The organism is Clostridium sulfidigenes (assembly GCF_052067195.1).
GTDB classification, from domain to species: Bacteria; Bacillota; Clostridia; order Clostridiales; family Clostridiaceae; genus Clostridium_J; species Clostridium_J sulfidigenes.
The window spans coordinates 1-230,686 of sequence record NZ_JBQHQR010000006.1 but is presented as its reverse complement, the minus strand read 5'-3'; the positions used below and the strand labels follow the sequence as shown (position 1 = coordinate 230,686).

The 230,686-nt window shown below is 30.1% G+C and carries 215 protein-coding genes, 2 tRNA genes and 1 other annotated feature; of the genes, 41 read left to right on the top strand and 176 right to left on the bottom strand.

Going from position 1 to position 230,686, the window contains the following annotated elements; genetic code table 11:
• Positions 1-39: 39 nt before the first annotated feature.
• From ACTNBA_RS09505 to ACTNBA_RS09445, 13 genes are all read right to left on the bottom strand, one after another.
• Positions 40-870 carry a phosphoenolpyruvate hydrolase family protein gene (locus ACTNBA_RS09505; RefSeq protein ID WP_441073656.1) on the bottom strand — a complete coding sequence of 277 codons (831 nt, stop codon included), beginning with the start codon at positions 868-870 and terminating at the stop codon, positions 40-42.
• 38 nt (positions 871-908) lie between these two features.
• The gene (locus ACTNBA_RS09500) at positions 909-2,117 is read right to left on the bottom strand and encodes a Tm-1-like ATP-binding domain-containing protein (protein WP_441073654.1); all 1,209 of its coding nucleotides are present in this window, start codon (positions 2,115-2,117) and stop codon (positions 909-911) included.
• A gap of 157 nt (positions 2,118-2,274) precedes the next feature.
• Entirely contained in the window at positions 2,275-3,468 is a 1,194-nt protein-coding gene (locus ACTNBA_RS09495; RefSeq protein ID WP_441073652.1) for a phosphoenolpyruvate hydrolase family protein, read from the bottom strand.
• A gap of 154 nt (positions 3,469-3,622) precedes the next feature.
• Positions 3,623-4,732, bottom strand: coding sequence for a S41 family peptidase (locus ACTNBA_RS09490; RefSeq protein ID WP_441073650.1), 1,110 nt, complete (start codon positions 4,730-4,732; stop codon positions 3,623-3,625).
• A 581-nt stretch (positions 4,733-5,313) separates the two neighbouring features.
• Positions 5,314-6,333 (bottom strand): MerR family transcriptional regulator, encoded by a 1,020-nt coding sequence (locus ACTNBA_RS09485; RefSeq protein ID WP_242844146.1) that lies wholly within the window; start codon positions 6,331-6,333, stop codon positions 5,314-5,316.
• A 394-nt stretch (positions 6,334-6,727) separates the two neighbouring features.
• Positions 6,728-7,498: an ABC transporter permease gene (locus ACTNBA_RS09480; protein WP_346886425.1), complete on the bottom strand. Its 771-nt coding sequence runs from the start codon at positions 7,496-7,498 to the stop codon at positions 6,728-6,730.
• Positions 7,492-8,193, bottom strand: a complete 702-nt coding sequence (locus ACTNBA_RS09475; protein WP_035135480.1) for an ABC transporter ATP-binding protein — start codon at positions 8,191-8,193, stop codon at positions 7,492-7,494. The genes ACTNBA_RS09480 and ACTNBA_RS09475 overlap by 7 nt, the downstream gene beginning before the upstream one ends.
• Positions 8,193-8,561: a GntR family transcriptional regulator gene (locus ACTNBA_RS09470; RefSeq protein ID WP_035135482.1), complete on the bottom strand. Its 369-nt coding sequence runs from the start codon at positions 8,559-8,561 to the stop codon at positions 8,193-8,195. The genes ACTNBA_RS09475 and ACTNBA_RS09470 overlap by 1 nt, the downstream gene beginning before the upstream one ends.
• A 166-nt stretch (positions 8,562-8,727) precedes the next feature.
• A complete protein-coding gene (locus ACTNBA_RS09465) occupies positions 8,728-9,273 on the bottom strand; it encodes a cyclase family protein (RefSeq protein WP_035135483.1) in 546 nt (181 codons plus the stop codon).
• Position 9,274: 1 nt separating this feature from the next.
• Entirely contained in the window at positions 9,275-9,745 is a 471-nt protein-coding gene (locus ACTNBA_RS09460) for a MarR family transcriptional regulator (RefSeq protein ID WP_441073701.1), read from the bottom strand.
• A gap of 281 nt (positions 9,746-10,026) precedes the next feature.
• A complete protein-coding gene (locus tag ACTNBA_RS09455; protein ID WP_441073646.1) occupies positions 10,027-10,857 on the bottom strand; it encodes an endonuclease VIII in 831 nt (276 codons plus the stop codon).
• A 151-nt stretch (positions 10,858-11,008) separates the two neighbouring features.
• Positions 11,009-12,031 carry a recombinase RecA gene (gene recA, locus ACTNBA_RS09450; RefSeq protein WP_441073644.1) on the bottom strand — a complete coding sequence of 341 codons (1,023 nt, stop codon included), beginning with the start codon at positions 12,029-12,031 and terminating at the stop codon, positions 11,009-11,011.
• Between the two features lie 112 nt (positions 12,032-12,143).
• A complete protein-coding gene (locus ACTNBA_RS09445; protein WP_035133482.1) occupies positions 12,144-12,647 on the bottom strand; it encodes a CarD family transcriptional regulator in 504 nt (167 codons plus the stop codon).
• 154 nt (positions 12,648-12,801) lie between these two features.
• Here ACTNBA_RS09445 and ACTNBA_RS09440 point away from each other — a divergent pair, with 154 nt between their 5' ends.
• Positions 12,802-13,230, top strand: coding sequence for a MarR family winged helix-turn-helix transcriptional regulator (locus tag ACTNBA_RS09440; RefSeq protein WP_441073641.1), 429 nt, complete (start codon positions 12,802-12,804; stop codon positions 13,228-13,230).
• Positions 13,231-13,326: 96 nt separating this feature from the next.
• Here the strand turns inward: ACTNBA_RS09440 and ACTNBA_RS09435 are convergent, their stop codons facing one another.
• From ACTNBA_RS09435 to abc-f, 14 genes are all read right to left on the bottom strand, one after another.
• The gene (locus ACTNBA_RS09435) at positions 13,327-13,680 is read right to left on the bottom strand and encodes a hypothetical protein (protein ID WP_441073639.1); all 354 of its coding nucleotides are present in this window, start codon (positions 13,678-13,680) and stop codon (positions 13,327-13,329) included.
• 285 nt (positions 13,681-13,965) lie between these two features.
• A complete protein-coding gene (locus ACTNBA_RS09430; protein WP_441073699.1) occupies positions 13,966-14,553 on the bottom strand; it encodes an HDIG domain-containing metalloprotein in 588 nt (195 codons plus the stop codon).
• A gap of 107 nt (positions 14,554-14,660) precedes the next feature.
• Positions 14,661-17,741 (bottom strand): GNAT family N-acetyltransferase, encoded by a 3,081-nt coding sequence (locus ACTNBA_RS09425; RefSeq protein ID WP_441073637.1) that lies wholly within the window; start codon positions 17,739-17,741, stop codon positions 14,661-14,663.
• 580 nt (positions 17,742-18,321) lie between these two features.
• Positions 18,322-19,989 carry a GH3 auxin-responsive promoter family protein gene (locus tag ACTNBA_RS09420; protein WP_502361626.1) on the bottom strand — a complete coding sequence of 556 codons (1,668 nt, stop codon included), beginning with the start codon at positions 19,987-19,989 and terminating at the stop codon, positions 18,322-18,324.
• 136 nt (positions 19,990-20,125) lie between these two features.
• Positions 20,126-21,883, bottom strand: a complete 1,758-nt coding sequence (argS, locus tag ACTNBA_RS09415; RefSeq protein WP_441073632.1) for an arginine--tRNA ligase — start codon at positions 21,881-21,883, stop codon at positions 20,126-20,128.
• A 178-nt stretch (positions 21,884-22,061) separates the two neighbouring features.
• Positions 22,062-22,403: a hydrogenase/urease maturation nickel metallochaperone HypA gene (locus ACTNBA_RS09410; RefSeq protein WP_150843686.1), complete on the bottom strand. Its 342-nt coding sequence runs from the start codon at positions 22,401-22,403 to the stop codon at positions 22,062-22,064.
• Between the two features lie 94 nt (positions 22,404-22,497).
• Entirely contained in the window at positions 22,498-25,188 is a 2,691-nt protein-coding gene (locus ACTNBA_RS09405) for an FAD-dependent oxidoreductase (protein ID WP_441073629.1), read from the bottom strand.
• A 31-nt stretch (positions 25,189-25,219) separates the two neighbouring features.
• Positions 25,220-25,891: a hydrogenase nickel incorporation protein HypB gene (hypB, locus tag ACTNBA_RS09400; RefSeq protein WP_441073628.1), complete on the bottom strand. Its 672-nt coding sequence runs from the start codon at positions 25,889-25,891 to the stop codon at positions 25,220-25,222.
• 489 nt (positions 25,892-26,380) lie between these two features.
• Positions 26,381-27,106: an MBL fold metallo-hydrolase gene (locus ACTNBA_RS09395; RefSeq protein ID WP_441073626.1), complete on the bottom strand. Its 726-nt coding sequence runs from the start codon at positions 27,104-27,106 to the stop codon at positions 26,381-26,383.
• 259 nt (positions 27,107-27,365) lie between these two features.
• Positions 27,366-27,701 carry a hypothetical protein gene (locus tag ACTNBA_RS09390; protein ID WP_441073625.1) on the bottom strand — a complete coding sequence of 112 codons (336 nt, stop codon included), beginning with the start codon at positions 27,699-27,701 and terminating at the stop codon, positions 27,366-27,368.
• An 11-nt stretch (positions 27,702-27,712) separates the two neighbouring features.
• Positions 27,713-28,096, bottom strand: coding sequence for a 4-fold beta flower protein (locus tag ACTNBA_RS09385; protein WP_441073623.1), 384 nt, complete (start codon positions 28,094-28,096; stop codon positions 27,713-27,715).
• Entirely contained in the window at positions 28,086-28,445 is a 360-nt protein-coding gene (locus ACTNBA_RS09380) for a hypothetical protein (protein ID WP_441073621.1), read from the bottom strand. The genes ACTNBA_RS09385 and ACTNBA_RS09380 overlap by 11 nt, the downstream gene beginning before the upstream one ends.
• A gap of 354 nt (positions 28,446-28,799) precedes the next feature.
• Complete coding sequence (gene thrS / locus ACTNBA_RS09375; protein WP_441073619.1) at positions 28,800-30,707, bottom strand: threonine--tRNA ligase; 1,908 nt, start codon at positions 30,705-30,707, stop codon at positions 28,800-28,802.
• Between the two features lie 65 nt (positions 30,708-30,772).
• Positions 30,773-31,003, bottom strand: a binding site (T-box leader).
• Positions 31,004-31,090: 87 nt separating this feature from the next.
• The gene (abc-f, locus tag ACTNBA_RS09370; RefSeq protein WP_441073617.1) at positions 31,091-32,743 is read right to left on the bottom strand and encodes a ribosomal protection-like ABC-F family protein; all 1,653 of its coding nucleotides are present in this window, start codon (positions 32,741-32,743) and stop codon (positions 31,091-31,093) included.
• A gap of 521 nt (positions 32,744-33,264) precedes the next feature.
• On the opposite strand from abc-f, the gene ACTNBA_RS09365 reads away from it, so the two are divergent.
• Positions 33,265-33,921 carry an HAD family hydrolase gene (locus ACTNBA_RS09365; RefSeq protein WP_441073615.1) on the top strand — a complete coding sequence of 219 codons (657 nt, stop codon included), beginning with the start codon at positions 33,265-33,267 and terminating at the stop codon, positions 33,919-33,921.
• A 274-nt stretch (positions 33,922-34,195) separates the two neighbouring features.
• Here ACTNBA_RS09365 and ACTNBA_RS09360 read toward each other — a convergent pair whose 3' ends face one another.
• The gene (locus ACTNBA_RS09360) at positions 34,196-34,918 is read right to left on the bottom strand and encodes a DUF434 domain-containing protein (protein WP_441073697.1); all 723 of its coding nucleotides are present in this window, start codon (positions 34,916-34,918) and stop codon (positions 34,196-34,198) included.
• Positions 34,919-35,121: 203 nt separating this feature from the next.
• Here ACTNBA_RS09360 and ACTNBA_RS09355 point away from each other — a divergent pair, with 203 nt between their 5' ends.
• Complete coding sequence (locus ACTNBA_RS09355; protein ID WP_441073613.1) at positions 35,122-36,234, top strand: DEAD/DEAH box helicase; 1,113 nt, start codon at positions 35,122-35,124, stop codon at positions 36,232-36,234.
• A 90-nt stretch (positions 36,235-36,324) separates the two neighbouring features.
• Here the strand turns inward: ACTNBA_RS09355 and ACTNBA_RS09350 are convergent, their stop codons facing one another.
• The 17 genes from ACTNBA_RS09350 to ACTNBA_RS09270 all read right to left on the bottom strand — a co-directional run bounded on the left by ACTNBA_RS09350 (position 36,325) and on the right by ACTNBA_RS09270 (position 49,619).
• A complete protein-coding gene (locus ACTNBA_RS09350) occupies positions 36,325-36,807 on the bottom strand; it encodes a GNAT family N-acetyltransferase (RefSeq protein WP_441073612.1) in 483 nt (160 codons plus the stop codon).
• Positions 36,808-36,877: 70 nt separating this feature from the next.
• Positions 36,878-37,339, bottom strand: a complete 462-nt coding sequence (locus ACTNBA_RS09345; RefSeq protein ID WP_441073610.1) for a GNAT family N-acetyltransferase — start codon at positions 37,337-37,339, stop codon at positions 36,878-36,880.
• 235 nt (positions 37,340-37,574) lie between these two features.
• Positions 37,575-38,207 carry a nucleoside deaminase gene (locus ACTNBA_RS09340; protein ID WP_441073608.1) on the bottom strand — a complete coding sequence of 211 codons (633 nt, stop codon included), beginning with the start codon at positions 38,205-38,207 and terminating at the stop codon, positions 37,575-37,577.
• A complete protein-coding gene (locus ACTNBA_RS09335) occupies positions 38,194-39,240 on the bottom strand; it encodes an NUDIX domain-containing protein (RefSeq protein WP_441073607.1) in 1,047 nt (348 codons plus the stop codon). The genes ACTNBA_RS09340 and ACTNBA_RS09335 overlap by 14 nt, the downstream gene beginning before the upstream one ends.
• A gap of 143 nt (positions 39,241-39,383) precedes the next feature.
• Positions 39,384-40,286: a 4Fe-4S double cluster binding domain-containing protein gene (locus ACTNBA_RS09330; RefSeq protein ID WP_441073605.1), complete on the bottom strand. Its 903-nt coding sequence runs from the start codon at positions 40,284-40,286 to the stop codon at positions 39,384-39,386.
• 56 nt (positions 40,287-40,342) lie between these two features.
• Positions 40,343-40,687: a DUF1801 domain-containing protein gene (locus tag ACTNBA_RS09325; RefSeq protein WP_441073603.1), complete on the bottom strand. Its 345-nt coding sequence runs from the start codon at positions 40,685-40,687 to the stop codon at positions 40,343-40,345.
• 54 nt (positions 40,688-40,741) lie between these two features.
• Complete coding sequence (locus ACTNBA_RS09320) at positions 40,742-41,269, bottom strand: GNAT family N-acetyltransferase (RefSeq protein WP_346867946.1); 528 nt, start codon at positions 41,267-41,269, stop codon at positions 40,742-40,744.
• A 36-nt stretch (positions 41,270-41,305) separates the two neighbouring features.
• Positions 41,306-41,869, bottom strand: coding sequence for a GNAT family N-acetyltransferase (locus ACTNBA_RS09315; protein ID WP_441073601.1), 564 nt, complete (start codon positions 41,867-41,869; stop codon positions 41,306-41,308).
• A gap of 160 nt (positions 41,870-42,029) precedes the next feature.
• A complete protein-coding gene (locus tag ACTNBA_RS09310) occupies positions 42,030-42,818 on the bottom strand; it encodes a helix-turn-helix domain-containing protein (RefSeq protein ID WP_441073600.1) in 789 nt (262 codons plus the stop codon).
• 278 nt (positions 42,819-43,096) lie between these two features.
• Positions 43,097-43,564, bottom strand: coding sequence for an HIT family protein (locus tag ACTNBA_RS09305; RefSeq protein ID WP_441073598.1), 468 nt, complete (start codon positions 43,562-43,564; stop codon positions 43,097-43,099).
• A gap of 67 nt (positions 43,565-43,631) precedes the next feature.
• Entirely contained in the window at positions 43,632-44,465 is an 834-nt protein-coding gene (locus ACTNBA_RS09300) for a GNAT family N-acetyltransferase (RefSeq protein WP_441073597.1), read from the bottom strand.
• 326 nt (positions 44,466-44,791) lie between these two features.
• On the bottom strand, positions 44,792-46,036 hold the full coding sequence (locus ACTNBA_RS09295) for an SEC-C metal-binding domain-containing protein (RefSeq protein ID WP_150842491.1): 1,245 nt from the start codon (positions 46,034-46,036) through the stop codon (positions 44,792-44,794).
• A 155-nt stretch (positions 46,037-46,191) separates the two neighbouring features.
• Positions 46,192-47,007 (bottom strand): class I SAM-dependent methyltransferase, encoded by an 816-nt coding sequence (locus ACTNBA_RS09290; RefSeq protein WP_150842490.1) that lies wholly within the window; start codon positions 47,005-47,007, stop codon positions 46,192-46,194.
• Between the two features lie 68 nt (positions 47,008-47,075).
• Positions 47,076-47,552 (bottom strand): NUDIX hydrolase, encoded by a 477-nt coding sequence (locus tag ACTNBA_RS09285; protein ID WP_441073594.1) that lies wholly within the window; start codon positions 47,550-47,552, stop codon positions 47,076-47,078.
• 20 nt (positions 47,553-47,572) lie between these two features.
• Positions 47,573-47,746, bottom strand: coding sequence for a hypothetical protein (locus ACTNBA_RS09280; RefSeq protein ID WP_156964341.1), 174 nt, complete (start codon positions 47,744-47,746; stop codon positions 47,573-47,575).
• A 350-nt stretch (positions 47,747-48,096) separates the two neighbouring features.
• The gene (locus ACTNBA_RS09275; protein ID WP_441073592.1) at positions 48,097-48,870 is read right to left on the bottom strand and encodes an MBL fold metallo-hydrolase; all 774 of its coding nucleotides are present in this window, start codon (positions 48,868-48,870) and stop codon (positions 48,097-48,099) included.
• A gap of 116 nt (positions 48,871-48,986) precedes the next feature.
• Positions 48,987-49,619 carry an HD domain-containing protein gene (locus tag ACTNBA_RS09270; protein ID WP_441073590.1) on the bottom strand — a complete coding sequence of 211 codons (633 nt, stop codon included), beginning with the start codon at positions 49,617-49,619 and terminating at the stop codon, positions 48,987-48,989.
• Positions 49,620-49,964: 345 nt separating this feature from the next.
• Between ACTNBA_RS09270 and ACTNBA_RS09265 the strand changes: the two genes are divergently transcribed.
• Positions 49,965-50,318 (top strand): hypothetical protein, encoded by a 354-nt coding sequence (locus tag ACTNBA_RS09265; protein WP_441073589.1) that lies wholly within the window; start codon positions 49,965-49,967, stop codon positions 50,316-50,318.
• A 111-nt stretch (positions 50,319-50,429) separates the two neighbouring features.
• Here the strand turns inward: ACTNBA_RS09265 and ACTNBA_RS09260 are convergent, their stop codons facing one another.
• Entirely contained in the window at positions 50,430-50,588 is a 159-nt protein-coding gene (locus ACTNBA_RS09260) for a hypothetical protein (protein WP_441073587.1), read from the bottom strand.
• Positions 50,589-50,713: 125 nt separating this feature from the next.
• Here ACTNBA_RS09260 and ACTNBA_RS09255 point away from each other — a divergent pair, with 125 nt between their 5' ends.
• Entirely contained in the window at positions 50,714-51,181 is a 468-nt protein-coding gene (locus tag ACTNBA_RS09255) for a VOC family protein (protein ID WP_441073586.1), read from the top strand.
• A gap of 183 nt (positions 51,182-51,364) precedes the next feature.
• On the opposite strand, the gene ACTNBA_RS09250 is transcribed toward ACTNBA_RS09255, so the two are convergent.
• From ACTNBA_RS09250 to ACTNBA_RS09220, 7 genes are all read right to left on the bottom strand, one after another.
• Positions 51,365-52,003 carry an NADPH-dependent FMN reductase family protein gene (locus ACTNBA_RS09250; protein WP_441073585.1) on the bottom strand — a complete coding sequence of 213 codons (639 nt, stop codon included), beginning with the start codon at positions 52,001-52,003 and terminating at the stop codon, positions 51,365-51,367.
• Complete coding sequence (locus ACTNBA_RS09245; RefSeq protein ID WP_441073584.1) at positions 52,000-52,503, bottom strand: flavodoxin family protein; 504 nt, start codon at positions 52,501-52,503, stop codon at positions 52,000-52,002. Before ACTNBA_RS09245 ends, ACTNBA_RS09250 begins: the two co-directional genes overlap by 4 nt.
• A 1-nt stretch (position 52,504) precedes the next feature.
• A complete protein-coding gene (locus ACTNBA_RS09240; RefSeq protein WP_441073582.1) occupies positions 52,505-52,774 on the bottom strand; it encodes a hypothetical protein in 270 nt (89 codons plus the stop codon).
• Between the two features lie 8 nt (positions 52,775-52,782).
• Entirely contained in the window at positions 52,783-53,307 is a 525-nt protein-coding gene (locus tag ACTNBA_RS09235; protein WP_441073580.1) for a hypothetical protein, read from the bottom strand.
• The gene (locus ACTNBA_RS09230; protein WP_441073578.1) at positions 53,300-54,010 is read right to left on the bottom strand and encodes a permease prefix domain 1-containing protein; all 711 of its coding nucleotides are present in this window, start codon (positions 54,008-54,010) and stop codon (positions 53,300-53,302) included. The genes ACTNBA_RS09235 and ACTNBA_RS09230 overlap by 8 nt, the downstream gene beginning before the upstream one ends.
• Positions 53,997-54,341 (bottom strand): helix-turn-helix transcriptional regulator, encoded by a 345-nt coding sequence (locus ACTNBA_RS09225; RefSeq protein ID WP_150842481.1) that lies wholly within the window; start codon positions 54,339-54,341, stop codon positions 53,997-53,999. Before ACTNBA_RS09225 ends, ACTNBA_RS09230 begins: the two co-directional genes overlap by 14 nt.
• 164 nt (positions 54,342-54,505) lie before the next feature.
• Complete coding sequence (locus ACTNBA_RS09220; RefSeq protein ID WP_441073576.1) at positions 54,506-55,330, bottom strand: GNAT family N-acetyltransferase; 825 nt, start codon at positions 55,328-55,330, stop codon at positions 54,506-54,508.
• A gap of 720 nt (positions 55,331-56,050) precedes the next feature.
• On the opposite strand from ACTNBA_RS09220, the gene ACTNBA_RS09215 reads away from it, so the two are divergent.
• Positions 56,051-58,207 carry a C25 family cysteine peptidase gene (locus ACTNBA_RS09215; RefSeq protein ID WP_441073574.1) on the top strand — a complete coding sequence of 719 codons (2,157 nt, stop codon included), beginning with the start codon at positions 56,051-56,053 and terminating at the stop codon, positions 58,205-58,207.
• 121 nt (positions 58,208-58,328) lie between these two features.
• On the opposite strand, the gene ACTNBA_RS09210 is transcribed toward ACTNBA_RS09215, so the two are convergent.
• The 27 genes from ACTNBA_RS09210 to ACTNBA_RS09080 all read right to left on the bottom strand — a co-directional run bounded on the left by ACTNBA_RS09210 (position 58,329) and on the right by ACTNBA_RS09080 (position 86,854).
• Positions 58,329-58,679, bottom strand: a complete 351-nt coding sequence (locus ACTNBA_RS09210; RefSeq protein WP_441073573.1) for a hypothetical protein — start codon at positions 58,677-58,679, stop codon at positions 58,329-58,331.
• Positions 58,680-58,837: 158 nt separating this feature from the next.
• A complete protein-coding gene (locus ACTNBA_RS09205; RefSeq protein ID WP_441073571.1) occupies positions 58,838-59,581 on the bottom strand; it encodes an NAD(P)H-dependent oxidoreductase in 744 nt (247 codons plus the stop codon).
• Between the two features lie 153 nt (positions 59,582-59,734).
• A complete protein-coding gene (locus ACTNBA_RS09200; RefSeq protein ID WP_441073569.1) occupies positions 59,735-60,145 on the bottom strand; it encodes a hypothetical protein in 411 nt (136 codons plus the stop codon).
• Positions 60,146-60,263: 118 nt separating this feature from the next.
• A complete protein-coding gene (locus ACTNBA_RS09195; RefSeq protein ID WP_441073568.1) occupies positions 60,264-61,703 on the bottom strand; it encodes a HAMP domain-containing sensor histidine kinase in 1,440 nt (479 codons plus the stop codon).
• Entirely contained in the window at positions 61,703-62,359 is a 657-nt protein-coding gene (locus ACTNBA_RS09190; RefSeq protein ID WP_441073567.1) for a response regulator transcription factor, read from the bottom strand. Before ACTNBA_RS09190 ends, ACTNBA_RS09195 begins: the two co-directional genes overlap by 1 nt.
• 117 nt (positions 62,360-62,476) lie before the next feature.
• Entirely contained in the window at positions 62,477-64,342 is a 1,866-nt protein-coding gene (htpG, locus tag ACTNBA_RS09185) for a molecular chaperone HtpG (RefSeq protein WP_441073566.1), read from the bottom strand.
• Between the two features lie 117 nt (positions 64,343-64,459).
• A complete protein-coding gene (locus tag ACTNBA_RS09180) occupies positions 64,460-64,882 on the bottom strand; it encodes a hypothetical protein (protein ID WP_441073565.1) in 423 nt (140 codons plus the stop codon).
• A 231-nt stretch (positions 64,883-65,113) separates the two neighbouring features.
• The gene (locus ACTNBA_RS09175; RefSeq protein ID WP_035133546.1) at positions 65,114-65,362 is read right to left on the bottom strand and encodes a (2Fe-2S) ferredoxin domain-containing protein; all 249 of its coding nucleotides are present in this window, start codon (positions 65,360-65,362) and stop codon (positions 65,114-65,116) included.
• Between the two features lie 5 nt (positions 65,363-65,367).
• Positions 65,368-67,056 carry a [FeFe] hydrogenase, group A gene (locus ACTNBA_RS09170; RefSeq protein ID WP_441073564.1) on the bottom strand — a complete coding sequence of 563 codons (1,689 nt, stop codon included), beginning with the start codon at positions 67,054-67,056 and terminating at the stop codon, positions 65,368-65,370.
• Between the two features lie 4 nt (positions 67,057-67,060).
• On the bottom strand, positions 67,061-68,935 hold the full coding sequence (gene nuoF / locus ACTNBA_RS09165; protein ID WP_441073563.1) for an NADH-quinone oxidoreductase subunit NuoF: 1,875 nt from the start codon (positions 68,933-68,935) through the stop codon (positions 67,061-67,063).
• 1 nt (position 68,936) lies between these two features.
• A complete protein-coding gene (locus ACTNBA_RS09160; protein ID WP_441073562.1) occupies positions 68,937-69,413 on the bottom strand; it encodes an NADH-quinone oxidoreductase subunit NuoE family protein in 477 nt (158 codons plus the stop codon).
• 315 nt (positions 69,414-69,728) lie between these two features.
• Positions 69,729-71,108 (bottom strand): triphosphoribosyl-dephospho-CoA synthase CitG, encoded by a 1,380-nt coding sequence (gene citG, locus ACTNBA_RS09155; RefSeq protein ID WP_441073560.1) that lies wholly within the window; start codon positions 71,106-71,108, stop codon positions 69,729-69,731.
• Between the two features lie 123 nt (positions 71,109-71,231).
• On the bottom strand, positions 71,232-72,269 hold the full coding sequence (citC, locus tag ACTNBA_RS09150) for a [citrate (pro-3S)-lyase] ligase (RefSeq protein WP_441073558.1): 1,038 nt from the start codon (positions 72,267-72,269) through the stop codon (positions 71,232-71,234).
• 39 nt (positions 72,270-72,308) lie between these two features.
• Positions 72,309-72,512, bottom strand: a complete 204-nt coding sequence (locus ACTNBA_RS09145; RefSeq protein ID WP_035133557.1) for a hypothetical protein — start codon at positions 72,510-72,512, stop codon at positions 72,309-72,311.
• A 111-nt stretch (positions 72,513-72,623) separates the two neighbouring features.
• Complete coding sequence (gene citS / locus ACTNBA_RS09140) at positions 72,624-73,970, bottom strand: citrate/sodium symporter CitS (protein ID WP_441073556.1); 1,347 nt, start codon at positions 73,968-73,970, stop codon at positions 72,624-72,626.
• A gap of 118 nt (positions 73,971-74,088) precedes the next feature.
• Complete coding sequence (gene citF / locus ACTNBA_RS09135) at positions 74,089-75,639, bottom strand: citrate lyase subunit alpha (protein ID WP_441073553.1); 1,551 nt, start codon at positions 75,637-75,639, stop codon at positions 74,089-74,091.
• On the bottom strand, positions 75,632-76,540 hold the full coding sequence (locus ACTNBA_RS09130) for an aldolase/citrate lyase family protein (protein WP_150842466.1): 909 nt from the start codon (positions 76,538-76,540) through the stop codon (positions 75,632-75,634). The genes citF and ACTNBA_RS09130 overlap by 8 nt, the downstream gene beginning before the upstream one ends.
• 12 nt (positions 76,541-76,552) lie before the next feature.
• Positions 76,553-76,837 (bottom strand): citrate lyase acyl carrier protein, encoded by a 285-nt coding sequence (citD, locus tag ACTNBA_RS09125; RefSeq protein ID WP_035133566.1) that lies wholly within the window; start codon positions 76,835-76,837, stop codon positions 76,553-76,555.
• Positions 76,838-77,078: 241 nt separating this feature from the next.
• A complete protein-coding gene (locus ACTNBA_RS09120) occupies positions 77,079-77,750 on the bottom strand; it encodes a GntR family transcriptional regulator (RefSeq protein ID WP_441073550.1) in 672 nt (223 codons plus the stop codon).
• Between the two features lie 222 nt (positions 77,751-77,972).
• On the bottom strand, positions 77,973-78,776 hold the full coding sequence (locus ACTNBA_RS09115) for a polysaccharide deacetylase family protein (protein ID WP_441073548.1): 804 nt from the start codon (positions 78,774-78,776) through the stop codon (positions 77,973-77,975).
• A gap of 150 nt (positions 78,777-78,926) precedes the next feature.
• Complete coding sequence (locus ACTNBA_RS09110; RefSeq protein WP_441073547.1) at positions 78,927-79,697, bottom strand: copper homeostasis protein CutC; 771 nt, start codon at positions 79,695-79,697, stop codon at positions 78,927-78,929.
• Positions 79,698-79,808: 111 nt separating this feature from the next.
• Entirely contained in the window at positions 79,809-80,804 is a 996-nt protein-coding gene (locus ACTNBA_RS09105; protein WP_441073545.1) for an asparaginase, read from the bottom strand.
• 182 nt (positions 80,805-80,986) lie between these two features.
• Complete coding sequence (locus tag ACTNBA_RS09100; protein ID WP_441073543.1) at positions 80,987-82,375, bottom strand: MATE family efflux transporter; 1,389 nt, start codon at positions 82,373-82,375, stop codon at positions 80,987-80,989.
• Between the two features lie 186 nt (positions 82,376-82,561).
• Complete coding sequence (locus tag ACTNBA_RS09095) at positions 82,562-84,070, bottom strand: DUF1846 domain-containing protein (protein WP_150842459.1); 1,509 nt, start codon at positions 84,068-84,070, stop codon at positions 82,562-82,564.
• Between the two features lie 132 nt (positions 84,071-84,202).
• The gene (locus ACTNBA_RS09090) at positions 84,203-85,270 is read right to left on the bottom strand and encodes an NAD(P)H-dependent flavin oxidoreductase (protein ID WP_346876924.1); all 1,068 of its coding nucleotides are present in this window, start codon (positions 85,268-85,270) and stop codon (positions 84,203-84,205) included.
• Positions 85,271-85,509: 239 nt separating this feature from the next.
• A complete protein-coding gene (locus tag ACTNBA_RS09085) occupies positions 85,510-86,160 on the bottom strand; it encodes a zinc dependent phospholipase C family protein (protein ID WP_441073540.1) in 651 nt (216 codons plus the stop codon).
• A 19-nt stretch (positions 86,161-86,179) separates the two neighbouring features.
• Positions 86,180-86,854: a hypothetical protein gene (locus ACTNBA_RS09080; protein ID WP_441073539.1), complete on the bottom strand. Its 675-nt coding sequence runs from the start codon at positions 86,852-86,854 to the stop codon at positions 86,180-86,182.
• Positions 86,855-87,091: 237 nt separating this feature from the next.
• On the opposite strand from ACTNBA_RS09080, the gene ACTNBA_RS09075 reads away from it, so the two are divergent.
• Positions 87,092-88,885 (top strand): ABC transporter ATP-binding protein, encoded by a 1,794-nt coding sequence (locus ACTNBA_RS09075; RefSeq protein ID WP_441073537.1) that lies wholly within the window; start codon positions 87,092-87,094, stop codon positions 88,883-88,885.
• 64 nt (positions 88,886-88,949) lie between these two features.
• Here ACTNBA_RS09075 and ACTNBA_RS09070 read toward each other — a convergent pair whose 3' ends face one another.
• The 4 genes from ACTNBA_RS09070 to ACTNBA_RS09055 form a co-directional block, all read right to left on the bottom strand.
• Positions 88,950-89,423 carry a lasso peptide biosynthesis B2 protein gene (locus ACTNBA_RS09070; RefSeq protein ID WP_441073535.1) on the bottom strand — a complete coding sequence of 158 codons (474 nt, stop codon included), beginning with the start codon at positions 89,421-89,423 and terminating at the stop codon, positions 88,950-88,952.
• Entirely contained in the window at positions 89,398-89,724 is a 327-nt protein-coding gene (locus ACTNBA_RS09065; protein WP_441073532.1) for a lasso peptide biosynthesis PqqD family chaperone, read from the bottom strand. Before ACTNBA_RS09065 ends, ACTNBA_RS09070 begins: the two co-directional genes overlap by 26 nt.
• Before the next feature lie 105 nt (positions 89,725-89,829).
• Entirely contained in the window at positions 89,830-90,771 is a 942-nt protein-coding gene (locus ACTNBA_RS09060; RefSeq protein ID WP_441073530.1) for an HPr kinase/phosphorylase, read from the bottom strand.
• A gap of 101 nt (positions 90,772-90,872) precedes the next feature.
• Complete coding sequence (locus tag ACTNBA_RS09055) at positions 90,873-91,103, bottom strand: hypothetical protein (RefSeq protein ID WP_441073529.1); 231 nt, start codon at positions 91,101-91,103, stop codon at positions 90,873-90,875.
• Positions 91,104-91,425: 322 nt separating this feature from the next.
• Between ACTNBA_RS09055 and ACTNBA_RS09050 the strand changes: the two genes are divergently transcribed.
• Entirely contained in the window at positions 91,426-91,677 is a 252-nt protein-coding gene (locus ACTNBA_RS09050; protein ID WP_441073528.1) for a hypothetical protein, read from the top strand.
• A 93-nt stretch (positions 91,678-91,770) separates the two neighbouring features.
• On the opposite strand, the gene ACTNBA_RS09045 is transcribed toward ACTNBA_RS09050, so the two are convergent.
• From ACTNBA_RS09045 to ACTNBA_RS08935, 23 genes are all read right to left on the bottom strand, one after another.
• Positions 91,771-93,000 (bottom strand): nucleotidyltransferase domain-containing protein, encoded by a 1,230-nt coding sequence (locus ACTNBA_RS09045; protein ID WP_441073527.1) that lies wholly within the window; start codon positions 92,998-93,000, stop codon positions 91,771-91,773.
• Between the two features lie 164 nt (positions 93,001-93,164).
• A complete protein-coding gene (locus ACTNBA_RS09040; RefSeq protein ID WP_441073525.1) occupies positions 93,165-94,082 on the bottom strand; it encodes a phosphodiester glycosidase family protein in 918 nt (305 codons plus the stop codon).
• A gap of 100 nt (positions 94,083-94,182) precedes the next feature.
• The gene (locus ACTNBA_RS09035; RefSeq protein ID WP_441073524.1) at positions 94,183-95,463 is read right to left on the bottom strand and encodes an ABC transporter ATP-binding protein; all 1,281 of its coding nucleotides are present in this window, start codon (positions 95,461-95,463) and stop codon (positions 94,183-94,185) included.
• A 10-nt stretch (positions 95,464-95,473) separates the two neighbouring features.
• Positions 95,474-96,295, bottom strand: a complete 822-nt coding sequence (locus ACTNBA_RS09030; RefSeq protein ID WP_441073522.1) for an ABC transporter permease — start codon at positions 96,293-96,295, stop codon at positions 95,474-95,476.
• Positions 96,292-97,266 (bottom strand): glycosyltransferase family 2 protein, encoded by a 975-nt coding sequence (locus ACTNBA_RS09025; protein ID WP_441073520.1) that lies wholly within the window; start codon positions 97,264-97,266, stop codon positions 96,292-96,294. Before ACTNBA_RS09025 ends, ACTNBA_RS09030 begins: the two co-directional genes overlap by 4 nt.
• 119 nt (positions 97,267-97,385) lie before the next feature.
• Positions 97,386-98,489: a glycosyltransferase family 2 protein gene (locus ACTNBA_RS09020; protein WP_441073518.1), complete on the bottom strand. Its 1,104-nt coding sequence runs from the start codon at positions 98,487-98,489 to the stop codon at positions 97,386-97,388.
• Positions 98,455-99,642, bottom strand: coding sequence for a glycosyltransferase (locus ACTNBA_RS09015; protein ID WP_441073517.1), 1,188 nt, complete (start codon positions 99,640-99,642; stop codon positions 98,455-98,457). Before ACTNBA_RS09015 ends, ACTNBA_RS09020 begins: the two co-directional genes overlap by 35 nt.
• 29 nt (positions 99,643-99,671) lie before the next feature.
• Positions 99,672-100,862: a glycosyltransferase gene (locus ACTNBA_RS09010; protein ID WP_441073515.1), complete on the bottom strand. Its 1,191-nt coding sequence runs from the start codon at positions 100,860-100,862 to the stop codon at positions 99,672-99,674.
• Positions 100,863-100,876: 14 nt separating this feature from the next.
• Positions 100,877-102,076 carry a glycosyltransferase gene (locus ACTNBA_RS09005; protein ID WP_441073514.1) on the bottom strand — a complete coding sequence of 400 codons (1,200 nt, stop codon included), beginning with the start codon at positions 102,074-102,076 and terminating at the stop codon, positions 100,877-100,879.
• 39 nt (positions 102,077-102,115) lie between these two features.
• Positions 102,116-102,535, bottom strand: a complete 420-nt coding sequence (locus tag ACTNBA_RS09000) for an FAD synthase family protein (RefSeq protein WP_441073513.1) — start codon at positions 102,533-102,535, stop codon at positions 102,116-102,118.
• A gap of 11 nt (positions 102,536-102,546) precedes the next feature.
• Positions 102,547-103,707 (bottom strand): CDP-glycerol glycerophosphotransferase family protein, encoded by a 1,161-nt coding sequence (locus ACTNBA_RS08995; RefSeq protein WP_441073511.1) that lies wholly within the window; start codon positions 103,705-103,707, stop codon positions 102,547-102,549.
• A gap of 14 nt (positions 103,708-103,721) precedes the next feature.
• Positions 103,722-104,747, bottom strand: a complete 1,026-nt coding sequence (locus tag ACTNBA_RS08990) for a glycosyltransferase family 2 protein (RefSeq protein ID WP_441073510.1) — start codon at positions 104,745-104,747, stop codon at positions 103,722-103,724.
• Entirely contained in the window at positions 104,735-105,952 is a 1,218-nt protein-coding gene (locus tag ACTNBA_RS08985; protein ID WP_441073507.1) for a glycosyltransferase, read from the bottom strand. The genes ACTNBA_RS08990 and ACTNBA_RS08985 overlap by 13 nt, the downstream gene beginning before the upstream one ends.
• Positions 105,924-107,084, bottom strand: coding sequence for a glycosyltransferase family 1 protein (locus ACTNBA_RS08980; protein WP_441073505.1), 1,161 nt, complete (start codon positions 107,082-107,084; stop codon positions 105,924-105,926). Before ACTNBA_RS08980 ends, ACTNBA_RS08985 begins: the two co-directional genes overlap by 29 nt.
• A 20-nt stretch (positions 107,085-107,104) precedes the next feature.
• A complete protein-coding gene (locus ACTNBA_RS08975) occupies positions 107,105-108,190 on the bottom strand; it encodes an EpsG family protein (RefSeq protein WP_441073503.1) in 1,086 nt (361 codons plus the stop codon).
• 13 nt (positions 108,191-108,203) lie between these two features.
• Positions 108,204-109,100, bottom strand: a complete 897-nt coding sequence (locus ACTNBA_RS08970) for a glycosyltransferase family 2 protein (protein WP_441073502.1) — start codon at positions 109,098-109,100, stop codon at positions 108,204-108,206.
• A 55-nt stretch (positions 109,101-109,155) separates the two neighbouring features.
• Entirely contained in the window at positions 109,156-110,262 is a 1,107-nt protein-coding gene (locus tag ACTNBA_RS08965; RefSeq protein WP_441073501.1) for a glycosyltransferase family 4 protein, read from the bottom strand.
• 51 nt (positions 110,263-110,313) lie between these two features.
• Entirely contained in the window at positions 110,314-111,462 is a 1,149-nt protein-coding gene (locus tag ACTNBA_RS08960) for a glycosyltransferase family 4 protein (RefSeq protein WP_441073499.1), read from the bottom strand.
• On the bottom strand, positions 111,428-112,105 hold the full coding sequence (locus ACTNBA_RS08955) for an acetyltransferase (RefSeq protein WP_346884828.1): 678 nt from the start codon (positions 112,103-112,105) through the stop codon (positions 111,428-111,430). The genes ACTNBA_RS08960 and ACTNBA_RS08955 overlap by 35 nt, the downstream gene beginning before the upstream one ends.
• A gap of 86 nt (positions 112,106-112,191) precedes the next feature.
• Complete coding sequence (locus ACTNBA_RS08950; RefSeq protein WP_441073497.1) at positions 112,192-112,920, bottom strand: CpsD/CapB family tyrosine-protein kinase; 729 nt, start codon at positions 112,918-112,920, stop codon at positions 112,192-112,194.
• Positions 112,920-113,606, bottom strand: coding sequence for a YveK family protein (locus ACTNBA_RS08945; RefSeq protein ID WP_441073495.1), 687 nt, complete (start codon positions 113,604-113,606; stop codon positions 112,920-112,922). The genes ACTNBA_RS08950 and ACTNBA_RS08945 overlap by 1 nt, the downstream gene beginning before the upstream one ends.
• Before the next feature lie 15 nt (positions 113,607-113,621).
• Positions 113,622-114,218: a sugar transferase gene (locus ACTNBA_RS08940; RefSeq protein WP_441073492.1), complete on the bottom strand. Its 597-nt coding sequence runs from the start codon at positions 114,216-114,218 to the stop codon at positions 113,622-113,624.
• A 103-nt stretch (positions 114,219-114,321) separates the two neighbouring features.
• The gene (locus ACTNBA_RS08935) at positions 114,322-115,428 is read right to left on the bottom strand and encodes a DegT/DnrJ/EryC1/StrS family aminotransferase (RefSeq protein WP_441073695.1); all 1,107 of its coding nucleotides are present in this window, start codon (positions 115,426-115,428) and stop codon (positions 114,322-114,324) included.
• A 1,215-nt stretch (positions 115,429-116,643) separates the two neighbouring features.
• Between ACTNBA_RS08935 and rbr the strand changes: the two genes are divergently transcribed.
• Entirely contained in the window at positions 116,644-117,183 is a 540-nt protein-coding gene (rbr, locus tag ACTNBA_RS08930; protein WP_035133587.1) for a rubrerythrin, read from the top strand.
• An 80-nt stretch (positions 117,184-117,263) separates the two neighbouring features.
• Here rbr and ACTNBA_RS08925 read toward each other — a convergent pair whose 3' ends face one another.
• The 19 genes from ACTNBA_RS08925 to ygeW form a co-directional block, all read right to left on the bottom strand.
• The gene (locus ACTNBA_RS08925; protein WP_441073491.1) at positions 117,264-119,582 is read right to left on the bottom strand and encodes an ATP-dependent DNA helicase; all 2,319 of its coding nucleotides are present in this window, start codon (positions 119,580-119,582) and stop codon (positions 117,264-117,266) included.
• 41 nt (positions 119,583-119,623) lie between these two features.
• Positions 119,624-121,549 carry an ABC-F family ATP-binding cassette domain-containing protein gene (locus tag ACTNBA_RS08920; protein ID WP_441073490.1) on the bottom strand — a complete coding sequence of 642 codons (1,926 nt, stop codon included), beginning with the start codon at positions 121,547-121,549 and terminating at the stop codon, positions 119,624-119,626.
• A 244-nt stretch (positions 121,550-121,793) separates the two neighbouring features.
• Positions 121,794-122,336: an ECF transporter S component gene (locus ACTNBA_RS08915; RefSeq protein ID WP_346899622.1), complete on the bottom strand. Its 543-nt coding sequence runs from the start codon at positions 122,334-122,336 to the stop codon at positions 121,794-121,796.
• A gap of 107 nt (positions 122,337-122,443) precedes the next feature.
• Positions 122,444-123,394: a xanthine dehydrogenase family protein molybdopterin-binding subunit gene (locus ACTNBA_RS08910; RefSeq protein ID WP_441073489.1), complete on the bottom strand. Its 951-nt coding sequence runs from the start codon at positions 123,392-123,394 to the stop codon at positions 122,444-122,446.
• A gap of 19 nt (positions 123,395-123,413) precedes the next feature.
• On the bottom strand, positions 123,414-124,661 hold the full coding sequence (locus ACTNBA_RS08905; RefSeq protein WP_441073487.1) for a xanthine dehydrogenase family protein molybdopterin-binding subunit: 1,248 nt from the start codon (positions 124,659-124,661) through the stop codon (positions 123,414-123,416).
• 13 nt (positions 124,662-124,674) lie between these two features.
• Positions 124,675-125,142 (bottom strand): (2Fe-2S)-binding protein, encoded by a 468-nt coding sequence (locus ACTNBA_RS08900; RefSeq protein ID WP_441073485.1) that lies wholly within the window; start codon positions 125,140-125,142, stop codon positions 124,675-124,677.
• A gap of 33 nt (positions 125,143-125,175) precedes the next feature.
• Entirely contained in the window at positions 125,176-126,015 is an 840-nt protein-coding gene (locus ACTNBA_RS08895; RefSeq protein WP_346879194.1) for an FAD binding domain-containing protein, read from the bottom strand.
• Positions 126,016-126,148: 133 nt separating this feature from the next.
• Entirely contained in the window at positions 126,149-126,733 is a 585-nt protein-coding gene (locus tag ACTNBA_RS08890) for a TetR/AcrR family transcriptional regulator (protein ID WP_346880000.1), read from the bottom strand.
• Positions 126,734-126,790: 57 nt separating this feature from the next.
• Positions 126,791-128,071: a guanine deaminase gene (gene guaD / locus ACTNBA_RS08885; protein WP_441073483.1), complete on the bottom strand. Its 1,281-nt coding sequence runs from the start codon at positions 128,069-128,071 to the stop codon at positions 126,791-126,793.
• Positions 128,072-128,144: 73 nt separating this feature from the next.
• Complete coding sequence (gene xdh, locus ACTNBA_RS08880) at positions 128,145-130,784, bottom strand: selenium-dependent xanthine dehydrogenase (protein ID WP_441073481.1); 2,640 nt, start codon at positions 130,782-130,784, stop codon at positions 128,145-128,147.
• A gap of 153 nt (positions 130,785-130,937) precedes the next feature.
• Complete coding sequence (locus ACTNBA_RS08875) at positions 130,938-132,416, bottom strand: pyridoxal-phosphate dependent enzyme (protein ID WP_441073479.1); 1,479 nt, start codon at positions 132,414-132,416, stop codon at positions 130,938-130,940.
• Between the two features lie 43 nt (positions 132,417-132,459).
• Positions 132,460-133,698, bottom strand: coding sequence for a threonine synthase (locus ACTNBA_RS08870; RefSeq protein WP_441073477.1), 1,239 nt, complete (start codon positions 133,696-133,698; stop codon positions 132,460-132,462).
• 233 nt (positions 133,699-133,931) lie between these two features.
• Complete coding sequence (locus ACTNBA_RS08865; protein ID WP_441073476.1) at positions 133,932-135,149, bottom strand: YgeY family selenium metabolism-linked hydrolase; 1,218 nt, start codon at positions 135,147-135,149, stop codon at positions 133,932-133,934.
• A 195-nt stretch (positions 135,150-135,344) separates the two neighbouring features.
• A complete protein-coding gene (gene yqeB / locus ACTNBA_RS08860; protein ID WP_441073474.1) occupies positions 135,345-136,166 on the bottom strand; it encodes a selenium-dependent molybdenum cofactor biosynthesis protein YqeB in 822 nt (273 codons plus the stop codon).
• Positions 136,167-136,182: 16 nt separating this feature from the next.
• Entirely contained in the window at positions 136,183-136,764 is a 582-nt protein-coding gene (mocA, locus tag ACTNBA_RS08855; protein WP_035133615.1) for a molybdenum cofactor cytidylyltransferase, read from the bottom strand.
• Between the two features lie 12 nt (positions 136,765-136,776).
• On the bottom strand, positions 136,777-137,601 hold the full coding sequence (gene yqeC / locus ACTNBA_RS08850) for a selenium cofactor biosynthesis protein YqeC (protein WP_441073472.1): 825 nt from the start codon (positions 137,599-137,601) through the stop codon (positions 136,777-136,779).
• Positions 137,602-137,617: 16 nt separating this feature from the next.
• Positions 137,618-138,946 (bottom strand): putative aminohydrolase SsnA, encoded by a 1,329-nt coding sequence (ssnA, locus tag ACTNBA_RS08845; RefSeq protein ID WP_441073470.1) that lies wholly within the window; start codon positions 138,944-138,946, stop codon positions 137,618-137,620.
• 47 nt (positions 138,947-138,993) lie between these two features.
• The gene (gene ygfK / locus ACTNBA_RS08840) at positions 138,994-142,026 is read right to left on the bottom strand and encodes a putative selenate reductase subunit YgfK (protein ID WP_441073469.1); all 3,033 of its coding nucleotides are present in this window, start codon (positions 142,024-142,026) and stop codon (positions 138,994-138,996) included.
• An 85-nt stretch (positions 142,027-142,111) separates the two neighbouring features.
• A complete protein-coding gene (gene ygeW / locus ACTNBA_RS08835) occupies positions 142,112-143,308 on the bottom strand; it encodes a knotted carbamoyltransferase YgeW (RefSeq protein WP_035133622.1) in 1,197 nt (398 codons plus the stop codon).
• A 410-nt stretch (positions 143,309-143,718) separates the two neighbouring features.
• Here ygeW and ACTNBA_RS08830 point away from each other — a divergent pair, with 410 nt between their 5' ends.
• Positions 143,719-145,092: a uracil-xanthine permease family protein gene (locus tag ACTNBA_RS08830; protein ID WP_441073467.1), complete on the top strand. Its 1,374-nt coding sequence runs from the start codon at positions 143,719-143,721 to the stop codon at positions 145,090-145,092.
• A 121-nt stretch (positions 145,093-145,213) separates the two neighbouring features.
• Here the strand turns inward: ACTNBA_RS08830 and xdhC are convergent, their stop codons facing one another.
• From xdhC to ACTNBA_RS08810, 4 genes are all read right to left on the bottom strand, one after another.
• Positions 145,214-145,687 carry a xanthine dehydrogenase subunit XdhC gene (gene xdhC / locus ACTNBA_RS08825; RefSeq protein WP_035133625.1) on the bottom strand — a complete coding sequence of 158 codons (474 nt, stop codon included), beginning with the start codon at positions 145,685-145,687 and terminating at the stop codon, positions 145,214-145,216.
• Positions 145,688-145,701: 14 nt separating this feature from the next.
• Complete coding sequence (gene xdhB, locus ACTNBA_RS08820) at positions 145,702-146,559, bottom strand: xanthine dehydrogenase subunit XdhB (protein WP_441073465.1); 858 nt, start codon at positions 146,557-146,559, stop codon at positions 145,702-145,704.
• Between the two features lie 104 nt (positions 146,560-146,663).
• Complete coding sequence (gene xdhA, locus ACTNBA_RS08815) at positions 146,664-148,955, bottom strand: xanthine dehydrogenase molybdenum-binding subunit XdhA (RefSeq protein WP_441073463.1); 2,292 nt, start codon at positions 148,953-148,955, stop codon at positions 146,664-146,666.
• Between the two features lie 103 nt (positions 148,956-149,058).
• Positions 149,059-150,375: an amidohydrolase family protein gene (locus ACTNBA_RS08810; RefSeq protein ID WP_441073462.1), complete on the bottom strand. Its 1,317-nt coding sequence runs from the start codon at positions 150,373-150,375 to the stop codon at positions 149,059-149,061.
• 412 nt (positions 150,376-150,787) lie between these two features.
• On the opposite strand from ACTNBA_RS08810, the gene nuoE reads away from it, so the two are divergent.
• The 3 genes from nuoE to ACTNBA_RS08795 are packed head-to-tail and all read left to right on the top strand — an operon-like array spanning position 150,788 to position 154,934.
• Complete coding sequence (gene nuoE, locus ACTNBA_RS08805; protein WP_035133630.1) at positions 150,788-151,264, top strand: NADH-quinone oxidoreductase subunit NuoE; 477 nt, start codon at positions 150,788-150,790, stop codon at positions 151,262-151,264.
• A gap of 18 nt (positions 151,265-151,282) precedes the next feature.
• Positions 151,283-153,178, top strand: a complete 1,896-nt coding sequence (locus ACTNBA_RS08800) for an NADH-quinone oxidoreductase subunit NuoF (RefSeq protein ID WP_035133632.1) — start codon at positions 151,283-151,285, stop codon at positions 153,176-153,178.
• 22 nt (positions 153,179-153,200) lie between these two features.
• On the top strand, positions 153,201-154,934 hold the full coding sequence (locus ACTNBA_RS08795) for an NADH-dependent [FeFe] hydrogenase, group A6 (RefSeq protein WP_441073460.1): 1,734 nt from the start codon (positions 153,201-153,203) through the stop codon (positions 154,932-154,934).
• A 145-nt stretch (positions 154,935-155,079) separates the two neighbouring features.
• Here ACTNBA_RS08795 and ACTNBA_RS08790 read toward each other — a convergent pair whose 3' ends face one another.
• Both ACTNBA_RS08790 and ACTNBA_RS08785 read right to left on the bottom strand, forming a co-directional pair.
• The gene (locus tag ACTNBA_RS08790; protein ID WP_441073459.1) at positions 155,080-155,679 is read right to left on the bottom strand and encodes a LysO family transporter; all 600 of its coding nucleotides are present in this window, start codon (positions 155,677-155,679) and stop codon (positions 155,080-155,082) included.
• 1 nt (position 155,680) lies between these two features.
• Positions 155,681-156,061, bottom strand: a complete 381-nt coding sequence (locus tag ACTNBA_RS08785; RefSeq protein ID WP_441073458.1) for a LysO family transporter — start codon at positions 156,059-156,061, stop codon at positions 155,681-155,683.
• Between the two features lie 188 nt (positions 156,062-156,249).
• Here ACTNBA_RS08785 and ACTNBA_RS08780 point away from each other — a divergent pair, with 188 nt between their 5' ends.
• Both ACTNBA_RS08780 and ACTNBA_RS08775 read left to right on the top strand, forming a co-directional pair.
• Positions 156,250-157,065, top strand: a complete 816-nt coding sequence (locus ACTNBA_RS08780) for a hypothetical protein (RefSeq protein WP_441073456.1) — start codon at positions 156,250-156,252, stop codon at positions 157,063-157,065.
• A gap of 77 nt (positions 157,066-157,142) precedes the next feature.
• Complete coding sequence (locus ACTNBA_RS08775; protein WP_346846551.1) at positions 157,143-158,495, top strand: NCS2 family permease; 1,353 nt, start codon at positions 157,143-157,145, stop codon at positions 158,493-158,495.
• A gap of 73 nt (positions 158,496-158,568) precedes the next feature.
• Here the strand turns inward: ACTNBA_RS08775 and ACTNBA_RS08770 are convergent, their stop codons facing one another.
• Positions 158,569-160,461 carry a type I glutamate--ammonia ligase gene (locus ACTNBA_RS08770; protein WP_346846550.1) on the bottom strand — a complete coding sequence of 631 codons (1,893 nt, stop codon included), beginning with the start codon at positions 160,459-160,461 and terminating at the stop codon, positions 158,569-158,571.
• Positions 160,462-160,896: 435 nt separating this feature from the next.
• Between ACTNBA_RS08770 and ACTNBA_RS08765 the strand changes: the two genes are divergently transcribed.
• From ACTNBA_RS08765 to ACTNBA_RS08755, 3 genes are all read left to right on the top strand, one after another.
• A complete protein-coding gene (locus ACTNBA_RS08765; protein WP_441073454.1) occupies positions 160,897-161,511 on the top strand; it encodes a 3'-5' exonuclease in 615 nt (204 codons plus the stop codon).
• Positions 161,512-161,549: 38 nt separating this feature from the next.
• On the top strand, positions 161,550-162,716 hold the full coding sequence (locus tag ACTNBA_RS08760; RefSeq protein WP_441073452.1) for an amidohydrolase: 1,167 nt from the start codon (positions 161,550-161,552) through the stop codon (positions 162,714-162,716).
• Positions 162,717-163,052: 336 nt separating this feature from the next.
• Positions 163,053-164,804 carry an ATP-dependent metallopeptidase FtsH/Yme1/Tma family protein gene (locus ACTNBA_RS08755; RefSeq protein ID WP_441073692.1) on the top strand — a complete coding sequence of 584 codons (1,752 nt, stop codon included), beginning with the start codon at positions 163,053-163,055 and terminating at the stop codon, positions 164,802-164,804.
• Positions 164,805-165,038: 234 nt separating this feature from the next.
• Here the strand turns inward: ACTNBA_RS08755 and ACTNBA_RS08750 are convergent, their stop codons facing one another.
• A complete protein-coding gene (locus ACTNBA_RS08750; RefSeq protein WP_441073451.1) occupies positions 165,039-165,956 on the bottom strand; it encodes a pseudouridine-5'-phosphate glycosidase in 918 nt (305 codons plus the stop codon).
• The gene (locus ACTNBA_RS08745; protein ID WP_441073690.1) at positions 165,956-167,044 is read right to left on the bottom strand and encodes a PfkB family carbohydrate kinase; all 1,089 of its coding nucleotides are present in this window, start codon (positions 167,042-167,044) and stop codon (positions 165,956-165,958) included. Before ACTNBA_RS08745 ends, ACTNBA_RS08750 begins: the two co-directional genes overlap by 1 nt.
• Positions 167,045-167,443: 399 nt before the next feature.
• Here ACTNBA_RS08745 and rsxC point away from each other — a divergent pair, with 399 nt between their 5' ends.
• From rsxC to ACTNBA_RS08690, 11 genes are all read left to right on the top strand, one after another.
• Positions 167,444-168,763 (top strand): electron transport complex subunit RsxC, encoded by a 1,320-nt coding sequence (rsxC, locus tag ACTNBA_RS08740; RefSeq protein WP_346876960.1) that lies wholly within the window; start codon positions 167,444-167,446, stop codon positions 168,761-168,763.
• 11 nt (positions 168,764-168,774) lie between these two features.
• Positions 168,775-169,710 (top strand): RnfABCDGE type electron transport complex subunit D, encoded by a 936-nt coding sequence (locus ACTNBA_RS08735; protein WP_346846545.1) that lies wholly within the window; start codon positions 168,775-168,777, stop codon positions 169,708-169,710.
• Positions 169,710-170,255 carry an RnfABCDGE type electron transport complex subunit G gene (locus ACTNBA_RS08730; protein ID WP_441073450.1) on the top strand — a complete coding sequence of 182 codons (546 nt, stop codon included), beginning with the start codon at positions 169,710-169,712 and terminating at the stop codon, positions 170,253-170,255. Before ACTNBA_RS08735 ends, ACTNBA_RS08730 begins: the two co-directional genes overlap by 1 nt.
• A 1-nt stretch (position 170,256) precedes the next feature.
• Complete coding sequence (rsxE, locus tag ACTNBA_RS08725) at positions 170,257-170,874, top strand: electron transport complex subunit RsxE (RefSeq protein WP_035133661.1); 618 nt, start codon at positions 170,257-170,259, stop codon at positions 170,872-170,874.
• A gap of 15 nt (positions 170,875-170,889) precedes the next feature.
• Positions 170,890-171,468: an electron transport complex protein RnfA gene (locus tag ACTNBA_RS08720; protein ID WP_343828112.1), complete on the top strand. Its 579-nt coding sequence runs from the start codon at positions 170,890-170,892 to the stop codon at positions 171,466-171,468.
• Positions 171,469-171,481: 13 nt separating this feature from the next.
• On the top strand, positions 171,482-172,369 hold the full coding sequence (locus ACTNBA_RS08715; RefSeq protein WP_441073449.1) for an RnfABCDGE type electron transport complex subunit B: 888 nt from the start codon (positions 171,482-171,484) through the stop codon (positions 172,367-172,369).
• A 68-nt stretch (positions 172,370-172,437) separates the two neighbouring features.
• Positions 172,438-172,854 (top strand): SoxR reducing system RseC family protein, encoded by a 417-nt coding sequence (locus ACTNBA_RS08710; RefSeq protein WP_346880015.1) that lies wholly within the window; start codon positions 172,438-172,440, stop codon positions 172,852-172,854.
• 116 nt (positions 172,855-172,970) lie between these two features.
• Positions 172,971-173,639 (top strand): deoxyribose-phosphate aldolase, encoded by a 669-nt coding sequence (gene deoC, locus ACTNBA_RS08705; RefSeq protein ID WP_346880016.1) that lies wholly within the window; start codon positions 172,971-172,973, stop codon positions 173,637-173,639.
• Between the two features lie 235 nt (positions 173,640-173,874).
• Entirely contained in the window at positions 173,875-175,329 is a 1,455-nt protein-coding gene (locus ACTNBA_RS08700; RefSeq protein WP_441073448.1) for a Na+/H+ antiporter NhaC family protein, read from the top strand.
• Between the two features lie 477 nt (positions 175,330-175,806).
• The gene (locus ACTNBA_RS08695; RefSeq protein ID WP_035133673.1) at positions 175,807-177,297 is read left to right on the top strand and encodes a Na+/H+ antiporter NhaC family protein; all 1,491 of its coding nucleotides are present in this window, start codon (positions 175,807-175,809) and stop codon (positions 177,295-177,297) included.
• A 324-nt stretch (positions 177,298-177,621) separates the two neighbouring features.
• Positions 177,622-179,112 (top strand): Na+/H+ antiporter NhaC family protein, encoded by a 1,491-nt coding sequence (locus tag ACTNBA_RS08690; RefSeq protein ID WP_441073446.1) that lies wholly within the window; start codon positions 177,622-177,624, stop codon positions 179,110-179,112.
• A gap of 98 nt (positions 179,113-179,210) precedes the next feature.
• On the opposite strand, the gene ACTNBA_RS08685 is transcribed toward ACTNBA_RS08690, so the two are convergent.
• The 11 genes from ACTNBA_RS08685 to glsA all read right to left on the bottom strand — a co-directional run bounded on the left by ACTNBA_RS08685 (position 179,211) and on the right by glsA (position 188,899).
• Positions 179,211-179,468: a DUF1292 domain-containing protein gene (locus tag ACTNBA_RS08685; protein ID WP_346913865.1), complete on the bottom strand. Its 258-nt coding sequence runs from the start codon at positions 179,466-179,468 to the stop codon at positions 179,211-179,213.
• Positions 179,469-179,627: 159 nt separating this feature from the next.
• Entirely contained in the window at positions 179,628-179,825 is a 198-nt protein-coding gene (locus ACTNBA_RS08680; protein WP_346846536.1) for a hypothetical protein, read from the bottom strand.
• Positions 179,826-179,878: 53 nt separating this feature from the next.
• Complete coding sequence (locus tag ACTNBA_RS08675) at positions 179,879-180,118, bottom strand: DUF1292 domain-containing protein (protein ID WP_035133681.1); 240 nt, start codon at positions 180,116-180,118, stop codon at positions 179,879-179,881.
• A 149-nt stretch (positions 180,119-180,267) separates the two neighbouring features.
• Positions 180,268-181,620: a replication-associated recombination protein A gene (locus ACTNBA_RS08670; RefSeq protein WP_441073444.1), complete on the bottom strand. Its 1,353-nt coding sequence runs from the start codon at positions 181,618-181,620 to the stop codon at positions 180,268-180,270.
• Positions 181,621-181,840: 220 nt separating this feature from the next.
• Positions 181,841-183,208, bottom strand: coding sequence for an alanine/glycine:cation symporter family protein (locus ACTNBA_RS08665; protein WP_441073443.1), 1,368 nt, complete (start codon positions 183,206-183,208; stop codon positions 181,841-181,843).
• Between the two features lie 219 nt (positions 183,209-183,427).
• A tRNA-Leu gene (locus ACTNBA_RS08660) sits at positions 183,428-183,513 on the bottom strand.
• A 155-nt stretch (positions 183,514-183,668) separates the two neighbouring features.
• A complete protein-coding gene (locus ACTNBA_RS08655; protein WP_346880021.1) occupies positions 183,669-184,247 on the bottom strand; it encodes a lytic transglycosylase domain-containing protein in 579 nt (192 codons plus the stop codon).
• 13 nt (positions 184,248-184,260) lie between these two features.
• Entirely contained in the window at positions 184,261-184,866 is a 606-nt protein-coding gene (gene coaE, locus ACTNBA_RS08650) for a dephospho-CoA kinase (RefSeq protein ID WP_441073441.1), read from the bottom strand.
• Complete coding sequence (polA, locus tag ACTNBA_RS08645) at positions 184,853-187,486, bottom strand: DNA polymerase I (RefSeq protein ID WP_441073688.1); 2,634 nt, start codon at positions 187,484-187,486, stop codon at positions 184,853-184,855. Before polA ends, coaE begins: the two co-directional genes overlap by 14 nt.
• 329 nt (positions 187,487-187,815) lie before the next feature.
• Positions 187,816-187,950: a DUF554 family protein gene (locus tag ACTNBA_RS08640; protein ID WP_441073686.1), complete on the bottom strand. Its 135-nt coding sequence runs from the start codon at positions 187,948-187,950 to the stop codon at positions 187,816-187,818.
• A gap of 34 nt (positions 187,951-187,984) precedes the next feature.
• On the bottom strand, positions 187,985-188,899 hold the full coding sequence (gene glsA / locus ACTNBA_RS08635; protein ID WP_346846529.1) for a glutaminase A: 915 nt from the start codon (positions 188,897-188,899) through the stop codon (positions 187,985-187,987).
• A 158-nt stretch (positions 188,900-189,057) separates the two neighbouring features.
• Here glsA and ACTNBA_RS08630 point away from each other — a divergent pair.
• The 3 genes from ACTNBA_RS08630 to ACTNBA_RS08620 all read left to right on the top strand — a co-directional run bounded on the left by ACTNBA_RS08630 (position 189,058) and on the right by ACTNBA_RS08620 (position 192,844).
• Positions 189,058-189,144: transfer RNA gene (locus tag ACTNBA_RS08630), tRNA-Leu, on the top strand.
• A 125-nt stretch (positions 189,145-189,269) separates the two neighbouring features.
• On the top strand, positions 189,270-191,129 hold the full coding sequence (locus ACTNBA_RS08625) for a S8 family peptidase (RefSeq protein ID WP_441073439.1): 1,860 nt from the start codon (positions 189,270-189,272) through the stop codon (positions 191,127-191,129).
• A complete protein-coding gene (locus tag ACTNBA_RS08620; RefSeq protein WP_441073437.1) occupies positions 191,126-192,844 on the top strand; it encodes a S8 family peptidase in 1,719 nt (572 codons plus the stop codon). Before ACTNBA_RS08625 ends, ACTNBA_RS08620 begins: the two co-directional genes overlap by 4 nt.
• 74 nt (positions 192,845-192,918) lie before the next feature.
• Here the strand turns inward: ACTNBA_RS08620 and ACTNBA_RS08615 are convergent, their stop codons facing one another.
• From ACTNBA_RS08615 to ACTNBA_RS08605, 3 genes are all read right to left on the bottom strand, one after another.
• Positions 192,919-194,088: a SpoIIE family protein phosphatase gene (locus tag ACTNBA_RS08615; RefSeq protein ID WP_441073435.1), complete on the bottom strand. Its 1,170-nt coding sequence runs from the start codon at positions 194,086-194,088 to the stop codon at positions 192,919-192,921.
• A complete protein-coding gene (locus ACTNBA_RS08610; protein WP_441073434.1) occupies positions 194,081-195,775 on the bottom strand; it encodes a [Fe-Fe] hydrogenase large subunit C-terminal domain-containing protein in 1,695 nt (564 codons plus the stop codon). Before ACTNBA_RS08610 ends, ACTNBA_RS08615 begins: the two co-directional genes overlap by 8 nt.
• Positions 195,776-196,018: 243 nt before the next feature.
• Positions 196,019-196,228, bottom strand: coding sequence for a DUF3006 domain-containing protein (locus tag ACTNBA_RS08605; RefSeq protein WP_441073433.1), 210 nt, complete (start codon positions 196,226-196,228; stop codon positions 196,019-196,021).
• A gap of 181 nt (positions 196,229-196,409) precedes the next feature.
• Between ACTNBA_RS08605 and ACTNBA_RS08600 the strand changes: the two genes are divergently transcribed.
• A complete protein-coding gene (locus tag ACTNBA_RS08600; protein WP_167402803.1) occupies positions 196,410-196,874 on the top strand; it encodes a DUF4883 family protein in 465 nt (154 codons plus the stop codon).
• Positions 196,875-197,136: 262 nt separating this feature from the next.
• On the opposite strand, the gene ACTNBA_RS08595 is transcribed toward ACTNBA_RS08600, so the two are convergent.
• The 3 genes from ACTNBA_RS08595 to ACTNBA_RS08585 all read right to left on the bottom strand — a co-directional run bounded on the left by ACTNBA_RS08595 (position 197,137) and on the right by ACTNBA_RS08585 (position 199,923).
• Complete coding sequence (locus tag ACTNBA_RS08595) at positions 197,137-198,573, bottom strand: aminopeptidase (RefSeq protein WP_207656676.1); 1,437 nt, start codon at positions 198,571-198,573, stop codon at positions 197,137-197,139.
• A gap of 175 nt (positions 198,574-198,748) precedes the next feature.
• On the bottom strand, positions 198,749-199,660 hold the full coding sequence (gene hprK, locus ACTNBA_RS08590; protein WP_441073430.1) for an HPr(Ser) kinase/phosphatase: 912 nt from the start codon (positions 199,658-199,660) through the stop codon (positions 198,749-198,751).
• Positions 199,661-199,722: 62 nt separating this feature from the next.
• A complete protein-coding gene (locus ACTNBA_RS08585; RefSeq protein WP_035133744.1) occupies positions 199,723-199,923 on the bottom strand; it encodes a DUF896 domain-containing protein in 201 nt (66 codons plus the stop codon).
• 346 nt (positions 199,924-200,269) lie between these two features.
• On the opposite strand from ACTNBA_RS08585, the gene ACTNBA_RS08580 reads away from it, so the two are divergent.
• On the top strand, positions 200,270-200,464 hold the full coding sequence (locus ACTNBA_RS08580) for an aspartyl-phosphate phosphatase Spo0E family protein (protein WP_035133703.1): 195 nt from the start codon (positions 200,270-200,272) through the stop codon (positions 200,462-200,464).
• Here the strand turns inward: ACTNBA_RS08580 and ACTNBA_RS08575 are convergent.
• From ACTNBA_RS08575 to ACTNBA_RS08555, 5 genes are all read right to left on the bottom strand, one after another.
• Positions 200,461-201,027, bottom strand: coding sequence for a flavodoxin family protein (locus ACTNBA_RS08575; RefSeq protein ID WP_441073429.1), 567 nt, complete (start codon positions 201,025-201,027; stop codon positions 200,461-200,463). The two genes, ACTNBA_RS08580 and ACTNBA_RS08575, sit on opposite strands and share 4 nt — an antisense overlap.
• Positions 201,028-201,033: 6 nt before the next feature.
• Positions 201,034-201,426, bottom strand: a complete 393-nt coding sequence (locus tag ACTNBA_RS08570; protein WP_441073427.1) for a hypothetical protein — start codon at positions 201,424-201,426, stop codon at positions 201,034-201,036.
• Between the two features lie 358 nt (positions 201,427-201,784).
• Positions 201,785-202,264 (bottom strand): peptide deformylase, encoded by a 480-nt coding sequence (def, locus tag ACTNBA_RS08565; RefSeq protein ID WP_035133709.1) that lies wholly within the window; start codon positions 202,262-202,264, stop codon positions 201,785-201,787.
• 92 nt (positions 202,265-202,356) lie between these two features.
• Positions 202,357-202,698, bottom strand: a complete 342-nt coding sequence (locus tag ACTNBA_RS08560) for a hypothetical protein (protein WP_346920863.1) — start codon at positions 202,696-202,698, stop codon at positions 202,357-202,359.
• Between the two features lie 44 nt (positions 202,699-202,742).
• On the bottom strand, positions 202,743-204,746 hold the full coding sequence (locus ACTNBA_RS08555) for a S9 family peptidase (protein ID WP_346920862.1): 2,004 nt from the start codon (positions 204,744-204,746) through the stop codon (positions 202,743-202,745).
• Between the two features lie 320 nt (positions 204,747-205,066).
• Here ACTNBA_RS08555 and ACTNBA_RS08550 point away from each other — a divergent pair, with 320 nt between their 5' ends.
• Positions 205,067-205,633 (top strand): metal-dependent hydrolase, encoded by a 567-nt coding sequence (locus tag ACTNBA_RS08550; RefSeq protein ID WP_441073426.1) that lies wholly within the window; start codon positions 205,067-205,069, stop codon positions 205,631-205,633.
• A 78-nt stretch (positions 205,634-205,711) separates the two neighbouring features.
• Here ACTNBA_RS08550 and ACTNBA_RS08545 read toward each other — a convergent pair whose 3' ends face one another.
• Complete coding sequence (locus ACTNBA_RS08545) at positions 205,712-206,635, bottom strand: DMT family transporter (protein ID WP_441073424.1); 924 nt, start codon at positions 206,633-206,635, stop codon at positions 205,712-205,714.
• 247 nt (positions 206,636-206,882) lie between these two features.
• On the opposite strand from ACTNBA_RS08545, the gene ACTNBA_RS08540 reads away from it, so the two are divergent.
• Positions 206,883-207,146, top strand: a complete 264-nt coding sequence (locus ACTNBA_RS08540; protein ID WP_150842366.1) for an ATP cone domain-containing protein — start codon at positions 206,883-206,885, stop codon at positions 207,144-207,146.
• A gap of 55 nt (positions 207,147-207,201) precedes the next feature.
• Here the strand turns inward: ACTNBA_RS08540 and ACTNBA_RS08535 are convergent, their stop codons facing one another.
• The 7 genes from ACTNBA_RS08535 to ACTNBA_RS08505 all read right to left on the bottom strand — a co-directional run bounded on the left by ACTNBA_RS08535 (position 207,202) and on the right by ACTNBA_RS08505 (position 212,508).
• Complete coding sequence (locus ACTNBA_RS08535) at positions 207,202-207,726, bottom strand: biotin transporter BioY (protein ID WP_441073423.1); 525 nt, start codon at positions 207,724-207,726, stop codon at positions 207,202-207,204.
• Positions 207,727-207,992: 266 nt separating this feature from the next.
• A complete protein-coding gene (locus ACTNBA_RS08530) occupies positions 207,993-208,532 on the bottom strand; it encodes a DUF402 domain-containing protein (RefSeq protein ID WP_441073421.1) in 540 nt (179 codons plus the stop codon).
• A 36-nt stretch (positions 208,533-208,568) separates the two neighbouring features.
• Positions 208,569-209,108, bottom strand: coding sequence for a 2'-5' RNA ligase family protein (locus ACTNBA_RS08525; protein WP_441073419.1), 540 nt, complete (start codon positions 209,106-209,108; stop codon positions 208,569-208,571).
• A 159-nt stretch (positions 209,109-209,267) separates the two neighbouring features.
• Positions 209,268-209,798, bottom strand: coding sequence for a 2'-5' RNA ligase family protein (locus tag ACTNBA_RS08520; protein ID WP_150842363.1), 531 nt, complete (start codon positions 209,796-209,798; stop codon positions 209,268-209,270).
• A 4-nt stretch (positions 209,799-209,802) separates the two neighbouring features.
• Positions 209,803-210,843 (bottom strand): S66 family peptidase, encoded by a 1,041-nt coding sequence (locus ACTNBA_RS08515; protein ID WP_441073684.1) that lies wholly within the window; start codon positions 210,841-210,843, stop codon positions 209,803-209,805.
• Between the two features lie 83 nt (positions 210,844-210,926).
• The gene (locus tag ACTNBA_RS08510; RefSeq protein ID WP_441073418.1) at positions 210,927-211,403 is read right to left on the bottom strand and encodes an NUDIX hydrolase; all 477 of its coding nucleotides are present in this window, start codon (positions 211,401-211,403) and stop codon (positions 210,927-210,929) included.
• A gap of 238 nt (positions 211,404-211,641) precedes the next feature.
• Positions 211,642-212,508, bottom strand: coding sequence for a CAP domain-containing protein (locus ACTNBA_RS08505; RefSeq protein WP_441073416.1), 867 nt, complete (start codon positions 212,506-212,508; stop codon positions 211,642-211,644).
• Positions 212,509-212,879: 371 nt separating this feature from the next.
• Here ACTNBA_RS08505 and ACTNBA_RS08500 point away from each other — a divergent pair, with 371 nt between their 5' ends.
• The gene (locus ACTNBA_RS08500) at positions 212,880-213,491 is read left to right on the top strand and encodes a histidine phosphatase family protein (protein ID WP_441073415.1); all 612 of its coding nucleotides are present in this window, start codon (positions 212,880-212,882) and stop codon (positions 213,489-213,491) included.
• Between the two features lie 30 nt (positions 213,492-213,521).
• Positions 213,522-214,055 (top strand): GNAT family N-acetyltransferase, encoded by a 534-nt coding sequence (locus ACTNBA_RS08495; RefSeq protein WP_441073413.1) that lies wholly within the window; start codon positions 213,522-213,524, stop codon positions 214,053-214,055.
• A gap of 142 nt (positions 214,056-214,197) precedes the next feature.
• Here the strand turns inward: ACTNBA_RS08495 and ACTNBA_RS08490 are convergent, their stop codons facing one another.
• The 11 genes from ACTNBA_RS08490 to ACTNBA_RS08440 all read right to left on the bottom strand — a co-directional run bounded on the left by ACTNBA_RS08490 (position 214,198) and on the right by ACTNBA_RS08440 (position 226,773).
• The gene (locus ACTNBA_RS08490) at positions 214,198-215,964 is read right to left on the bottom strand and encodes an ABC transporter ATP-binding protein (protein ID WP_441073411.1); all 1,767 of its coding nucleotides are present in this window, start codon (positions 215,962-215,964) and stop codon (positions 214,198-214,200) included.
• Positions 215,961-217,706, bottom strand: a complete 1,746-nt coding sequence (locus ACTNBA_RS08485; RefSeq protein ID WP_441073410.1) for an ABC transporter ATP-binding protein — start codon at positions 217,704-217,706, stop codon at positions 215,961-215,963. The genes ACTNBA_RS08490 and ACTNBA_RS08485 overlap by 4 nt, the downstream gene beginning before the upstream one ends.
• A gap of 178 nt (positions 217,707-217,884) precedes the next feature.
• On the bottom strand, positions 217,885-218,553 hold the full coding sequence (locus ACTNBA_RS08480; RefSeq protein ID WP_441073408.1) for a class I SAM-dependent methyltransferase: 669 nt from the start codon (positions 218,551-218,553) through the stop codon (positions 217,885-217,887).
• Between the two features lie 19 nt (positions 218,554-218,572).
• Entirely contained in the window at positions 218,573-219,490 is a 918-nt protein-coding gene (locus tag ACTNBA_RS08475) for a GNAT family N-acetyltransferase (RefSeq protein WP_441073406.1), read from the bottom strand.
• A gap of 82 nt (positions 219,491-219,572) precedes the next feature.
• Complete coding sequence (locus ACTNBA_RS08470; RefSeq protein WP_441073404.1) at positions 219,573-220,835, bottom strand: alpha/beta hydrolase; 1,263 nt, start codon at positions 220,833-220,835, stop codon at positions 219,573-219,575.
• A 177-nt stretch (positions 220,836-221,012) separates the two neighbouring features.
• On the bottom strand, positions 221,013-221,555 hold the full coding sequence (locus ACTNBA_RS08465) for a GNAT family N-acetyltransferase (RefSeq protein WP_441073402.1): 543 nt from the start codon (positions 221,553-221,555) through the stop codon (positions 221,013-221,015).
• Positions 221,556-222,244: 689 nt separating this feature from the next.
• Entirely contained in the window at positions 222,245-223,930 is a 1,686-nt protein-coding gene (locus ACTNBA_RS08460; protein WP_441073400.1) for a bifunctional metallophosphatase/5'-nucleotidase, read from the bottom strand.
• Positions 223,931-224,117: 187 nt separating this feature from the next.
• A complete protein-coding gene (locus ACTNBA_RS08455) occupies positions 224,118-224,537 on the bottom strand; it encodes an RDD family protein (protein ID WP_441073398.1) in 420 nt (139 codons plus the stop codon).
• Between the two features lie 190 nt (positions 224,538-224,727).
• Positions 224,728-225,003 (bottom strand): YgjV family protein, encoded by a 276-nt coding sequence (locus tag ACTNBA_RS08450; protein ID WP_084178204.1) that lies wholly within the window; start codon positions 225,001-225,003, stop codon positions 224,728-224,730.
• Positions 225,004-225,312: 309 nt separating this feature from the next.
• Entirely contained in the window at positions 225,313-226,131 is an 819-nt protein-coding gene (locus ACTNBA_RS08445; protein ID WP_346846501.1) for an Mrp/NBP35 family ATP-binding protein, read from the bottom strand.
• Between the two features lie 474 nt (positions 226,132-226,605).
• Positions 226,606-226,773, bottom strand: coding sequence for a hypothetical protein (locus ACTNBA_RS08440; protein ID WP_346846500.1), 168 nt, complete (start codon positions 226,771-226,773; stop codon positions 226,606-226,608).
• Positions 226,774-227,162: 389 nt separating this feature from the next.
• Between ACTNBA_RS08440 and ACTNBA_RS08435 the strand changes: the two genes are divergently transcribed.
• The 3 genes from ACTNBA_RS08435 (at position 227,163) to ACTNBA_RS08425 (ending at position 230,636) form a co-directional block, all read left to right on the top strand.
• Positions 227,163-228,755 (top strand): ABC transporter substrate-binding protein, encoded by a 1,593-nt coding sequence (locus tag ACTNBA_RS08435; RefSeq protein ID WP_346879215.1) that lies wholly within the window; start codon positions 227,163-227,165, stop codon positions 228,753-228,755.
• 83 nt (positions 228,756-228,838) lie between these two features.
• The gene (locus ACTNBA_RS08430) at positions 228,839-229,798 is read left to right on the top strand and encodes an ABC transporter permease (RefSeq protein WP_441073396.1); all 960 of its coding nucleotides are present in this window, start codon (positions 228,839-228,841) and stop codon (positions 229,796-229,798) included.
• Complete coding sequence (locus tag ACTNBA_RS08425) at positions 229,791-230,636, top strand: ABC transporter permease (RefSeq protein ID WP_441073394.1); 846 nt, start codon at positions 229,791-229,793, stop codon at positions 230,634-230,636. Before ACTNBA_RS08430 ends, ACTNBA_RS08425 begins: the two co-directional genes overlap by 8 nt.
• The last annotated feature ends 50 nt before the right edge of the window (positions 230,637-230,686 follow it).

Here is a 230,686-nt window from a genome sequence, read left to right as displayed (position 1 = left end):
TTTAAGCCATTACAGGTGGTGGATGTGATGTTATATTTATTATTTCCTTATTGCTTTAAACGCTTCTGTTTGTGATTTTATTCCTTTTTCCGCTGCAAACCTTTCAATGCTTGAAGCACCAAAGAAACCGTCAATTCCTTCTGTTTTTTCTATTACATATGCAGCATCTTCTGGCTCCGCAATAGGTCCGCCATGACAAATTACCATAATGTCAGGGTTAACTTCTCTTCCCGCTTTAATAATAGCTTCAATTCTCTCTACACAGTCATCAAGTGTAAGTGCTGTTTGTGCTCCTATTGTACCTTTTGTAGTTAATCCCATGTGTGCAACTAATATATCAGCACCAGCTTCTGCCATTGCTCTTGCTTGGTCAGGGTCAAATACATAAGGAGTTGTAAGCATATCCAGTTCATGTGCTTTTCTTATCATTTCAACTTCTAAATCATAACCCATTCCAGTCTCTTCTAGGTTCTGTCTAAATACACCATCAATTAATCCTACTGTAGGGAAGTTTTGAACCCCTGCAAAGCCTTGTGCTTTTAATTGCTTAAGAAAAATCTCCATTACTCTGAATGGGTCAGTTCCACAAACACCAGCAAGAACTGGAGTATTTTTTACAACCGGAAGTACTTCTGCTCCCATTTCAACTACAATCTGATTAGCATCTCCATAGGATAGTAATCCTGCAAGAGAACCTCTTCCTGCCATTCTGTATCTGCCTGAATTGTAAACTATAAGCATATCTGCTCCACCAGCTTCACTGAATTTAGCCGTAATACCTGTACCAGCTCCTACACCTAATAATGTTTGCCCATTTTTAACCTGTTCTTTGAACTTTGTCATAATTTCGTTTCTTGTCATTGTATTCATCAATAAAGCCTCCTTCTATTATTTAAATTTATTATTCACTATTTTTTCATCATATCTATTAATTTTTGTGCTGCTGCTTCTGCAAACTCTATTTCGTTAATAGCGCAATTCATTTCTACTACTTCTACAACATTTCTGTTTACACCATTATTTAATATATTAAATAATACTTCATCCTCTTCTGGACCGTAAAAAGGCTGACCTTCTACATCAATAGCAGATACTCCTTTTAGAGGTATGAATAAAGCTGTTTTTCCTTTAGCTAGATTTAATTTTTCAACCAGTCTCATACCAATCGCTTCATTTTCCTCTTTATTTGTTCTCATAAGCGTTACTGAAGGATTATGTTTATATAAGTTACGTGTTATAAACTTCTCCGGAACTGTTTCATATGGTCCAAAATTACACATATCAATGGCACCTACTGATACAACCTGTGGTATTTGATTTTTGCCTGCTGCCTCTAAACGATGAGGTCCTGCATTTAAAACACCACCGATAACTTCATCTGCCCATTCTGTGGTAGTAAGGTCTAATACGCCTTCAATAAAGCCTCCATGGATAAGTGCTTCCATTGAACGTCCACCTACACCTGTTGCATGAAATACAAGAACTTCATAACCTCTCTTTTCAAGGTATTCCCTTGCAGCTGTTATACATGGAGTTGTTACGCCGAACATAGTTGCAGCAACTAATGGCTTTTTCTCTACGACTTTTGTATTTTCAAACTTAAGCATACCTGCAATTGCAAATACTGCATTTGTAAAGATCTTTGTTGAAATCGAGTTAAGACCTGCAACATCCACCACAGAAGGCATCATAATAATATCGCTGGTACCTACATAAGGTTCAGTATTGCCTGAAGCAACCGTTGAAACCATTACCTTTGGAACACCTATAGGTAGTGCCCTCATAGCTGGAGTTACCAATGAAGTTCCTCCAGTTCCACCAAAGGATATAATACCATCAAACTTACCCTGTTTATATAATTCAGGTAATAACTTCTCCATGCCTTTTGATAATATTTCTGTTGCTAATGCCCTATCTTTTTTGGAAACTAGAGTTTCTATGTCTGAGCCTGCTGCCTTTGCAACTTCATTGTTTGATACATCTGGTTCAAAAGCTGGCTCAAATACACCGGTATGAATGGTAAAAGTACATAAACCCAAACCTTCAATTAGTTCTTTTACGTATAAATATTCAGTGCCTTTAGTGTCAAATGTTCCTGCAATAGCGATTGTCTTCATTTCTTTAATCTCCCTACATAAATTTTCTTTTATCTAGTCTGTACAATATTAGATAAATGACTAAGATAATCGTCTTATAAAACGTATGATATTTATAAGTTAATCATACGTTTTTCGTCTCTTTATGTAAACGTTGCTATGTACTATATTTTTGTGTTTATGTCATATTTCTAAACTTATATTGTTTTGGCGAACAACCCTTATACTTTTTAAACATTTTGCTAAACTGCACATAATCTTTATAACCAACTAATGGTGCTAAGTCTGACAATTGGATATTCTCTTTATTTATAATTTCTGATGCTTTATTTACACGAAATTTAACTAGATACTCTGGAAAACTACAACCAACTTCTTTTTTAAATAAACTGCTTAAGTAACCCCTTGATACATGAGCTACTTTGGCTAAGTCTAGAAATGAAACATCATTCATATAATTTTTGGCAACGTACTCCTTTACAAATTCAACATAATTATAGTGATTTTTAACTCCATCTAACATTTTAATTATTAAATCATCTTCATCTAACTGAGTTGAAACTTTAAAAGCTTTTGTTATGTTTGTAATAGACTTTTCCGATGGAATTCTTTCAAATGTTGATCCACCTATATATCCCATTAAATCTTCAATATTACTATACATGTACTGAATATCGATTGGTGTTTTTACAGGTCCACCATATATTAATTTAATTACCTCTGGTTTTAACTCATTACATCTATTAAATATCTTCTCCGCTTTAACCTTTGCAGCTTCCAGTGAGAATACTTTTTTTGCTCCTAACAATCCTCCTCCTGTTAAACCTAAATGTACACAAATGACATCAGCTCCTGCAATAATCATCTGCTCTGCTTGTATTTCATTAAATACAAAGGCAACTGTAAACATGTCTTTTTCATGGGCTATTCTTATTGCTTCTACTTCAATTAAATAATTACATCCTTCTTCTTCAAGAGCTTCACCGAACTGACTGTCTATAAGTCCAACTGTAGGATAGTTATTAATACCTGAAAATCCCATATCCTTTATTTTATCTATGTAACTTTCCATATTCTTTAGAGGGTCCGTTGCATTGAGTCCAAATATAATAGGCATATCTTTTACCAATGGTATTATCTCTTTTGAAGCAAAGTCCATTACCATATCATTGCTATTGCAAAATGGTAAATAACCTGCCAATGAACTTCTCCCCATTTGCCGAAATCTACCTGAATTTAACACTAAAATAAAATCAGCTCCACCCTTTTCAGCATATTTTGCCGTCATTCCTGTACCTGTTGCTACACCAATAATATGATTTCCATTCTTTATTTGTATATTAATATTCTCTAATAACTTTTTTCTTTTCATACTTTCGAACCTCTTATTTTTTCATCAAACTCTTTATAACGAAACACCCCTGATCAATTTCAATGGTTAAGGCTTTTTTTTCATTAACATCACTTCACTACGATAACTAAACACGCCCTCTTCATTTTTTAAATAGTATATCTTTTTTATTCATTTATATCTCTCCCAAATTTATATAATCCTCAATTTTTTCATGTAGAGTCTTATCTGGATACAGAGACATGGTACTATCATCATCTATCAATTTATAATATCGAGTTGAGTAGCTAACACTAAATTTACTATTTGGTAAAACAAATCTTAATATCTCCCCATAACAATTAGGTTTTCCTCCTGAAGGTTCACCCCAAATAACACAGTTTGTCTCAAATTTCAATTCATAAGCATTAAGTAATCCTGAGGAAAAAGTCTCTCTTCCTATTATTACTTTCAGATTTTCCTTATTATTAATTCTAAGATTATTCTTTATATAATATAATAAAGGTTCTAATAATCTGGAATCACCACCAATATTATTTCTTAAATCTATAGTGATTCTACAAATAGAATTTTTCTCTATAAAGTTTATAATCTCTGCTATTTTTGTACTAATTGTTTTATATCCCTCTTCCCTACAATAATTATACTTTATGTAAAGTTCCTCTTTATCTTCTAAATATTCATACCACAAATTCTCATTAGATCTTCTTGCATATAGAGGCAATTGATTGTCTGAATATCTCAGTTCACTAATATTAACTGTTTTAACTTTAACTGTATTGTGTTCTGTTGTTATTTTTATATTATCCACAGAATCTGATATCAATAATCCATATAAAACTTCTGCAACCTGCATATACTTCATACTCTGAGCCTTAAAAAAATATTCATTTTCAAAAGATATGATTTCTGAAAGTTCCTGAAGAATTTTATCCATGCTAACATCCTCAATTGCTATAACTTTCTTAAATAATAAGTTCTTATAAGCCTCACTAGTTCTTATAATATAAATCCCATCCTCAAACCAATAAAACTTAATAGGCAAATACTTATTAGCAGGAAATGCAACTGATGTATGGGCATCTCCAATCGAGGCAACCACCCTTGAAATTTCTACCTTCATCTCTTCATAATCAAAGTCACCTATCATTGACTTTAATTTATCTATCCTACTATCAAACTCTTCCCTACTTATATTAAAAAATAAATTTTTATGCTTTTCTATGAGATTTTCCCTCAAAAACTCAATATCTTCTACCCATTTTTCTTCCCATTGACTTTTCATAATATCACGCTCACCTCTTTATTTATGTCCCCTTAGTAAATAATTTCTAAATTAATCATGTTACTAAGACTTTAACATAAAATCTAATGCTTAAACAATTATATTTTAAAATATGATTCCTATATTGAATCACATTTTTATTCCATTGTCACATCTTTTTATTTAGGTATACTTAATCTAACTTTCAAAATAGGAAAACCCCTGAAACCCGCATGGCTACAACAAATAGTTAAATAGTTTAATATTTCTATAGTTAAATAGCTCCCTATATAAATAGTTTAATATATACCTATGCATATATTTGAACTAGATAAAAGTATAATTTTTTTAGATGTAAAATTAATTTTAAAAATAGATGTCTTCATTAGAATTTTAACGAAATATTTTAAAATAATATTGAATAGCGTAAAAAATCCACCGGCTAAGCCGTTGGATTTTTATTAATTTGCTTAAAATTTAGATTTTAAATATAGTCTTAAACTACTTCTAATAAGAATACTGAATATTTATTTCTGCATGTACAGTAGTTAAAGAAATTATTTGATTTATAGCTGTTGCGTATTATAAGAACTTATTTATTATTACAGATTATCCACTTTATTTCTATTAGCAACCACAACTCCTACAAGTGGATGCAATCTGTGTACTTCAACAGTAAAATCAAAATTTAAAAAGCAATTTTTTAACTCTTCCACGCTGGATGGAAAATCTACTTCTGGTCCATATCCTACTAAGGAAAATTCCTCCTTATAATCATTAGGATTTTCAAAAAACATTAAATCACCAATAATAATACTTTGCAAATTTTCTCCACCTATATTAATCATTTTTTCTATTGCATTTTGCTTATATATTGTAGTTAGATGATGTAATGCATAATTAGAAATAATTTTTGTAATACATTTTTTTCGTAAATCTACACTCAATTCAGGCTCTTCAAATGTTCCTATATATAGTTCAATATTATGTGCTCTTTCATTTTCTATATTTTCTTTAGCTTGTTTAAGCATTCCATCACTAATGTCTACACCAATTGCTAATTTTATTTTTCGTGATAGCTCAATAATTTGCTTTCCAGTTCCACACCCTAAATCAAGTATAATATCATTTATGTTAGGTTTAATCAATTCATTTATTAGTTCTGCTGTTTTAGACCTCCAGTGATAGCTGTCCGTAACATATTGTTTACTTGCGTCATTGAATCTCTGTTTTGCTCTTGTTTCCATATTCGTTATCTTGATAATATCAATAAGTTGTTGAACTTCCAAAAAACTATTATTTTGTATTTGCTTTTCGGCTTTATTTAGAGCAGTAATAACTGTCTCAATATGTTTCTTCTTTTCCTCTAATGCTCTTGTTTGAACCCTTATTATATTCTCTATATTTTGGTTTTTTTCATTTATAAGTTGTTTTATTTCATCAAGTGACAACCCAATAAACTTAAGAGTGATAATCTGTTGTAGCTTGATAAAATCTTCATCACAATAAATTCTATAACCAGCTTGGGTTTTTAAAGATGGCTGTAACAGCCCAATCTTATCATAATGAAGCAATGTTTTTACAGTTACCCCTGATCTTTTAGCAAACTCACCAATCTTCAAGATCCCCCCCCTTTCAATATTATTTTAAATCCTAACCTTTGGTTAGAGTCAATACTGATTGTTATAATTTATTAGATACTTCGCATACTCCTACTATCGTTCATTAGATTATAGTTCTATATCATAGTTAATCAGTTTTAAGAATTTATTCATTTTCATTCCTTTCATCTAAATAAACTGAAAGATATGCTCCTATTCTTCCATTTGGAGCACATTCATCCATAAGGCCGAATTCTGGATCGTAAAATTTTCCATTATAATAAACTACCCAATGACCATAATTAGGAAACCATACTAAAAGAACGCATAGAGGCTGTAAATGAATTATTTATATATACATAAAAACAAGCTCCAGTTTAAGTTTATTACTAAAACTGGAGCTTTAAATTTTTTACTATTCTAGATTAAGCTTATTCTTCATGATGTAGTTAGTTATACAGAATAAAATTGTGAAGAAAATTAAACAAACTATAATTCCACAAAGTATTGCATAGTGTGAAGATAGATAAATAAAACTATCACTTGCAACTAATATAGTCATACCTATTCCTATTATTGATTGTTGAGCAATGCTTAATATCATAAATCCAGCAAATCCTCCTAATAATTTTTTTGATTTAAACAACTGGCCTATAGAAAGTGATGCATAAAGCATCATAATTTGATGAGCTAAAGATACAATTCCCAATATTATAAATTCTATTATACCGAAAACATTTAATCCAATTTCAGAGTAAATATTTTTAAATCCTCTAATTATTTCTTTTAATACCCCTGGCTCATAGGCCATTACAAATATAGATGTTGCAGCTATGAAACCACTTATTATAGTCCATACCATAGATACTACTAATTTATTAACTATATTTTGATAACTTTTTACCGGGATAGTATTCATTAAATATCCTTCATCACCAAATAGGTTTTTATAAAATCTTTGTACAGTTATAAAAAGTGTTCCCACAAAAACTGCCACCATAGTTACGAAATATCCTATCATTGTTATAATAGCAGGAATTCCACCTAAGAAATCCATATTTACCTCAGCCATATTAGTTCCAATAAATATCTTATTAATAATTGAAAATCCTAGCAATGCTCCATAAAGAGGAAGCATTATTCTGCCTGTAGCCTTAAATTCATATTTCATTAATTTTCTTAGCATCTAAATACCTCCCTAAATAGTTCATCTACTGTCTTTCCGCTACTTTCTCTTATTTCATCTACACTTTTTTGTAGCATTATTTCTCCATTTGATATAAAAACAACATCATCGAGAACTTTCTCTATATCTGCTATTAGATGAGTTGAAATTACTACAGTTGCATTCTCGTTATAATTGCTTATTATAGTGTTTAAAATATAGTCCCTAGCTGCTGGGTCTACCCCTGCAATAGGCTCATCTAAAAAGTATAACTCTGCTTGCCTACTCATAACTAAAATAAGTTGAACCTTTTCTTTTGTTCCTTTTGATAAGGTCTTAAGCTTGACATTTGATTCAATATTTAACTTACTTAGCATATCATAGGCTCTCTTTTCATCAAAATCCTCATAGAAATCTTTGAAAAAATTTATAATATCAGATACCTTCATCCAATCATTAAGATAGGTTCTTTCAGGAAGGTAAGAAACTATTTTTTGAGTTTCTATGCCCTGAGGAAGTCCCGCTATCTTTACTTCTCCCGACGTTGGCTTTAACAAACCATTAGCTAGTTTTATTAAAGTTGTTTTACCACTACCATTAGGACCTAAAAGTCCAACTATTTTACCTTTTTCTAAAGTTAAATTAATACCTTTAAGTGCTTCCTTATTGTCATATTTTTTAACTAATTCCTTACACTGAAAAATTGGTTCACCCATTACTTCATCTCCTTTGCCATTTTCCCTAGAAATTCCATGATATCCTCATTACTAAGTCCTAAACTTTTCATACTCTTAAGAAAATTTACTGCTTGGTCTTTAGCTATATCCAGTTTAATCTCTTTTATCATATCTATATCCTCCGTGATAAATCTTCCACTAGTCCTTTGACTATAAACAAACCCTGACCGTTCTAACTCTGCTAAAGCCTTTTGTATAGTATTAGGATTAACTGATGCCTCTTCAGCAAGCTCTCTTACCGTTGGAAACTTTTGTCCTGGCTTGTATTCTCCCGAAATTATCTTTAGTTTAATCTGCTCAATTAATTGAATATATATAGGCCTTTGGTCCTTAAATTCCCATGCCATCTAATCACCTCTCTTGTATTATTGTGTTATTGTACTAACCTCTTAATACAATAATACAACCTACAATTGCTTCTGTCAATACCTATTTCCATAAATATCAAAAATAAAATCCAGAGGAAGTTTAATCTTTCTTTGAATTTTAATCTTTACTTTATAATATATAAATTTATATAGTTTCAATCTCAACTTTTATTGCTGTAGCACCTTCTAGTTGAATCCATTTTAAATTTGCCTTGAATTCCGTAGTAACCTTATTTAAATTACATATATTTTCTATAACATAGGCTCCTTTATTTTCAACATATTTATCTATTGCTACGTGATCTTTTCCATGTTGTATTCCACTTAGATCAATGCCTATTAATTTTACATTACAGTCTAATAATCTATCTATAAGCTCATTAGTTAAATATGGACTAGGCTTAGAATTAAAATACTCATCACTTCCATATCCATAGGTTTCTAAGTAACCCGTTCTAAATATTACAAAGGAACCTGCTTTAATTGATAAGTTTTCTAATATGTTAACGTCTATAATATCTATTTTCCTAGCATCTATTACCTTAACATCTATTTGTGATGGTAATTCTATATTGGATAGATTGTAGCAATCTATATGAGTTCCTATATGTTGCCTTTGGTGTGTCGGCTGTGAGTCTCCCCACTTTAATATTTCTACCGGAATGTTAAAATCTGTTAAGTGTAAATTCATATTATATTTCCCCTTCTGTTTCTATTAGTTCGTCTAAATAACTATTAAATTTAATCAAGAAATTAGTTACAATTTTTTCTTCCTTCTTATCTACATTTTTAAAAAATATCCTATTTCTTGCTTCCCATTGCTTATGCTTTATTTCATGATATTTATATAACTCTTCACCTGACTCCGTTAATTTGAAATATATCTCCTTATCATTATTAGGATTTTTATATTTATCAATAAGATTACTATTAAGAAGCTTTTTAGTTATCTTACTAATAGCACCTCTTGTCATATTCATACTTTGGGATATTTTAGTAACATTAGGATTTTCTATTTTCCCTATTAAATCTATACAGTGTATTTCTGAAACCCCATAATTTTCATATTCACTACCCAAAGCCAACTTACCTAAAATCTCTTCCTTTTCATATATTTCTTTAAAACTTTTCATAATAATATTGATATTATCTACTTTAAACACCTCCATATTGTTTCCTTGTAAACAATACTATCATCTTTTTGTTTCCATGTCAACAATTTTGCACAAGTACTAATTTACTATTATAATTCCATTATTAATATAATTTAATAAAAGAAGCCATAAGCATAATTCTTCTTATAGCTTCTTTTAGGTCATTTTATATGTTTTAGTAAAACCTCATCTAATTAAAAGCTCTACTCCTAATTAATTTTTATACTAGCCTTTATATACTTTTTCTATATCTAACTATAAAAGTACATTATTAATTTTATCATATTGAGTTAAAGTAACTGGCAATTCTCACAGTAATAAATGCTACCACCTAAATAATTTTCTTTTTTTATAATTTCACCACAAGAAACACAAGAAGAGCCTACACTATTTTTGCTCATCATAGTTTTATATCCACCATTGTTTCCATGTAGATCCTTTTCTGTATCTCTTCCACCAAGTTCTGTCATTTTAGAAAGAACAGATTTAATGGAAATATATAAAACTTCCTTATTTTCATCTTTTAATGTATTAATTTTTCGTTTTGCATGAATTTTAGCCTGCCATAAAATATCTTGCAACACTCCATTTCCAAGGCCAGGTATTCGCTGCTCTGTAGCAAGAAATGCTTTTATACTTAGCTTCTGTAAATCCTGTGAGGATATCAGTTTATCAAAATAAGTTTCATTAAATTCATAAGAAAGTGGAGATGGTTTTTCCTTTGTAACCTGATAATAATTATTGGGAAACCCTTCTTTGGTATTAAAACACCATATTCCTCCATACATCTGAACTGATGCACTAACTTCAGATGAATCATTAAACTCTAACAGAAGTTGATGTTTGACCGGACGTTTTTCACCACTGTGGCGATATCTAAATCCTACCCCATCACCAATTAATATTGATGTATTATCAGCACTAATTTCAACCATACCTCCGTAGGCAGTTGCCATATTAATAGTCTTTCCTACAAGTATTTCATGGTATTTTTGTGGATCTCCATGATACCACGCAAACTTATGTGGATTATGAGCAGCAACAACATTCACAATCTTCTTTCCCCTAATTGTATTGTTAATCTGCCCTGCAAGTGTTAAAGCTTCCGGTATCTCAATCATTGTTATCCCTCCAATTATTTAAGACATAGTTTATCTAAATTTAGCTTTTCCAATTATTATTTATTATTCCATTATATACTTATTGTAAAGAAAATAAAAGAAAGAGAATCTCCATAATATGATGATTCTCTTTCTTTTATATTTAAAACATTTATTCATTTTCCTTAGTCTGTTTTACTAATTTAAGATTATATTTTTCTCTTATTATATTTTCTATTTCAAGAGCTATTTCAGGACTTTCTTTTAGATATAACTTAGAATTTTCTCTTCCTTGACCAAGTCTAGCTTCTTTATAAGAAAACCAAGATCCACTTTTTTCAACTATATCTTCCTTAACTGCTATATCAATAAGTGCACCTTCCTTTGAAATTCCTTCGTTGTACATTATATCGAATTCAGCTAGCTTAAAAGGCGGAGCAACCTTATTTTTGGTTACTTTTATCCTTGTTCTACTTCCAAGAATATCTTCCCCTACTTTTATAATATCTATTTTCCTTATATCAAGCCTAACTGATGAATAAAACTTCAGCGCTCTTCCACCTGTTGTTGTTTCAGGATTACCAAACATAATACCTATTTTTTCTCTTAGTTGGTTTATAAATATAACAACACATTTAGATTTATTAATTGATCCAGTTAGTTTTCTTAAAGCTTGTGACATTAACCTTGCCTGCAATCCTATATGAGAATCCCCCATGTCACCTTCTATTTCAGCTCTTGGAACAAGGGCAGCAACAGAGTCAACCACAAGGACATCTAAAGCATTTGATCTTACAAGAGCTTCAGCTATTTCTAGTCCTTGTTCTCCAGTATCAGGTTGAGAAATAATCAGATCATCAGTATTAACACCCAGTTTTTTTGCATAGGATGGATCCAAAGCATGTTCAGCATCAATATACGCCGCTGCACCACCACTTTTTTGAGCTTCTGCCACTATATGTAGTGCTACTGTTGTTTTACCAGAAGACTCTGGTCCATATATCTCCACTATTCTCCCCTTTGGAACTCCTCCAACGCCAAGGGCTATATCTAAAGCAAGACATCCTGTTGGGATAGCTTCTATATCCATTGTTGAGGTTCCTCCAAGCTTCATTACGGAACCTTTTCCAAATTGTTTTTCTATATGGTTCATAACTGTTTCTATGGCCATACTTCTATCATTACTTATATTCATTTTTATCAACTACCCTTTCAAAAGCCATTATAGCTTAAATTATGTCTCACCTTTTTTAACTTCTACTGAGTAAAACAACCATCTTTAACATACACTTCTATTATAATCATATTTAGTAGTCATTTTCATTAATTAATCTAGCAACTTTTCTATTTATTACTTCAAAAGTTGTGTTTAATTTGAATGCCAATTCTGTAAACAATATACTTTGAACATAAGATAAAAGTTTGATATCTTGCTGATGAAATTTCCTTCCTTCTGCTTCAATTTTAAGCTTTTTTCTCATTAAAGTACTTATTACCTTAGAGATTTCTTTACGATCTCCATTCTTTACAACCTTAGAATATACTTGATTTCTTTCAGTATTAGCTTCTATCCACTCTACACCTGGTTCCCTGAAGGATTCTAAGAGTTCTTCTGCCTCTTCTTTATTTACAAGCTGTAACATGGCTACCTTATCACTCTCAACTGGGACGCTTATACTTAATGAACTATCGTCCACTGGGTGCAATTTATAGTAATTTCTTTTTTTACCCCCTATTATTTGTTCAAATATGTCATCTACACGGCAAATTCCATGGGCCGAATAAATTATTAATTCTCCAATATTAAACATTTCAATTTCTCCCTTGTTGTACTTTGTCAACTAAGTTGACTAATTTCATTGTACATTAAATTTAACAAATTGTCAATTAAATTGACAATTCTTAATGAATTATGTATATTATTTGTATATTATTTTAGTAAAGATATTGATTGGAGTGAAGCCATTGAATTCTGAATTACAAAATTTACATTTAATTGATTTAATAAGTGAACGTCACGTTCTACTTCGTAGAATATGTGAAAAATCATGGAATGATAATAGTGATATACATATTTCAAACTCTGAATGGTATATCATGGCAAGAATATATAATAAAAAAACAACTCTATCTTATGTTACAAAACATGTTGATATCTCTAGACAGGCAACTCATAAATTTGTAAAAAATCTTGAAGCAAAGGGCTTAATTGAAATTACCAATTCAACAAACAATAATAGGGATAAATGTTTGCAGTTGACTCCCTTAGGTGAAGAATGTTATGAGATAAATTTATCTCAAAAGGCAGCCATAGAGCAAACACTATGTGAGAAAATTGGAACTGATAAGGTAGAAATACTTAAAGATATGTTAAAACTAGAATGGGACATATAGCTAATAAAATAGCCTTATGTCTCTGCTAATGTGTTTTTATTATATCTTTAGAATCATAAGGCTATGCAATGACTCTATATTATCAAAAACTACTGATTATTTTGCATCTTTTGCTTTTGCAAGTTTTGCTGCTGCTCTCTTTTCTGCAAGTAATATTTTTTTCTCTTCCTTTGCAGCTTTTTCAAGTATTTCTTTTTCCTGTTTTTCTTCATTTCTTTTCTCTTCTAGTTCAGCCTTTGACTGCTCTTGCTTTATATGCAATTTTTCTAATATACTATTCTGAACTTCCTCATTTGCTGCTTCTAGAAACATTTTAAATGCTTCTGGATATGCGAAGGCTTTTACTCCAAGGTCATCTTGAAATTGCACTAATATCTTATCACCCTCTACCTCCGTTATAACTCCTGATCCGAATTTAATATGATTAACTTGCTCATTTTCAATATTCATTTTTCACCGTCTCCTCTCTAATTTCAAACTAGTGTTTTAATAATTTTTACTTTCAGCCATTCTTCTTTCATGCTATTTTTTCTTTTAAAATATCATTACCTATAGCATAAACCAACGACTCATAGCTTTGTAAGAAACCTTATTATAAAAAAACTCAAAACCACCTTCAGATGGTCTTGAGTTTTCATACACACTGACAATATAATAATATCATTTTTACTTTTACTTGTCAAATTGACTTACCCATATGGTTACATAAGTATAAAAATTATCCAATATAATCTACTAATTGTTATATAACCCCATTTCCCTATTAATGAAATCCTCACAAGAACGCATAGCTAGAATTGTTTCTTCAAATAATTTCTCTAATTCCCAGCCAAGGATTTCTGCTCCTTGTCTGATTACATCCCTTGAACATCCAGCAGCGAATTTCTTGTCTTTGAACTTTTTCTTAAGACTTGAAAGTTCCATATCCATAACACTCTTAGATGGACGCATTCTTGCAGCTGCACCAATTAATCCAGTAAGTTCATCTACCGCAAATAATACTTTTTCCATCTCATGTTCTGGTTTCGGTTGTTCTTCTACACAAAGTCCATATCCATGGCTAGCTACTGCTCTTATTAATCTTTCATCAAGACCACGTTGTCTCATTATTTCTTGTGTTTTGCTACAATGTTGTTCTGGATACATTTCAAAATCTAAATCATGAAGCAATCCAACTCTAGACCAAAACTCTGCTTCATCTTCATATCCAAGTTTATTTGCAAAGTAATTCATAACACCTTCTACTGTTAATGCATGCTGAATATGAAATCCTTCTTTATTGTATTCGGTAAGTAGTTCCAACGCTTCCTCTCTTGTTATCATCATAATATCCTCCTATAAAAACTTTATTAATAATATTAAAGAAATATAAAAAACAGCACTAATATCTATGATTATTATACTGTTTTTTATATTGTTACAGCAAGATCTTAAAACTTTACGTTATGCAAGTTTTTAAGAAGGTTGTCTGATATATGTTCCTTTGTAAAAATATAAAATACATAAGGCAGAGCCTTTCTTTCTCCCGGTGCCATGGTTACCTTAGTTAAATTCAGGCAAGAGATGTCCTTGGTATTTATATATTCCTGCTGGGTATACTTATCAAAGTCCATGTTTACCTGGATCTTGTACTGAAGGTCATCACAGCCATAAAGTGGTGATGAATAAGGATATATCTCGTAATCCCTTAGGCCTGCTTTGTACTTATCAATGGTGTTTCCATGATTTTTAACACTGACCCAGCTTTTTTTAATGTCATCACCAAGTTTTAAAAAGGCAGAGTTCATGAAGCCCTCGTCCACCATATACCTGTCCATATTATTAACCAATTCAACGGCATTTAATAAAACAGGGACTCCCGGTAGCATTAAAAAGTACTGGTTTATCTCAAGTCCATTATAATCATTACTGCATGCCATGGTCATGGTGGTTTTTATACCCATCCATGTGTTTCCAAGGATATCAGTTCTTTCCACGAGCGAAGCTTCAGTGGTTTCCTTTGCAAGGGATCTGGCATTTTCAAGCATATCTTTGGGGATGTTTTCAATTCCTCCAAACCATGGGTTATACCAGCTCTTTGGACCTGCCTCAGGGAAGGAACTGTCAAGCCACTGCCTACCCATATATTCAAGGGAGAATAATCCCATTGTAAATTTAGGGCATGCTTTAATGTTCATTACTCCATTGCTCATAGAATAAACTTTTATACCTTTTTCTTCAGTAATCTGGGACTTACACTCTACATTTTTAATATAAAATACAGGTATTTTCCTCTCATAGCTGATATCACTAAAGTTGCAGTTTACATTGATCAAATCATATTCAAAGCCACTTTCTGCCTTCCCCTGGATATTAATTTTATTTGTCCCTTCACCAATGTTTATATGAACATTATCAAAGAAGTTGTTCTTGGATGTTACAGTTATTTCCCCGGTGTATGAGATATTCCTGTTTTCAGTAATATTTATATCAAAGTTCTCCCTAACAAATAGAGAATTGTTACTTATGTCAACCTGAAAATCTTCAGCCAATGGAATATCTCTGACCTCATTGGACTTAAGGGCAAATCTTCTTACCTCATGCCAGTTTTTAAAGGTCGAAAAGGCCATATAAACAGGATCTGTAACCCTTTTTTCTCCACCCTTAAGCCTTCCCAAGTTATGCTGGATATGCATATACCAGCCATCAAAGTCAGCCTTTAAATTCTTTGGCCATACTATGCTTTCCTCCTTACTTGAGAATATCCAGTTTCCATCAATTTTTTCACTGTCGTAGTATCCTGGATATTCCATACGGCTTTCAGTGGCATGAAGTATACTATTATTATAGGGAATTAATGCTCCTTCTATCCTGTAGTGAAAATTTTGGTCGAGGTAGATGTCCTTAGGAGTTTCCTCCACTGATGTATTGGTGATTTCATAAGAATGTTCAAATATGCCGTTACTGCATATTTTAAATATGGTCCTAACTGCCAAACCCTTATAATCATTGGAAATATATTTACCACTTAAAACCATTTTTTCATCTTCAAAATACCATTTTACATTTTTTATTACCATGTTGCTGAATTCCTGTGAAAATGGCAGGCCCAGCTTTGGGTAATCTATAAAGGTATTCTTTTTTTCTTCACCTACAAATGTTTCTACCCGGTTATAGTTTTTATCTAGAGTCAGCTTATATATTCCATTGACAATTACATATTTACCGTCAACTTCTCCTCCAAAGCCATGGTTACGTCCCATGAAAACCACTGCTACATTATTTTTAAACTGTACACTTTCCCCTGAACTTAATTTTACATTAACCTGAAGCCCTGCCTCATAAATACATGGATTTTTCAGCCTGCACTGTACAGGTATTATAATCTTCTGAGTCTTGTCTATGCGTATTTTAAACTCTCTGGCGGAAAACTCAACGTCATTGGACTCTGGAAGGGTGAATTCAAAGATTCCCTGTTCATCAAGGTAGCTTTCAACATTAATATCCATATTAAAAGTTTCCCCGCTGTATCTTTCCCTGTCCATGCATAGAAAATTTATTTTTCCAGGGAATTTAGGAACTATTCCAAGCTTAAATAAAGCCTTCCTACCATTGACAGCAACATCTGCCACCACTGCAGGATGGGTCTTATAATCCCCATATTCCTCCTGAATTTCTGACAGATAAAATCCCCCCTGAATTATAGTTTTGTCAGCTACCTGAACATTTTTATCCAGTAAAAACTTAACCTCTTTATCATCCCTACCTTTTATTTCAACATTTAATGTTCTTCCTGTCTTATTGACAATTTCAAAGAATGCTCTATAACTCCTTCCAAAGATGACACTATGCGAATCTGAATACAGGGAAATCTTATAGTCGTCGGTTTCGATAAGTCTTAACCCCCTGCCCCATCTTTCAAATTCCATCCTTAGATTTTTATTATTTTTTTCCCAGAGGTATTCGTAAAACTCAAAACCATTTTCCATCCTTCCATCAGGTTCCATGTCAATGATTCTTTTCATGTCATTGTACCAGTGTGCATCCTTAAAGTAATCTTCCACGGCCTCTGTATGCATTACCGTTGGAATGAAGTTCATGAGATGAACCTTATCCTCCCTGTTTTCAAAGAAATACCCGCACTTTTTATAAAGTGGTATGGCCTTTGTATTGGCTGACCAGGTATATATGTCAAGTCGTGGCCAATTAAGTTCAATGGTCCTTTCCACTGACTTTAAAACCAGGGCCTTGCCTATCCCTTTGCCATGACAGTCATATCTGGCATTCAGACGCCTTATATGGAGCGCACCCTCATCCTTTACATACCTTGAAAATGCACAGTATCCAAGTACATCATCTCCTAATACAGCAAGATAAGTATTTATATCCGTTGAATTTTCATGTGCCGCTAGTACTGTTTCCTCTGTTTCATTTCCATTTTCACCATTCCACCCTTCAGTGCTCCTTTGCCACATTTCTGCAATAGCCTTTGCATAGGCTGGAGTGTATTCTACAATTTTTAACCCTTCCATAATTTTTCCCCCATTGTATTCAAATTTTGTTTATTTTCTATAGTAAACAAGCTATTTAATCACCCCCATGACTAAATAAAAGAACTGCAAATGAACACTCATCATTTACAGTCCTTCAATTTTATAGACTTATTTTAAGTACCCTTAAAAACATTTTAGGTAATTTAAAAAGGCTATAACTTTAAAAAAGCTGTACAGTTAAGTACAGCTTAAATCTAATAACATAAAAACCTATCACAATAAATACAGTATTGTACATGATTTTTAAAATTAAATAAGAAAAGTAAATGCTGTTGTTCTTAACATATCTAAATAACATTTTGTACATAGCAAATAAACCCGTTTAATAGGTGCTATTATACTAATATGTGAAATTTAGATTAAAGGTTAAAAACAAACATAATCATATTACAATCTCCTTCTAATTTCAAATTACTATTCCATTATAGTTTTTATTTTACATTTAGTCAAATATTTATAAATTTTTTTAAGTATATCAGTTATATCCTCCTATAAAAACTTTATTAATAATATTATATTTTAAGAATATTACAAATACAAATAATATTAAAGAAGTATATCATATCTTATTTCTATTAATAATATTTAATATACTCCTATTATTAGAAATAACCCTTGGAATTTTAATTTGATTTTTTGATATTCCCTTCTTATATAAAGATTCCTTAATTGTATTGAAGGTATTTGATTGTAAAAGTATTACTTTTACAATAGATAAATTCTTGTTATTTCTAGCTCTATCATAGGCTAAGTTAGAACTTCTAATCTCCTTATCCAAGGTTTCCTCTAATAATTTAATCTTATAATTAGATATACTATTTTTAAATTCAAAGTAAAACGAATATCTTCCAGGTGTAATTGAGTTATCAGGCATTGTAGTATAGTCTACTAAGTTTAAATTTAATTTTTTTATTGTACTTTTTATAGAATTAGTTAAATGTTCTTCATTAGTTTTTTCAGATACCATATTCAACACTTGATTCTTCCTATATAAAAACTCCACTTCAGGACAATTATTATAAAATCCGACTACTTGAATAACATCACCCATTCTATATCTATAAAGGCCTGCATAATTAGTAATAACTATTTCATACTTTGTCCCTATTTCTAGCTCTTCTAAACAAAGGGTGTGCTGACTATCTTCTTCCCCTTCTTCTTGTGGAATAAATTCATAAAATGCAGTGTCAGGGATAATTACATATCTTATCTTATTTGCATAAGGATTAATTCCAATCATAGCTTCAGTAGCAGCATAGGCTGGTGAATAAATAGGTAATGAATCAGTATAATAATTTAATTTATCATCATATATAGAAAAGTTTGCTCCAGTTACTGTGGCAATATATGATAAATTAGGCCATACTCTCCTACTTATACCCTTCAATCCTTTTTCAAATTCATACTCTAATTTATCAGCTCTACTAGCATCAGGAGAAAGAAGTGAATTTAACTTTTTTCTAGTGTTTTCATCAATATTCAAATTATTTCTTATACATCCTCTCCTTATATCTCTAACTAAATCCTGATGTTTACTTTCTAATATCCTAAATAAATCCAATATATTAGATATAAAAACTCCACTAATATATAAAAGATTAGTTTCTTTTAAGGCAAATAACAGATGAAGATAAAGGGAGGATTCCTTATCTTTTATTTTCATGACTTCTATTGGTGAAGTATATAAGTATGGTAATATAAACCTTATACCATTCATCCCTCCAGAAGTAGCAGAACATATTGGTACTCCTCCTTGGGTATAAGTTGTCATTACTATATCAGCTATCATTAAACCTCTTCCATAATTCCAATTTTCTCTAAAGTTATCATAAGAAAATTTATTGGTAAGTAAGGCCATATATTTTGAAGCAAGTTTTCTACTTGTTTTAGTAGATGGAATTAACTTTTGCTTTCCTGTGGTTCCTGATGTATGACCAAAGTATTCCACACCTTCACTTATTAAAATATTCTTTTCCCCATTTGACATTCGTCTTATATAGTTTTCGTAATAATCATATTGGGTTAATGGAACATGTTCTTTAAAACCATCTATGGAGTTGATATCTCGAAAATTAAACTTAATTCCGATTTCACTTTTGCAATTTTCTCTTAATATTTTCAATAACACTTCTTTATTGACTTTTTTGCAATTTCTAGTTTCTTTATCAAACTTCTTTTTAACTAATCCCCCACCTTCAATGGCGATTTTGTACAAGACTTTGCTTATAAAGCTCGTAATAACACACTTCCTAAGTATTTGTATATATCTAATGTATGAAAAAATATAAAATGATGTTACACCTTGATGGAGACGAATTGCTTTAAATCCCATCCACGACTAAAAGAAAAAGGACTGCCGTATATTACATTTTTTCAACACTTTCCATGCCTAATAAATCTAAGCATTGTTCTAATACATCTTTAACTAAAGTAATAAGAACTAGCCAAGAAACTTTTTTATTTTCATCTTCTTCATATAATATTCTTGTGTCATTATAGAATTTATTAAAGTTATTTGATAATTCATAAACGTATTCACATATCTTATGTGGTGCACGTTCTCTAAAGCTCAGTTCAATTACTTCATTGAATCTAATTAATTGTAACATTAAATTTCTTTCTGTATCACTTTGTGGTTCTAATACATTTTCCTTTAACTCAGATGTGTTAGCTTTGTTTAAAATAGATTTAATTCTTACTATTGTATATAAAATATATGGTCCTGTATTTCCCTCAAAGGAAGCAAATCTATCTATATCAAATATATAATCCTTTGAAGCTTGATTTGATAAATCACCATATTTTAAAGCTGCTAAACCTACCTTTGATGAGATTTCTTCAACATCTTCTGCTGATATATTTTTATTACCTTTAAGCTTTTCTTTACCCGCTTCTTTAATTAAATTTATTAAATCTGCAAGCCTCATTACTCCACCTTCACGAGTTTTAAATGGCTTTCCATCTTTTCCATTCATTGTTCCAAAGCCTATAAAATCTAATTCTACATTCTCACCTGCAATTCCAGATTTTTTAGCTGCTCTAAAGAATTGTTCATAGTGAAGTCCTTGTCTTTTATCAGCTAAGTATATTATTTCATCAGCCTTATAATTTCTAACTCTCTCTACAACTGTAGCCAAATCAGTTGTTCCATATAGTGATGCTCCATCTGATTTCAGTAATAGTAATGGCGGAAGTGCACTCTTATCCTCTTCCTTACTTACATCAATAACTAAAGCACCTTCACTTTCATAACAATATCTATTATCCTTTAAATATTTTATCATGTCTGGAATAAACTTTTGTGCATCACTTTCACCATTCCATAATTCAAAGTCAACATTTAATGCACCATAATTTTTCTTTAAATCATTAACAGAAACATTTAATATGTGTTTCCATAATGCTAGATATCCTTTTCTACCTTGTTGAAGCTCAACGGTAGCTTGTTTTGCTGCATTCATAACTTTTTCATCATTTTTAGCAAGGCTGCTAGCATAAGGATATATTTCTTCTAATTCATCTATTGTAAATGGGGCTTCTTTTGGATACGCTCCAGTAAAACCTTCATTAAAATAAGGTAAATTTGGATTACGTCTTTCAACTTCAGAGATAACCATACCCATTTGAAGACCCCAATCACCTAAGTGAACATCTCCAATTACATCATGACCTATAAACTTAGCAATTCTTTTTATACTTTCTCCAATTATTGCTGATCTTAAATGACCTATATGTAAGGGCTTTGCAACATTTGCTCCACCATAATCTACAAATATTTTTTTAACTTTTGTAGCAGATGAAGTTCCAAACTTTTCATCATTATTCATCTTATTTACATAGTCAATTATTAATTTATCATTAACCGTTATATTAATAAACCCAGGTCCTGCAATTTCTAATTTAGAGAAAAATTTATTTTCTTTCAATTTTTCAACAACTTCTTGCGCTATGACACTGGGTGCCTTTTTGTATTTCTTAGCATTAGCTAAAGCACCATTGCATTGATACTGACATAAATCTGGTCTATTAGATACAGTTACCTTTCCTGATTCTTTATCATATCCTAGCTCTTCAAAAGTACTTTTTACTACATCACTTATTTCATCAATAAATATCTTCACACTATACCTCCTATTTTCTTACTAAATATAAATCTATGGTGTCATAAACATTTAAAACATTGCCATTTATAATAAATGCTAGTATCCTTATTAAATGTTAATCGCTTGTCCATATTATGCCCCTAGTAAAATATCTTATACGTATTTCTATCTCATCTCTTATCTTTTAAGTCTTACCTTAACAAGCAACTATTTCCTTTATCATAAACTCTTTTCCACATAATAGCTCCCATTCTTCACTTGTACAGCTTGGACACTTACTACTATTCTCAATGATATTAAAAACTTTTCTACATTTTCTACAGATTGCATTACCTGGTAATATTTCAATCTTTAATTTTGTGTCCTGTAATCTTGTACCATCTACTGCTACTGGATAACAAGATTCAATATATTTAGGAATCATTGAAGAAAGTTCTCCAATTTGTAAAACTATTGTATCTATTTTCTTTAATCCATTCTTTTCTGCGAAATTTTCAACAGTTTTAACCACTTCAATTACTACACCTAATTCATGCATTAAAATCACCCTTCTAATCTAGGTAAAAAGGTGGAGGCAACTATATGTTTCCTCACCTTTTCTCCTGTAATATGTCAATTATTTCGTTTTATTTTTAAGAATCTTTTGTGAATAACTTTTTAATCTTTCTAGCTGTGATTACACCTTTACGCTTAATTATATTTTTAACAATTATAGGTTTAAGCTTTTCAAGTGGTACACTTTGTGCATCATATTTTCTAAAAAGTGTAATAGCATCAAACTTACATCTAGTAGTACATGCACCACAGCCTATACATTGATATTCATCTGTAATTGTAGCACCACAGCCAAGGCAACGTTCTGTTTCCTTCATCACTTGCTCTTCAGTAAATGTAGGGCGTAAATCCTTAAAGGTTTCTTTTGATCTCGCTCCATCTACATGGTCTACTTTCTGCCTTGGTATGCGGTCATATCCTTGTAATGTTAAGTTTTCTTTATCAAGTGCAGAGTACTGTCTTCTATCTCTTCCAAGAACTAAGCTCTGTCCAGGTTGAACATAGCGATGAATTGAAATTGCACCTTCTTTACCCAAAGCAATGGCATCAATAGCAAACTTAGGACCTGTTAATACATCCCCACCAGCAAATACATCTGGCTCCCCTGTCTGTAGAGTGAAGGAATCTGCTTTCACTGTGTTATTTGGATTCAATTCTATTTTGCTGTCTTCTAGCAATCTACCCCACTCCATTCCTTGACCTACTGAAATTAGAACATGATTTGCCTTCACAATCTTAGTGATCTCTTCATCAAATATAGGACTAAATTTCCCATTATCATCAAAAACTGAAAGACACTTTTTAAATTCTATGCCTATAACTTTCCCATTTTCTTCAAGGATTCGCTTTGGACCCCAAGAATTGTTAACTTCAATGCTTTCTGATAATGCTTCTTCAATTTCTTCTTCAAGTGCTGGCATTTCCTCTCGACTTTCAAGACAGAACATGTTAACCTTTGAAGCTCCAACTCTTGTAGCTGTTCTTGCAACATCAATAGCAACGTTACCACCACCAATTACAACCACGTCTCCTTCAAGGTTTACCTCATTACCCAAGTTTACATTACGTAAGAAATCAACCCCTGTAATAACCCCTTCTGAATCTTCACCCTGGATACCAAGGTTTCTGCCTAACTGGGCACCGATTGCAAGATAGAATGCTTCATATCCTTGACCTCTTAAGTATTTAAGACTTATGTCTTTACCTACTTCAATACCAGTTTTAAATTCTACTCCTAGTTCTCTTAAAATATCTATTTCTGCATTTATAACTTCTTTTTCTAATCTATAAGAAGGAATACCAAGGGTAAGCATACCACCAAGTACCTTTTGCTTTTCAAATACCGTTACCTTATAACCATCAAGAGCTAAATAAAAAGCACAAGAGAGACCTGAAGGACCAGCACCTATAACTGCAATTTTATTACCGTATTCATGTCTTAATTTTGGTACATAACGAGTATCCATTTTTAAATCTTGTTCAGCAATGAATTTTTTTATTTCATCTATAGCAACTGGTTCATCAATATCGCCTCTAGTACAAGCAGATTCACATTTTCTTGGACAAATACGCCCGCATACAGCCGGAAACGGATTTTCATTCTTAATAAGTTCAAGCGCTTCTTTATATCTTCCTTGAGATGCTAGCTTAACATAGCCTTGAACGGAAATATGTGCTGGACATTGTGTTTTACAAGGACTTGTACCTGTATCAACAACATTTTTCTTGTTGATACGATGATTAACATTCCATTTATCTGGACCCCACTCTGTATTGTGGGCAAAGTCAACTCTCTTCTTCTCAACAATTGGTGTTTTAGCACATAATTTTTGACCTAATTTCAATGCATTAACTGGACAAACTTGAACACACTCTCCACAACCAACACATTTGTCTTTATCAACTCTTGATACATAATTTGAACGCACCATATCATTATTTAAGAACATTCCTGCAATTCTCGTAGCGTAACATGAACAGCCGCAACAGTTACAAATGGCATGAGTTTTTCCTGGACCATCTGCATTTGGCATTTGGTGCATTAAGCCATTTTCTTCGGCTCTTTTAATGATTTCAAAAGCTTCTTCGCGGGTTATTGCTCTGCCTCTTCCTGTACGGATATAGTATTCAGCAGCATGACCAAGCTGAATACACATATCTTCCTTCAAGTGGCCGCAACCTTCTCCCATGGCCTCTCTTGATGTACGACAAGAACAATCTGAAACTGAGAAAACAGTATTTTCATTGAGATATTTAGAAACTTCCTCATAGGATGCTCTTCTTGTTTCACCTTGAATTGATGTTTCTATAGGGATAACACGCATAGGGCCTGTTCCTACTGGAAAAATGCCTGCTGTTATAGGTGCTTTTTTTCTTCCATAGGCCTCAAAAGCCTCAGCAATTTGCTTATAATTCTCAACATTTTCCTTATGTGGATGGTTAACTATCATTTCCATGTGTCCTGGAACCCAAATCTCAAACCAGTACTTGTCAACGCCATCTTCTTTACCAACAAAGCAAACACCAGCAAGGGCTAGTTCCCATAGGATTCTCTTTGTTTCTTCTAAAGATTTACCACATAAAACAGCAACTTCTTCTGCGCTCTTTGGTTTACGGAATTCAACGCAAAGTCCTACTTCTGCCATTTCTTCTGTAACAACTGGTTCCAAAATTTTATATTCTGGATCCTCCGGCTTTATTTCATTTTTTGAACCAGGTTTTATCTTACTTATATGATTGGCAAGTTCTAATACTTTTACTTTTACCATACCCATTCCCCCAATAATTTTTCAATACACCCTATTTTTTATTCCAATCTTTTACTTCATTACGTATCCAGTTAACCCAGTCATCAATTCCCTCACCAGTTCTAGCAGAGATTGGGATAACCTTAATATTGGGATTCAATTTTTTCACACGCTCTTTCACTGCTTCTAAATCAAAGTCAAAATAATTTATTGCATCTATCTTGTTAATTAATAAAACATCAACAATGGAAAACATTAAAGGATATTTTAAGGGCTTGTCATCTCCCTCTGGTATACTTAATATCATTGCATTTTTTGATGCACCAGTATCAAATTCTGCTGGGCATACTAAGTTTCCTACATTTTCTAATATTACAAAATCAACATCTTCTGTTCCCAATCCAATTAGTCCTTGTTTGGTCATATCTGCATCCAGATGGCACATGCCACCGGTATGCAACTGTATTACCTTTGCACCAGTCTTTGAAACAGTATTAGCATCCACATCTGAGTCAATATCAGCTTCTAAGACCCCAATACTCATTTCATCTTTTAAAGCTTCAATTGTTCTTAAAACAGTTGTTGTTTTCCCTGACCCTGGTGATGACATTAAATTTAACAAAAAAGTCTTATCTTTTTTTAAATCTTCTCTAAGTAGTTCTGCTTGTTTATCATTGTTTTCGAAAACATTTTGCTTAATCTCGATAACTTTATACATATCCATACTATTTTACACCCCCATTTAATTTTTCTTTTTTACATTAAAACATAAAAAATATTACTTACAATAAAATTGTATCATGTAATCCATATTAATGAAATATATTCCCATATATGCTTTAATATGATATATCTTACTGTATACTATCTGTTATTTTCTCATTGATTATTTAAAAACTTTGTAGCATGATTGCTACCAAGACTTTGAACATTTTATCTCCGTGGATTATTGACGATATTTCACCATGGTTATGGTTGACATCGCATATATATCAAGCCTACTTTATGTACTACTTTTCTATATAATCTAAATTCAATCATTTATATTACTATCTCTCTCATGTGTTAATACTCCTTTGCAAAGTTCCTATTCATATATTATCTTAATCATCTAAAATTCTCTTTTAATACTAATATATATTCAATTTCAACTCACCACTTAAACTAACAAAAAAATCGCACCTACTTATGGTGCGATTCCTATCTTTATGTCTCAACTTAACTTTTTTAATTCTTCCATTAAATATGAAATTACTTCTTCCTTCGTTTCAGGTTTATCATGTCCCAGAACATAAGTATTAAAATCAATTTCTTTAATTAGCTCAATAAAACACCCTAACTTATCCTTATCATAATGGCCATTATTATCATAGTGATCTTCACAATCTGCATCGCCAATAAAAACCACTTTTTCTTCGGGTACATAAATCAATACCGAATCTTCTGAATGAGGTGCTTCAATTTCAGTTATTTCGCAATAAATTCCGCCCAAATCAATTTTTAAACTTCCGCTAAATTCTATATCTGCAGAAGTTACTTTTATATCTTGTCTGTTTGAATACTCCAATTTAATACATTTGTCACACATTTCAATATCTTTACCGGTTTCAAGTCTACTTTTCATATCATCATCAGACCATTGCCATGTTGAAACTTCTTTCAATTTATTATTTGTCAAATGTCCAGCAATTGTCTTTCCTACTACTGAATGCATGCCAAATGTATGATCCCAATGCCAATGGGTAATCACTGTATAATCTGGTAATTTCAAACCTGCATTATTTAATTCACAATAAAATTTTTCTACATGCTTAGATGAATTACCTGCATCGATAGCCAATGAATATTTATCTCCTTTGATATATCCAATAACTGGTCTATCAGTTTCTTCTTCTGCAGGTAAGTAATAAATTCTATTAGATATTTTTTTTAATTCCATAAACTAACTTCCTCTTCTTTCTTACTTATTTAAAAGTATTTTATATTTAGTTAGGTATAATAGCAGTTGAGGCATATCTACGTGTAATTAATATAAATAAACTTTAATTATTTTATTTGAAATTTATGATATATATACTTACATTTTATAACATAATATCCATACGAACAATATTATTTATATGTTTATCTTCTTAACCTCTAAGTTTAAAACATACCTCAATATTTTATGTTCTATAACAGCAGGTATAGTCTTATTATCAGTTATCAATCACATCATCAAAGTTTGGAATAAGTAGTTTATTGAAAGTGCATGTAAGAACCGTTGTGGTAGCTTTTTTTATCTTTAGTTCAATTTCATCAATTCCTCTGGCTCTAATAAATATAATAAGAACATCATCTTTATTTGTAGTTCTTACAGTAATATACCCTCTGTCACTTAAATAATAAAGAGCTGCAATTATCTCACACTTATTTCTACCTGAGATTTTGTATTCTTGTCTTGTAATATCTGCATAATTGCAAATACAAAACAATTTTTCATATAATTCAAGTAAAATTTGAACTCTAATTAAGTCTTTTTCTATCTGAACCATAACTTAAACACCTACCTTTGGTTAAGCCACTGATTGAAGGTTAGTTTGGACCATTCACCTGCTGGCTCAGGAACATATCCAGGATTTAATGGAACCTCATGAATAATTGGTCCAACTGGCATAATTGGAGTACCAATATTAATTGGCCCTTCTACGAAACCAAGACTCCCCACCACAGGTCCACTAGTACTCCAAGCCACAATCCTCCCATCTCTATCTAAAAGATTGGTACCTCTTAATTCGCCAATCCATATTCTAGTCTTCGTTGCCCAAATATAATTGTAATAAGCATATGCTACCCATTTTAAATCCTTATCAAATACATTACTATGTTCTACTAACCACCCAACAAAATTAGCCTTTTTATCATATAATGGATCCATCTTAAGACTCATTAACTGTACCTCCAATCTTTTCTTTTTTATCAATAACAGGTATTAACAAATCCTCAAATATGTTTGAAGCTACTAATTTACCAGTTTCAATAAGATAATTCTCCACTTCTTCCATGCCACGCCCTAAAACATAAGCAGAAACTGTTTTGTCTCTTGCTATGTTAAAAAAAATCCATCTTCTATAGAATAAGAAATAAAGAGCTGCAATTATTTCAATTCTACAATCATTTGGAATCTCATAATTAATTTTATTGCATACTTCATAGCCATAGGTAAAGAAGTCCCTATATAATTGAAATAGTAAGCTATATCTAAGCAATCTACGTTCTTCAAGTATTAATAAATCCATAAAACACCTCATACAATTTATATTTCTTTGAAGCGGATTTATATATAATATGCATCATATGTAATTTATTGCACTAAATCCAACATGTAATTATTAATACATCATGAATCAATAATTATCCATAAATTTACTTTATCTATAAATACTTTAACCGAACCTTTACTATCAAACCTATTTTATTTTTGCTGAAAACACAAAATAACATCCATTTTCAGGATGTTATTTTATATATTTACCTTATTTTATCCGATGACTATCAGCTCTAATACTCCCATCTTCTTCAAAGTGGGACTAAAGAGCTGTTATGTCCCTGGATAACGATTTCTAAAGCTTCATAGAAGCTAAGAACTCTGTTTATAATTCTTTATTCCTTATTTCATTACTGATTCTTTCTATTAAAGATTCTAATTTAAAAGTTCCTTCATCTCCATTTTTTCTACTACGTAGTGAAATTGTATTTTCTTTTTCTTCCTTTTCTCCTACAACAATAATATAAGGTATTCTTTCATTTCTAGCTTCTCTTATTTTATAGCCTATCTTTTCATCTCTATAGTCCATTTCAACTCTTATTCCATTTTCACTTAGCTTCTTTTTAATACTCTCTGAATACTCATTGAATTTATTTGATATAGGCAGTACCTTTACTTGAACCGGAGCAAGCCATGTTGGAAACTTTCCTGCAAAGTGTTCAATTAATATACCTAAAAATCTTTCTATACTTCCATATATTACTCTATGAATAACTATTGGTCTATGTTTCTCATTATCACTTCCAATATACTCTAATTCAAACCTTTGAGGTAATTGAAAATCTAATTGAATTGTTCCACATTGCCATGTTCTTCCTATACTATCCTCAAGATGAAAATCTATCTTAGGACCATAAAATGCTCCATCACCTTCATTTATTTTATAGTCTAAACTTAATTCATCTAAAGCCCCTTTTAAGGAGTCTTCTGCTAATTTCCAGTCTTCATCACTTCCCATGGAATTATCTGGTCTTGTAGAAAGCTCGAGATTATACTTAAATCCAAATTTTGAATAAACTTTATCAATGAGCTCTATTACCCCTTTAATTTCTGATTTTATTTGATTTGGTAACATAAATATATGAGCATCATCCTGTGTAAAAGCTCTTACTCTCATAAGTCCATGTAATGCTCCTGAAAGTTCATGTCTATGAACTCTACCAAGTTCACCTACTCTCATTGGAAAATCTCTATAGGAATGAGCTTCAGATTTATATACTAACATTCCTCCTGGACAATTCATTGGCTTTAATGCAAATTCCTCATCATCAATAATTGAAGTATACATATTCTCTTTATAATGATCCCAGTGCCCAGAAACTTCCCATAATCTTTTATTAAGCATTATTGGAGTCTCGATCTCAACATAACCTGCTTCTGCATGCAAAGTCCTCCAAAAATCAATTAAAGTGTTTTTAAGAACTACTCCTTTAGGTAAGAAAAATGGAAATCCTACGCCTTCATCAACAAAGTTAAATAATTTTAGTTCTTTGCCTAATTTTCTGTGATCCCTTTTTTTAGCCTCCTCTACATTATGCAAATGAGTTTCAAGTAATGTATTATTTGCAAAGGCAACACCATATATTCTCTGTAGCATCTTATTTTTTTCATTGCCTCTCCAATATGCCCCAGCTACACTTGTTAGTTTAAAAGCTTTTACATACTTTGTAGATGGTATATGAGGACCTCTACAAAGATCAATAAACTCTCCCTGCTTATATAGGGAAATTTTCTCTCCTTCTGGTAAGTCTCTTATAAGTTCAACTTTATAAATTTCCCCTTTTTCCTCCATTAGCTTAATTGCGTCTTCTGTAGAAACATCTATTCTCTCAAATTTTAAATTTTCTTTAATTATGTTATTCATTTCTATTTCAATCTTATCTATATCTTCAGCAGATAAGGGACTTTCAATATCAAAATCATAATAATAACCATTTTTTATGGAAGGTCCTATAGCAAGTTTCGAATTACTATAAATTCTTTTTACTGCTTGAGCCATAATATGTGCAGTTGAATGTCTAATTACCTCAACAGCATTTTCATCATCATAGGTTAAAATATTTACCTGGTCATTATCTTTTAATTTACAACTTAAATCAACCAAGGTTCCATTTACTTCACCTACTATTGCTGATTTAGCTAAATTTTTACTAATTGAACTTGCAAGATCATAAACATTAGAATCATCACAAATTTCTATTATTGAACCATCTTTAAGTTTTATACTTATCATACTTATCCCCTCCTTAACAAAATTTATTGAATTAGTTATTATACGACAAAAAAGCATCCGTCCCACCTTGGGACGAATGCATAACATCCATGGTTCCACCCAAATTGAATTAAAATAACTCAATTCATCTCAAATTTTATAACGGTATTTACCGATGGCATTTTACTAATATTAGCTAATCAGCCATAACTCTAGGGTTAGTTTTCTTATAGTCATATTTAGGAATGCTTACAGCCCAAAACACTCCCTCTCTATAAATTGTACTCTATAATACTCGTCCCTTTCATTGTTCATTTTATTTTTAATTTTAAAGAACTCTGTGCACTTCCTCTTATTGAAAACAATACTATCACTTTTGCAATATGTTGTAAAGAGTTTTCTTACTATTTTGATAAATTTGTTTTTAACGTTTTTAATTTACCCAATAATTCATTATATTCTTCATCCAGTGCTACTACATCATCCTTTTTTGATGGCATGGATAACCTTCCAATAACTTCTGAAAGACGATTTTGCAATATGAAAATTTCATTTTCAATTTCTTCTTTATCATTATCTTCACATTTATTTTTACTATCTAAGTACTCCTTATAGTTACCTTTAAACATCTTAATTTTATGATTTTCTATAGTCATTATATAGTCTGCAATAGATTCTACAAATCTTCTATCATGGGATACAAACAATAAAGTGCTATAAAAATCTTTAAGTACATTTTCTACAACCTCAAGAGAGTTTATATCCATATAATTAGTTGGTTCATCTAATATAAGAAGATTTATATTTTGTAATAGCATTTTTGCAAAGGATACTTTAACTCGTTCTCCTCCACTTAATACACTTACTTTTTTATAAATATCTTCTCTTTTAAATAATAATCTTGCTAGTAGTATCCTAGCGAAAGTTTCATCATGTATACTACTTTCCATTACATTTTCTATAATAGTATAATTTTCTTTTAAAATGTCTATAGCTTGACTAAAGTATCCTATATTTGCTCCTTTAGCAATTCTAATGGATTTATCATTGTCCATTATCATCTTTATTAAAGTACTCTTTCCACACCCATTAGGACCAATGAGTGCTACCTTTGAGGTGTTATATATGCTAAATTCAGCATTATCTAGTATCATCTTCTTGTCAAATGACTTAGTTATATTTTTACCCTCTATAACTATTTTACTATGGAGCTTATTTGAATCCTCAATTTCTAGCTTTATGCTAACTTGTTCTTTGGGTTTCTCTTTAACTTCAAGGTGATCTATTCTCTTTTCAATATTTTTCACTGCTCTTTCAATGTTTGCCCTGGCCTTTTGACCTCCCATCTTGTGAAGCCTAGCCTCAGAATTTCCCATTCGTTTAGGAGTCGTTTTTATACCTTTCACCCTTTGTTCTGCATCGATAATTACACTTTGAAGTCGCTTCTTTTCTTTTTTATACTCCTCATATTCAAATTCAGCTCGGTCTCTCTCCTTAGCTTTCAAAGCAGCATAGTCACTGTAATTACCATAATATATTTTTATTCTTCCATCCTCTATTTCTAAAATCTTATTACATAACCTATCTAAGAAGTTTCTATCATGGGATATAAGGATTAGAGCTCCTTTATATTTTTCAAAACTTTTTTCCATAAGCTCAATGCCCTCTATATCCATATTGCTAGTAGGCTCATCTGCAAATATCAACTGGCTATTCTGACTTAGTGCATAAGCAAGTTTAAATCTAGTCTTTTCTCCTCCACTCATGTTCTCATTCCAAATACTTTCTACATTAAATCTAGAAGCCATTTCACTAGTTATTGATATACTTTCTGGTTCTTCTAACTGTGATATATATGAGTATGTTCCATATAACTTAACATGGCCTTCATCTGGATGCAATCTTTGGCACAATATATTAATTAATGTAGTTTTACCTACTCCATTTACACCTACAACACCTATTCTATCCTGGGAACAAACCTTTAAATTTTCTATATCCAAGATGGATCTATCACAAAAACTTTTTTTAATATTACTACATTCAACTAATAACAAAAAATCCCCTCCTTATAACCTGGAGAGGATAGCATCGCAACTATATCATAACCTTTAATCGCACTAAATAAAACCTTAAAATATATACAAAAAAATCAGTATATATTAGGATTCAAAGTCTTAATTAAGGTTAATAACACACTATATTGACAAACCATCAACAGTTACAAAAATACTATCCACTCACAAAATCAAATAAAATGCATAACAACAAAGCCTTTCTTGAGGCCTCATTCTAATTTTGATTTCTCATAAATAAAAGTGAATTATATTCTCATGTCTGCAAATACCTTGCCTTTCTTAAAATTGAGTTTTAAACTACTCAATGATAATTATATAAATGACTCATTGATATGTCAACTTATTTAATTCCAAACCTATCTCTGCAATCTATATGGAAATATCTCCAAAATATTTTCATATTCATGTATAATATATATTAGTTAATATACATTTGTATTTATAATATTAACAAGTTAAAAATTAAATTCAAAAACATAAAAATATAAAAGGAGTTAGCTATGTTGAAATATAAATGTTTAGTCCTTGACCATGACGATACCGTTGTTAGAAGTACACCCGAAATACATTTTCCAGTATTTAGAAATACATTATTTAAACTTCGTCCAAATATAGAAATAACTCTAGATGAATTTATGATGTATTGTTTTGATCCTGGATTTAATTCTTTATGCTTTGATATTTTGAAGTTTACAGAGGAGGAAATGGAATATCAACTTACTACATGGAATGAGTATGTAAAAAATAATGTCCCTGCTTTCTATACTGGATTCGAAAGAATTATTCAAAGACAAAAGGAAGAAGGTGGACTAGTTTGTGTTGTCTCTCATTCCTACAGTGAAAATATAAATCGTGATTATTTAGAGAATTGTAGTCTTGTTCCAGATATGATTTTCGGATGGGAACGCTGTGAAGAAGAGCGTAAGCCTAATCCATATCCTCTTCAGGAAATTATGCGTAAATATGACCTTAAACCTAATGAACTTATAATGATTGATGATTTAAAGCCAGGCTTTGATATGGCAAAGAGTTGTAATGTAGATTTTTCTAGTGCTGGATGGTCACACACAAATAGCTTAATTATAGGATTTATGAAAAAAAACTGTGATTATTATTTTAATAAGGTTGAGGAACTTGAAAAGTTTTTATTTGAATAACATTAATCCAAAAGTCAATGAGTAGATATCTCTTTCCAGAAGGTGTACATGGAACTTTTTTTCAATAATGTATTATAATAAAATAATAAATACCTCTGCCAAATAACTATGGCAGAAGTATTTATTTTTCTACTATCTAAGTAGAATTTTACTCACTCCCTCAACAGCTTTTTTATGCGTCTTTTTACTACGTTTGGTTCCAAAATTGCTTGCCTTCTTTTACCTGTTGATTTATACAAAACAGTAATGTTTTTACTTATGCGTTCATACATCCTTACAAAAAATAAAATTTACTAAAATCCACACAATTAACCCCTAACTTCTTATCCTCAATAATATTATTATTCATATTTATCCAACTCTTACATTTATCAATGATAATTGCATCACTAGATACTACATTTTCTTTTGTTTCTAATATACTATCCACATTGTTAATAATCTCTACATCCACTTTAAATTGTAAATTTTCTAGCAATTCTAAGATTCTCATTTTCAGTCTCCCTGAATTTGAAACTGGTTTATCTAAATAGAATATAGCTTTATTAACTTTATATTGTCCTAATCTTTCACCTAGTAGTTTAATTGCTATATCTGTTTTATCTATAACTGAATATGTACCCCGAAGTCCTGCTAAATCTCTTATTGTACCATCCATTGACTTTATAATTAGTGAATTAGAAAGTGCAACTTCTAGAGTTATTATTGTATTAAAGCCATCTATGTTTATTGTTTTCCCCGAAAAAGAATCAATAACTTCTTTAGCTTTTCTATTTGTAACATCTTCACTTTTAGAAATTCCCCTCACTAAAGCAAGCCTCTGCCTTTCAGATAAAAGATAGTGATTTCCTATAAAGGTTGATGCTCCCTTTATGTTATATCCCCTATTTAATAGAAACAATAGCTCTTCTCCTGCTTTATGTAATTTACATCTGTATTCATCTCCAAATTCCTTTTCATCCCTTGGGACATATCCTCTTCTAGTAGTTTTACTCAATATCTTCACCTTACTTTCAACAGTAATATATTTCGTGTTATTACCTTGCAATGGCCTTTTCTACTACCTTTCTTTTTTCACCATTCATTATGCTCCACATTATAAGGATTATTCATCTCTTTTGTATGGAATCTATTAAATTGATAAATACTTTAATATGTGTTACTATTAGGCGTTGAATAAAGGATGAAAGGTATGAGTAAATGAATTTTAAAGAATTAGGAATTAGTACAAATATAATAGATATATTAAACAAGTCTGGGATAAAAGATCCAACTGATATTCAAAGAGAAAGTATTCAATATATTAAAGAAGGAAAAGACCTTATAGCTGAAGCTCAAACTGGTACAGGTAAAACTTTAGCATTTCTATTGCCCATTTTTGAAAATATTAATCCGAACCTTGATGCTACACAAGTGTTAATATTGACTCCAACCCGTGAGTTAGCTATTCAAATTACTAACGAGGCCTCTAAATTAGCTGAGAGCGTAAATATAAATATTTTAGCTGCTTATGGCGGAAAAGATATAGGTTCCCAATTAAATAAGCTTAAAGGAAGCATTCACTTAATAATAGCTACCCCTGGAAGACTTCTTGATCATCTTGATAGAAAATCAATCAATTTATCTAAGCTTAAAACCTTTGTTCTTGATGAGGCAGATCAAATGCTGCTTATGGGTTTTAAAAATGAAGTAGAAAATATAATTAAGCATACCCCTAAAAACCATCAAACATTATGTTTTTCTGCTACTATGGATTCTTCTGTTAAAAAACTTGCTTATAAATATATGAAAGATCCTATTGTGGTGTCTGTAAAAAAAGAAAGCTTAACTCTTTCTACTATAAATCAAGAAATTGTTGAAACTACCGATCGATTAAAGCAAGATTCCCTCTTCAAAGCTCTTGAAGAAGATAACCCATTTATGGCAATAATCTTCTGCAGAACTAAAAGAAGAGCCGATGCTCTTGAAATGGCTATGGGTAAAAGAAAATTTAATTGCGAGAAAATTCATAGCGATGTTCCTCAAAATAAAAGAGAAAGAATCATGAAGTCCTTTAGAAATGCGGATATTCAATATCTAATTGCAACGGATGTAGCTGCAAGAGGTATTGATATTTCTGGTATTACTCACATATATAACTATGACATTCCAGAATCTCCAGAAAGCTATATTCATAGAATTGGTAGAACAGCTAGAGCTGGTGAAAGTGGCTATACTTGCTGTTTTATGGATCCCAAAGATACCTATTTACTTGAAAAAATTGAAGAAAAAATAGGATTCAAAATTTCTAGAAGAAATATAGATTTAGTGTAACTTGAAGTTTAACATGATATAAAATAATAAGGTACTAGGGGATTTATTTCCCTCAGTACCTATCTTTAAATTATATTTTTTACATTTATATTAACCCAAGTTTAATTCCATTCTTCTATTTCTTACTGACATTCCCAATGATTCATAGAATTTAATAGCATCTTTATTAAACTCCCATACAATCAACTGTAAAGATAAAGCTCCTTCTGATTTTGCATAACTTACAACATAATCAAAAAGCAATCTTCCAATACCATTCTTTTGCTTACTAACTTTAACAGAAAAATCATCTATATAAGCAAATGTCATTGGTCTAAGTATCTGAATACTTCTCTGGGCCATAATTTTCACAATGCTATATGCTACTAACTCTTTATTATTAAGATCTTCTACTACAAATACCTTTGTGTCACTGGTGCTTAATAACTCATAAAAATCTTCTTTTATCAAAGGAGTATCAGTATTCACATAGACATCCGGTCTATTTTCAACATGTAAATTATGTACTTCTTTAACAAGATTATTGATTTCAATATAATCGGTTATAATTGCTTCTCTTACTTGCGAATTCATAAAAATCTCCCCTCTTTATCCTTGTCTTCTAAATTGGAATTTGATTTAATTTATCTATAGTTTGAGTTCATTATCCCCAATCATCTTTTATTGTATTTATGCACTTAAATCCATTATTCAAATACAATTCAGTAGCTTTACTATTCAAGTCTGCAACATATAAAATAATTTGCTTGATTCCAGATTTTTGTAAATAATTAATAGCAAAAAATAATAATTTCTTTCCATATCCTTGATTTTGATACTTTTCGTTCACAAACAAATGGTCTATAACATTTTCATTTATTTCAACAGAACCTATCATTTCTTTTTTTATAAACAAAATAAAAACAGAAGAATTCTTTTTTATCATTTCCTCTCTAGTATAAAATGAATCTGGATCTAGATTTGTAGCTATACTCAAACTACGAAAACAATCACAACAAATGCTTCGGTAATCATTGTAATATTCATCACTATAATTAACTACATCTATGTCCGAATTCACTTTTTTACCATAATATTGCATTTCATGTACAATAACTTCAGCCATTTTATACCTCCACTCTTTCTTCCCATGAACAGCTTCTTAGTAAGAAACTACTATCCTACCATAGAAATTTCTAATAAAATTTAACTATAGACTATAATCGTAATCTATACTTCTTAACGATAAATAAAATGCTTTATTTCCTTTGAATTATTTAATGTTAATACTTCTGCAACTCTATAGCTAAAACAAAGTCATCAGTTTTAAACAATATATCTTGGTGTTCCTCCTAATAATATTAAATATTGTTAAATCTGAGTATTACTTCATCATATATTTGTTCAATTTCCTTCCTTTGCTTTATTGCCTCTAAAAAATATCCTTCATCATACAGTTGTTTCCCCATCAAAACACCTTCTCTACAATAGGTTCTCCATGAGTTCAATACTTCTTCTAATCTCATATGATTTCTTGAATACTCATAAGCAGATTGTAGACAAATATGAAATAACTCTAATTCATCATCTTCTTTATGTATAAATATTTTTTTACTTCTTATATAATTCATATTATAATTTAGTTCCGTTGCTCCAGCAAAACCATCCCTTGCTGCATACCTCAAATTTCTTATTCCCATCATCACCATGGTCCCAAAACACATAGGACAAGGTTCCATAGTTGTATATAAAGTATATTTCTTTATATTGGGATGTTCCTTTTCTTTTAAATTTATCATAGCAGTCATTTCAGCATGAGCCATATTACTTCCTACCAATGGATTGTTACTAGAATAATCAAAGATTCTATTTCTACCTCTTGATATGATATTACCCTCTTCATTAACTATAACAGCTCCTATGGGAATAGTATTTCTTTTAAAAGATTCCCAAGCCAATGAAAAAGCCTCTTGCCAAATATTATCTAAATCCATCCACATTTAAATCTCCCACTTCAAAATTATTATAATATTTATCTATCATTACCCTATGACTATTTGGTATATTGTCAGGTAATTGTTCATAACTAAAAAATTTCAATTCCTTAGTTTCAAAATCATCTATATTTAATACTCCACTAAAACTTTTAGTAAAATATCCAACAGTTATAAAGTATGCTTTATCGCCATTAGGTAAGTCCATATAGCATTTTTCTCCTGATGTAGTCCCTAGTAGCCTTAGCCCCTTAATATCTAATCCGGTTTCTTCCTTTGCTTCTCTAATAGCAGTTTCTTCAAGGGATTCTCCTAATTCTGTAATTCCTCCAACTAGTCCCCACTTATATGGAAATGTTCCCCTTCTTTGAAGCAAAATTTGATTGTTTTTGTTGATTATTAAAATATTTACCCCTGTTAAGTTTATTGCATCATGTCCAACTCTATCACGTATGTATTCTACGTAATTCATATTCTCAAATTTGCTCCTCCTATTGATTATTTCAAGAATCTGACTTACTATAGCCTCTACTGGTAAAGAACCATCTATTACAAAATCAGAGTTTGGTTTAATTGAATTCAACGCTTCTAAATAACCTAATCTTCCACGTGATAAATAAACATCTAAATCTTGCCTTATACTTTCAAAAGAAAATTCTTTAAAATCTCTCAATATACGCCTAGCCATGGCAATATCCAGAGGTGTATCAATAAATATTGTCAAATCTATATATTTACTCATTTTATCATATTTATAAGCAAATGGATAATCAAGTATTATGTAGTCTAATGATTCTATAGAATTGGAAAGTAAGGAATTTAAATCATTAATTAAAGGTGTCAAGTTCCATTCATTATAATCTGAACCTCTCTCAACCCACTCACATATATCTTCAGGACTATCAAATTCATAATCATCAAAGTATAATGCTTTAGAATTATGTAATTTTTTATTTAATACTGTTGTAACAGTAGTCTTTCCACCACCTGATACTGCTGCTATAGCAATAACTAACGTCTTCTTAGCATCCATTTTAATCCTCCAGTTCTTAATTTATATTTCAGATATACTTTTATTATCTTGTTATAATTTAATCCATTCAACTATATATTTGCTAAAAAGTTTATATTTCTCTTTTTATATAATTTTACTCCACAGTTTCAATATTACCGGTATTACATATTATCAAATAAAACTTTCAAATTTCTTGGAATTGCTTCATACCATTGATCAATTCCTAGCATATACACTTTCGATTTAAAGCCCGCTGAAAAAGAATCAATGGATTTCCCTTCTAATAACATATTGGTTTCTTCTTCTGTAAAAATTATATCCTCAATAATTTTCTCTTTTTGCTCCGAATTCATTGGACAAATATGCTGACAAGCCAAACAATCATATAAGGTGTGATGGGCAGTTATAGGAATCCAATCAGGAAATTCACCTGGAGATTCATTGATGCAAGATAAACATCTTTGATTATTTATTAAAAATCTATCTTCGAGAATGGCATTAGTTGGACAATTAACTAAACAAAGATTACATTTGGTGCAAACATCAGCATTTCTTACTTCTCCCCAGGTATCTTCCTCACATTTCATATCTGAAAAATATGCTACATATGAAAAGTTGCTTCCCAAATCATCAACATAAGTAATATTATTACGTCCATACTTTGCTAGACCACTATGAACCCCTAATCTCTTTAATGGAAGATTATTTGCTATCTTAAGAGAAAAATCATTTTCTCTTAAAAAATCTTTCAAATACTTTTCCACCTTATTGAAATTGGCAGTTACTAGACTTAAAAAAGTTTTCTTTTCCCCATCTTTTATAAAGTTAACTTTAGCATAGAAGGGATGGTGGACTGCAATAAGAATAATAGAATTCACCTTGAAATCTTCTTCAGTCACATCATATTGGTACATTTCGTTTACAATCCACTTTTGAAAATTATTAAGCTCTACTTTCGCCTTAAAGTCATTAATAATATGCTTTAATTCTTTTAAATGCTCTATTGGAATAACCTTTAATCTATCACCATGTTCAATAGCGATATTTTCCATTTTCTTTTTCAAAGAAATCACCTCTTTTCTAATATCATTGTGACAACAAAATGACAACAAGCAGTTTTCTAATACACACTTGTGAAACAAGCCCTAAATATCTTTGATAAAGTTTCAAATGGTATTACTTGATTATCAAATACTTGTAGTGCTCCTTTTGGTGTAATTTTATATTCTAATAACTCATCTTTATATTGAAATACTTCATCTACAAAAATATTTATATGATCATTGAATACGCGAATAATAATAGTTGTTCTATCTATATAGAAACATGGAACTTTATTCCACATTTTTTCCTTTATATCAGGAACTATATCGTGAATTATATTTCTAATGGACTCCAATCGTTTTTCTTTTTCCACTCCATAACTTGCAAAATAATCTGAAACTTCTTTACATTTAATCCCCATAATTTCCTCCCACTTTTATACTTAATAATTTAACTATAGAGTATATTCACACTGTCAAAGTAATTTTTCATATAATCTAAACCAATTCAACCCATAGTTTCCAAGCCCTAAGTCAACGGTATCAATATATTTAAAACCACATTTTTCATATAGCTTAATTGCAGGTATATTACCTTCATAGACATCCAATCTAATTGATTTAACCTGTGACTTAATACTATGCTCAATAGCAAAATCCATTAACGCTTTACCTACACCACATTTCAAAAACTTTGGGTGTACTACAAATGTATATACTACAAAAACATCTGAATAATCAGACTTAAATCCCCATTCTGCATTATAATATGCAGGTTCAGGCTCATGGCTTAAAATAATAGAACCAACTATTTTATTATTATGCTTTGCTACATAAAGATTTCCATGTTTAACTCCATCAATTGCATTTTGCCGTACAGGATATATCCCTTTTTTCCATCCAGGATAGTTTACTCCTTCTGCTAAATGGTCATTTAAATCGTTATAAAGCTGTTCTAACTCGTCAAAATCATCAGCTTGTCCTAGTTCAAAAACTATATCCATATATGTACCCCTCCAATTAACTTAAATTTATCTTCATTAGTCACTATATCCAATTAACCATTCTTCTCTCAAAATTGCATAGTGAACAACATCATAGAAAATACCTTTTACTTTTACTTCCTGTATGCCAGTTCCTTCATATCTCATACCACATTTTTGCATAACACGACCAGAGCCCTCATTTCCTATGTAGTACGTAGCTTCAACACGATTCAATTCTAGTTTTGAAAAAGAAAAGTGTAATATTAGATTTAAAGCCTCTGACATATAACCCTTATTCCAATAACCTCTATTCAAAACATAACCAAAACTCGCTTTATTATCTTCATTATATAGTCTTAAATCAATGCACCCAATACATTTTTCTTCTTCTTCTAATTCAATTGCAAAAACTCCACTTTTATCAATATAGTATGTTTTCACAACGTCCTCTATTTCTGATATATCCTTATATGAAGGCCATGTTAAATATTTTGTTACAACATCATCACTGGCATATAAAAAAACATCATCTATATCATCCATAGTGAATGGTCTTAAAATTAACCTCTTTGATTTTAAGACTAAATTTTCTCTTAAAATTTCATTGTAATCAATCACGGTATACACCTCACTAAAATATTCTTCATAAATCTAGTAATCAATGTCCTTCATTAATTCTAATAACTTTTCTATTAAATTTCTTTTTAATTATCAAAATGGAAAGGTTGCGAATTAACACAACCTTGCATTATATTCATTTCACAAAAATTAATCCCCGTTACTCAAAAAATTTAAGTATACTACCATCAATGGTGGTAACCTCACAGGTTTTTCCTCCCCATGGCTCCGTTACAATCTCTGTTATTTGATTCCATCCATTCTTCTTGACAAATTCATATAATTGTTCTATACCTTGCACAAGCATGAATCCAACCATTATTGAAAGTGCATCGCCCTTAAACATATGAATTCCTGTGAAGGGCGCAATATGCAACACTTCTATTTCTATAGGTATGTTGCTTACACAACCATAAGTACCAATGCCATCTTCATCTCTTGCATCAATTTGTCCATACCATCCAAGTACTTCTTTAAACCATTTTAACGTTTTATCCATATCTTGGGTGTAATATACCGCTCCTGTTTCTTTTACAACATAGCCTCTTTCACTAAAATCACTCATAATTACTTTTCCTCCTGATAAATTTGATTTTACAGATATACGGGAGAATGTTTTTAAATTACTCCTCTTCTTTCTTGCTATGGATGGAGTTATCCCATGAAATCTGGAGAATGCTCTTGTAAAACTCTCATTAGTTTGATAACCATACTTTATGGCAATGTCTAAAATACTGCTTTCTTCCCTCAAAAGTTCATACCCAGCTAATGTCAGTCTACGGTTTCTGATATACTCTCCTAGGGTGCAATCACACAATATTGTAAATATCCGTTGAAAATTGAAACTTGATGTGTATATCTTTGCAGCTAATATATCAGCATCTAGTTCTGACTCAATGTTATCTTCAATATAGTCAATTGTGTTTTGAATACTCACTATCCAGTCCACATTTTCACCTCCCTACAATTCTTATCATACTAAAATACATTTTATCATTCTTGACATTTTATGCATAAATTTGTTCGGATATTCTGCTCGCATTTTAGTTAAGTGGAGCACGCCCATAGTATATTGATATTTAGATATAAGTGCCATTTAATGGTTAGATAGTACAATTCCATTGCGTACAGTTAAATAGATTTTTACATACTTTTAATATTACTCATATATATCCATATATTAATAAATTTATTTTTTTCTATTTGAAAATTAATTATTGTAAGTATTTAGTAACCAGCCATCTTCATTAATTCCAACAAATTTTCTGTTATATTTGTTTTTAAATCACCATATTTTTCATCTGAATATTCATACTGACTACCATATCTTTGTTCCTTTGGATAAAAATAAGATGGTCTGCACTTATTCTCTTCAGGTTCCCAATCATAACGAGCTTCAATATGCGCATGTAAATAGTGATCTAAATTCATCAAAATAGAGTAATTAATTCTTAATGGATTACATGCTTTTATAATGGCGTCTCCTATTAATGTCATATCAGTTAAATATTGAGTTCTTCCTTCTAGAGATAATTCATTTAATGAACTCGCTCTCGGATATCCAAGAAGAACACAATATCCAGGCAGAAATTGATTATCTCCTATAACAGCAAAGCCGCTTTTCATTTTTACCATTACTGTAGGATTTTCACCTCTTTCTGCAGAACCAATTCTATCACTTTTCCAACTATTCATAATATATTTCCTCCATATGTTATAAATAAAAATTATTTACTCTATAAACTTTTATTTATAACCTTTTCTACTTTATACCTTTAACAACAAACTCATGTACACGTTCTTTTATAAAACCTACCTTTTCATATAAAAACCTTGCTGAATTTCCTTCAACTACCCAAAGTGCCACTGTTGTATATCCTTTATCTAACAATCTATTAACAGCATAGCTTAACAATGCTTTTCCATACCCTTTATGTTGATGCTCTACTCCTACTGCAAGTGAATCTATTTCATTAGCTTCAAGTCTAACAGCTGCTACTATTTCATCATTTTTACGAAGCAGAAATATATTTTCTGCATTTTCTTTGTACTGATTTCTCTCTTCATCACTTGGAAGGCTCAATGTAGAATCTAGACCCACAGATAAACGCATTTTATGAAATGCTTCACTGAAAACTTTTTGACATTCATGATAATACTTATCTTCATAATTTATAATTTCATCGTTATCTACCGCCAATTTGCTGCCATTATAAGTCATAAAATTAGATTTAAACCAATAGTCATATCCATTCTTATACAAAAATGTTTTTTCAACATCATTAACTCTAAAATCATAAACTATTTCCTCGACTCCAACATTTCTCATTGTATCCTCTAAGTGCTTTAACAAGGCAGTTCCAATACCTTTTTTTCTTTTTGCTGGTTTCACATAAAAAGTCATACTAGTCTTTTTACTTACTCCAGTAAATACACCTACACCAACTACTTCAGATTCAACTACAACAATGCTCCCATACTGAGGCCATCTATTTAAGCAGCTAATTACATCGTTTCTTACAAAATCATCATCTGAAATAAGCTCATTTACTTCATCTTTATATTCATACTCATACTCTTTAATACATAAGTTCATAACTAAATACCTCCCCTAAAACATTTATCATAAAGATATTGCTACTATATATCCATTTCTATTCTGCTATTCTTCATTTAAATCCCAATAATTCCTTTATTTTAATAGCATCTTTTTACCATCCTTTATATATACGCTAAAAACTTTAATATTCCTCTTTTTATAAAGTTATACTTTATTTTACATGGATATCTATTTATCTTATGAGCAAATCAAACAAATTTAAACAAAAATAAACTTCAGAAGAGCACTATCTCCTCTGAAGTTTATTTACTTATGTTTACTATTAAATTAAACTTTATAAAACTAAGACTTTCCTAACCAAGTTATAATCCCTTAGATTCACAGCATTTTTTATACTTTTTACCACTACCACATGGGCAAGGATCGTTTCTTCCAACTCTTACCTTTTCTATGTTAACTCTATTAGAATTATTTTTCTCTGCTTCTGTATACCCATTATATTTCCAAGCTGGGATTTTCCTACAAACATCATCTATTGCATTAATTATTTCACTTTCCAAAAATTCTGGTACAGATAGATGATCAAGAGCCTTCTTAATTAGTTCTTCTTTACCTTCTAATTGATATGTTTCATATGTAAACTCCAGTAATTGTTCTATACCATCTCCTGGTATATCATAGTTATCCTTAATAACTTTTATAAATTTTTTATAGTTATTTTTATCACCTATGTAATCTCTTCTACTAGCCTTAAGCAACTCTGTTTTTGTAAGTTGTTTGTAGTCATCTGTTAATCCTTGTAATTTTAGAGCTTCCAACTCCTGTATATCGCATAAAAAACCATTTAACCCAAAACTATCTTCATAGATATACTCAGCACAAGTTTTTTCTCCCATAGCTAAAATTTTCTCTACTTCTTCTAAGGGTAAATCTATCTTTGCATCCTCAGGTAATCTTTCCATAAATTCTTTTGCAGCAATCCCACCATAATAGTAAAGCATACCTCTAAATAACTTTATTATTTCATCATTCTTCTCTATAGACTTCTTGTCTATTTGCGGTATAACTTTAAGAAACTGCTCTGGTGCACAAAGATATAATTTATCATCACTTTCAGCAATATATAACATTCCCATTTCTTGCATAAATATAGAGTTTTCGGACTCATCCATATGTCCACTTATAGGAATAATTCCATTATTTTTTAGTATTTTTTGTAAAGAAATATAACAATCACTATCTACATATTTCAATACTTTTAAGATTGCATCTTCATAATTAATGGCAATTTTATCAATCAAATCATCTTTTTTATCAGCTGACTTATATTCAATGTTTAATTCATTCATTATCTCTTTTAAAGTATCCTTGGTTTCCACTTTTAGAAGTTCCTTTAAATCTTTAGAACACTCTCTTTTCAATGCACTCTTAGCTGTCCTTTGAATTCTTTTAAGGATAATTTCATCTACTAACCCTGCAATTTCAGTATCTACATCTTCTAAATATTTTTCATTCTTTAAGTCATTAGCTTCATGTTCTAGGATGTTTGTTTCATTAGTAGTTTCATCCGTAACTTGTTTTTCACAGAAATAAGATTTTTCTTTCATTGTTCCCTCCTGATTTATCTTTATGTTTCAAAAACTATTGTACTATAATTATTTATTAATTTCTATTGAAGTAAAATAGTTAATTCCTTATTTAATAAATTATAACATAAGACAATGATACTTTTAATATCATTGTCTTATGTTATAATATTAAGTCATCTTTTCCTAGTTATATACGAAGAAAACTTAAATAACCCACTTACATATCCTTCATTATTATTTATAACCTCTTCAATTTCACTATCCATCTTTTCAATTATATTCTCATCTAAACCATCAATAATAGAAGCAAATGCAGGCATTGATTTTGTAGCCTTTAAATACTGACTTGAATTATTTCTTACTTCTTGTGTATATTCTATTTTTTCAACTAAATCAAACAACTCAGATGCTTCTATTTCTGCCTTTCTTTCATCATTGGTTGATATTCCGTCATGTACACGTCTTTCAGGTTTTCTATTGTCAGTAAAGTAATTAGAAATGTACTTTTTAACAATACGTTCAACCTTTCTTTCTATTTCTTTTGTTCTAGGAAATTCATCATCACATGGATTATACCAAAATAAAACAAGATAGCCATTCTCCTTTAAAAGTTCATGACATTTTTTATATTTAATATTTTTATCTAGCCAATGAAATGCCTGAGCACAAAAAATCATGTCATATTTTTCATTATTAGGACAATTCCATTCCTCAAAAGATACTACATCAACTGAAACATTTGGGTAGTCTCTGCACTTATCTCTTAGTATTTCTGCCATATCTTCCCCTAATTCTATTCCATGAACTCTAAAGCCTTTATCTGCAAATTGTATAGTTGCTTTTCCAGTTCCCGCTCCAATTTCAAGTAGCCTATCATTGAATTTCAAATCAGTCTTTGAGATTACATCTTGAATTAATTTTTCTGGATAAGAAGGTCTTATCTCCTCGTATATAGCAGAAATCCCTTTATAAGGTTCTATTTTATTCATTACATTTAACCTCCCTAATATTCACTATATATGTACTAACAACTCCATATATCCTAAATAATATTAAATTAAATGCTCTCATATGTGACAATATGTTCAACAGTATCACTAATACATGTTAGTTTCTCTGCAAAGAAGCTAGGAAAAGCTAAATAATCCCTCAATTTTTCAATAGGTAGCCAATGCATATATTCACGACCACCCAGGGAATAACTATTGCTATTGAGTTCTTGACTTCCTCTTGGCTTCATTAAAAAGTAAAAGGCTATTTCATGACATTTTAACCCTTCTAATGATCCAGTACCATTAAAAAAGTTCTCATGAATAAAGGCTAATCTTTCAACCTCATATTCTACGCCTGTTTCTTCAAAAACCTCTCTTCTTACTGCATCTTCTGCCTTTTCTCCAAGATGTACACCTCCCCCAATGGAGTAATAATAATCATCTACTTCGTTTTTAGCAAAAAGTACATGTCCATTTTCTATAATAATTGCTGCTGCTCTATATCTAAACCATCCATCTTCTTTTTCAAATCCACAATCCATTTTAAACCTCCAATTAAAATTTATTTATCTTTTCCATCTAATTTCGTTTTTATATCATTAAGTTTTTCTATAATAATCATTGAGCATACTATTATTATTGCAGCTAATATCCCTATTCCAGAATCTCCACCAAATAGCACTGTAACAAAATAGTATACTAATAATCCTATAAAACCATAGACTATATATAGCATGTTTATCCTCCTTTATATACTAGATAATACATTATAATCCACAAATTAATTATAAACCAATAAAAGTAAATATAAAATAAAAAATTCTTACTTCATTAACTCTTACCACTAAAACATGAAAACCGCCCAAAACCAGCATGAATAAAGCAACTATTTAAATAGTTATATATTTTAATAGTTTCCTATATACCTATGTAAATAGTTTTCTATATACATGTTTTCCCATTTTAATGAAAATCCAAATACATTCTTTAGTTTTATATATTATATTGCAGAAATTATTTTATAACATAAGTGTTTATAGAGTAGATTATGCTTCTTATATTTATAGTTGTATACAATAAATCTGCTCAAATATGAATTGCAAAATTCTCAAATTTAAAGACTCCAGCGTCTTGATGCAGACAACCTTCCTTCTTAATTTTATCGAATCCTTGATTAATTTCATCAACTAAATTAATACTAATATCTAAACTGTGGTGCCCTGGAAAAATTTTTTTAATATCTAGAGTACTAATTTTTTGAACTGATTGCATGAAATCAGTAGGATTTGTTGTAGGATAAAAGGCGTCTAAAGTTCCTTTGTAAATCAAGTCACCTGAAAATAAATATCCTCTTTTCTCCTCGTAAAAACACATATGTCCAGGAGAATGTCCAGGTGTATAAATTACTGTTAATTTTCTTTCTCCAATATGAATCTTTTCACCATCCCTTAAAAGAAAACTTGGATTTCCTTGAAATATTTCATAATTGTCTATATTAAAATCACATGGGAAATCACAAGGATATTTCATTAAATTATTCTTTACTACTTGAAGAGGAATGGGAAATTTTTTTGATATCCAATCTTCTTCATTTTCATGCACCCCATATTTTGAGAAATATTTATGGCCACCTATGTGATCCCAATGAATATGAGTCGAAATCACCTCTATGGGTAAATCTGTTATTTGTTCAATTATATTTTTTATATTTGCAATACCAAGTCCTGTATCAATTAAAACACATTTATCATTTCCAATTAATAAATAACAATGTGTTTCTTCCCAATGCTTATATTCACTTATACAATACGTAGTATCATCTAGTAAATCAACTGTAAACCAATCTGTTTTAATTGCCATTAAGTTATACCTCCCATTAGTATATTAAACTAAGCTCAATATCATCATCATAAAATCGCAACTCTTTATCCTATTTAAAAATTCAATCCAAGCTTTTTTAGCAAAGTTAGAATACTCTATAGGATTGAATCAAATGTATTTTCTTTTATATTAGGTAACAAACCGTAAATTGATCTTGTGATTTTTTCCTCAAAATATTTTTTAATTTCAAAAGTTGACTTCCACCTTGGAATTGTATATTCGTTAACTCCTCCTCTTAATGCCATCTCTACAAGCCTTTTCTCAATTAAAACGAATCCACTTGGTAGTGCTAAATAATCACATAATTTTATTAATTTATCATAATCAGTCTCCTCTGTACGTGATAAAAACTCCTTGGCAAAATTATATTCTTCAATTGTACCATCCCATCTACCTACAATAACAACCTCATTATTATATTTAAATCCAGTATGGCTTATACAAGTTCTAGCTACTAAATCATACCCTTTCTTAACTGCATAATTATATCCATCTACACCATGCCTCATACCGTACATTCCTTCTCTTCTTCCTATATCATGCAATAGCCCTAAAATATATGCTAATTCAGGATCTAAATCATCTGTCTGCTCTGCTATTAGTTTTGCTCCTTCAGCTACATTAATTGAATGCTCCACCCATTTGCCTGGATTGAGTTTTTCAGCCTCTTCTAAAATCATATTTGCTTCTTCTAATGTAGGTACACCTTTTTTATAACAATATTCCATACTTATCTCTCCTTGTAAAAACTTTTTCATCAAAAATACAGCCACTTATAAACCTATAAATTGATTATACGACAATAAAAGTAAATTTAAAACAAAGTTATTACATCCAACCCAATATTTTGAAATGCGACCTTCTTAATTTTAACTATGTATTTACTCTAATCATATATGCCATTTGGTTATATCTTTAGGTAATAGTATGTAAATGTTGCTACATGAGTTACAATAACTCGATCTTTGAAACTGAATAGAACTGTATTGGAAAATATGTTATACTATGTATATTAATTAAACAGAATCAATAAATAATTCTAATGCATTCTGAGTGAATAGGAGTAATTTAAAATGAATTCATGGAAAAAATACAAGAACCTTATCATCGTATTAGGTATACTTTTATGGATTTTAGCTAAACTTATTGGAATTCAGCAATGGGATAGTGCCATATTAATGATAACCATTCTATTGTGTAGTATTGATGATATTATTGGATATGCAAAAAAAAATGGCATTAAAAAATTTGCTATTTTGATTGGTGTATTTATAATTATATGCTTATTAACATCACTGATATTTATTAAAATATCTCTTAGCTTTCATTTATCACTAATTTCAAAAACAGTTATTATAGTTTTAGGATTAGTCATTGATTTATTTATCATAGGTTATACAATGAAGAAATTAGGAACAACTATCTAATTTTGAGCTATTGAAAACAACTAGCACTTAGCCATTAAACAATAAGAGCTGTCAGGGATGACAGCTCAATATAAATTTATACACATTTCTATTTACACTTGGTTAGTTTAGCTAGAAGCTCCAAGAAAATGATGGTTGTTTTGGGTATGGCTGTGATTTAACAATTCTTGCAATACCTATATATTCATGTGTATAACACTGACATTTATAATTATATTTAAAATCAGAGTTTTTACAATTATTCTTATTGTACGTTTTTTCCTTAAACATGATAATCCCCCCCTTTCATTAATGAACAAATTTTCTTGCCAATTACACAATATGAAAAATAGGTTAAAAAGTTACTATAATAATTAAAGTAAATAATAATTATCACTTATATGAGGAGGAATATAATGAAATTTTCGAGTCCATTAATAGTGGTTTCTGATATAGATAAATCAAAGTTGTTTTATTATGAAGTGCTTGGATTAAAGGTTGTTGAGGATTTTGGTGAAAATGTGACTTTAACAGGAGGCATTGCATTACAAACAAAAGATTCGTGGTGTACTTTTATTCACAAAAAAGATAATGAAATTGTATTTGGAGGAAATGACACAGAATTATACTTTGAAGAAGATGATTTTGATTGCTTTATTCAAAGGCTTAATAACATGACAGACATTAATTATATACATTCCATAGTAGAACATTCTTGGGGGCAGCGTGTTGTTCGATTTTACGACCCTGATAATCATATTATTGAAGTTGGCGAAAATATGATCATAGTTGTCAGAAGATTCTTAAACAATGGTTTGTCAATTAAGGAAATTGCTATTAGAATGGATGTACCAGTTGATTATGTAAACTTTTGCCTAAAGTAGATTATGACTATAGTAAGTTGATTTTAAGCTTTTTTCAAAGGTTCTTCAATAAATAAAAATACCGTATTATTCATAATGAATAAGCGGTATTCTTATTTCCAAATTTAAATAATTCAATATTAATATTTTCTTTCATATCATTTAGAATTTCATTATTTCTGTTCTAAATAAGTAAAAAAACTATTATTTTCTTAAAAATAAGTCTTTCCTCTTTAACCCATTTCCTTTAATAGATTGTCTCCATCCCATTTCTGCAGCAAACTTATAGGCAACCCTTGGAAAATTTGCTGTTATAAATATATTTTCTTCTGAGGTAGATTTTAAAATATTGTTTGCAATTTGGTTTATAGCTTTTTTTAAGTCTTTCTTAGGTCCATTACCAATAGGAACATTTTTTAAGGATGGGAGCATGCCGCCTGCACCAATCCCAAGCCCTTGTCCCCACTGAACTCCTGCTTTTATACACCAATTTTCCATAATTTCAATGGCTAATTTATTCTGATGACCTTCATAAAATCCACAATTCACCAAAGAATAAACTTTAATCTCTTTTTCATTTACAGCTTGAAAATAATTTTCTAATTTTGTAAGGCAATTTAGCAAATGAGATGGAATTCCATCTACATATAGAGGAAACGCAAATACTAAATCATCACATTCTGCTAGATTCTCCATTTCCTTTATACTCAATTGTGGCTTTCTAAAGTGATATTCTATAATCGTATTATCTTGCTTACTTAAAAAAACTTTCAACTCTTGTAAGATGCAATCAGAGGCACTATCTTTAATTTTAGGGCTTCCATTAATAATAGCTATTTTCATAGTATCTCATCCTCCATTTTCTCAATACTGTTAACAAATGAAATACTACTAACATGACAATCCAAATTAATAGAATTTGCTTTCACCAATTTTTCACTAGTTTGTTTTTCTTTTTCAGTTATATTCTCACCATAAAACCAAACTCTCATATCCATATGATTTTTATATCTTCTTCGATGATGCATTTCTCCATTTCTTATTACAAAATAGGGATGGATATAAGAAATGCTTCGGTCTAATACATTTTTCACGAAGGGACTAAATCCACCATAACAACATTTACTAATAAGAATGACTTCTTGACACTTTGACAAATATTCTCCCATATCACCATATTTATCTCGTATTACACAAGCTGCTGGTGTCTTTATCCAGCACCCAAAACAGCCTATGCAATGATGTATGGTTCCATCATCTGAAATAACCATTGTATCATCTAATTGATTAGGAAATATCTTTTTAAAATCCTTACTTTCTAAATCATGTATCAATAACTTCATTTTACAATGTTCCTTTCTTATAGTTTATAATACAACTTCCAATAAAGACGAAAACTATATCTACTATGGTTCTAATAAACAAGTCTAGTATATCAGCATGAAAAACAATTGGCACAAAGAAGTTAAATGCAAATAAATCAACGCCAAAAATTACAAACCCCAATATTAAAGACTTAGTAATAATACTTTCACTCTCTATTAAAGGATTAAAATAATCAAATACTAATCCAATAACAATATCAGTTCCAATTATGCATATTATATAAGACACAATATATTTTAGAATTTTTCTTCAAAAATTACATTGTTATCAGAATCATATCCCTTTATATTCTTAATGCCCCAATCATTATCCCACTTCCAAATTAATAAAAATAAATCATCATAAAATTCTGTTTGTGTAAAAACCTTCCCACCATTTGAAGTTATTTCAACTTTTTTCACTTTATCATCATTAATAATGCCATAAACCATAAAATCTTTGTCATAACCACGCCAAGTATAATTTATAGCTTTAGTCTTATCATTTTCAAATCCAATTGACTGATCCTCGATTCTCCAAAAGAAAAATAATCCTTTATTCGCAATATTACATGACACCCATCTGTCATATTTACAAAGTATATATTTCCCTTTTTCATAATTTTCTACATGTACCACTTCCGATGGACCATAATGTACACTACGTTCAGAGCATTCATTAGCTGATAGTGGTGTTAAATGAAGTCCTAATATCATAAAAATCAAAAATAATAAAATAGCTAAAATAATAATATTTCTACCCACTTTTTTAAGTCTACTCATTTTTATCACCTACTTGTAAAGGTATTTCTACTTTGTATTTTCTATTATAATTATCATAACTTATAATTAATGTATCTGCTTCTTTTGAAAAGTTTTTTATTGTTTGCATGCATTTAGTTTTTATTCCACCTTGCATCTCACTTGGACCATAAGGATATATATTTCCTAGATTATCAGTTATCTCTCCAATTAATCCAATACTATATCCATATCCCCACATCCTGGTATCATAGTACTCATAAAAAAAGCTAAGATCTCCATTTTTCTCATATATAATATTTGTAAAATGAATAACTGTGACATCCACATTAACTTTTTCATCTATATTCATTTTATAAACTATATTAGATTTTTCAATATTATTTATCAGGTTAGCTTTAAATAAAGGCTCTACTAAAAGAGGTCCAATAACAAATACACTGAATATAATTGTTATTCCAACCATTACATTTGTTATGTACCATATCCAACCAAGGATAGGGTTGTGTTGTTTATTAAGCTCAATTCCAATTTCCTTAGCATCTCCCATATCATTTATAGATAACTCTTCTGCTTTTTCTTTATCATAGCCCTGTTCAATATAGTAATCCACTTTTTCTAATATATGACTTTCAAGTTCTGTTTTAATATCTTCTCTATCTAAAGAAAACTTAACATAGGACAAAACCTCTTTTAAAAACTTTTCTTTTTTAAGCGAAGGCATATGATTCACCGCCAATAACTTTATTAACAGATATTGAGAATTCTTCCCACTTTTTCTTTTCCTCTGTAAGCTGTTTTTTTCCACTCCTAGTTATCTTATAATATCTTCTCTCTTTACCTGTATCCCCTTTAGCCATATAAGATTTTACATAACCATTATTTTCAAGTTTGTGTAAAACAGGATATAGGGTACCTTCCTTAAATTGGAAAGTTTTATCTGAGCGAACCTCTAACTCCTTTATTATCTCATATCCATATCTATCAGTTTCTTCCAGTAAGGATAATACTAGTAAAATGGTACTTCCTCCTATTAATCCTTTATCAATTTTCACATTAACACCTCCCAAAATTATACCTTGATTATCTAAGTATAATTATACTTAGATAATCAAGGTATGTCAAATTTTATATTTAGGTAATTGTTACAATGCATTTCACATTAGTAGAACATGAAAATCTTCATTCATCAAATTTAAGTATTTCATACAAAATAGCATTAAAGAGACATCCCAATTGATGATTCTGTCTCTTTATGAAACTCATATCCCACACTATTATAAACTGACAATGCTCTTTTGTTTGCACTCCAGACTTCTAGTCTTGATTCCTTAATATTTAAATCCTTTAACCCTTGAAAGGCTCTTATAATCAGATTTTTTCCAACACCTTGCTTTCTCCATTCTTTTGAAACAAATAAATCATCCACCCAACCATATTTATTGTTTAATTCATCTTCCTTTACGATAATAATAATAATATTACCTACAATTTCTTCTCTATGTTTAGCTGCTATACTGAACCATTGATTTTCTCTTCTTATTTCCTTTATATCCTCAATGGAATAGCCTCTAACAAATACTTCGTTTTGCTTTTCTACTAACTGTTTTATCTCATCCTCGTCTATAAATTCAAGAGTAGCAAAGTCTATACCCTCAATATCTCTAATCTGGAAACGCTCCTCAGTTATTTTTTTCTTTATAATATGCATTCCTTCATCATGGTTAAAACCTTTTTTAGAAGAATAATATGCTATATTCTCTTTATTGTCTGAAAAACAACAATGATAGATTCTTACATCAAGCTCCTTATTTTCTTGTCTTATTACTTGTGATTTCTTCATTATTTCATCAAAGATTTGATCTTTTAACTCACTTTTATCTATAACATCTTTTACTTTAATATCAATGTAGATATTTAATCTAGGCCTTTCATATAAATCAGATTCCATAAAAGGTGAAATTATACCTTCCCCTACTAAGTTATTGTCTTGGTCATAAGCTTCTATCATATGTTTTCTTTTATTATCTTTAATTTTATACATCATAGTTCCCCCACTTTTTAAATTTAATTTTCACTTAAATGTTTTATTATATAAACTACGCTCTTACTACTAGATGAACTTATCACTTTTTCTTTAAGTAATTATCTTTAATAAGGAAATTATAACATATTATACTAATAAAGTATTATTGAAATTTATAGTTATCTTATTTTATCTAACAATTATTCATCACACAATAAAGTTATATCTTACCCATGCAAATTTTCAATATATTGCATATCATATACACTATTTTAAATTTAAGCTTTTGTTATATGTTTCCATTTGATTAACTTTTTAAAAAAATTTCACATTTCATATTTACAATTATGTAAATTTGTTCTAATATATAAATAACATAAATTTTTCATTTAATTATTACATATAATTATGCATAAAATCTTTATGCATTCTTTCATAAAAGTGATGAACTACTTTTATAAACATCTTCAAAAATTATTCATCCAATTTTGTATAATATGATTTATCTATTATCACATAATTAATTTTTAAACCCCATGTTAAAATTACAATTTTCCATAATATTACATTCAAGATAAACAACTTTAATAATTTCATATTTTAGTTGTTATCTATATAGACAAAACACACTTCATATCATAAGTTACAATTATAATAATTTAAAAGGAGGGATGTACTATTTAGATAATTTTCTATTTATTTTATCTCTATTAAATTCTAATTTTTAGGAGGGAATGTATGAAAAAATTGTTTAAATCAAAACTATCAGTATTTTTATTTCTACTGACATTTTTAGTTACTCAATGTTTCTTCGTATTTAATACTAGAACCACTTCTAGTCTTGACAATGATGGTAACTCAAATAGCACTGATGATGTTAGTGTTACTGTGTTAGAGTCTGATTCTCACCATACAGTTGTAAAATTCGATATTAACAATTTTAGTAAAGACTTAGTAAATATTAACAATAAATCTTACTATAATATTAATTGTGAGGGTACTAGCTTACCTCTTGAAGAAGGAGCTCCGGAGCTTCCTCGCATATGCAGAAATATAGTTATACCAAATGATGCCGACGTTAAGTTAAACGTTATATCATCAGAATATAAAGACTATAAAAAACTCCCTATAGCTCCATCAAAAGGTTCTATAACAAGGGATAAAAATCCTGAAGATATCCCTTATAAATTAGGTAAGGAATATAAAAATAAAAACTTTTATCCTTCAGAATTAGTTTCTTTTAGTAAACCTTTTATAATGAGAGAATTGAGAGGGACAACTATTACATTAAATGCATTTCAATATAAACCTAAAAATGAAACTTTAAGAGTTTATAAATCCGTAACTGTAGAAATAATAACAAATGGTAAATCATCATTAAATTCACTTACCACTTCAAGATCTAATAAAATCACTTCTGATTTCGAACCTGCTTATTCAAACACATTTATTAACTACAGTAATGTAAAAACTCCTACTCATCGTTTAATGAATAATCCTTCAGAAACAGGCTCTATGCTTATCATATCTTATGATCAGTTTAGTAGTGCTATGAATTCCTTTATTAATTGGAAAAACTCCAGAGGAATAAACACTACATTAGTAAATATGTCTACAGTATCAGCATCTAATAATCCAACTGAAATAAAAAATTATATACAAAACTATTACAATCAACACCCTGAATTAACTTATGTACTTCTTGTAGGTGACTATGCACATGTATCCTCTCCTACTTACTCTACAGGGGTTTCTGATCCTACTTATACAAAGGTTGCAGGTTCAGATGATTATCCTGACATATATGTAGGCCGTTTTTCTGCAGAAAGTATTGCAGATGTTGAAACTCAAGTACAAAGATCTATTGAGTTTGAACAAAATGGTTATAATACAGCTGCATGGTTTAAAAAAGGTGTTGGTATAGCATCAGATGAAGGTTCTGGAGAAACAGATATACAACAAATGGATAGTATAAAGAGTAGACTTCTAAATGCAGGTTATACTCAAGTGGATAGTATATACGATCCAGGTGCATCAGCTTCTTCTGTTACTAATAGTCTAAACCAAGGCAGAGGTATAATAAATTATTGTGGACACGGTGCTGAAAATTACTGGGTAACAACAGGCTTCAGTAATACCAATATAAAAAATCTTCAAAACCCAGGACAACTTCCTTTTATTATAAGTGTTTCTTGTGTAAGTGGTAAATTCCAAAGCGGTACTTGTTTTGCAGAAACTTGGCTTCGCTCAAAGAATAGTAATGGAAACCCAATAGGTGCAATAGGAACATTAATGTCAACAGTAAATCAACCTTGGATACCTCCTATGAATGGTCAAGACGGAATAATTGACTTACTTTGCAACAATAGTAGGGTATCACTAGGCGGCTTGTGTTACTCTGGTGAAACTAGAATGCTAGATAACGGTACAAGCAGTGATTTGTTAACCTTCAACACTTGGACATTATTCGGTGACCCATCTATACAAATCCTACCAGAATCTACAAATCCAACAGACCCTACAGATCCAGAAGAACCAGCAGACCCATATGAACCAAACGATTCTACTTCCCAAGCATATACTATAAATAGTGGTGTAGATTATAGTTCATATATATATTCAAATACAGACGTTGATTATTATAAAGTAACAACTAACAAATCTGGTGTTATCTCTGCAACATTAACAAATCTACCATATGACTATGACTTATATCTCTATAACTCATCAGGAAAAAGAGTAGCCTCTTCTACTAAAAGCTCAACATCAAATGAATCCATTTCTTATTCAGCACGTACACTAGGCACATACTATCTTAAAGTTGTTGGATATAATGGTGCTCATAGTACTTCTACAAAATATAACCTAAATGCAAGTTATCCTATAGCTAACTAAATCTATAATATATAAGGGGGTGCTTGTAGCACCCCCTTAGTATTTAATCTATATTTTAGCCATAAAAAATAACTATCTTAAATTAATAAAATGGTTATTAATGAAGTCATTAAATTTTTATCTATACCGGCCTTCGTTTTAGTATGTTAATATCTACTTCATGTCTACCTGTCATGTCCTTTAATACTTCTATGCTTTCTTTTACTTCTTTAACATTTTTAGAAATGTTTTTTATTGATTTCTCAATTAAGTCTGTCTTCTCTTCTATTATTAAATCCGTACTTTTAAAAGAATTTTCATTTTGTTCTCTATGTGAACTTTGTACTTCTACAATCATATCTATGTTTTTTTCTATAGCTTCAATTTTTATTGAATTCTTCTTTATCTCATTTTTAACACCATTAATTTCTGTCTCAAGTCTTGTTTGACCTTCTAATAGCTTTACAAGTATATCTTCAATTTCTATATCCAAAACCATCACCCCAACCGCGGATTTTTTATTTAATAACTATAATATGAATACATTATTAAATAATGTATTCATATTATAATACTTATCATGTTATAGTTCAAGCTAAATTCTTATATCTGCACATATTATTTACCATTTTTTATATATTTATACATACCTTATTTACTCATTAGCCCATAAATAATTGTTCCCATTAATTTTTTTAATATACCAATAGGAACTTGAGGTGAGAATACACCTTTACTCATATCTTCACTATGCCAGTAGTCATAGTCTGCACTTCCTTCGTCATATTTCTCCTTTGACATGGCTTTCCAAAGATTAAACATAACTACTGATTTTAAGGATGGTTTATGAATCTTTTTAGATTTTAATTCCTCACTAAATTTTTTTCCACCCTTTAATACCTTTATTTTATTTTTCTCTGTAAGTTCCCTACTTCTATAAGCAATTGGTAAAGTTTGAACATGATTAAAGCCCCAGTAGTTTAAAACACTTCTCACATAGTTTGCAGCATCCTTATGACCTGCGCCAGCTGTGGTAGTTATTATTAAAGCCTTCTTTGTAAATAAACTTGGTCTATGGAAATTGTAAGACATATGATCTATAAAGTTTTTTAGTAATCCACTTATTTGCATAGAGTATACGGGAGAAGTAATTATTAGTGCTTCTGCTTCTTTAATTTCTTTCACAATTTTACTCATAATATCTTTGTGTGGGCATTTATCTTCGCCCTTATAAATGCAATTAAAACATCCTATACATAGGGGAAGATTTTCTTTTCTAAGCTCTATATCCATAAACTCTATGTCTAAATTTTTTGTCATTTCTTCCTTTACTAGGGTTAATACATTCCACGTATTTCCTCTTCTTGGGCTACCATGAATAACTACACATTTCATATTATTATCTCCTTCATAGTCGTAGTATATATACAATATTTTACCATAACTATCCAAACTAATGTAAAGAAATATTATAGAAAAAAGGAAGGTAGATATACTTATATAAATGTATCTATCCTTCCTATAATATTATCTATCTAAATAATAAATTTAGTTATTTATACAATTTCCTCTACCAGTACCTTTTCCTTGGCCAGCTCCTCTACCTTGACCCGCACCATTACCTAATCCTTGATTAAGTCCATAGCCTTCCTTGTTTTCTCTGTTTATGCCAGCACCATCACAAGTAGCACTATTTTCAGCCATTTCAGCTTTAATTTCTTCTCCTCTTTCTGAAGTTATTGTTCCTCTTTCTACAGCTGCATCTACTCTTTCATATTTCTCTTGTAGCATAATTTCCTTTGCATCTTCTAAAGTCTTTCCTTCTTCTACTAAGCTTTGAACCTGTGTAGCTCCATTATTTCTAAAAGCTCCTCCTAAATTTTCCTCCGCAAAGGCCATAGTTGCTCCCGAAGCGGTAATTACTCCTACTAGTGCTAAAGCTATCATTGATTTTTTCATATTAAATCCTTCCCTTCATTAATTATTTTTTATTTTCTTTACACCTTTATAATAACAAGGGAATGTTACATTAATGTTACAACAATCTAATAGTTAGATTAAAATAAGTTATAAATTTTTATAGCCTTAAGCTTATCCAAAATTCCACACCATATTTTCTATTCTTTACCCCATAGGTACCGTCATGAAGATTTACTATTTGTTTCACTATGGCTAAACCTAAACCTAGGCGTTTTTCTTTATAGTTTCTTACCTTATCTACCCTTATAAACCCTTCCCAAATCCTAGTAAGGTTATCATCTTCAATGTTACTGCCACTATTATACACAGAGATTACTAAATTATCTTCAATTACTTTTAGATTAATATCTATTACTTTTTTTTCATCTACATGGCTAAGGGCATTATTAATATAATTTTGTACTGCTTGCTCTAATCTAACTTCATCCACTATAATAGTAATATCTTCACCTTCCGTAAAGTTAAGATTTATGTTCATTTCTTCGAATCTAAATTTATTTTTCTCTAGAGTTTTTTTCATTAAACTATTTATATTTATTTCTTTTTTATTTAATTTAAAGGTATTTGATTCTAGCTTATATAAATCTAAAAGATCATTGACTATGATCCCTAATCTTTCTGTTTCTTCACCTATTACATCTAAATAATATTTTCTATCCTCTTCTGAAGATATAAAATCTTCTTGAAGTGCTTGAATATAACCTGAAATAACAGTTATAGGGCTTTTTAGTTCATGAGATATAGAGGACACAAACTCCCTTCTGGCTAATTGATTTTTCTTTTCATTCTTCATCATAGTCTCTAACTCTAAATTCTTTTCTTTTAGATTTTTTAAAGTTTCTTCTATTTTATGGGATAAATTATTAACACTTTTAGCTAGTATTCCTATTTCATCAATACTCTTTATATTTAAATCCTCGCAAAAACTTAGATCTTCTATTTTTCTAGTTTTTTTAGTTATTTCTATTACTGGCTTAGTAAATTGTCTTGAAAATAATGCTGTTATAAAAAGTGCTATAAATCCAACAGGTACCATTATCATAAATAAAAGCTTCATAGATTTATTTACTGCATCATCAATAACTGTAATTGGTGTTTTGACAGTTATTTCGTAAGTATATACATTTTTCCCCACAGCAGTCAAGAACTCTACACCTGTAGATCTATCAAGGGTTATGGTTTCACTTACTCCCTCTTTTTCACCTATAGATTCTATCACTTCAAACCTGTGCTGCCCATTCATCATATTATTTTTACCCATTTTGTGGCTAGAAAATATGCTCTCTGATGTCAGTGCATCTTTAATATCTATTTGAACACTATACTTCTCTGAAAGTCCCTCTAACTTCCCATCAACTCTATTATCATAGTCTTTATCTATATAGTTTTTAATTTCTTCAATTACTTCATTCATTTCCATTAACTTTTCCCTTTGAAAAAAGTCTTTATATGTGACTCCATAGGTTGCAATCCCTAAGATAAAAATACTGAATATGAGAACTATACCAGAAAATAGCTTTAATTTAATTGATTTCATCATACTTCTCCAAACTTATATCCGAAACCCCTTATGGTCTTTAGATACTTATTATAATCTTCCAATTTATTTCTCAACCGACTTATATGAGTATCTACAGTTCTAGTATCACCAAAGTAATCTTCATCCCATATAACTCTTAGTAGTGTTTCTCTACTTATTACTTTATTTTCATTTTTTACAAAGTAAAGTAATAGTTCATATTCTTTCGGATTTAGTTCTTTCTCCGTACCATCTATTTTTACCATGTGACTTTCTTCATCTACTTCAATCCCTTTAAATACAATGCTTCCCGCCTTAATAATTTTACTTTTTAAAAGTCTATTAACTCTAGCAAGTAATAGGGCTATGTTAAATGGTTTAGATACATAGTCATCCACTCCTATATCAAAGGCAAAAAGTTCATCTAAATCACTATCTTTAGCCGTTAATATAATTATAGGTACTTCTGATATCTTTCTAATCTCTTTACATACAATCCATCCATCATAAATAGGCATCATAACATCTAAAATTACTAAATCAATGGTATCATCAAAGTTCTCTAAAGCAAGCTTACCATCCTTTGCAGTAATTACTTCAAATTTATTAAAAGTTAAATAATCAGCAATAAGTCTTAAAATTCTCTCATCATCATCAGCAACTAAAATTTTCATAGGAACCTCCTAATATAATATATCATCTTTATTTTATACCATTATAGTACAAAATAAAGTGTATGTCCCCAAATTATTTTAGGACATACACTTCATGGTTCAAATTATTCAATACCTCTAGTTAATTAATCTTCCAAGTAAATCATTGCTTCTTTTAATGAAATCAGACATTTCATCAGCACCTAATTGTCCATGACTTATCATAGCTAAATCATACACATGGTTACAAATATCATTAACCAAGTCTTTTTTATTTTCATCTTTAGATAAATTAAATAGTTTTTTAATTAATGGATTTGAACTATTTACAACTAAAGTCTCTTCTTTAGGGAACATTGACATATCCCCTCCTCCAAACATCACACTCATCTCAGCCATTCTTCTAGATTGTTCTGATAGAGTAATCATGGCAGGAACTTCTTCTGTTTTAATAGGCTCTATAGAGATTTTTAGTTGTTCCTTATTTATAGATTTCTTAAATATCTCTTCTATAGCCTTGTTCTCTTCAGGACTTTCATCTATTGCATCAGCCTTTAATATTTCTGTTAAGTCAGAGTCAATTCTACTAAATTGTACTCCTTCCTCTTTACTCTCCATTAAAGTAATAAAATGACTGTCTAGTGTGGTATTTAAAATCACAGCTTCTAAGTTATTGTCTTTTAGCATTTTAATATATTGAGACTGTTGCTTTTCATCATTAACATAAATAACTTTTTTATCATGATTTTCCTTATTGTTTTCTAGATATTGTTTTAATGTTACATGGTCTCCATTAGTAGTTTTGAAAATCAGTATATCTTTAACCTTGTCATAGAATTTTTCATCTCTTAGACAACCATATTTAATAAAGATATTTATATCTTTCCAAAAGTCATTGTACTCATCTCTATGATTTTTAAATAGAGATGTAAGTTTATCAGCTACCTTATTTACAATGTGTCTGGAAACCTTTGATACATTACTGTCCTTTTGTAGAAAACTTCTTGATACATTTAAAGGAATGTCTTCGCAATCAATAACACCTTTTAATAAAAGTAAAAACTCTGGAATAACTTCTTTTATGTTATCTGCCACAAAAACTTGTTTATTATAAAGTTTCACTTCTCCTTCTGTAGCTTCAAATTCATGTTTTAATTTAGGGAAGTACAATATTCCTTTTAAATTAAATGGATAGTCTACATTCATATGAATCCAAAATAGCGGATCATTATATTCATTGAATACTTTTCTATAGAACTCTTTATACTCTTCATCTGTACAATCCTTTGGAGCTTTCATCCATAATGGTTTTGTATCATTTAAAGGAGTTTTTTCTATATCCTTCTCTGAATCCTTATCATCTTTTTTCTCATTTTCATCTATTAGATAAATCTCAACAGGGAAGAAGTTACAATGTTTTTTTATAATTTGCCTTAATTTATAATAATCTAAGAATTCATTGCTATCTTCACTTATATAAAGAGTAACAGTTGTTCCTCTAGAAGTTCTTTCAGAAGATTCAATTTCATATTCTGTACCACCTTCACAAATCCACTTAACAGCTTCTTCACCTTTCTTATAAGATAAAGTATCAATTTCAACTTTTTCTGATACCATAAAAGCTGAATAAAACCCTAATCCGAAATGGCCAATTATGCCTTTTCCTTCATCAATTTTATCTTTATATTTAGATAAAAATTCCTCAGCTCCTGAGAAAGCTACTTGGTTAATATATTTTTTCACTTCCTCTGAAGTCATTCCTATACCGTTATCTATAAATTTAATAGTTTTTTCTTCTTTATTTAAGGATACAGTAACTTCGTATTTAGACTCCTCCACAGTTGCTTCTCCAAAGGTCACAAGTCTTTCTAATTTATTAATAGCGTCGCAACCATTACTGATAAGTTCCCTTATAAATATATCCTTATCAGAGTATAGCCATTTTTTTATAATCGGCATTATATTTTCAGTGTGAATTGAAATGTTTCCATTCTCTTTAAGCATATATATCTCCTCCAAACAAAAATAATAAAATTTTATACTCAACCGTATAAAATATTTTATACCTAATTCTATATAAAATAAAGAATATATTGTGAATTTTTTGTAAAAATATCACATTTACTCTGCTTGAGTTAGTAATCTTTTCATTATATCTCTTAATTTTCTTTCTTCTAATTGGTCATTTCCAATGATAACAATAACTTTTATATCTTTATCTGATTGATCCCATTTATAAGCCTTTGCATCGATAATAGCTTCCTCTGGAATAAACTCTTCCATATCTAAGGCCATCTCTTCTGCTAAACTGAGATATTCATCAAAAACATCGTCATCTTCCATTTCACTTAAATTAAAATCATCATATTCTTCTTCTATAATCTCATTTAAGATTGAGATTTTCACACTTAAGCAAAAGGCATGAACGTCTTCTCTTTTAGTTCCCTTTGTCATATCCTTAATTACTTTAAAATCAGTTTTACTTTCTATTATTTCTTTCATCTCATCATTATGAATTACATTTTCACCAAATAATACATACATTTATATCAGCTCCTGTTAATTAATTCTTAAGTTTTACATGCACATCATTATATCACATATATAGATTTTAATTAACAACTGTATAGATTTTTTAGAAGTTCTACTTATTTACTATGAGTAAAAAGAGCTTCTTCTCAAAAATAGCTCACTAAAACTTACAAAATATTGAACCTACACTTTATTATAAGTGTAGGCTCAATATTAATTTAACATTTAGCTTGTTTTATGACCTTATTTTACTCTTGGTAATACTTCTTTTTTAAAGAAACTCTTTGCCGTTAAGCCTGATACACTGAATACTTCTCCGTCATCAATTTTTACAGATACAGCATCAGAACAATGACCTAAACAAAATACTGCCTTTAAGTCTACTTTATCAGATAGATTATATTCTTCAATGCTCTGTTGAAAAGCATTTATAACATTATAAGATCCCTTTACATGACAGGCGCTACCTATACAAACACTTAAGTTTACCACAGCGTTTACTCCCCTCTATTATAATTCACATGTAATAACTTATGAACTTTTCCCTTTAATAATCCTGAATAAAGAGACATCATTACTGGATTTTCTTCTGAACGTTTAAGGCTACTCATCTTATCTGCTGCATATAAACCTTCTCCACGTTTTTGCTTTCCTTCGAACATTGTAAATGGTTGTCCTGCTCCACCTACACATCCACCTGGGCAAGCCATTACTTCAATAAAATCATAATGTGTTTCTCCTGATTTTATCTTTTTCACAAGGTCATCAGCGTTTTTAAGACCACTAACTACAGCAATTTTTAATTCCTTATCATTTACTGTAATACTAGTTTCCTTTACTCCAGACATTCCCCTTACTCCATTAAATGCTATAGTTCTTAGTGTAGATACAGATTTATCATCTAAAACTCTTCTTAAAACAGCCTCTGTAACTCCACCTGTAACTCCAAATATAACTCCCGCTCCACTACTAACACCAAATGGCATGTCTACAGCCTCTGGTTCTATCTCTGAAAATACAATTCCGGCTTCCTTTATCATAGCTATAAGCTCTTGAGTAGTTATAACATAATCTACATCATTAACTCCATCAACTTTAAATTCATCTCTATCAGCTTCAAATTTCTTAGCTGTACAAGGCATTATTGCTACATTAACTATTCTTTTACTAGAATGACTATAGTGCTCCTTTAAAACGGAACCAAACATCTGCATAGGAGATTTACATGTTGAGATATTACTCATCATCTCTGGGTAAGTTCTTTCTACATAGTTAACCCAAGCTGGACAACAAGAAGTAAATAAAGGAAGCCTTTCATTATTTTCTAATCTTGAAATAAATTCTCCGGTTTCTTCTAGTACTGTAAGATCAGCTCCAGTAGATGTATCGAATACTTCATCAAAGCCCATTCTCTTTAAAGCTCCAACGATTTTACCCATTACATTTTCTCCATCTTTTTGTCCAAGCTCCTCACTTATTCCAACTCTTACTGCTGGAGCTATTTGCACTACTACCTTAGTATTTTTATCACTTAAATCTTTCCATAGTTTTTGTGTATCATCTTTTACTACTATAGCTCCTGTAGGACATACTGCTGCACACTGACCACAACCTACACAGTTTGATTCTGCTATAGGTTTGTCAAAAACTGTACCTACACTCATCTCTGCTCCTCTTTTTATAAAGTCAATAGCACCTACATTTTGAATTTCATTACACATTCTTACACAGTCACCACAAAGTATGCATTTACTCTTGTCTCTTACTATACATAAAGATGATGTATCTAATTCGCTTTTTTCTGCTGTATTATCAAATCTTACTTGTCTTATTCCAAAGCGATGTGCTAACTCTTGTAGTTTACAGTGTCCATTTTTCTCACAGGTAGTACAATCTCTACAATGATTTGAAAGTAATAATTCTAATATATTCTTTCTATATTTTCTTAATCTAGGTGTATTAGTATATATCTCCATACCAGCTTTTGGTGGTGTAGAACATGCAGCTTCAATTCCACCCCACTTATTTTCTACCATACACATACGGCAAGCTCCATATACAGAAAGCTCTGAGTAATAGCATAAAGTTGGTAAATCTATTCCTGCTTTTCTAATAACCTCTAAAATATTTTTTTCTCCCTTTATTTCTACTGGGATATCATCTATAATCATAAATTGTTCATTCATTCTATTAATCCTCCTTTATAGCTTTAAAGGCACAAGCTTCAATACAGGCACCACATTTAATACATTTATTTTTATCAATTACAAAAGGTTCTTTAACCTTACCTGAAATGGCACCTACTGGACAAATTCTTGAACATTTTGAACAACCCTTGCAAAGGTCTGCATCTATATAGATAGTTTTAAGTTTTTGACATGTCTTGGTTGGACATTTCTTATCAATAATATGCGCTTCATATTCACTACGGAAATTCTTTATTGTACTTACTACTGGGAATGCTGCAGTTTTTCCTAATCCACATAAAGCTGTAGAAGATATTGTATCTGCAAGTTCTAGTAATAAATCAATATCTTCAATTTCACCTTTACCTGCTACAATTCTCTCTAATATTTCAAGCATTCTCTTAGTACCTTCACGACATGGTATACACTTACCACAAGACTCATTTTGAGTAAAGTTCATAAAGAATCTAGCTACTTCTACCATACAAGTATTTTCATCCATTACAACTAACCCACCAGAACCTATCATAGCTCCAGCTTTCTTTAAAGAATCAAAATCTAGTGGTAAATCTAAATGTTCTTTTGTTAAACAACCACCTGAAGGACCTCCAATTTGAACAGCTTTAAACTCTGCTCCTCCTCTTATTCCTCCACCTATATCAAATATTATTTCTCTTAAGGTTGTACCCATTGGAACTTCTATAAGCCCTGTATTTTCAATGTTTCCTGTTAATGCAAAGGCTTTTGTTCCATTGTTCTTTTCTGGACCCATGGTTTTATACCAATCTGCTCCCTTTTCAATTACTATAGGTACATTAGCAAATGTTTCTACGTTATTAAGCACTGTTGGTTTTCCAAATAATCCTTGTTCTACAGTTCTTGGTGGCTTAACTCTAGGCATACCTCTTTTTCCTTCAATAGAAGCTGTTAGTGCACTTCCTTCTCCACATACAAAAGCACCTGCTCCCTTATTGATTTTTATATCCATGCTAAAACCTGTACCAAGAATGTTCTCACCTAATATTCCATACTTTTTAGCTTCTTCTATAGCATTCTTTAATCTGCTAACAGCAAGAGGATATTCTGCACGTACATATATATATCCTTCCTGTGCTCCACAGGCTACTGCTGCAACCATCATTCCCTCTATAACTCTATGTGGGTCTCCTTCCATTATGCTTCTATCCATAAAGGCACCTGGATCTCCTTCATCACCATTACATACAATGTACTTCTCACCCTCAGGTTGACGTTTTACTTGACCCCACTTACGCCCAGTTGGGAAACCGCCGCCGCCACGGCCTCTTAAATTAGAATCATCGATTTCTTTTATAATTTCATCTGAAGTCATATCAAATAGTACTTTTTCTAAAGCAGAATATCCACCTATAGCAAAATATTCTTCTATAGATGTAGAATCAATATGACCACAATGTTCTAATGCCAATCTAGTTTGCTTTTTATAGAAAGGTATTTCATCTTGGGTTCTGTAAACCTTACCATCTTTTTCGTAAGCCAATCTATCTACACATTGACCTAAAACAATAGTCTTATCTATAATTTCTTCACAATCCTGTGGCTTAACCTTTATGTATAAATATCCCCATGGTTCAATTCTTACTAGAGGTCCCATCTCACAGAATCCATGGCAACCACTTTTTTTAATTCCAACAGATTTTTCATGAGATTCTTTTTCTAATTTAACCTCGCATCTTATATCTTTTTCCTTCATTAGTCTTACAAACTCATCGTATATTTCTAATGAACCACCCGCTATACAACCAGTACCTCCACATACAAGAATTTTTACCTTTTCGTTGTGAAAACTTTCTTTATAGATATTTCTTATATTAATTAAATCCTCTCTATTAAGAAGCATATTATTTGTCCTCCTTAAGCATATTTAAAAGTTCTATTGCCTTCTCAGGAGTCATAGCCCCATAAACCTTGTCATTAACAGTTAGTGCTGGTGCTAAACCACAGGCTCCAAGACATGAAACCGTTTCCACGGTAAACATTAAATCATCTGTAGTAACTTTGTTTTCTGAAAGATTCAATTCACTTCTTAGCTTCTCTAATATTGGTATAGATTTTCTTACGTGACATGCTGTTCCATCACATATTTTTATTACATATTTCCCTTTAGGTTCTAAAGAAAAGTTTTCATAGAATGTAGCTACGCTGTAAATTTTTGCTTCACTGACACTTAATTTTTTAGAGAAATATGGAAATATTTCCTCTGGAAGATATCTATATATCTCCTGAGTATCTTGTAATATTGCAATTATACTACTAGGGTTATATCCATGATTTTTTAATATAACATCTAGTTCTTCATAATTAAAGGATGTTTTCATTGTTTTCCCCCCTACAATGCTTGTTAAATTATTATCACTATTACATTTTATACTGAATTTTCAAATATTTCAATACAAAATAATAATTATTTTTTTAATTAATTTCTATATATTATATTAAATATGTAAACTATTATTCCTGCATTTTTTTATATTTACTTTAATTTTACATTAATTTCTATATATGATTATTATAAATTCTCTATATTCCATGGGTATTTTTGATAAATTTATAAAATAAAGTAGATATATTTAATATCCTGTGTTAATTAAATATATCTACTTTAAAAATTTACATCTGTAACGAGTTAAAGTTTATGAAAAGAACCTTTCAGACTCTGTCAAAAATATAACTAATGCCAATAAGTCCGCTGATCCTCCCGGACTCACATTTTCGTCTATACACTGCTTTTCAAAGTCATGGGCTGCTTTAATTCCTTCTTCGCTATTGAAGCCCCCCAAGTTTAAAATTTCATAGGCACGTCTTTGAACTTCACGAAGTTTTTCTATATTTTGTCTATGTACAATGGTACTATCTTCTACTTTACTAATCAACATAAGCAATGTTTCAGAATACAAATCATTTCCTTTTAGATTAGAACTTCTATGTTTGGGTATTATTTCCTGGAAAATATTTTCAAGACCCTTTTTAATTTCTCCCCTAATTCCAACAAAACCATGTTTTAAATATAAAGCCTCTCCATGAGTTAAGTCTTTCTTTTTATGCAAATCTTTAAAATCATCCAATATATTTTCACACATATCCTTTAGTATAATTTGAACTTTATTGAAGGATACTTTCTCATATAGAGCTTTACCTAGCGCAGTAGCTACTACTCCTATTAAAAATATCATACCTTTATGGGTATTTATACCTTTAGTAACTTTAAACATAGTCTCTTCACATTTTATTCCAATAGTTCTAATAGCTTTAAAAATATTTTTTGGAGTTTCATAGCTATATCCCACTTCTACCATTTCCTTTATAAATGGTGCTATGGCAAAACTACTCTCTAAAAATGTATAGTAATCCATATCTTTATGAGACCCTTTTGTAACAGGTGAAACTAATCCATAAGAAGGCATAGTTGATACCTCTGTAATCATTGATTTAAGGGCTAGTTGAGATATCTCATAGGACAATCTATCTCTTTTATCTACATAACACGTATATTCTTCATACTTACTAATAAAATACTCTTTTATCCTCTCTATACTATGCTTTTGACTTCTAGAACATATTCTGGCTTCTTCTTCACATAAAAAACATTTTCTAGGTTCTAGGCCTATGTCACTTCTAGACACTCCACGCAAGGACGGCATCAATGGATCACTATCATCAAGATAATATACATCTATGTCTACACATCTACCTAATATATGATTTTCTTCCATATATATAAGTTGCTTTTTTACTTCAATATTATCAGTATTAAAGATGAAATGACCTATAACTCCTTCTTTATTCTTATAGATTTCTTTACAAATTATATTTTTATTATGAAATAAATATATATCCTCACAAACTATCTCGGCAATTCTATCTGTAATGTAATTAGATTTTTTTATACCAGGATAGTTTACTCTTACAGTGGCAAGAGTAACTCCACCAGATGTATTTCTCAGAAGTTGTTCTTGGTGTAATACTCTCTTTTCTCTATGATTTAAAAATTCATCTATTTCTGTATAGTCCATATTAATGTAAGGATAGGCAATAATTATCCTATCACTTTTCCCCTTCCTTACTATGATAAAATTAAATGTTTCTATTGTATATTAATTAGCCTCCAATTTTTATCATAGGAAATATTTAATATTTTAATGAGGCAAATCTCTAAGTTTAAGCTTCTCTATAATATCTTTACCTAGGCTGCTTGTTAAAAATTCATAGGTAGTTAATGGGACTAACTCTCTTACTTCTTCTAGTCTATTTTCTTTAAGTAATTCTCTAACTCTAGACGCACTTATAGCTTTATTTTCTATCTCGCATCTCTCTATAATTTCAACTTCCACACCGTACTTAGGCAATACTTCTCTTAAAGTTTCATTATAAGTATTGGTAACATTGCAGTAAGGTTCACTTCCTACATATCTTTTAGTTATATTTAGTTCCTTACAAAAATATTTTCCAAAGACGTTTCCATCTATTTTAGTATATTCTTTTAGAATGTCGTCATCTTTTCTTAAAAAATAATTTGGAAAAGTAGCTGATGATATAATATAATTCCCACCGGGTATTACAGTTACATTATTAAATTCCTTAACTCCCTCTTTTATTAGTTGAAATCTAACTTGGAATGGAAATGAGGACTTCTCTTCTTCTACCACAAAAATTATAACATTTCTATTTTCCATAGCTGCTTTCTTAACTATATATTTATGTCCTAATGTAAAAGGATTACAGTTCATAATTAACGCAGCATATTGCTCTTCATCCTTTAATTCATAACTCTTCTTTATATTTTTCAACTCGCTATGGATATTTTTATTCCCTGCTTCCAATAAACTAACTTTATCCGTATCAACAATTACCTTATATCCAAGTCCTTGAAACAGAAAATTATTCGAAGGCTTTGTAAAAATAAAGTTATGGTATATGCCTTCTTCAAAGAGTTTATTAGTGATATCAGTAATAAGTATATTTGATATACCTTGACCTTGATGATCCTCACTTACGGCAAAACATTTAACGATATTATTTTTCTTAGAACAGGTAGCTATTATTTCTCCCTCTTCCTCTATTATTAAAGTATAATCTACATCTTCATATTTAAGGGCAAATCCCCTTAAAAATTCCTCAACCCTATTTACTTCTATTTTAGAATTAAGATTTATTTTTTGAGTGTTATAATACATTTCTTCACCTCATTTAATAAATTACATCCTATCTTAATTTTATAAGTTAAAGTATTTTCTTACAAAGGATATTATTAGTAATGCAATAATTACAATAATTACTGAAAACACAGCATCAAATCCACTTTTAAATTCATATTTCTTTTTTCCTTTAGATATTTCTTCTGCTTCACTAAACATTCCTTCTGCATGAGCTTCTTGTAAAATTTCTTTATTTGTTTTTCTATTTTTCTTTTTACTCATATCTTTCACTCCATTATAAGTTTATAACTATTAGGATACTTACATTGTATCATAATATAAAAAGAGTGTTGACAGCAACACTCTTTTTATATTTATTTTCAAAATCTGATTTTAGAAGAACATACCAAAGGCTATACTTGCTAATATCAGCATTATTCCTCCACCAAGACGAGAAGAAATTTGTGCAAAGGACATTAAATCCATACGTTTTGCTGCTGTAAGAACCGCAACGTCTCCTGAACCTCCACGGTTTGCCATACATAATCCAGCTGAAATTGCTGTCTCTATTGGGTAGAATCCTACTAACCACCCTACAATTCCTGATCCAAGAATTGCTCCTAAAACTATTAGTCCTGCTATAACAACGTTAGCTATACTAAATGCTGCTATAAGTTCTCCCAGATTTGTCATAGCTATACCAACTCCAACCATTACTACTAGTAAGAATTGTTTAGAGAAAAATCCTTGAAGCTTTTTAGCTCCTTCTTTTAATTCTAATGGAATTATATTAGCTACATTAGCTATAGCTACTAAAATAACCATCCACGCAAATCTATGAATATCAATTTTAACATTGATTCCCATTAACGTAAATTCCGGTATAATTACAGTTTTTGATAAAATATTTCCAAGTACATAAAATGCACACGCAAGAATTAGTCCTGCTGCAACTTCTCTAGCTGTAACTTTAACTACTCTAGTTTCTTCTAATTTAGATATATCTTCTGCATTTCTTATTAATTCACCATGTCCATTAAATTTAGCTCCAGCTTTAGTTTCACCCAATTTATTTAATACTGACGCTGCTATTATAGCTATAATATTAGCTATTGTAAGAATTGATAGAGCAAAGGATAACCATGCTGCTGGATCCCCACCAGTAACACTTGAGTAAATTTCACTCATTGGAATTGCTCCTGCTCCAGTACCACCACCCATTATTGGAAGTACATACTTAGTAGCTATTTCTGACATAGGAATACCAAATATAGCTCCACCTAAAGCTCCTAATACAAATGCTGCAATTACTCCACCCAATATTGCTGGAATATATCCAAGGAAAGCTTTCATAAGTAATTTCCTATTAACTGATAATATTGATCCTGTTATAAGTACTGCTATAAATAAGTCTAAGAAATCTGCGGTATCCATGAATATTTTTACAGCTTCAACACTTGCTTCTGGTATTATCCCATAGTAAACTAACGCTGCAGATCCTAGGAAAGCAAGAATTGGACCTCCTCCAACATACTCTTTCCATATTGGAATCCTATCTCCAATCATAGCAAATAGGATACCTACTGAGTATAATAGTGCAAAGGCACCTACAGAGTTTTTAGGTAAAAACCCTTTGATTGCTGCAAAGAAAACTACTACTGCAACTCCTGCAAAAATGTACCACGGCATGCCGTATACTTTAAAGGGACCTTTTTTTTCTTCAATAAGATTTTCTGGCATAATTAATCCTCCTAAAATTAAATTGTATAATTTCATTACTAGGCCTTACTTTTAGTAAGTCCTAATAGGGTTAACAAGTTATTTGTTTAAACCTTTCAAATCAAAGATAATATCTAGCTTACTTTTTAAGCTTTTTAACTACGTCTATAATACTTCCATCTCTGTATTCAATTACTGCTACTACTTCATCAGAGAACTCTAATTCCTTAGGAACTCCTATTAGCTTAACAGCAATTTTTCTTAATTCTTCCATAGTTATTAATGGAAGGCCTGCCTTCTTAAACTTGTTGATTAAATCTTGTCTTCTTGGATTTACAGTTACACCATAATCTGTAACAACTACATCTACTGTACTACCTGGAGTAACAATAGTAGTTACTTTTTCAATTATAGTTGCAATTCTTCCTCTTGTAAGAGGTGCTACTAAAATTGATATTTCAGCATTAGCTGCTGTGTCACTATGTCCACCTGATGCTGCTCTAATAACTCCATCAGAGCCAGAAATAACATTAACATTAAAATCAGTATCTATTTCTAATGCACTTAGGACAACAAAATCTAATTTGTTAACTGCAGCTGATTTATTAAATGGATTAGCATAAAAATCTGCACTAACTTCTATATGTTTTTCATTTTTTCCAATGGACTCCGCAGCCTTTAAATCAAAGCATTGGACATCAAATAGTGTATCACAAAGTCCCTCTTCTAAAAGATCTACCATAGGTCCTGTAATTCCACCTAGGGCATAACTTAATTTAATATCTCTTTTCTTTAATTCTTCTTTAACAAAACGAGTAACTGCTAGAGATGCTCCACCACTACCTGTTTGCATAGAAAATCCATCTACAAATCTTCCAGATGCAAGCATTACATCAAGTACTCTTTTTGCCATTAAAAGCTCTTTAGGATTTGATGTAAATCTAGTTGCTCCAGACATTATCCCCTTTGAATCACCAATTTCATCAACTACAACTACATAGTCAACTTTAGTTTGTGGAATGCTCTGTGGGAAGTTGGGATAATCAACTAAAGTATCTGTTACTACAACTACCTTATTAGCATACTCTGCATCTACCTTTGCATAACCCAAAGATCCACATATGGATTTTCCTTTTACGCCGTTGGCATTTCCCATGCAGTCAGCAGATGGAGCTGCTATAAATGATACATCTATTTTCAAATCTCCTTCTACAATAGCCCTAGCTCTTCCACCATGAGAACGAATAACTGCTGGATGCTTACCTAAAATTCCTTCAGATATTGCAGCTGCAAGTTTTCCTCTAAGACCACTGCTTTCAATTCTATTTACAACACCATTTTCTATATGTGCTACAAGTCCATCATGAGCACTTGTTAAAGAACTTGATGCTACTCTTAAATTTTTAATACCCATTTCTGCCAATGTATCTACTACCATCATTAAAAGCTTATCTCCAGCTCTAAAGTGATGATGGAAAGAAATAGTCATCCCATCTTTAATTTCACATTTTTCTATAGCAACTCTTATAGATTCTACTACTTTAGTTCTCTTTACTTGCTCTTTTAAATTTTCACTATCACTTTCAACCATAGTTCCCTTTGGTTGATTAATAAAGGGAGTTTCATAAACCTTTCTATTCTCATATCCCGGTATGCTATTTAATAATTCTTTGCTTACTCTATTATTCATTATCTTCACCTCCAACTAAAACCCCCGCTGCTTTAGCAAGTTCTAAAACTCTTTGAGCTCTCTCTATAATTGGTTTATCTACCATTTTACCGTCTACAGTAAATACTCCCTTATTTTCACGTAAAGCTTCTGCTGTAGCATCGACTATCTTTTTAGCTTTAACTATTTCTTTTTCACTAGGAGTATATACACTGTGTATAAGCTCCACTTGTCTTGGGTGAATTAATGACTTACCGCCAAATCCCATTCTCTTAATAAGATTAGCTTCTTTTAGGAATCCTTCATCGTTATTTACATCTGAATAAACGGTATCTAACACTTCAAGTCCACAAGCTCTTCCTGCCATAGCAATCATTCCTCTTGCCACATAAAGCTCATCTCCCTCTGGAGTTCTTGTTGTCTTCATACTAGTTACAAAATCCTCACCACTTAAAGCCATACCTATTAACCTTTTAGTTGGAGATTTTGCTATTTCAAAGGCATGCATAACTCCTAAAGCCGATTCAATGGCTACCATTATCTTTGTTGAACCAATTTCTCTTCCACAAGCCTTCTCTATTTTTTCTATTTCTCTATCTACAGTCATAACATCTTCTACAGTTTCAGTTTTAGGAATTCTTACAACTTCAACTCCACCTGTAACTATTGCTGCTAAATCTTCTTGCCAAAATTCTGTATCTAAACCATTGATACGAACCACCGTTTCTATACCTAGTTCTTTATAGTAATCTCCTAGATTTTTTAACATATTGTGAACTAAAAATCTTGCAGAATCCTTTTCTGATATAGCAATTGCATCTTCTAAGTCAAACATTACTGAATCAGGTTTGTATATGTGTACATCTCTTATGATTCCTGGATTATTTCCAGGAACAAATAGCATCGAACGTCTTAGTTTCATCTTAATCTCCCCTTACATCCATTTATATTCCTTGTTTTCAGCTGATCTATGAACTGCAGTCTGAACTCTACTTTTTATTACAGGGTTGATTGCACCTTTATCATTAGCAAACACCTTTGCACTTTCTACCCCCAAGGATTTAAGAGTTTCTTTGATAACTGCTTCTATTTCTTCTCCAAATTGTGCTTTAACAGTACTTTCTAGAGTAATTTCTATTCCAGCAGTTGAGGGTTCAATTATAATTTGAATATCACTGGATTCCAATGTGCCAGCACTAGCTACTGTTTTAAGTTCCATATTTACGCCTCCTGATTAAAAATATTCAATAGTTTTGTATCCCTTTTCATACTTTAAATACTTTTTGTATACATCTTGTTTATAGTGTATACAATTCATTTGTAAAAATCAATAGAAAATTGAATATTTTTTAAAAAATTTTCGTAATTTTAAACTTGCTATAAAGCATAAAAAAAGAATTGTTAATACAATTTTAGTATTAACAATTCTTTATGTTTTATAGTTAATCGTTTATAAACTACTATTTAACCACTGCATTTTGAAAAGATTTTTTAGCACGTGTAACATGAGCTCTTGCTCTTTCTTCAGCAAGTTGCTCATCTCCAACTTCTATAGCATCTACAATTTCTATATGCTCTTTAAGTGCATCTAATTTCCTTTCTTTTGTCATTAAACTAATCTTTCTTAGGCTCTGTAAGTATTCATATATATATTCCATTTGTGATATCAGCCTTTTATTATGACAAGCATCTAAAATTATTTTATTAAATCTATTGTGAACTTCTACATATTCCTTTTCTTCATTAGTATCAATAAGTTTTTTCATATTTTCTATGATTTCTCTCAATTCTCTTATTTCAATTCGAGAAATATGCATACATGCTCCCCTTACTGCAAGGCCCTCTAAAACTTCCCGAATATCATATATCTCTATAGCATCCTCAATACAAATCCCCTTGACTATAGTGCCTTTTCTAGGGATATTCACAGCCAAGCCTTCACTTTCTAACTGTCTTAGTGCCTCTCTAACTGGGGTTCTACTGACACCCATAGCTGTAGCAATATTATTTTCTATTAATCTATCTCCCGGGTTTATATCTCCTGTAAATATAGCTGTTCGAAGCTCTTTAAGAACTATTTCTCTTATAGATTTTTCTTTTCCATCATCTAAATTCTTTAAAATACTACTCATAAATATCTACATCCTTAATAAAATAATTTGTGACTATACTACACATACTTTATTTTAATTATAAATTTTCATTACAAATAAAATCATTCCAATTAATATTTTAACTATACAAAAATATTAATTATATACATAAATATTACATACCTTTAACCCTTTGTCAAATTAAATCAAGTGTAATACTTAAGCATATAAAGTAATTATTATTTTTAAAGGATTAGATTCTTAATTTGAAGCATCCGTTTGCTTTGGTTGATTATATTTATTAATCTGTCTTTGATTCAAAAGGTGAGATAATTCTTCCTCAGATATATCTCCAAAATTTTTAAATTCGTAGTCATTATCCTTAAAATATTTTATTATAGAAGGAAGCGCCTTAGGTGTAGTAGAATTTGAGGCACCATCATGCATGAGTACTATAGCAGTATTGGGATCTATAAAAGTTTTTTTAAGCTCCTTTTTAAAGGTAGATAAAAGTTTTTCTACAGGTACATTTGTAGAAAGAGCATCCTCAATAGATATATTCCAATCCACATAGTACAATCCCTCATCACATAATTCATTTCTAATAGCTCTAACAGTTCCCTTATCTCCAATGGTAGTGCTAGACCCTCCAGGCATTCTCATGAATTTTGAAGGTTCATGACCAAGGACATCTGTGATAGCTTTATTAGCTTTATTATAATCTTCCCAATATTCTTCCTTACTTGAATAGATGCAGTTCTTATGATTATAAGTATGTATACATATTTCATGTCCTTGTCCTTCAACTTGCTTTAATATATCAGAATTTTCTTTAGCTAGTTCTCCTATAACAAAAAACGTAGCTTTAACATTTTCTTCTTCTAAAATCTTCAGTATCTTTAAAGTATTATTGGTAGGTCCATCATCAAAAGTTAGATATACTATTTTTTTTAAGTATTCCTTGTCAGTACATTTCCTATTGTCTTCAGCTAAAGCTAAATTGAAAGTACAAAATATACATATAAGTATAAGTACAACCACAGAAGAATATTTTAATTTTTTCATTACTAATCCTCCTTATATAAATAGTTAATTATCTTAATATATATTGTGCTCTTATTTATATAGGTATACTATTATTTTAAAGGTTAAATTAACAAAAAGAGGTTGTCTCAAATTTATTATGAAACAACCTTTGTTAAAAATAATTTTTATCTATTTTATATAATTAGCTTTAGTAATAGTTTTTATATTCTCACACATTTCTTTTAAATATTCGTAGTTAGCTATATCAAAGTCAATCTCTTTTGGATTTAGAGGACTTCCAAAGTAAACTTCTGGATTGCATTGGGTTGAATGATCTTTTCTTCTAGTAAAAGAAGCTACATGAAGCTGATTAAACTTCAAAGTTTCGATCATCCATTTTACATTATGAGGTCTTACCCCCCCTGGAAGTATTTCAATTTTTCCCTTACTATACTTTATCAACTCTTTTAAAAGTTCTGCTCCATCTTCCACTGTGTTTTTTTGTCCCTTAGTAAGAATTCTTTTTACACCTAAATCAACTAAGGTATCCAATACTTTAAAGGGGTCTTTCACTACATCAAAGGCACGATGGAATACAGCTTCCCTATCTCCTATAATATCCATAAATCTTTTGCATAATTCTACATCAAGAGTACCATCTTCCCTCAATGCTCCAAATACTATACCATCAGCACCAGCTTTAATTGCTGCTTTCATATCTCGTTCCATGGTTTTAATTTCATATTCAGAATAACAAAATCCAGCTCCTCTCGGTCTTATCATTACCATAATAGGAATATCTACTGATTTTTTAGCTTCTTCAATAGTACCTATTGATGGTGTTATCCCCCCCAAAAACATATTTGAATTTAACTCTACCCTATGAGCTCCAGCTTTTTTAGCTATTATAACATCTTCTAGTGAACCACAACATATCTCAACTAAAACCTTTTCTTTCATTATCAATTACCCCCATACTAACCTTTTAATATGTAATCTACTTCCTGCAAATAATTGCATATTAATATATAACTATCTAAGTAAACTTAATATTAAAAATAGGTTGATCTGCTATAGCTTAAATCTTACAATACTTTCTCCTACTTCTTTATTATTATCATTAACAATAACCCTTGGAAATACCCTTTTTAGTCTATCTATAGTATCTTTATTTTTATAATTAATCTGCTCTAATATAGACGCTACAATTAGCGGCCATTCTTCCTCTGATCCGTCTATTATCTTAATTGAAAATCCAAGTCTTTCATCTCTAAGTCCAAAACAATATACTCCTTTTGCTCCACCCTTTGCAACTATATTATCATCCATTAAAAGTAATGAACATATTAAATCAGTACCGGAAACCATCTCATAATTTTCATTCATTAGTTTAGTAAGCTTTATTACAGCATCTCGTGTTAACTCATCTCCAATAGTGTCAGGACATGCCATCTTCATATAAGCCATAGCTAAATTTTTCATAGGCATTGCAAATACAGGAACTCCACATCCATCTGTACCAATTTTTATCTGTTCTCTTGGATATCCAGATATCATTGAAATGTGGGAAAGAATTTCCTGCTGAGCTGGACTATTAATGTTCCAATATTCCCTTTTATCACAGTTCATATCAGTACATAAAGTCAAAATTCCCATATGTTTTCCTGAACAGTTATGATAAATTCGTCTCTTTTCTCCACCACTTCTTAGTATTTCTTCTTTAGCATTCATTGATAATGGATATGTAGGTAAACATATAAGTTCATCTTCATCTATCTTGACTTTATCCATTATAGATTCTAATGCCGTAACATGAAATGGTTCTGCCCTATGAGAGCCTGTCATAACTGTAATTTCTTTATCACTAAGATTATACTTTGTATCAATGCCTCTCTTTATTAATGGAATAGCTTGTATTGGTTTTGCTGATGATCTCATAAAAGTTACAAATCCAGGATCACCTATAGAGTAAACAACCTGTCCATCTTCATTTACACAACATATATATCCTCTATGTACACATTCTAAAAGTTCTCCTCTATATTCTTCAATTAAAATCTCATCCATAATAACATTCATTCCTTTCGCTGTGCTCAATGCACAAAATTTTATGAAAGTGACTAACTTCTAAAACACTATCAATAATATAGACAAGTATAAAACAATACTATATATTAAATACACATAGGATATTATTTATCCCATGTGTATATTTTAACATTAATTCTGATTTCATCCCATAGATTCCTTTATTTTGCCTCTTTCAATTCTCTACAATCCTTATGATGAATTATATTTTTCTCCCAGGCTCCTTTTCGATACATTATATACCCAAAAATACATATTATAAGATTGCTAAAACTCATAGAAAACCATATGCCTACAGAACCTATATTTGTAAAATTCTTGAATAGTAATATCATAGGAAGTCTCACAAACCAAAGTCTTCCCACTTCCATCTCCATAGAATATTTAGTATGACCTGATCCCTGAAATACCCCTTGCAATACACTGAATATACCCATAAGTGGCATAGACCATGCTATATATTGCAAATATGTTATCCCCTCTGAAATTACCATCATGTCGTCCTTAGACTGCATAAAGAAACCTATAATTTGTTTGTCAAAAGCTAATAAGACAATTAATCCTAAGACAGAAAAACTGATAGTAAGCTTTATGGCTTTTACAAAGGCTTCCTTGGCTCTTTTTAGTTGGTTACACCCTAGATTTTGACCTATAATAGACGTAAGGGCTGCTCCGATTCCCATGGCTGGTTGAATTACAAGAGATGTAATTCTATTTACCATAGCAAAAGCTGCTAGTGTAGCTGTGCCATAGGATACTATAAAACCATTTAAAGCCATAAATCCTAAGGCTGAACCAGATTGTCCAATAGAAGATGGAAGGGCAACTGATATGATTTTCTTAATTATTTCTCTATCAAATCTAAAGTTCTTAAAAGAAGGTCTTACCTTAGATGATCTTCTCATCAATACATAAATTCCAGCTATTGCTAAAACAGCCTTTGACAATAGAGTTGCTATAGCTGCTCCTGCGATTCCCATATTAAATGTAAAAATAAATATTGGATCTAAAATCATATTAAGAACTGCACTAATTGCACTAAGGACAGTTGGAAATACTGTATTTCCCTCTGCATTCATTATCGAGTTAAAGTTAAAAAATAAAAACATAAAAGGCATATCTAAGAAGGTAATTCTTAGATATATTATACTATTTCTTGCGAGTTCCCCTGTACCCCCCATTACTCTTACAACAAAGGGAGATATTATATATCCTACTATAGCAAATAGTATTGAAGATAAAAAAGATACTACCAAAAGCTGACTTGCATACTTATTAGCCTCTTCATATTTATCAGCTCCTATAAACTGAGAAATGATAGATGTACCTGCTATAGATAAGCCCATTCCGATAGATATAAATAAAAAATTAACTGGCCAAACAAACCCTGTAGCTGCAAATTCTACTGATCCAATTTTACTTACCCATAATCCATCAACTAAATTATATAGTGTTTGTATTAAATTATTTATCATAATAGGAATTGCTAAGACACCTATTACTTTGTATAAGTTATCATTCAAAATAAAATTTCTTTTATTCTTAACCATGTTCCCTCCTAAATCACATTTAAATTTCTTATTACTACTATATATATTATATACCATAGATACTATAAATTTCTATAAAAAATTTAGGATGTCGAAATATATTTTTTTCTAAATAAAACAGTGTATATTTCATGATTTTAAATTCATCATCATATACACTGTTCATTTATTTTTATTTATACTATTTTACATATTATAAAATAAATTTTGTGAAGGATACTCAGCATCACAAGTAACATCTATTCCCAGTTTTCTAAATATTTGCTCGTCACCAGTACTTAGAATAGTAGTAGAGTGAGCTTGACACCCTTTAAGCTTTATAAGTTTTTCTAAAGCAACTTGAGCCATAGGATTAGTAGCAGCACAAATGCTAAGGGCAATCAGTATTTCTTCTGAATTTAAAGATGTATTATTACTTCCTAAAGCATTGGTTTTCAAACTTTTTATAGGTTCTAATACCACTGGTGAAATTAAATGAATCTCATCAGATATGTTAGCTAGGTACTTTACTGCATTTAAAATAGCTGCTGAAGATGCATCCATTAGCTCTGAACTTCTACCTGTTAAAACAGTACCATCTTCAAGTTCTAGGGCTACTACAGGGCAGGCATCATTTTTGTTTGCTTCTAATTTAAGCTTACTAGAATATTCTCTAGCAGGAATGACTACTTTTCTATCCTCTGGTTTAAGATTTAAACTTTCCATAATTATTTTAATTCTTTGAAAAACCTCTGCATCTACATATCCTTTTTTATATTCAACACTAGTTTTAAAGTATCTTCTAATTATCTCCTGTATAGAAGCTTCCTTAACAACTTCATCATCAGTAATTCCAAATCCTACTCTATTAACTCCCATATCTGTTGGTGATTTATATATAGATTCTTTTCCAGTTATCTTCTCAATAATCCTCTTTATAACTGGGAACATCTCAATGTCTCTATTATAGTTTACTGCAACCTCATTGTATGCATCAAAGTGAAAAGAGTCTATCATATTTACATCTTTAAGATCAACAGTAGCTGCTTCATAGGCAATATTTAAAGGATGTTTCAAAGGCACATTCCATACAGGGAAAGTTTCGAATTTAGAATATCCAACAGCATTTCCTCTTTTATTCTCATGGTATAATTGATTTAAACAAGTAGCTAATTTTCCACTTCCTGGTCCCGGTGCTGTTACTACTACTATAGGCTTAGTAGTTTCTATATATGGATTCCTTCCATAGCCCTCATCACTTACGATAGTATCAACCTCAGTAGGATAACCTTTAATAGCTTCATGCTTATAAACTTTAATACCTCTACGTTCTAATTTATTTATAAAAATATTAGTAGCTGGTTGACCACTATATCGAGTTATAACCACACTATTTACCTGTAAATCATATCCTCTAAGATCATCAATTAATCTTAGTACATCCATGTCATATGTAATTCCAAAATCGCCTCTTATCTTATTTCTTTCAATATCACCAGCATATACACAGATAATTATTTCTGCCTTTTCTCTAAGCTTATGAAGTAACTTTATTTTTGCATTTTCATCAAAGCCTGGCAAAACTCTTTTAGCATGCATATCAAATAATAGTTTTCCTCCAAACTCTAGATAAAGTTTATCATAATTATTAACTCTCTCTAAAATATATTTTGATTGTTCTTCCAGATATTTTTCGTGATCAAATCCAATTTTCATCTTTACACCTCATCCTAATAATAAAACATACATATTATTATTACATATTTTCATCATTAGTAAAACCTAAATTAAAAATTTTTAATTTTTTTGTTAATTCTAAATTTGATGTTTATGATTTATTTCTGGATTTTATGCTTTTAAAATTTCTGCTTTTAACTCCTCCATTAATTCCTTTACTGTAACTATACTTTTTATCCTATGAGCATTGTCTCCACAAAATACTAAAGCTTCATCCATATTTCCCTTAACACCATTTATTAGTGCTTCACTAATGCAATAAGGAGTTTCTTTTGGATTACAGTGAGATATACATCTATAGCATTTTTCCACCTTCAATTTCCCTTTAAAAGTATTCTCTACAAATGGATTACATATAGCTCTTCCTGGTAACCCCACAGGACTATCTACTATAACTATATCATCTTCTTTTGAATCAACATAAGCCTTCTTAAAATTTTCTGATGCATCACATTCTACTGTTGCTACAAATCTAGTTGCCATTTGAACTCCATCTGCACCTAGTTTTAGGTATTTAGCTATATCTTTTCCATCGTATATACCTCCAGCCACTACTACTGGGATTTCCTTATTATACTTTTCTCCATAAATTTTAGTTTCATTAATTATATCTACCACTTCTTTATCAAAAGCTTCTTCAGTCATATTTATATTTTCTTTTTTAAATCCTAAATGTCCTCCTGCTCTTGGTCCTTCAACTATAACCATGTCTGGGGCTACTTTATCATGTCTATCCCAAAGCTTCAAAATAACTTTGGCTGACTTTAAAGAAGATACTATAGGTGCAATTTTTACTGAAAAACCTTTGATTAGTTTTGGTAATTCCATTGGTATTCCAGCTCCTGAAATTATAATATCCGCACCACCTTCTATGGCTGCCTTAACATGCTCTTTATAATTATTCATAGCAACCATTATATTAACTCCAATAACTCCTCCATCAGTAGCTTTTTTTGCTAATAAAATTTGTTTTTTTAAAGCTCTAATGTTAGCAGCTAAATTATTACTTTCAAAGTCCTCTTCATCATATCCTACTTGTGCTGCAGATATAACTCCGATTCCTCCTTCATTAGTCACTGCTGATGCAAGTTTTGATCTAGAAACTCCTATCCCCATTCCACCTTGAATTATAGGCATAGGTACAAATATATTTCCTATCTTAAGACCTTTTATATTCATAAAAACACTACCTTTCAAATTAAGATATTTTACTTTGAATTTCAAATACTTTGATAATCAAAGTTTATTTTATTATAAGCCATTTTAATAATTGATGCAATAAGTATCCTAGTGGAATATATATAATTAACTCATTCTTCATAAAAAATCTACTCTTATATTTATAAAGGAATACAAAAATAAAAGAACTATAACATGAAATCATATGTATAGTTCTTATTCCTAATATTATTCTTTATTTATTGAATTTTACCTTTTAAAATACTAATTATCTTTTTAGAAGTCTCATCTATAAACTTATCCATTTCCTTTTCATTAAGATATATAAAATTCTCCTTAGTTTCTTCATTATCTCCTAAATAATATTCTGTTATATACTTAACTTGCTTCATTAAAGCCCCTTTAGGAAAATAATCTATATAATCCGGTACCTGGTCTATATTTTTGAATATAGTATGAAAAATAAAATTAGGATTTTTTTCTAAGTATAAAAAATCTAATCCATACCAATCCTTTTTTATGGTCCAAATAAAACTTGCATCCTCTTTTAATTTCTTATTATATAAAGCATTTTTCTTTTTTTCATTGAAAAACTTAGACCATTCAATATCTGTAAGCAAGTGTATATAATATCCAAGGACATAAGAATATTTTGAGTATTCCATGAAATTATTTTTTATATACTTATCAAAAAACCTCTCTGCATCTATATTATTTTCTTCATTAATCCAATGAGTAATTTTTTTTGGTGGATTGAAGCTACTCCAATCTTCATTCGGAACTCCAGAATCTGGACCAACATTTCCAAGTATAAATGCTATAGAATCTAAATCATCCATATTCTTCAATATATTTTCTGCAATTCTAAGATGAGCTATCCAAGTTGCCATTAAACCCCTCCTTCTTGTACTATCCTATGACCTCTTGTTCATTAACTATAGTTTTTTTAGACTTTTTGGCTATAGCCATCATAAGACCTAAAGCTATTGATAAGAAAGCCGAAGCAACTACTCTATACTGTGGTGGCATTAAAAATACAAGGGTATGACATGGAATCCAGAAAAATGGAATTGTTTTTAACATACTAAACCCTATGAGCATATTAAAATCAATTTCTTTAACCAAATCATTTATAGTTACCTTTTTCATCCCTCTATATTTAACATCAATATATAAATCACAAAACTTATGAAATAAAAACATAAAGGGTGCAAAAGTAATATTCATCATAGCACTTGTTAAAAATGCATGTCCAAACTTTGAGCCATGGAAAGGTAATCTGCCTATATCTTGTGCAGCTAACACTCCTTCTGAATATAGTGTAAAGGCTAAAGTTATCATCATTCCAATTATTCCCCATATAATTGCTTTAAAAATTAATCCTTTAGTCTTTTGCCACTGTCCATATAAAATTCTAGCTCCCAACATGTCTCCCATGGTAGCTAAAACAAAGAATTTAAAAAAGCCACTTATATATGGATATGCTTGTGTCATAGCCATAAATACTTCTCTAGTTGTTGGAACTACTAAAACTGCAGCCCATAAAAGTAATAAACCTCCCCATAAGTAATCCCCTAATTTCATTTGATTATTCTCCCCTTTTCTACTGTATCTTTTAAAATTTGTTATTTAATAAATATTATAACGTTTTCAATTCCATTTATCTACAATAAATTTTCATTTTTCAGAAACTTTTTATAAGTTGAAAATCTAGCTTAGTTGTGTTACCATATTATTACATTTATATCCATATTTTATATGTTGTTCCATTGAAGTATATTTAATTCTTTAATATAAAAATAAAATCTATAGGAGGACTATATGAATAATTCAATAAAGGATATATATCTTAAATACATTAGAATAAGTAAATTAAATAAATATATAAAATTGGAGTCAAAAGAAGATTTTAGAAATCTCTGGGTAAAAATGAAATGGATTAGTTCTCAATGTAAACCTATTGTTCCTTTTTTTATTTCTACAATAATAATCAATTCTGCTTTATCTTTAATTGGAGTTTATAATGCTATAATATCAAAATCTCTTATAGATGCTGCTATTAGTGGTAAAACTTCAACGGTTATTCAATGGCTCGTTGTAATGGCCACTATAATGTTTGGAAGAATGCTCATATCTCCTATTACCTCATTTATGAGTACTAGGGCATCTACTAAACTCAATCAAGGTATGCAAAGTAAACTTTATACACATCTTATCTATAGTGAATGGATTGAACAATCAAAATTTCACAGTGTTAGCTTGCTTACTAGAATCACATCGGATGTAGGAACAATATCTTCAACAATATTAGGTACTATTCCTAGCATTATATCTTTACTAGTAACCTTTATAGCTTCCTTTTCTACTCTTATTTATTTTGCTCCATCCGTAGCAATTGTAGCAGTAATAGTAGGTCCTATATTACTTTTAATTAGTCGATCCTTTGGTAGAAAATTAAAAAAATTATATAAAGAAATACAAGAAGAAGATATAAAATATCGCTCTTTCATTCAAGAATCCATTCAAAACTTAATGATAGTTAAAACCTTTTGCATGGAGAAACTTAATGTAGATAAACTTCATCTAATACAAAAAAACAAATATGAGTTAGCTATGAAAAATACTAAACTTAGTGTTCTTTCAGGAATGTCCATGGGATTTTGTTCTACCATTGCTTATTTCTCTATATTTTGTTGGGGTGCTTTAAACATTTCAAAAGGATTAGGAACCTATGGAACTTTTACCGCTATGATACAACTCTACAGTAATATTCAAGGTCCTATTTCTGGACTTGCTAACACTTTCCCAGCCCTTATAGGGTGTATCTCAGCTACTGAAAGACTTATGGAGATTGAAGAAATCACTCTTGAAGATGTCAATATCCCAAGCATTCCCGAATCATTTAAGTCTCCCTATATTAAATTTAAAAATGTATCCTTTAGTTATAAGGAAGGAAACCCTGTAATAAATAATGTAACCTTTAACATAGCTCCTGGAGAAATTATAGCCTTAATTGGTCCCTCTGGAGAAGGTAAAACAACCTTAATAAGACTTTTACTATCGCTTATTCATTGTAATGAAGGAGAAATTACCCTAGGAAGCTATAACATAAGAAACAATGATGAAATAGTTTTAAATAGAAATCATAGGGAACTTATTTCTTATGTGCCTCAAGGAAACACTCTCTTTTCTGGAACCATAGAGGATAATCTTCGCTACGGTAAAGATGATGCTAATACAGATGACATTGAAGAAGCCGCAAAAGCAGCTTGTGCCTTGAAGTTTATAAATAAATTAGAAGATAACTTTCATACCTTAATAGGTGAAAAAGGTAGTGGAGTTTCAGAAGGGCAAGCTCAAAGGCTAGCTATAGCAAGAGCTCTTCTAAGAAAAAGACCAATTTTAATCCTAGATGAGGTAACTTCATCTTTAGATGTTGATACAGAACTCAATGTCCTTAAATCAATAAAAGAACTAGACCATAAACCAACCTGTATTATAATAACCCATAGACCTTCTGCATTATCTATCTGTGATAGAATATTAAAACTCGAAAAAGGAACTCTTAAAGAGATTGAGAATAAAGTTATACTAGAAACTGCAGTAAATCAATAAATAAGCCACCTATGAGATCTTTTTTAGGATTTCATAGGTGGCTTTACTCATATTTTACACTAATTCATCTTTTACATCCCAAAGTTGAAAATTTAGCTACCACTGCATATCCACTTCTGTTTTCTCCACCTGTAATAAAGTAAGACCCACATCGTATCCATGCATGTGCTACCATCTCATTTTTTTCATTCTTTTTAACCCCTAGATACATCGTAGTTGGTATTCCCTTTCCTCTCATCATTCTTTGTGCAGTAAGGGCTTTGACAAGACACTTACTTTCCCATGGTGTATATCGCGAAGAATTAATAACTGCCCACCTTATGTCTCTCGCTATTCTATATGAATTTATATCTACCTCACCTGGCGACTCTTCTTTTACATTACCCATTCTCTTCCTAAGTTTATTAAAAGGTACAAAGATTATTAAAATCCTATATATTCCTGTATATATATAAGCTTCTAGAAATCTTAACTTAATACTCCCATCTAAAGTAGCAAAGGTTCTAATCTTTCTAGTTAATACTGATAAGGTCTGCATTTTTAAGTTTTCCTAAAAATTCTACTACATTTTCTTTACACTGATTCTTTTCAACCTGAAACTCTCCAAGCAATGTATTAATAATATTATTAACAGTAGAAGGTTCTTTAATTATCTCCCAAATTCTACTTCCAACCTGATTCATCATAAAATATTGACCTTTTTCTAAATTCATCATAACCACTTCACCATCTAAATCTGTAGCATCAATATCAGAATTTCTTGTAATCTTAGAATTTAGTGTCATCTCCAAGTTTCCATTGATTTCAGCAGATTTAACTTTAAGTTTTTTAATTTCCATATCTCTCATCCTCTCAAATATAATTATAAATTTAGCCCATACAATATTATGATATATATAAATGTAACTATAACTCCAATTATTAATATGAATAAACTTTTAAATTTACATAGCCTTAAACACTGTTTTCTCTTTAAATAAACTCTCAATAATTTCTATTTGATCATCCACTGTGTACTTATCCCTAGGCCTTGTAATTCTATAAAACTTAGCTTTTTTGGCGATTTCTATACAATTTTTGAAATACTTAGGAGTCATACCTCCCATAGATCCTATATATTCAGTTCTATATATATTTTTAATAATCTTATTAAGCTTTTCTCCTCCCCTTATCTCTTCCACTCTCACATTATCAACCTCACCCATATCAAGCTCACAAATTGCTGTTAGTGGAAACTTTTCTTTAGAAAACCCATGAAAATCTGGAACTATATACTTTATCTTTCCATCAGCATGAAAGCAAGAATAAGATTCTTTAACATAATACATGTTCTCTAAAGCATCAAAACATAGTTTATGGTAAGGAAAACCTGGTTCAATGACTATTTTATTATCAAAACTTAATGCAGCTACATCATCTGCTACAAAATTATAGCCTCTTTTTACAAGGGCTGTAGTCAATGTTGACTTTCCAGCCCCCCTTTCTCCTGTAAATATAATAGCCTTTCCATTTATTACAACGGTGCCTCCATGGATAGCTGTTGACTCCCTTTGAAGTAGGAGAAAACCTAAGACACTTCCCATTATATAAACTTTCATAAGGCTTTTGTCACAATCCTCACAGGGATCTACTATCACAGTATTTCCATTTTCAATACAATAAGTAGCCACATGTTCTATATGAAACCAAACATGATCCTTTGTTACATGAATACTTTTTCCCTCTTTAATTTCTTCTAAAATGTTATTGGGAGTTTGTCCATATAATATAGTTACAATGTCTTTATCTTTAAAATCTTCATTTCTTTTAGGGAATTCCAGAATTTCTATATTAGAATCTATATTAAGTCCATATACTCTATAGAAATATTTTTTATCTATATACATAATTTCATTGATTCCTTTCTGACATTCAATGTTTCTAATATTTCCTTAAATCAAGATACCTATATCAAGCTTTATTTTGATATAGGTATCTTGGTCAAAAATTATGATTGTTTTGGTGCACTTCCATGATTCTTAGGATGCCATCTATTGTGCTTGTAACACCACACCCAGTCTGGATGGTCAGCAGGTTGAATGTTAGGATTAGTATAATCTTCATTATTAAATTTAATACTCATTGGTTCTTGCCAATTACAAAAATCAATATATTCAGTTTCATTTGTATCATTAGCAGCTAATTGTGATAATATTGGTTTCTTCCACTCTCTTTTCATTTCTTTCCTCCTTCTATTTATACATCGCTCAAATACATATGTTGTTTTATATGTATTATTTTACCATATGATTATTTTAGATTCAATATAAATACTTATCATATAAGTTTAAATTTGTTAAAAATCTATATATGATTTCTATTATTAATTACATGCTTTTTTTATTAATTTATACAATGTAATTAATAAACTATTATTTTTAAATTAAATAACCTAGTATTATTGTTTAATATCTATCAGAATTATATATGTAAATAATTGTGATAGATAATTTACATATATTTCCTCTTATGATAATATATTATGGTAAGGAGGTGAAAAAATGAAACCTTGGAATAAGCCAGAATTAAATAATTTAAGTTTTGCTGAAACTAAAGATATAAATCCCACATATTGGAACCCCTTTGTAGGTGCATGTAAAAATCCTGCTGGTGCAGGCAACGATTGCCCATTAACTTGGGAAAGAGGTTGTAGATATTATGAACTACTTAGCATAGATCTATCTACTGGATATGGAAAATGTACAAAAAAAATTCAACCGACTCCTCCAGATCCTCCAAGTCCAACATCATAAGTTAAACATAAATATAGATAAGAAAGTATATACCTTCTTATCTATATTTTTTATTCGGTATAAATTACAAAATATCGGTTATTCAAACAAACTCTATAATTCCATCCATTTCAGTAATTTATTTTTCTTTACAGAAATAGACGCTCCCTTTATTATAAACTTACTCTTATCAATGAAGGAATATTCTTTTCTAAACAAACCTGCTATTAAATGGTGAACCAATGCTATAGGGATTAATATTCTATATCTCTTCGCATAGTTATATTTATCTGACATATATTCTACCCTAGGGAACATAAAACGTATGTATCTCTTTATGGCTCCTAAAGTGGCATTATTATCTTTACATTCATAGTTAAAAGCAATTTGATTACTGAAGGAATTTAACACATCCTTTTTTCCATAAACTCCACCCTTTAAAATTTCATCTATGAGCAAATTAATATATTTTTCTTGATCTAATTTAATATTTATTAATTCATTAGGAACTTTCATGTGAAATAATCTATTACATAATAAAAAAATAATAATGTTAAACTTGTCAAAACCATATTCCCTAGATTTATCTAGGAAGCTTATCCATGAAATTTCATTTCCTTTATTCTCTACCAATAATACTAAGTCACAAAGCTGTCTCAACCCAAATCCATTGGCAGCTAAATGAGATGCCATATGCATACATAGGTGTAAAGCTAAATCTTCATAGCAAAGAGATCTTACTTCTGAGTCACCTACATTAACTTTTATAGAATTATTCCATATGTCTTCTTCAAATTTATTAATATCACTACTAAATCCATCTCTTTTAACAATATGCCAGTGTACTTCTATAATAGGAAAAGAATAATGATAAAATACTATATGATGAGATGCTACATGATCCTCTAATTGGCTATAGCCCATTTCCAATAAAATACATTTAACTTTTTCTAAATCTTCTTTATGAACTAATATATCTGCATCATTCATATCCCTTTGTTCTGGGTGAGGATAAAAATTCCTTACCACTAGTCCCTTTAATACAATTACAGGAATTTCTTCGTCATCAAACCTACTAAATATTTTAGCTAAATTATATATATTTCTCAGTTGTTTTGTTCCAGTATGAAATACTGATATCTGAAGCTTTTTTAGCACTTCACAATCTAGCTGTGAAATCATATCTTTTTTACTTAAAGAAGAATAAATTATTCCCTCCACTTTATGTAATTGGGCTATAGTTAATATTTTATCCCAATTAACGTTATTAGATAATCTATATGTTGTTTTTCCCCTGATTGAATGAGACAATAATTCTATGAATTGACTCTGTGTATTGTCCATAACTACACTCCTAACTACATTAAATTTACGACCTTTACAATTCACCTCTACCTTGAATTTATGTTAATATATGTATTACATAACAATTGTAACACATTTATTCTTTATGGTCAGATATTTCCCTCTAAAAAAAGTTACCCAACCTTAGTTGAATAACTCTAAATTTAATTTATAAAATATAATATATCTGAAATATTTCTCTCTCCATTAAAATCTGAAGGTTCATTTATAACTTCACCATTAAAATATAAAGTAGAGGAGCCTCCGCCATCTAGGTTATACGCAAAGTTACAACCTATCTTTTGAAATTCAATTGCTAAATCATAACAACTCATGCCTTGTGACTTAGTGCTTCTTCCATCAACTACAATTATTACATATTCTAATGATCCTTTTTGACCAATAGCTGTGCGTGGTTGCATATCTTCCTTATACCATGTATCTCCATAATCAACAATGTTACCATCTTTAATTAGATCTGGACCAAAGTCATAGGTATGCCTTGCACCTAAACTCAATAATTCTTCTGCATTCTTCTTTCCATACTCATATATTTTAAAGTTTCCTTCCTTATCTATAACCAATGGCGCACAATCTAAATCCGTGCCTCTGTATACCACTCCATCTCTAATTACATATCCTGATGTATTAAATCCACAAGCTGCACCATTAATAGCAAGAATAGCATTATGCCTGTTGGCTATAGAAGATGTTTTCTCTTTTATATTTAAGGAAAAAATGTCTCCTGAAAAGGCAGAATTAAGCTGACTTTGATTTTTTATTTTTACTGTTGTAATCCAATACCTAAGGTTTGGATTAACTTTTACTATAGGTTCAATTGTGACCATCATTGTAGGTGACCCATACTTTCTAATCCCTGTTTCATTATCTATTTTAACATAGGTATCAGATGGAAATTCATCCAGCTCTACCTGAGAAATAACTTCACTATTTAATGGAGTATAATTATATAAACTAGCAACTAAAAATAGTAATATACCTATTAAAATAGCAGATAATATTATTATAATAATTTTTCCAACATCTAGATTACTTAATAATTTTGAGTTCCTCTCATTCATAATATCTCCCCTTGTAATACTTACCTAATATAAATATGTGCAATTATTATTAATTATAAACAAAAGGACCAATTAATTTAAAACTAATTAGTCCTTTTATTTATATTATTTTAGTTATTTTTTCATTTATATTACTAACTTTCTTAACCTCAGGTAATGATATATGCCCCCACCAACGATGAGTCCATGCTATTTTCTCTATTTCACTTTCTTCAGGTATAATTTCAAAATTCAATGCTCTTTCTACTCTATCAACGTCGGTATATGAACCATATTCATTCATTTGTGTTAATAGTAATATAGCACTATATTTTCCTGGAGCTAGTGTACTTATATCCAAATTAAATATATCATCATACATGATGCCTGATTTTGCATTTACAAAGGGCTTGGAATAGCTTACACCAACTGGTGTATTATCTGAAAATAAGACTTCAACTCTCAGTCTTAAATTAAACAAATCTTTACCAGCTTTCCATTTCATTTTAAAGGTAATAGGTTCTTTAGAAGTAAATATACAATCTTTATTATTTAGTATTTGCGTACTTATAATAGTGGCACTTTGCATAATATGTGATTGCCTTTTTTGGTTTTCAAGATTCATTAATGGGGTAGTATTAAAATTATTATTCATATAAACTTTTATTCCATCATCTACATCACCATCAAAGATAATTTTTCCATGGTCTAAAACTATTACCCTACTACAAAGCTGTTCTATTGTCCTCATACTATGACTTACATAAAGTATTGTTCTTCCCCCATCTGCTATATCCTCCATCTTTCCAAGACATTTTTCTTGAAATCTCATGTCCCCTACCGCTAATACTTCATCAACTATGAGAATATCTGGATCAAGGTGAGCTGCTACTGCAAATGCAAGCTTTACATGCATTCCACTTGAATATCTTTTTACTGGTGTATCAAGAAATTCACCTATTTCTGAAAATTCTACTATATCCTTAAACTTAGCCTCTATCTCTTTTTTTTTCATACCTAAGATAGACCCATTTAAATAAATATTTTCTCTTCCTGTTAATTCTTGATTGAATCCTGTTCCAATTTCTAAGAGAGAAGAAATCCTACCCTTTATTTTAATTTCTCCCTCCGTTGGAAGTGTAATTCTAGAAAAAATTTTTAAAATGGTAGATTTTCCAGCTCCATTATGCCCAATTATTCCAATTCTTTCACCTCTATTAACGGTAAAATTAATATCTTTCAATGCCCAAAATTCATTACCAGATGACATTTTATTCTTCTTACTAAATGCTCCTTTAATAGAGTTTAAAAGAACAGCTATAAAAGTATCACTTTTATCTTGATTAGATAACAACCTATATTTTTTGCCAATCCCTTCAACCCTTAAAACTTCCTGACCCATATAAATCCTCCTATATTACATCTGCAAATGTGTCTTCAAACTTTATAAAAAATTTTACTCCTAATGTTAATCCAATTAATGCAATAACAATTGAAAAAATTAATGCTGGAACATATATCTTTACTGATGGTATAATGCACCATCTAAATCCTTCAATTACACCAACTAATGGATTAATGGAATATACTAATCTTAAATTAGTTGGTATCACTGAACTTGTATATGCAACTGGAGATAAATACATACCAAATTGCAATATTACCGGTACTATATATCTTATATCCCTATATTTTACATTAAGTGCAGAAAAAAATAAGCCAAATCCTAAGGCTATTATGAAAGCTAAAAAAATAAAACATGGAAATAATAATATTTTTATTGGAGGTAAGTATCCAGTGAAAACCATTATAATTAATAAAACTAGTAATGAAATAACAAAATCTATAAAAGCTGTAACCACAGAAGATATAGGTAATGTAAGCCTTGGAAAGTATATTTTTTTAATCATATGACCATTATTAACTAGACTATTAGATACACCATTAAATGCTGCAGAAAAAAAATTCCATGGTAAAAGCGCTGAATACACCATAATTGCGTAAGGAACCCCATTCTCTGAGGGCATATTTGCTAATCCTCCAAATACAAAGGTCATGATTATCATTGAAAATATTGGCTGAAAAATAGCCCAAAGTACCCCTAGTGCAGTTTGTTTATATCTAACTATAATATCCTTCCATGATAAAAATGTTATAACTTCTCTATATTTCCACAGTTCTTTCAATCTCTTTTTATGAGATTGTTTACCTGTTATTAAAATTACCTCATTCATAGTATTTCCCCCTTTAATTGTAAGTACTTATTATACAAATTTGAATTTATACAAAATAGTACCCACATACATTTTTCTTTAAAGTTAAATAAAGGACATTTTAACAAATATAATAATTCTGACGCAAACAATTTTTTATATATTTTTATATGTGTATTATCCATATTCAGTAGATTAAACGCTTTTTTATAGCAATTAAAAAAATTTAAAACAAATGTATACTGAGCTTTATTATATAAGTTAATATTTCTTATTTCTTTAAAGAATTTTATTCTATCTTTATACGCATATGCTGCATCAAAATTTTTTAATGTAAATTTACCCTTTGTAATTCCTTCTTCATTTTGATAATAATAATACAAGGGATAGTTAATATATACAGTATTTTTACTATTAAATAGTACTTTATGAATTACAAATTCATCTTCATGTATTTTACCATAAGGATATCTTATATTTTCAAATATGTTTTTATGATATAACTTATTCCAAGCTGTAACAAACTTAACTCCATTCTCCTTATGCATCTCATTTAATGCTTCAACATTATTAAATTTATTTATATTTAAATTTTTAGGAATTTCATATTTTTCTATGCTCTTATTATTCACCATATCATAGTCACAAAATGCAATATCAGCCTGATAATCAATTATAGTATTATATAATATATCATACATATTTGGATGTATGTAATCATCACTATCTACAAATCCTATGTATTCACCCTTTGCTATATCTAACCCTAAATTTCTTGCTGAAGAAACTCCTTCATTATTTTTGTGTATAACTCTTATTCTTTTATCCTTTGTAGCATAATCATCGCATATTTTACCACAATTATCTGGTGAACCATCATCTACAAGTATCAGTTCAAAATCTTTAAATTTTTGATTAAGAATTGAATTAATACATCTATTAATATATTTTTCTACTTTGTATACTGGTACTATGATACTTATTTTACACATACACACCCACCTATAAACTATTAAATTTAAACCTAATATAATTTATTATAAATTTAAATATATCTTTATAATCAAAAACAGTTAGTTTTCTTAGACTTTTTATATATCCACTACTAAAATTAGTTTGAAATTCTTCTGTATATTGCATTCCTTAAATTAAAAATTTCTAGTAAAACAATTGTATATCCCTCTCCAAATTTCATATGAATACACACGTTAATTAACTTATAAATTTTACTATGGTTACTATACTTGTCTATCAAATTTATAAATTTTTTATCACCTATAATATTTTTTATAATGGAACTTTTATATGAATAGCCTTGTTTTAATATATTACACATATAACTTACAGTATTACTTATGTAAGCTAAATCTATTTTTTCTATAATATCCTTAAAATTATATTTATCACATAGTTGTATAAAAAAATCATGATTGCTAGTTATATATTTGTAGTGAGATTTATCATATTTCCTAGACAGTGAATATCTATTTCTTATATAATAATTGTATAATTGTTTATTTATTAGAACCATACTCTCAACTTTAGTTATAACATTAATATTAAATATTAAATCTTCACCATGATTTCTCACTTCATCAAAAATAAGTCTGTTACTTACTATAAATTCCCTTTTATATATTTTATTACATACAGAATACATTCCATATCCATAACATGATTCTTGACTTAATAATTTAGGTAAAATATTTTTTTCTATATCTTTTTTTTTAATATAATCAACATGAATATTTAACATTTCTGCATTTTTTATTATTTTACTTATTGTGTTAATTATTTTAAAAGAGCATACTACAAGGTCATATTTAAAATTTTCACATTTTAATATAAATTCATTATGCATATTAATTTCTATATCATCATCAGAGTCGATGAATCCTATATATTCACCTTTAGCTAATCTAATTCCTAAATTTCTAGCTGAAGATACTCCTCCATTTTCTTTATGAATCACTATAACCCTTTCATCTAATTCACCATATTCATCACATATTTCACCAGAGCTATCTGTTGATCCATCATCTATAAGAATAAGTTCAAAATCCTTAAAAGTTTGATTTAATATGGAATCAACACATTTATGAATATACTTTTCAACATTATATACAGGCACTATTATACTTATTTTAGGATTCATATCATTTTTCCTTTCAATCAATCTTTCAATCAATATAGTTACATAGTTTAATAACTTCACATGTTGTATCTATCTTCTCCCTTGATAAAGCTTTTGAAAAATCCTCACTAACTTTTGGATTATCAATAAGAAATTTAATTTTTTCGCATATTTTATCTACATTACACTCAGCAATTAAACCATTCTGTCCATCTTCAATCTGTTCATTAGAGCCAATGAAATTTGCAGTAACTATAGGCTTGTTTAAACATTTCGCCTCCGCTATGGTTATACAGTAGCCTTCATGCCTTGAAGGCTGAACATAGATGTCTGAAGCCTTTATGTAGGGATAAGGATTTATAGTTTCTCCTAATAAAATAAAATCATTTCTCAGATTTAGATTTTCTATAAGCTTCTCATACGCTTCTCTATCCTTACCTTCTCCAATGCAATACCATTTAACTTTATATCCTTGTTTTTTCAATTTATCTAATACTTTTATTGCTAAATCTTGCCCCTTTTCTTTAGATAATCTTCCTACAGTCAAAATTCTTATACCCTTAAAATCATTGTCAAAATCTATTTTTTCTTGAGCCATGTCTTTAATTAATTCATGTGAAACTAAATTGTTAAATACCTGTGATTTAGTAGATGTAAATGGAAACTGCTTATTTAATATTCTCTCTGCATTCTTAGATACTACAAATATCTTATTAAATCTTTCATATAACTTTGTATATAATTTTTTATTTATCTCATGATGTGAAATATCAAAATGTACCCAGGAGATTTTTAGTTTTGCTTTAACCTTATGTGTTATATAAGCATCTATTATCTCAGTTGGACCTGCATAGGCTATTGCTACATCATATTCTTTCATATTCATTGGAATGCTCTTTAGTATGTTTTTATAATATATATATCTATCATTTGATTTTTTACTCTTAAAATATGAATAAGAAAATCCAAGAATTTTATGATATCTTCTCTTCTTAATATAACTTTTTATAGTCTCATAAGGTGAATCCATAAGAATTGGTTTAATATCTTGAAACCAATTAGTTTCTTCGACTTTTACCCACTGTGGAAGATATTCTAGAAAACCTCCTTTTTTCTCAAGGAGTAAGATGGTAATATTATATTTATCCTTTGGTATAGCTGATAATAGTGAAAGTAATGACTTTTCAACTCCACCAATATTCATACTGCTTAACATAAATAGAACTTTTTTCATTGGCATTACTCCCATCCTTCTATCATTTTTCAGTTCACAATTATTCTACTAATTTTTTCAATTTCTGCTGTTGTATTTATAATTTTACTACTAAGGTTGTTTCTAATTGCCTCATATAAGTCATTATTGTCTAATAGTTTTTTAATCCCTAAATATATGGAATCAGCATCTTCACTAACTATAATCCCATTTTCTTTATTAATTATTTGCTCAATGGCTCCAGTAAAATTAGTTGTTATAATTGGATTATTAAAGCACCTAGCTTCAGCTAAAGTTATACAGTATCCTTCATGTCTTGATGATTGTACATATATATCACAATCTTTCATATATGGATAAGGATTTAATCTTGATCCTAATAGTACATAATCTTTTTCAGTTTTAAATTTATTTATGATTGTCTCATACTCACTTCTAGCTCCACCTTCTCCAACACAATACCAACGTACTTTATATCCTTCACTTTTTAATCTTGCTAAAACAGGTATAGTTAAATCTTGTCCTTTTTCTTTGCTTAATCTTCCTACTGTAAGAATCCTAATACCGTGAAAATCATCTTTAAAAGAACCTCCATTATCAGCCAACCTATTAATCTTCTCATGATCTAGAATATTATAAAATACTTGGGTCTTATCCATTACCTTAGGAAAACTCTTTATAAATTTACCTAACCCATCTTTGGATACCACAAAAATTTTATCAAAACTTTTATATAGCTTAGATGCCAATCTTTTATTAAAATGTATTTTTTCTATATCAAAGTGTATCCATTGTACTTTTTTTTCTGACTTTATTTTATTTGCTACAAAATATGTTATAAAGTCCATAGGTCCTGCATAAGCTACTGCAATATCATAGTTTTTATCTAAAGTTTTTATGTTTTTAAAGATATACTTATAATAGTAGCTAAGATTCCCAGTAATTTTAGTGATGAAATATAAGATGGCAATAATGATACTCTCTAAATATTTATGTTCTGTTACATTTTTCTTTAACACAGATAAAGGTGACTCATTAAAATATGATTTTAAACTCTTATATTCATCTACATACTTAACACTAACCCAATCTGGTATTTCATTTAAAAATCCGCCATATTCCTCTAACATAAGAATAGTAATATCCCATTTAGTTCTATCCATTTCTCTTATCATTGATAGCAGAGCTTTTTCTGTACCACCTATGTTCATATTAATAACCATAAATATTATTCGTATCATACTTAACCTCTAATCTATTTACCTTCTATCAAATTATAAAATTTATCTAATTCCTCTATATTACCTTTTTTTTCAGCTTTAATATAATCAATAATACTATTTATAAGTTCATAATCATTAATTATTTGCAGAATCCCATCATAAATCCCTTGTGAATTCATATCTACAACTAATCCATTTTTTCTATGAACCATTTGGTTGTATACAGCATCAAATCTAGTCGTTACTACTGGCTTATTAAGCATTCTAGCTTCGGCTATTGCTAACCCAAACCCCTCAAATTTTGAAGTTTGAACATATATATCACAATCTCTAATAAAAGGATATGGATTTGACTTTACCCCTAGTAATATAAAGTTTTCTTCAAGATTATTATCCCTAATCCACCCTTCTATTTCCTTCTTTTGTGACCCTTTTCCCAATACATACCATTTGAAATTAATATTAGCTACCTTTAATTTCCTACAAGCCTCTATTGCAATATCATATCCCTTTTGATTTGCTAATCTCCCTATAGTTAATATTCTTATACCTTGAAAATCATCCTCGTAACTTTCACCATACTCTGCCATTCTTTTTATAAAATTATAATCATTTATGTCATATATTACTCTTGTTTTATTTTTATACTCGGGATAACTCTCTAAGAAAATATCTTTTGCAGATTCTGAAACTGCTACTACCTGGTTATAACAATTATAATATTTTCTCTGGAACTCTCTATCGACCCCAATCAATTTATAGCTAACATTTACCCAAGCATACTTTTTTTTAGCCTTAATTTTATCCGCTACATAGAATGTTGGTATTCCTTGAGCATAACTTATAGCTAAGTCGTACTCTTTATCTCTGCTTTCAATTAAGTGAGAAATATTATTCCAAAATAATCGAGCTTTTTGAGCATTACTATATCGTCCCTTACGTATTTGTAGAGAATACTTTACCCTTCCATATAGCATGTTAAACTTATATTTCTCTATTGAATACAATAAAGCTTTACCTACAGATAAAGTAGAGTACTTGGTATATTCTAGTGGCTCTAATAAATTTACCTCTCTAGGAATTAATTCTTCAAGTTCTCCACCATATCCAAAAAGTTGTAAATCTACATCATATCTAGAATAATCTAAAAGTGATAATAAAGTGATAATACTTTTTTCAGCTCCTGCACAATTAAGTGAATCTATAACAAATATTACATTTTTCTTTACCATATTATATCCTCTGCTTTTACACACTTTTTTCTATTAAATTTAAATAACATTTAGTTTTTCTCTAAGTATTGTTGATGATGTATTTTTTGTATATGGGAAGTAAATTACTTCAACGCCTTCCTTATTAAGTCTTTTTTCTACCTCTATAAATAGTTCATTTCCTTTCCAATCATCACCTACAAACATTGCATCAAATTTATAATTTCCCCATGCAGCAAACTTATCTCTATCTCTTTGTGGCACAACCATATCTACACACTGAAGTGCTGCTACCATTTCTAATCTTTCAGAAAATGGTATTATAGGCGATTTCCCTTTATATTCTTTTACTAACTCATCGGTACTTACTCCTACTATCAAAAAGTTACATTGTTCCTTCGCTCTTCTAAGTATATTTAAATGCCCTACATGCAACATATCAAATACTCCAGTTGTATATCCTATCTCATACTTCTTCATATAAATCTCTCCTATCTCCAACATACTTTATATATTAATTCACACAATCTTCTGCAACACTCACCATCTTCAACGCTACCAACATCTTCATAGAATTCTCTTAACTTATTCAGATAATTTTCTTTATTAAAAGAATTAATAACTTCTATTAATTCGTCGTTAGTACGTGCAATACTAAATGGTAATTTATATATATCAAAGTATAGTTCTCTATCTTTTTTTGTGTATATCTCAACATCTGGAACAAATAAAAAACACGGCTTATTAGTTAATCCAAAGTCAAATATTAATGAAGAGTAATCAGATATTAATACATCTGCTTCAGATAATAACTCTTGTACATCATCGTAGCTTGTCACATCTATCACTCTATGTCCATGTACAATTAATTTTGATTTATCTACTAAATGTGGATGCAACCTAACCAAAAATATCCAGTTTCCTCCTAGAACATCATGAAATTCTTCCATAACTCTTTCATAATCTAAATTGTAGACCCCTATTTCATTATCTTTTCTAAAAGTTGGTGCATATAAGATAATTTTTGTATCTATGGGTATCCCAAATTTATCCTTAATTCTATTTTCTACACCCAATTTTTTGTTAATTAATATATCAATTCTAGGTGTTCCGTATTCTAATATTGCTCCATCATACCAAAAAGCTCTTTTAAATATATCTGTACTAAATTTACATCCTGATAATAGTAAGTCAATCTTTTTCGAATCAGCTTTAGCCATATCTATATATTTAGATTTCAAAGATCCTACTGAGTCTCCTTCAATCTTCTTTAGTCTTAGGGAACTATGCCATGTTTGTATATAGTATTGGTTTTTCCTTTTTTTAAATAACTCTGTGGTTCGAAAATTTGTAATTATTACTTTAGCAGTACATATTTCATAAAAGTATTTTAAGGAAAAATTTTTTACTGCTCTTACTCCTTTTATATATTCCCTTAATGCCATATTATTGAAAGCCCAAACAATATCGTATTTATCCCTATAATTTTCTACAAGATATTCAGAAATATATTTAGGATTACACCCATATTGATTACCATAATAACTATATATAAATATTTTATTTTTCTTTATAGGTAAATGATTAAAAATTCTTATAATTAATAGTGCTACATATTTTTTAAAATCTATATATATATCTGTCCACCTCATTTTGTAAACTCCTTTCATTTAAGGTCAATACGCTTTAAAGCTGGTTCTGCTACTTTTAGTTTCAATCTTTTTAAAATTTTATTAGTTAATACATATCCTTTATAAAGATAATAATTATTCTTAAATAAAATTAATCTTCTAGTTAATTCTTTATCTTCTTCTACTGCATTTCTTATTTCTGTGATATTATCTAAAATATAATCTTTTATTTCCTTTCGATAAAAAAAATCTTTATCCTTAATTTTATTTTTATTCAGTAACTCATATTGCATCATACTAGCTTTTAAAATGGCTATATACGATTCTTTTATAAATTTACTATAATGGTTTTGTATATAACTATGTCTTTCCTTAAGTCCTCTTAGCATATCTAAATTTCTTATGCTATATGTTGAGACAATGCTATCTTCCCTTTGTACATAGTAGTAAAGCGCTTTATGATATATAACATATTTACTTACATTACTCATTATTAAATGAGTCCAAAATATATCTTCAAATATTACACCTTTTCTAAAGAATTGATCTTTTACCAAATCTGCTTTATATAACTTACCCCAAGCAAAATTCTTCACTTTTTCATTAATAATCAACTCTCTCATTAATGATTCATTGTCTAATAAAACTAGGTTATCTTCCTCATTATAATATCTATTATCATAAAGGAGATACTCATCATAAACATAGTAAAATCCACATTGTACAACATCTGCTTTATATCTTTTTATAATATTGACTAAAGAATTAATTGCATCAACATCAATCCAGTCATCACTATCCAAAAAGAATATATATTCACCGGTAATATATTTCATTCCATAATTTCTTGCATCAGATAAACCTCCATTATCCTTATGAAGAACTATTATTCTATTATCCTCATATGTATCTATAATCCTTCCACAATTATCTGGTGAACCATCATCTACAAGGATTACCTCAATGTTTTTATAACTTTGATTTAAAATACTTTCTACACACCTTCTTATATATTTTTCAACCTTGTAAATAGGAACTATTATACTTACTAGCGGTTCCATATCTTCTCCCTTTCATAAAATAGCTTATATATATTTCCTAATTCTTCCATATTATCATAGTTACTCTTTCTACAACACTCTTCTATTTCCTTTTTTAAATGTCTGTTATTGTAAATATTTTCTATTCCAACAGCTATTCCTTCTACTGATTTATCACATATTAATCCATCTACTCCATCTCTTAACTGACTTTTAGCCGTAGGATAGTTAGTAATGATTACAGCCTTTCCTAGTATTTGAGCCTCAGTAACAGTTACAGCTCGTCCTTCATACCTTGATGGCTGTACATATAAATCACAACCTTTCATATAGGGATAGGGATTGATTTTCTTTCCTAGTATTATAAAATCTTTCTCAAGATGATTCTCTTTTATTAACTTTCTTATCATCCCCTCATCTCCCCCATACCCAACTACATACCACTTTATATCTGTAAACCCTTTATCATGCAATATTCTTAAAGCTCTAACTCCATTATCTATTCCCTTTGCCATTGACAATCTAGCTACTGATAAAAGCTTAAAGCCTTTTCCTTTACTTATATCATCCTCCACTTCTTCTTCAGCCATGAATCTTATAAACTCTGGAGATACAATATTCTCCATTACCACCACCTTATTTTTTAATTTGTTATATTTCTTTAAAAAGGAGTTTTTACATTCTTCCGATACAGCTACTATAGAATCAAATTTATTCCAAAGCTCTATATCCTCTATAACATCAGTATCAATACAGGAATAATCCGTATGAATCCAGGCTATCTTTTTCTTAGCCTTTACCTTATTAGCTACAAAATAATGTGGCCATAGGTAGCTTATAGCTACATCATACTCTTTATTTAAACAAGGTAAATATTTCAATGAAAATTGCCACATCCTCTGCATCTGTACATGTCCAGATTCTTCTAAACTATTTTTCTTAGCATATTTAGAAGCATCCATTCTAGCTTTAATACGTGCTAATCCTAAACTAATTTTTTTATCCTTAAATATCTCTAATATAGATTTTCGAAAGGTGGTGTATTCTTCTATCTCATCTAAAATGTTAAATTTGCCCCTTAATAACTTCATAAAATCTCCTTTATGTCTATATAACATCAAATCTACATTATAATTGTTATAATCAAAGCTTTCTAACATATTTATAAGACTTCTCTCTACTCCCCCAACTTCCATATCAAAGGATGCTATTAGCACATTCTTCATATTTATTCCCTTCTAATTCTATTCCATATAATTTATATAGCTTACCTTTAATATCCTCAATTCTATATCCTTGAAACTCAAATGTTCTTTTTATTAACATTTTATCAACCTTGGATTGTTCTAACATTTTCATTACTGTATTACTCCAAATTTCTATACCTGCTTCAAGATTTAATCTTCTAAGTAGACCTAGATGTAAATCTGCTTCCGGCTGAATAGCCGTAGATGTTAAACATGGTACTCCTGAAGCTTGTGCCTCTAAAAGTACAAGACCTAATCCCTCATAGGTGGATGGTAATATAAATAAATCTATTTCCCTAAGTATGTTATTCACATCATCTCTAATACCTAACAGATGTATGTTATTCTCTAAGTTTAATTTTTTAATTTTTTCTTCTATAAGACCTCTTAAGTCTCCGTCACCAATTAAAATGCATTTAAATTTAGGATTTAATCTCACTAAGTTTGACATTAAATTAATTAGAAAATTATGATTTTTTGCATGAATAAATCTTCCCACATTACCAATTAAAATATCATCATTGTTTATTCCTAATTTTTTTCTTATATAACTACTACCTTCATTATTAATAAATCTTTCATAATCAATATAATTAGGTAATTTACAGTATCTATCATCTTTAAGTGTACTATATCCAAATAAATACTCACCTGCTGCATCGCTACATGACAAAAAGTTTGTGGAAAATCCCTTTATTAATCCCTTCATTATGGATATGTATAATCTTTTTATTAGACTTTTACTACAATCCTTAGTAGTATGGGCATGAGATATCCTTACCTTTACTCCAACTAGTTTTGCAGCCAATACTCCCACTCCACAATTAAATAAAGTATGAGCATGAACAGCACTATACTCATTATCATTCTTTATAATCTTCATTAAATTTATTACGGATTTTATCACACCTACTTCACTTGGAGGATCTAACTTTATTATTCTTCCACCTAATTTTCTAATTTCTTCATCATAATAGCCTTCCTTATGGTAATAAGAAACAAAGTCAAATTGAATCTCCTTATAAACCTTTCTATATAAATTCATAAGCATAGTTTCGGTACCACCCACGTCCATTCCACCTACAATATGAAGCACCTTATTTCTTTTCATTTCTCATCTCTCCTTACTTTTCATCTATGATTGGGAGTATAATAGAAAATAGATTTTATATCTAAAACACTCTTATATTGCATATTAAGTCCTATTACTTGCTCTCTATAAAAGAATATTAGATAACACACTATGAACGCTAAATATATTGTTCGTCTTTGCTTACCCTCTAGACAATTTCGTATTATATATGGTAATAATATAAAGTTATATAATTGTAAATATAATGAAAATCTATTAAATATCCAATTTGACATACCAAAGGCTACAAATATGCAATTTAAAAGAGCCATATTAACAAACACATTACTCTGTGGCCACTTTTCTTTTAGTTTATTCCTTTTTAAATATGCAAATATAATTGGAACCATATTTACAAAGGTTCTCATTATACTTGATCCTCCTTCGTCAAAATCAGAATAGTACCCATAATTAGTATTTTCTATAATCTTAAACAAGTAACCGCTTAGCACCTCATAAAAAAGAAGTCCTAATACAGCAATTCCAATTATCATGTATATTTTCTTTGACCAAGGTTTTAATCTTGCTATAAAATATATTGGAATCATAAATAGAGCTGATTGATGAATAGTTGAAATTATAAGTACACTTAATAAGTATTTTTTAAAGCTACCATCTATAATAAACTTTACGCATAGAAATAAAAGAGCTGCTGCTAAACACTGTCTCATTCCATTCATGGTAACTGTAAAATAACCTGCTGCTATATACATAAATATTTCTAGTTCTATATAACTCCTGTACTTGTTTAATACATAGACATTACATAGTTGAGTTATTAGAGCTACTACAAATACTATAGTTTGTGGATTATTGGAAAATTGAATTAAAATTAAATTTAATAGGACAAAACCATAGTCGCCATTAGCTTTAGAAAAATTAGGATTTTCTACTAAAAGACCATAGGTGTGCTTATACATACCTGTATCTCCAATACCAGACCTTAGCCCTGAAAATAATACTAAAACCGAAACTACAAGAGAAATCCAAAAGATAGCTATAATCTTGTACTTTTTATCATTAGCCATTCTAGCAAGCAATGATAATATAAAAGTTGAAGCTAAGGTAGCATAATATATTCCCATCTTTTTCTCCTTTCTATAAGTTTCTTATATCTCTAGTTCTAAAGATTATATAACTATATAAAATATATCCCAGTGGAATAGCTGCTAACATAATTCCTTTGTATGGAACCTTACTAAAAAAATTCTTATCCTTTACAATTAAACTACTAGAAACATAATGAATACATTCTTTAAATTTGTATATTAAAGATGTATTAGGTATCTTTAAGTTTTCTATCCTATAAAAGCACCATCCCTTAGGATTATTTCTGTATTGTCTAAGCATATTCATAGTAGACCCATCTTCCATGTATTCTACAATACAAACAGGTTCATTAACCAAAGCTAGTTTGTACTTTTCATCTATTTTATGACACTTATAAGCTAGTCCCACATATTTCTCATCTTCAAATTCTGGATATGGATATTTTTTTGTAAGCTCAGTCCTATATATAAGCTTTTTATCTCCTTTAACACCATATCTATGATATATATCAAATAAAGTAGCTTCCCTTAATCCTTCTGGAAACTTTGTTCCTATTATCTCACCAGTTTCATATAAATCAAGAGCTGCAATTCCCGCTATATTTTCTGCCTTTCTTTCATCCCAAGCCTTTAGAATTTTTTCAACTCCATCATCTGTCATATAATCATCTGAATCTATACATATATTTAGTTCTGTATCAATATTTTCATAGGCAGTATTATGAGCACTATGCATACCACCATTTTTTATATATATATAATCTATTAGAAAATCTGCTTCCTCTTTCCAATTTATAATCAGCTCTTTAGTATCATCTGTTGATCCATCATCTATTACCAACCATTTAAAATTTTTATTTGTCTGTCTTCTCAAACTTTCATAACACTTATATATGAGTTCTTTTCTATTATAAGTTGGCGTAAAAACTGTTAAAATTGGTTTCATTAATATCCCCCACCCTAAATCATGCTTTTTATATGTGCTTTTATTTTCAAATAAATCACTTACTAATGCTATCATAGACTTTTTCAATTTTATTACAGTAATTTTTTATATTATGGTTGGCTTTTATAAATTCACGTCCATTTTCCCCAAGATTAATTCTTAATTGTTTATCCTCTTTCAAATTTCTTAATTCCTCCATAAAGCTTCTATAATCTCCTGGCTTTATCAGCCTTCCTCTATGAGAGTTTATAACTTCACTTATACTTCCTACATCCATAGCTACAACAGGTATTCCAAATGCCATAGCTTCCAGTATAACCATTGGAAGACCTTCGTATAGTGAAGGTAGAAAAAACACATCTATGATAGGGAAAAAATCATATACATTTTCTTGAAATCCTGTAAATATAAAAAACTCACCCAATTCTAATTTCTTTGACATAGCCTTAATTTCTTCTTCTTGTGATCCGCTTCCAATGATAAGAATCTTTGTATCTTTAAAGTTTTCCTTATAATTATTAAATTCTTTTATAAAAGGAATAAGTCCCTTCTCTTCATCTAATCTACCTACAAATCCTATTACTTTTCCACTTTGTGGAATGTTATATTTTGTAGCTATCCACTCCCTTTTATTACTTTTATAATCTATTATTTCTTCTACATCCATAGCATTAGATAATATAGATATTTTATCCCTATTAAGATAATTTGTGTTTTCTTTATAAAAATCATATACAACCTTACCACAAGTAATATTGTAATCATATTTTGGCCTTAATAACTTATCAATACTGCTATTTATTCCATTTCTATTTATCCATGGATAACAACTATGAATATGTGATATTACCTTTATATCTACTCCATATATACTCTTAACTAAATAAGCTTGTATTGAAGCATTATTATCATGAGCATGGACTATTTTTATATCATTATCTCTTATAATATTTTTAAGATACTTTATGTTTTTTAAAATATGCTTCTTAGAAAAACTTAAGGAATAACTATTTATATTATTATCCTCAAAACTTTTTTTAAGCTTGTCCCCACCACATAGAACTACCGACTGATAATTAGTTAAATTCTTACAAATTAACAGTACCATTTTTTCAGCTCCACTTAACTTATTCATTGGTAATATATGAAGACATCTTTTCATATTCTTACATCCCTTCATTGCTACTTATTAAAATCTAGTAAAAGTTATGCTTTATAAATTTATATTTTTTTCTGGCAAATAGTAGTCTTGTAAATCTAAAGAATCATATATATACTCCAGCTCACTTATTACATTATTTAATTCATATTTTTCTATTTCCTTAGGTGTATTAAAGCTTCTATCTCCTTCTAGATAATATTCCTCTATAGCCCTTGCAGTAGCTTCATAATCTCCCACTTCTACTAGCTTACCTATACTTTCATTTTCTATAAGATCTCTTATTCCTCTTATATTAGTACCTATAACTTTTTTCCCATGTGACATAAACTCCATTATACTTTTAGGCAACCCTTCTCTATAGGAGAGTAATATCCCTATATCTGAAATTTTTATAAACTCATTTATGTTTTCTCTATAACCTAAAAAACTTATATTTTTTTCTATTCCCCTTTTTACTATTTCCTCTTTTAATTCTTTTAGCCTATTTCCTTCTCCTACACTAATTGCCTTAATCTTTGGATACTTATCTTTTATAAGTTCCAACGCCTTTATAAGCTGAAGTTGGTTTTTATTATGATTTAATTCTGCTATCATAAGTATTATAAAATCATCTTTATCAAAAGAGAGCTTCTGTATATTAAGCACTTCTGCCTTTTGTTCAGTCCGTCTAATATCCTCTATATTTATACCTACTCCATTAACTAAGTAACATATTTTAGGCTTTAACTTATTTTTAGTTATTTCATAGTCTTCATTATTAATGTTTATTATTACATCTGTAAATCTAGCCATGAGCTTTTCCATAGGATAAAACATACACCATGCTATCTTAGGTGCACCTTTATAAAAGTGATAACCGTGAGCTGTATATATAATTTTAATTTTAGGAAACCAAAGTTTTAATATTCTTCCGTATAATGCTGCTATAGGTGTATGAACATGGACAACATCATATTTATTTATCTTTTGTATAAATCTTAATCCCCAAAAAGCTTTTAAATTTCTTAAACTTAAAGGTTTTCTAGAAAATGGTACATTGTATACTTTAACTCCTTTGGATATTAATCTCTTGTCTATAGGCTTATCTATAAAGCATGCGCAATCAACAACATATCCTTTATCTATTAACATTTCTATATGTGGAATTAAAAATGCATTAATTGTTCTACTTACTGTTGTTATATATAATATCTTTTTCATAAACTTCCTCTTCCCTTATGACCCTTGCAGGAACTCCTACAGCAGTACTATAAGCTGGGATATCCTTTACTACTACAGAGCCAGCTCCTATTATTGCTCCCTTTCCTATTTTTAAATTTTGAATTACCGTAGAGCAAGATCCCATAAGTACTCCTTCTTCAATAATATCTCCTCCTGAAACATTTACGTTCCATAACAATGATACATAATCTTTTATAATAGAATCATGACCAATACCACATTTAGGACTTATTATTACATGTTCTCCGATTTTAATATCTGTTGTTAAAATTGCTCCTTCATATATTATTGTCCCATGTCCTACAGTCATAAAATCATGTATGGATACTCTTGGATGAATTAAAGTTGCAAATTTAAATTTTCCCTCTAACTTTGAAACTATTTCTTTCTTTACTCTATAGTTTGATATAGCTACAACAACATATATGTCTTTACTAATGTAATTTAATAACTCAACATTTCCTATAATTCTATGTCCGTTTAAAGTTTTCCCTAAATTTGTTGGATTATCATCTAGGAATCCAATTATATTCCAAGTTGGTTTAAAATTATTAATTTGATTTATTATTAATGCAACTTCTCTTCCAACTCCTCCTGCTCCTATAATGATAACTTTTTTCATAGCAATTTCCTCTTTTTCACATTTAATAAAACAAACCTATGACAATTGATTTTTAAAGTCAAAGATTAATATGTTTAATTTGATATTTAGGCATTTACTTTTTTTGTTTTATATTTTTCATAATTTTTTTTTCTTGATTTTTTACTAAGAAAACTCTTTTTTTCTTTAGGATAATATTTATAATAAGAATCGGTTCTCTTCATGTCGCAACTATTAAGTATACTTCCAACTACATTTGCATTTACCTTTTTTAATTCTTTATATGCTAAGTTAATATCTTTTTCTCTAGTTTTGCCGTATTTCACCACTATAATTGTTGCATCTGCTTTACCTGCAAGAATGCTGGCATCAGTAACAGCTAGTAACGGTGGAGTATCTAATATTATATATTCATAGATACTTCCTATATTTTTTAAAAACCTTTCAAAAGTTTTCGAACCTAAAATTTCTGCAGGATTAGGAGGAATAGTACCTGATGATATTACTGATAGGTCAGAAGTAAATTCTTGTATAGATTCTTTTAAATTATCTTTATCAATTAAACAATCCGTAATTCCCTTTAAATTAGAAAGCCTAAATTTTTTATGTAAAGATGGTCTTCTAAGATCACAATCTATAATTAAAACTTTATTTCCACTTTCACTTAAACAAAGTGCTAAATTACCAGCAATTGTTGATTTCCCCTCTCCTGGTACTGAACTAGTTATTACAATAGTCTTTATTGTTTTATCAACATATGAATATTTTAAACTTGTGCGTATGGATTTATAAGATTCAGCAGATATAGAATGTGGCATTTTATTGTATATAAACATTATTCTCTTCCTCCCTTAAATCCTTTTTCGTGCTTAGGGATATTCCCTAATACTGGTACTGGCAAAACTTTTTCTAATCTAGAGTTACTCTTAATAGTGTCATCAAGATAATCTATAAAAAATATTAATCCCAAAGAAAATATTACACCCACTCCGAAGTACATAAGCATTAGCTTCTTTTTATTAGGTACTATGGGATATACTTTAGTACTATCTATAATTCTCGGCTTAGCATCTGGAATTATAGTTTTTGCTTGTTCATTAAACTCTTCACATATAGCTGTTAGTACCTGTTCTGCTCCATCCATATCACTAGTATTATATGTTACTGTAAATATAGGTGTATTCTCTGATGCAGAAAATCCTAATGAATTTTTCACTTCCCAAGACGACTTGTTAATTTTATATTTTTTCAATGTTTCATTTAAAAAATCATCTACCCTAATTATTTCATTAAAGGTATTCATAAATTCATTGTAATATTGAATTTCATTCTGAGAATAATAGTCCATTAGATTATTTCCTCTACCAACGTAAATTTTCGCTGTAGCTTGATAACTTGTAGTCATTAATGAAGCTTTATAACCACCTAAACATGATATAGCTCCAGTAATTAATATTAAAATCCAAATTTTTTTCTTTAGTAAATATACTATTTCATCAAAATTTATCAATTTTTCATCCATAAATTTCATCCTCCTTTAATTGCTTCCATTAAAGTATTCCATGGTAATATTATCATCTTGGTTTATTCCATCTTTTTTAATAACTTTATATATGGTCAAAAATAAAATTTTCAAATCTAAAAGTAGGGACCAGTTACACACGTACCATATATCTAATTTAAATTTTTCTGTCCATGATATAGCATTTCTACCATTAATTTGTGCCCACCCCGTAATTCCTGGTAGAACCTGATGCCTTTTTAACTGCTCTTGTGAGTATAAACTTAAATACTCTTTTAAAAGAGGTCTTGGTCCTACTAAACTCATATCTCCTTTTATAACATTTATAAGCTCTGGTATTTCATCAAGGCTTAATGCCCTCAGTGTTTTTCCTATTGTTGTGTGCCTCTTTTCATCTGGTAATACCTTGCCACTTTCATCCTTTATATCTTTCATTGTTCTAAACTTAATCATTTTAAAAGTCTTATTCCTTTTTCCTACCCTCTCTTGTATAAAAAAAATTGGTTTTCCTAATATAATCTTTATTATCAGCGCTATAATAATTAACATAGGTAATAAAATAATAAGTCCTAATATTGAAATAGCAACATCAAATATTCTTTTTATAAACATATTCTCCTCGAACTTTCTTAAATTTTATCTCTATCTTTTTAAATACAAATTTATAATTTAAATTTTATATTAAACAAATATAAATTACCTATAATTCCAAATTTTATTTAAATAATCCTTTTATAATATTTATTACCATTTGTTGATCTTCAATTGTCATTTTGGTATCTGATGGAAGACAAATTCCTCTTTCAAATATATCTTCACATACACTTATACCTACATCATTGTGATTAAAAAAAACAAATTCTTTATAATAAGGTTGAAGGTGAATAGGCTTCCAAATATGTCTAGATTCTATATTTTCTTTTTCTAAAGCTTTTATTATATCTATAGGTTTAATTTTGCATCCTTTAGATAAAGTCATCACACTAAGCCAATAATTTGATGTTCCATAATCACAAATTTCTTCCATATCAATCCACGGAATATTCCTAAAATTTCTATCATAAAATTCAAAAATACTTTTTTTCTTAGCTATTCGTTGATTCAATATTTTAAGTTGACCTCTACCTACTCCTGCTAAAATATTACTCATTCTATAGTTATATCCAAGCTCTGAATGTTGATAATATCTAGCCTTGTCTCTAGCTTGAGTGGCCCAAAATCTTGCTTTCTCTATGGCATTCATATTATTTGATACAAGCATTCCACCAGCAGAAGTAGTTATTATCTTATTTCCATTAAAAGAGAATACTCCAAATTCACCCATGGTTCCAGTTTGCTTACCCTTATAAGTTGCACCTAATGATTCTGCAGCATCTTCTATAATAGGCACATCATAAAAGTTGCAAATTTTTATTATTTCGTCCATATCTGCACTTTGACCATATAAATGAACTACAATTACCGCTTTAGGCTTCATATTTCTTTCTTCATAATATTCAAAAGCTCTTTTTAATGCTTTGGGAGACATATTAAAACTTTCAGGTTCTGAATCAATGAATACTGGAACAGCTCTTTCATATATTATTGGGTTACAACTTGCTACAAAAGTTAATGATGAACAAAAAACTAAATCATTATTTTTTACATCTAATAGCTTCAATGCCATATGAATTGCTGAAGTTCCAGAGCTTAGTGCCAGGCATCTTTTTACTTTTACATAGTTTGCTATCTCATTCTCAAAGTTCTCTACATTAGGACCCATTGGTGCTATCCAATTAGTATCAAAAGCCTCAAGTACGTACTTAATTTCTTCCTCACCCATATGTGGGGATGAAAGGTATATTTTCCTTCTGCTATCTTCATTAATTATTTCACTAAACCTAATCGGTTCTGTTAATTCTAAAGTCTCTTTACTTCCATCTATTTTGTTGAACTTTATTGATTGAATAATATCCTTGTTACTTTTCATATTTTCCACTATATACTTCGCCTCCTTTCATAGGATAATATGTAAAAAAACTCTTTACTTATCCTTAAAACTTATATATTAAAATTCCTTACCACGAATCAATATTAAATTTTATTATCATAAAACCTGATTAAAATTTTTGTTTGTGCATTAAATCCACTGTTTTTGTATAAATAATTAACATATAGTTCTACATTACAATATTACCACTTTTTTACATTTGTTTCATTTAGTTTTCTTCGCCTTTTTATCCTAGGAAATAACAATGCCCTTTTGCATGATACTTTATTTGTATGTATATGCACTTATTTATACATACTTCTACTTTATATAACTAATTATTTTAATAATAAAATTCTTCTTTCACCCTAAAGTTACATTAAAACTTTTATAATATTGAATATAAGTTTTAGTATATAGTAAAAGAGTGTGCCTAGCATTGCTATGACACACTCTAATAAAATTTATTTGTTGCACTACTCTCTACTTTAGTTTTAGGCTCTATGGTTAATGAAAGTGATAGAATTTGGAGAGAATTTATATTTTCATATAACAAATAGATATATATTAAACTATTTATATATGTTAATAGGAAACTATATAAATAGTTAACTATTTGTTGTGGCCTCAAGGATTTCAGAGATTTTCTTATTTTGAAAAAAGTAAAATTAGCCAATGATATTCTATCACTCTGGAACTAATTCTAATCTTTTATCCAATTTATCAACTAGTATAAGATTAGTAACCTCTACATTTCCTCTATTAATAACTATAAACCTTTTTAATCTATAATTTTATTGAGCTATACATATAGATTCTCTGTATAGTATGAGATTTTCATTAGAATGTACCATTTAACTATTGTTAAAATTCATATATAATTTCATAATAATAATATATAAGTGTAAATATTACGGAAATTATAAATAAGTGTTAATATTTGTTTATAATTATTTACATTCCATTTTTTATGTGTTACACTATATTTAAATTGTTAGATAATAATAATTATTAAATAATAATTTACTTTTAATGGTAATGTTATAAAAAAGAAAGCGGGGAATAACGATGGGAAATCTAAAAGGAACTAAAACGGAAGCTAATTTAGCAACAGCATTCGCAGGAGAATCTCAAGCTAGAAATAAATATACTTTTTATGCTTCAAAAGCTAAAAAGGAAGGATATGAGCAAATTGCTGCTCTTTTCACTGAAACTGCAAATAATGAAAAAGAACATGCAAAAATATGGTTCAAGCTTCTTCATGATGGCATAGGTGATACTATGGAAAACCTTAAAGATGCAGCTGCTGGTGAAAACTATGAGTGGACTGATATGTATGCTACTTTTGCAAAAGAAGCTAGAGAAGAAGGCTTTGATAAAATTGCAAACTTATTTGAAGGTGTAGGTAAAATTGAAAAAGAGCATGAAGAAAGATATTTAGCTTTATTAAAAAATATTGAAGACGGAAAAGTATTTGAAAAAGAAGAAAAAGTGGTATGGCAATGCGCTAATTGCGGATTCATCTATGAAGGAGAAAAAGCACCAAATGCATGTCCTGTTTGTGCACATCCTCAAAGCTACTTCCAATTATTAGCTAAAAACTATTAATATTAAATAAGGGTATTGAATCAAGAATTAATTCTAGATTCAATACCCTTATTTAATATGTTTTATTCTATATTAAAGTCTTATTCTATAGGCATTAACTTTTGATATACTTCACTTCTATACCTCTTATCTAAAAGCATTATGGTACCCTTATCTTCTTCAGTTCTAATAACCCTTCCCATAGCCTGTATAACTTTGTTCATTCCTGGAAATGTATACGCATAGTGAAATCCTGGTTCCCCTATTTCGTTAAAATATTCTTCTATTAATTTTCTTTCAAAGGATATTTTAGGTAATCCAACTCCCACTATAATTGCTCCCTTAAGTCTATCCCCAATTAAATCTATTCCTTCTGAAAATACTCCTCCTAGAACTACAAAACCTATAGTTCTCTCCTTACTATTTTTATCTACATCCATCAAAGAAAATCTTTCCAAGAATTCTTCTCTTTCTTCCTCTGTCATAACACTTTCTTGTAAGTATATATTATGTTCACTAAAATTCTTACAGTAAACTTCATATACTTTTGTCATATATTCATAGGAAGGAAAAAAAACTAAAAAGTTTCCCTCATAATTATTTAGAGTTTCATTGATATATTTACAGATTGGGTAATAACTTTTATCTCTGTACTTGTATCTAGTATCAATGTCATATTTTAGAATCAAATTTCTATTTTCTGGTGGAAAGGGAGACTGAAGTTTTATGCTATAACTTTTATCATCTCCACCTAGTAGATTTTTAAAATAATTCATTGGAGACAGAGTGGCTGAAAAAAATATATTACTTATATTACCTTTTATACACTGTTTTAACACATTACTTGGGTTTAAACAGAATATTTTTATCCGGATATCCATATCTTCATTATTACAGTATAGTACAAAATCCTCTGAAAATAACTCTCCAATTCTAATAAAATCTAAGAAAGAAAAATATACATTTAAAAATATTTCATCTATGGTTTCACCACTGTGTTCTTTTAAATAATTTTCACCTTCTGTTGCAAAAAGCCTGAAAAGAACCAGCATTTCTCCGGGTCCTTCATCTATTATTATATTGCCCTTTTCACCTATTGTATATTCCTTTAGTTTCTTAATTATTTTATTTATTATACCTATTAGTTTTTTATTTTTATATTTAAATTCTTTTTTTAATTCTTTCAAATCACTTTCTTTTATCTCAGCAGAATACATTTCTCTTCCACGGTCTACTAAATTATGTGCCTCATCAATAAGAAATATATATGGTGTATCATCAAATGCCATTCGCTTTATCATAGCTTTAGGATCAAAGAAATAGTTATAATCACCTATTATAAAATCACACCAAGCAATTAAATCTAAGGAAAGTTCAAAAGGACATACCTTAAATTGCCTGCTGTACTCCTCAATAATCTGTTGATTAAAAACTTCTTTGTTCTCTATCATAGCTAATATGACGTCATTAACTCGATCAAAATGTCCCTTTGCATATTCACAGGCATCACCATTACATATTCTTTCCTCAAGAAAACAAATCTTATCTTTTGCAGTAATGGTTAATGTTCTAAGCTTCATACCAGAGCCTCTTAGTATGTCTAAGGTATTTTCAGCCACTCCCTTAGTAATATTTTTCGCTGTAAGATATATAAGCTTAGCTGAATTATTTATAGTGAAAGACTTTATTGCAGGAAAAATTGTTGAAATAGTCTTTCCTGTCCCTGTAGGCGCTTCGATGTAAATATCTTTTTTCTCTTTAATAGTTCTATATATATTTATAGCTAGTTCCCTTTGACCCTTCCTATAATTTTTAAAAGGAAAATCTAACTTTTCAATAGAGTTATTTCTTAGTTCTATCCAACTACTTTGAAGATGAATCCACCTTGTATACCTGCCCATAACTTCATTGAAAAATTCCTTTAGTTCTTCCCTTAAAAAAGTTTTTGAAAAGGTCTTTGTATGCAAACTTTCTCTGTGACAATATATAAGATCTATATCTATTTCACTTAGGTTTTCTTCTCCACAATAGATATGCCCATATAGTTTTCCTTGGGCCCAGTGAAGAAAGTTTTCATTTTCTTCAAGGGTACGTAAGTCCTTCATTGTAGTCTTTATCTCTATTATTTTAACTCTAGTGTTACTACCTTCCTGTGAACTAATAATAACACCGTCGGCTCTCCCTTCTAAAATAATATTTATTTCCTTATAGCATAACTCTCTTGATAGATACATCTCATTAATATAAGTCTTCTCTTCAGATTCATCACATTGCTCTTTAAGTTCCTTTTGTATGACTTTATGAAGTCTAGTCCCCTCTTGAGCTGATGCAATACCCCCTATTCTATCATCAATATCCCCTTGTCTATAAATAAATTCTATTAAATTTCTAACAGATATTCTCATATTATTTTCTATCATATTCTTCTCCTAAAAGGTATATCCATGATTAAACCTAGTACTTACTTATTTTGTTTCTGGGTTTCCATCTCTTCAAAAATTTCATTTAGATATTCCCATCTTTCTAATAAAAAATTCAATTCATCTTTTAATCTATTTTGATCTTCCAATAACTGTTGTAACTTTACAAAATCACTTCCACACTGGTTTATCTCTGTCTCTACTGTGGCAATATCTTCCTCTTTTTTTTCAATTTCATCATCTATTGTATCAAATTCTTTTTGCTCTTTAAATGTAAATTTTAATTTAGTTGGCTTTTCTTTACGATTTTTATTTTCATCATATTTCTTATCTTTGTTAGTACTTGATGTAGCAACTTCTTCTTCAGCCTTTATATCCCTATACTCTTTATAATCACTATAATTTCCTACAAGCTCTAAAATCTTTCCTTGTCCTTCAAAGCTAAAAATTCTATTGGCAATTCTATCTAGGAAGTATCTATCGTGGGATATAGCTATTACCGTACCATTAAATCTATCCAAATAGTCTTCCAGAATTGTTAAAGTCTGAATATCTAAGTCATTGGTTGGCTCATCTAAAAATAATACATTAGGTGCTTCCATTAGTATTCTTAGAAGATATAATCTTCTCTTCTCTCCACCAGACAATTTAGATATAAAACTATGTTGCATGGTTCCATCAAACAAAAAGTTTTCTAACATTTGGGATGCAGTAATTTTATTTCCATCATTTGTAGTTATATACTCGGCTATCTCTTTAATATACTCAAGAACTCTCATATTCCCATCTAATTCTATATTTTCTTGAGTAAAATATCCTATCTTAACAGTTTCACCCTGTATGACTTGCCCTTTATCTGGGTTTAATTTTCCACTTATAATATTTAATAAAGTAGTTTTTCCCATACCATTGTTTCCAATAACTCCTACCCGTTCTTCCTTTGTAAAGATATGACTAAAATCCTTTATAATTACCTTGTCTCCAAAGTCCTTGCTTATATTATAAAGCTCTAATATCTTCTTTCCTAACCTTGAACCAGCTGTATTTAAATCCATTCTATCTTCATCTATCTTGTAGGATGTTTCTTTTAACTCTTCAAACCTATCAATTCTTGCCTTTTGCTTAGTAGATCTAGCTTTAGCTCCTCTTTTTATCCAAGCTAACTCTTTTCTGTAGAGATTCTGTCTTTTACTTTCAAGAGCCTCCATAAGCTGCATTCTCTCTGCTTTCTTCTCTAAAAATACAGAATAATTTCCTTGATAAGAATAAAGTTCTCCCCTATCTAGTTCAAAGATCCTATTAGTAATCCTATCTAAGAAGTATCTATCGTGGGTTATCATTATAACCCCACCTTTTCTTTTCTGTAATAGCTCCTCCATATAATCAATTATTTCATTATCCATGTGGTTAGTAGGTTCATCCAATATTAAAAGATCGCAAGGAGTTATTAGCACATTACAAAGCCCTACTCTCTTTCTTTGACCTCCAGAGAGCTTTCCCATTTTAGCATCAAAATCCGTTATACCTAACTTTGTTAGTAATGCTTTTGCCTCACTTTCTATTTGCCAACCTCCTAATGCGTCAATTTTACTAGTAAGCTTAAATAACTGTTGTTGCAGCTTTGAATTATCACTATTGGTTTTTAGTTCTTCTAATACATGTTCATACTCTCTTAGTACTTCCATTATTTCCCCAGCACCATTAAAAACATGATCAATAATCCTATCCTCTGGATTAAACTCAATATGTTGAGGTAAATAAGATATGTTCAGTCCATTCATCTTTGTAATTGTACCAGAATCCTCTTGTTCTATTCCTGCAATTATTTTTAATAATGTAGACTTTCCAGCTCCATTTACACCAATTATTCCTACTTTATCTTCTGATGTTATGGTTAGTTTCACATCTGTTAATAATGATTTTTCACTATAACTCTTATATATATTTTCAAGTGTTATTAAATTCATATGTATCATCCTCTATTCTTAGCTATGTTTAATTATTTAATTTCTTTTTATAATATCTTCTATTTATAAAACCTTTCCTATGGACATTATACCTAATCGAGAAAGAAATAAAAACCTCTAGATACTATTATTATCTAAAGGTTTTTATTTAATATTTAATATTTATAGGGACTTTATACTATATCGCTAATCAAATTTATTCTAAAGAATATAACTTTCATAAAATAAAACTATAAGAAATGTGTTATACCGCTACATCTTCAGGCTCTTCTTTCTTTTTTTCACCTATAGTAGATAAATTAATTCCTAATCCTTTTTGTATTATTCTAATAATTGGAAGAGAAATTAAACCATCTACAACGTGATGAATTATAGTTCCTATTCCTGTTACAACAATTGATAAAACTATATTACCTGTAAATATAAGTACTACTAATCCTTCAAAAATTCCATGTATTGGTGCTGTAAAAGCTACAACTTTTCCATAAGACATTTTTTTCATAATCATTTTAGCTCCAATATAACCTACAACTATATGAGATGATGCTCTCATTGCCACAATTGGATCTGGTATAGCAAATAAAAAACCTATCACTGAACCAATTCCAACTACAGCAGCCTCAAAAGGTCCTAAGAACATAGCAATAAACATAGGTACGTGTGATGCCAAAGTTGCAGAGAATGGTGGTATATATACCTTAAGAAAAGGCCCAAATATTACTGGTATTATAATAGACATAGCTATTAATAATGAACTAATTACCATCTTTTTTAGATTTGTTTTCATTTTTATCCTCCTACCTATACTGTATATACATTAGTATATATCATAAAGTTACAGTTGTAAATAGAAAGTATCCATTATAAAAAAACAATGGATACTTTCTATTTAAATCAGTTATAAATTTGACCTTTTTTTTCTTTTAACGCTAATAATAACTTATCACATGTTACAGGTATGCTATACATTCTAACTCCTACTGCATCATATATGGCATTTAATATAGCTGGAGCTGTTGGTATCATTACAGGCTCTCCTATTCCTTTAGCTCCATAAGGACCTGATTCCTCAAATTCCTCCACAAAATAAGTATCTATATGTGGTACATCTTTACTGGTTGGTATTATATAATTTGAAAAATTTTTATTTTTTATAGAACCTTTTTCTATTTCTATTTCTTCCATAAGTGCATAACCTATTCCCATGGCAACTCCGCCTTGTGCCTGACCTTCTGCCGAAGCTGGATTTATTATTTTTCCTGCGTCATTTACAGCTATAACTTCAATTATGTCAACCTTGCCAGTTTCATCATCTACTTCAATAGTAACTTTTTGTGCTCCAAAGGTATAAGGCCAATAAGGATTACCTTCACCAGTTTCCATATCAATTTGTGAAGTTTCTGCTTTAAAATAACCTTCTGTCTTTACTGGAATTCCCTTTTCTTTCATTTGCTTATAAAGGAGCTTTATTTCTTCTTTATTAATACAGTTATCGTTTGATCTACTTAAACCTTTATTTAAATTACTTCTAAGTTTTTTACAAGCATCATATACAGCATTTCCTGTATTGTAAGTTTGTCTACTTGCTGCTGCAGTACCACTATCTTTTACAAAGCTAGTGTTATCATACATTACTTTAATTAGATTTTTATCTATATTTAATGTTTCTGTAGCAATTTGCCACATCACACTTATACCACCAGAACCTACATCTGAAACTTCCACATATACTACAATTTCACCATCTTCCCTAAGTTCTGCTGTTGCTCTTGATTCATCAGGAAACCCATTTCCATACCCAGTACCATAAAATATAGTAGCATACCCTACACCACGGTTCTTCATATCAATTTCACACCTTCTTTTAAATTTCTACTCCATCTAGGTCTGCAAGCTTTTCTATACATTTTTTAAGACCTACACTTGATTTTAACACTTGACCTGTAGCAGTTTTATCTCCTACTTTAAAAGCATTTATATATCTAAATTTTAGTGGGTGAATCCCAATCTTTTCAGCTAACATATCCATCTGACTTTCTGTAGCAATAGGACATTGTGTTGCTCCAAATCCTCTCATTGCCCCACTATATGGATTATTGGTATATACAGCCATGGCTCTTATATCTACATTTTGTATATTATATGGACCAGTAGCATGTACTGCGGCCTTTCTTAATACATTTATCCCCCATGAAGCATATGCACCAGTATCTCCATAGATTCTAGCTTTTAACGCACAAAGTTTACCATCTTCTCTCACCCCTGTTTTCAAAAAAATTTTCATAGGGTGTCTTTTACTATGGGATATAGTAGATTCTTCTCTATCATAAACTACCTTAACTGGTTTTTCAGTCAAATAAGCTGCAATTGCTGCGTGACATTGTGGATTAATATCTTCTCTACCTCCAAAGGCTCCACCAATAGTCATATTTCTAATTCTAACCTTTTCTTCCTCAATATTTAAGCATCTAGCTACCTCTTCTCTATCATAATGTGGATATTGAGTTGCAACATATACTTCTACCACTCCCTCTTCATCAACTCTGCTTACAGATGCCTCAGGCTGTAGAAAAGCATGTTCTACCATAGGAGTCTTATACCAGTTCTCTACTATATATTTAGCTTCCTCAAATCCATCATCAATATTCCCTTTTTTTATCTTTAAATCATAAAGTAAATTACTTTCTTCACCTAAAATTGGAGCATCTTCTTTTAAAGCATCCTCAATATTAAAAATGCCCTTAAACTCTTCATACTCTATTTTCACATTATTTAAAGCGTATTTTAAAGCTTCCTTATTTTTAGCAACTATTATAATTATGGGATCCCCTACTCTTTTAATTATATCTTTCACAAGAGTAGGAATATCCTTAAATACAACACCATGACTTATAGCTCCTGGTATCATAGTATAATCTATGACCATTTCCACATCTTCCATGGCTCTTATTTCTTCCATATTTATACTTTTAACTTTTCCATAGGGAATTGTACTTCTTTTTACTCCAGCATATAACATACCTTCAAATTCTAAATCGTCAGGATAAATCGATTTACCTAGTACTTTATTGTATACATCTGGCCTTATAAGTCCTCTTCCAACAGACTCCATTGCAACCTCTCCTCTAATTATTTTTCAACTTGCTTTGAGCTAAAATTATGCCTTGAACTATTTTGTCATAACCTGTACACCTGCAAAGGTTTCCTGAAATACTTTCCCTTATTTCCTCTTCAGTTGCATCTATGTTTTTATCTAGTATAGCTTTAGCACTTAGTATCATTCCTGGAGTACAATATCCGCATTGAACTGCTCCTACCTCCATAAAAGCTTCTTGAATGGGATGTATTCCGTTATTACTAATACCTTCTATAGTAATTATTTCGCAACCATCTAAAGTTGACGCTAGTAAAAGGCAAGAATTCATGATTTTACCATCTAGAATAACAGTGCAAGCACCACACTCTCCTTCTCCACACCCTTCCTTTGTTCCTTTTAGCTTAATTTCGTCCCTTATAAAATCTATTAGTCTCATCATACTATTTATATTTCTTTTATATTTAATTCCATTTATTTTTATATTTACTTCTACCACAACATACCTCTTTTCTATAATTCAAAATTATATCTACTGCTGTAAAGCGTTATCTAAGGCTCTTTTAAATACACCTTTAATTGCCTCCCTTTTAAAAGGCATAGTTTTCCTACCCTCAATGCTTTTCTCCACAATACTTTCTAAATATTCTAAAGCTTCTTCAGAATATAGCCATTTAATATCTTTTCCCAAAGACCTTTCTTCTAACTCTTTAGCCCTAAAGGGATATCTTCCAACTGCTCCAAGACATATATTTATAGCACAAATCCTATCTTTTTTTATTTCTAAATTTACAGCAGCACTTACTCTTGAAATGGCTAAAGAATTTCTTTTACCTAACTTGTAATAGCCACTTATGTTTTGTGTTTTAGGTATAATAATATGAGTTAATATTTCATTTTCTTTTAATCTCTCTTCTTTATAATTTTCAAAATATTCTTCGCAACTTACTCTTCTTATTGCTTCTTCTGATTCTATAAGTAATATTCCTCCTAAACTAATTATACAAGGTATTATATCAGCTGCTGATCCTCCATTAGCAATGTTACCTCCAACAGTGGCTACATTTCTAATTTGTGGTGATCCCATAGACATACTACAATTTAAAAGTAAATTACAGTAATCCTTTATAATATTATTTTCAATCAAATCACTAAAAGTCACCATAGCACCAATATATATTTCATCCTTATCATCTACTATTTTTTTCAAATCTGAAATTTTTTCTAAGGAAACTATGGATTCGCACTTTACTTTATTTCTTTTAAAGTCTAGAACTAAGTCTGTTCCCCCAGCTAACAGTTTAAGATTAGAATGATCTTTCATATATTCTTTAACTTCTTCTATAGTTTTAGGACTGTAAATTTTCAACACTTTTACGCTATACCCCCATTCATATATATTTATTCAATTTATTCATTTTATTCAAATTTATTACATATAATTTTTTAAAAAAATCTTCTATATTAAATATATAGAAGACTTATTTTACTGTAATGATATTATTTTATTTTGTTTTGTTGCATGCCGTTAATATCATCTCTTCTGCAACTTGAAAATAATCATCTAAATCAAATTTCCCTTCGTCGATTAAGTACTGTAATGAAGCCCCTAACATTAAGGATACCATTACGAAAGGAATATTTCTCATAGTTTTATCATCAATTCCTTCTTGTTCTTCTTTAGAAAAAGTCTCTTCTATACTCTTTCTCCAGATATTAAAGGTATTTTGAAATATAGTCCTTATCTCTTCATTTACAGTTCCTTGAACCCAATAATCAATTTGGGCATATTCCATCTTTTTATTTATTAAAATATCATCTTTTTTCTGTTCAAAGAACCCTTGAATATTTTCAGTAACAGTTTTAGCTTCAGTATCTATATAGTTCTTACGACCCTTAGAAAACTCCTCTTGTATGCTATTAAGTAATGCTACCATAATATCATTCTTAGTAGAGAAGTGATAGTGTAGGTTAGCTTGGCTCATATTAGCCTCCTTAGCAATTATATGCATACGAGTTCCACTAATTTTTTCCTTAGATACTACTTCAAGTGCCGCTTTAAGTATCCTCTTATCCACATCTTTTTCCATAATTAACCTTCTTTCTCACTTAACCCCAATTTCATCTAAAAGTATATAGTTTTTAATTTACCTATATGGCTCATCTATAATTTTTCCAGCCACATACCTTTTAATGATATTTTTAGGATTTCCTGTGTAAATAAATTTTTGTAATCTTTCTTGTATTGATAGTTTTTTGAAACTTTTTAATGAACTATCATCTATAACTAATGCATCAAATTCGTAACCTTTTTCAAAGCTACCAACCTTTCCAAAGAAACTTCCACTTCCCTTAGTTGCTAAATAAAACAATTCAGCTGTATTTAGTGGTGCTTCTTTTTTACCACTTTCAATCCATTTAATGTTTGATGCTTGTGCACTGTCTACCATTACGTTACACATAGACAAGCTATGTCCTCCTGATATGTCAGAAGCAAGTCCAATTGGTATTCCTTCATCTATAAATTTTCTAATTGGAGCTATACCACTTGCTAAATTGGAGTTTGAATTTGGACTATGAGCTACAAACACTTTATTTTGCCTAAGCATTTCTATTTCTTCATCTTCAAGTAATACGCAGTGAGCCATAATTGTTGGTTGATTACCAAGAAGCCCTGCATCTTTATAAATACTGGCATAATTTTTATACTCTGGATGCAAGGATTTTACAAATTCTATTTCATCTTTATTTTCACTTAAGTGTGACTGTACTGGTATTTTATATTTTTCAGCTAAGTCACCTAATCCTCTTAATAATTTCGTAGTACAAGTTGGGACAAATCTAGGAGTTATAATTGGTTTTACACGTTCATACTTATCCCCATATGCATTTATAAAGTTTTCCGTATCTTCAATAGATTTTACTGAATCTTCTCTTAAAAATTCCGGACAATTTCTATCCATATTTACCTTTCCTACATAAGCACCGAGACCTGAATGGTTTAAGATATCCATTAAGAGCTTTGTTGAATCTAGATGTACTGTGGCAAATATACAACTTCTAGTAGTTCCATTTTTCCAAAGTTCTCTTGCTAAACTAGTGTATACATCTTTTGCATAGGTTGTATCCCAATACTTTTCTTCCTCTGGAAAAGTATATGTCTCTAACCATGGCATTAATTCCTTGTCTAATCCTAACCCTAAATTAGGAAATTGAGGTCCATGAAGGTGCAAATCAACAAAACCAGGAATAATTAATTTATCTCCATAATCTGTTACTAATGCGTTTTTAAGTTCTTCTGGTAATACTTCATATACTCCCTTTATTATCTTATTCACTAGTACCACATACCCATTTTCGATTATTTCATATTCTCCAAAGTTTTTGGTAAAAATAATGTTTCCTTTTATTGCTTTAATCTGGCTCATCACATTCCTCCTTAATTAAATTATCATATTCAAACTATAATTTAATCTTTCTACCTAGTGAACTCTTTTTTTCTTATTTCGTATAAAATGTATCTTCTAGAGGTAAATTAGTTCGGAATTTATGATCTAGCATATAGTAAGCTCCTTGAATTGCCGGCGCTGTTGGGATAGATGTTATTTCTCCTATCCCTTTTGCCCCATAGGCTAAATCACTAGTATTCTTTTCTATTATTATAGGTAATATCTTAGGAACTGCTGGAGCTCTAAATAAACCTAAAGTTCCAAATTTAGCTATAGGTATGCAATTATTAAGTGGATAATCCTCTGTTAAAGCATATCCTAAACTCATAACAACTCCCCCCTCAATTTGTCCTTCCACGTTTATAGGATTAATTGCTCTTCCCACATCATGAGCAGCAACTATCTCTTTAAGTTTACCATTTTTATCAAGTATTGCAAGTTGAGTTGCATACCCATAGGCTACATGACTAACAGGATTTTCCTTTGGAGAATTTATAGGGTCTGTTATTCCCCTGTATTCTCCATAAAATTCTCTATCATTTAATAAATTCAAAACCTTATCTGTATTATTTAAGAGCCATTTTCTAATTATACTACGCTCTATGCAACTTTCTTTTGCATGGTTTATTAATTTTTCTTCACTATATTGCTTCATCACTTCTTCCATAAACTTCATCGTAGCAATCCTAACAGCCTCTCCTGTAAACAAAGTCTGTCTTGAAGCTGTAGTTGTTCCTGAATTAGGTGAATCAAAGGTATCAGGAAAACCTATTGCAACTTTATTGGGTGATAATCCAGTAATTTCACAAATGATCTGTGTCATTATAGTACCTATGCCTTGACCTATACAAGCTGCACTAGTTCTCACATTAATAACTCCATCTTTTATGACTAAGTTACACCTACCTATATCAGGAAGTCCAACTCCTATTCCACTATTTTTCATACAGCAAGCAATTCCTACAATTTCATTTCCATAATATTCATCTTTTACAGCTAGTAACGTTTCTTTAATTGCTGTACCTGAATCAGCTATCTGACCATTAGTTAGTATATCTCCTGGTTCTACAGCATTTCTATATCTAATTTCCCAGCTTGATATGCCAACCTTTTTGGCTAAAAGATTTAAGTTACATTCCCCTGCAAATACAGATTGAGTTACCCCAAATCCTCTAAAAGCTCCTGCTGGTGGATTATTAGTATAAACTGCTGTGCCAGTGATATCAACATTATCACATCTGTATGGTCCTGCTGCATGGGTACATGCCCTTTGTAATACTGGTCCTCCTAAAGATGCATATGCTCCAGTATCGGCAACTATATTAGCTATAAAAGCTGTTAATTTTCCTTCTTCATCACATGCTGTAGTTACTTCAATTTCCATAGCATGTCTTTTGGGGTGAATCATTATGCTTTCTTTCCTACTTAAAGTAATCTTCACAGGCATTTTTATAATATATGCTAGTAAAGCTGCATGATGTTGAACACTCATATCCTCTTTTCCACCAAAGCCACCTCCAACATATTTACTAATACACCTTATTTTTTTCTTAGGCAGCCCTAATAGTTCTGATATTTCTCTTTGCTCATCATAAATTCCTTGGGAGCCAGTATAAACTAGCACTCCATCTCCATCCGGCATTGCCAAAGCACTTTCCGGTTCCAAAAAAGCATGCTCTGTGAATGGAGTTGAATAAGAATTAGTAACTATATATTTAGAGTTTTTTAATGCATCCTCAATATTACCTCTTCTAACTCTTTCATTTCTATATATATTTCCTTCAGGATGAATTCTTGGAGCATCATATCTCATAGCCACTTCAGGTTTCGTTAGTGGTACAAGCTCTTCATATTCTACTTCTATAAGCTGTAAAATTTCCATTAAAGCCTTTTTTGATTTTGCAGCCACTAGTGCTATAGCATCTCCCACGTATCTAGTTTCTTCTCCCACTGCTATTAAAGCTGGCCAATCCTTTGAAATATGTCCAATATATCTATTCCCAGGTATATCCTTTGCTGTTAATATAGTTATAACATTAGGATGATTTAGAGCTTTATCTATATTAATTTTTTTAACCAGTGCTCTTGGATATTTTGTTCTTAATGCGGAACCATATACAAGCCCATCAACCTTCATATCATCAACATATATAGCAGTTCCCAAAATTTTATCCATAGCATCAATTCTTGTTAACGATTTTCCTATAGAACCGTTTCGTTCTAAATCAAAATTTAGTTTTCCCTGCAGAAAAATTTGTGCTGCTAATTCAATTGCTTCTATTATCTTTACATAGCCTGTGCATCTGCATACATTTCCTTTAATAGCTGCTTTTATCTTATCTTTAGATGGATTTAAATTTCTATTAAATAATCCCTTAGCACTAATCACCATGCCTGGAATACAAAATCCACACTGAACTGCACCAACCTTTGAAAAAGACCATGAAAATACTTGTTTTTCGAATTCTGATAAACCCTCAACAGTTTGTACTTCTTTGCCATTAATTTTTTCAAGAGTATTTATGCACGCCCTTCCTTGAACTCCATTTATTAAAACCATACAAGCTCCACAAGCACCTTCTCCACATCCATTTTTAACTGATGTTAAATTTGCTTCTTCCCTTAAGTATTCAAGCAAGTTCATATTTTCTTCAAATGAAATATTTTTTCCGTTTAGCACAAACTCATACATAAATTTCCTCCTAATAATTTACTAATGTATAAATTCACCAACATATTATATAGCTGAATAGGACCCATCAAATATAATATAAACTCAGGGTCCTAGCATATTTAAATTATAATGTATGCTTGATTACAAGGCTATAAAATTTACTTTTATTTCTTATAAGTTTTTAACTTTTTCATTAAATTTCTCTATTAATTTATCTAATTCTGGTGCCATTTTATGAAGTCTTCCCCAATAATTATCATAGTCATACCATTGAGCATTTAATTCATTTAATTCATATTGCTGTTGTTCTATCCATGTATAATATTTCAAATTATGAATTCTCTTCTTAGCCGCATAAGTTAGCTCTTCCATAGAATCTGTTTTTATACCTATAATACTTCTGTTGTAATCAACCATAGCATCCTTTTCTTCATATTTATGACCCCTATTTTTTTCCATTTCTTCAAGTCTAGATTGATACATTTCTGCTGAGTCTGTAAGAACAGTTAATACCATATCATTTTCGTCAAGCTCATAGTATTTTGCAAATTTTATTGCAGATATTATATTGGCTGCTCCAGAAATACCTATCCATGTAAGCTTTTCTATAACTTCTTCTGACACTCCAATGGATCTTAAATATTGTTGACCAACCGGTTCATTGAATAGTCTAAACATAGCTAAGCTATCATTGTCATCTATAGCGATAACCATATCTGTATTTTTTACATTATGAATCCAAGGTACATGCTTATCTCCTATACCTTCAATTCTATGATCACCAAAACCATTATTTAAAAGTGTTGGACATTGAAGGGCTTCCCCAACTGCAAGTTTAGCTCCTGGATATTTATCTTTAATGAAATCTCCGCTTCCTAAGGTACCTGCTGAACCTGAAGTTAAGCAAATACCAGCTACTTTTCCATTATCTCCTTTTTCATGTTCTATTATGGAAACCATGGCATTACCAGTTACTTCATAATGCCAAAGATGATTTCCAAGTTCTCCAAATTGATTAAATATAACAACATTATCTCTAGTTCTTCTGAGTTCCCAAGTCTTATCATAGATCTCTTTAACATTACTTTCACATCCTGGAGTTGCAATTACTTCTCCAGCTATGCTCTTAAGCCAATTAAAACGCTCTTTACTCATATTCTGAGGTAGAATAGCGATTGATTTACACCCTAGTAATGTTGAGTTATAAGCCCCTCCTCGGCAGTAATTTCCAGTTGATGGCCAAACAGCTTCATGAAACTTTGGATCAAATTGCCCTGTTACTAGTCTTGGTACAAGACAAGCATAGCTTGCTCCAACTTTATGAGCTCCTATAGGAAAAAACTTTCCTGACATAGCAAAAATCCTAGCTTTAACTCCTGATATTTCTTGTGGTATTTCTATATAATTAGGTAATGTGTTATATAAACCGCCTTCTTTAATTGGCTGATTATACCAAGATATTCTAAATAAGTTGATTGGATCAATATCCCAAAGGCCAGTTTCGGCAAGTTTATTTTTAATCTCTTCTGGTATTTTATTTGGATCCTTCATTTGAGCAATAGTAGGAATAATTATATTTCTCTCTTTTGCACTCTCTGCTGTTTTTAGAATTTGATCCTCATTAACTTCTAAATCTATTAATTTATGCATTTTATATCCTCCTCAAAATCTTTATAAAGGAATTCATTATCATTTAGGACAAACATTTTAAATATTCAATCAATTTATTCATATCCGGCTTTATTAAAGCTGGCTTATTAACTGCTTGTTGAGCTGATTTTATATCCTTAAGACCACTACCAGAAACTACAATAATCACCGTTTCATCTTCTCTTATTTGGTCTAGTTCAACTAATTTTTTAAGTCCAGCAAAACTAGTTACTCCTGCTGGTTCCCCAAATACTCCAGTCTGCCTTGCTAAGGTTGTTATTGCACTTAAAATTTCTTCATCACTGACATCAATAGCAATCCCATTGCTTTCCTCAAGAGCATTTAAAGCTTTATATCCATTTCTCGGAACTCCTACAGATATACTATCTGCAATAGTTACTGGTGGTATATAACTAAATGCTCTTATTCCATTTCTATAAGCTCTATTAACTGGATTAGCTCCTTCTGCTTGTACTGATACCATTGTTGGAAGCCGATCTATTAAACCTAGTTCATAAAATTCCTTAAACCCTTTCCATACACTAGATATGGAACATCCATCCCCCACAGACATAATTACTTTGTCTGGCACCTTAAAGTTTAATTGCTCGCATATTTCAAAAGCAGCAGTTTTTTTCCCTTCTGCTAAGTAAGGATTTATGGCACAACTTCTGTTATACCAACCAAAATGATTCACAGCTTCTAAACAAAATCCAAATGCTACATCATAATCACCATCTACTAAAATTACATCACTTCCAAATACTAGAAGTTGTGTTAGTTTTGCCTCTGGAATGTTTTTAGGAACAAATATATAGTTTTTTATTCCCATACAAGCTGCAAATCCTGAAAGAGAAGAAGCTGCATTGCCTGTAGATGCTGCACACATAATATCTTTTTTTAGCTCTATTGCTTTGGCCACACCAATAGCTGTAGCTCTATCCTTAAAGGATGCTGTAGGATTCCTACCTTCATCCTTTACATATACATTCTTTATATTTAATAACTTTTCTAATCTATTAGCTTTATAAAGTGGTGTTCCTCCTATTTGTAAAGGTGTTATACCTTCTCTAGATTCCAGAGGAAGAATAGGAGTATATCTCCAAATATTCTTATCTTCATTTTCTTTTAGATGTTCCTTAGTTAATTCCTTTTTAACTAAGTCCATATTATAAATTACATCTAGTGTTCCTTCTATGCCACAGTCTGGGCAGTGATACATTACTTCTTCTCCAACTTTCTTACCACATTTAGAACATACTAATCCCTTAACTTTTTCCATAATCTCACCTCAGTTTTATTGACTTAACCTCTAAAAATCCTTCTCCTTCGTCGAATGAATAAGTGCGACTAACCAAATCATAGTTTTGGAGTTGTATTAAATGAAACTCCTTCTCCTTCGTCGAATGAGTAAGTGCGACTAACCAAATCATAGATTTGGAGTTGTATTAAATGAAACTCCTTCTCCTTCGTCGAATGAGTAAGTGCGACTAACCAAATCATAGATTTGGAGTCTTACTTACAGTATTCTTTTACGTAGGTAATTGGAATTAAAGCATACATAGCTGCACATTTTACAAGTTCATCTTTCCAGGTTAATTCATTTGGTGCATGAGCTTGATCTTCATGGCCTGGACCAAAACCAACACAAGGTATACCATACCTTCCCATTATAGATACTGCATTAGTCGAAAATGTCCACTTATCTACTAATGGATCTTCCTTAAACAACCCTTTATAAGAATCTATTAAAGTTTTACAAGCTGGATGTGATTCTTCAAGAACCCAAGTTGGAAAATAGCACTCTGTTGGATAGATAAGTCCTGTATAGGCAGGTCTTTCATAGGTATACATTTCTACTTTAGCCTTAGCCTCTTTAACTGAAGGTAATTCTCTTATTTGATCTAAAGCGTATTCCCAAGTCTCCCCATTAGTAAGTCTTCTGTCTATGGAAACAGTACAACCATCAGCTACTGCACATCTAGAAGGTGAAGAAAAGAATATTTCTGAAACTGTTAAAGTTCCTTTTCCTAAGAATGGATCATCTATTAATCTTTTATTTAACTCTTTTAATTCATTAAGAATAGGACCCATTTTGAATATCGCATTATCTCCTCTTTCTGGAGCTGAACCATGACAACTAATTCCATGAGTTGTCACTTTTATTTCCATTCGCCCTCTGTGCCCTCTATAAATATTAGTTGAAGTTGGTTCAGTTATTACTACAAATTCTGGTTTTATCTTGTCTTCATTTATAATATATTGCCAGCATAATCCATCACAATCTTCTTCCTGTACAGTACCTGTAACTATTAGAGTGTAATCATCTTCTAAATTTAAATCTTTGATTATCTTACCTGCATAAACCATTGAAGCCATTCCACCTTCTTGATCAGAACCACCTCTACCATAAATAACTTCATCATCTTCATAACCCTCATATGGATCATTAGTCCAATTATTTATATCTCCAATTCCAACAGTATCAATATGAGCATCCATAGCAATTACATGTTTGCCATGTCCTATATAACCTAGTATATTTCCCATCTTGTCTATTTCTACTTTGTCAAAACCTACTTTTTCCATTTCCTCTTTGATTCTTAAAACTACTCTCTCTTCATCACAACTTTCACTAGGAATAGCTATCATGTCTCTTAAGAACCTTGTCATATCAGCCTTATAGTTTTTTGCTAACTTCAGTATTTCTTCTTGGCATGTAATTTCTGACATATTTAAATCCCCCTTTAAATATAAATATATTTTATTTTTCAACCATTATTTGAATAATTTAAATACTTACTAACTAATTAATTAGTTAATTCAAATAAAAACCTATATAATTCAATACAATTAACCTGCATTATAATCTAATTTATTGATATTACTAAATAAGTTTAGTAATACCAATAAACTAGAAACTTTTATTTAGTTTGCTACAGATAAAAAGGGTATAATAGATTGAAAGTATAATATTCCTTCTAGAACTGATCCACCTATAGTTCTTGACTTATCAGAAATAGTATTGCAATTACTGATCTCATCATGCCTTGGATCTACATCTGCAATTTTTAACCCCTTTGTAACATAAGTGTTATCTCTAATAATGCCTCTTAGCACTCCATCAATTTTAGCTTTTACTTCTAAATCATCTATTAGTGCTATAGTTTCATTAGCTTTAACTATATCTCCTATTTGTCTTATATTCTTAATTTTTCCTTCATAAGAACTATAAATTACTCTTTCCTTTGCATAACCACATATAGATCCTGGTACTCCTGTATCCTCTAAAGCATATCCATCAAATATTAATCTTCCCAAACTATGTCCTCTCATGGTCTCTACTACTACATTTACATCTATACCTGCTTTAAATCCAGGGCCTAATGCAATGGTTATAGGTGCCATATCTATAGTGGTACCTAAATTTTTTTTCGCTAAAATTGCATCAACTACAGCAATAGGTTTAACTGTTTCAATGAGCTTTCCATATCTATCAACAGCTACCGAAATATATCCCATATCCCAAGCTTCTAGTATTTCATCATAGGTTCTAACAAGAACACCCTTCATACCTTCAATTGTTGTTTCACCATCAAATACTGCTTCACTAAAAGATACATTTCTTCTAATACTAGAAGGTATCTCTATCTCAAGTACTAGGACTTTAAATCCACTTCTATGAAGTTTTTGTATAGTACCTGAGGCAATATCGCCTCCACCTCTTACAATTATTCTATTATTTATCACCAAATCGTCCCCTTGCTTAATGATAATTTGATTGTAATAATTCTATATAATCCTTTTCTGTATCAATATCCCAAAGAAAATATTCTTCATCTACTTCCACAAAAAATATATTATCCTCATGATTTTTTAAAATAGTTTTTCCGCCCAAATCTCCATTAAGTGCTAAAAGTTCATTTCGATACTTCCATGGAAATATTACAGGATTTCCTCTTCTACCTTTATAAATTGGTACAATAAACTTATCTTGATTTTTTTCAAATTCTTCGATAAGTTTATTTATAAGACTCTCATTTAAAAAAGGTTGATCCCCTGTAATAAAAGCATATCCAGATATTTTAGATGCAGCTTTCAACCCAAGTTTTATAGATTGACTTTGTCCCATATATGCCTGGGAGTTTTTAACTACTTTTAAATCTCTAGTCTGAGCTAACTCTGCTATTGTTTCATTGCCAGTTACTACAATTTTATCTTCTAAATTACTTTTATTTACTGCATCTAAAACATATTCTATTAGATATTTACCCTTATACTTTAATAGTAATTTATACCTTCCCATCCTAGTACTACGGCCTGATGCCATAACAATCCCAGTTACCACATTGAATCCCCCTTAAAGCTTTTCTGTAGATTCTTCATATATAACCCTATATGTTTTATTTAATAAACTTCCAATAAGTATTCCGTCTAATAACTTTAATTCTTTATTTTTTATTGTTATATATTCTATTAGATTTTCTAACTTCTTAAAGTCCTCTTCTTCTACCTTATTTATAAATAAAATTCTTCTACCTTTGGAGTTTTTAAATAATCCTTCTTTTTTAAATATTAAAGCTAGCAAATCTTCTTCATTTATACTATCTCCTACGCTTTTATTTGTAAGTTTTAAAAACTCATCAATCCTATGAATATTTCCATCAAGGATTTTTAAATTTAAGGCTTCTCCGCTTAAAACTCCTATTGTTGTACTAGTAAAATTACTTACTACTGGCTCATCTTCCTTCCAAGCTTTTAAAGTTTTTTCTTTTGCTCCATCAGATTCTATTAAAATATAATCATAATTGTTAAGTATATTAGAAATACTTTTATCATCAATTCCAATTACTTTATTTTCTCCATTAACACTAGAACCATAAACATGAATTTCACCATCTGGTTCCTTTGTTTTACTTATATTTCCACAGTATACATATACTATATTTCCATTTAGAATATACTTACTTTCTTCATCAATATGATCTCCAAAGCTGTCCTTTAGAATTAAACAATTGTATTGATTTCTTTTAGGTAGATATATTTTAGTTGTTGTTGTTATAAGAACTCTTCCTCTTTTTTTCAACTCTTCTGCTAGGATAAACATAAGAGTGGTCTTTCCTCCAGCTCCTACTATAGATATTTTTTCTCCTTTAGTAACAGTAAGAACATTTAAAATGTCCACCCTTTTTCACTCCTTTTTAAAACCTCTTCCAAACCTCCGCTGCTAGTTCTCTACTTCTAGCCCTAATTCTTTCCTCATCTAAATTAACCAGTTTTCTATTCATCATTATAATCTTCCCATTTACAATAGTAGTTTCAACATGTCTCCCACTTATTCCAAATAGAATGTGACTATCTATATTACCTTTATATATGGGTGTTGGAGGATTATAGTCAACAATTATAACGTCAGCTAATGCACCTTCTTTTATAATTCCTATGGAGTTATCTATAAATCTTTCAGTTATAAATCTATTACCTTTGAAAAGCATTTGTGGTAATTCTACCCAAGCTACCGTTGAGTCCTTAGCTTCATGCCTTTGAATAGTACTTCCAGTTTTATAAGACTCTAAAATATCAGAGGTGTATCCATCTGTTCCCAACCCCAACAATATTTGTTTTTTAGTCATTTTTAAGATTTGTGATGTTCCCACTGCATTACCCATATTAGATTGAGGATTATTAACTACTATGGAATTCTTTTCTTTCAGCATATCCATTTCCTCATCAGTTATGTGTACACAATGAATAGCCATAGTTTTATCAGAAAGAACGCCTCTTTTATACCATCTTTCAATTACGCCTACACCATACTTTTCCATAGAATCTTGTACATCTTCAATTCCCTCAGCACAGTGTACATGGAATCCTGTATTTAAACCCTCTATGGCTGTTAGGCATCTCTCTACAGTATTTTCACTAATAGTCATAGATGCATGAAGTCCAAATAATCCCTTTATCATATCATCCTTTTCTCTATTACAATACTTTATAAATTCAATATTTTCTTCAATACTTTGCTTTACTACGTTCTTCCCATCTCTATCAGAAGTTTCATAACTCAGATTACTTCTAATACCTACCTCCTTAGCTGCATCCGCAATAGTAAATAAACTCCCCCTTAAACCATATGGACTGGAATGATGATCAAAGGAAGTTGTTACACCATTTTTAATTTGATCTATCATTGGAACTATTGCACTATAGTATACATCCTCTAGGGTTAACTTTTTATCTAATCTCCACCATAATCCCTTCAATATATCTAAAAAACATTTTGCTGGAGGACTATCATTAGCAATTCCTCTAGCAAAGGTACTGTAATAATGCATATGTGTATTTATAAAACCCGGCATTATTAATTTTCCTCTTGCATCAATGAATTTATAGTCTAGATATTTTTCTTTTATTTTTTTTGTAATTCCTACTTCTAAAATTTTATCTTTTTCTATAACTATACATCCATCATCTATAATTGTGTTTAAATCATCTCTGGTTACAACTATCCCATTACCTACTAGTAGCATTCACACTCCCCCTATGGATTAAATAATTTAACCTTAATTAAATACTTCTAGATTATATATTTATACCTGTTTACACAAGTTTCTATAATAGATTTCATTTCCTTGGAGATTGATTCTGAGTTATTTTCTTCAATACACCAATTATAAATTTCACCTTTTTCATCCCTAACTTTAAAAATACCTTTAATAGAATCTATTACACAGAAACCTGAATTGCTACTGTTTTCAAAATCTTCCTCACTCCAAAATATAGTAGTTTTATCTTTGTAAGGATTGCCTTTATATGGACAAAATACTCCACAATTTCCACATTCATTACACATACCATCTAAATGTATAATTTGATGACCTTCTATAGGACCTTCTTTAATATCTATAAACACATTTGCTCTATTAGGACAAACATCTACGCATATTTCACAAATATTATTGCATTTAAGACATCTGATAGCCTCTTCCTTGGAAGGTATTGTTTCAAGTAGTACACCCTTTCTTTCATAAGATTTCTTAAGTTCATATCCACAAGTATTTTCCTCAACCCTAAGGAAATCACAAGGCATATTTTCTTTTTTTAAAATGTCCCTAGTTATAATTTTCCCATGAGACAATGCTTCTACTATAGTACCTGGACCACTTTTAGCATCTCCAGCTACATATACGTTAGATATATTAGTTTCACATTTACTGTTTACTTCAGGAAGTCCTTTAGAATTTATATCTATACCAAGACTTTTAAATAATTCTGAATCTATTTTTTCTCCAACAGCTGCTATAACTGTAGTCGCATTGATATTTTCATATTTTCCTATGGGAATTGGACTTTTTCTACCTGATTTATCTTGTTCTCCTAAAATCATTCTTTCACATACAAGAATATTATCTTCTAATGCTACAGGGGATAATAACGCTTTAAATTCAATGCCTTCTTCAATAGCTAATTTAATTTCTTCTCTCCTAGCAGGCATTAAATCTTTAGTTCTCCTATATATAATAGTTACCTTTTCAACTCCATTAACTCTTTTGGCAGCACGAGATACATCCATGGCTACGTCCCCTCCACCAATAACACATACATGGGTTCCTAGTTTTATATCCTCACTGTTTTCTTTAAAATCTTCTAAGAATTCAATAGCATTTAAGACTCTATCATTACCTTTTTTAAGTGAAATACACGCTGGCTTCCAAGCTCCAGTTGCTAGGACAACATAATGAAAATTTTTCCTTAGAACATTTAAATCAACCTGTTCAGCTACATCAAAATTTATCTTAACTCCATGGCTTTTTACCATTTTAAAATCCTGTTCTAAAGCTAAACTATCTATCCTGAAACTTGGAATTACATAATTTATAATCCCATATGGTTTATTTCTTTTTTCAAACACTTCTACACTAATACCATTTCTTCTAAGATACATGGCTGTAGATAAACCTGCTACTCCTGCTCCTATGATAGCTACCTTTTTATGACTTTTTATTGGGCTTGGCTTTATATTCTTTATATATATGTCCTCAGCATTATCCACGGCTATTTTTTTCATTCTTCTAATTTCTAAGGAACTATCATAATCTAGTCTAGTACATTTATTTTGACAGTTATGATTACATAAAGTTCCTGTTATAGCTGGTGCTGCATTATCACTAACTATTACTTGAAAAGCTTCATCATATTTTCCTTCTCCCACAAGCTCTATATACTTTGGAATCTGTTGTTCAATGGGACAGCCTTCACTACAAGGTGAAATTGTACAATCATATATTGGTAAGTCCTTATATATTTTTCTACTTTTAACTCCCCTTGCTTTCTTAAGGTGGTGCTTATCATCAATTGATTCCTTTGCTAGTATTTTTAGTAATTGCATATCAATTGTTGACTTTCTATTAGAAATAAGTGGTTCTACCTTTTTAGCTATCTGGTTAATTCTTTCATAACCACCTGGTTTTAATATTGTAGTAGCAAAAGTTATTGGACATATTCCTGTTTCAAATATCTTATCTACATTAAAGAATTCAGCTCCACCAGAATATGAAATATATAATTTTCCTTCAAATTCCTCTGAAAGGTTACTTGCTAAATTAATAGATAAAGGATATAAGGACCTACCTGACATGTACATCTCTTCTCCTGGTAGTTCTTCATTTAATATCCTTACCGGAAGAGTATTGGTAAGTTTTACTCCTATCTCCATACTTTCCATTTCAGCTACAGCTTTTAATTTTTTTATCATTTTTATTCCATCATCGTATTGCAGATCATTTTTAAAATGATGTGAATTTAGTTTTATATATTCATAACCCATTTTATTAAGAGTTTTTCTTACAAACGCTTCACCAAGCAATGTAGGATTCATCTTTACAAAGGTATGAAGATGTTTTTCTTTTAATAAATAAGTAGCAATTCTTTCTATTTCTTGTGGAGGACATCCATGTAGAGTTGATAGCGTAATTGAATTACACACCCTTGATGAAATTTTATATAAATCTTCAATTGAAAATCTATAAAATTTTTCTATATTATTCTCCAACACTTGAATAGATTCCTTCCATATTTTTGTATCTTGTGAATTTTTCAAATTTTCTATGTAGGAATCTATTTTATCTGATTTTATTCCCTCAAAATCATATCCTACACTCATGTTAAAAACAAAGTCTCTTTCTACGCTTAAGTTAAGTTCCTTCATTAAAACATGCAATATAATCCAAGCTTTCACATATTCCTCATAAGCTTCTTCTACAGTTAGTTCTGTAGACCACTCTACGTTATAGCATTCATCCTCAGCATTAATACATGGCTTTAACACTGGAAGATCTTCTCCATCAATAATCTGGACTGTCTTTAACTCAATAAATCTACTACCAGTAAGATATGCTGCTATAATATTTTGAGCTAATTGTGAACTAGGACCTGCTGCTGGTCCAATTGGTAGGCCTAACTTCTCTCCTAAAAAAGGGATAGTGTTATTAGGGATTCCATAGTAAAACTTATCCTTATGAATTCCAAAAATACTATCTTTAGTTTTTAGTTCAGTAAAAATCCAGTTAATGAGTTTTTCAAAACTTATTGGGCGTATTTTGTCACTCATATTTACTCCCCCTATAATTCATAAGTTACTTAAAAGCATTATATACCCTTAAGTAAATACATAATTTAATTAATCTATTTACTCTTTATTTTTCTATAAATCTCGGCTTATCTTCTTCCAGCAATTTCTCAAAAACAGATATAGGATCCTTAACTTTACTTAAGAACATCATGGCAGCAATAATATATGGTTTATATCCAGCTTCACGATATAGTAATTCACGGTAACGATTAAATACAGATTCTCCTACTTCTCCAATTTCACAACTTACACCTGTTATATCCGCTGGTAAACAATGAAGATATAATGCTTTACCATCCTTAGTAAGCTCCATCATTTTTTCATTGCATTCCCAATCCTTATATCTAGCATTTTCTTTCAACAATTCTTTTTCAAGTTCATCAATACCTGCTATATCCCTCTTTGAATATAGTTCTGTACGTTTTTCCATAGCTTCAAATGGTGCCCAGCTCTTTGGATAAACTATATCTGCGTTTTCGAAGGCTTCTTTCATAGAATTAGTCTTTGTAAAGCTTCCACCATTTTTCTCTACATTTACCTTAGCAACTTCTTCTACTTCAGGAAGTACATCATATCCTTCTGGATGTGCTAATACAACTTCCATTCCCATTCTTGTCATAAGTCCAATAACTCCTTGCGGAACCGAGAGTGGTTTTCCATAAGAAGGTGAATAAGCCCAAGTCATAGCTAATTTTTTACCTTTTAAATTTTCCACTCCACCAAAATAGTGAATCAAGTGTAATAAATCTGCCATACATTGAGTTGGATGGTCTATATCACATTGTAAATTAATCAGAGTTGGACGTTGTTCTAATACTCCATCAGTGTAACCTTCCTGAACAGCATTAGAAACTTCTTTCATATAAGCATTACCCTTTCCTATAAACATATCATCTCTAATTCCAATTATGTCTGCCATAAAAGAAATCATATTTGCAGTTTCACGGACAGTTTCTCCATGAGCAATTTGAGATTTTCCTTCATCGAGATCTTGTACCTCTAGCCCTAATAAATTACACGCACTAGCAAAACTAAATCTAGTTCTAGTAGAATTGTCTCTAAATACCGAAATACCTAATCCACTATCAAATATTTTCGTCGATATATTATTTTCTCTCATTGTACGAAGAATATCAGCAACAACAAATACTGATTCTAATTCTTCGTTACTTTTTTCCCATGTTAAGAAAAAATCATTATTATACATCTCCCTGAAATCTAGTTTTTTAAGTCTCTCCATAAGGGTTTTAATATTCTCCACAAAATCCACTCCTCAATTTATTAATCTCCTATTCCAAAATAAATTTATACTTATATTTTTCAAATTCGTCACAATTTACCTTTACTGACTAATTAATCAAATTATAACTCCCATTACATTTAATGTCAATATTCAAACCAGATAATTAAAACTTTTCTATTTATTTCATGTAAATTTATTGCATTTTATCCTCTTAATTGGTAAAATTTAAATAATTTAAATTTATTCATTTCAAGCTTAAATTATTTTATTATCTTAATATTTATTCATATCCTTATTATACTTATTCATAAACTATAGTTAAGTATATATTTTTTCTTTATTTTTTATATTAACTGGTTAGTAAAATATTTATAGCACTTCATGCATTATGCATAAGATATAATTATAAATTTAGAGGGGGAATTAAATTGCAAACAACTAACGCTCCAAAGAAATCGCTTCTTAGAATTAAACTAGATGACAAACCACCTATGAAACAAACTTTAATTCTTGCATTTCAAGCAATTTTTGCATGTTTCAGTGGTATAGTAGCAGTTCCACTAGTAGTAGCTGGTGCACTAGGATTAAAAATATCTGATACATCATTTCTGGTTTCATGTGCCCTATTTGCTTCTGGTCTTACAACACTTATTCAAGCTAAAGGTATTGGACCCATAGGAAGCAAGCTTCCATTTATCATGGGTACCTCCTTTGCTTTTGTAAGTCCGGCTATTGCCATCGGTAGCACTTATAACGGCAATATGACTTTAGGTATTGCTACCATATGTACAGCTACAATGGTAGGTGCCTTACTAGAAGTAATTCTAAGCTTTTTTATTAACCATGTTAAAAAAATTTTTCCACCACTTGTTACTGGTACTGTTGTTACTATGATAGGTATCACTATCATTCCTGTTGGAATTGATTGGTTAGCTGGAGGCTCTGGAAACCCAAACTATGGAGATCCTAAATTTTTATTGCTTGGTGCTATTGTCCTAATTATTATTATAATTACCAATCAATCTAAAAATACTTTTATAAGTTCTTGCTCAATATTTATAGGTATATTATGTGGATATTTATTAGCTATTCCTTTCAACTTATTAGATACTACTCCAATATCTGCTGCATCTTGGATTTCTATTCCTAGACCTCTTAAATTCGGAATTAAATTCTCTATACCAGCGATTATTAGTTTTTTAGCTGTTTATCTAGCAACTACTGTAGAAACTGTAGGTGATACTCTAGCTATTGGCGAGGCATGTGAAATTGAGGTTTCTAACAACCAACTTTCTGGAGGTGTACTTTGTGATGGCCTTGGATCAATTCTAGCTGGATTTTTTAACTCTACTGCAAATACATCCTTTAGCCAATGTACTGGCCTTATAAATGTTACAGGAGTTGCTAGTAGGTTTGTTATAATTATAGCTGGAATAATATTATCTATAATGGGTCTGATACCAAAATTTGCTTCTTTAATATCAATTATGCCTAGTCCAGTTCTTGGAGCTGCTGGTATAGTTATGTTCGGTTCTATTGCTTGTTCTGGTATTAAAATTCTAGGCAAAGTTGATATGACTAGAAGGAACATTTTTGTAATTGGGATATCTTTTGCTTTAGGTGTAGGTGTCATTGTTAGACCTGAAGCTCTTAGTATGTTCCCAGAATCCTTACAAATAATCTTTGGTTCTGGTGTAACAACTGCAACTATATTTGCTGTAATATTAAATTTAATCTTACCTAGCGATAAGTCTCAAAAACCTGTTATTAAAACTAAATCTGGTATGTCTTTAAGCAAATAACTACTTTGTATTCCCCAAATCTATATAAGAGATATAGAAAGTTGATCACTACTCTTTATATCTCTTATTTTTCCACAAAAAATTCCAGCCTAAATATCAACTGGAATTTTTTCTATTCAATTTATTTCTTAAGGGATTTTTTTGTAGCATTAAATATTTTTTGATATCCTGTACATCTACATAAATGTCCAGATATTTCTCTTTTTATTTCTTCATCAGTATAATCTTCACCACTATTTACCAACGCTGTAGTTGTAAGTACTAATCCTGGAGTACAGAATCCACATTGAATTGCACCCTCTTCTATAAATGCCTTTTGCACCTTTGATAAGTTTCCATTTTCTGATACCCCCTCTATGGTTAAAATTTCTTTTTTATCAGCCCAAATAGCCATATAAATACATGAATCTATAGGTATTCCATCCACTAGTACTGTACAAGCTCCACATTCTCCAACTGAACATCCTTGCTTTACCCCTGTAAATTGAAGTCTATTTCTCAATACATCTAACAAAGATTCTCGCACATCTACTTCTAAATTATAATTTTTTCCATTTACTTTTACTGATATCTTTTTATAATTCTTATCAATCATAATAAAATCCCACCTTATTTAGTTACTTCATAAATACCTCGTACTGTTAATTCTTTTATTAAATGCTCCCTATAAGCCTTTGATGCTCTCCATGAGTCTCTAGCACTTGCTGATTTTACTGCATATTGTGCAATATTATTAATATTTTCTTCTGAATATTCTAAACCAAGGGCATACTTCTCTGCATCCTTACATCTTATAGGAGTAGGCGCAGCTACCCCTAACGCTATTCTTAAATCTTTAAATTTATTTTCCTTCATACTAGCTACAACACATACACCTAGCATAGAAATATCCATTGCCTTTCGATTACTATACTTAATATATGTTCCTCTTACTCCCTCATAGTCTTTTTTTTCAATTAAAATGCTTATTAGAATTTCATCTTTTCTTATATTAACCTTTCCAGGACCTTCGTAGAATTCCTCTATTGGAACTATTCTCTCTCCCTTAAAACTTCTAAGTCTTAATTTAGCATTAAATGCAAATAAAGTTGGTGCACTATCTGCTGAAACAGCTCCATTACATACATTCCCTCCAATAGTGGCCATATTTCTTATTTGTGGTCCTCCCATAGATACAGCACCTTGCCCTAAAGCAGGAATAAAATCTTTTATAATTTTATTTCTATATATATTGGTAAAGCAAGTAGTGGAGCCAATTTCTATGGTGTCATTTTCTAGAACCTTTATGAAGTCTAATTCTTTTAAGTTTTTTAGACTTAAAAGTTCTACTTCTTTCATATCACCATGATGCAATTTAATTAAAACATCAGTTCCACCAGATATTATTTTTAAATTATTATTTTCATGAAGAATTTTTACTGCCTCTTCTACACTTCTAGGCTCTTGTATATTCTTAATATCAAACATTTTTATCTTTAATAGAGATTTAACACTCTACTAAAATTCACCTCCTTCTATATTTATATAGTCTACTAACTATACAATCTGAACTCTTAAATTTAAGGTAAATCCTATATTAAGCCCTCTTCCTTAAACTTTTCAAATACTCTTTGTGGATTCATTGGTATTCTATTAAAAGCAACACCAGTTGCATCTAAAACTGCATTTCTTATAGCTGGGGCTGGAGAAAGTGTTGTATTTTCACCTAAAGATTTTTGTCCAAAACTTCCTGCATCATCTGGAATTTCTACAAATGCTGAACCAATATTAGGCGTGTCTAAAATAGTTTGTAATTTATAGTCTAAAAGATTGTTATTAAGAGCTCTTCCAGTCTTCTCATCAAATATCATTTGCTCTGATAAAGCATATCCCAGTGCCATACTTACACCACCGTGAACTTGCCCTTCTGCTAGCATTGGATTAATTATAGTTCCAGAATCATGAATATTATATATTTCTACTACGGTTATTTGACCAGTTTTTATGTCTACTTCAACCTCTGCAAAGGTTGCTCCATAAGCAACTACATTAGTCCTTATATTAACAGAAGTGTCACTAGTTATAGGAGAACTGTAAATCCTATCATAAAATGATTCTAACGCTATATGCTCAAGAGAACAGACAACTATACCCGTTGTTTTTTCAACTATATTACAATCAACTATATCCATTACCTCTGGATTGAGGCCATTTTTTCTGCTAGCAAACTGAAGAACTTTACTCTTTACCTCCATAGCAGCTTTTTTAACTGCAGCACCTGTAACAAAAGTTTGTCTTGATGCATAAGCACCTGTATCAAATGGAGTAATATCAGTATCTTGATTTGAAATTACATGAACCATATCAATTGGAATTCCTAAAACCTCTGAAGTCATTTGTGCAAATATAGTATCACTACCTTGACCAATTTCTGTAGCCCCAATTTGCAACTGTACTGAACCATCTTGATTCATCACAATCCTTGCACCTGCTGCTTCTAGAGCTACGGGATAGGTACCTGCAAAATAACTAAAGCAAGCCATTCCTACTCCATGTCTTAAACTACCTATTTGATTTTTATATAGCTTTTTCTTTTCATTCCAATTTATTAATTCCATTCCCTTTTCAAGACACTGTGATAGTCCCATGGAACGCACCACATTTTTGGAGGATGGATCTACATGATTTTGCTTCACCAAATTTTTCAATCTGAATTCCACAGGATCTATATTTAGTTCTCTAGCAATATCATCTAAATGACTTTCTAGAGCAAATGAAATTTGTGGAACTCCATATCCTCTCATAGCTCCTGCTACCGGCATATTAGTATATACAGTTTTAGGCTCATATTTTATAGCATTAAAATTATATAATGGTCTAAATTTACTCCCACAGCTCATGGTCACTGAATGTCCATGAGATGCATATGCTCCATTATTTACTAAGTTCTTTATATCTATTGCTAGTAACTTACCTTCCTTAGTAACTCCAGTTTTAAATGTAAATCGCATAGCATGACGAACCCTTGTGTCTATAAAACATTCTTCTCTAGTTAATGCATATCTAACTGGTCTTCCATTAACCGCAAGTGTCATTGCTGCAGTTAATGGCTCTATAACAACATCTTGCTTATTTCCAAATCCACCACCTATATATGGCTTTATAACCCTTATTCTTCCCCATGGCATCCCTAGTGCCTGTCCTACTATCCTTCTTACAATATGTGGTATTTGAGTAGAAGTTACTATTACAATTCTTCCATCTGACTCCATATAAGCATACGCACTATGATTTTCCAGATGACAATGTTGTACAGTACTAGTATTAAATTTACCTGTAAATACTTTGTCAGCTTCTTTTAACTCTATTTCTACGTCTCCTACTTCATTGCCAAAAGAGCTAATAATATTATTTTGTCTTTCTTCATGTATTATTGGGGCACCTTCTTTTATAGCTTCTTCCTGATCCATTACAAATGGCAACACTTCATATTCTACATCTATAAGTTTTATAGCTTTTAGAGCTATTATTTCATCTATGGCTACAACTGCCGCCACTGGTTCTCCACAAAAGCGAACTTTATCAGTAATGATTAATCTATCTTCTACATCTCTATGTGCTTCATCAAAGGTCCAAGGGTGTCCAGCCGTTGCAAATTTTATTTTTGGTAAATCTTGATAAGTAATTACTGCTTCAACACCATCTAAATTTTTTGCTTTAGAAACATCAATACTTCTTATTTTTGCATGGGCATAAGGACTTCTAAGCACCTTTCCTATTAGCATTTCCCTTTCAAAATAGTCATCAGCATACTTAGCCTTCCCTGTAACCTTTGCCACACCATCTAATCTAGATACACTACTACCTATTACCTTATAATTCATAATTCTCTTTAGCAAGATTATAATCCTACTAAAGCACCTCCCTTTATTCTTACTGATTAATTAGTCACAAAAATATATAACTATACAAGCTTTTTAATGTTTTCTATAACTTTAACTCTCTACCTACGTAATTTCCTTTTTCATTACCTACCAATTTTCCATCCTTTATAATAAATCTTCCCCTTGAAATAGTCGTAATTACTTTACCTTTTACATCTAGTCCTTCATATAAATTGTAGTCACAATTGGAATGAGAGTATTTTATTTTATGCCTATCTAAAGGGTCAAATACTACAACATCAGCATCTGATCCTGGGAGTAACGTTCCTTTTTTAGGATATAAACCATGAATCTTTGCTGGATTCTTTGTAAACTTATCAATTATTTTATCACCAAACATTGTATACAATAAATTAAAAGAATATTCTATTCCACCTATTCCCATAGGAATTAAATCTAAAGTTTCTCTTGCTTTTTCATTAGATTTAAATGGACAATGATCAGTACCTATTACACTAACATGATCTATATTTTTTCTTAATTCATCAATTTCTTCTAAAGACCTAAGAGGTGGTGTTAAGGTATATAGAAAACCATCCTTTAATAAATAATTATCTTTAGATAAATAAAAATATTGAGGGCAGCTTTCTATAAATAAATTTTTATTTATTAAACTTTTATATAAGTCCATAATTCGACTTAAAGATTCTCCTGAACTAAGGTGTACAATATACATATATCCATCCATATTCTTAGTCATTTCAGCTAAAGTTAAAACTTCTGTAGTCTCACATAATGTGGGTCTATTTTCTTCATGGGATCTTACTGGAAACTTTCCCTCTCTGATTAACTCTTCATTTTCACTATGAGATATAAGTATAACCTTCATTCTTTTCGAAATTTTCAGTAAATTACCAATAGTTCTTAATCCAGTTTTTCTATTACTGGAACTATAAGTAGTAAAGAATTTTATGCTACAAATTCCCCTCTTTTTAATTTCCTCAATAAATAGTTCTTCATTATCCTGAAAATTTGCAATAGTACTATGAAATCCATAATCTACAACAGAAACCTTTGCTTTTCTTTTTCTGTCTACAAAAGCTTTTTCTAACTCTTCAATATTTTTTACTGGATCTAAAAAATCTATAAATGTTGTAATTCCACCATATGCAGCTACTATAGAACCATTGTAAAAATCATCAGCAGAAACCTCATTACCCACCCTAAGCTGAAAATGTACATGAGGATCTATAAATCCTGGTAATACATAATTTCCTTTTGCATCATAAATATCTTTTGATAAGAAAATATCCTTTGACAGGTTTTTAATAATCCCATTATCAATGTACAAATTTCCTCTAATAAATTCCCCTTCCACATATATATTTCCATTGACTATGGCTAAATCATAACAATTCACAATATCAACCCCATATATTTACTTTGTAATAATATTTTACCATTATATTCTTTTATTTACCATAAAATATTATTGTACTAATAGAAATTATTGATATGAAATATTAAATTAAATTCTCTAATATGGCTCTTGATAAACAGAGTTCTAAGCTTCAGAAGAAGTATTCACTCCCACGGAAGCTTAGAACTCGTTATCCAGGGACGTAGCAGCTCTTTGCTACCGCCTCGAAGAAGATGGAGTATTAGAGCTGGTAGTCATCGGATAAATATTTATTGTAATAGATTACATTTTTTTAAAATCCCACTATACAAATCTTTAAAAAAGTATTATACTGTTAGTGATTTGATGAATTATTGAAAATATTTTGTATATTTTCAATGTTAAACTTATTTAGTAAGGGGGTATTTTTTAAGTGTGTTGTAACTTAGAAAAAAATCAAATGTTTAAGGAATTAGAAGACTTTATTAATTCCTTACCTGTCAAAGATGGAGCTTTAATAGAGGTTTTGCATAAAGCTCAGCATATCTTTGGATATCTACCTAAGGAAGTTCAAACTTTCGTCGCTGATAAACTAAATTTACCTATATCTAAAGTTTATGGTGTTGTAACATTTTACTCATTTTTCACTACTGAACCTCGTGGTAAGAATGTAATAAATGTGTGCATGGGTACTGCATGTTTTGTTCGTGGTGCTGGAGATGTTCTTAAAGAATTTGAAAAAGAACTAGGTATTAAATCTGGACAAACTACAGAAGACATGAAATTTACACTAGGTTCTTTAAGATGTGTTGGTGCTTGTGGTCTAGCTCCTGTTTTAACTGTAAATGATAAGGTTTACGGTCACTGTACTCCAGACCAAGTAAAAAGTATATTAGCTGAATATGAGTAGAATTAGGAGGTAACAAAGTTGAATAAAATAAATTCCTTTGAAGAATTAAACAAAATTTATCAGGAATACAAATCATCCCTTGATATTAGAAAAGCAACTGGTATCGATGGCTTTGTTTGTGAAAAAAATAACTATAAAAAAGAAATACTTATTTGCGGAGGAACTGGGTGTAAGTCTGCACAAAGTGATTTAATTAAAGATAACCTTGAAAAAGAAATTAGTAAGTTAGGTTTGGAAGATGAAGTATACGTTTCCATAACTGGTTGTTTTGGTTTCTGTGAAAAAGGTCCTATAGTAAAAGTTACTCCAGATGATGTGTTTTATGTTCACGTAACTCCTGAGGATGCTGAAGAAATCATAAATGAACATATTGTTAATGGAAATGTTGTACAAAGATTACTTTACGAAGAGCCAACTATAAAAGAAAAAGTTAAGACTCAAGATGAAATGACTTTCTATAAGAAGCAAGTTAGAATAGCTCTAAGAAATTGTGGATTAATAAACCCTGAAAATATTGATGAATATATTGCTGAAAAAGGATATCTAGCTCTTGGAAAATGTCTAACAGAATGCACTCCTGATGACGTAATAAATGTTATATTGAAATCTGGACTAAGAGGAAGAGGCGGCGGCGGCTTTCCTACCGGAAAGAAGTGGCAATTTGCAAAAGGCTATGATGCTGATCAAAAATATATTATTTGTAATGCCGATGAAGGTGATCCAGGTGCATTCATGGATCGTTCGATTTTAGAAGGAGATCCAAATAGTGTTCTTGAAGCTATGGCTATAGCTGGTTATGCTATAGGTGCTACTAAAGGTAATATATATATTAGAGCTGAGTATCCACTAGCAATTCAAAGACTTAGAATTGCTATAAATCAAGCTAGAGAATATGGACTCCTTGGTGAAAATATACTAAATTCAGGCTTTGATTTTGATATTGAAATTAAATACGGAGCTGGTGCCTTTGTATGTGGTGAAGAAACTGCTCTTATTCATTCAATAGAAGGTAACCGTGGAGAACCAACAAATAAACCACCATTCCCTGCTGAATCTGGACTTTGGAATAAGCCAACTTGCGTTAATAACGTTGAAACTTTAGCGAATATTCCAGCTATTATTAATAATGGTGCAGATTGGTTTAGTTCAATCGGCACTAAATCTTCCGCTGGTACTAAGGTTTTTGCTCTTGCTGGTAAAATTAATAACGTTGGTCTTGTAGAAGTGCCTATGGGAACAACTTTAAGAGAAATTCTTTTTGAAGTAGGTGGAGGAATTAAATTTGATAAAGAATTCAAAGCTGTTCAAACAGGAGGACCTTCTGGTGGATGTATTCCTAAAGAATTTTTAGATACTCCTATTGACTTTGATTCTTTAAGTGCTATCGGTTCTATGATGGGATCTGGTGGAATGATAGTAATGGATGAAGACAACTGTATGGTTGATATAGCTAAATTCTACTTGGAATTTACAAAAGAGGAATCTTGCGGTAAATGTACACCTTGTAGGATTGGTAACACTCGATTACTTGAAATTCTTGAAAGAATATCAAAGGGCGAAGGTGATTTAAGTGATCTGGATAAGCTTCAAGAGCTTAGTAACACTATAAAAGATACTTCACTTTGTGCTTTAGGACAAACTTCTCCTAACCCTATTCTTAGTACAATGAAATATTTCTATGATGAATATAGAAGTCACGTTGTAGATAAGATTTGTCCAGCAGGAGTTTGTAAGGACCTTATGAAATTTGTTATTACTGATAGATGTATTGGCTGTACTAAATGTGCAAGACAATGTCCAGTTGGCTGTATCGAAGGGAAAGTTAAAACTAAGCATGTAATTGACCATAGCAAATGTATTAAATGTGGTGCATGTAAATCTAGCTGTCCAGTTGATGCAATAGATCTAGTTTAATAATTTAAAAGAGGTGAAAGTATTGAGTTTAGTTACACTTAAAATAAATAATAAAGAAATATCAGTGGAGCAAGGAACCACAATTCTTGATGCTGCACGTAAGCTTAATATAAAAATTCCTACCCTTTGCTACCTAAATCTTCATGATAAAAAGACAACTAATAAACCTGGTTCTTGTAGAGTTTGTGTAGTTGAAGTGGAAGGAAGAAAAAATTTAGCACCATCTTGTTGTACAGCTGTTTCTCCAGGTATGGTTGTTAATACTAGTACTCCAAGAGTAATAGCAGCAAGAAAAACTATAATTGAACTTTTATTATCAGACCATTCTATGGATTGCTTAACCTGTCAAAAAAATTTAAATTGTGAACTCCAAGAGCTTGCTAGTACTTATGGAGTAACTAATTTAAAATATACTGGTTCAAAATCTGTAGCTGTAAAAGAACTTAAAAATCCATCTATAGTAAGAGATACTTCTAAATGTATTTTATGTAGAAGATGCGAAGCTGTTTGTAGCCAAGTTCAAAAGGTTGGTGCAATTGGACCAATAAATAGAGGTTTTAATACCACTATAAGCACTGCATTCTTTGAAGAGCTAAATAATAGCGCTTGTACTTTATGTGGTCAATGTATAAATGTCTGTCCTACTGGGGCATTAATGGAAAAAGATAATACTATAGATGTATTAAACGCTATAGGAAATAAAGATAAATTTGTAGTAGTTCAAACTGCTCCGGCTGTTCGTGCAGCACTTGGAGAAGAATTTGGTATTAAAGAAGGTGCTGTTACTGGTAAAATGGTTGAAGCGCTAAGAGAACTTGGTTTTGATAAGGTTTATGATACTGATTTTGCTGCAGATTTAACTATTATGGAAGAAGCTACAGAATTTCTAGGAAGGTATAAGAGTGGTGAAAATCTTCCTATGATTACTAGTTGTTGTCCTGGATGGATTAATTTCATAGAAAAACATTATGGAACCCTATTAAATCTTCCATCAACATGCAAATCTCCTCAACAAATGTGGGGCGCTATTGCAAAAACATACCTTGCTGAAAAACTGGGTATACCATCGGAAAAACTTTATGTTGTATCTGTAATGCCATGTGTTGCCAAAAAATCCGAAGCTAACAGAGAAGAATTTGTCAATGAAAATAATAATCCAGATATCGATGTAGTTATAACTACAAGAGAATTAGCTAAAATGATTAAACGCTCTGGATTAGAATTTGCTTCTCTACCTTCCTCTGATTTTGATACTATTATGGGTGAATCTACTGGTGCTGGAGTTATTTTCGGAACTAGTGGTGGCGTTATGGAGGCTGCTTTACGTACTGCTTATGAATGGATTACAAATAGCACTTTAGAAGAACTTGATTTTAAATCTGTTAGAGGTCTTGAAGGAATCAAAGAAGCTTCATTAGTTATTGATGGTAACAAAATTAATATAGCTATTGTAAATGGACTTGCAAATGCAAAGAATTTGTTAGATAATATAGAAGATACATCTAACAAATATCACTTCATTGAAGTTATGGCATGTCCAGGAGGATGTATAAACGGTGGTGGTCAACCATATTCTAATGAGCAATATTCATTAATAGAAAAAAGAATGAATGCTCTTTATAGTGAGGATGCTAATAAGGTTATAAGAAAATCTCATGAAAACCCTGAGATAATAAAGCTTTATGATGAATTCCTTGGAAAACCTAATGGAGAAAAATCTCACCATTTACTTCATACTCACTATATAAATAGATAAACACCTTAATTTAGTTATTAGTTATTAGTCCCTAACTAATATAAATATAAACATAAAAATGATGGTATAAATAACTTATTTATACCATCATTTTTATATAGTTCCCTATTTACAATTATAAAAATTAAAAACATATAAAGTAATATTATCCTAAGTTATAAAAGAATGTTACAAATACTGGAACTAAAGAACTTAATATAACTCCATTTATAAATGCTATTACAGCTATCTCTGGATTTGTTGCTTTAGCTATAAGTGGTAATGTTGTATCCATAGAAGTAGCTCCTGCAGGTGCTATGGCTGTATAGCCATTCAGTTTTTTAGCTAATATTGGAATTAAAATAACTGTTATCATTTCACGGAATACATTTGTTAAAAATGCTATAGCTCCTAAAGTATCTCCACCCATTTCTTTAAGCATTACTCCTGATAAGCTATACCATCCAAATCCTGAACCTATAGCTAAGCTCTCATTAACAGCCATGTTAAATAGGAATCCTACTAAAAGTCCTCCTAGTAAACTACCTACAATTCCTCCAAATGGTACTAACAAAACCTTAAATCCTGCCTTTTTTAAATCTTTAAATATGGTCTTGTTGCCACCTACATCTATACCAACTAAAAAGATTAAAACAAATAATGAAATGGATGCAAGATTATCAATACTACTCATTATTTCTGGTGGAAACACAAAATAACCACAACCCATTCCAACTAATATAGATACTATTATTATGTACGTCATATTACTTGTCCTCCCCACATGCCTCATTTAAAAGCTCACTACACTCTTCAATTACAACATTTCCATCTTCTACAATCTCTGCATTTAAGATTGATTCTTCCTTGGGTAATTGATTTTCTTTAGGCATAAACTTTTCTGATAAAATATACACAAGTACTATACTTACACCTATTGTAGCTACTGCAAATAAAAAAGACTTTAACCCTATGGTTGGAAGATTTTTTATTATGCCCTTATCCGCTCCTATAGAAGCTCCCATAGAAAATAATAAGAATATTACACCAAGTTGTTGTAATTTACCATTTATAATTTTCCCCTTCTCACCTAATTTTAGAAAGTACCCTACAATGGCACCGAGTATTAATGCAATTAAAATTTCCATATGTCCCCCTCCTCTACCACGTTATTATATCATAGATTTGGAAACAGTTACATTATATTTAGATTATTTTTATTATATTTAACTTTATACCTTTATACATGAAATTATTTGTAATAATAATGATAAATATATTTAATCTTGAATATATATAGGAATATATTAAAAATTGATAAATAAGGAGTTATAATATGAAGAACATCTTTATGCCCTACTATATTAACGGTGATACTATTAGAGATATGTATAAAATTGCTATAAATCGATATGAAAACATTGAAATAAGTGGAAAAAGAGAAGAAACTACAATTCAAGCTACTCTACCATTGTCCGAACTAACTTGTGGAAAAATCATTCAAGGTTCAGCTACAGTGACTTTATCTAAAAGTACTCAAAGAAAATCAATAGATGAAATAGAGAATTCATCTATTAATCTATTTATAAATCTAGAAACTTTATTAAATCGAAACAATGCAATCAAATCTTTAAAAATATATAGTGACCTGAATACAATTTCTCCTGGAGATATTGTAGAATTACAGTGTACTATAGAAAAATCAGATAGCACTTTAGAACTTTTAAGAAATACATTAGAATTACTTGAGTTTCAACAAATAACTTCTGATATAGATAATACCTCTATGATTAATTGGATAAAAAGAAATATAAAATCTTTAACAGAAGATAAAGTATTAAAATATCCTGTCTCACTTCCTTTTGATTCTAATTCTTTAGTCATTACTTCTGTTTGTAGTAAACATGCATCTATGGACATAGAGTGTTATATTGGTAGACCTTGTACAATTGTTGGTGAAATAGCAAGTTATGACTATCCCCAGTCAAATCATAATATTATTGATAGTAACCCTTTAGTATCTAAATTATTATGGGATTTTATTACATCTCATAGCAACTATAAAGACTTTGTTTCTCATTTAGACTATAATAATGAATTTCCTTCTGATAAGAAAGTGTTGGAAATTGTACCTTTTATAATTTATATGTAATAAACATCTTGTTTTAGTAATATTTGTAGATTATACTAATATTAATAATTATATCTATTAATATTAGGGGGATTTATATGGACAAGTATTTTAAACTTACTGAAAACGGAACTAACGTAAAGCGTGAAATTGTTGCTGGAATTACCACTTTTCTAACAATGGCTTACATTATTGCTGTAAATCCTAATTTCCTTAGTACAGCTATGGGTGATGGTACTGCTGGAGCACTTGTAACTGCTACATGTCTAGCTGCGGGACTTACTACTATACTCATGGGACTATATGCTAATGCACCTTTTGCACTGGCATCTGGTATGGGACTTAACGCCTTCTTCGCATTTACAGTATGCGGTGCCATGGGTGTTCCATGGCAAGTGGCACTTACTGCTGTTTTTGTAGAAGGTATAATTTTCATTATTCTTTCTGTAACTAGAGTGCGTGAAGCTGTAGTTAATTGTATCCCACTTACAATGAAGTACGCTGTTACTGCTGGTATTGGACTTTTTATTGCTTTTATAGGTTTAACAGGTGCAGGTATTGTAGTGTCTAATGAAGCTACCCTTGTATCTCTAGGTTCTATGGTAGCTCCTGGTGCTATAATCGCAGTTATTGGCATTCTTATTATAGCTATTTTGAACTCTAAAAATATCAAAGGAGCTATGCTTTGGTCCATTCTGATTTGTTCTATAATTGGTTGGATATATGCAGTTATAAATCCTGAAGGAGCTACCGCCGCTGGCATATATCTTCCAAATGGATTATTCAAATATGAATCTATCAAATCAATTGCCTTCAAGCTTGACTTCTCTGTATTCACTAATAGCTCAGCTATTCTTAATTTTATAACAATTTGTCTTACTTTCTTATTCGTAGACTTCTTTGATACTGTTGGTACATTAGTTGGAGTATGTTCTAAGGCTAATATGCTAGATAAAGATGGTAATGTGCCGATGGCAAAGAAAGCTCTACTTGTAGATGCTATAGGAACCACCTTTGGTTCTTTAGTTGGAGTTTCAACCGTTACTACTTATGTAGAAAGCGCAGCTGGAGTTAGTGAAGGTGGAAGAACTGGGCTAACAGCTGTTACTACAGGTATTCTATTCTTATTGGCAATGTTTCTATCTCCAATATTTATAGCTATACCAGGTTGTGCTACAGCTCCTTGCTTAATTTGGATTGGTTTTATGATGCTAGAAAGTGTTATGAAAATAGACTTTACCGATTTTACTCAAGGCTTCCCTGCATTCATTACTATAGCCGCAATGCCATTATGTTATAGTATCGGTGATGGTCTTACCCTTGGAATTCTTTCATATACATTAATAAACTTATTAAATAACATATTTGGTAAGAAAGAAACTAAAAAACCAATCTCAATAGTAATGTATATTCTATCCATCATATTTATACTAAAACTTATATTTATGTAATTTATGTTTTAGTTATCATTAATTTAAAAAGGTAATCACCGAAAATTTTTCAGTGATTACCTTTTGTTTATATCTATATATCCATAAGATTTCTTCTATAATTCATATATAATCTTCTTAGGATTCTCATATCTTCATCTACAATTAATTGTAACTCAGATAATTCCTTATAATTTTTATCATTAATTGCTTCTCTCATTTGAGTAAATAAGCTTCTACTTACATAATTATCTTTCATAAGTTTTTCTCTTAGCTTATTTATTTCACTCCATTTTTCAAGATCATACTCCATAAAATCATCGCCATTAGATCTTCTAATGTTTCTAATTTCATTAGAATAGTTTGGAAGAATTCTATGCTCTAACTCAGTAGTCCATCTTTCAAGTACAGCTTCCTTATATCCTTTAATTACTTTATTAGTTATTACTCCATCTTTAGTTAAAACATGTACTCTCGATTCATCATCAAAAGCTAATAAATTTTCATATACAGTACTTGGAGCCTTACCAAAATACTCTTCTCTTTCTTCCTCTGTATAGAATTCAAATACATCTTCTTCACTTCTATAACATCTGCCTTCCTCTAGGTAAGAAGTTTTTTCCCCTGGTTTTTTAGAAAGTTCTGCTAAAAGTTCTTCTCTACTTTTATTATTTGTAACTACATAGCTTATTCCATCTACCATAGATATTATAACTGAAGATAATACTAAATAAATATTTGTATTAGGATTTGGTGATCTCAACTCAAACCTAGTAGCCATTGGATTAATTGCATCTCTCACTAGTCCAACAAGAATAGTTCTATTTCTTGAAGGCACATCTTTAGTAAATCCTAAGGAAGTTACTATACATACTGGTGCTTCAAAGCCTGGTTTTAATCTTTGTAATGCATCATAATTTGAAGAAACAAAGGGGTTTATTACTTCATAATTCTTTAATACTCCCATTATTGCTCCATATCCTACTTCACTTAAAAAGTCTTTTTCAGCATAACTGTGGAATAAATTCATCTTCTTACCATTTTTAAGCTTTAAAGTAACGCCTACATGTAAATGTTCTCCATTTCCTGCTACCTCTTCAATTGGTTTAGCTTGGAATGTAACTTCAAGACCATTTTTTCTAAAAGTTTCTTTTATTAGACCTCTTACCAAAAGTTCATTATCACAAGTTTGAAGGGCTGTAGAAAACTTCCAATCCACTTCTAATTGTTCCATTATGTGAGTTAGAACTCCAGACTCAGATAGTTTAGCTTTAACTCCCCCTACTTCTTTATGACCCATTTCTGGTTCTAGTCCATATTTAGCTAATAAATCTAAAGATTTTTCCAGTGCTGTTCTTACAGGACCCTTAGTTCTCTTCCAGTACTGCTCCTTTAATACTTGGGAAGTGGATAATTCTTCTATTTCAGCTAATTCATTTGGAGTATTTACCCAAAACTCTAATTCTGTAGCTGCTGTAATACTTACGTCCTCTATTTCATCATAGTTTATGTCAAAGTTAGTTAAAAATTGTGGATTTTCTTCAAATAACTTCATCATAGAAGCTCTAAAGTGATCTACAGAATTTTTTAGTATGTACCTAGAATCTACGGCAACATCTTCATGGTATAAGTGACATGGCATTCTAATAGTTCCTACTGGTTTATTTGTTTCTTCATCTATATAATCATAATTATAATCTACATACCAATTACAAGTTAAATCAACCTTCATATCTACCTTTGCATTATTAAGGGTAGCTATTCCCGGTAATATTACAGATGATCCATCAGTCTGGACAGCTGTACCATGTAAAAATGTCTCAATATCTTCTATGAAATTTTTAACAGGAATTTTTTCGTCTGTATCATTACCTAAAAAGTCAATACCAACTAGAGAAACAAATCTTATTTCCTTATGCTGCTGAAGTATTTTTAGTAACTCCTCTTTATTTTGTTTATTAGTAGGTATTACAAATAATAAACTCATATAATATAAGCCCCCTTTTATAATTGTGTTCAATATTTGCATTATAGCATAATATAAAAACATTGAATATAATTAATTTTGTTAACAATAAGTTAATATATATAGTTTTTTTTAGACCTTTTATTAAAAATATATTAATTTTTTACTTTTTGTTAATATATAATCCTTTACATTGTAAGTTAAACCTTTTCACTTTACGTAAAATATATAATTAACCCAATATAAAATTTACCTAAATATTTTAATGTTTATAATATTTCTTTTCATTCAAATTATTCTTTCTATTAATTATACAATTTATACAAATTATAGAACTCTAAAATTACTCAGTATATTGACATAACTTTAATAGAATTATACTATTAATTTATTGGCTAAAGTTGACTAAATTTAGTAAATATATAGTTTATATTAGAAATTAAGGAGAATACATTTATGAAATTATTATTTTTCGATACTGAAACTACTAGTATAAAACCCGGTAATATATGTCAATTATCATATATTACTGTTGATACTAGCACAAAACCTCAAACAACAGTAGGTAAAAATTATTTCTTCACTGTAGAAGAAATGAATGAAAGTGCTGAAGCTATACATGGCTTTTCTTTAGAAAAGCTCTACGAACTGAGTAATGGAAAATATTTCGAAGATACTTATGAGGAATTTATAGATGATTTTATCAATAGTGATATAATTATTGGACACAATGTTCAATTTGATATTAAATTTTTAAAAAGCGAACTAGAATTTTTAGATATTCCTTTTAATCCTAAAGGTTCATTTTGTACTATGTCATATTATAAAGAAATATGTAAAGCTACTAATTCTAGAGGCTTATTAAAAAATCCTTCTCTTGGAGAAGTGATAAACTTTTTAAACCTTAAGGAAGATTTTCTTCAAAATAAATGTACTTCTCTATTTGGTGAGACATCTGGCTATCATGATGCAAGATTTGATACAACTTGTACTTATATGTTAGTAATTCAAGGAATAAAAACTGGATTAATTCCTCCAAAATTTTTTACTAATATGTTACAATTTAAGTAATACTGTGAAGTAAAACTTTTATTTTAGGAGTGATTTAAATGATAGCTATTAAAAATGTTACTATCCACACTATGGCGGAAGATGAAATTATCAAAAATGGTGTTATACTAATTGATAATGGCAAAATATGCAACCTTGGTTCAAACATAGCAATTCCCGAAAACATAGAAATTATCGATGGAAAAAATGGCTTTTTAATGCCAGGTATTATTGATGCTCATTGTCATATTGGAATGTGGGAAGATGGATTAGGATTTGAAGGTAGTGATGGAAATGAAACTACTGATCCAGTTACGCCTCATCTTAGAGCTATAGATGCAATAAATCCTGTGGACAAATGTTTTCAAGAAGCATTAGAGGCTGGTATTACAACTGTAGCAACTGGTCCTGGAAGTGCTAATGTAATAGGTGGAACCTTCGCAACTATGAAAACTTATGGGAAAACTATAGATGATATGGTTATTAATGAGTGTACCGCTATGAAATCTGCCTTTGGAGAAAACCCTAAGCGAGTTTATAGTGGTAAAAAAGTTACTCCAAGTACTAGAATGGCTACTGCAGCTATCCTTCGTGAAAATTTAATAAAAGCTAAAAATTATGTAGAAAAACAAGAAGCCTTCAAAAATGGTAATGCTAAAGCTCCAGACTTTGACATGAAGTTAGAAGCCTTAGCAAAGGTCATTAGAAAGGAAATTCCATTGAAATCTCATGCTCATAGAGCTGATGATATTCTTACTGCTATTAGAATAGCTAAAGAATTTGATTTAGACCTTTCTTTGGAACATTGTACTGAAGGACATTTAATAACTGAAAGCCTTAAAGATGAACATATAAAATCTATAATTATAGGTCCAAGCTTATCTGATAGAAGTAAAGTGGAACTGAAAAATTTAACATTTAAAACTCCTATGATTTTAAACAAAGCTGGAATAAAAGTTTCCATTATGACAGATCACCCTGTAATTCCACTTCAATATATATCTCTATGTGCTGCCCTTGCTGCTAGAGAAGGAATGGATGAAGAAGAGGCTTTAAGATCTATTACCATAAATCCAGCTCGTGCAATAAATGCTGAGCATAGAGTTGGTAGTATTGAAATAGGAAAAGATGCAGACATTATAATATATAATGGACATCCTTTTGATCTTAGAAATACTATTAAACTTGTAATGATTGATGGTAAAGTAGTTAAAAATCAACTTTAATTTAATTAATCATTAATTTAAGTATATAAATAAAATATAACAGAATATTATTAGGGGGATTCCTTATTTAGAATATACCTAGTTACATTAATATGTAGCTAGGTATATCCTATTATTACATATTATTCCACTTGCCTTTACAATTCTACCATAACTTACATTTACAAATCTTAGGTTAATTTGTGGACTTTAGTTTTAAATTTTGTATAATACTAATTACAGCATGAAACAATCTTTTTATAGATAAAACCTTATTCTTTAATCATTTTATATTGTATATATTAAATTCTATTTTATAAACAAATATATACAAATTTTAAGGAGGTAAGATTATTGATAGATAACATTAAAAAGAATTTAATTATTATTCCTTTAAGTATTTTAGTATTATCAATTGTAGCTTTAATTTTATTAAATATAGGTGCAGCTACAATCCCCTATAAAACATATTCAGATTTTTTACTGGACTTAGAAAGTAATAATATATCTAAGGTATCCATGTCTCAAACACCTAAAATTACTGTTATAGATAAATTTGGAAATAAATATTCTACAGATAATCCTAATAGTAATACTTTTAAAGAAACTCTTTTAAAAGAAGGTATTGCAGTTGAAAGTTCTTCCACTTTACCAACAAATCAACGTATAGCAGTTATATTCCTCAGTCTTTCTGCTGTAACTACTATATTTATGACTATAAAAAGGAATAGTTCTGGTGGAACAATGACTTCTATTACCGCAATTGATGGACAAAGTGTTTCTAAGGATAAATTTAGCTTTAATTCTGTAGCCGGTAATGATGAGGCTAAAGAAAGTTTAAAGGATATAGTAGATTTTCTTAAAAATCCAGAAAAATATGCTTCTTACGGCGCAAGAATGCCTAAAGGTGTAATTCTTTATGGAGATCCCGGAACTGGGAAAACTCTATTAGCAAAAGCTATAGCTGGTGAAGCTAATGTTCCTTTCTATGCTGTATCTGGTTCAGACTTTGTTCAGATGTATGTTGGAGTAGGTGCAAGTAGAATTAGAAATTTATTCAAGAAAGCTAAGACTCATGGTAAAGCTGTTATTTTTATTGATGAAATCGATGCTATAGGTAAAAAGCGTAGTTCTAATAAATCTGGTAATTCTGATGAAAAGGATCAAACCTTAAATGCTCTTCTAACTGAGATGTCGGGATTTAAAGAAAGTGAAGGTATTGTAGTTATAGCAGCTACTAATAGACTTGATATATTAGATGAAGCTCTTTTAAGACCTGGTAGATTTGATAGGCATATAGAGGTATCTCTTCCAGATATTAATGCAAGAGAAAAAATATTAAATCTTCACTTTAAAAATAAACCAGTAAGTGATATGAACATAAGAGATATCGCACATAATACAGCCTATTTTTCTGGTGCTAAATTAGAAAATTTAGTAAATGAAGCTGCTATAATTGCATGCAAAGAAGATGCTCCATATATCACTGATGAACATATGGATAAAGCCTTTTCAATAGTAGTAGCTGGTCATGAAAAATTAGATAAAGAAGCCCTTAAAGAAGAAGATATGAAAATTACTGCTTATCATGAAGTTGGACATGCATTGATTTCCCACTTAAAAGTTCCAGAAGAAAAAATCTCTAAAATAACTATAATCCCTACCTCTAAGGGTGCAGGTGGATACACTTTAACTATAGGTGAAGATAACACCTACCATAATCTAGATTATTTAAAAAGAAAAATCATGGTTTTATTGGGTGGAAGAGCTGCCGAAGAAATTATCTTTGGCGAAGAAAAAATAACTACTGGAGCCTTCAATGATTTAAAGAAAACTACCAATATAGTTAATAATATGGTATGTGAATATGGTATGGGAAAATCTCTAGGTCTTTTAAGACTTTCAGAAATGCAAGGAATACCTACTGATTATTATACTACAGTAGTACTAGAAGAGTGTAAATCTGTACTGGATGAATTGTATGAAGAAGTTAAAAACACCTTAAATAATAATTTAGATTTATTAGTTAAGCTATCTGAAGAATTACTTTTAAAAGAAACTCTATATACTGATGACATTCTTAATGTAATATATGGTAAAACAAGCTAATCTATGTACAATATTCTTTGAAACCTAGGGGTATTTCCTTAGGTTTTTATTTTAATGCTAATTATTGGTGTATCATTAGAATACTTGTACTTATATATATAAAAAGGCATGAAACCATTTTAAATTTTTAGGTTTCATACCTTTTTATATTTTATATAGGTAATATTACATGTTATACACTAGATAAGTTTTACCTGAAATTAAAGCTTATCTAGTTATATATCGTTTAAAATGCTATTGTAGCTTAGATAGTTCTACTGCAAGTTTTGCTCCAACCTTAGCATTATTAAATACTAATTGAATGTTAGATTCTAAACTTGATCCACCTGTAATCTCTTTAACCTTAGAAAGTAAGAATGGTGTACTCTCTTTTCCTACTATCCCTTTCTCTTCCGCTTCCTTAACAGCTGTTTCTATAGCATTATTAATTGTATCATAATCCATTTCAAATTCTTCTGGTATTGGGTTTGCAACAACCATACCACCCTCTAAACCTAAATCCCATTTAGCCTTTAATGCTTTTGCAAGGATTTCTTCACTATCCACTTTATAGTCTACTTTAAATCCAGATTTTCTTGTGTAGAATGCCGGTAATTCTTCTGTTTGGAATCCTACTACAGGTACTCCCTTAGTTTCTAGGTATTCACGAGTTAACCCTATATCAAGAATAGATTTACATCCAGCACATACTACAGCTACGTCAGTGATAGCTAATTCTTCAAGGTCAGCTGATATATCCATAGTCTGTGCAGCACCTCTATGAACTCCTCCAATTCCACCTGTAGCAAATACCTTAATTCCAGCAAGTGCTGCAATAATCATTGTAGATGCAACTGTAGTAGCTCCATTTAGTTTATTAGCAACTATAAAAGGTATATCCCTTCTGCTAGTTTTTATTACTCCAGAAGTTTTTCCTAAAAATTCAACTTCTTCAGTTGTTAATCCAACTTTTAATTTCCCTTCAAGAATAGCTATAGTTGCTGGGATTGCTCCATTTTCTCTAATTATGCTTTCCACTTTTAATGCAGTTTCTACATTTTTAGGGTAAGGCATTCCATGAGATATTATAGTTGATTCTAAAGCAACTACTGGCTTTCCTTCCATTAATGCTGCTTTTACCTCTGGGTTTATATCTAAATATTTTTCTAACATTATTTAATCTCCTCCAATTTTTTATTTATATTTTCCAAAGACATATTTGGATTAATAGTATCTTTATGAGTAATTGCCAGTGAAGAACAAGCTGAAGCAACCTTCAAAGTATGTATTAAATCAAAATTATTCATACATGAGTATACTAATCCAGCAACAAAAGCATCCCCTGCACCATTAGCATTAACAACTTTAACTTTGGGTGGAGTAAATAATCCTTTACTTATCCCATCATTATAATATACTCCTTCTTCACCTAGACTTATAAATACATTTTTTACACCTAAGTTTAAAAAGTAATCACTAACTTTTTCTACCTCATCCATAGTACTAATTTTCATTCCAGATAAAATCTCAGCTTCAATTTTATTAGGTTTTATTGTATGAAACTTATGAATGATGTCCTTTACCTTAACTGCCTTAGATGATGATACTGTATCTAAGAAAAATTTTGTATTTTTAAAGTTATTAACTACATACTCTATTACTTCCTTAGGAATATTAGTGTCTATAATACATATTCTAGAACTTTCAATTACTGATTTTTTAGTTTTAATAAATTCTATGGTCATCTTATCATAGATATCCATGGATGAAATTGCTACCTTCATATCTCCAGAATAATCAAGAACAGACATATATACTGATGTAGATTCTCCATCTAATTTAAGGCTATGTTCTAAATCTAAACCAATTTCTCTGCCTTCATCTATAATCTTACGACCATAAATATCATTACCAATAACAGAAATTAGTTTTGTAGAAACTTCTAACCTAGACAAATTTTCACCTATATTCCTACCAACCCCACCTAAAGAAAATTTTATATTTCCAGGGTTAGAGTCATTAAGTCTTAACTCATCATTAGAAAATCCTACTATATCTATATTAGTTCCTCCTATTATAGATACAAAATTTTCTTTACTCATTACATATCCTCTACCTGAGATGTATCCTTTTTTTATAAGGTTTCCTATATGTACTCCTACAGATGACCTAGTAATCTTAAGAATATCTGCTATTTCATTTTGAGATATTAAGGGGTTATCCTTTATAAGATTTAATATTTCTTCTTCTCTATTTGTCATCATTTTCTCCTCTTAATATTTGCTTATTTTATAAAGATTTGCTTACTTGATTTTAGCATACTATAGAAATTATTGCAATAATATTTTATCCAAAAATTTTATTGCAATAAATTTATATTTGCTTTTTCTCACTATAATATTCCTTAAAATTTGTAATTTATTACGAGTATGGAATTATATTATCTAAATTTATATAAATAATACCTTAATATTAGACAATGTATGCATTATTTTCTATTTAATTTTTATTTTATCCACTATAGTTTTAATTACTCTTAAATCATATAAACAATTCAATATATTGCACCATAAAGATTTTCGAGTTATAATAAAGTTTGTACTATAGGAGTCATTAATACAATGTCTTTATAATTTATACTATAGGAATGGAGGAATATTATGGGACTATTAACTTTTAAACGAGGCATTCATCCGCCTCATGGAAAACATTTTTCAGAAAAAAAAGAAATTGAAACCTATCTTCCAAAGGGTGATTTAGTGTTCCCTATGAGCCAACATATAGGGGCTCCATGTGAACCAATTGTAAAAAAGGGAGATAAAGTTGTAGTTGGACAAAAAATTGGTGCAAGCACATCTTTTGTTTCATCTAATATCTATTCTAGTGTATCTGGAATAGTTAAAAATGTAACACCTATGCTTACATCAAATGGTTCAAAGGCTATGAGCGTTATTATTGAAAACGATAATACCTATGAAGAAATAGCCTATACACCACACGAAAATTATAAGAATTTATCTAAAAATGAGCTATTAGATATAATTCAAGAAGCTGGTATTGTAGGTCTTGGAGGTGCATGCTTTCCAACTCATGTAAAGCTAAATCCACCAAAAGAATGCAATATTGATACTATTGTTATCAATGCAGCTGAATGCGAACCTTACTTAACTTGTGACCATCAGTTAATGCTACAATATTCTAATGAGATAGCTGAAGGTTTAGAAATCCTTTCTCAAATGTTTCCTGAAGTAAAAATCTTCTTAGGTATTGAGAACAACAAAAGTGATGCTATAACAATAATGAAAGCAGTTGTAGAACCTATTAAAAATGTTGAAATAGCAGAACTTAAAACTAAGTATCCACAAGGTGCAGAAAAACAGTTAATCTATTCTGTTACTAAAAGAGAAGTTCCAACCGGAAAACTACCTGCAGATGCTGGTTGCATAGTTCAAAACGTAGCTACTATTTTTGCTATAAGAGAAGCAGTTATTCTTGGCAAACCACTTACTGAAAGAATAGTTACTGTTACTGGAGGTGCAATAAAAACTCCAAAAAACCTAAGAGTTAAATTTGGTACAAGCTTGAGAGAACTTGTTGATTATTGTGATGGATTTAACGAAGAGCCTGTTAAAGTTCTTAGCGGTGGTCCAATGATGGGAACTGCACTATTTACTTTAGACATTCCTGCAATAAAAGGTACTTCTGGTATACTTTGCTTAACAAAATCAGAGGCTGTGCCTACTGTTGAATCAAACTGTATCAGATGTGGTAAATGTGTTAATGCATGTCCAATGTTCTTGCTTCCAAATAAACTTAATGCTCAAGTTGTAAGAGGCGATTATGAAAACTTTGAAAAGTTTGGTGGACTTAACTGCATTGAATGTGGTGCTTGTAGCTATTCTTGCCCTGCTAAGAGAAATTTAACTCAAACTTGCAAAGAGGGTAAAAAAAGAGTTATAGCTAATAAAAAGAAAAAGTAGAGGTGAACATAATGTCTGGAAATTTATATAACGTATCAGTATCGCCACATATCAAATCTAAGGAAACAGTATCAACTGTAATGAGAGATGTACTAATCGCTTTAGTACCAGCTACTGTAGCAGGTATTTATTTCTTTGGGAAAGAAGCAGCCTTAGTTATGATAACAGCTATTGTTTCTGCAATGCTAAGCGAATACTTATTTAATAAAATAACTAAAAGACCAAATTCATTAAAAGATTTAAGTGCAGTTATTACTGGATTACTACTTGCTTTTAACTTGCCTCCTACACTTCCTCTTTGGATGGTTGCTGTTGGTAGTGCATTTGCTATCATTGTTGTTAAATGTTTTTTTGGCGGTCTTGGTCAAAATATTATGAACCCAGCCCTTGCTGGAAGAGCATTCTTACTTGCTGCATACCCAAGTCAAATGACTGAATGGACTATAGATGGTGTAACTAAAGCTACTCCACTTGCTATACTTCGTAATGGTGGTGGATTACTTCCTGATACTCTAGATGCATTCCTTGGAACTAACTTAGCTGGATGTATCGGAGAAGTTTCTGCTTTTGCCCTACTTATTGGTGGAGCTTATCTATTATATAGAAAAGTTATAACATGGCACATTCCTGCTACGTATATTGGTACAGTTTTTGTAATCACTACAGTATTAGGTAGAGATGGATTTATGCAGGGAAATGGAATATATGAAATATTTATAGGTGGATTAATGCTTGGTGCTATATTCATGGCTACTGATTATACTACATCTCCTATGACTAGAAAAGGTCAAATCATATTTGGTGTTGGTTGTGGTTTATTAACATCATTAATTCGTTTATACGGTGGTTATGCAGAAGGTGTTTCTTACTCAATCTTAATAATGAACTTATTAGTTCCAATGATTGATAAATGGACGAATCCACGTGTGTTCGGAGGTGCAAAATAATGAAAGAAAATTTAAAATTAGGAGGAATTCTGCTTGCAATTACTGCAATTGCTGGTCTAATCCTTGCCTTTGCTTATGATATTACTAGAGCACCAATTGAAGCTAAAGCTAAAGAGGACCAAGCTGCTGCTATGAAAGTTGTCTTAGAAGCAGAAGAATTTTCAGAATTAACAGATGGTATTGCCGATGAAAACGTAACAGGTATATTTCAAGCTAAGACTAGTGGAAGTGATGCTGGTTATGTATTTCAAGTTAACTCATCAGGCTATGGTGGAAAAATTGAATTAATGGTTGGTATCGATGCTGAAGGAGCTGTTTCTGGTATTACAATTTTAAGTCATACTGAAACTCCTGGACTTGGTTCTAAAGCAAAGGATGATCCTTCTTTCGCAGCACAATATAAAGGTCTTTCTTCTGAAAAGGAACTTACTGTCGGTTCAGATATTCAAGCAATTACTGGCGCAACAATTACTTCTAAAGCAGTAACTACTGGTGTAAACACTGCTATAAATTACTACAATACTAACTTGAAAGGAGCAAAGTAGAATGAAAGAATTAGTTAATAGATTAAAAACAGGTATTATTACCGAAAATCCAGTTTTCATACAAGTACTAGCTATGTGTCCTACTCTTGCTGTTACAAGTAGTGTAAAGAATGCGGCAGGTATGGCTCTTGCTGCAACAGTAGTATTAATAGGCTCAAATGCTGTTATCTCTTTGATTAGAAAACTCGTTCCTGATAAAATCAGAATACCAGCTTATATCGTAGTTATCGCTACCTTCGTTACTTTAATACAGTTCTTATTACAGGCTTATATTCCTGACTTATATAAATCTCTTGGAATATTCTTACCTCTTATAGTAGTTAACTGTGTTATCTTAGGTAGAGCTGAAGCATATGCATCAAAAAATAAAGTAATACCTTCAATTTTTGATGCTATTGGAATGGGACTTGGGTTTGGACTTGCTATAGTTGTATTAGCAACCTTTAGAGAAGTTCTTGGTAATGGAACATTCTATGGAATGCAATTCCTACCAAAATCTTATGTTCCAGCTATGGTTATGACATCTGCTCCTGGAGCTTTCATAACTCTTGGTATACTTTTAGCATGCTTGAATCAATATAAGATTTCAAAAGCTAAAAAATCTGAAACTACAAAATAAGGAAGGTGAAGTTTAATGAAAGAATTATTTACTATATTTATAGGAGCCCTTTTAGTTAACAACGTAATATTAGGGCAGTTTCTAGGTATATGTTCCTTCCTTGGAGTTTCTCAAAAGACAGAAACTGCTAAAGGTATGGGTGCAGCTGTTACCTTTGTAATGTTACTAGCTACTCTTATTACCTTCGTGGTAAATAAGTTAATTTTAATTCCTTTCCATATGGAATATCTATCAACATTAGCTTTTATTCTTGTTATAGCAGCATTAGTACAATTTGTTGAGACTGTTATTAAGAAAATCCAACCAGGTCTTTATAGATCTCTAGGTATCTTCTTACCTCTTATCACAACTAACTGTGCAGTACTTGGTGTTGCTGTTACAAATATAGATAAAGGTTATGGATTAGCTCAATCACTATCTAATACTATTGGATCAGCTCTTGGATATGTACTTGCTATAGTAATCCTTGCAGGTTTAAGAGAGAGAATGGAAGATAATACTGATATGCCAGCTGCTTTTAGAGGATTACCAATTTCTCTAATAACAGCTGGATTAATGGCTATTGCTTTCTACGGATTCAGTGGTCTAGTTTAAAGGGGGAATTTAAATGGATTTATCAAATTTAGTGGCTCCTGTAGTCAGCCTTGGTGGTCTTGGATTAGTATTTGGAGCACTATTAGGATATGCAAGCAACAAATTTAAAGTAGAAGTTGATGAAAGAATCCCTCTAGTAAGAGAATGTTTACCTGGTGCAAACTGTGGTGGATGTGGATTCGCTGGATGTGATGCTTATGCAGAAGCTGTAGTTATGGGTACAGCTGCAACTAACAAATGTAGCCCTGGAGGTGCTGAGGCAGTTGAAAAGATATCTTCAATTCTTGGAGTTGAAGCATCAACAGCTGAACCAATGGTAGCTTTTGTAAGATGCAAAGGAACTTCTGATGTTGCAAGAGAAAAATATAACTATGTAGGAATTTTAGACTGTAACCAAGCTTCCGTAGCCCCTGGTGGTGGTTCTAAAGCTTGTGAATTTGGATGCTTAGGTCTTGGTTCTTGTGTAAAGGCTTGTGAATTCGGTGCACTATCCATAATTAATGGTGTAGCTTCTATAGATGAAGAAAAATGTGTAGCTTGTGGTGCTTGTATATCAGCTTGTCCAAAAACATTAATTCATCTTGTACCTAAAAAATCTAAGGTTAGAATAGACTGTAATAACAAAAATAAAGGTAAAGAAGTTATGGATGTTTGTGATGTAGGATGTATCGGTTGTGGTATCTGTATGAAAAACTGCCCTAAAGATGCAATCGAGATAGTAAATAATATTCCAGTATTTGATTACACAAAATGTGTTAGTTGTGGAATATGTGCAAATAAATGTCCAAAGAACTCCATATTAAACCTTAGAAAACCCGTATTAAAAAAAGAAGCAGTACCATCTCCTGCTAAGCCAGCTAGTGAAGCTACTTCTTCTGAAAATAACAATGCTACAGTATAAATAAATTTAATTTTATGTTATAATATAGAAGGCTTTTTAGCCTTCTATATTTATTTGGAGGTGATTTCGTGCAAGAAGAAGGTATTATAAAGAAAATTAATGGAGATATAGCTACTGTTGCTTTTGTAAAAAAAGGTGGTTGTGGTGGTGGATGTTCCTCTTGTAAATCTGGATGTCCTAAAGATACTATATTGGTAGAATTAAAAAATACAGAACACGCTACCGTTGGTGAAAGAGTTTTAGTATCAATGGATAATAAGGTTTTTAGCAACATGACATTTTGGGCCTATGCCTTCCCTACCATTATTACAGTAATTACTCTTATAATATGTCTATACATATTTAATAAGCTTAATTTAGCTAATTCTGAAGTATATTCAGTGCTACTGGCTTTAATAGCCATGGTAATTTCTTATGTACTTAGTTCTAAACTAAATAAAAAACAAGATAAGTATTCTTTTAAGATGATTAAAAAGTTAAATTAAACTTTTTAAAATGTGATGAAAGTTATATTAATAAAGATATATTTTACTATATAAAGTTAATAATATTCACATATAGATCATACAAAATCAATTATAACCAATTAGGAGGTATAAAAATGAACATAGCATCAATGATTGATCATACTATTTTAAAAGCTGAAACAACCAGGGATCAGGTTATAAAAATTTGCAAAGAAGCAAAGGAATATAAATTCAAGTCAGTATGTGTAAACTCTTGTTATACTGAGTTAGTAGCAAAGGAACTAAAGGACTCTGGAGTACTTGTGTGCACAGTGGTAGGTTTCCCTCTAGGAGCTATGGATACTAAATCTAAGGCTTTCGAAACAGCTAGAGCTATCGAACTTGGAGCAAATGAAATAGACATGGTTATCAACGTAGGAGCTTTAAAGGATAGGGATTACGATTTTGTGAGAAATGATATAAAAGAAATTGTTGATACGGCTAAAGGAAAGGCTATAGTTAAAGTTATTTTAGAAACTTGCCTATTAACTGAAGAAGAAAAAATCAAGGCTTGTGAATTATCACAAGAAGCAGGTGCAGACTTTGTAAAAACTTCAACTGGATTTAGTACAGGTGGAGCAACTCCTGAAGATATTGCTCTAATGAGAAAGGTCGTTGGACCTAATATGGGAGTAAAAGCCTCTGGTGGTGTTCGTACTACCGAAGATGCCCTGAAGGTTATAAATGCTGGTGCAAATAGACTTGGTGCCAGTGCATCTATAGCAATCGTAAATAATTTATGTAATTCAGATTCTGACTATTAGAATTTATTTTCATTTTACAAATTAATTAAAATACATTTTATAAATAGGTAAACTTCTGTAAATTCTAGAAGTTTATCTATTTATTTTTCGACTTTTTTGTTAAGTTCTTGTTAAGAAAATTAATTTTGTTAAAGCTTTGTCGTATATATTGAAATTAGTCACAAAATGTTTTAAATTAAGACATGATAGAAAATTTAATCAATTCTATCAAATATTTTTATAGGGGGATATAAAAATGAAATTTTTAACAGGACTATTCAAATTTTTACCAATATTTGTATTGGCAGGTCTAATGATGATGAAGGTCAACGTACTTACGGCAGCTCCAATTGCAACAATAGTTGCTTGCTTTGTAGCCTACATCACAGAAAAAATTAAAATGAATGAACTAATTGATGCTGCTGTAAACAATGTAAAGGAGCTCATACTTGTATTCTTTATATTAATGTTTGCTTATGCAATGGCAAGTGCCTTTATGTCAACAGGAGTTGGTGCTTCTATCGTTAATGTAGCTCTATCTCTTGGGTTGAATGCAAGGACTGTTGCTGTAACCGGTTTCTTAGTAACTTGCGTACTATCAGTTGCTACCGGAACTTCTTGGGGAACTTTCGCAGCATGTGCACCTATTTTCTTATGGCTTAACCATATAGTTGGAGGAGATATCCTTCTTACTACATCTGCTATCGCTGGTGGTGCTTGTTTTGGTGATAATATTGGTCTTATCTCTGATACAACAGTTGTAAGCTCTGGTATTCAAGATGTAGAGGTTATAGACAGAGTTAGAACTCAAGGTGTTTGGTCTCTTGCTTGTATGATAATCACTGCAATTATTATCTTTGTAGTAAGCCTAGCAATGAAATTACCTACTGATGTAGCTAATGCAAAGTTAGCTATTGATGCTATTCCACCAGAAGCATGGTCTGCTATTGAGGCTCAAAAACCAGCAGCTGTTGAACTTTTAAATCAAGTTAAAACCGGAGTTCCTGTATACATGGTAATTCCTCTAATACTTGTTATAGTTGCTGCTGTTATGGGTATTCCTACTCTACTTTGCCTATTCTTAGGAATTGGTTCATCATACATCTTCGGTTCCTTTGCAGGAACTGTAGAAAGCTTACCTGCTTTCTTATCTTTAGTTCAAGATGGATTTGGTGAGGCTGGTTCTTGGGTTATTGTAATGATGATGTGGGTTGGTGCCTTCGGTGGTGTAATGGCTAAAATGGATGCTTTTGCCCCACTATCAGCTCTTGTTTTAAAAATATCTGGAAACGTAAGACAACTAATGTTCTGGAATGGTGTTTTATGTTTAGGTGGTAACGCTGCTCTTTCTGATGAAATGGCTCAAATAGTAACTATCGGACCTATCATTAAAGAATTAGTTGATAAAAACGTTGAAGGAAGCCAAGAGGATATGTACAAACTATATCTTAGAAATGCAACCTTTGGTGATGCACTTGGAGTATTCGGATCTCAATTAATTCCTTGGCACGTATACATTGGTTTCTATGTAGGAATTGCTTCTTCAGTATATCCATTACACAAATTTGTAGCTACAGATATAATTAAATATAACTTTATGGCTTTTGTAGCTGTATTTTCAATCCTACTACTTACCCTTACTGGATGGGACAGATTTATTCCTAAATTTGGTCTACCAACAGAACCTGCTGTTAGATTAAAAAAGAAATAAATATATAACACTGATAATGAAGTAATTCTATATTATCAGTAAATAATTCTTAAAACATGCTATTGATATCATAAGATGTTAATAGCATGTTTTTTTCATAATATTTGTTATTTTTTTAACACACATATCTAAATATTCTATAATACTTCAAGTTATAAATACTAAAATGTAAATTTTATTTATAATATTATTTATATACTAAATTTTTTGAAATTATTTTTAGTAAACATTTACATGAAATATATGCAAATATTTTTATCTTCAATATTATTTCTACCTATTTCTACTTTTTAATTTATCGTTTTCATTAATTAACTCAATATTTTTAATTTTTTTATAAAAAGTTCTAAAATTTATGTATTTTTTCTGGAAAAACACTTGATATTTTTTTGAAAAGGTTTTAAACTAGTAATGTGAAAATAATGGTTAAAAAAATAACTATATTTTCATCTTAATTAATTTATAGGGGGATCATAAATGAAATTTTTAAAAGGATTTTTAAAGTTTGTACCAATCTTTGTATTGGCAGGTCTAATGATGCTTAAGGTTAATGTACTTACGGCAGCACCTATAGCAACAATAGTTGCTTGCCTTGTAGCCTACATCACAGAAAAAATTAAACTGAATGAACTTATCGATGCTTCCATCGAAAATGTAAAGGAGCTTATTTTAGTATTCTTTATACTAATGTTTGCCTACGCAATGGCAAATGCATTTATGTCAACTGGAGTTGGTGCTTCTATAGTTAATATAGCATTATCTCTTGGAGTAAATGCAAGAAGTGTTGCTGTATGTGGCTTCTTAGTAACTGGTATACTTTCCGTTGCTACTGGTACCTCTTGGGGAACCTTTGCTGCATGTGCTCCTATCTTCTTGTGGCTAAACCACATATTAGGAGGAAATATTCTTCTTACTACAGCTTCAATAGCTGGTGGTGCTTGTTTTGGTGATAATATTGGTCTTATCTCTGATACTACAGTTGTAAGTTCTGGTATTCAAAAGGTTGAGATACTTGAAAGAGTAAAATCTCAAGTTGTTTGGTCTGTCCTTTGTCTTGTTGTGTCTGCAATTATTATTTATGGTATGAGTGTAGCACTGAAACTGCCTACAGAAGCTGCTAATACTGCACTAGCAATTGAGTCTATTCCAGCAGAGGCATGGTCTGCTATTGAAGCTCAAAAGCCTGCAGCTGTTGAACTTTTAAATCAAGTTAAAAATGGAGTACCTGTCTATATGGTAATTCCGCTATTACTTGTTATAGGTGTCGCTGTTACGGGTGTACCTACTCTACTTTGTTTGTTCCTAGGAATTATTTCTTCTTATATCCTTGGTTCCTTTGCAGGAACAGTAGAAAGCCTACCAGTTTTCTTAGGATTAGTTCAAAGTGGATTTAGCGAGGCTGGTTCTTGGGTTATAGTAATGATGATGTGGGTTGGTGCCTTTGGTGGTATCATGGCTAAAATGGATGCCTTTGCTCCACTATCAGCTATTGTTTTAAAAATATCTAAAAATGTAAAACAGTTAATGTTCTGGAATGGTGTTTTAAGTATAGGTGGTAATGCTGCTCTTTCTGATGAAATGGCTCAAATAGTAACTATTGGACCTATTATTAAAGAATTAGTTGATAAAAATGTTGAAGGAAGCGAAGAAGATCTTTATAAACTTCGTCTTAGAAATGCTACCTTCTCAAGTTCATTAGGTGTTTTTGGATCTCAATTAATTCCTTGGCATGTATACATAGGATTCTATGTAGGAATACTTTCTTCAGTATATCCATTACATACATTTATAGCTACAGATATTATTAAATATAATGTCATGGCTTTTGTAACCGTAATTTCATTACTTCTTCTTACTATTACTGGGTGGGATAGATTTATTCCTAAGTTTGGTTTACCAAGAGAACCTAAAGTTAAACTTAAGAATCAAACTTCTGAGGTCAATTCTGATAAAGAAATTTGTGCATAATAAATAAAAAAATCTCACAATAGTTAATAATTATTGTGAGATTTTTTATATATCATAGTTATACAAATTAATGTTCATTCCAAAAACTTCATATTTATTTACTAATAATAACCATAAAATCCTTTACACATAATAACAATTATTCTTTTATAATACATATATTAGCAAATACTCCTAACATTCTACATTAAATTATTTAATTTATGCGTTTTTTCTGAAAAATACTTGATATTTTTGAGAAAACGTTTTAAACTAATTTTATAGTAAGACTAGTTAAATAAATAACTAGTTTTTCTAGTAAATTTTTTATAGGGGGATATAAAAATGAAATTTTTAAAAGCAACCTTTAAGTTTGTACCAATATTTGTATTGGCCGGACTTATGATGATGAAGGTAGACGTGCTTACAGCAGCACCAATTGCAACTATATTTGCATGTATTGTAGCCTACATCACAGAAAAAGTTAAATTCAGTGAACTTATTGACGCAGCAGTCGATAATGTAAAGGAACTTATTTTAGTATTCTTTATACTAATGTTTGCCTATGCAATGGCAAACGCTTTCATGTCAACAGGAGTTGGTGCTTCTATAGTTAATATGGCCCTAACTCTTGGATTAAATGCAAGAACTGTAGCTGTATGTGGCTTCTTAGTAACTTGCATACTGTCAGTTGCTACCGGAACTTCTTGGGGAACATTTGCTGCATGTGCTCCTATTTTCTTATGGCTTAACCATATAGTTGGAGGAAATATTCTTCTTACTACAGCTTCTATAGCTGGTGGTGCTTGCTTTGGTGATAATATCGGTCTTATCTCTGATACAACAGTTGTAAGTTCTGGTATTCAAAAGGTTGAAGTTATTGATAGAATTAGAACTCAAGGGGTTTGGTCAATAGCATGTGCGATTATAACTGCAATTATTATATTCGGTGTTAGTTTATATATGAAACTACCTACAGATGTAGCTAATGCAAAATTAGCTATTGATGCTATTCCACCAGAAGCTTGGTCTGCTATTGAGGCTGAAAAACCAGCAGCTGTAGAACTTTTAAATCAAGTTAAAACTGGAGTACCTTTCTATATGGTAATTCCTCTAATACTTGTTATAATTGTTGCTGTTATGGGAGTTCCTACTTTACTTTGCTTATTCTTAGGAATTGCTTCTTCATATATCTTTGGTACATTTGCAGGAACTGTAGAAAGCTTACCTTCTTTCTTAGGTTTAGTTGAAAGCGGATTTGGTGAGGCTGGTTCTTGGGTTATTGTAATGATGATGTGGGTTGGTGCCTTCGGTGGTGTAATGGCTAAAATGGATGCTTTTGCTCCAATATCAGCTCTTGTTCTAAAAATATCTGGAAATGTAAGACAATTAATGTTCTGGAATGGTGTTTTATGCATAGGTGGTAACGCTGCCCTTGCTGATGAGATGGCTCAAATAGTAACCATCGGACCTATCATTAAAGAATTAGTTGATAAAAACGTTGAAGGAAGCCAAGAGGATATGTACAAACTATATCTTAGAAATGCAACCTTTGGTGATGCTCTTGGAGTATTTGGATCTCAATTAATTCCTTGGCACGTATACATTGGTTTCTATGTAGGAATCGCTTCTTCAGTATATCCATTACACAAATTTGTAGCTACAGATATAATTAAATATAACTTTATGGCTTTTGTAGCTGTATTTTCAATCCTACTACTTACTCTAACTGGATTGGATAGACTTATTCCTAAGTTTGGTCTACCAAGTGAACCTGCTGTTAGACTAAAAAAAGGAAACAAAAATATAAACACTGATACAAGTAAAGCTATATAAAACAAACAAAAAGATAACCTTAAATCTTAAGGTTATCTTTTCTATTTGATTGAATTATAAATTTTGTATGTTTATAATCATAGATAATTTATCTCTTATTACTTTCTCATCTCTTCTTCGAATATTTTATCATATTCTGCGACAACTTTATCAAATTCAGCCTCATCTTCAACCATTTCATATGAAGCTGTAGCACCTTCTCCAATTACCTTATATACATAAGCTTCATCTTCTTCGTCAAGTGGTGCTAAAATAACATAGTGTTCTCCATCAATAGTTAAATCTTCAACTATTTCTAATTCTACCTTTTCCATTGTTTCTGAGTCAGTAAGTGTTATTATATTCATTTCTTCCATTTTCATGTCCTCCTAAATTCTTTCAAATAAATCTTATTTCATTATATAGCATATAAACCTATAAAACAATGCCATATTAAAAATATAAAACTTAATCGTATTACTATCTAATTTATACTATTTATTAGTAGACATGTATATATTATTTTTACATAAATTTTAAATATAAAATCTAGTATCTGGGTCTATGAGATTATCTTTTATTTCTACACCAAATAATCCATTTATTAAAGTAGCACTTTCAATATGGTGGGCATCCTGCACATCTCTATTTAAAATTTGCACTTGATCTATAGTACTCTTTTGTGATGGTTTAATTTGATTATTCTTTTTATTTTTCTTTTTCGATTTACTCATGTTATTTCACCTTCCTTTCTTATATAATACAAATTAATTAAGACAAAGGATGGTTAATCATTTTTTGCATTATAGGCAGTCAAAACTTGATTGAACTCTTTACCTGCTCCTATAGAAGCATATTCAACCATACCATTTTCTCTACTTACAACCTTATATGCACAAGCTTCATCTGAATCCTTGGGACCTGCAATTACATATTCATTTTTACCTACATTAACCACATCAATAAATTCTAATTCTACTATTCTTCCATCTTCCCCTGAAACTTTTATACACTTATTATTGCTCATCTTATAACCTCCAACTATTTTTAATTCTTTAGTAAAAATATATAAATTTTAAGTTATACATTTTTAGCTCTTAACTCCACTTTATTTTAAAAATATATTAACTATTTATAAGATGTGCATAATACAAAAAATTATTTATGTTTTAAATTTTATTTTTTTAAGGTATCTAATCTATCCTTTATACGTTTTTCATACCCCATTGATGTTGGAGTATAATATTTTTTCTTAAGTAACTCCTTAGGCATATATTGCTGTCTAACATAATGATTTTCATAATCATGAGGATACTTATATCTTGATCCTTCATTTAAAATATTAGATCCACTATAATTATTACCTCGCAGATGTAAAGGAACTCTACCTACCTCTTCCTTTTCTATGTCTTCAAGAGCTAAATTAATAGCATTATAAGATGCATTGCTTTTAGGTGCTCCAGCTAAATATATAGTTGCCTGAGCTAGAGGTATTCTAGCTTCTGGCATTCCTATAAACTTCACTGCATTTAGAGCCGCATTAGCTATTAAAAGCGCATATGGATCTGCATTGCCTATATCTTCTGATGCTGATATTACAAGTCTTCTAGCTATGAATTCAGGATCTTCACCACCTGATAGCATTCGAGCAAGATAATGCACTGAAGCATCAGGATCACTTCCTCTAATACTCTTTATAAAGGCAGATATTATATCATAATGATAATCTCCACTTTTATCATAAGTAACTTGTTTTTTTTGCATACACTCTTCTACTACATCTAGAGTTATATGTATTATACCATCTTCTCTTTTATTAGTAGTTAAAACAGCCAATTCTAAAGCATTTAATGCTCTTCTTCCATCACCGACAGCATTATCACATATAAACTCTTCTGCTTCTTTATATAACTTTATATTAATACTTCCATAGCCCAACTTTCTGTCTTTAAGTGCTCTATTTAATAATGACACTATATTTTCTTTTGATAATAGCTCTAATTTAAAAATCATTGATCTAGATAAAAGTGCTTTATTAACTTCGAAAAAGGGGTTTTCTGTTGTAGCACCAACTAAGGTTACTATTCCCTTTTCTACATGAGGTAATAAACTATCTTGTTGGGTTTTATTAAACCTATGTATTTCGTCTATGAAAAGTATAGTTTTCTTTCCACTCATAGAAATTTCTCTCGTTGCTTCATCTATTACATTCTTTATATCTTTAATTCCAGAAGTTACTGCATTTAACTCAACATAGTTACACTTTGTAGTTTTAGCAATAATTTTTGCTAGACTTGTTTTTCCAACTCCAGGAGGTCCATAAAATATTAAAGATGTAATTCTATCACCTTTAATGCTTCTATATAATAGTTTATCCTTGGCTAATATATGGTCTTGCCCTACAAATTCATCTAAATTACTAGGTTTAAGTCTTTGTGCTAAAGGTTCATTACTATTTAAATCTATATTATTATTTTTTTCTTTTGTTTCTTCTAAATCAAATAATGAGATATTATATTCTCTTTCCATTCACATCATCCTTCAATAAATACTTATCATATCATTTAAAGCTAAATTTCATTTTATAATATATTAAATATAACATAAAGCCTTCCAGAATAAAATCTTTAACTCTGGAAGGCTATTATCTCTGTTAAAAGTAATTAAGGTAATAATCTGCATATTTGATATAGTAATCTAATATTATAATTAATTAAAAAAATTAATAAACATTATACTAAATTATTAATTATAGTAAGTTTTTTCTTTTCTTTTCATTGTAATCATCTAAACATTTCTTAACCCCTGCAGATAATGCTAAAAGAGCAAGTAAATTAGGTAATACCATTAATCCATTAAAAGTATCTGCAATCTCCCAAACTAAATCAACTTTCATACAAGAACCTAGGAATATAAATATCATAACTAATATTCTATAAGGAGTTGTTCCTTTTTCACCAAATAAAAATTTTATATTAGCTTCTCCAAAGAAATACCATCCTATAATTGTAGAGAAAGCAAAGAAGAATAAAGATACTGAAATAAATATTCCTCCAACCTCTCCTCCCATACCAGCAGCAAACGCCTTTTGAGTCAATATAATTCCTGTTTCTCCACTATTTAAAGCTCCAGTAGTCAATATTACAAGAGCTGTTAAAGTTAATATAATAAAGGTATCTATAAATACTCCCATCATAGCTACTAACCCTTGTTCTGACGGATGATTAACCTTTGCAACTGCATGAGCATGTGGAGTTGAACCCATACCTGCTTCATTTGAAAATAATCCCCTAGCAACACCATATCTAACTGCTTGTTTAATAGTTACTCCTACAACTCCACCAGCTATAGCTTGAGGATTAAATGCTCCAACTATAATCATTTTTAAAGCAGGTAATATATTTGCATAGTTCATTACTATTATAAATAAACTACCTATAATATATAATAGTGCCATTACTGGAACAATTTTTTCTGTAAAGGATGCTATACGAGAAACTCCGCCTATGAAAATGATACCAGCCAGTATAGCAACTACCACACCCACAATTCTAGCATCAATTCCAAATGACTCACTAAATGCACTTCCTATGGAGTTTGCTTGTACCATATTTCCAATAAAACCGAGAGCAAGTATAATAGTTATTGAGAAAAATATAGACATTACCTTTGCTATTTTTTTGTTTTTCAATCCATTTTTAATGTAATAAGCTGGACCCCCAGTAACTTGTCCATTAACTACAGTCTTGTACTGCTGCGCTAAAGTTGCTTCAGCAAATATGGTCCCCATTCCAAAGAAGGCACTAATCCACATCCAAAAAATTGCTCCAGGTCCCCCCATTACAATAGCTGTAGCAGCTCCTGCTAAGTTTCCAGTACCAACCTGTGCAGCTATAGACGTTGCAAGTGCTTGGAATGAAGACATTCCATCTGCCCCTGCTTTTTTACCAAATTTTATTTTTCCAAAAACAAGTTTAAAGCTTTCTCCAAATTTTATAACCTGAACAAACTTTAACTTAAAAGTAAAATAAATTCCAGTTCCACATAGTAAAAAAATTAATGCATAGTCCCAAAGAACTCCATTGATACTCTTAACTATCTCTAGTAAATTATCCATAATATCCTCCCCATGATGTTACAGTTTACTACCTTATGTTCATTATAAGGTTATTTTGTGAATTTTTCAACAATTTCGAATAACGTTTACATATTTAAATATATAATGATACTATTTGATATTTAAATAGATAAGAATTAAATTATCATACACTCTTATAAAGTATTAAAAATAAATAAAAAACAATGAAAAGAATCGAACTCCTTTCCATTGTTTTATTGGTGCAGATGGCGGGATTTGAACCCGCACGAGAATTCTCTCACTACCCCCTCAAGATAGCGTGTCTGCCGTTCCACCACATCTGCATAATAATATAATTTTACTTAATTATTATATCATCATCTATTACTAGATTCAACAACTAAAATCAACTTAGTTTAAAGCAATTTAATAAATAAACCCAATTTAATTTATAATAAACTAAATTGGGTTTACTACTATAATTATTGCAACATATGTTTTACTCTGCCTTTTGACCTAAATTGTATAGATATTTATATATTCTATGATTAAATTTAACCTTTTGAACATAACTTTTAGTTTCCTTAAATGGAATCTTATGAAGGTTTTCTCCATCGCTAGAATATTTCTCATCCTCAAGCCACTTAGTAACATTTCCAGGACCACCATTGTAAGCCGCTAATACAAGAATATAGTCCCCGTTAAAATCCTCACTCAATTTTTTCAAATACCAAGTTCCCATTCTTATATTAACCTCAGGATCTGCTATTATTTCTTCATTAAAGTTACTTAATTCTAGTTTTTCTGCAATCCACTTTCCCGTATCTGGCATTATCTGCATTAATCCTATTGCTCCCTTTGATGAGCTTGCATCTACTACAAATTTACTTTCTGTATTAATTACTGCTGCTACTAAATTAGGATCTACATTGTACATCTCACTATATTCAATAATACTTTTTTCATACTCTAACGGAAAAAAGCTTTTTAGTATAACTTTAAAATTAGCAATAATAATTACAGCTATAACTATTATCAATATACTCTTCCTGGTCCTTCTATTAGATTTATAAGTCATTTTTCCCCCTAATCTATTTAAGCTTGCTTATTACTTTCATCACTTTAATCCTAGATTCTTGCAGATTTCCACTATTATCAATGATAAAGTCTGCAAACTTACATTTTTCTTTTGTACTCATTTGATTATTTATTCTTATAGTTGCTTCTTCCATTGAAAAATTATCTCGTCTCATAACTCTCTCTAACTGTATTTCTTCACTGGCAATAACAACTATTATCTTATCCATATAAGTATGAAGTTTACTTTCTATTAATGTAGGTGCATCTACTATGCACATTTCTTCTCCTATATCATTATATTTATTTATTTCACTAAATATATCATGAAAAATATGAGGCATTATTATATTTTCATATTGAGCTTTTTTACTTTTATCAGAAAATATTAGATTTCCCATTTTACGCCTTAGAAACTCACCATTTTCATCAAAATATTCATCACCAAAAGCTCTTCTTATTTCTAATAAAATATTAGGATGATTCACAAGTACTTTTCTAGAAATTTCATCTGCATCAATAACAGGAATATTATTTTCCCTAAAAATCATACTTATGGTACTCTTTCCACATCCAATGCCCCCTGTTAAACCTACTTTTAATATATTATTTTGCTTCATACCAAGTGTCTCCTATAGAAATATCTACATTTAGGGGAACTTTAAGATCTAGTACATTCTCCATTTCCTTCTTAACTATATCCTTTACTAAATCAAGTTCATCCTTATATACATTAAGTATAAGTTCATCATGAACTTGTAAAATTAATCTACTCCTAAGTTGTTTTGATTTAAGCTCACTAGCAACATTCACCATGGCAATCTTTATAATGTCTGCTGCACTACCCTGAATAGGTGCATTCATAGCTAATCTTTTTCCTAACGCTTTTACAATTTTATTAGAGGATTTTACCTCTGGAATATATCTTTTTCTATGAAGAAGTGTTGTTACATAAGAATTTTCTTCAGCTTCTTCAATTACTCTATCCATATACTTTTGTACATTCCCATATCTCTCAAGGTATGTATCAATATACTTTTTAGCCTCTCCTCGTGTTATCCCTAAATCTTGAGCCAAGCTGAAATCACCTATTCCGTAAACAATTCCAAAGTTAACAGCCTTTGCATTACTTCTCATTGTCTTAGTTACATTTTCAATTGGCACATTGAATACTTCTGATGCTGTAGAAGTATGAATATCTAAACTATTTCTAAAAGCTTTTATCATATTTTCATCTTCAGAAATATGTGCAAGAACTCTAAGTTCAATTTGTGAATAATCCGCTGACAAAATTACTGAATCTTTATTGTGTGGTATGAAAACCTTTCTTATTGATCTTCCATTCTCATTTTTGATTGGTATATTCTGAAGATTAGGTTCTGTACTAGATAATCTGCCAGTAGTAGTTACAGTTTGAGTAAAGTTGGAATGTATCCTTCCATCTTCATCTATTACATTTTTAAGTCCCTCTATATAGGTAGAGTATAGTTTTGTAATTTGTCTAAAATATAAAATTTTATTTATTATCTCATGTTTATCCTTTAACGCATCCAATACTTCCGCATTGGTGGAGTAACCTGTTTTAGTTTTCTTTATTACTGGTAGGTCTAGTTTTTCAAATAATATTTTCCCAAGTTGCTTAGGAGAATTTATATTAAATTCTTCCCCTGCCAAATGGTATACTTCTTTTGTAAGAGTATCAATCTCTCCACTAAATTTAGTTCCTAGATTCTCCAATTCTTTTCTATTGATATTAAACCCTTCATATTCCATATATGATATAACCTTAGTAAGAGGTTGCTCTACTTTAAACAGTAGTTCTTCCATATCTTCTTTTTTAATTTCCTCTTTTAAGATTGTATATATTTTCTCAAGAGCTACAATTTCATTAGCTTTAAGGGAGTCTTCATCTCCGTCAAATGTCTTTCCTAGCCTTTCTTCGTAAAGTGTTTTTATGGAATACTCTGATTTTGATGAATCTAATAAGTAAGCTGCTATTTCCACATCAAAATTTACTAGGTCTAAATCAATACCAAGCTTTAAAAAAGCAGTATATCCATATTTAATACCATGGGTAATTTTTTCAAGGCTAGAATTATGAAAAATTATCTTCATTGCATTTATAAAGCCTTCTCTATCTTCTTCTAGCAATTTATCACAATAAAGTAGATACACCTGACCTTCTGACAATATGCCTATGGTCTTCACCATAATTTTGGCAAAATTACTTGTATCCTCCACATATAATTTTACAAAAGCCCTATTTTTTATATTAGGTATAACATCATTCAAATCTTTAATTTCATTAATAACTTTATAATCAACAACTTCTAATCTTTGATTTTCTGGAGTTTCAGAACTATCTTGTGAAAGATTTTCAAATTTATTAAGAAGAGATTTAAATTGCAATCTTAGACACATATCTCTAACTTCACTATTGTTAAAGTTTCCTTTAGTTCTTAACTGCTCCATAGGTATTTCTACAGGAACTTTAGTAATAATTGTAGCTAACTTCTTACTAAAAATTGCTTGTTCACTATACTCTTGAAGTGACTCTTTGAGTTTTTTACCACTGATATTAGATATATTCATCAAAACATCTTCTATGCTACCATATTCCTTAATTAACTTAAATGCAGTCTTCTCACCTATCCCCGGAACTCCTGGAATATTATCTGATTTATCTCCCATTAGGCCCTTCACATCTATATATTGAGTAGGTGTTACCCCAAAATCTTCAATAAATCTGTCTTTATTATATATCTCTTTTTCTGTAATTCCTTTTTTATTTATAACTATATTAACGTTATCTGTGGCTAGTTGAAGAGCATCTTTATCTCCTGTTACCACATAAACTTCCATACCTTCATCTTCTGCTAAAACAGATATAGTACCTATTAAATCATCTGCTTCATATCCTTCTAACTCAAATACGCTTATTCCCATCTTGGATAATATTTCTCTTATTATAGGAAATTGCATGGAAAGCTCTGGAGGTGTTTTCTTCCTTCCTGCTTTATAATCTTCATATTCCTTATGTCTAAATGTATTAGAAGATTTGTCAAAGGCAGCTACAATATAATCTGGATTTATATCTTCTTTAATTTTAAGAAGCATATTTAAAAACCCATATACTCCATTAGTATAAACGCCTTCTTTTGTTGTAAGTTCTGGTATAGCATAAAATGCTCTATATAGTAAGCTATTTCCATCTAAAACAGCTAAACTTTCTCTATTAATTTTAATCACATCCATTCAAATTATTTAATCACTTTTATTGAATTCCTTCATTTTTTCTTATTATCCCCTATATTATTCTTTACTTTTTGGGGACTAAAGTCAAGTAAATAAACATGATTCTTTTGATAAATGATTATAACATTACTTCATGGTATTAACAACAAAACTAGTAATTTAAAAATATGAATTTTCATTCATCTATATTATAAGTATAATGTAAATTTTATTTAATAGAATAAAATTTAATAAACCTTCTAAGATATTGATTTAATCTATATCTTAGAAGGTTTATTAACTGCAAAAATATATTTCTAAACACCACTAAATATTTATATAAACAAATAAATAATAACTGGTAAAAAAATTGCTGGTAAATAATTCATAACTTTAAATTTTGATATCTTTATCATATTTAAGGCTAATGCAATAATTAAAAGTGAACCAACAAAAGTCATTTCTGCAATAGATGTATTTTTATCCTTACATTGTTTTCAACTTCTAAAATATGCTTAAATCTAATTCATGGGATAATTTTTCTAGAATCTTGATTCCACCTATGCTATTTCCCTGAGCATCAAGAGCAGGACCTACAACTCCAATTCCCATCCTTCTAGGTACTGCAGCCATTATTCCTCCACCTACTCCACTCTTTGCTGGAATTCCTATATGTACAGCAAACTTTCCAGATGCATCATACATACCACAAGTAACCATTATGGTTTTAACTATTCTACATGCCTCTCTGGATATAACTCTTTCATTATTTATAAGAACTCCATCATTGGCAAGCATAGCTCCTATCCTAGCTATATCTTTGCAAGTTATCTCCATAGAACAAGCTTTAAAGTAGACATCTAAAATTTCCTCTACATCCCCTTCTATTATACCATTACCCTTCATGTAATAAGCTAATGCTCTGTTTCTATTTCCTGTTTTCTTTTCACTCTCATACACATTGTAATTTATACCTATCTCATCATTTCCAGTTATTTTTCTAGTAAAATTAAGTATTCTATTTATTTTTTCATCAGCTGTTTCTCCATTAATTAAAGACACTGTTGCAATAGCTCCTGCGTTTATCATAGGATTTAATGGTTGTTTTTGTTCGTGAGTTTCCAAGTTAGTTATGGAATTAAACCCTGAATCTGTAGGCTCCATCCCCACTTTAGTGAAAACGTATTCTGTACCATTATCTAAGATTGCTAACATTAGGGTTATTACTTTAGACATACTTTGTATTGTGAATTTAATATCCCAATCACCTGCAAAATATTCTTCACCACCTAAATTGGTAACCCAAATACCTAAAGCTTCAGGATTAGCTTTTGCTAGTTCTGGTATATATGAAGCCACTTCACCTTTACTTGTCCATTTTCTACAATCTTCAATTATATTTTCCAAGATCCTCTTCATTATCATGTCTCCCCTCTGATTTAATTACTTACAGTTTTATTATATTAATCAAGTACCTATTTTTCAATACTTAAGTATTAACTTCTACACTATCCTTATCTAAGATAAAAATACTATTGTAATCCTTAGGATATTGTGGTAAAATACTAAATGTACTAGCCGGTGTGATGGAATTGGCAGACGTGCGGGACTCAAAATCCCGTGGTGGCAACACCGTACCGGTTCGACCCCGGTCACCGGCACCAGTAAAAAACCGCTTGATTAATCAAGCGGTTTTTTTTATATTATAAACTTATTTTAGCAAATAATATCATGAAATATTTAAACTGAAATATAATAATATTATAAAGTATTATTATTTGGAGTATCTATGATTAATTCAAGAGATTGTAGTTTATATTACGATGAAAATGTATCTAATTTTCTTGTTCAATATAAAAATAAAGATGAGTTTAAAGAGCAAATAGATAAAATATCCTATGCTTGTGGTGATGTAATTACAGATAATCTAGCTGTAGTAGCAGTGTCCCATTTAGAAATGAATAGATTGTTAAAAGAAGTTCCCCAAATTATTTTTTTCGACTTTAGAAAAATGTTTGTATTAGGTGAAACTTCAAAATCTACTTCCCCTCCTTCTGTGGGTAACATAAATTCCATATTAATAAATCCTTATTTGAACTTAACTGGCAGAGGAGTTCTAATAGGTGTTGTAGATACAGGTATAGATTATCTTAATCAAGAATTCATTAGAGAAGATGATACCTCAAGAATAATTAGCCTATGGGATCAAACTATCTCAAACAATAGTTCTAGCACCTATATGGGTACTACTTATTCTAATGATCAGATTAATGCAGCAATTAAAGCTTATAGAAACAACGAAGACCCTTATACCATTGTACCATCTAAAGATACTATTGGACATGGTACACAGGTTGCAGGTATTATAGGTGCCAGAGGTAATAACTCTGACATAAGAGGTATAGCTAATGACAGTGACTTTGTAATCGTAAAGCTCTTTGAATCTACTAATTTTAGAAAAGCCCTATTAGAAAATGGTGTAGAGTATACCCCAGTATATAATGCCAGTGAAATCGTATCTGGAATCGAATATTTAAAAAATGTTGCTGTTGAACTTAAAAGACCTATGGTAATATATTTAGGCTTAGGTTCTACAGAAAGTAGCCACGATGGAACTAGCTTGATTTCTAGATATGTATCCTCTATAGGTACTATTAGAGGAATATGTTTAGTCTCAGGCGTCGGAAATGAAGGAGCTGCTCAAACCCATGCTACTGGTTATATTAAAAATAAAACTGACCCCTCATCCCTAGAGCTTAGAATAACAAAAGAAATGAGATTTTTCACATTTAACATATGGGTTAAAAAGCCAAACAGAGCTTCTTTGGTCATAGTATCTCCTACTGGTGAAAGCTCTAGCCTATTAAAATCTAAAGATGTTAATGAACAGAATACTAAATTTGTATTTCTAAACACTAGATCAAGAGTCCTATATTTTAATCCTGAACATTTTACTGGCCATGAAGTTATCCATGTAGAATTTTATGACATAAAACCTGGCATATGGACCTTTAGACTAATAGGAGAATATTTAATTGATGGGCGATATGATATTTGGCTACAACCCCATAGTACTTTACCTAGCGGTACCGAATTTCTTCAACCTAACCCATTAAACACACTAACCGAACCATCCACAGCTGTTAATATTGTTACTGTTTCTTATTATGGTGAAGATAATGCTTTAATCTCCACTTCTGGAAGAGGTTTCAATACCAACAACCTAATCAATCCTGATATAGCTACTTTAGGCATAAATATTTTAACTACAAAAGTTACTGGTGGCACTACCACCATGTCTGGTAGTTCTGCTGCAACTGCTATAGTTGCAGGAGCCTGTGCAATATTATTAGAATGGGGAATTATTAATGGTAATGATCAAACTATGTATTCTCAAAAAATTAGAAGCTATCTAATGCATGGTGCAGCTAGGAGCAGTTATTACCGTTTTCCTAATCAGGAATTAGGATATGGATATTTAGACCTATTAGGTGTTTTTAACTTTATAAGTAGATCTTATTCTACAAATATATCTCTTAACAGAGCGAACACTTGCGATGAATATAATAAAAGTGATGATTATATTGTATATACTACTAATAATATGTTTATAAGAATTCCAAAATGTATTGTAGGTGATTTTATATGAAGCGACATTTAGATGTTCCAGATAGCATTTTTTATGATATAAATTACGATCATTATATTGTTCAGTATCAAGGAAATATTCAACAAGATATCACTCAAGAGCCGAGTCACTATTTAACTATAATTAATGATAGGTATGCAATCATATCTCTGCCTAAAAACGTAGAAATATCTGTTGGTGACCCTGAATATCCATCCATTGTATATGTAAAACCAGTTGAAATGTATACCCTTCAACAGATTACCCCTACAGAGGCCTCTCAAGTAGGTTTCTTACAGCTAGACCTACCTTTAACTTTAAATGGCAGTGGTGTAAATATAGCAATTCTTGATACAGGTATAGATTACTTAAGCGAAGAATTTATGAGGGATAATGGAGAAACTAGAATAGAATGTATTTGGGATCAAACAATACCTTCTAATGGCAAAACTTTAGATTACTTTATTCCATACGGTACTGTATATGAAAAAGATGATATTCAATCTGCTATACAAGCAGCTAGAGAAGGCAAATCCCCCTATGATATAGTACCAACCATAGATGAAATTGGTCATGGTACAAATATGGCTGGGATAATTGGAGCCACTGGTAAAAATCCTCAGTTAAAGGGTGTAGTCCCAAATTGCGATTTTGTAATTGTAAAACTAATCGAAGATTTTTCCTATAAATCACAATTTAATGTTAAAGTTCCCCTTTATAATATAACTACTATTTTTGCAGCCTTAGAATTTTTATATAGATATTCTTTAACTTCATCTAAACCAATGGTCATCCTTTTTCCTCTTGGTACAAATTTAGGTAACCATTATGGAACTGGAATCTTAGAGCAGTATATAGAGTCTTTAAGCCAAAATAGTGGACTTGTAGTTGTTGTTCCAACTGGGAATCAAAGAGATAAAGGATGCCATGCTTCTGGAATATTATCCGAACCTGGGGAACTTCATATAGTAGAAGTTGATGTATCTCCAGAGCAAAATAGTTTATGGATGGATATTTGGGTAGATTCACCTAACATCATGTCAGTAGAAATTATATCTCCCTCTGGTGAAAGCACTGGTGTTATTGGGGCCGTAATTAATAGTACAGAATATTATGATTATATATTCGAAAGGACTTCAGTTAAGGTCAATTACTATTTACCTGAAGATATTACTGGTGATGAATTAATTCGAATTAGATTTTATGACATACAATCGGGCATATGGAAACTTAGATTGATTACAAATACTGTATTAAAAGGTAACTTTAATGCTTGGATTCCAGAAGAAGGCTTAACTGTTGGTGGTACTCACTTTAGTCATGCAGATCCCTTTGGAACATCTACTAATCCAAGCAATTCCCCTTATGTAATCTCTGTTGCAGCTTATAATCAAAACAATAATTATCTTCTAAACTACTCTGGTGCAGGTTTTAACGACCTTAAATTTAATTACGTTGATATAGCAGCTGGTGGTGTAAATGCTATAGCCGTAGCTCCTAACAACGAAATTGCAACAGTTAATGGCACCTGTGTAGCTGCTTCTGTTGTTGCTGGTGCTTGTGCCATGTTATTTGAATGGGGATTTACTAGACTTAATGATCCCTACATGTATTCTCAAAGTATAAAAACCTATATTGCAAGAGGCGCTGTACAACGTCTTGGTGATATATATCCTAATCCTCAATGGGGCTATGGATTATTAAATATACTTCAAATGTTTCAAAATATGATTTAACTATACTGGTAAAACCCTAATCATAAAAAAACTATGATTAGGGTTTTGCAAATTTTCTTCTTTTAAACTCTTTTTTAACACATACTCACTTTAACATTTTTACCCATATTACTAAGTATCTTTTCTAATTCTCTTATTATTCCTAATTTTATAGTATAACTAATATGACTATTGGAATCATCATGAACAGGATTTATTGCATTCCCTATAAAAAAATTTATATCAGTTGATTCTTCAAATAAAATTTTGGCTATCATGGAAGCTCCATCTATTTTATTCCTTAAATCTAAGGATATATTTGATGTAACACTATATTGTTTAGCAATTTTTAAAACTTTATCCAAAGTTATAACTCCTTCCGTAACTAAATCTACTCCTTCAATACACGCAGTTGACGGTATTTCCTCATTGCATGTATTATTGTTTATTACAATAGGTTTATTTAAATATCTACTTGCTATCTTAGCCGTAGTTCCTCCACAAATTATCTTCTTACCCTTTCTTGAAAAAAAAAGTTTTAATACCTTATTATCATCTTCTTTATGCTCTGGTGGACCTATCATAAGATTTACTACTTTTCTCTCACAGATTTTAAACACAGCAACGGTTATGTCATCATCTGGGGAATTTAAATATAAATCCATAGATGCATTTGCTATGGTTGCTGCCATCCTTTGTGGTGACATTTCTGGAGTGTACCATCTCTGAACATATTCTATAACACTTTCTCTTCTCCACCCATTTTTTGTAGTTCTCCCGAGACCAGCACTTGTAACTCCATCAGTTAAAAGTATTATCATATCTCCTATATAAAGCTTAATATTGCTTTCATGTATTTCTTTTTCATATATAACTTTGCACATTGAATCATATACAACGTTTTTCCCTTCTCTAATTAAAATTACCGACGGATTATCAAATTGTGCTAAATATGCATCACCTCGTTGATAAATTTGAAGTATAGTAAAAGTTGAATATGCCATATTTCTAACCTTGCAAACTGGTAAACTTTTAGCTATTGTATATACGCTTTCCTCTATAGACATATTACTAGCCATCATGGTGCCTAATATCTTTGATGTTAAAGTTGCTAGTATATTAGCCTTAATACCACTTCCCAACCCATCAGACAATACAAATGTGGTCTTATCTTTACCTTTTATTGTAGTATAAAAATCTCCAGAGATAGATTCACCATGTTTGTTAAAGCTTGCAAATCCGCTTTCCAAAAACAAATTAGTCATAATCCTCTTCCTCCATAAGTATTGCTTCTTTAAGGTCTGTAAGTGCTACTTGAGTTTCAGCGGCTGTTTCTCCAAGTAATGATGCAATCTCATGTACAATACACATATGCTTTTCAACAATTTTATCAGTTATCTCTGCTCTAAGTGTCTTTTCTTTAATCAATTTCTCTCTTTTTAGTTTTAGTTTAGTTATATCCTTCATTATACAAATAACAATTCCGCTATTTTTATCATATATAAAATTCTGTTTAACAAACTTACCGTATTCAGGTAAGTAAACATTTTCATTTGCTACATTCTCTTCTTTGCTAATTACCTTTATAAAATCAAATTCATCCAAAATTCTAGATACTGAAAAACCAATAATATCTCTGGAATTTTGAATTTCAAATATGTCACAAGCTGATTTATTAATCTGTTGAACTTTTAAATTAGTATCTACAGTAAGAATAGCATTAGGTGTAACACTTATAATCTTATCAGAAAAAGATTCTGCTTTTTCCTTCATATAGGGTAAACACATACTTATTTCTGCTTTTCCTAAAATTACTGCTATTGCTTTTTCTCTACAAGTTGAATACCCACAAGTTCCACAGTTCAATTCATCCTCAATACTGTTTTTCCCCATTTTTCTTAATATACTGCTAATCTCCCTATCACTAGGAGATTGAACAACTACTTGTTCATCTGTAATTCTTCTACTTGTATCAATATTATATTTCAAATCAAAATCAGTAGGATTACATTCATTCAATGCTATACTTTCTACCTTATTCATTGAAGATATCCGTAAGGCTTTGTTATGAGATGATGCTGGTCCATTTATACAACTACCACTACACGCACTCATTTCAATAAAACAATTATCTAGATTATTATTAATTATTTCTTTTAGGGTTTCTATGCAATTATCTAGACCATCAATAGCAATATATCTATACTCAGAATTTTTATTCATTGTATTCAAAATTCCTCCAGTTATGGGGAATAATCTTGAAACATAAGTGTTTTTATCTATGTTTATATTATCTTCAAATTTTAATCCTTCTTCATTTATCCAAATATCTAATTCTTCAAAGGTAATGGTTATATCATTGTATTCTTCTCCACTTCCACATTCTTCTTTTTTAGATATGCATGGACCAATAAACACAACAATAGCATCCTCTATATTACTTTTCAATAACTTACTATGAGCTTGCACTGGTGAAATTACAGGTGCTAAATACTTTACCGCTTCTGGATAATGCTTCTGAACTAATTTAACAACCGTAGGACAACATGAAGATATAATTACATTTTTCCAATGATTTTTAATCAAATTTTCATATTCACTTTTGACTATGTATGCTCCTTCTGCCGTTTCAAAAGCATTACTAAATCCAAGCTTTCTTAGCACATTAGCAAATTGTGAAAACTGAGTAACGTTGTAATTTGAAATATAAGAAGGCGCTATACTAGCAATGACCTGTTTGCCCTCCCTGATCAAATTCTTTATAGTTAATACATCATTACGAATTTCTTTGGCATTCTGAGGGCAAACAACCATACAATTACCACATAAAATACAATCTCTTTCAATAATCTGGGCTTGATGATTTTTTACCTCTATAGCTTTAACAGGACAATTTCTAATGCATTTATAACAGTTCTTACAATTAGCTTTTTTAAATTTCAGTATACCCATGGAAAATCTATCCCCTATCATAAAATAAATAATGTAAACTATTTAACAATATCAATTTGATAAAGTTTTAACAACTCAATTGTATAGCCGAATAGTATAATTGTCAATTCTAACTAAGACTCAAATGCCAAGTGTTAAAATATATTCTATAATTTTATTTTCTTAGTGTATATATGTATAAAGTATATTGTTTTCCATAAAAAAAGATATGCTTAACATATCTTTTTGATTAAATTAACACTATTATATCCACATATTATCTGTAAGTTTTTCAATTTGTTTCTTAAGTTTTTCCGTCTCTTTATTATTAATAATGTATTTACCATTAACTAAATCTATACAATCTCCCTCTTTAATGCCCTTTGGTAAATACATAATTGGTATATTTACCATTTCCATATCTTCCTTTTCACATACAGCGTACTCTTCTTCAAACCTATCAATAATTATCATAACCTTCCTCCTTTTATACTATTATTAATAATAAACATGATTTTTATAATTAAATGGTAAATATTTATAATACAAATATTGCATTTTTATTTATACATATTATACCTAGTATTTTTTCTTATTAGTAGTAATAATTACACCTTATCTTTCATAATTTATAAGGAATAGAGGGGTTGATATTTTGAAAAAGAAATTTTTAATTTTATTTATTATTATAATAACAATAACCACTGGCTGTACAAAGGTAAAGTCATCACTAAATAAAGAAAAAACATATCTTGATTATTATACTCAAGAACTAGTAACCAATCTTAATAAATCAGAGCCAACACGTATTTCTGTATTTTATAAAGAATTTTTTAAAGAATTTGATTTTCCTTCTACAGAATCTAAAGATATTGTTAGTTTTTTAAATTCCTTAGATGAAAGCTATTTCATAAAAAAACCTAATGATTTACCTGAATCTTATAAATATAAAGTATATATTGAATTCCCAAATAAAAAATATGGCATAACTATATTTAACGAAAAATATATATCTATCTATGATTGGGATGGTAAATATGAAGTTGATTACTTAAATATTACTGAAGTGCCAATTTCCTATAACTTATATGGCATTTGTAAATACTTTACAGAAGAATAGTTAGCAATAAATGAAAATATAAAAGGCAGAAGAATATTTCTTCTACCTTTTATGTTTTATCCGATGACTACCAGCTCTAATACTACCCTCTTCTTCAAAGTAGTCGTAAAAAGCTGTTACGTCCCTGGATAACGATTTCCCCTAAAGGACAACGAATTCTAAGTATCGAAAATACTGATACTAAGAATTCTGTTAGTAACTTTCAGAGGGAGTGTAAAAACTCCCTCTGAAGCAAAGAACTCTGTTTATATAAATATTAAAATTAGATATCTAATAAAAATGCCTCATAAGCTCTGCAAGTTTCATATATGTCTGCTTTACTTGCAATTTCCCATGGCGCGTGCATATTGTGTAGAGCTACACCTGAATCTATAACTTCCATTCCATATTCAGCAAGAATGTATGCTATAGTACCACCGCCGCCTTGGTCAACTTTTCCAAGTTCTGATGTTTGCCAATAAACATTATGCTTATCCATTACTCTTCTTAATTGAGCAATAAATTCTGGATTTGCATCATTACATCCACCTTTTCCTCTTGCTCCAGTATATTTATTGAATACCACACCTTTACCGAAGAATGCGTTATTTTGCTTTTCACTTACTGATGGATAATTTGGATCAAAAGCTGCACTTACGTCTGAAGAAAGCATTTTAGAATTTGCAAGTGCTCTTCTAACTTTAAGTTCACTATAATCTTCAACAAGGTTTACAAGTTCTGCTACAGTGTTTTCAAAGAATCTTGACTGCATTCCTGTAGCACCTTGACTTCCAACCTCTTCTTTATCTACAAGTAATGTGATACAAGTTTTATCTGTATTCTTAATTTTCATCATTGCTTCAAAAGAAGTATATGCACATATTCTATCGTCATGACCATAGGCCATAACCATTGAGCTATCTAAACCATAACTTCTAGCTCTTCCTGCTGGAACAACCTCTAGCTCTGCTGATACAAAGTCTTCCTCTGTAATTCCGTATTTTTCATTAAGAAGTCTTAATATGTTAAGTTTAACTCTATTTTTAGCTTCTTTATCTTCTACTGGTATAGATCCAACACATACATTTAAACTTTCGCCTTCGATTCCTTTAGCTAATGTCTTAGCCATTTGATCTGCAGATAAGTGAACTAATAAATCTGATATTCCTACTACTGGCTCCCTATCATCTTCACCTATAACTATGTTTACTACACTTCCATCTTTTTTAATCACAACACCATGAATTGCTAGAGGTATAGTAACCCACTGATATTTTTTAATTCCTCCATAGTAATGAGTTTTAAGCATTGCAAAATCTGAATCTTCATATAATGGATTTTGCTTTAGATCAAGTCTTGGTGAGTCAACATGTGCTCCTAATATTTTAAAACCTTTTTCTATAGGTTCTGTTCCTATTAAGAATAATGCAAGAGTTTTTCCCATGCAATTTGCATAAACTTTATCTCCAGCTTTAAGCTTTCTTCCTTCAGCTATGCACTGATTTATATCTAAATATCCGTCTTTTTCTGCCATTTCTATGAATTCAGTAACACATTCTCTTTCAGTTTTACACTTTGACATAAAATCTATATATCTATCTGATAATTCGAATGCCTTATCAAGGTCTTCCTTTCCGTATTTATCCCAGACCAATTCATATTTCTTTTCTAATTTTTTTAAATCTTCCACTAAAATCCCTCCCAATAAAATCATAGTCATATAATTATACTTTTATATTAACTCAACTCAAATTGATTTACAATTTAAATTTGTGAAAATTTCAAATGTATACTATATTTAAATTTATTACAGTAAACTTTATAAGTAAGTGCCTAATACAACTTAAAATTTTTATAAAATTATTCTTTAAATTATATTTTTTGCACTAAAACTCTTAAGTATTTTGACTATCCATGATTCTCTTTTCAATTGTTTCTACCGCAGTACAATTTGATGTGGCATTATATCTAAAATTAGCTGCTGCAGCTTCGATTATAACTGCTATGTTACGCCCTGGCTTTAAAGGTAATACTATTTTCTCTACCTCAACCCCTAGTATATCCATATACTCTTTATCTACTCCAAGTCTTTCATATTTATCATTTACGTCCCAGTTAACTAAAGAAATAACTAAGTTGATATTTTTTTGAGAAACTATACAGCTACTACCATAAATTGCTGATAAATCAATAATCCCCATACCTCTAACTTCAAGCATTCCTGTAGTTATATAAGGACAAGAACCATATAACTTTCCATCTATTTCTTTAATATCTACTGCATCATCAGCTCCAAGCCTATGACCTCTTTTAATAAGCTCCAATGCTGCTTCACTTTTTCCTATTCCACTTTCTCCTATAATCAATATGCCAATTCCATACACATCTACTAAAACACCATGGAGCCTAGTTTCTGGAGCTAACTCTGAGTCTAAAAAATTACTAACCCTATTAATGAATTTTGTAGTCTTATCAATACTTCTGAGAACAGTAACATTTTTATTTCTTGCTTCTTCTAAAAATTCATCATGTACTTTTAATCCACTTGTAATTATTACTCCAGGTATTGGGAAAGAAAAGTATTTTTTTATTCTACGTATCCTTACTTCTGGATCAAGACACTTTAGATAACTCCACTCAGTTTTACCTACAACTTGAATTCTCTTATTATCGAAATAATCATAGAAACCAGCAAATTGTAATCCAGGCCTATTTATCTCACTTACCACAATATTAGATTCTAAATCTCCTTCTACTAAAACCTCTAAATTATAGTTGTTAACTAAATCTAAAACTTGTACTCCCATCTTACGCCTCCCCTACCTCATATCTTGCATTTATGATTATTGTTTACTTAAATTCTATTTTACTAATTATTATGTTTTGGGTCTACAGGTTTATATCCACTAATCTGAGCCTTAAAATTTCTTTTAACATTATCTATATACCTTCTTCTCAAAACTTGCTGTCTATTTTTTTCAGCTTCTGTTAAACCAGATTCTTGGCTCTTTTTATATAAAAAGTTTATTTCCTCAATAACTTCTTCTATTTTCATATTATCAATATTTATATATTCTTTATCCATTTTTCCTCCTAATAGTCTATTATACGATTATATAGTAACTTCCCCCAAATAATTACTATGATGTGAATTATAGTATTATTTATAGGTATTTTTTTAATTATTTTAAATTTTTATTTGTTGCATGTCGCAAAGTGTATTATTATATTTACTTCGATATCCGAGAAATGGCTTTAAGTCATCTTCATATATTTACTTATAAGTTTTTTATGATATATTTATCGCTTTTATGGTGATTTTTGTAAAACTTAATATGAATTTGACTATTAATAATCATTAACATTATGCTATATCTCTGTTAAAATAAAAATATAAAGTTTAAGGATGTGATGGTATGTTATTAAAATTTAAATTCCTAAATCAAAAAATTAAATCTTTTAAACTACTACTACATGTACTGCTTAGATTTAAGAGACCTACAGATAATATTGTTGTAATATGCTCTCAACATTTAGATGAATATATCGTAGAATATCAAAAGATGAGTAATAATTCTAATAATGATAAAAAACATAAGAAATTAGCCTAATGTACTTCCACATTTATCATGTTTTGACATTTTAAAATATCATCAAAATGTTTATTAATATAATTATAATTTATGTCTGTATTGTCTATATATAGTTTAAATGAAATATCACAGTTAAGGGTATTAAAAAAATATTTACCTATAGTTTCCATAGAGTTAAACATATTATTCCAGGAACTGCCCCCATTAAATATAAATATACCCTGTTTTCGTTCTTTTGTATTTTGTTTAAAAATAAACTTTTTACTCCAGAGCACTTGACACCTATCTATCAATGATTTTAATGGTGATGGAAACATACCAAAATACATAGGAGATGCTAAAATGATTATATCACATTGTTGTATATGTTTATAAATATCCGTCATAGAATCTTTAATTGAGCACTCCCCTAATACTTTACTACAATATTTACAATCAATACATGGATTAATATTCATATCATAACAATTAATATGCTTTATTTCCACGTTGGGATTAATACCTTCCAAAATTGAATCTACTATTTTATTTGTGTGACCTTCTTTATTGGGAGAACCATTTATTATAATTATTTTTTTCATAATTAATTATAACTCCATAATTAATTCATCAATATCTACAGGTAAAACTTCTCTATAAAATGCAACTAAAAAATTCATTGAATCATAATCATCTTCAGAAAGCTCATAAGACAACATTTCATAATCTAAATCATACTCCTCTGAAATTTCATCTACTATGTCATTAATATTATCTATTGCAGTATCATTTAAATAAGGTAGAAAATACTCTTCATACCATTGTTCTCCTTCTCTTTTTTCCTCACAATCTTCATTGGCAAATTCTCTAGCTCCTTCAATTTCTAACTCGTCAAATTCGTAAGAAAATTTAATTATGAAGCAATGATCATGCTTTTTTACTTCTGTAATATTTTCTAAAGCATTATCCTCTAAAATCTCTATAATTTCTTGTTTATTCATAGTATAGTACTCCTTTATTTTTATTTATTATATTTCTACTACATTTACTTAATTTCTGCATTTCTAAGTCTCTATATGCAAGATTTCTTTAATTCACTAAATTTATAAATTAATATTTGTTTATGTATTTCTTTATATTATATACTTTCACTTATTACATAATAAAGCTTAAATTTTACCTTTATTATATAATAATCTAAATTTTAGTATAAATCTATATTAAAGTTTTTAAATAGCCTATTTAAAGTTATCTATAATAACTTTAAATTCACAAAATAAATAAGAACTGTTAAAAGGTTATATTTATAAATAACCATTTAACAGTTCCATCTATTTTCACATTACCAATAAATAACTTTTATTCTTTACCTTCCACTAATTCATACATTTCATCAGCTTTTTCCATATAAAGAATTCCTTCTAAATGATCCATCTCATGACAAAAAACTCTTGCCATAAAATCTTCTACTTCATACTTTATAAGTTTACCATTTTCATTTAATGCTTCAACTATCATTTTTGTAGGTCTTTCAACCAATCCTTCATATCCCACATAGCTAAGACATCCCTCATAATCTCTAGCTGTTTCTTTAGATACTTTAATAGCTTTAGGATTAATCAGTATTAAAGGCGAAGAATTATCAGGCGTTAAGTCAATTAATATAACTCTTTTATTTACAGCAATTTGTGGAGCTGCAAGTCCAATACCTTCAACCGTTGATAATGTATCCTTTAAATCTTGAATTAAATCTCTTATTTCTTCATTTATCTCAACTACAGTATCACTAACCCTTTTTAAATGTTCATCTCCATATTGAACTATCTTCTTTACTGCCATCTTAAGTTACCCCTTTCATATTCTTTCATAAGTATATTAAACCATATTTTTATATATTTTTCATCCTATGTTTTTAGCATCTTACTAAAATACTAAGAAAAATAACCTACATAATAGCATATTAAAATTATCAAAGAAATACATCCCCTTAGTATATGATGTTTTAAATTCAGCTTATTAAATATTTTATATCCATGAATTATTGCAGCTACATGTATTGATATCAATCCTAACAAAAGTATATATAACATATTACTTCCACTTTTAAACTGTGTAATAGAAGCAAGTAAAATAGCTACGCTTCCTGTAATCATCAATAAATTAGGGAAAATACTTTCTCTACTTTCTTTGATGGCCATAGCACAAGCAAACATAGATAATCCACCATAGATTATTATTAAAATCAAGGATATAAGTTTAAAAGTCATAGCCATATTACTCCTCCTATTCTGAATTTTTTCATTTATAATTCATACAATTATTTTAGATGTTCTTCAAACCAATTTGTTATTTCTGTAATTCTTCTTATTCTATGCTTTGGTTTTCCACTTCTGCTAAGCTCATGGTTTTCTCCTCTAAACATGCAAAGTCTAGCTTCAACTCCATGATATTTTAAAGCTGTGAACATCTGTATACCTTCTGCTAACCAACATCTATAGTCTTCTTCTGAATGTATAAATAAAGTTGGTGTCTTAACTTTATCTGCATATTTAAGCGGTGAATGATACCATAATTTATCCACATTACTCCATGGAGTGCCACCATTTTGATCATCTACAAAATAGAACCCTATATCTGTAGTGCAAAACTTAGAAATCCAGTTAGATATACTTCTTTGAGATGCTGCAGCTTTAAATCTATCAGTATGACCAATTATCCAGTTAGTCATAAATCCTCCATAAGATCCACCAGTTACCCCTACATTGTTTACATCAATATTTTTATACTTCTCTAAAACTATATCTGTAAAAGTCATTATATCATGGTAATCAATAGTTCCGTATTTCCCTCTAATGTCTGCATAAGCTCTCCCATGACCGTCACTCCCCCTTGGGTTACAAAAGAATACAAAGTACCCCATATTAGCCCAAAGTTGCATCTCATGATAAAAAACTTCACCATATACAGTTTTAGGTCCACCATGAATATCTAAAATAGCAGGATATTTTTTATCTTCTTCAAAGTCTACAGGTTTTAATACCCATCCTTCTATTACAACACCTGGTTCTGTTTCAACCTCAACTCTTTCTGGTTTCGAGATTTTTAATTCATCATGAATCCACTGATTAAATTTTGAAATTTCACACTCGCTACCATCTTTTAAAGAATATATTTCTTGTAATTTTTGATTTCTAAGGCCTATAAATAATATACTACCATTCTTAACATCAAAACAATCTACAGACCCTTTATTAAAACTTATTTTTTCTATATTTCCATCTATATTGATTCTATTTATATAAGAACTATCTATTTCTGTAGTTATAAAATATAAGTATTTACTATCTCTTACAATAGATTTTCCTCCTCCATATCTACAATCTGAACCTACAGAGTTCCATGTACTTTTATCAAAATCTGGAGTTAATAAGGTTTTAATCTTAGTATTTATATCTATTAGGTAGAATCTACCATCCTCATTAATTCCATATTCTTGCATATCACTTCCAAGTACTATTAATTTCTCTTCATCCATGAAATTTACATAGCTATAAGAAAATTTTTCTTCTCCGTTAATTAAAGAAAGCTCATCTAATTTAATATTATAAATATATAGCTCATCATTAATTGCTGCCTTATCTTTATAGGAGCTTGCAGCAAATACTACCTTACTTTTATCTTCACTTAATTCTAATGACATAACCGAAGTATACTCATCAGTTATTAAGTTTATCTCCTCTGTACTTACTACATATTTATATAATCCACTTCTCTTTTTATTAGTAAATCCACCACCATTGCTCCAAAATGGAATCTCATCTAAAACTTCATAGTCCTTCTCTTCTTTTCTAGACTTTAATTCCTCAACTTTTTCAGCGTCAGAAAGTCCAATTAAACTTTTTCTCCCAACTTTATGAATCCCTGTGAAAAGGAATGTATCTTCATCCACCTCAACTATAGTTTCAACTAACATAGGGATTTTAAAAGCCTTAACAGCTTCTCCACCACGAATATTTAACTTGTAGAATTGAGTAAATTCATCACCATCTTCAAGTTTCTTTTTATCCTTACTATCTCTTACTCCTTGAAATAATATAGTCTCATTATCTTGGAGCCATATATAACTTCTTTCTTTATTAAAAGTAGTCAATTGATGATACTTATTCAAAGTTAAATCATAAAGCCACAAATTAGAATCATATGTGTTATCCTCTAAATTACAATTAGACACTACAAAACAAGCAGTATCTCCCTTTGGTGAAAAGTTTAGAGATGATAAAAAATTATATTTTGTAAAATCTTCTAGTTGAATGTTTTTCATGACGCTCCCCCCCAATTACATATTGAAATAATTATACCATATTTTAACTTCATTGTAATTATTATAATATGACTTATTGACATACTTCACTATTTTTTTCTTAAGCTAAACCAATTAATCATTGTACAGCTTTACTCCTTGCAGAACAATAAAACAAATATTTTTTTTAAATTTCACTTACTTGATTTATATAGAGTTCCATTATCAAAATTTTATCATACATATCACAAAACATATGTACGTAACCCTATAATTAATATATAATGTATTTAACTACTGAGCAGATATTATAGCTTTAATAATTAGTAGTAAAACAAAAGATGACAGGTGAAAAAATGACAAAACAAACACATGAATCTGGTGGATTTTTAATTGGAGTTATAACTATTTACCCAATGATCCTAAAGATCTTAAACAATTACTTATTAATTTATCAGTTACTATTGATAATTTTATATTTTCGTGCAGTAAATATTGGCGCACTCTTTCCTGATATAGATCTTAAAAGTTCTTATATAAGCAAAAGATATCCATTAATTTCAAAATCCTTAGGTAAAAAATTTAAACACAGAGGTTTTACTCATAGTTTATTGTGTTTAATAGTATTATATATAGTTTATATTTTTTTTATTTACATAAGCAACTGGAATGTTGTAATAGAAATATTATGCTATGGCTTTTGGTTTGGGTATGCATCACATATATTTCTAGATTTATTTACTCACCAAGGGGTAGAATTATTATTTCCACTAAAAATTAATATTAATTTCCTTAATCTTAAAACTAATTCAATAGGTGAAAAAATCTTTAATAAAATATTAAAGATTTTATATTTACTACCATTATCATATTATATTTATAAAATTTATATTTATTTTCTACTATAACCTAATATGAATAAAGCTTGTATTATAATCTACTACATTCATAATTGCAGTAGCTATAGTACAAGCTTTAATATACTATTAAATATTTTTGGCCATATCTTTTGAACCTTTTTCTGAAGGCTTTAGTTGAGAAATTATTATAGCTATAAATATAAGTATACATCCAACTAAGCCTCTAGTACCAATTCTTTCTCCTAAGAACATAGCTCCTCCTAATGCACCAAATACAGATTCCATGCTAAGAAGTATAGCTGCATGTGACGGTTTTGCATTTTTTTGTGCTACTACTTGAAGAGTATATGCAACTCCTACAGATAAAAGCCCACCATATAATATTGATACCATAGCTCCAGAAATGCCTACCATATTAATATCTTCAAATATAATAGCCATTACTAAACTTAAAATTGAACATGTAGCAAATTGTATACTTGATAACTTTAATGGATCTATTTTTTTAGTAAAGTTATCAATTAATAAAATATGTATAGCCCATCCTACAGATCCTATTAATACTAATAAATCACCATTTGATATAGAAAAGTCTTCATTAATGCTTAATAGATATAATCCAATAATGGCTATAACTATTCCTATCCAAGTACTTTTATTAACCTTTTGCTTTAAAAATAATCCTAATATAGGAACTATAACCATATAGAGTCCAGTAATGAAACCAGCCTTTCCGGCAGTTGTACCCATAACTCCCATTTGCTGAAGACTTGTTGCTATAAACAAGGCACAACCCGCAATTATCCCAGCTTTAATTGTAAGTTTTAAAGAATCTCTATCATTATTTTTGGTTTCCTCATTCTCTCCCTTTTTCCTATTTAAAAATAAAATTAACGGTATCAACGAAATACTTCCAAGGGCAAATCTAATACCATTATATGTAAAAGCCCCTACATGTTCTGCTCCTACCTTTTGAGCTACAAATGCTAACCCCCATATTGCAGCTGTAAGTAGAAGTAAAATATTTGCTTTTAGTTGAGTCTTAGTCATAATAATCCCCTTTCAATTTAAACCTTTTTCATTATGAGAAAATTTATTTCTCATAATGAATAATCTATATGATTTTTAACATATACTTATTAAATTCTACAAATTTTTCATTATTCCTCTTTTAAATAAAATTTTATTAGTACTACAATTTTATTATTTAAATATATGTTATTATTATATATTTAAGTGTATAATTACTATAAATAAACTTATGTGTGAATAATAACTATAGTAAGGAGGCGTTTAAATGAAATTTATAAAGAAGAATGGAAATGTTGTTTCCTTTGAACCATCAAAAATTAAAACTAGTGTTGAAAATGCTGGCTCTGATGTAGATATTCAACTTAACTCTAAAGAACTAGAACTAATTGTTTCAGATGTAGAGTCAATCTTAATATCTTTATCTAGAGAAATAACTACTGGTTATGAAGTAAGAAGCATTGTAGTAGAAGCATTAATTAAATATGGATATAAAAACATAGCTAAGTCATATATGCTAAATATACTTTAATCCTAAATCAGTTATAAAAAGCACAGTAGCTATCTACCGTGCTTTTATTAATCCTCTATACATATTTTTTTAACTTTTTAACTAAGAAAGCTGATAAAATAATTTTTAATATATCTCCAATTAAAAATGGTACTACACACATAAGTAATGCCTCTGTTAACCCATTTTGAGTTATATGCATAAACCATACTGTTCCTACGAAGTAACATCCTAAGATACCTACTACCATAGCCACTGTATAAGAATATATACTGTTCCCTAACCTTTTAACTATAACTCCAATTATAATTGTAGTTATAATATATCCTACTATATATCCTCCTGTAGGACCAACTAGAATTCCAAGCCCCCCTGTAAAGTTTGCATAAACAGGAACTCCAATAGCTCCAATTATTACATATACCAATTGACTAATTGCACTTATCTTAGTTTCTAACAAGCCACCTGCAATAAAAACTGATATCATGGCAAGATTTATAGGAACAGGAGTAAATGGCAGTGGTATTGATATTTGTGAGAGAATAGCTGTTAATGCAGCAAAAATAGCGCATAATATAATGTTCTTAGTTGTAATTTTCAATGTTGTACCTCCCATATTAATACTTATTATATTTTATTTCAAATATTTATTCCCTCATATATTAACATATGTGTACATCCATTTCTATAGATTTTGCGAAAATTGTAATCTTTTTATTTAGATTAGGTTTACAATTTCTTTTATGGATTTTTTAAATTATACCTATACCAAAAAATATTACACGAATCCTTATGAAATCTTCAACTTTGTTTGAAACATGCTCAGAGGTATCTTATACAAAACACTTCTTATATGTAATATATTTCCTAAGAAATATTTTGTAAATGGTTATAATATTTCTTAGTAAGTTCATATAATTTTTCAAAGTTTTTATTTATCCATACAATAAGTTCCTTAGCCTGTTCTTTTGCATCTCCATATTGTTTTTCTGTTATTTCCTTATTATTTAAAGCCTCTTCTAATTCCTCTTCGTCTAATAAAATTACTTCTCCTGTAGTTAACACTACTATATCCAAAAATAAGTCATCATAAAAAGGTATTCCATCCTCAGTAAGTTCATATTTTTCTGAAATGTCAAAATACCATTGAATTATATTGTGTTTTTCATCAATCATAACTGTTAATACATAGTTTTTATTTTCTGGAAAATACTGAATCCAAGAATATTCCTTATCCACAATACAATAATCCACACCCTTAGTTTGTATAATTAAGGGTTCTGTTATCTCTTTCATATGGATAATTGATATATATCCTCTTAACTCTTCATTATCTATGAATTCAATTTTAAACTCTTTCCTTAATACTCTACTCCAATCTGGCTTATTAGCAAATCTTCTCTTCATTATATATCGTCTCCTTATAATGCTTATTAATATAATCTACTCTTGTAAATTAATCTCTATTTCCCTAATCGATCTGTCATTTTCAACTACAATTTCTGCAGATATCTTGTCCACCTTAGAAAAAAACTTTTCTTTCACGTTTCCAATTTTTTTATAAGCAATATTTAGCTCTTCCTCAGAACTAAATTTACCAATAGTCATATGTGGTATAAATTCAATCTGACTTAACCACTGTGGCTTATACGCCTTAAGTATTCCATCATATAATCTACTGTGAATTTCTCTTATTTCTTCTTTGCCTTTCTTTACCTCTAAACATAAATATAAACTTGAATCACTGCTAATTTTTATTATTCCTTCAAGTTCCACATTAAAGGGCTTTACACCCTTTAATGCTTCATTCATCCAATTCCTCAATTGGTACTCTTTAATTTTACTTTCAAAAGGAAAGACTAACGTAATATGAGGGCTCACATTATTTACAAAAGGATCATAAGTTTCTCTTATTTCATTAATTGTATTTATATTTTGAAACTCTGGAAATATCATTATACATCTTTTTATATCATTACCCATAGCTACTCCTATCCAGATATATATTATAAATATATAAAGTTTATTCTATCTTAAACTAAAAATTTATTGTAATTTTAATTATATATATAACTATATCTATATTAATTTTCTATAATAACTATTGATATTAAATTATCACTCAGTAGTTATTATATTATTTTACTTTTGGAAAAGATACTCTCTATGTAATACCCAAGTATTAGTCTCCCACCTATAAATACATACATTATCAAAATAGCCATGAAAATTGCATGGATACTTATTTACATAATTCCAAAGATCATAATATATGGTTTTTATTCTTTTTGAACTTATAGTAATATGAAATATTTTATCCTTACCATCTTTATTAGTAAATTCAATATAAGGAATCCTACTCATTTTACTAATTAATTCATCGTGAAGAGCCTTTCCCTCTTCACTCATTATCATATCCATATATATCACTCTATCATCAAAGTGATTATAACCGTTAATCTCTAAAGGCTCTCTTTTATGAGATATACAATAATTTTCTATAGATTTCTCTAGTTCTTTAATATCTCCATCATATTCAAAGGGGGCTTTTATAGTAAAATGTGCAGGTAATTTTGAAGACTTAGCCTTAAACTTATCATAAACTTCTTTTCTAAGATTATTGTTAAAATCTCCTGCTTCTCCCTTTATAACGGAAACAATAACGTATCTCATTTTATCACTTCCTAACTCCACTTTCTATTATTGAAAAACCCTTCTCTTCACAATCTATTTCAGCTTTTGCTCCATAAGGAATTGTAATCATAGGTGCTGTGTGTCCAAAATTCACATTAAATAGTATTGGTAAATCTTTTAGTTTCAATTCATCTCTTATGACCTTAATAAAAGCTTCCTTATACTCATTATAATAAACATTATCATAAGGTTTTCCAAAAACTATTCCATTTATATTTTGTAAAATTCCTTGAGCTCCATAGTTTCGTAGCCAATATTCCACATAAGTAGGTTCTGGTTTATCTTCTGATGTTTCCAAAAACAATATTCCATCTTTCCACTTGTCACTACTTGGCCATACTTCAGTTCCTTTTAACATTTCTAATACATCAATACAACCACCTATTAAATGTCCTTGAACCTTTCCACTTCCTTGTAATAATTCATATTCCATATTTTTATTTACTTTTCTTGGAATAAATTTATTCTCTATTTCCCAAGGTAGATGTTCACTTGTCCAAATTTCTGATGGTCTAATATTACCAATAACATCATTAGTAAATAATACTCTATTTATATAAAACTTAGTATAGTCAAACATTTTTATATTTTCTGCAAATTCAGAAAGTACCGCAGGTCCATAAAAGCTACAAATTCCAGCTTTCATACATATAAAATGTGTAACTGTACTATCAGAATAACCAATAAAGATTTTGGGATTATTTCTTATTACTTCGTAATCAATATAAGGTAAAATTCTTATGCTTTCATCGCCCCCGATACAAGAAAAAATACCTTTAATCGAAGGATCTTTAAAAGCTTCCATTAAATCCTTTGCCCGTTCTTCTGGATTATTGTATACATATTCTGTACCCTTAAGAGTTGTCTTCATTTCCATAACTTGAAGCCCAAAATCTTCTTGGAGTCTTTTTTTCCCAACTTCATATCTCCAAAAAATATCTTCATCTCCTGCTCCGCCCCAAGATAGACTTATAGTTGCAACTTTATCTCCTTCCATTAACATAATGGGTTTTTTAAGTCCCATGGAGTTTAAATCATTTCCTTCATTGTTTTTATAATCTGATTTTAACATATCTTCAAAGTTTTTTCCCATTTTTTAACTCCCTCCTACCTAATGCTTATAGGTTTATTTATACTTGCTCCATCATCTAAAGTATATATTCTGCAAACTTTATTAAATAAATGAGGCTGTATTGATGGATAAGTAAGATTTTTAGGTTGATTATCGAATAAGCAAATTTCCCCAATTTCCAAGTTAGGAAGTTCACCTAACTCCTCAATATCGGCAAAGAAAAGTGCCCCATAGGATTCATCATATTCATCAGTGTCATTACTCTCCCTTACAACAGAGTATATATTTACAGGATTAAGTTTAAATTTTATAGCTCCTGTTTCTTCTCTCAATTCTCTATTTGCAGTATCCTTTATACTTTCATTCTCTTCTCTATGTCCTCCTGGAATCTCCCAAGTATCTCTTTCTTTATGCTTTACAAATATCCATCGATTCATATATCTTGCCATTATTACTGCAAATTTCAATTTATAATCATCTATTTCACTAAATTTATAAAAATTAACTTTCATTATTTCACTCCTTACCAATATAAGATTACTCTATAAACAGAGGGAGTATTAGAGGTGGTAGTCATCGGATTAACCTTTATTATATATTACAATAAACTTACAGTATTAACAAATGAATAATAACTTTTAATAAATGTTTTATGTAAAATAAAAGCACTAAAGATATCTTTTATCTTAGTGCTTTTTTAATTTAATCCTTAATTACATATTTACAGTGAAACTTTTAATGCTTGTACTATTATTTATAGAACTCTTGTGTAGCATAGTATCTATTCCCAGCTTTATATACACCAACACCTATACTTGTAAAGTTAGGGGATAGTATGTTTTCTCTATGTCCTTGTGAATTCATCCAATTTATCATAAATTGATTTGCAAGTTCATTTATATCAGATACTCCACCTATATAAGCTATATTCTCTCCCCAAGATCTATAAGAAATACCATCTCTAGCCATTTGTGCTGTTATAAGCTCACCCTCTAGATTTCTATGGTCAAAATAATTTTTATCTCCCATATCCTTTGATTTTATTCTTGCGTATTTCTCCATAAGACTACTGTAACTTAGGGTGCTCATACCCGCTCTAGCTCTCTCTTCATTTACTTTTGTAAATATAAGCTGTTCTATTTGCGATGAAAAATCACCTGTAACTGTTGTAGTAGGTGTAGTTGATTTAGATGGTGTATTCACTTTTTTCTGAGATGGTACCGATGACTTTTCAGTATTACTATAAGAATTACCTCCAGTTATTTCTTCTTGATTATTAACTGTAGTATTAGAACTTTCTTTTTCCTCTAAGTTACTTCCTTCATCATTATTAACTACATTTTTATCATTTTGTGAATTATCAGCTTGTCCACCACCCCGAGATAACCTAGTATCTTTACTAATGTTTATTTCTTCATTACTGTTTTTATCTTTTTCATCTACTTTATCAGACAAAGCAATTTCATTTCTCTTGTCCTCTATTGTGTCTTCTTTTTCATCTACACTTTCAATTGTTGAATTATTAATGTACTTAGAATTATTTTGTAAAGTTAATCCTACCAGTGCAGTGCCCGCTAATGCTCCACATATAATTAATGTAATAAGTTTCCTCTTCATTAGTATCACTCCTTTTAATTCCCTTATTATTTATTTATAACATAAAATATAGAATTTTTTATTAGTAGAACACTTCCTATGATTCTATAATAATTAATAATTTCATATTATTTACTTATAATAACGTTCCTCTCTTCCATAAATTTTTCTACTAACTATAATACAAATGCTATAATTGTTACCCTTTTCCAGGTTAATAAATGAATATAATCTATATATAAATTTAAATTTATTTAAAAATTTATTATTCTTCACCTATGAATAGCCACTTAATTGCAATTATATTTAACTAAAAATTCATATAATTCATTTTATTTATATTATATAATTATTTTATAACCTTAAATTAATTATGAGGGGGAACTATAAATTTGGATATCATTGTAATTAGACATGGTCAATCAGAAGCAGACATATTAAACGTTCATGAAGGAAGAGCAGATTTTCCATTAACAGAGCTTGGAAATAAGCAAGGTTTAGCTATGTCAAATTTTTTATCAATTAATTATAATATTGATAAAATTTATTCCAGTCCGTTAAAACGTGCTAGTGAAACTGCTAAAATATTAGCTAATGCTACTAACATTCCTATTATATATGAAAATGGACTTATGGAATTTAATAATGGACTATTAGCAGGGTTATCTAGAGAAGAGGCAAATGAACGCTATCCTGAACCTGCTATAAGATGGCCTCACACATCTATGTATGGAATGGAAAGTATGATAGAATTCAGAGCTAGGGCTGAATCCATATTATCAAAGATAGTTAGCGAAAACTCCTCTGATTCTACTATAGCCATTGTTGCTCATGGTGGCATTATAAATATGCTTTTTAGAAGTTTTCTTGAGCTTCCTATAAATTCACAACTTTTTATATCTACAGGTGATACTGGAATACACCACTGGCAGATAACTAGCTGTTGTCATAGAATAATTTATACAAATAAATTATCTCATTTAGATACCTTAGATAGTAAATAATCTATTAATATAAGTTATGAAAGGAAATAAATGATGATATATAAAGAATTAAAAATAACTGACTTAGTTCCTGAACTATTAAATGATTTTGATAGACATGAGAAAATATACAGAGCTTGGAGACTAAGAGATGATGGAAGTGAGTATCTAAAAGATATCTATTATGAAGAGAATTGGGATAATAATGAGCTATTATGCATATGTAATGAATTAAAATCTACATTTGAAAAAGGTGGTTCAATTTTTGCAGCCTTTGATGAAAGTAAATTAGTAGGGTTTGCTTCCCTAGAAAATGAATTCTTTGGGAGTAAAAAACAATATATTCAATTGTCCAATCTTCACATTACAAACAGCCACCGCCATAAAGGTATTGGGAAAACACTATTTAACATGTGTATTGATAAAGCTAGAGAATTAAAGGCTAGTAAAGTTTATATCTCTGCCTCATCTTGTGAAAATGCTCAAACCTTTTATAGGTGTATGGGATGTATACTAACTAAAGAAGTAAATAAAAAGCTATATAATCTTGAACCCTTTGATTATCATATGGAATATATCTTATAAAATATATTATATTTAACTCAGTATAAAATGCTTAAAAGGAAGTAGATTAATTAAACATGCAATTAATCTACTTCCTTCTATTCAATAGGTAAATAAAGTCTAACTTTGGATATTCAGAAACTTCTTCTATATAGGCTATCTTCTAAGCTTCAAGGCCCCATATCTGCCTCATTTCTTCACAGTTTTTAAGAAGTTCTTCAAGTTTTCCCTGTCCTTCAATTTTTCCATCCTTCATAACTAAAATTTTATCTGCATTCTTTAAGGCTACATGTCTATTAGAAACTACTAAGGCCGTTATATTTTTTCTTTCAAACATCCTATCCCAAAGCTTTATTTCTGTTTCTATGTCTAATGCACTAGATATATCATCAAAGACATATAAATCAGCCTTTCTTGCAAACATTCTTGCCACAGCTACTCTTTGTCTTTGACCTCCGGAAAGTTTTACTCCTTTAGAACCTATCATGGTATCTATTCCATCCTTAAAACTCTTAATATCCCTATCTAATACTGCTGAATATATAGCTTGCTCCAATATTTTCCCTTCATCCTTTAGTCCTAAAAGAACATTATTTTTAATAGTATCACTAAATAGGTTAGAATTCTGAGACGTATAAGCTACTATTGGCGGTGTTAGCTTTTCACTATTATTTTTAACTTCTTCATTATTTAGATAGATTCTCCCACTATCTATAGGTAACATTCCTAAAATAGATTTTATAAGAGTTGTCTTCCCTGCTCCAATTCTTCCTGTAACTACTACGAAATCACCCTTATTTACTCTTAAGTTAATATTTTCTATACCACTAGTTTCATTATACTTACAGGTTAGCTCCTTAACTTCTAAACTCTTAAATTCTATATCTTCTTGTTTACATTTCTCTTCAACTAATTCACCTTTTAGATATAATGAATTATGAGCTAATAACTCTTTTTCCATATTTTCATCTAAGAGTTTAAACATTCTCTTAAAGGCAATTCCCCCTTGCTGATACCTAGCAAAAATTTCTCCAAGGAAGCCTGCAAAATCAGCTACAAAGGGAAGATAATATAGAAATAGTGAAAAATCTCCTACTGAAAAGCTCCCTTCCAACATATATTTACCTGTTAATAGCAATATAAATCCAGTACCAATAGTTACAGCATTTTCATATATAGCATCCATGATATTTACAAAAATCTTATCGCGCACCATATATTTCATTCTTTTTTCATTAAGATTATTTAGATTGTTAATTATATACTTCTCACTTCCAGATATTTTTATTGCTTGTATTCCAGTAAATATTTCCCCTATAGCCCCTGATACATCACCAGTTGCTTCCCTAGCAGTAGTCCTGTATTTTGAAATATACTTCATAGCCTTTTGTGATAATAATATTACTATAACTAAAGGAGCAAAAATAAATAAAGTTACTTTTACATTTATGGTTAATAAAATAATTAGTGCTCCTAAAGCAAATAATCCATCCCCAATTATATCTAAGGTGAAGCTTATAACAGTCTCAATCTCTTCTATATCATCTCTAAAACAGTTCATAGACTCACCTAAAGAAGTCTTATTTTCAATTAATGGATTATTTATAATACACTCTAGTAGATTTCTTCTAAGTAATCCACTCATAGAAAATCTATGGTTAGCATCTACTCTTCCACCCATAGCTATAATAATTGATCTAGTTAATGCTACTACTAAAATTAATGCCATAAGGCTTAGAATTTCACTATTCAACCCTCCACTTTTCTCTAAGACTTCAAAAAATCTCTTAGTAATTAAACCAGGTATCAGTGGAAACATATGAATTGTTATCCATAAAAAGCAGTTGAGTAAATAATACCACGGTCTATACATTATCATCTTACCAATATACTCAAGCACTGGAATTTTCTCTTTTTTGCTTTTTATCATGCCAGCACCTCCTCCATACCCTTTTGTAGTAAATTATAAAACTTTGAATTATTATCTTTATAAAGTTGATTTCTATTGCCGTACTCTACAATTGTTCCTTCTTCAAGAATCAAAATGCTATCTGCTCTCCCAACTGTTCCAAGTCTATGAGCTATAATTATACAAGTCCTATTTTGGAGTAGTTTATTTAGTGCATTATCTATAAGTCCTTCAGTGATTGGATCAAGTTTTGAAGTAGCTTCATCTAAAATAACTAATTTAGGATTTTTAAGAAACACTCTTACAAAAGCGAGAAGTTGAGCTTCTCCTGAAGATAAGCCACTACCACCATTATCTAGAATAGTATTTAGCCCTTGGGGTAAATTGTTAAGCCATGGCATTAATCCAATATCTTCAATGATATTAAGTATAGTTTCATCTTTAATACTAGGATTAAATAGTGTGAGATTTTCTCTAACTGTTGCATGAAAAATTTGTACTTCTTGAGTAACATAACTAATATTTTCCATTAAACTTTCTTTAGTGAAGCTCTTTAAATCCTCTCCATTAAATCTAATATTTCCACTACATACATCATATATCCTCACAATTAACCTGGCTAAGGTAGTTTTACCACTCCCAGTATGACCTAGTACTCCTAAAATAGTATTTTTTTCTATATTAATATTTATATCTTTAAGTACAGCTTCTCCATCTTCATAACTAAATGAAACTCCATCTATAGCTACATCAATAGAATCTTTACTATTTAAACCATTAGCGCCATACTTTATTGTGCTTTTAATTTGCAAAAGCTCTTTTACACGCTTAATACTCGCTTCAGCTCTTTGAAGTTTTTGCATCTGGGATCTGATTTCTTCTAGTGGATTGACCATAAGCTCAACATAGTGAAATATTAAATATACAGTACCAAAGGTTATTAATGAATTCCCATAAAAATATGCTGAAAGTATTAATGCTGCAGCATTACCTAATGCAAAGACAATTATGTTAGCTATCCACATATAATAATGGCCTAAACTGGCTTTTATTTCAACAGGCAGCATTTTTCTGAATAATTTATATAAACTATTCATAGTATAATTTTTACTGCCACAAGTATTTATATCTTCCACACTAGTAATTTGTTCTCCCAAAAAACCATATAACTGCGCACTATATTCCCTTGATTTTTCCCAATGCTTTGATGAATATTTTTCTATATATTTCATTACAACCATATCCAAAATAGCAATCATGGTTAGTGTTAATCCAATCCTCCAATCTTCTTTATATAGCAATAAAATTATTCCTATTAAAAGTCCTAAATTTGATATAAATTGCAATACAAAAGTGGAGAAGAAACTAAATAGAGCATTTACATCTCCATCAACCCTTTCAAGCATCTCTCCTGATTGATGTGTTTTATGGAAATCCATATCTAAGTTTATACAGTGCTCTATTAAATCTCCTCTTAATGCATTAGTTGCTCTCCATCCAACTTTTTCACTAATATAAGTTGATATAATTTTAAATACTTGCCTTATAATTCCAAAAGCTATAAATAATAGAGCTGCTATTACTAAATTTTCGCTGCCCAAATTCTCTGTTACAGCATCAATATAATATCTCAATATTTGTGGATTTGCTAATTGTATTACTAAGTTAATAACTAATATAAAAAATAATAGTATTACCATATTTTTTTGCTTTTTTAAGTACTTATATAATAATCCAAAGTAATCTTTTATTGGCAACTTCATTGTCATCACCCCTTTCAATTGATTATGTTGAAACCATTTCTTCAATTAACTTATTTTATGATTAACATCTATAGTCTAATTTTTTACGTAATATTAGACTACGGATGTTAATCAATATTTTTAAACCCAATATCCTCTTTCCATTTTATCTTACATATGTGAATTTATATTAATATCTTTACTTTACCTCATAAATTAGGTGTTCACCCTTTTGAAAAATCATATGAAGATTTTTAAATCCTGCTTCTTTCAATAGCCTTTTTTGTGTAGTTAATGCAAAAGGAATATCTATATGATAAAGTTTAATTTTTTCATCACCTTGTTCTTTTAATAAGTCAACTCTTTGTTTGAGCCACTTTTTTTCATAGTATTTACTTACCACATAGTCTCCTTCTATATAACTTCCCTCTTCCTTCAATGCTAATTTTATTTTCTTATAAAGTTCTAACTTTTCATCATATAAGAAGTGGTGCATAGTCATTATTCCAACCACATAATCATATTTCTTTATCCCAAAGTCTTCCTCTAAGTAAGATGCGATAATTATATTTATTTGGTTCAATTTATTCTTATATTTTTCTTTAAGAATTTTTAGCATTTCTTTAGATAAGTCTATACAAGTTACTCTAGCATTAGGCGCCTTATTGAATATTTCTTCTAACTCAAGGCCTGTACCGCATCCTAAATCAAGGATTTCAATAGAATCCTCTGTATATTCCACAGTAGATGAAACTAACTTGTAGTATTCTTCAAAGGAATTTAAGGCGTCTTCCATATGCTTTTCATACCCTTCAGCCCTTAAATTGAAAAAACTCCCCATTTCTTCTATTTCACAATTTTCACTCATATTATTACCTACTTTCTGATTAAACTAACTTCATCTGTGCCAACTCAAGCCCCTTTAAAAATCCTAAGTTCTCATAAACCTCCTCGGCTTCATTTCCTATATCAACATACAGCCTAACTACAGGATACTCTTTCTTTAGAATAGTAAGTGCCTTTTTTAGCATCTTAGTTCCAATACCTTTGCCTTCATAGCTTGGCTTAACAGCTATCTGAGATATTAAAGGCCATTCCTGCCAAAGTGATACATAACAAACTCCCACTAGCTCATTAGTATTCCCATCATATACAAGGGTAGAAGCTCTATTTAGCATGTCATTGTCTAAATAATCATCAAAGTATTCTTTTACCCAATCTGTATATTCATCTAGGGTATAACTGCTATGAAGATTCACATTGCTTTCAAAAGACTCATGAAGTAACTTTCCTATTTCTCCTTGATTTTCTCTTTTAGGTAAATTTATATAATATTCTTCTCCCCACATAATATTGAATTCTTCTGTCGGTCTTATCATCCACCTACCGCTTTCAACTTTTTTGAATCCTATTTTCTCATAATTTTCAACTAAAGATGGTTGTACTATATCTGCAAGTATATCCTTTGTAGTATCTGACCAAAAAACTAGAATTTCTTTAAGTCTTTCTAATAATAAATCTACATTTGAATAGGGAGGTATAATGAATAATTCTGATATATTATTAGGTTCTATAAACACTCCACCTATTTTTTTATCATCTTTAATAATCCAAAAGCATTCATCTTCATCATCAACTACAGTTCTCATTACGTCATAACTTTTCTTAAAGAAGCCATTAGCAATGTTCATCTGTGAGTAAACTGTATAGTAATCAGTGAACCCTTTATTATCAGCCCTCTCTAGTCTATATCCATCCCTTAATTCATAACTTAATATTTCCTTTGACCACATTTGAAATTTCATATACTATATCCCCCTTAAGTATCTGTTCAAATCATTTTAATAATGAAAATTATCTAATAATTTTATTTAATTAACCTCTTTACTATTGTTTATCTACTAACAAAGCTTTTACTCCATTTGCTAGATTATCTTGCCAATCATAATAAAGATGAGCACCTATAAAAGTTTCAGAAGTTACATTGTATCCCTTACTTTTTAATGTAGCTATCATTCTGTTGTTTGCTTCCACATGACCTTTTGAAAATCCCTCTAGGCTCCCCATATTTAAATAGAAGTTTATTGGTAATACCTCTGAATCCTTGTATTCCTCTATTAATTTACTATTTCCTTCAGAATCAAGTTGTATTTCTCCCTTATCATCAATAAACCATGCAAAGGCTCCTGATTGTGATAGAACATTTCCAAATATATCAGATCCATTAAATGCTGCATAAGCTGCAAATTGTCCACCTAAACTTAATCCTGTAATAATTGTGTTTTTAGGATTTTTTGTCACCTTATAGTTTTTCCTAACCCATGGTAATATATCTTCTGTAATAAATTCAAAATATTCATTATTACAAATTAATTCTTTTGCTCTATTATCTGAGCTTTCAATAAATACAGCACAGGTAGGACTTATATGCCTATCACCTATGAGATTATCTAGTATTTTAGGAGCTTCTACTAAGTTTATATATTCCCATCCGTCAGTAAACACCATTAGATTGTTATCACTTCCATCTTCTTCATATCCATAAGGAGTGTATATCCAAACCCTTCTTTCCTTTTTATCTGACTTAAATTTAAATCTAGACATATGAATTTTTCCTATTTTATTATCAGTTCTTTCCTTTGTCCATAATTTTTCTTTAGCCTCAGGCATCTCAATTACATTTTCGGTAGGTACAAGGAGCGCTATATCTTCCGGATTCTCCTCATCTCTTGCAGGTGTATAAGTTTTAGGATTCAGAGGATCTATGATTACATCTTCATCCCTCCATTCATACTCTTCATTAACATTTGCTATCAATGTATATAAGCAACGAGCTTTTTTAGATAAAATAGCACTTCTATACCATAAATCACTATTACCTAATCTATATAAATTAGTTTTTTTATCGCCTTCTCCGAACATCCATCCTCCAAAGATTTCACTGAAAACAAATATATTATCAATTTCTCTATCCTGTCTCCAAATTACAGTTACAATTGAATTTTCTTCATCTCCCTCTATGTCTTCAATAAGAGGTGCCCCTTCTCTTTCGATCTTTTTCCAAAATATATCTATAGCATTATCATTTCCAGAATTCATATCCTCTTCAAGTTTTAATATTATTGGACTTAACATTTTTTTATTATTCATAATTAATTTAGCAATAAGGTTATCAATAGATACCTCAATCGCTTCCCCCCTTCAATTTAAGTATATTTTAATTTATTCTTTATCTAAACTTACTGAATTCAACTATTTAACTAGTTGTATAGTTCTATATTTAAATAGTTTTATATGTAAATTTATGTATATGAAACTATTTAAAATTTATTCGTTATGAGATTTAATGTCCATTACTATAAATTTAAATTCTCCATCTTCCATATACTCATCACATTTTTCAAATCCTAGCTTGTTAAATAGTGACAATGATGGCTTATTATTTTCTTCAATCTCCACATATATTCTATTTATATCCATGGTATTAAATATATAGTTCATGGCTATCTTGATAGAGTCATAAGCTATGCTTTTCCTCCAATATCTTTTATCACCTATAGTAACTCCCATTTCCCCCTGCTTTGCAACTGTATCTATACTAAAGAAGTTGACAAAACCTATAAAATTTTCATCATTATCGGTGATTATAAAATACTTATACATTCGATCTTCTAATCTATCATTTACCACATTTCTTTCAAAGTTATCACAATAGATTTTACATTCTTGAATTAATTCTCTACTATTACTTGGTATAGGTCTTGGATCATACCTATTAATCTCCTTGTCAATTCTACAAGAAAACAAATTAATGATATCTCCTTTTTCTATGTCTCTTATCCTAATTTTCTTATCCTCATAATAATTCACTATTAAATCCCCCTTTTTCTACTTTATCTTTTTACTTTTTTAGAAATCCCCTTATTGAGCAACAAAAAAGCTGTAAGAAAGAATCTCTCTCTTACAGCCAAATCTAACATTTTTATTTTACTTAGTTAATATACTAAATCTCTAATTTAGTATATATCATCTACTTTACCCAGTATATACAGATAAAGTTTCATATTATTATACATCCTATAAATTCAAAGACACAGCAAAGTATTAAATATGTTACCATATTTACTCATACTTTAAGTACTTCTTTACATTTATAAAATATATATTAACAAATATTATTATAAACTTAGGACACCTTGTAAATCACAAATTATTTAAAACATAAATAATTGTGGCATTCACTAAAAATAATCCTATAAAATACCCTTCTTAAGATTCACATCTTAAGCAAAGCTAATTATAATAATTAAGTAAAATTTAGAAATAGCTCAATAAGATTGATTTCATTTCAATTGTTTTAAAAAGAAGTATCACAAAAAATCCTATAGATGTACTATAGACCTATAACGTAAACAAAACCTCTTTTAATTTAAATATTTTCTTATCTCGAAAATTTAACTAACAATTGATTCTAATCAACATCTCATTGTCCCCTTCCTAAATTTAAAATTACAAGTATAATTTACCATAATAAATATATATAGTCAATACAAATATTCCTACTTCACATCTATTAAACCCAATTTTTTAAGTTCATCTATATTTAAAGCTTTATTATAGGGTAATTCAATACTACCTTCATTAACTAATTTAATTATTTTTTCTTTATATGGTGATTCCAAATTAACTCCAGTTATCTCCCAGTTATTATCCACTTGTGGAGATATAATACCTTGATTTTTAATATATTCTACTATCATATCTCTAATTGTATTAGAAGATTTCCAAATATAATTATTCTTTGCTAATTTCCTACCTTTTAAATTTGCAAAATAACAATAATCGCTGGTTGCTAATTTTAATTTTTGATTTTCTTTCACTAAATCACCTTTGAAAATTAAATCTACAATTCGATGACCTACTGGTTTAGAAATATCTACTTTATAATTTACTCCAGCAAAAAATTCATGTTGATATCCTGGAATATCCATGGTAAAGCTTATAGAAATATCTCCTGACTTCCACTGATTGTAAGCTGAAGCAGCCCATTCCATATAATTCTTTAACTCTTTCCCTGTAACTTCTACTACATAAAGAAAAGTAGTAAACTTGTATACATTGAAAATATGTCCATAAGTAATAACACCTTTTTTTATATTACTATCATCCCTAATTAAAGAAGTTGATGTAACATCTGCACCAGAATTTATAAGTTGAACCTTATTTATCAACTCTATAAGTGGAGTATCTCTAAGCCGTCCTTCAGGTATAAAGCTTATCTCATCCTTTGGTTGAAAATCTTCTGTGGCTTCTCCTATTATTTCTGTGACAAAATCCATAGTTGTTTCATGTGCTTTCTTAATAACTGGTAATCCACTTAACTCTTCGCTAGGATAATACGACTTCATGGATACAACTTTAACTTGTCCATCTATAACATGATTATTATTGTCCAAGGTTAAATCAAAACGAATTACTTCCTGTCCACTATCTGTAGCCCCTCCAATGAGCGTTTTTCCTCTTTTTTCTTTTACTGTTATATGAAAATGCCCAACTACTAGTACATCTATCTCCGGACATAATCTCAATATTTTTTCAGCTGCATCTCTTTCATTCTTCTTATCATGTTCTGAAACCATGCTTGCATGAGCCATAACCATTATAATATCTACTTTATCCCTAATTTCACTTACATACCTATAGGCAGTTTCACCAAGATCATGAAAATTTAGATCCTTCACTAGATTTCCTACCCATCTTGGTACATTAGGAGTAGTTAACCCTATAATTCCAACTCTCACTCCACCACAATTTATAATTGTATGTGACTTTACAAAGTCTTCACCACTTTCTCTATAGGCTACATTTGCTGAAAGAAATGGAAAGTTACTTTGCTTTTCAAGAGATTTTATTAAATCAAGTCCAAAGTTAAATTCATGATTTCCCAATACCATAGCATCATATCCCATAAAATTCATAGCAGAAATCACAGGATGTTTTTCATCCTTTTTATTACTATACATTTCATCTGTTAACGTATTTCCTTGAATTATATCTCCATTATCCACTACCAAAGTATTAAGATTTTCACTCTTAACTTGCTTTATATAAGAATAAATACGATTCATTCCACTATTATTGAAGCTTTCACCCTTATCATAGTTATATCCTAAAATGTTTCCATGTATATCTGTAGTTGCTAAGATTGTAATTTTCTTATTCTTTGTTGTAGTGATTCTATTCATTTATATTTAATCCTCCAGCTTAAAACATTAATTATTAATAATAACTTTCTCAACAATAACTTCTTAATTCAATTTTTTCTTATTATAATTATATCATTTGCTTCTGTATAATATATACTTTAGCATGGTATATATATTTTTCTCCATAAATAAAAAAACGCATCTAAACACAGACACGTTTTAACTACTATAATTTAAAAATAGATTTTCCTATAGTTGTTTTTAGCTTAGTAGCTTCCATTATAATACCATATAAAATATTTACAATTACATATATTACTAAAAATCCTAATACTTTGTCTCCAAATCTATATCCAAAAGGCATTAATATTAAATTAAATAAATAGAGTAATGCAAAACTTACTAATAAACTTATGCTCTGATCAATTATATTAGCACCTAGTTTGGCTAAAAATCCACCTTTCTTTTTAACATTTTCATTAGAACACTCTTCTGCCTTTTCAGCTTCATCTATATGCTCTAATACTTCTTCATTTTCTAAAGTTGCTTCCATGTTTTCTTGTGTTTCAGCTATAGTTTCTTCTGTTACATTTTCCTCTTCTATACTTTCATTATCACTTTTTATATTTTCTTCATCCTTTAACATCCAATATCCTCCTTAAATAATAATTATAAACTCTCTGATAAATATACTATACTTTAAATTATCTGTAAATTAATTCTATGTAAACTTAGTATGAATTTACATAGAAAATTAACTTTTTAATTCTATATTTAAAGCTATAGTGTAATTTTTCTATTTCACTATAGCTTAATTTTTACTAATATTTTAAAATTTAAATATTATTTTTAGTATTCATTTCTCTAAATAACTTGTATAAGTAATATAGATTTATAAAAACTATTATTGCATTAGCTATAGCTACAGGATATGCTCCAATAATCAGCCCGTATATTACAAATAATATACATCCCATTAAATTAATAAATCTTAGCTTAAATATTTCCTTCATAAACATAGAAATAGTAATTAGTATAGATGCTAAATAACCTATCCACTCAATCAATGTATCATTAAACATAGAACTCCTCCTAAAGTTTATTATATTCATTAATAAATAACAAATATCCACTATAAATACTAATAAAACTAATGTTTTAAAAAATATGTTTATTTATAGTTTCTCTATTATATATTTTTTTATTTATATAATAATTATTTTTTATTTTAGTTTTTAGATTTTTATCTCTTATATAACAATGTAGATTAATCCTTAGATTTAAAACAAAAAATATAAAAACTATCTCAAATCAAAGGCTTAAGATAGTTTTTATATTATAAATTTTTATACTGTTATAAACTGATATAATGATACACTAATTTATAAAAAAGTTATAATAATTATCTATTATTCTTACTCTTATAAATTATTAATTATGTTTTCAACAATTTTATTAAATATGTTTTTAAATTCATCTTGATGCTCTTCACCTTTTGATAAATTGCTTATACTACTTATCATTGGTAATTCACCTAAAAGATTTAAATCTAGATTTTTCAAGAACTTTTCTGTATCCTCTCCATTAAATAATTTAATTTTTTTATCACAATCAGGACACTTAATATAACTCATATTCTCAATAACGCCTAAAACTTTTATATTTAATTTTCTGGTCATATTAACTGCCTTTGCAACTATCATAGATACAAAATCTTGAGGAACAGATACCATTACTATTCCATTTATCGGAATATCTTGCATTACAGTTAGTGCTACGTCTCCTGTTCCTGGTGGCATATCAACAACTAAATAGTCTAATTCTCCCCAAATTACATCTGTCCAAAACTGCTTAACCATTCCACCAATCATAGGACCTCTCCAAATTACAGGATCTTCTTCATTCTCTACTAGCAGATTTAACGACATAACCTTTATTCCTTCTTGAGATTCAATAGGATATATATTTTTACCATCCGCCATAGCTTTTTGTCCTGTAATTCCAAGAAGTCTTGGTATACTTGGCCCTGTAATATCTGCATCTAAAATCCCTACTTTATATCCTTTTTCCTTTAATTGTCTTGCTATTAAAGTAGCCATGGATGATTTACCAACGCCACCTTTTCCACTCATAACTCCAATAATTTTTTTAACATTGTTTAAAGGATTGTTCTCAACTCCACAACTTCCTTTATCTTTACTGCATCCACCATTGGATGGACATGTATCACATGTTGACATAAAATCATCTCCTCATTATTATTGGTATTTACTAAATTTATATTACTGCTGTTTTAAATTGTTGTCAAATGCCAATAATGAAATTTATTATAATCCTATATGAATAAATTATATTTTTGTCTAGCATATTATAAAATTAAAATATAGCATCTAAAAATTACTGTAATAATCTAAAAAGAATTTACTATAAATTGAGTCTAGTAATATTGCATGTTACTTATCTCTTAATTACATAACTTAATTCTAAAGTAAATTCTTCTCCTATTTATCCCATGACTACCAGCTCTAATACTCTCATCTTTTTCAAAATGGGAGTAAAGAGCTACTATGTCCCTAGATAATGACTTCCCCTAAAGGATAACGACTTCTAAGTATCAAATAAATTGATACTTAGAAGTCTGTTAGTAAGCTTCAGGGGGAGAAAAACTCCCTCTAAAGCAAAGAACTATGTTTATATCATTAAAATATTTAATTTTATTCCCAAGTTTCACTACAGTAACTACATAATCTTTTATTGTCTAAACACTCCCTATTACCACATCGTATACATTCTTCATATCCTTCATCATAATAACTAATTTCATTTTCAAAATTATATTCTTCTCCTAAATTGTCTTCTGGTAATACATAATTATTCATCATATTTTCCTCCTAATTTTAATATTCCTTACTCCATAGAATTTAATAATATATTTTCCTGTTTTTAATATATTTATACTTAACAAACCATTTTATAATACAATTCACTATTATGAAATGTTAAGAATTTCAGAAATTATTATATGGCTTATTTCCGCTAGTTACTATTAGCAAAACTTTTAATTTATTATGTAATAAATTGTTGGTTTTTGTAGTTATAACGTTTTCTGATAGACTAATTTTATTTATTTTAATTTATAATAAGAGTTATATACTAATATTTATTATGTTATCCTATATAAGGAATTGTTGCGTATTTTCACGTAACTACAACTATCATAAAATTCATTCATAAACATGAATTGATTTTACAGTGTATAAGGGGGATTACAATGAAAAAGACTAGATTTCTCAGTATTGGACTATCTTTAATACTATCCTTGTCCTTAATTGGATGTAGTTCAAAAAATAGTTCTACTAATACTGAGTCCAAAAAGAATGAAACTGCTCAACAACAAATAAAGGATGGAGGAACAATGATATTTTCAGCTAGAACTGATCCAAGTTGCCTAAATCCTTTTTTTCAACAAAACAGGGTTACTTATACAATAAACAATGCTTTATTTGATCCACTATATGTAGTTGATAAAGATGAAGTAAGATATTACTTAGCAGAAAGTATGGAAACTTCTGAAGATAAACTTACATATACATTAAAATTAAAAGATAATTTAACATGGCATGATGGTACAAAAATAACAGCAGATGATGTTGTTTATAGTGTAAATGTAGCTAAAGATGAAAGTCAGGGAATTGATGCTAGACAAACTTTTGTTATTGATAAAAAAGAAGTCCAAGCTAATAAAATTGATGACTTAACTGTTGAATTTAAACTTCCAAATACCTTTGCACCATTCTATATATCAATTGGAGATTTTAAAATAATTCCAAAACATATATTTGAAGGTGAAAGCAATTTAGCAGAATCAGATAAAAATAATACTCCAGTAGGTTCTGGTCCTTTTAAATTCAAAGAATGGAAAAAGGGTGAAATGGTAACCCTAGAAAGATTTGATGATTACTATTTAGGAAAACCTCATTTAGATAGTGTGGTTTATAGAATAATTCCAGATGATAATACTTCAAAAATTGCTTTTGAAAATGGAGAAGTTTCTGCAGCATACTTAGCTGAAGATAAGTTTGAAACTTTCTCATCAGATGATAGGTTTAAAACTCATTCTTTTGATGAAGGAATGCTAAACTATATTATACTTAATGAAAAAAATGAAAACTTAAGTAAAAAAGAAGTTAGACAAGCTATATCCTATGCCCTAAATAAAGAAGAGATTTTAAAAACATCCTATACTAATTTAGAAAACACTGAAAAAGCTTACTCTATTTTAACTCCAAACACAAAATTCTATACTGATGATGTAGAAAAATATGATCAAAACTTAGAAAAAGCAAAAGAGCTTATGGAAAAGTCTGGTGTAGGTAATATAAAATTGAATTTTCAATACACTCCAAAAGATAGCAAAATTGCCATGGTTGTTAAACAACAACTTTCTACTATCGGCATAGAAGTAGATGCTCAGCAAATAGATGACAATGTATACTTCTCAAAAATCCTTGGAGAACAAGAAAGAGATTACGATATACTTATAAATGGATATGTAATGGGAAATGATCCAGATGGATATTCTAGTGCTTATATGTCTAGTGGTAGCTTTAATGCTCAATGTTATAATAACAAAGAACTAGACAAGTTGTGGAAGGATGGAGCTTCTCAATCAGATGATGCAAAGAGAAAAGAATTATATGAAAAAATTCAAAAGACCATAGCTGATGATGCTGTAGTATACCCATTATATTATTCAAAGTCATTAATCGGAGTTGATGCTAAATTTGGTGGAATTGAAGATGCCAAATTAGTACCTATATATATGTTTGAAGATTTATCAAAAATATATATGATTCAACAATAAAAATATATTTCTATGGCTCATTTACCCTTTCCGGGTACTTGAGCCATTTTTACATAAATTTTTTACATAGAAAGGATAGTATTATGAAAAATAAAATTACAAAGAGAATTTTACAAGCTATTCCTATGCTTTTATTTATATCCTTTGTATCTTTTTTACTTATGAATCTGGCTCCAGGAGATCCAGCTCAAGGATATATAACCCCTAAAATGTCAAAGGAACAAGCAGATTTAATAAGAGTAAGTCTTGGACTGGATAAACCTATGCTAACTAGATATTTCTTATGGCTAAAAAATGTATTAAGTGGTGATTTGGGTTACTCCTTGGTTTCTAGACAAGCTGTAGCTAGTGAAATTTCTTCAAGATTTTTTGCTACCCTTGGACTTATGGGTTCTTCCCTACTTCTAGCTATTTTAATATCAATTCCCCTAGGATTATATACGGGCATGCATAGAAATAAATTCTTAGACAGATTTACAAATATATTAAACTATATTGCAATCTCTATACCTAGCTTTTGGTTTGCAATGATATTGCTTTCAATATTTTCTTTAAAATTAAAGTGGCTTCCTAGTGTTGGTATGAGAACTATAGGTGTAACTTCAACATTAGATGTTATAAAACACGGTATATTACCTACTATAGTACTCAGTTTTTCTAATATAGCTGTTCTTACAAGATATGTACGTTCTTGTACTATAACAGAACTAAAGCAAGATTATATTGTTACCGCAATTTCCAAAGGTGCAAGTAAGAATAGAATTCTATTTAAACATATCATGAAAAATGCTCTTCTTCCAATGATAACAATTCTTGGAATGAGCTTACCATCTTTAGTTTCTGGTGCATTTATCACTGAAACTATCTTTGGATGGCCTGGTATGGGAAGACTTGGCATTAACTCAATAAAAGCCTTAGATTATCCAGTTATAATGGCTATGACTTTAGTTACCTCTATAATGGTTGTTATAGGAAATCTACTTGCTGATATTAGTTATGTACTAGTAGATCCTAGAATACGTAGGGGGGATGAAAATGTTTAGTGTTAGATTTAAAGAAAACTTTATAAGAGAGCTTAAAAAAAATAATTTAGGAATATTTGCTTTAATATGCTTAATTTTGATAATTATTTTATCTGTTTTTGCATTTTTGACTCCTTATAATCCCGATACTATTGATATGAGCAATCAATTTATTTCTCCAAATTTAAAAAATATATTTGGAACAGATGAACTCGGAAGAGATTACTTTACTAGAGCTTTATATGGTGCACGAATCTCCTTAATAGTAGGTGTACTCTCCATGATGGTATCTATATTCATCGGCACCCTAGTTGGTGCTATAAGCGGACTATTAGGAGGCAAAGTTGATGCTATTATAATGAGAATAATAGACATGTTAATGAGTATACCTCTATTCTTTTTACTACTAATAGTAAATTCCTATTTAAGACCAAGTATAGCCAATATAATAATCATTATAGGTATATTTGGATGGATGAGTATCGCTAGAATAGTCCGCTCAGAAACATTATCTATAAAAGAAAGGGATTATATTCTATGTTCTAAAGCGTTAGGTAGCAATAATATAAAAATAGTAAAAACACATATAATACCTAATGCTATTTCTACAGTAATTGTTGCAGCTAGCATAAATATAGCCGATGCTATACTTATGGAATCTTCTTTGAGTTTTTTAGGTCTAGGAGTACAACAACCAATGGCTTCTCTCGGTAGCATGCTTCAAACTGCTCAATCTAGGATTGGTGATAAGACTTATTTAGCAATTTTTCCAGGTCTTATGATACTATTAATTGTATTAAGCTTTAATGTTCTTGGTGATATCTTGAGAGTAGCATTAGATCCATCTCAAGGAGAATAAATTTAAAAGAATACTTAGAATCCCTAGATATATAAAAGAAGCCTAGGTTA

Excerpts from the sequence above, each read along its gene's own strand:
- citD (WP_035133566.1), bottom strand. The coding sequence starts at position 76,837 with ATGGAACTTAAAACAGTAGCTAGTGCTGGCACATTGGAATCCAGTGAT.
- ACTNBA_RS09475 (WP_035135480.1), bottom strand. The coding sequence starts at position 8,193 with ATGGGTGAACCAATTTTTCAGTGTAAGGAATTAGTTAAAAAATATGAC.
- ACTNBA_RS08665 (WP_441073443.1), bottom strand. The coding sequence starts at position 183,208 with ATGGATAATTTACTAGAGATAGTTAAGAGTATCAATGGAGTTCTTTGG.
- glsA (WP_346846529.1), bottom strand. The coding sequence starts at position 188,899 with ATGAAGAGGATCTTGGAAAATATAATTGAAGATTGTAGAAAATGGACA.
- ACTNBA_RS09145 (WP_035133557.1), bottom strand. The coding sequence starts at position 72,512 with ATGAGTAAAAAGAAAAATAGAAAAACAAATAAAGAAATTTTACAAGAA.
- ACTNBA_RS09115 (WP_441073548.1), bottom strand. The coding sequence starts at position 78,776 with ATGAAAAAATTAAAATATTCTTCTGTGGTTGTACTTATACTTATATGT.
- ACTNBA_RS09345 (WP_441073610.1), bottom strand. The coding sequence starts at position 37,339 with ATGGCTGAAGTTATTGTACATGAAATGCAATATTATGGTAAAAAAGTG.
- ACTNBA_RS09080 (WP_441073539.1), bottom strand. The coding sequence starts at position 86,854 with ATGAAATTAGGGGATTACTTATGGGGAGGTTTATTACTTTTATGGGCT.
- ACTNBA_RS09010 (WP_441073515.1), bottom strand. The coding sequence starts at position 100,862 with ATGATACGAATAATATTTATGGTTATTAATATGAACATAGGTGGTACA.
- ACTNBA_RS09030 (WP_441073522.1), bottom strand. The coding sequence starts at position 96,295 with ATGAATGAGGTAATTTTAATAACAGGTAAACAATCTCATAAAAAGAGA.
- guaD (WP_441073483.1), bottom strand. The coding sequence starts at position 128,071 with ATGAGCCAGATTAAAGCAATAAAAGGAAACATTATTTTTACCAAAAAC.
- ACTNBA_RS08730 (WP_441073450.1), top strand. The coding sequence starts at position 169,710 with ATGAAAGAAAATTTAAAATTAGGAGGAATTCTGCTTGCAATTACTGCA.
- ACTNBA_RS09405 (WP_441073629.1), bottom strand. The coding sequence starts at position 25,188 with ATGGTAAAAGTAAAAGTATTAGAACTTGCCAATCATATAAGTAAGATA.
- hprK (WP_441073430.1), bottom strand. The coding sequence starts at position 199,660 with ATGGGAGTACAAGTTTTAGATTTAGTTAACAACTATAATTTAGAGGTT.
- ACTNBA_RS08950 (WP_441073497.1), bottom strand. The coding sequence starts at position 112,920 with ATGTTTATATACAATAAAATGCCACATTCTATATCTGCTGAATCTTAT.
- ACTNBA_RS09245 (WP_441073584.1), bottom strand. The coding sequence starts at position 52,503 with ATGAAGTTATTGATACATGATTTAGAAAGTAAGGATTTTAAAAAGATA.
- xdhC (WP_035133625.1), bottom strand. The coding sequence starts at position 145,687 with ATGATTGATAAGAATTATAAAAAGATATCAGTAAAAGTAAATGGAAAA.
- hypB (WP_441073628.1), bottom strand. The coding sequence starts at position 25,891 with ATGGATATGTATAAAGTTATCGAGATTAAGCAAAATGTTTTCGAAAAC.
- ACTNBA_RS08775 (WP_346846551.1), top strand. The coding sequence starts at position 157,143 with ATGGACAAGTATTTTAAACTTACTGAAAACGGAACTAACGTAAAGCGT.
- ACTNBA_RS08520 (WP_150842363.1), bottom strand. The coding sequence starts at position 209,798 with ATGAGATACGTTATTGTTTCCGTTATAAAGGGAGAAGCAGGAGATTTT.
- ACTNBA_RS09305 (WP_441073598.1), bottom strand. The coding sequence starts at position 43,564 with ATGAATAGTTGGAAAAGTGATAGAATTGGTTCTGCAGAAAGAGGTGAA.
- ACTNBA_RS08890 (WP_346880000.1), bottom strand. The coding sequence starts at position 126,733 with ATGGAAAAAGATGTGGATAAGAGGATACTTAAAGCGGCACTTGAAGTA.
- ACTNBA_RS08595 (WP_207656676.1), bottom strand. The coding sequence starts at position 198,573 with ATGACTATGATTTTATTGGGAGGGATTTTAGTGGAAGATTTAAAAAAA.
- ACTNBA_RS08510 (WP_441073418.1), bottom strand. The coding sequence starts at position 211,403 with ATGAAAGTTAATTTTTATAAATTTAGTGAAATAGATGATTATAAATTG.
- ACTNBA_RS08490 (WP_441073411.1), bottom strand. The coding sequence starts at position 215,964 with ATGATAAAAAGCAAAAAAGAGAAAATTCCAGTGCTTGAGTATATTGGT.
- ACTNBA_RS08570 (WP_441073427.1), bottom strand. The coding sequence starts at position 201,426 with ATGAATAAACAAGAAATTATAGAGATTTTAGAGGATAATGCTTTAGAA.
- ACTNBA_RS09290 (WP_150842490.1), bottom strand. The coding sequence starts at position 47,007 with ATGAATAAAATAGAACCTTATAAAGGGATTTCTGCTATATACGAGGAG.
- ACTNBA_RS09215 (WP_441073574.1), top strand. The coding sequence starts at position 56,051 with ATGAAAAAATTGTTTAAATCAAAACTATCAGTATTTTTATTTCTACTG.
- ACTNBA_RS08480 (WP_441073408.1), bottom strand. The coding sequence starts at position 218,553 with ATGAGTGAAAATTGTGAAATAGAAGAAATGGGGAGTTTTTTCAATTTA.
- ACTNBA_RS09040 (WP_441073525.1), bottom strand. The coding sequence starts at position 94,082 with ATGAATGAGAGGAACTCAAAATTATTAAGTAATCTAGATGTTGGAAAA.
- ACTNBA_RS08960 (WP_441073499.1), bottom strand. The coding sequence starts at position 111,462 with ATGAAAAAGATATTATATATAACAACAGTAAGTAGAACAATTAATGCA.
- ACTNBA_RS09050 (WP_441073528.1), top strand. The coding sequence starts at position 91,426 with ATGAAACCTTGGAATAAGCCAGAATTAAATAATTTAAGTTTTGCTGAA.
- ACTNBA_RS09170 (WP_441073564.1), bottom strand. The coding sequence starts at position 67,056 with ATGAATGAACAATTTATGATTATAGATGATATCCCAGTAGAAATAAAG.
- ACTNBA_RS08940 (WP_441073492.1), bottom strand. The coding sequence starts at position 114,218 with ATGTTTATAAAAAGAATATTTGATGTTGCTATTTCAATATTAGGACTT.
- ACTNBA_RS08980 (WP_441073505.1), bottom strand. The coding sequence starts at position 107,084 with ATGAAAAGAAATAAGGTGCTTCATATTGTAGGTGGAATGGACGTGGGT.
- ACTNBA_RS08460 (WP_441073400.1), bottom strand. The coding sequence starts at position 223,930 with ATGAATAGAATCACTACAACAAAGAATAAGAAAATTACAATCTTAGCA.
- citS (WP_441073556.1), bottom strand. The coding sequence starts at position 73,970 with ATGCCAGAAAATCTTATTGAAGAAAAAAAAGGTCCCTTTAAAGTATAC.
- ACTNBA_RS09255 (WP_441073586.1), top strand. The coding sequence starts at position 50,714 with ATGAAATTTTCGAGTCCATTAATAGTGGTTTCTGATATAGATAAATCA.
- ygfK (WP_441073469.1), bottom strand. The coding sequence starts at position 142,026 with ATGAGTGACAAAATACGCCCAATAAGTTTTGAAAAACTCATTAACTGG.
- ACTNBA_RS08970 (WP_441073502.1), bottom strand. The coding sequence starts at position 109,100 with ATGAAACCAATTTTAACAGTTTTTACGCCAACTTATAATAGAAAAGAA.
- ACTNBA_RS09075 (WP_441073537.1), top strand. The coding sequence starts at position 87,092 with ATGAATAATTCAATAAAGGATATATATCTTAAATACATTAGAATAAGT.
- deoC (WP_346880016.1), top strand. The coding sequence starts at position 172,971 with ATGAACATAGCATCAATGATTGATCATACTATTTTAAAAGCTGAAACA.
- ACTNBA_RS09325 (WP_441073603.1), bottom strand. The coding sequence starts at position 40,687 with ATGGGGATTAAATGTAAAGAAGTTTCAGATTATTTTGCAAGTTATGGA.
- ACTNBA_RS08770 (WP_346846550.1), bottom strand. The coding sequence starts at position 160,461 with ATGAGTTTATTATTTGTAATACCTACTAATAAACAAAATAAAGAGGAG.
- ACTNBA_RS08875 (WP_441073479.1), bottom strand. The coding sequence starts at position 132,416 with ATGCATAAATTAATAGATTTAGAAGTTAATGAGGATCAAATTCTAAAA.
- ACTNBA_RS08455 (WP_441073398.1), bottom strand. The coding sequence starts at position 224,537 with ATGTTAAAGGATGAAGAAAATATAAAAAGTGATAATGAAAGTATAGAA.
- ACTNBA_RS09220 (WP_441073576.1), bottom strand. The coding sequence starts at position 55,330 with ATGTATAAAATTAAAGATAATAAAAGAAAACATATGATAGAAGCTTAT.
- ACTNBA_RS08470 (WP_441073404.1), bottom strand. The coding sequence starts at position 220,835 with ATGAATAATAAAAAAATGTTAAGTCCAATAATATTAAAACTTGAAGAG.
- xdhA (WP_441073463.1), bottom strand. The coding sequence starts at position 148,955 with ATGAATTATAAGGTAATAGGTAGTAGTGTATCTAGATTAGATGGTGTG.
- ACTNBA_RS09260 (WP_441073587.1), bottom strand. The coding sequence starts at position 50,588 with ATGTTTAAGGAAAAAACGTACAATAAGAATAATTGTAAAAACTCTGAT.
- ACTNBA_RS09275 (WP_441073592.1), bottom strand. The coding sequence starts at position 48,870 with ATGGCAATTAAAACAGATTGGTTTACAGTTGATTTACTAGATGATACT.
- ACTNBA_RS09000 (WP_441073513.1), bottom strand. The coding sequence starts at position 102,535 with ATGAAGAAGTATGAGATAGGATATACAACTGGAGTATTTGATATGTTG.
- ACTNBA_RS09390 (WP_441073625.1), bottom strand. The coding sequence starts at position 27,701 with ATGGTTCAGATAGAAAAAGACTTAATTAGAGTTCAAATTTTACTTGAA.
- ACTNBA_RS08735 (WP_346846545.1), top strand. The coding sequence starts at position 168,775 with ATGTCTGGAAATTTATATAACGTATCAGTATCGCCACATATCAAATCT.
- ACTNBA_RS08675 (WP_035133681.1), bottom strand. The coding sequence starts at position 180,118 with ATGAGCAATAATAAGTGTATAAAAGTTTCAGGGGAAGATGGAAGAATA.
- ACTNBA_RS08475 (WP_441073406.1), bottom strand. The coding sequence starts at position 219,490 with ATGAAATTTCAAATGTGGTCAAAGGAAATATTAAGTTATGAATTAAGG.
- ACTNBA_RS09265 (WP_441073589.1), top strand. The coding sequence starts at position 49,965 with ATGAATTCATGGAAAAAATACAAGAACCTTATCATCGTATTAGGTATA.
- ACTNBA_RS09295 (WP_150842491.1), bottom strand. The coding sequence starts at position 46,036 with ATGAAAGAAAAATCTTATTTCTGTGAAAAACAAGTTACGGATGAAACT.
- ACTNBA_RS08750 (WP_441073451.1), bottom strand. The coding sequence starts at position 165,956 with ATGTTAGAAAAATATTTAGATATAAACCCAGAGGTAAAAGCAGCATTA.
- ACTNBA_RS08505 (WP_441073416.1), bottom strand. The coding sequence starts at position 212,508 with ATGAAGAGGAAACTTATTACATTAATTATATGTGGAGCATTAGCGGGC.
- ACTNBA_RS09340 (WP_441073608.1), bottom strand. The coding sequence starts at position 38,207 with ATGGATTTAGATAATATTTGGCAAGAGGCTTTTTCATTGGCTTGGGAA.
- ACTNBA_RS08905 (WP_441073487.1), bottom strand. The coding sequence starts at position 124,661 with ATGGAGTCTGTTGGAAGAGGACTTATAAGGCCAGATGTATACAATAAA.
- ACTNBA_RS08965 (WP_441073501.1), bottom strand. The coding sequence starts at position 110,262 with ATGAAAAGATGTCTTCATATATTACCAATGAATAAGTTAAGTGGAGCT.
- ACTNBA_RS09230 (WP_441073578.1), bottom strand. The coding sequence starts at position 54,010 with ATGCCTTCGCTTAAAAAAGAAAAGTTTTTAAAAGAGGTTTTGTCCTAT.
- ACTNBA_RS08745 (WP_441073690.1), bottom strand. The coding sequence starts at position 167,044 with ATGACAAATAGAGAAGAAGAAATATTAAATCTTATAAAGGATAACCCC.
- citG (WP_441073560.1), bottom strand. The coding sequence starts at position 71,108 with ATGGACTATACAGAAATAGATGAATTTTTAAATCATAGAGAAAAGAGA.
- xdhB (WP_441073465.1), bottom strand. The coding sequence starts at position 146,559 with ATGTTTGATATTAAGAATATACAAGAGCCTAGAAGTGTAGAAGAGGCA.
- ACTNBA_RS08530 (WP_441073421.1), bottom strand. The coding sequence starts at position 208,532 with ATGAAGAGAAGATTTGCTAATAAGCCAGATTGGAGTAGAGTATTAAGG.
- ACTNBA_RS08620 (WP_441073437.1), top strand. The coding sequence starts at position 191,126 with ATGAAGCGACATTTAGATGTTCCAGATAGCATTTTTTATGATATAAAT.
- ACTNBA_RS08915 (WP_346899622.1), bottom strand. The coding sequence starts at position 122,336 with ATGAAAACAAATCTAAAAAAGATGGTAATTAGTTCATTATTAATAGCT.
- ACTNBA_RS09300 (WP_441073597.1), bottom strand. The coding sequence starts at position 44,465 with ATGAACTTATGTATTAAAGAGTATGAGTATGAATATAAAGATGAAGTA.
- citC (WP_441073558.1), bottom strand. The coding sequence starts at position 72,269 with ATGTATTATAACACTCAAAAAATAAATCTTAATTCTAAAATAGAAGTA.
- htpG (WP_441073566.1), bottom strand. The coding sequence starts at position 64,342 with ATGCTTAAAGAGAATGGAAACATTTCAATTCACACTGAAAATATAATG.
- ACTNBA_RS09195 (WP_441073568.1), bottom strand. The coding sequence starts at position 61,703 with ATGAAATCAATTAAATTAAAGCTATTTTCTGGTATAGTTCTCATATTC.
- ACTNBA_RS09190 (WP_441073567.1), bottom strand. The coding sequence starts at position 62,359 with ATGAAAATTTTAGTTGCTGATGATGATGAGAGAATTTTAAGACTTATT.
- ACTNBA_RS09425 (WP_441073637.1), bottom strand. The coding sequence starts at position 17,741 with ATGGAAGGGTTAAAAATTGTAGAATACACTCCAGCCTATGCAAAGGCT.
- ACTNBA_RS09505 (WP_441073656.1), bottom strand. The coding sequence starts at position 870 with ATGAATACAATGACAAGAAACGAAATTATGACAAAGTTCAAAGAACAG.
- ACTNBA_RS08560 (WP_346920863.1), bottom strand. The coding sequence starts at position 202,698 with ATGGCTATGACTTTTAAACTTATATCCTTGATTTTAATAATAATCTAT.
- ACTNBA_RS08550 (WP_441073426.1), top strand. The coding sequence starts at position 205,067 with ATGACAGGTGAAAAAATGACAAAACAAACACATGAATCTGGTGGATTT.
- ACTNBA_RS08670 (WP_441073444.1), bottom strand. The coding sequence starts at position 181,620 with ATGGAAAGAGAATATAATATCTCATTATTTGATTTAGAAGAAACAAAA.
- ACTNBA_RS08910 (WP_441073489.1), bottom strand. The coding sequence starts at position 123,394 with ATGAAGAACCGTGGTGTAGGGTATGCTACTATATTTTATGGTACTGGG.
- ACTNBA_RS08555 (WP_346920862.1), bottom strand. The coding sequence starts at position 204,746 with ATGAAAAACATTCAACTAGAAGATTTTACAAAATATAATTTTTTATCA.
- ACTNBA_RS08610 (WP_441073434.1), bottom strand. The coding sequence starts at position 195,775 with ATGGGTATACTGAAATTTAAAAAAGCTAATTGTAAGAACTGTTATAAA.
- ACTNBA_RS09205 (WP_441073571.1), bottom strand. The coding sequence starts at position 59,581 with ATGAAATGTGTAGTTATTCATGGTAGCCCAAGAAGAGGAAATACGTGG.
- ACTNBA_RS09350 (WP_441073612.1), bottom strand. The coding sequence starts at position 36,807 with ATGAATTCGCAAGTAAGAGAAGCAATTATAACCGATTATATTGAAATC.
- ACTNBA_RS08545 (WP_441073424.1), bottom strand. The coding sequence starts at position 206,635 with ATGACTAAGACTCAACTAAAAGCAAATATTTTACTTCTACTTACAGCT.
- ACTNBA_RS09035 (WP_441073524.1), bottom strand. The coding sequence starts at position 95,463 with ATGGGTCAGGAAGTTTTAAGGGTTGAAGGGATTGGCAAAAAATATAGG.
- coaE (WP_441073441.1), bottom strand. The coding sequence starts at position 184,866 with ATGAAGCAAAATAATATATTAAAAGTAGGTTTAACAGGGGGCATTGGA.
- ACTNBA_RS09235 (WP_441073580.1), bottom strand. The coding sequence starts at position 53,307 with ATGAGTAGACTTAAAAAAGTGGGTAGAAATATTATTATTTTAGCTATT.
- ACTNBA_RS09105 (WP_441073545.1), bottom strand. The coding sequence starts at position 80,804 with ATGGATGAGATTTTAATTGAAGAATATAGAGGAGAACTTTTAGAATGT.
- ACTNBA_RS08625 (WP_441073439.1), top strand. The coding sequence starts at position 189,270 with ATGATTAATTCAAGAGATTGTAGTTTATATTACGATGAAAATGTATCT.
- ACTNBA_RS09365 (WP_441073615.1), top strand. The coding sequence starts at position 33,265 with ATGTTGAAATATAAATGTTTAGTCCTTGACCATGACGATACCGTTGTT.
- ACTNBA_RS08870 (WP_441073477.1), bottom strand. The coding sequence starts at position 133,698 with ATGGAAAAAGTTAAGGGATTAGTATGTTCTAAATGTGGTAAGAAAGTT.
- ACTNBA_RS08945 (WP_441073495.1), bottom strand. The coding sequence starts at position 113,606 with ATGGATGAAAAATTGATAAATTTTGATGAAATAGTATATTTACTAAAG.
- ACTNBA_RS08690 (WP_441073446.1), top strand. The coding sequence starts at position 177,622 with ATGAAATTTTTAAAAGCAACCTTTAAGTTTGTACCAATATTTGTATTG.
- ACTNBA_RS08440 (WP_346846500.1), bottom strand. The coding sequence starts at position 226,773 with ATGATGAATAATTATGTATTACCAGAAGACAATTTAGGAGAAGAATAT.
- ACTNBA_RS08430 (WP_441073396.1), top strand. The coding sequence starts at position 228,839 with ATGAAAAATAAAATTACAAAGAGAATTTTACAAGCTATTCCTATGCTT.
- ACTNBA_RS09110 (WP_441073547.1), bottom strand. The coding sequence starts at position 79,697 with ATGAAAGAAAAGGTTTTAGTTGAGATATGTTGTGGTTCACTAGAAGAT.
- ACTNBA_RS09490 (WP_441073650.1), bottom strand. The coding sequence starts at position 4,732 with ATGAAAAGTCAATGGGAAGAAAAATGGGTAGAAGATATTGAGTTTTTG.
- ACTNBA_RS09250 (WP_441073585.1), bottom strand. The coding sequence starts at position 52,003 with ATGAAAATAGCTATTATTAATGGAAGCCCTAAAATTAAAGATAGTGCC.
- ACTNBA_RS08435 (WP_346879215.1), top strand. The coding sequence starts at position 227,163 with ATGAAAAAGACTAGATTTCTCAGTATTGGACTATCTTTAATACTATCC.
- thrS (WP_441073619.1), bottom strand. The coding sequence starts at position 30,707 with ATGATAAGTATAAAACTTAAAGATGGTTCAATAATAGAAATTTGTGAT.
- ACTNBA_RS08445 (WP_346846501.1), bottom strand. The coding sequence starts at position 226,131 with ATGTCAACATGTGATACATGTCCATCCAATGGTGGATGCAGTAAAGAT.
- ACTNBA_RS08540 (WP_150842366.1), top strand. The coding sequence starts at position 206,883 with ATGAAATTTATAAAGAAGAATGGAAATGTTGTTTCCTTTGAACCATCA.
- rsxC (WP_346876960.1), top strand. The coding sequence starts at position 167,444 with ATGGGACTATTAACTTTTAAACGAGGCATTCATCCGCCTCATGGAAAA.
- ACTNBA_RS08780 (WP_441073456.1), top strand. The coding sequence starts at position 156,250 with ATGAAGAACATCTTTATGCCCTACTATATTAACGGTGATACTATTAGA.
- ACTNBA_RS08975 (WP_441073503.1), bottom strand. The coding sequence starts at position 108,190 with ATGGGAATATATTATGCTACCTTAGCTTCAACTTTTATATTATCATTG.
- ACTNBA_RS08925 (WP_441073491.1), bottom strand. The coding sequence starts at position 119,582 with ATGATAGAAAATAATATGAGAATATCTGTTAGAAATTTAATAGAATTT.
- ACTNBA_RS09045 (WP_441073527.1), bottom strand. The coding sequence starts at position 93,000 with ATGGACAATACACAGAGTCAATTCATAGAATTATTGTCTCATTCAATC.
- ACTNBA_RS09385 (WP_441073623.1), bottom strand. The coding sequence starts at position 28,096 with ATGAGTCTTAAGATGGATCCATTATATGATAAAAAGGCTAATTTTGTT.
- ACTNBA_RS08450 (WP_084178204.1), bottom strand. The coding sequence starts at position 225,003 with ATGAATATAATAAACTTTAGGAGGAGTTCTATGTTTAATGATACATTG.
- ACTNBA_RS09355 (WP_441073613.1), top strand. The coding sequence starts at position 35,122 with ATGAATTTTAAAGAATTAGGAATTAGTACAAATATAATAGATATATTA.
- ACTNBA_RS09090 (WP_346876924.1), bottom strand. The coding sequence starts at position 85,270 with ATGAATATAAAAGGTCTTAAGATAGGAAATATATTTGTACCTATGCCT.
- ACTNBA_RS09470 (WP_035135482.1), bottom strand. The coding sequence starts at position 8,561 with ATGGCATGGGAATTTAAGGACCAAAGGCCTATATATATTCAATTAATT.
- ACTNBA_RS08700 (WP_441073448.1), top strand. The coding sequence starts at position 173,875 with ATGAAATTTTTAACAGGACTATTCAAATTTTTACCAATATTTGTATTG.
- ACTNBA_RS08655 (WP_346880021.1), bottom strand. The coding sequence starts at position 184,247 with ATGACTTATAAATCTAATAGAAGGACCAGGAAGAGTATATTGATAATA.
- ACTNBA_RS08515 (WP_441073684.1), bottom strand. The coding sequence starts at position 210,843 with ATGGGACTTAAAAAACCCATTATGTTAATGGAAGGAGATAAAGTTGCA.
- ACTNBA_RS09465 (WP_035135483.1), bottom strand. The coding sequence starts at position 9,273 with ATGAATTTACACTTAACAGATTTTAACATTCCGGTAGAAATATTAAAG.
- ACTNBA_RS08785 (WP_441073458.1), bottom strand. The coding sequence starts at position 156,061 with ATGGAAATTTTAATTGCATTAATACTCGGTGCCATTGTAGGGTACTTT.
- ACTNBA_RS08525 (WP_441073419.1), bottom strand. The coding sequence starts at position 209,108 with ATGGGTAATGATATAAAAAGATGTATAATGATATTTCCAGAGTTTCAA.
- ACTNBA_RS08720 (WP_343828112.1), top strand. The coding sequence starts at position 170,890 with ATGAAAGAATTATTTACTATATTTATAGGAGCCCTTTTAGTTAACAAC.
- ACTNBA_RS09130 (WP_150842466.1), bottom strand. The coding sequence starts at position 76,540 with ATGAAACTAAGACGTTCGATGCTATTTGTTCCTGGAAATAATCCAGGA.
- ACTNBA_RS08715 (WP_441073449.1), top strand. The coding sequence starts at position 171,482 with ATGGATTTATCAAATTTAGTGGCTCCTGTAGTCAGCCTTGGTGGTCTT.
- ACTNBA_RS09005 (WP_441073514.1), bottom strand. The coding sequence starts at position 102,076 with ATGGTAAAGAAAAATGTAATATTTGTTATAGATTCACTTAATTGTGCA.
- ACTNBA_RS08760 (WP_441073452.1), top strand. The coding sequence starts at position 161,550 with ATGATAGCTATTAAAAATGTTACTATCCACACTATGGCGGAAGATGAA.
- ACTNBA_RS08955 (WP_346884828.1), bottom strand. The coding sequence starts at position 112,105 with ATGAAAAAAGTTATCATTATAGGAGCAGGAGGAGTTGGAAGAGAAGTT.
- ACTNBA_RS08685 (WP_346913865.1), bottom strand. The coding sequence starts at position 179,468 with ATGGAAGAAATGAATATAATAACACTTACTGACTCAGAAACAATGGAA.
- ACTNBA_RS09270 (WP_441073590.1), bottom strand. The coding sequence starts at position 49,619 with ATGGAATATTGTTATAAAAAAGGTGTACCTACATTAGAAGAAGCAAAT.
- citF (WP_441073553.1), bottom strand. The coding sequence starts at position 75,639 with ATGAATAATAGAGTAAGCAAAGAATTATTAAATAGCATACCGGGATAT.
- ACTNBA_RS09280 (WP_156964341.1), bottom strand. The coding sequence starts at position 47,746 with ATGCTATATATAGTCTATGGTTTTATAGGATTATTAGTATACTATTTT.
- ACTNBA_RS09025 (WP_441073520.1), bottom strand. The coding sequence starts at position 97,266 with ATGTGTAAAATAAGTATCATAGTACCAGTATACAAAGTAGAAAAATAT.
- ACTNBA_RS09160 (WP_441073562.1), bottom strand. The coding sequence starts at position 69,413 with ATGAAAACATCCTTTAATTATGAAGAACTAGATGTTATATTAAAAAAT.
- ACTNBA_RS09480 (WP_346886425.1), bottom strand. The coding sequence starts at position 7,498 with ATGCTAAGAAAATTAATGAAATATGAATTTAAGGCTACAGGCAGAATA.
- ACTNBA_RS08920 (WP_441073490.1), bottom strand. The coding sequence starts at position 121,549 with ATGAATTTAATAACACTTGAAAATATATATAAGAGTTATAGTGAAAAA.
- ACTNBA_RS09335 (WP_441073607.1), bottom strand. The coding sequence starts at position 39,240 with ATGGATGCTAAGAAGACGTTAGTTATTGCTATAGCAGCAGTATCAGGT.
- ACTNBA_RS08605 (WP_441073433.1), bottom strand. The coding sequence starts at position 196,228 with ATGATAATTATTGATAGGTTTGAAGAAGAGTACGCTGTATGTGAAAAG.
- ACTNBA_RS08935 (WP_441073695.1), bottom strand. The coding sequence starts at position 115,428 with ATGGGTGAGGAAGAAATTAAGTACGTACTTGAGGCTTTTGATACTAAT.
- ACTNBA_RS08995 (WP_441073511.1), bottom strand. The coding sequence starts at position 103,707 with ATGAGGTGGACAGATATATATATAGATTTTAAAAAATATGTAGCACTA.
- ACTNBA_RS09455 (WP_441073646.1), bottom strand. The coding sequence starts at position 10,857 with ATGATTGAGATACCGGAAGCTTTAACACTTGCAGGGCAGATTAACAAT.
- ACTNBA_RS09070 (WP_441073535.1), bottom strand. The coding sequence starts at position 89,423 with ATGCAGACCTTATCAGTATTAACTAGAAAGATTAGAACCTTTGCTACT.
- def (WP_035133709.1), bottom strand. The coding sequence starts at position 202,264 with ATGGCAGTAAAGAAGATAGTTCAATATGGAGATGAACATTTAAAAAGG.
- ACTNBA_RS09380 (WP_441073621.1), bottom strand. The coding sequence starts at position 28,445 with ATGGATTTATTAATACTTGAAGAACGTAGATTGCTTAGATATAGCTTA.
- ACTNBA_RS09060 (WP_441073530.1), bottom strand. The coding sequence starts at position 90,771 with ATGTATATAGATAAAAAATATTTCTATAGAGTATATGGACTTAATATA.
- ACTNBA_RS09495 (WP_441073652.1), bottom strand. The coding sequence starts at position 3,468 with ATGAAAAGAAAAAAGTTATTAGAGAATATTAATATACAAATAAAGAAT.
- ACTNBA_RS09435 (WP_441073639.1), bottom strand. The coding sequence starts at position 13,680 with ATGAATATTGAAAATGAGCAAGTTAATCATATTAAATTCGGATCAGGA.
- ACTNBA_RS09445 (WP_035133482.1), bottom strand. The coding sequence starts at position 12,647 with ATGTTTAATATTGGAGAATTAATAATTTATTCGGCCCATGGAATTTGC.
- ACTNBA_RS09120 (WP_441073550.1), bottom strand. The coding sequence starts at position 77,750 with ATGAGTAGTATTTTAAAGAATTTAGATGATGGAAAAGAAAAATCTATA.
- xdh (WP_441073481.1), bottom strand. The coding sequence starts at position 130,784 with ATGTATGAGTTTGTGCTAAACGGAAAAAATATTTCATTTGAAGAAAAT.
- ACTNBA_RS08575 (WP_441073429.1), bottom strand. The coding sequence starts at position 201,027 with ATGAAAAAAATAATTATAATAAATGGTTCTCCCAATAAAGAAGGTCAC.
- ACTNBA_RS09200 (WP_441073569.1), bottom strand. The coding sequence starts at position 60,145 with ATGAAAAAATCAATGATAGCTTTAGCACTAGTAGGAGTAATTACCGCT.
- ACTNBA_RS09095 (WP_150842459.1), bottom strand. The coding sequence starts at position 84,070 with ATGAAAATTGGATTTGATCACGAAAAATATCTGGAAGAACAATCAAAA.
- ACTNBA_RS09180 (WP_441073565.1), bottom strand. The coding sequence starts at position 64,882 with ATGTATGTATTATTTGGTGAAAATGTAATTCATAATGATGAGATGAAA.
- ACTNBA_RS09065 (WP_441073532.1), bottom strand. The coding sequence starts at position 89,724 with ATGGAAATTAAAAAACTTAAAGTTAAATCTGCTGAAATCAATGGAAAC.
- ACTNBA_RS08495 (WP_441073413.1), top strand. The coding sequence starts at position 213,522 with ATGATGATATATAAAGAATTAAAAATAACTGACTTAGTTCCTGAACTA.
- ACTNBA_RS08990 (WP_441073510.1), bottom strand. The coding sequence starts at position 104,747 with ATGGAACCGCTAGTAAGTATAATAGTTCCTATTTACAAGGTTGAAAAA.
- ACTNBA_RS08985 (WP_441073507.1), bottom strand. The coding sequence starts at position 105,952 with ATGAAGAATGTGCTAATAGCATCCTTTGATATGGAAGTTGGGGGAGTA.
- ACTNBA_RS08615 (WP_441073435.1), bottom strand. The coding sequence starts at position 194,088 with ATGACTAATTTGTTTTTGGAAAGCGGATTTGCAAGCTTTAACAAACAT.
- ACTNBA_RS09055 (WP_441073529.1), bottom strand. The coding sequence starts at position 91,103 with ATGAAAAGAGAGTGGAAGAAACCAATATTATCACAATTAGCTGCTAAT.
- ACTNBA_RS09320 (WP_346867946.1), bottom strand. The coding sequence starts at position 41,269 with ATGGATATAGTTTTTGAACTAGGACAAGCTGATGATTTTGACGAGTTA.
- ACTNBA_RS09100 (WP_441073543.1), bottom strand. The coding sequence starts at position 82,375 with ATGGTTAAGAATAAAAGAAATTTTATTTTGAATGATAACTTATACAAA.
- ACTNBA_RS08680 (WP_346846536.1), bottom strand. The coding sequence starts at position 179,825 with ATGAGTAAATCGAAAAAGAAAAATAAAAAGAATAATCAAATTAAACCA.
- recA (WP_441073644.1), bottom strand. The coding sequence starts at position 12,031 with ATGAATATAAGTAATGATAGAAGTATGGCCATAGAAACAGTTATGAAC.
- ssnA (WP_441073470.1), bottom strand. The coding sequence starts at position 138,946 with ATGCTACTAGTAGGTAATGGGATAGTTGTAACCAGAGATGATTTAAAC.
- ACTNBA_RS08580 (WP_035133703.1), top strand. The coding sequence starts at position 200,270 with ATGTTATTAAAATTTAAATTCCTAAATCAAAAAATTAAATCTTTTAAA.
- rbr (WP_035133587.1), top strand. The coding sequence starts at position 116,644 with ATGGGAAATCTAAAAGGAACTAAAACGGAAGCTAATTTAGCAACAGCA.
- ACTNBA_RS09395 (WP_441073626.1), bottom strand. The coding sequence starts at position 27,106 with ATGGAATTAAAAAAAATATCTAATAGAATTTATTACTTACCTGCAGAA.
- ACTNBA_RS08765 (WP_441073454.1), top strand. The coding sequence starts at position 160,897 with ATGAAATTATTATTTTTCGATACTGAAACTACTAGTATAAAACCCGGT.
- ACTNBA_RS09430 (WP_441073699.1), bottom strand. The coding sequence starts at position 14,553 with ATGATAACAAGAGAGGAAGCGTTGGAACTACTTACCGAATACAATAAA.
- ACTNBA_RS08790 (WP_441073459.1), bottom strand. The coding sequence starts at position 155,679 with ATGACGTACATAATAATAGTATCTATATTAGTTGGAATGGGTTGTGGT.
- ACTNBA_RS09085 (WP_441073540.1), bottom strand. The coding sequence starts at position 86,160 with ATGGCAACTTGGATAGCTCATCTTAGAATTGCAGAAAATATATTGAAG.
- rsxE (WP_035133661.1), top strand. The coding sequence starts at position 170,257 with ATGAAAGAATTAGTTAATAGATTAAAAACAGGTATTATTACCGAAAAT.
- nuoF (WP_441073563.1), bottom strand. The coding sequence starts at position 68,935 with ATGCTTCTTAATAGAGAGGATTTAATTAATATAAGAAATATCTATAAA.
- ACTNBA_RS09410 (WP_150843686.1), bottom strand. The coding sequence starts at position 22,403 with ATGCATGAATTAGGTGTAGTAATTGAAGTGGTTAAAACTGTTGAAAAT.
- ACTNBA_RS09285 (WP_441073594.1), bottom strand. The coding sequence starts at position 47,552 with ATGGATTGTGGATTTGAAAAAGAAGATGGATGGTTTAGATATAGAGCA.
- ACTNBA_RS09015 (WP_441073517.1), bottom strand. The coding sequence starts at position 99,642 with ATGAAAAAAGTTCTATTTATGTTAAGCAGTATGAATATTGGTGGAGTT.
- ACTNBA_RS08695 (WP_035133673.1), top strand. The coding sequence starts at position 175,807 with ATGAAATTTTTAAAAGGATTTTTAAAGTTTGTACCAATCTTTGTATTG.
- ACTNBA_RS09500 (WP_441073654.1), bottom strand. The coding sequence starts at position 2,117 with ATGAAGACAATCGCTATTGCAGGAACATTTGACACTAAAGGCACTGAA.
- ACTNBA_RS08865 (WP_441073476.1), bottom strand. The coding sequence starts at position 135,149 with ATGTCAGAAATTACATGCCAAGAAGAAATACTGAAGTTAGCAAAAAAC.
- ACTNBA_RS08425 (WP_441073394.1), top strand. The coding sequence starts at position 229,791 with ATGTTTAGTGTTAGATTTAAAGAAAACTTTATAAGAGAGCTTAAAAAA.
- ACTNBA_RS08485 (WP_441073410.1), bottom strand. The coding sequence starts at position 217,706 with ATGAAGTTGCCAATAAAAGATTACTTTGGATTATTATATAAGTACTTA.